Below are 227,712 nucleotides of genomic sequence, written 5' to 3' on the forward strand. Positions count from 1 at the left end.
CTTTTGCCCGCCGGTGTCACCACTGTTTCCGGCCCCTTCGGGCGCGGCGATCTCGTCGCGCTGTTGACCCCTGACGGGCGCACCATCGGGCACGGGCTGACGCGCTATACCTCGACAGAGGCAGAGCTGATCAAAGGTCGACAATCCTCGGAGATCGAGGCCATTTTGGGCGCGCCGGGGCGTGCTGCTTTGATCCATCGGGACGATCTTGCGCTTTCCTGACGTCCAAATGGTTTAAAATCCTCGCCGAAGGCTTTAGGTAGAGGGCAACCCGAAATGACAAAAAAGCAGTAATTAGGCTATGACCTTGGATATGACACAGACAGACGACATTCCCGCGTTGATGGCGGATATTGGCGCGCGCGCCAAAGCCGCCGCCGCGACATTGGGCTTTGCCAGTGCCGACCAAAAGCAGACCGCGCTTGAAAAAGCCGCCGACGCGTTGATGGCCAGCAGCGCCGATATTCTGGACGCGAACGCCAAAGATCTGGAGTTTGGCCGCGACAAGGGTCTCTCTGACGCGATGATGGATCGGCTCTTGCTGGACGATGCGCGCATCAGCGCCATCGCCGACAGCCTACGCAGCATCGCCGCACAGGATGATCCCGTGGGGCAGGTGCTGACCGAATGGGATCAGCCGACGGGCCTGAACATCCAGCGCGTGCGCACGCCTTTGGGTGTCATCGGCGTGATCTATGAATCGCGCCCGAATGTGACCGCGGATGCCGGTGCGCTTTGCCTCAAAGCGGGCAATGCCGTGATCCTACGGGGCGGCTCCGAAAGCTTCCATTCCTCGCGCGCGATCCATGCCGCCTTGAAACAGGGGCTCGAAGCCGCTGATCTGCCTGCGGATTCAATCCAGCTGGTGCCCACGCGCGACCGCGCCGCAGTGAGCGAGATGCTGACCATGACCGACACGATTGATGTGATCGTCCCGCGCGGCGGCAAGGGGCTGGTCGGGCTGGTGCAGCGCGAAGCGCGGGTCCCGGTCTTTGCCCACCTCGAAGGCATCGTGCACATCTATATCGACGAAAACGCCGACCCCGAGAAGGTTTTGAAAGTCGTTCTGAACGCCAAGACCCGCCGCACCGGCATTTGCGGCTCGGCTGAATGCCTGCTGATCCACGAGAAAGTGGCGCGGACGATTGGCAAGGGCGTGATCAAGGCGCTGCTGGACGCTGGCGTCGAAGTGCGCGCCGATGGCGCCCTGACCGAGATCGAAGGCACCGTGCCTGCCACGGCGGATGATTGGGGCCACGAATACCTCGATATGATCATCGCCGCGAAAACCGTGGGCAGCATCGACGATGCGATCACCCATATCCGCACCTACGGCTCGAACCACACCGATTGCATCATCACCGAAGACGATGCGGCGGCGACCAAATTCATGACGCGGCTGGATTCTGCGATCCTGATGCACAATGCGTCCACCCAATTCGCCGATGGTGGAGAGTTTGGCATGGGTGCCGAAATCGGGATTGCCACCGGCAAGATGCACGCGCGCGGGCCCGTTGGTGCCGAACAGCTGACCAGCTTCAAGTATCTGGTGCGCGGCGATGGGGCTGTGCGCAGCTAAGCCGTGATCCCAAGGGTGATGGTTGTTTCTGTCACAATGGACGTTAACTGTTGCCCGCTGTCTTTCACGATGGCGGGCAACAGCCCGAACTGGACCTGCGACGCGACCAGACGCTCTGCCCGAGACTGCCCCGCCAGCACGCCCCAAAGCGCGGCGTTGATGCTTAGCCGGTCGGCCGTGCCGGTGATGTCCCACCCCGCATCGCGGTGATCTATGTTGATCTGCCCACCGTAGGGCATCCCCGTTTCCAGACATAGAAGGCTCAGGAACACCATCCGCAGCGCGTTGCGCGGCGCGGCGACGCCGTCGGGCCAAGCTACCTGCCATTTGGACTGAGCATATAGATCACGCAGGATACCGCTGGTTTCTTGGGCAGGGACAGGCTGCGCGTCGCCCGCGCCGAAAGCCACGCGAAAGAACCGCAGCCGCGCACTGGCGTTGCGCACGCTTTCATCGATCAGCGCGACTTCGGAGCTCATATTCATGCCCGACATCAAAAGCAGCTCAAGCCCATTGTTGATCGCGCCAACCGGCGATATCAGGTCATGACAGATGCGGCTGCCGATCAAGGCGGCGAGATCAACGTCGGTTTCAACCATGGGACACCCCCTTAATAGCTGGCCCTAAATAGCGGGCTCCCACACCGCGCCGCAGAAAGGACGTACGCTTGGAAGACCTGAATGCGATACTGACACCCGGAATGCTTGTACGCCACCCCGCACATCCCGATTGGGGCGTGGGGCAAGTGCAAAGCAATATCAGCGGCAAGGTCACTGTAAACTTCCGCAGCGAGGGCAAGATCGTGGTCGATAGTCATCGGGTGATGCTCACCCCCGTCTTTGATGAAGGCTCTTCGTTAGCAAATCGTTAATTTTTTGCCGAAAACCACCGCGACGCGGGGCAAGCATTGCGCAACAGGCGGCAACTGCCTATTTATCCGCGTGATTGCGACCGGAGACGAAACCAGCCCATGACCATTGCAAAAGCGGCAGAGTTCGAAGTCCGTCTGGCGCGTACCCAAGCGGATCTTCATGCGGCACAGCGGCTGCGGTATGACGTCTTTGTCACCGAGCTAGGGGCGGGCGGGCCTTTGGTGGACCACGACAACCGGCGAGAGGTCGACCAATACGACGATTTCGTGGACCATTTGCTGCTTATTGATCGCAAAACCCAGCAAACTGTCGGCGTGTACCGGCTGATCCGCCGCGATATGGCGGATCGGGCAGGCGGGTTCTATTCGGAAAACGAATATGATCTGACCGCGCTCAAATCCTCTGGCCGCGAGATACTCGAGCTCGGGCGGTCCTGCCTGCATCCGTCCTATCGCGGCGGCATCGCCATGCACCAGCTTTGGGCGGGGCTTGCCTCTTATGTGGCGGAACACGGGATAGAGATCCTTTTTGGCGTCGCGAGCTTTCATGGCACCCAGGCCGAGGCATTGGCGCAGCCATTGTCGCTGCTGCATCACTCCTACCTCGCGCCGCCCGATCTACGCGTCACCGCCTTGCCAGAGGCATGCCAAGAGATGAACCTGATCCCCGCCGACATCTTGAACCGGCGTCAGGCGATGGTGCAGATGCCCAGCCTGATCAAAGCCTATCTGCGGCTTGGCGGATGTGTGGGTGAGGGGGCCTTTATCGACCATGACTTCAACACGACGGATGTGCTTTTGATGCTCGACACCGCCCGGCTCAGCGAACGACAGGCCAAGATCTACAGCGGACAGCAAGGATGAGCGCGGCCTGGGACAGCGCCGACCACCCGGCACCGGTATCCGTCGGGCCGCTTGGCTGGGTGCTGATGCTGCTGCGTGGGATGGTGCTGGCGACGGTGGTTCTTGTGGGGCTGGTGATCCTCCTGACGATCCGCCTGTTTGAACGTCCGCTCTATGGCCAGGGCCGCCCCGTGACCCCGCATATCACCCAGATCGTCTGCAAAATCGCATTCTGGATCATGGGGTTACGCCGCGCGGTTATCGGCACCCCGATGCGCCACAGGGGCGCTGTCGTCGCCAATCACACCAGCTGGCTTGATATCTTCAGCTTGAACGCGGCGCAGCGGATATACTTTGTGTCCAAGTCCGAAGTCGCCAGCTGGCCCGGCATTGGCTGGCTCGCCAAGGCGACGGGCACGTTGTTTATCGAACGCAACCCGAAACACGCGCGCAAACAGACCGAGGTGTTCCAACAGCGCTTGCTCGACAACCACCGGCTGTTGTTCTTCCCCGAAGGCACCAGCACCGATGGCCTGCAGGTCTTGCCGTTCAAGACCACGCTTTTCCAGTCCTTCTTCGCGCCCGAACTGCGCGACGTGATCTGGGTGCAGCCTGTGACCGTGCGCTATACCGCTCCCGATGGGACCGATCCGCGTTTCTACGGCTGGTGGGGCGACATGAGCTTTGGCGGGCATCTGCTGCGCACCTTGGCGTCCCTGCGGCAGGGGCAGGTGACGACGATCTATCACACGCCGCTGGCTGTCGCCGATTTCGAGAACCGCAAGGCCTTGGCCAAAGCCTGCGAAGCGCAGGTGCGCGCGGCCCATCCCTCGGCGGGGTTTGCAGCGTCAAACCCTGCTGAATTACGCTGATATAGGGCCCAAGGGCGCTAAAACATGCACCTTGGACCTTGCGAAGCGTGAAAATCCGGACTATACGCGCGTCACTTAAACCCGCAGTCGGGGTTGGGCCTTTGAGGGAGAAATCCTTGAACGTCCGCCGGTTGGTCCCATTCCGGGATCGAGACCCCCGACGAGGCAAAACCGGAAAGGTATAAAGACATGGCTCTTCCTGAGTTCTCCATGCGCCAACTGCTTGAAGCAGGCGTACACTTTGGTCACCAAACACAGCGCTGGAACCCACGCATGGGTCCGTTCATCTACGGCGCGCGTAACGGCATCCACATCATGGACCTGACACAGACTGTTCCAATGCTGGACCAGGCACTGCAAGTCATCCGTGACACCGTCGCCAAAGGCGGCAGCATTCTTTTCGTTGGCACCAAGCGTCAGGCTGCACAGCCGATCGCAGAAGCCGCAGAGAAATGCGCACAGTACTACATGAACCACCGTTGGTTGGGCGGCACGCTGACAAACTGGCAGACCGTTTCCAAATCCATCCAGCGCCTGAAGTCCATCGACGAACAGTCCGAGCGTGGCTTCTCCGGTCTGACCAAGAAAGAGCGTCTTGGCATGGAACGTGACCAAGCGAAGCTGGAAGCATCGCTGGGTGGTATCCGTGAAATGGGCGGTCGCCCTGACCTGATCTTCGTCATCGACGTGAAAAAAGAAGCACTGGCCGTGGCCGAAGCGAACAAACTGGGCATTCCGGTTATCGCTGTTGTCGACACCAACTGCTCCCCCGACGGGATCGACTACATCATCCCGGGCAACGACGACGCCGCCCGCGCGATCCACATGTATTGCGATCTGGCCGCACGTGCAGCACTTGACGGTATGTCCGCGCAGCTGGGTGCCGCAGGTGTTGATATCGGTGCGATGGAAGAAGCGCCCGAAGAAGAAGCCCTGATCGACGGTGGTGTCGAAGTTGGCAACGCTTCGGAAGAAACCGTTTCGAACGACGCAATGGCAAAAGACGCACCTCTGGATATCGAATCCAAGAAGGAAACGCTGGCCGACGCCAAGTCGTAAGCGACGCGAAAGAGACGGGCAGGGGGCATGTTTCCCTCTGCCTGTCACAAAACCATTACATGATTGAGACAGTGGTGCAGGACGCTCTGCCCCTCAATTTATCCCAATTCAAGGAGAACCAAAGCGATGGCAATCACAGCATCCATGGTCAAAGAACTGCGCGACACAACCGGTGCCGGCATGATGGACGCGAAAAAAGCGTTGACTGAAACAGATGGCGACATGGAAGCAGCCGTTGACTGGCTGCGCACCAAGGGTCTGGCGAAAGCAGCCAAGAAATCCGGCCGCACCGCAGCCGAGGGCCTTGTTGCCGTTAAAGTCGAAGGCGGCCACGGTGTTGCTGTCGAAGTGAACTCCGAAACCGACTTCGTTGGCAAAAACGCCGACTTCCAGAAAATGGTTTCCGGCATCGCTGACGTTGCAACCGGTGTGTCCGACGTTGACGCGCTGAACGCGGCTGACATGGGCGGCAAGCCCGTTTCCACCGTCATCACCGACGCCATTGCGAAAATCGGCGAGAACATGTCGGTGCGCCGCATGCAGTCCATCGATGGGGATCAGGTCGTGTCCTATGTGCACAACGCTGTAGCACCCGGCATGGGCAAAATCGGTGTTCTGGTCGCAATGACCGGCGGCAACGAAGAGCTGGGCAAACAGATCGCGATGCACATCGCCGCTGTGAACCCTGCGTCCTTGTCCGAAGCGGATCTGGACCCAGCTGTTGTTGAAAAAGAAAAGCAGGTTCAAATGGACATCGCACGCGAGTCCGGCAAGCCAGAAGCCGTGATCGAGAAAATGATCACCGGCCGTATGCAGAAATACATGTCCGAAGTGACACTGCTGAACCAGGCATTCGTTGTGAACCCCGACCTGACCGTCGGCAAAGCCGCAGAAGAAGCTGGCGCGACCATCACCGGTTTCGTTCGTCTTGAAGTTGGCGAAGGCATCGAAGTCGTCAAAGAAGACTTCGCAGCAGAAGTTGCAAAAGCCGCCAAAGGCTAAGCTGTCACACAGCAGATGAGGAAAAGGGCGAGGGTGCATCAGCACCTTCGCCCTTTTTTATTATAAATCAGATACTAAGCGATGAAACCTAATCCTTTAGGTGAGTTTTCAGCGCATCCAATGCCATCAGATAACCCTGCGCACCAAACCCGCAGATCTGACCCAGAGCCACTGGTGCAATGTAAGACCGGTGCCGGAATTCTTCGCGGGCGTGGATGTTGCTCAGGTGTACTTCGACCACCGGCAGCTCGACCGAGGCGATCGCATCCATCAGCGCAATCGACGTATGGGTATAGGCACCGGCATTCAGCACAATCCCGGCATGTTTGCCTTTGGCCGCGTGGATCAGATCGATCAGCGCGCCTTCGTGGTTGGACTGCTCAAACGCCACATCAAACCCAAGCGCCTTCGCTTTCTCGCGGCACAGCGTCTCGACATCGGCCAAAGTCGTCTTGCCATAGACCTCGGGCTGGCGCGTGCCCAGCAGGTTCAGGTTCGGACCGTTCAGGATCAGAATGGATGTCATAGCGATGGCCTTGTTGTTGCGATGTGGTGGCGCAGACGTAGCATAGGCGTCCTGACGTCGTTAGTCTTTCTTTTCAGGGTATTCGACCGGACCACCGTGTTTTTCCCAAGTAGAAAAACCTTCGCGCAGATGCGCCGCGTCAAAGCCCATGTCTTGCAGCGTCGCCGTAGTGATCGCAGAGCGCCAGCCAGAGGCGCAGTGAAAGACAAAGGTTTTGTCCTGACCAAAGATCTCTTTGAAGTACGGGCTGTCAGGGTCGACCCAGAATTCGATCATGCCGCGCGGTGCATGAAAGCTGCCAGGGATATAGCCGCTGCGCTGGCGTTCACGGATATCGCGCAGATCAACGACAACAACATCCGGATCCGTCAGCATGGCCATCAGATCAGGCGTTTCGATCTCGCGGATACGTGCACGGGCAGCGGCGACCATATCCGCCGAAGACATCTTGAGCGTCATATTCTTCCTTTCGTTCAGCAGCCGCCATATAGCGCCGATCGCTTACAGTTGCATCGGCTTGGCGCATGTGGATTATGGCACGCAGAACATCGGGGTAAAGCAAGAAGCCGCGCGGATGGGAGAATGAATTAACTGGATGAAGAATCTCCTTTTTATACGCATTTTCAGTGCGTTACAGCGCACTTTAACAGCAAAACATCACCATCAGCACACTATTTATTCACATAATACTGATTATAGGCACTAGATTGGGCGCATGCGCACCCCTCACAAACACAGGATTAGCTAATGAAACTCTGCCGTATCGAAACCCCTGACGGGATAAAACCTGCGATGATTGACGCAGATGGCGCCGCGCGCGATCTGACGCAGCATCTGACGGATATCGAGCTTGCTACGATGGCACCCGCAGCGCTGGACCAGCTGCGCGATGTGGACGTCACGGCGTTGCCTGTCATCACGGGCCGTTTTGCCCCTGTGATCAATGACATACGTCGTATTCTGTGTATCGGGCTGAATTACTCCGACCACGCGGCCGAAGCTGGCATGGATGTGCCCGATCACCCGATCCTGTTTAGCAAACTCTGCGCGGCCACCGGTGCCAACGACCCGATCATCATCCCCAAGGATTCCGAGAAAACCGATTGGGAAGTTGAACTTGCGGTCGTTATCGGCACCAAGGCACAGCATGTGTCCGAGGCCGACGCGCTGTCCCATGTGGCGGGTTATGCGAGCTTCAACGACGTGTCAGAGCGCGCTTTTCAGATCGAATTCGGCGGTCAGTGGGTCAAGGGCAAGTCCTGCGACAGCTTCGCGCCCATTGGCCCGTATCTGGCGACCGCAGACGAGGTGCCGGACCCGCAGAACCTTGATCTATGGCTTGATGTGAACGGCACCCGTCGCCAGACTGGCAATACCCGCACGATGGTCTTCTCGGTGGCCGAGATTATCTCTTTCCTCAGCCGTTTCATGACCTTACTGCCCGGAGACGTGATCGCCACCGGCACTCCGCCCGGCGTTGGCATGGGCTTTAAGCCGCCGGTGTATCTGCAACCGGGCGATGTTGTTGAACTGGGCATCGAAGGCCTGGGCGATCAACGCCAAGAAGTCATCAAATTCAACGGGTAAGCGCCCTACCCTAATGCATAACCTGCACCGCGCACCGTGCGGATTGGGTCATCGCCACCGTGAGATGTTAGCGCCTTGCGCAGCCGCGCGATGTGCACATCCACGGTGCGCGTATCAACGTAGATATCGCGCCCCCAGACATGATCCAGCAGTTGATCGCGGCTAAACACACGGCCCGGACGCTCTAACAGGGTCACCAACAAACGGTACTCTGTGGGACCGAGCTTCAACTCATTTGCGGCGCGGTTCACGCGGTGGCGTTCCGTGTCCAGCGTGATATCGGCATAGCTCAGCGCCGCGCCCGAGGATGCCGGGCGCACCCGGCGTAATTGAGTACGCACACGAGCCATGAGCTCGCGCATGGAATAGGGTTTGACGACGTAGTCATCGGCCCCCGTCTCTAACCCGCGCACGGTGTCCACCTCTTCCGACCGTGCCGAGAGCATGATCACGGGGATATTGCGCGTATCCTCGCGGGTCTTGAGCTGTCGGCACACCTCGATCCCGCTGAGCAGCGGCATCATCCAATCCAGAATAATCAGATCCGGCAGCGCCTCTGCCACCAGCAGGATCGCTTCTTCGCCATTCTCGGCCCGCCTCACGTCAAACCCCTCGGATTCAAGGTTATACGCCAGAATTTCGCGCTGTGCGGGTTCGTCTTCCACCAACAGGATCTGGGGCTGCGCCGCCGACATGGTTCTACCCCTTCAGCTTGGTGGAGGTGTTATCCGCCTTTGGGCGGTCCTCGTCCGGATGGGTGCCGGTCACCAGATAGACGACCTGTTCCGCGATTGATGTGACCAGGTCGCCCATGCGTTCCACGTTTTTCGCGATGAAATGCAGGTGCATACACGATGTAATGTTGCGCGGGTCTTCCATCATGAAGGTGAGGAATTCACGGAACAGCGCGTTGTACATCTGGTCGACGTCTTCATCGCGTGCGATCACGTCCATTGCCAGTTCAGCGTCGCGCTGCACATAGGAATCCAGCGCGTCCTTGAGCATGGATTCGACGGTTTTACACATGCGGCGGATGGCACCGGCGCTATCGGCTACTGCAGGAAGCTGTGCGAGAACTGAATTACGTTTGGCCATGTTTTTCGCATAGTCGCCAATACGTTCCAAGCTGGCGCTGATCTTGATCACACTCAAAATCAACCGCAGGTCCACGGCTGTGGGGGCGCGCAGGGCGATGATGCGGGCGGCGCGTTCGTTGATCAGCTCTTCGAGCGCGTCAATCGCCTTGTCCCCGCCGCGGACCTGATCGGCCAGCTCTTCGTCGCGGGTTTCCAGCGATTGTGCGGCAAGGCGAATGGCATCTTCGACCATGCCACCCATTTTCATGATCTGTGCCTGAACGCTTTCGAGGTCACGGTCAAAGGCAGAGGCAATGTGTTGATCTTGCATGATACTTATCCAATCCGGCCAGTGATGTAGCTTTCCGTCCGAGGGTCTTCGGGCGACGTGAAAATTTTGTCGGTCTCGCCGAACTCCACCAGATTGCCAAGGTGGAAGAACGCTGTTTTCTGGCTCACCCGTGCGGCCTGCTGCATGGAGTGTGTGACGATCACGACCGAATAGTCCTGACGCAGCTCGTCGATCAGCTCTTCGACCTGGGCGGTCGCGATCGGGTCAAGCGCGGAACAGGGTTCATCCATCAGCAGCACTTCGGGTTCGGTCGCAACGGCACGGGCGATGCACAGACGTTGCTGTTGCCCGCCTGAAAGGCCAGTGCCGGGCGCGTGCAGACGGTCCTTGACCTCGTTCCAGATGGCACCGCGTTTCAGGGCGCGTTCAACGATATCGTCAAGCTCGGACTTATTGCGGGCCAGACCGTGGATACGGGGGCCATAGGCAACGTTGTCGTAGATCGATTTGGGGAACGGGTTCGGCTTTTGGAACACCATGCCGACCTTGGCGCGCAGTTGCACCGGATCGACCGCGCTGTCGTAGATGTCTTCGCCGTCGATCAGGATATCGCCCTTGACAGTGCAGATATCAATCGTGTCGTTCATCCGGTTGATACACCGCAGGAAAGTCGATTTCCCGCAGCCTGATGGACCGATGAAGGCGGTGACGGTTTTGTCTTGAATATCGACAGAGACATCCTTGATCGCGTGGGTGTCCCCGTAGAAAACCTGCACGTTGCGGGCGGCGATTTTTGTTTGGTTCGTTGTCACGTCCGTCTCCGAAATTACGTTGTCTTTCATAGCCTTGCCTTTCATTCTTACCAGCGCCGCTCGAACCGGCGCCGCAGCATTACGGCGATGGCGTTCATGGTGATCAAAAAGACCAGCAAGATGATGATACCGCCCCAGGCGCGTTCATAGAACGCTGGATCGGCGCGTTTGGCCCATTCGTAGATCTGCGCCGGCATGGCGGAGTTCGGGTCCATCAGCCCCGATGCGATGCCGTCGGGCGGGTTCGACGCGATGAAGCCCACCATGCCGATCAGCAGCAACGGGGCCGTTTCACCAAGCGCCTGCGCCAGACCGATGATTGTGCCAGTGAGGATACCCGGAGCAGCCAAGGGCAGCACGTGGTGGAACACCGATTGCATTTTTGATGCCCCTACCCCCAGTGCCGCGTCACGGATGCTGGGTGGGACAGATTTCAGCGAGGCGCGGGTCGAGATGATGATCGTCGGCAGTGTCATCAGCGTCAGCACCAGTCCACCCACCAGCGGGGCCGAGTTTGGCAGGTGCATATAGTTGATGAAGACCGCCAGACCCAGAATACCGAAGACAATCGACGGTACCGCCGCGAGGTTAGAGATATTCACCTCGATGATATCGGTCAGCAGGTTCTTGGGGGCGAACTCTTCAAGGTAGATCGATGCGGCCACCCCGATGGGCAGCGCCAGTGCCAGCACCACCAGCATCATAAAGAGCGAGCCAAGCATCGAGACCCCCATGCCCGCCGCCTCGGGTCGGGCGTCAGACGCATCGGCACCTGTGATGAAATCGAGGTTGAAGCGTTTCTCAAGCGCCCCATCTGCGACAAGGGCGTCCACCAGATCAAGCTGCTCTGCGCTGATGCTTTTGTCGTTGGCGATGCTGTCGCGCGTGACGCGGCCCTTCATATAGCCATCGACGCGGCTGTTGGTCAGGAATTCAAACTCGACCGCGGTGCCGATAAGCTCGGGGTTATCCAGCACAAAGTCACGCAGCTGTGCCGCCGCATCCTTGGACAGGATACCCGCCATCGCCTTGGGCTTTAGGTCCGTGGTAATACCGGTCTCGGCCACCTTAGCCTCGAGCGCGGCGGCCATCAGCGGCGCGTAGCCGAAGGTCGATACCTTCTTGATCTCGTCCAGATTACGGTTGCCGTTCTTGTCCAGCTTTTCCTCAAGCAGTTGCACGTTCAGCGTCAGGAACGTCTGTTGAAAGGCCCCTGCGCCGCGACCGATGATCGTGGTCAGCAAGATTGCCAGCATCAGCAGGCCCACGGCGATTGCGGCGATACCGTAGGATTTGAAACGGGCCTCGGCGCGGTTGCGTTTGACGGTGCGCGCGTCGGGCTTCAGCAGCGAATGGCGCGGCGTTGCGGTGTTGGGCATGTCGGTCATTCGTACTGCTCCCGGTATTTGCGCACGATATAAAGCGCCAGAACGTTCAGCCCCAAGGTCAGCACGAACAGCGTCAGACCAAGGGCAAAGGCGACCAGCGTTTCAGGGCTGGCAAAGTCGGTATCCCCGGTCAGCTGGCTGACGATACGGGTGGTGATGGTTGTCATCGCTTCCAGCGGGTTGCCCGAGATGCGGGCGATGGCCCCTGCCCCCAGCACAACGATCATCGTCTCGCCGATGGCCCGGCTCGCGGCGAGAAGCACAGCCCCCACGATCCCCGGCAAAGCGGCAGGCATCACGACCTGGCGGATGGTTTCGGAATGGGTCGCGCCCAAGCCAAATGACCCGTCGCGCATCGACTGCGGCACAGCGTTGATGATATCGTCGCTGAGGGAGGAAACGAAAGGGATCAACATGATGCCCATGACCAGCCCCGCCGTCAGGACCGATGTCGCCCCGCTCATCCAGTCGACACCCAGCAGACCATTCTCGCCGCGGCCAAAGATGTTCACAAGGAACGGCCCCACCGTCAGCAAGGCAAAAAGACCGTAAACAATCGTCGGAATACCGGCGAGGATCTCCAGCAAAGGCTTGGCGAAAGAGCGTACTTTGTTGTTAGCGTATTCCGACAGGTAGATCGCGGCAAAGAGACCGATGGGCACGGCCACCAGCAGCGCGATGATCGAGATATAGAGCGTCCCCCAAAGCAGCGGCAGGATCGACAGGTCACTGTCCCCGCGGAAGTTCGGGGCCCATGTGGTGCCCAGAAAGAAATCCTGCCACGGGTGTAGGCGGAAGAAGTTCAGCGTCTCGAACAGCATCGACAGGACGATCCCCACGGTGGTCAGGATCGCCAGCGACGCGGCGAGCACCAGCAACCCCAGCAGAAAGCGTTCCACCGTATTGCGCGCGCGAAAATCGGCCCGTGCGGTGCGCATCGCGATGAACAGACCGGCCAGCGCCAAAACAGAGATCACCGCGATCATCAGCCAGCGGCCGGTGTACTCCATCGACCGGTAGCGCTGCGCGGCGGCCAGCACCTCTGGCGTCACGTCAGACCCAAGCGCCACGCCCGTGCCCGCCAGCAGCGCGCGCACGTCGGTGCCGGTCACGTCCAGATCACGGGCGCTTTGCGCATCCAACGCGCCTGACTGCACGGCCGCGTCCAGCCCGTTGGCCACGCGGCGCACGTCGCTCATCACCAGATTGACCGAAGAGCCTTCGTTGACGGCGCTTTGCGGGATCATGTCGATGACCGCGTTCTGGATCAGCATCGGCTGTACCAGCATCCAGATCGCCAGCACAAACAGCGCCGGAATGGCGGTGAGCATGGCGGCGTTATAGCCGTAGTAATTCGGAAGGGAGTGCAGCTTGCGCGCATCGCCCGAGACGGACGACATGGCCCGGCTGCGCACCAGACCATAGGCAAGGACTGTTAATATCAAAACAACGGCAACTAAGAGCGTGGTAGATCCCACATTGAAAATATCGCGCATGGTGGCCCCCGGTCGCAGCCTGTGTCAGGCTATCATTGTTTGGAAAGTATCAGTCGGCAGCAAAAATCCGGAGGCACCTCGCAGCGCCTCCGGATCGTCAGACAGGGTTTAGGAACCGCTGCCCATTACAGTTTCTTCAGCAACAACCGACTGTGTTTTCGCCAGTTCTGGGTCGGAGACCAGACCGTATTCAGCCAAAGGACCGTCTGGGCCAGCAATCTCGTCTGCCACGAAGAACTCGGCATATTCTTTCAGGCCGGGGATCACGCCGATATGCGCTTTCTTGACGTAGAAGAACAGCGGGCGGGATACGGGGTAGTCGCCGCTCGAGATGGTTTCAACGGTGGGCTCAATGCCGCCCATGTTGGCGACGGTCAGCTTGTCGGTGTTGTTCTCGTAGAAGGCCAGACCAAAGACGCCGATGCCGTCTTTGTTGCTTTCGATGCGGGCCAGCGTTTCGGTGTAGTCACCGTCGATGTCGACGGACAGACCATCGGTGCGCAGCGCGATACATGCTTTTTCAGCGGCTTTCTTGTCGTCGCCATTCGCGGCCTTGAACGCTTCGAAGTCGCCGGTTTCTTCACAACCTGCCAGGATCACTTTTTCTTCGAAAACTTCGCGCGTGCCGTGCTTGGTACCGGGGATGTAGGCCTGGATCGGCTGCTCGGGGAAGCTGGCATTGACGTCGGACCACATCTTGTTGGGGTTCGCTACGATCTCGCCGTCGACAACGACTTCGGCGGACAGGGCTTTGTACCAGTCTTCGGGGGTGAATTCGAATGTGTTGCCATTGATGTCGGAGGCAAAGACGATGCCGTCATAGCCGATCTGGACTTCGATGATGTCGGTCACACCGTTCGCGGCGCAGGCTTCGACTTCGGAGCTTTTGATCTGGCGCGAGGCGTTTGCCACGTCGATTGTGTTCTCGCCAACACCTTCACAAAAACGCTTCAGACCCGCCGAGGAACCACCGGATTCAACAACAGGTGTCGGGAAATCGAAGTTTTCGCCAAAGGCTTCGGCAACGATGGACGCATAGGGCAGAACAGTGGAGGAACCGGCAACCTGTACCTGATCACGCGCGGCAGCGGCGGTTGCGGATACGGCGGCAATGGCCAGCGCGGAAGTGGTGAGTTTAACGAGCGACATGATGTCTCCTGTCAGCTTAGATTTGTCTGACCACCCCCATGGTGATCTTGCCGCACCAATAGGCGGGCGACACTGAGCTTTTGTGACAGTCATGTTACAGTTTTATGACACGGACGGAAATTGTAATTTCTTTTTGACCAAAATGCGCCCGATCACGCCACATCCATAGGCAATATCACCGTGAATCGCGCCCCATCCCCCAGATCAGAGGTAATTTTCAGCCGTCCACGGTGCCGGTTCAGGATATGTTTTACAATCGCCAGCCCCAGCCCCGTACCGCCAAGCGCGCGGCTGCGGTGGCTGTCGGCGCGGTAGAAGCGTTCGGTCAGGCGCGGCAGGTGCACAGCGTCGATCCCCGGCCCGTGGTCGCGGATGGTGACCCGCACCGCAGGCCCGCGCAGCGACGGGTCGCGCAAGGTCGTCTCGACCGAGATTTCGACGTCTTTGCCCACGCCCCCATACTTGATGCCGTTCTCAATAAGGTTCGTGAACACCTGCAACAGCTGGTCCGTATCCCCCATCAAGGGCAGCGGATCGTCCCCCATAGTCGCCACCAACGTCACATTCGCCTCTACGGCCAAGGGGTTGAGGTTGCGCATGGTCGATTGCAGCACATAGCGCAGATCGACCTTATCCGTCGGGCGCACCCGTTCGTCCGATTCGACGCGGGACAGCGACAGCAGATCGCCCACGAGCCGGTTCATGCGCTCGGCCTCTCCGGTCATAATCCCCAGAAACCGGTCCCGTGCGGGGGCGTCGTCACGCGCAGGACCGCGTAGGGTTTCAATGAACCCCATCATCGCCGTCAGCGGGGTGCGCAATTCGTGGCTGACGTTGGCAACAAAATCGCGGCGCATCTGGCTGGCGTTGGTGACCTGTGTGATGTCTTGAAAGCTCAGCAAGACGTAATCCATGCCGGTCACCTTTCGGACGTGCACCCGAAAGGTCGTGTCATTGCCATTGTCGCTGGCCAGATATTGCGCCTCGCGCGGGGTATCATCCTGTTGGCATTGTTCGACCGCATCGACCACCGCCGGCTGGCGCAACACGTTGATGTAATGGCGGTCCAGCGCGCCACGGCCCAGCAGGGCTTGGGCCGGCGCATTCATCGCGACGATACGTTCGGCGCGATCAACGGCAAGTGTAGGCAAAGGCAGCGCTGCCAGCAGATCCGGCAGATGCGGGCGCAGAACCATGTTCAGACGGGTTTTAGCTGGCTGGCAAAGCGCCGCGCGTTGTCTTGGTAGTGTTTCGCGCTGGCTGTCAGCCCCGCAATCGCCGCCGCGTCCAGATCACGCACAACCTTGCCCGGTGCGCCCATCACAAGCGACCCGTCCGGGATCACCTTGTTTTCAGTAATCAACGCCCCTGCCCCGATCAGGCAATTCTTGCCGATCTTGGCCCCGTTCAGGATCGTCGCCCCCATTCCCACCAGCGAGTTATCCCCGATGGTACAGCCGTGCAGCATGACCTTGTGACCGATCGTACAGTTCTCCCCCACGGTCAGCGGGCAGCCCGGGTCCGTATGAAAGACGCAGTTTTCCTGCACATTACTGCCCTTGCCCACGAGGATCAGCTCGTTATCGCCGCGCAGCGTACAGCCGAACCAGACAGAGGCATCTGCCTCGAGCGTCACATTCCCGATGACATTAGCATCAGGGGCGACCCATGCATCCGCGTGAACCTGCGGGGTGATATCGGCCAAAGCGTAAAGCGTCATTTCGTGTCCTCGAATTCTGATTGCAGCGCGCGCACATGATCCACCAGTTTCGGCTGCTGCGAAAGGCGCAATCTTTCGGCGGTGATGATCGACTTCAGCTTGGCCTCTGTTTCGGTCAGGTCATCATTGACCAGCACGTAGTCGTAACCGTCCCAATGGCTGATCTCGTCCCAGCTTTTCTCCATCCGCAAAGCGATGGTATCGGGGGCGTCCTGACCACGGGTTTCCAGACGCCGCCGCAGTTCTTTGATCGAGGGCGGCAGGATAAAGATCGACAGCACGTGCTGCTTGAGCGTCGAGTTGCTGATCTGCTGCGCGCCCTGCCAATCCACGTCGAACAGCACGTCGCGGCCGCTGTCGATCGCCTTTTGCACCGGTCCCTTGGGCGAGCCGTAATAGTTGTTGAAGACGCGGGCGTGCTCCAGCATATCGCCATCGTTCACCATGGCGCGGAAATCATCCTCGGCTGTGAAAAAGTAGTCCTTGCCGTCTTCCTCGCCGACACGCGGTGCGCGGGTGGTGGCCGAAACAGAGAATTCAAGCGAGGTATCCCAATCGCGCAGCTTGCGGGCCAGCGTCGATTTACCCGCCCCCGAGGGCGAGCTGAGGATGATCAATAGGCCGCGTCGGTCGCTCATGTCTTACTCCACATTTTGCACTTGTTCGCGCATCTGGTCTATCACCGCCTTCAAGGCCAGCCCGATCTGGGTCAGCGCGGTGTTTTGTGCCTTGGAGCACAGTGTATTGGCCTCGCGGTTGAACTCCTGCATCAGGAAATCCAGCTTGCGCCCCACGGCCCCGTCCTGCGCCAGCAAGGCGCGGGCGGCATCCACATGGGCGTGCAGGCGGTCGATCTCTTCGGTGATGTCGGATTTGACGGCGATCAGCGCCAGTTCCTGCGCCAGCCGGTCAGCGTCCACACCTTCGGCATTGTCCAGCACCCGCGTAAGATTGCGTTGCAACGTCTGTGCCATCTCGTCCTTGCGCGTCTCGGCCAGCGCGGCGGCCTGTGTCGTCAGCTCTGCCACCTGCGTCAGCTGCGCTTCCAGCACCTGCGCCAAGGCAGCCCCTTCGCGGGCGCGCATGTCGTTAAAATCGGCAAACACCGTGGGAAATTCCGCCAGCAGTGTCGCGCAAAGGGCGGCCACATCATCCACCGTCGTCGCCTGCTCAAGCACGCCGCGCATGGTCACGATGTCGGTTGCCTTGGATGGCGCAAGCGAGATACCTGCATCCATCGCGCGCGCTTCGATCTGGTGCAGCGCATCCAGCACGACCTCAAGCTGATCCGCGTTCACCGTCAAAGCGCCAGAACCATCCTCGCGGGTGATCCGAAGGTTGCAGGTGACATTGCCGCGGGCGATGGCAGCGCCGAGCGTCTTGCGCAGGCCGGCTTCCAGCCCGTCGATCCAGTCGGGCACACGCAGGCGCAGGTCGAGCCCCTTGCCGTTGACCGATCGCAATTCCCACCCCCAACTGTGCGGGCCGGACGCACCACTGGCCGAGGCGAAACCCGTCATTGAACGTATCATGGCATGGTCCTTGTCGATTGCGATTGTTGCGCGCCTTAAAAGGGAAACTCGCAAATGGGGCAAGTAAAAAGCCATTCTGCCGCGCGAGGTATCCCCTTAACGGTCCGTTAACCAAGTTTGCTGTTATATCTACAAATTACCGCTGATTTGACTAAACTCAGGCAATAATTCGCGGCCCCGCTGCCGCCCCCCGTCCCGCTCTTGTCCCGACCGCAATAAGGCTGCCCGATGAAACATCTTCCCCCTTTGGATGACATGCCCCAGACCGCCTCTCGTCGCAGGATGCCGCCGCCGACACCCGCGATGGTTGACGTGCAGGCCTATTGGCAGGGGTTGTGCCGTGGTCAGCCGGTCCCGTTCCGGTCGCAGATCGATCCCGCACAGATCACTTCGGTGCTTGACCGCGCCTTTGTTCTGGAACGCAGGCGGTCTGAACTGGCGCGGTTTCGCGTCGCCGGATCGCAGTTGTGCACTGCCATGGGGATGGACCTGCGCGGTATGCCGATGATCTCGTTGTTCGACCCGTCCGAGCGTCGCCGCTGCAGCGATTGGCTGGATCACATTCTGTCACAGCCCGCCACCGGAGAGATGACGCTCACCGCGGGGGATGCGACCGTTCAGGCGCGTATGCTGGTGCTGCCGCTGCGCAGTGACATGGGGCAGATCGACCGGATGCTTGGCTGTCTTGAAGTCACATCCAATGCCATCGAGCATCCGGGGTTGTATCGCATCGGCGATCTTGCCACGACACCGATCCCGCGCCCGCCACGGGCGGACGTGGCAGAGGAAACCCATACGCCCTGCCCCGAAGGTTTCGCCGATCCCGCCGCGCGTTTTGCCGCGCGGTCCGGTCGCAACCGGCCAGCCTATCTACGGGTCGTGAAGTAAACATCGTAGCCCCGATGTGACGCCCCCCAGTGCCGCAAAAGAAAAAGGCCGCGCATGATGATATGCGCGGCCTTCCTTATTGCATAAGCGTCAGCCGTTATACGACGGCTTTGACCTGTTGGTTCGTCCGGCGTGCCGACAGTTCCTCGGCCACGAGGAAGGCAAGCTCCAGCGACTGGCTGGCGTTCAGACGCGGGTCGCAGGCAGTGTGGTAGCGATCAGACAGGTCTTCGTCCTGAACGGCGCGGACACCACCAGTACATTCTGTCACATCCTGACCGGTCATCTCAAAGTGGACGCCACCGGGCACGGTGCCCTCGGCGGCATGCACCGCAAAGAATTCGCGCACTTCGCGCAGCACGGAATCGAAGGGCCGCGTTTTATAGCCGCTTGAGGATTTAATTGTGTTGCCGTGCATTGCGTCACAGGTCCAGACGACATTCGCGCCCTCTTCCTGCACGGTCTTGATCAGACGTGGCAGGTGTTCACCCACATTGCCGGCCCCGAAACGCGCGATCAGGGTCAGGCGACCTTCTTCGTTTTCGGGGTTCAGCTTGTGCATCAACAGCTTGAGGTCATCGCTGGTCATCGTCGGGCCGCACTTCAGACCGATGGGGTTCTGAACGCCGCGGGCAAATTCCACATGCGCGCCATCGGGCTGACGTGTCCGGTCGCCGATCCAGATCATGTGACCCGAGCCCGCCAGCCATTTGCCGGTCTGGCTGTCCTGACGGCACAGTGCCTCTTCGTATTCCAGCAGCAGCGATTCGTGGCTTGTATAATATTCCACCGATTGCAGCGTATGCGCCGTCTCGGACGTGACACCAGCCGCCGCCATGAAATCAAGCGTGTCTGAAATGCGGTTCGCGATCTCGCGGTATTTTTCCGCCTTTTCGCTTTCGGTAAAGCCCAGGGTCCAGCCGTGCACCTGATGCACATCGGCATAGCCGCCGGTCGAGAACGCCCGGATCAGGTTCAGGGTCGCGGCGGCCTGTGTGTAGGCGCGCAGCATCTTTTTAGGATCGGGAATGCGGGCGTCGGCGGTAAAGGCGAGCTCGTTGATGATGTCACCGCGGTAGCTTGGCAGTTCCACCCCATCCACGGTTTCGGTCGGCGCTGAACGCGGCTTGGCGAACTGCCCCGCCATGCGGCCCAGCTTGATCACCGGCACCTTGGCACCGTGGGTCAGCACGATGGCCATCTGCAACATCACCTTGAAGGTGTCGCGGATCATATCGCTGCTGAATTGTTCAAAGCTTTCGGCGCAATCGCCGCCCTGAAGCAAGAACGCCTCGCCACGGCCCGCCGCCGCCAGATGCTTTTTCAGCCGCCGCGCTTCACCCGCAAAGACCAACAATGGATAACGGGACAATTCAGCTTCGACCGCGCGCAGCGCGTCCTGATCAGGATAGTCGGGCATCTGGATCCGCGGTTTGTCGCGCCAGCTTGATTTTGTCCAATCGGTCATCATTTTTCTCCGAAGTCCGCAGCGCCCGAAGTGTCAGGCGCAAACATTGTGAAATTGTGGTATATAAAGGTCTGACCCAAGTGACCAGAACCGAAATTCACCCTATTGACCTTCGCCCCCGCCCGTGGGCAAGGTTTTCGGCAGGTTTTTGAGGGCAGCGCCCACTTTGCCCCAACGTATAACGCAAACCTGAAAGGCGACGTGATGAGCGACACCCGTCTGGCCAACCGCATTCTTCCTGACACCGAAAAGACACGGCGCTTTGTCTTTGTGCTGCTTGAAAACTTTACCATGCTCAGCTTTGCCTCGGCGGTGGAATGTCTGCGCATCGCCAACCGCATGGCGGGCCGTCCGGCCTATGACTGGCGTCTGATCGGCGAGGATGGCGGGCGCGTGCGCTGTTCGGCAGGGGCAGAATTCACGCTGGACGGCGATCTTGACGATCTGGGCCGCGACGACACGCTGGTGGTGTGCAGCGGCATCGACGTGCAGGCGGCGACGACAAAGAAGCTGCTGGGATGGCTGCGCCGGGAGGCCCGCAAGGGCATGATGGTCGGCGGTCTGTGCACGGCCGCCTTTACGCTGGCCAAGGCCGGATTGCTGGACGGGAAGAAAGCCACGATCCACTGGGAAAATCAGGATAGCTTCAGCGAAGACTTCGAGGACGTCACACTGACGAAATCGGTCTTTGTGGTGGACGGCAACCGGATGACCACAGCGGGCGGGACATCCTCGATCGATCTGATGCTCAAGCTGATTGCCGACGATCTGGGCGAGGATCTGGCAAATGCCGTCGCCGACCAGCTGATCTATAGCTCCATCCGCACGGATCAGGACACGCAGCGTCTGTCGGTGCCCACCCGTATCGGCGTGCGGCATCCCAAGCTGGGTCAGGTCATCCAGATGATGGAGGCCAATATCGAAGAGCCCATCAGCCCGTCATCATTGGCGCGCGATGTCGGCATGTCCACGCGGCAGCTTGAACGGCTGTTCCGCCGCTACCTCAACCGCAGCCCCAAACGCTATTACATGGAACTGCGTCTGCAAAAGGCGCGGAACCTGCTGATGCAAACGGATATGAGCGTGATCAACGTGGCGCTGGCCTGTGGCTTTGCCTCGCCGTCGCATTTTTCCAAATGCTACCGTGCGCATTATAACACCACACCCTACCGCGAACGCGGGTCCCATGCGGCCAAGCCTGTCGCCTAATTGTTACTGATCCGGTACACCGCCCCGTTCCCGACCGAGATAAACCAGATCGCGCCGTCCGGCGCCTCTATGATGTCGCGAACCCGTGCCGTGGCGGGGGTAGAAATTTGCGCCACCTCGGCCAGCGGGTCGCCCTGTAGCCGCGCGATATAATTGAACTTGAGTGCGCCGACGAAGATATCGCCCCGCCAGTCGGGAAACATCTTGCCCGAATAGACCAGCAACCCCGAGGGCGCTATGGACGGATCCCAGTAGAAGACGGGCTGCTCCATCCCCTCTTTCGCTGTGCCTTCGCCGATCTTGGCACCGGAGTAGTGACGCCCGTAGGATATCACCGGCCAGCCGTAATTTGCGCCCTTGCGGACCGCGTTAACCTCGTCCCCGCCGCGCGCGCCATGTTCTGACACCCAAAGGTTGCCCTCCAGATCAAGCCCTGCCCCTTGCGGGTTGCGATGCCCGTAGGACCAGATTTCCGGCAGCACGTCGTCGCGCCCGACAAACGGGTTATCGGCGGGCACAGTACCGTCACGGTTCACCCGCACGACGGAGCCGTTGTGCTGCCCCAGATCCTGCGCCGCGGGGCGGTCGCCGCGCTCTCCGACGGTGACGAAAAGCGTGCCATCGCGCGCCTCGACCACGCGGCTGCCAAAGTGCTGACCGGCGGCAGACCCGCGTGACATGGTAAAGAGATCGCGAAGATTTTCGAGCCGCGCACCATCCTGCGACAGCTCTGCCGCGGCGAGCGCGGTACCGGCCCCGCCCTCAAGCGCCTTGGCATAGGTCAGGAAAACGGTGCGCGATCTGTCAAAATCCCGTGCCAGCGTGATGTCCAGCAAGCCGCCCTGCCCTGCATCAACGACCTGCGGCGTGCCAGCAACCTCGTGTCTGGCCCCGTCGCGGAGCCGCAACAAGCGGCCGTCGCGTTCGGTGATCAGCACGTCCCCATTCGGCAAAATCGCCAGCGCCCAAGGCGTATCCAGCCCTGACACCTGCTGGGTGATCCGCAGCTCTTGCGCGACAACGCCCGCCGCGCCCATGACCGATCCGGCTATGACCAACGCCCCGATGGCCCGTGCGGCCTGATGCATCATCCCCCCGAGAAACATGGCTTTCCCTCTTCATACAACCTATCCCTGCAAACCTAGCGCAGACAAAGCGTCGATCCACATCATCTTGCGCCACTTTACCTAGGGATAACGCTTTTCTTTTCCAAAATCGCCGCATAGGCTCTGGCGCAGAACACCATGTTCAACAGGGAGAGAAACATGAAAAAGATGCTTATGGCCACAACGGCTGCAGCATTGCTGGCCACCAATGCCTATGCCGACGCGCACAGCAAAGACGTGAAGCTTGGCGTGATCTTTGGCTACACCGGCCCCATTGAATCGCTGACCGGCATCATGGCGGAAAGCGCCGAGCTCGCCATGCAAGAAGTCACCGACAGCGGCATGCTGATGGACGGGGCGACAGTCACCCCCTCGCGCGCGGACACGGGCTGCGTCGATAACGCGCTTGCAACCTCCAGCGCGGAACGTCTGATCGCCGAAGGGATCAACGGCATTGTGGGCGCTGCCTGCTCTGGCGTGAGCGGCGCGATCTTGCAAAACGCGGCACTGCCAAACGGCATGGTGATGATTTCGCCATCCTCCACGTCGCCCGGCCTGACATCCATGGAAGACAACGGTCTGTTCTTCCGCACCGCCCCCTCCGACGCCCGTCAGGGCGAGGTCATGGCAACCGTGCTGATGGAAGAAGGCGTCAAGGAAGTCGCGGTCACCTATACCAACAATGACTACGGCAAGGGTTTGGCCGACGCGTTCCAGCAGGCCTATGAAGCCGCTGGTGGGACAATCACCATCTCTGCCGCACATGAAGACGGCAAGGCCGATTACTCTGCCGAGGTTGGCGCGCTGGCCTCTGCCGGTGGCGACCGTCTGGTGGTTGCGGGCTACGTCGATCAGGGTGGATCGGGCGTCGTGCGCGCGGCGATTGATTCAGGCGCGTTTGACACGTTCCACTTCCCTGACGGGATGATCGCGGCGAACCTTGAAAACAACTTCGGCTCCGAGCTGGACGGCTCCACCGGCCAGCACCCCGGCACCGATAGCCCCGGCGCTGACAAATTCACCGCGCTGGTCGACGGTGCCTTCGATACGACATCGCCCTTCGCACCGGAAAGCTATGACGCGGCAGCGCTACTGATGCTGGCGATGCAGGCCGCAGGGTCTTCCGATCCGCAGGTCTATAAGGATCAGGTCATGTCGGTTGCGAACGCCCCCGGCGAAAAGATCTATCCGGGTGAGCTGGCCAAGGCGCTGCAAATCCTCAAGGACGGCGGCGAAGTCGACTATGAAGGCGCAACCGCGGTTGAACTGATCGGCCCCGGTGAATCCGCTGGCAGCTACCGTCAAATCAAGATCGAAGACGGCAAGATCACGACGGTTCAATACCGCTAGCATCACATGACGTGACAGAAAACAGCCCGGTGCATTGCGACCGGGCTGTTTTTGCAACGGGGCTTCGGCACCGCACGGGGAGACTACAAAATGATCGTCGTAGACGACATCCATAAACATTTCGGCGGGTTCCACGCCGTGGACGGGGCCAATCTGACCATTGGCAAAGGCACGATCACCGGTTTGATCGGCCCGAACGGTGCTGGCAAAACGACGCTATTCAACGTGATCGCGGGGGTGCTGAAACCGACCTCGGGGCGCGTCACGATGGACGGCGAGGATATTACCGGCCTGCCCCCCCATACGCTGTTTCACAAAGGGCTGCTGCGGACCTTCCAGATCGCGCATGAATTCTCGTCGATGACCTGCCGCGAGAACCTGATGATGGTGCCCGGCGATCAGGCGGGCGAGACGCTGTGGAACACATGGTTCGGGCGCAAGCGCATTGCCGATCAGGAGCGCGCCTTGCGCGCCAAAGCCGACGAGGTGCTTGAGTTTCTGACGGTCGAACATCTGGCCGAGCAAAAGGCGGGTCAGATTTCCGGCGGTCAGAAAAAGCTGCTAGAACTAGGGCGCACCATGATGGTCGACGCCAAGATCGTGTTCCTTGACGAGGTCGGGGCCGGTGTGAACCGCACGCTGCTTAATACCATCGGTGACGCGATCATCCGGCTGAACAAGGAACGCGGCTATACCTTTGTCGTGATTGAACACGACATGGATTTCATCGGCCGTCTGTGTGATCCGGTGATCTGTATGGCCGAGGGCAAGGTTCTTGCGCAGGGCACCCTACCCGAGATCAAGGCCAACGAACAGGTGATCGAGGCCTATCTGGGCACCGGGCTCAAGAACAAGGCCGTGCCTGCATGAGACGGATGGCCACCGCATTGACCCTCTGCGCGGGATTTGCCCTGCCGCAGGCCGCTGCGGCCTGTGCGCAGCTGTCGGCGCAGGTCTGGATGTGCGATCGGGGCACCCCGTGGGAAGAAGCAACCTGGGACACGGTCGGCGACGGCTCCACCCGCTATCTGGGCGAGGTGATCCTGAACTTCACCCAAGAATGGCCCGGGTACGACATCGCCGACGGCACCTCGACGCTGGAAGAGCAATACGAGACCTATAGCGCCTGGATCGCGGCGGATGGCGGCCCTGCCCCCGAGGTGCTGAAGGTCGACCGGATCGACACCCCGATGGGCACGACCCTGCGCCACCTGCAATATGACGAGATCGAAGGCGACCGCACCATGAGCGCGGTCATGTTGTCGGATGTCGGATCAGCGCGGATTATGCTGTATCTCGATACCACCGACACGATGCCTTTGGATGAAATGGACAAGATGTCCTTTGAGGTGGCCATGATGCTGCGCGACACCTGTGCGGATGAGATATCCTGCGCCGCGCCCATCCCTGCGGCAGCCCTGGACACCGAATGAAAGAGACTGACATGAGCAACCCATACGGCGACCGGGGCAATAAGGACCTGTCGATCGCGAACCCCAAAGGGCAAGGCACCGCGCAGCCGGTCAAACGGGGCGGCAAAAGCCACCCCGCGCCGGGGGGGCCCTTTCTGATTGGCGACACGATGACGGGCGGTTATGGCAAGGGCCCCGATATCCTGCACGGCTGTACCATCGCTGTCGAAAAGGGTGAGATCGCCGTCATCGTTGGCCCCAATGGCGCGGGCAAATCCACGGCGATGAAGGCGGTCTTTGGCATGCTCGACGTGCGCCAGGGCCATGTGCGGCTGGACGGTGAAGACATCACCGCGCTGTCGCCGCAGGACCGTGTGGCCAAGGGCATGGGGTTCGTGCCGCAAACCTCGAACATCTTTACCTCGATGACGGTGGAAGAAAACCTTGAGATGGGGGCGTTCATCCGCCGCGATGATTTCCGTGATACGATGGTGCAGGTCTATGACCTTTTTCCGATCCTCAAGGAAAAACGCTATCAGGCCGCGGGCGAGCTGTCGGGCGGGCAACGCCAGCAGGTCGCTGTGGGCCGCGCGCTGATGACGCAGCCGAAGGTGCTGATGCTCGACGAACCCACCGCAGGCGTATCCCCCATCGTGATGGACGAACTGTTCGACCGCATCATCGAGGTCGCGCGGACCGGTATCCCGATCCTGATGGTGGAACAGAACGCCCGCCAAGCGCTAGAGATTGCGGATAAGGGCTATGTTCTGGTGCAAGGGGCCAATGCCTTTACCGGCACGGGCAAAGAGCTTTTGGAAGACCCCGAAGTTCGCAAATCCTTTCTGGGGGGTTAAGCGATGCGATGGATCCTTCCGCTGGCCCTATTGGCAACCACGGCGCCAGCCTTGGCGCAAGACAGCGTTGCCACGACCGCTGCAACAGCCCCGACTGCCGAAGCTGCGACGGCCCCCGCAGAGCCCTTCCAGCAGACGATTGCGATCGCTTGCCGCTTTACGTGGGAATGTGTGGAGAACGAACCCTGCACCGAGACAGAGTTCACCCCCGACATCACCGGCAACGCAGGCGGAGCCTCTGCCGATGCGCTGACGGTTCAATCACAAATGGTTAGCGACGCCGAAACCGTCGACATGACCGGCACGAAACAGGTCAAGGCGCTGTCCCTGACGGGGGGTGGGTTTGATGCCCGCCACCTGCTGAGCATCGCCGCCGACGGGGCCTCCCGTTATACCGTGCATTACGCTGATGGGCCGATTGTCATCAGCTATCTAGGGACATGCAAATAATGGATTTACTCAACGCTTTCATCGCCTTGGCCAACTATGTGCTGGTTCCGGGCATCGCCTACGGATCGCAGCTGGCGCTTGGTGCGCTTGGGGTGACGCTGGTCTATGGCATCTTGCGGTTCTCGAACTTTGCCCATGGCGACACAATGGCGCTTGGCGCGATGTCCGCCGTGCTGATCACCTGGGGTTTCCAGTCGCTGGGGCTGAGCTTGGGGGTCCTGCCGACCGCCTTGCTGGCGCTGCCCTTTGCGATCATCATCACCATCGGGCTGCTGCTTGGCACGGATAAGCTTGTCTATAGCTTCTACCGCGAAAAGAAGGCCAAGCCGGTGATCTTTGTCATCGTCTCGCTGGGGGTGACATTCGTCTATAACGGCATCACCCGCTTTATCATCGGCGCAGAGGATCAACGGTTTCTGGATGGCGAACGCTTCATCATCTCGGCCCGCGACTTCAAAGAGATGACGGGGCTTGAGGAAGGTCTGGCGATCAAAACGACCCAAGGGCTGACCGTGGTGACGGCTGTCATCGTGGTTGCCGCATTGTTCTGGTTCCTGAACAAGACACGCTCGGGCAAATCCATGCGCGCCTACTCTGATAACGAGGATCTGGCGCTGCTGTCGGGCATCAATCCTGAACGCGTGGTCATGATCACCTGGATCATTGTGGCCTGTCTGGCAACCACCGCAGGCGTGCTTTACGGCTTGGACAAGTCATTTAAGCCCTTCACCTATTTCCAGCTGCTGCTACCGATCTTTGCAGCCGCGATCGTGGGCGGTCTTGGCAGCCCCATCGGGGCCATCGCGGGAGGCTTTGTCATCGCGTTCTCCGAGGTGACGATCACCTATGCGTGGAAAAAGGTCTTTGGCTACCTCGCACCCGAGGGGATGGCCCCCGACGGCTTGGTGCAGCTTTTGTCCACCGACTATAAATTCGCCGTCAGCTTCGTGATCTTGTTGATCGTGCTGCTGTTCAAACCCACAGGTCTGTTCAAGGGGCAATCGGTATGAACGAGACACTGAAAAACACCGTTCTTTTCGCCATTGTCGCGCTGCTGATCGTACTGACCGGACTGGCGCAAAGCTGGAACGCGGCGCTGCTGATCATCGCGATGGGGCTGATCTCCAGCATCATGGCACTTGGCGTGAACCTGCAGTGGGGCTTTGCGGGGCTGTTCAACGTGGGCATCATGGGGTTTGTCGCCCTTGGCGGTCTGGCCGCTGTGCTGATCGGCATGCCCCCCACGCAAGGCGCATGGTCCGCGGGGGGCTGGGGAATCCTCACCGCCCTGCTGATGGGGGCCGCGACGATCATTCTGGCGGTTCAGGTGATGAAACGCATGGCCAAGGGATGGCTGCGCACGCTGGTCGTTCTGGTGGTGCTGGTGGCGGGGTTCTTTATCTTCCGCGCCCTGCTCGACCCGTCGGTAAGCGCGGTCGAAGCCGTGAACCCCGCGACCACCGGCTATCTTGGCGGGCTTGGCCTGCCGGTCATCATCGCCTGGCCCGTAGGCGGGCTGTTTGCAGCCGGAGCGGCCTGGCTGATCGGGAAAACCGCGCTTGGGCTGCGGTCTGATTACCTAGCGATCGCGACCCTGGGCATCGCCGAGATCATCATCGCCGTGCTCAAGAACGAAGACTGGCTGTCGCGGGGCGTCAAGAACGTCATCGGCATCCCGCGTCCCGTCCCCTATGAGATCGACCTGCAAAATAACGCGAGCTTTGTCGAACAGGCGGCCGGCTTCGGGCTGAACCCGGTAGAGGCATCGACGCTTTGGGTGAAATTCCTTTACGTGTGTCTGTTCGCCGTGGTGCTCTTGGTACTGATGTGGCTAAGTCAGCGGGCGCTGAATTCGCCCTGGGGCCGCATGCTACGCGCGATCCGCGACAACGAGGTCGCGGCCGAAGCCATGGGCAAGGATGTGACCGCACGGCATTTACAGGTGTTCATTCTCGGCTCTGCCATCTGCGGGATTGCTGGCGCGATGATGACCACGCTGGACAGCCAGTTGACACCCGGATCCTACCAGCCGCTGCGCTTCACCTTCCTGATCTGGGTCATGGTGATCGTTGGCGGGTCCGGCAACAATCTGGGGGCCGTTCTGGGGGGCTTTTTGATGTGGTATCTTTGGGTGATGGTTGAACCCATGGGGCTGTGGCTGATGCAATTGGTCACCGCGGGCATGTCCGACGGCTATTGGCTGAAAGACCACCTGATCGAATCCGCTGCGCATATGCGGTTGATGACGATGGGTGCGGTCTTGCTGCTGGTATTGCGGTTCAGCCCGCGCGGGTTGATCCCCGAGAAGTAAATGAAAAGGCCTTATCCCTTGCGGGATAAGGCCAGCCTTCGGCGAGGATTTATCGCCATTTGGAAGCGCGTTCAGCGTCCTTTGAACAACCCGCCCAAAATTCCGCGCACGATGCGCCGGCCGGTTGTGCCTTTTAACTCCTTGATCACCACACTCGCGATGGCACCGCCGAAGCTGTCATCGCTTTTGGTCGTGCGTTTCGAGGTCGAGCGCGTGACCCGTTTGCCCGCATAGCGCCGCGCTGCATTGAATTCGCGCAAGGCGGGGGATGTGTCTTCGGCCTCGGCTTGCTCTTCGGCCTGTGCTGCCTCTTTCGCGGCGTCTTCGGCGCGTTTGGCCAGCATCTCGAACGCGGAGGCGCGATCAAGGCGGGTGTCGTATTTCCCCGCCATCGGGCTTTGCGCCATCAGGGCAGCGCGGGTGGCCGGTTCGATCGGACCAAGCTGCGAGGATGGGGGCCGGATCAGGGTGCGTTCCACGATGCCGGGGATCCCTTTTTTCTGCAGCATGGAGGTCACCGCCTCGCCCACGCCCACTTCGCGGATCGCGTCTTCGGTTTCAAAGCGCGGGTTCTCGCGGTAGGTTTCGGCGGCAAGGCGCAGTTCTTTGCGGTCACGGGCAGTAAAAGCGCGCAGCGCGTGCTGGATGCGGTTGCCCAATTGGCCAAGGATATCTTCGGGCACGTCTGCGGGGTTCTGTGTGATGAAATACACGCCCACGCCCTTGGAGCGGATCAACCGCGCCACCTGTTCAACCTTGTCGACCAGCGCTTTGGGGGCGTCGTCAAACAGCAGATGCGCCTCGTCGAAGAAGAACACCAGTTTGGGTTTATCGGGGTCGCCGACCTCGGGCAGTTCCTCGAAAAGCTCGGACAGCAGCCAAAGCAGGAAGGTCGCGTAGAGCTTTGGTGAGTGCATTAGCTTGTCGGCCGCGAGGATGTTGATAAAGCCGCGCCCGTCGTTATCTGTGCGCATCAGGTCGGTCAGCGCCAGCGCGGGTTCTCCGAAGAGATCAGCCGCGCCTTGGTTTTCCAGCACCAGCAAGCGCCGCTGGATCGCCCCGACCGACGCTGACGACACATTACCGTAGCGCAGCGCCAGGGTTGAAGCGTTTTCCCCGATCCAGACCAGCAGCGCCTGTAGATCCTTGAGGTCCAGCAGCGGAAGCCCGTCTTCGTCAGCGACGCGGAAAGCGATGTTGAGGATACCTTCTTGGGCCTCAGTCAGATCGAGAAGCTGCGCCAGCAGCAAGGGCCCCATTTCCGAGATCGTCGTCCGCACCGGATGCCCCTGTTTGCCGAACATATCCCAGAAGGTGACCGGAAAGGCGCTGTAATCAAAATCGTCAAAGCCGATGGTCTGGGCACGCTCTGAAAAGGGGGTGTGCAGCTTATGGCTGGCAGACCCTGCCTGCGCCAGCCCCGACAGATCGCCTTTGACGTCGGACAGAAACACCGGAACCCCTGCGGCGGAAAACCCTTCGGCCAAGATTTGCAGCGTGACGGTTTTGCCTGTGCCTGTGGCCCCCGCGACCAATCCATGGCGGTTGGCATAGCCGATGTCGAGAAACTGTTTCGTCGCGTAGTCTTCGCCTCCGCCGCCGATGAAGATATCATTTGTCACGTATTTAATTCCTTTTGGGCCAATAACCTGCAGCCAAAGTGCAGAGCGAGCATACAAACTTAACCTTTTCACACCATAGTGATTTTGTCGCCGGTCGTGATGTCCTTTTCGTGCTGGCGGCACTTCCTCCCTGTCAGACTTGGCCGCGCCTTCGGGTGCGGCCCTTTTTACGTTTGAGGTCGGATTTACGCGCTTGAAACCGCTGTAATATTTTATGTTGACGGTTCACGAATGCTTTCGTAACGTGCTTTCAATAAGTCGGCCAAGTCCGACGGGGAGAACGAAGAACAGGGAAAAGGACGCTTAGCGTCCTTTTTTCTATTTACGGCTCCGTCTTTTTCCAAAAGTTGCTCATATCTAAGTTCGAATTAGGCGAAATTTTGCCTTAAATCACGACAGTTTCAGCGCTATCGTCCTGACATTGGCTTTGGCGCATGGTAGATGGCGTCGAATTTAACTGATTTGGAACGAGCATGAAAAAGTATATCACACTTCTCCCTCTTTGCGCGGCGATGGCTCTGACTATGCCCGTTTCCGGTTACGCACAGACTGCAGCCACGGAAACACCCGCAGCAACAGACGCCCCGGAAACGGCGGAGCCGACCGCTGAAGCGGCACCCGCGACGGAAGAAAACACCACCACCGGCAGCAGCACCGACGTGCAGTCGCAGTTGAGCCTTGGTGAAGATGCCGACGGGGAGCCGACCCTGGGCAAGCCCTACACCAAAGAGGTGATCGGTGCCTGGGAGATGCGCTGCATCAAGACCGAAGAAGAGGTCGACCCCTGCCAGATGTACCAGCTGATGGATGATGGCCAAGGCGCGCCTGTCGCCGAATTCTCGCTGTTCCGCCTGCCAGCGGGCGGCAAGGCGACAGCCGGCGCCACTGTGGTTGTGCCATTGGAAACGGCCCTGCCCTCGCAAATGACCCTGACCGTCGATGGTGGCAAAGCGCGCCGCTATCCTTTCGCTTTCTGTAACCCCGTTGGCTGCTACGTCCGCATGGGCCTGACCGAAGCCGATGTCGCCGCGTTCAAACGCGGAAAAGAAGCCGTGATCACCATCGTGCCCGCGCTGGCGCCTGACCAGAAGGTCGAACTGTCGCTGTCGCTGGACGGGTTCACCGCAAGCTTCGACAAATCCTCGGTTGTTGAAGACCGGTAAGCAGACGCTTGGCCCTCGGGCCGTTAAGACGACAAAGCCGCCCCGTTTGACGCGGGCGGCTTTTTCATGGGCGGTGTCGCTGGTAAGATCAGATCGCGCGCAGCGCCAGTACAGCGTTCATGCCGCCAAAGGCGAAGGCGTTGGACAGCGCCACCGTGACCCGCGCATCGCGGGCCACATTGGGCACCACATCCAAGGCGCAATCGGGGTCGGGTTCTTCGTAACCGATGGTGGGGGCGATCACCCCGTCGCGCAGGGCCATGATGCAGGCCAAAAGCTCTACCGCGCCGGTGCCGCCGATCAGATGCCCATGCATGGATTTGGTCGAGCTGATCATCAGCCTATCTGCATGGGTGCCGAACACATCCGCCACCGCCGCACATTCGGTTTTATCATTGGCTGCCGTGCCCGTGCCATGGGCGTTGATATAGCCCACCTCGTCCGGATTGATCCGAGCGTCGTCCAACGCGCCTTTGATCGCGCGGGCGGCACCCGCCTTGGAGGGCATCACAATGTCCGACGCATCAGAGGACATGGCAAAGCCCGATACTTCACACAGGATATCAGCCCCGCGGGCGCGGGCGCGGTCATACTCCTCGAACACGAAAACGCCTGCGCCTTCGCCCTGCACCATACCATTGCGATTGGCCGAGAACGGGCGGCAGGCGTCGCGCGACATCACGCGCAGCCCTTCCCACGCCTTGACCCCGCCAAAGCACAGCATCGATTCAGAGCCGCCCGTGACCATCGCCGGTGCCATCCCGCTGCGGATCATCGAAAACGCCTGCGCCATCGCGTGGTTCGAGGACGCGCAGGCGGTGGAAACGGTGAAGGATGGCCCCTTGAGGTGATGCTCCATGCTCACATGGCTGGCGGCGGCGTTGTTCATCAGGCGCGGCACGACAAAGGGATGCACGCGGTTCTTCCCTTCGGCATAGACCGCACGGTAGTTATCGTCCCATGTGCTAACGCCGCCCCCCGCGGTGCCAAGGACCACGCCTGATTTCGCCGAGAGCTCTCCCTTGAACTCAAGCCCTGATTGGCGGATTGCCTCCGCCGCGGCGGCAAGGGTGAACTGGGTGAACCGGTCATAAAGCGCGATCTTCTGGCGGTTATACTGGCTTTCGCCGTCAAACCCGTGAACCTGACCGCCGATCTTGATCGACAGCCGGTCCACGTCGCGGAAATCAAGCGGCCCGATTCCGCACACCCCGTTGCGCATGGCCGCAAGCGTATCGGGCACGTTCAGCCCCAGCGGATTGACCGTCCCCGCACCCGTAATCACGACACGTTTCACGCGTCAGGCCTGCTCGGCGCGCAGCCGTTCCACCCCTGCGACGATGCTGGCCACGCTGGAAATATCGAAACCCGTGGCGTCCGGCTGGTTCGCGTTGAACGGCACCGATACGTCGAATGTCTCTTCAATCGCGAAGATGCTTTCGACGATGCCCATGCTGTCGATGCCAAGGCTTTCGAGCGTGCTGTTCATGGTGACATCCGACGGCGTCAGAAACGCTTGATCGGCGATAATGCTGATGACCTGATCTTTGATGTTCATCCTAAGTCTCCGTCAGAACGGGCCATGGATCGGCCCTAGCTTGTCTCACTGTCTTTGGAGGTGCCCATCTGGGATTTTAACGCCGCCACATCGCGAAGCAAGCGCGGCAAACGGCGCAGTGCTTTGTAGCCTTCGATCTGCTTGCCCATCTCTGTCGCGGGATACCCCAGCAAAGACCGGCCCGCGGGCGCGTTGGACAGGATTTTGGTGCCGCCGCCCGCGATCACCCCGTCGCCGATGGTGATATTGTCACTGACGCCCACCTGACCACCCAGCACCACGTTGTCGCCGATGGTCACGGAACCGGCGATACCGACCTGCCCGCACAGCAGACAGTTTTTGCCGACCACAACGTTATGCCCCAGATGCACGAGGTTATCGAGCTTGCTGCCGTCACCAATGACGGTGTTGCGAATGGTGCCGCTGTCAACCGTGCAGTTCATACCGCATTCCACGTCGTTCCCGATGGTCACACTTCCAAGGGTGTGAATACGGGTCCATTGTTGCGCTTTTGTGTCGCCGCGATCACCAAGGGTCTTGCGGGTCTGTTCCACCGTGCTGGGCTCAGCCGTCACAAAGGAGAACCCGTCTCCGCCAATCCGCGCGCCCGGTTGCGCGATGAAATCATCGCCGATGCGCACCCGCGCGCCGATGCTGACGTGATCGCGCAAATAGGCGTTCTTACCCAGAACCGCGTCTGTACCAATGTAGCACTGCGGCCCGATGACAGAGCCAGCGCCGATTTTCGCGCCCGCCGCCACAATCGCCAGTGGCCCGACAGAGACGTCCTCGGCCAGTTCGGCAGTCTCATCAATAACGGCAGAGGGGTGGATGCCAGCCCCGAACCCCTGCCCCGGATCCATCATGCGGGTCAGTCCCGACATGGCAAAGCGCGGACGATCCGGCAGGATGGCGGCCTTCAACCCCATCTCTTGCCAATCGGCATTGGGCCAGAGCATGGCCGCGCGGGCCGATCCGTCAGACAGCGATTGTGCGTATTTGGGGCTCATGGCGAGCGCGAGATCGTCGGGTCCCGCGTCTGCCGGCTCTGCCAGTTTGGCAATCGAAATGGACGTATCGCCGACCGCTGGCAAGCCAAGCGCGTCGGCGATCTGTTGGATGGTATAGGTCATGTGCGGTCTCCCCTTATCAGGGATGAGTTAACCCTGAACCGCGCCCAATGCCACCCCCGCCTTGCTTAGCGCATCCCAGATACGGCCATCGCGACCATAGATATCGGCGCGATACTGCGTATGGCCGCGCGGCGTGGTGAAGGCAGTACGGTAGATGATGTGGACCGGCACTTCGGTATCAAGATGAACGAAAGTCTCGCGGCCTGTGGCCAGTTGCCGTTTGAAATAGGCGACAGGGTCAGCCGCTTGCGGGGCCAGCAGCGTATAGGCGAAATCAAACGGATCGGCGAGCCGCACGCAGCCGTGGCTAAAGGCACGAACGTCGCGGTCAAACAGGCTCTTGGAGGGCGTGTCGTGCAGGTAGATGTTGTATTTGTTGGGGAAAATGAACTTCACCAGCCCAAGCGCATTGGTCCGCCCCGGCTTTTGGCGCATGCCATAGGGGAAGGTGCGCGCTGTATAACGGCTAAAGTTCACCGACCCACGGCTGATGATCCGGCCGCGGTTATCGATCAGATCAATATGACCCGCGGCATTGGGGTTGCGCTGCATCGACGGCAGATATTCCTTGGTCACGATCGACCGCGGCACCGTCCAGGTCGGGTTGATGACGATATATTCCATCACATCCGAGAATTCAGGCGTCAGGCGGTCCGATTGGTTCGCCCCCACGACCGAGCGTGTCTCGAAGGTGACCTGCCCGTTGTCGACGACGGACGCGGTAAAGGCTGGGATATTGACCAGCACGTGACGTGCGCCGCGTTCCTTGTTCAACCAGCGTTCACGCTCCATCGCGACGATGACGGATTGCAGCCGCGTCTCGACGCTCTTGTTGATCTCGGCCATGGTGCCGGAGCCGGCAACGCCGTCCTCGTTCAGCCCGTGATCTTTTTGAAAGCTGCGCACCGCTTCTTGCAAAGTGGCGTCATAGGTCATCACGTTGGACCGTTTCAGATACCCCATCGACATCAACCGGTTACGCAGCGCGACCACTTGCGTGCCTTGCGCCCCGGGCTTGAGCGAGGATGCAGGCACCGCGGGCCCCCAACCGCCTTGGGTCAGCAAATGCTCCATCCGCAGCTTTTCACGCATCAGGGCGTTATACTCCATCGTCCGCGGGCGCAGATTGCGCAGGAACGGTGTGGGATCGGAAGAAATGAAATCGGTGATATAGGTCTGACGGTCGCGGTATGGCACTTCGCGCACGATGGACGGATCAATGCGCGACGGCACCAGCACACCGGTTTGCAGATCACGGGCGTATTGCAGGAAGACGCGGGTCAACTCGACCTCGGCCAGCCCGCGATCCCGCGGGGTCTGCGCGTTCTTAAGCTTGTCCATCAACCCTTGCGGGTCATAGCGAGCAACGGGCAGCCCGTGCAGATCAGCCGCGCGGATCGCCGACATAAGTGCGGCACGTCGGGCACGCTGTGTCTCTGTCGCTTCGGTCCAGATCGGCGCATAGCCGTGGGTCCGGTAGTAGGCGGCGATATCCTCATCCCGCGCGGCGGCTTCGGCAACGGCCTGTTTGAACGCGGTCACCTGCGCAAAAGCGGGTTGCGGCGCGGTAAAGAGAGTCAGAGCTGTGGCAGCAGCCCCCAGAAAACCGGCCATGCGGCGAAATTTCCGCGATTGAATGCTTAAAATACGAGTCATTGATTCCCCCGAAATCGGTAAGCTTTGGATTTCCTAGATAGGCAGGGAACCTCATGCGCTTGTCCAATAACAATGCCCGTGAATTGAAAACTAAGGATAAATTGATGCTTATCGGCATCGCCCCTGTGGCAAAAATGAACAACCAACTAAGGGTTGCGCAAAAATTCGCCTAAATTTGTTGATGGATGGAACCTTTTCGATTCAGCACTTGGTTCAAGAATCGCGCTATGCCATAAATTGTTGCATCTGGGGATCGATGGAAAACTCCGTGTAACATCATGGAACCAAAGGCAGAAGACGGGACATACAACAAATGACTGGTAAGAGCACTTCGGGCATGACCCGGCGCTCCGTATTGGGCGCATTCGCAGCGACGGCCGTAGCAGCGGCACCGACCTTCGCAAACGCAGCAGGATTTTTGCGTGGGGCCGGCGATATTCGTCGCATCAAGATGTATTCCGGCCGGACCGGCGAACGCATCGACATGATCTATTGGATCGAAGGCAACTACATCAAAGATGCCGTATCCGAGCTGAACTATTTTATGCGTGACTGGCGTACAGATGGCGTCAAGTCGATGGACCTGCGCACCGTGGACATCATGGCCGCGTCGCATAACCTTCTGGATGTGTCCGAACCCTATATGCTTCTATCCGGCTACCGCAGCCCGCAGACCAACGCGATGCTGCGTTCCAGATCGCGGGGTGTGGCCAAGAACTCCCTCCATATGCGTGGTCAGGCGGCTGACCTGCGTCTGGCGTCGCGTTCGGTGAACCAGATGGCACGTGCAGCGATTGCCTGTAACGGTGGCGGTGTCGGTCGCTATTCCGGCTCGAACTTCGTGCACATGGATTGCGGTCAGGTGCGTAACTGGGGCGGCTAAGCACCTCAGGACGACCACGGAAACAAAGCGCCCTCGGGCGCTTTTTTCGTTTCTAGCCAACGCGCTATCCGATCTCTTTCGCTCAGCCGATCCACACGAGCGTCACCCAGGCCAGCACCCCATAGCGCAACGCCTTGCCGATACCGACGATGGCAACGAAAGACCACAGCGGCTCTCTTAGCACCCCTGCGGTGACGGTCAGCGCATCGCCGACAACCGGAAACCAGCTTACCAGCAGCGACCAGCGGCCATAGCGCGCGTACCACATCTCGGCCCGCGCCATTTGCGACGGGGACGCAGGAAACCAACGCTTATGTTGGAACCGCAGCACCGCATGCCCCAGCCCCCAATTCACCACCGATCCCAAGACATTGCCCACGGTGGCAACCGCTAACAAAACCAGAACCCCGTGCTGCCCGTGGATCATCAGCCCGACCAGCAACGCTTCGGATTGCATGGGGAGAATCGTCGCTGCAAGAAAGGCGACCGCAAAAAGGCTCAGGTAACCGGTCATCGACGCGCCCGAACCAACGGGCATCTGGTGACCCGTTTGGGGCATAGCGTCCGATGATCGCACCGGCGGAATATGTCGTAAGGGGGGTATGGCGGACAGACAGGGATTCGAACCCTGGAGACGGTCTCCCGCCTACACACTTTCCAGGCGTGCGCCTTCGACCACTCGGCCACCTGTCCATTGAGGGGGTGTTTAACGTGACCTGCAGGCGGGGTGCAAGGGGTAAAACGCGCGAAATTCAACAAGATTTCAATGCGCCGCTCAGCTGTCGAGATGGACGTAGATCCGGCGGGTGCCGCGCCCCTTTTTCTCAATCTTGCCAAGGCGTACCGCCCCAATCTCTCCGGTGCGGGCAACGTGGGTGCCACCGCAGGGCTGCAGGTCGATCCATCCGTCACCCTCTCCGATTTGCACCAGACGCACGTTGGTCGCCGTGACTGGTGGTGCGACGGATAACGTCTTGACCAGTTCGGGTGCGGCTTGCAGTTCCTCTTGGGTGATCCAGTGATCCGTAATCGGCAAATCCTGCGCGATATAGGACGCCAGCGCGTCTTCAATGCCGTCGCGATCCTCTGGTGCATCGGCGAGGTCAAAATCCAGCCGCCCATGCGTGGCCGAGATTTGCCCTCCCACCACGGGGAACGGCACGACCACGGACAAAAGATGCATCAGGCTGTGCACCCGCATGTGCCGGTGCCGGCGGTCCCAATCCAGCTTTTGCGTGACATGGGTGCCCGGCTGGGGGATTTCTTCGGGCTCGGCCGGGACCAGAATGATGGACCCGTCCAGCCCCTTGACCGTTGTCGCGATCGGCATGCGCTGCTTGTCCCAGTTCAGCCAACCGCTGTCCCCAGGTTGCCCGCCGCCCGTGGGATAGAACACCGTCCGGTCCAGTACGATCCCGCCCTCGTCGGTGATGGCGATGACTTTGGCGGCGCTGTCGCGGGCATAGGCGTCGGTGAGATAGATTGGTTGGTTCAACTGTCCTCTCCGTCAGGTTTCGGGTCTGGCGCAGAGGTCCGCCTGCGCAGCCAGACATCCCGTTGTGGAAAGGGCACCTCTATTTTCTCGGCGGCGAAGCGTTCGACAACGGCATGATTGATATCGCTTTTGACCGACATCATCCAATTCACGTCGCGTAGAAACGCACGGATTTCAAACTCCAACGCGTCAGAGCCAAAGTTGACCAGCAGGACATTCGGCGCCGGATTGGCCAGCACCAGCGGCTGGTCCTCCGCGATTTCGCGCAGGATATTCTCGACACGGCGGGTATCGGTGCCATAGGCAACGCCAACGCTTACGATAAGACGGCCCACGGTATTGCCACGGGTAAAGTTGGTCACCGTCCCGCTAACAAGATCGGCGTTCGGGACAATGACATCGGTGCGGTCAAAGGTTTCGATCCGCGTGGACCGTACCGAAATATCGCGCACATAGCCGGACTTGCCACCGACCTCGATCCAGTCGCCTTCGGAAATGGGGCGTTCGATCAGCAGGATGATCCCCGAAACGAAGTTGCTGACGATGTTCTGCAGACCGAAACCGATACCGACCGACAGTGCACCGGCAACGATGGCAAGCGAGCTAAGGTCAATGCCCGCCCCCGTGATCGCGGCCAGCGCGGCCAAAAATATGCCGACATAGCCCAGCCCAGACAGCAGCGCGTTCTGCCCGCCGATGTCGATCTTGGTCTTGGGCAGGACGTTGCTGCGCAGCGTCCCTTGCAGCAGCCGCGTGAGCAGATAGCCGATCGCAAAGATCACCGCGAAGGCCAGCAGGTTCGACGGCGAGATCTGGCTTTCACCAATGGTGAACCCGCGCGAGAATGCGGCCCATAACTCGGTCAGGTCAGCGACCCGTGCGCCCCAGACCAGCGCAAGCACGGGCATCGCCAATAACAGCAAAATCAGACCGAAGAACAACGGCATCAGCGCTTCGCGTGCGGCAACGCCCTGCCCCGTGATCGCGCCATAGACATCCGCAGAAAAGCGTTGCAGCGCCATGACCAGTCCCAACACCGCCAGCGTGGACACATAGGGGCGCAGGATCGCATCGGACAGATCCTGATACCCAACGGCGAATAATAAGGGTGCCGCGACAGCCACCGCAATGGCCCCAAGCCCGACACTGCGTACAACCCGCGCATGGGTCGACGCTTTGGTGATACCATCGGCGTCTGGCGTATCCTCTTCGGGTTCACGGTAGCTGCGCAGAATGCGGCCAATCTGGAACAGCGCAAGGCTGGTCAGCAGGGCCAGCGGGAACTGTACTACTGCACGGGTTGCCGTGCTGGGATCGCCGATTTCAAGCACAGCCAGCGTCACGATCGACAGAATCATCACAAAGGTGATCGCGTTCACGTAGAACCGTGCGGATTTACGTTGCTTTGCGGACAGCGGCAACAACGCTTCGTCTTCGTCGCGGGCAAAGACCCGTTCGGACACCCAGCGGAAACCGAAAATCACCAGACCAATCAGCGGAAGCAGTTCAACCACCTGCGTCGCGCGCGTACCCAGAAAACCGGACTGCCGCGCCGCGATGGTCAGCAGATAGAGCCCTACCAGCGGGAACAGGATGCGCAATAGGGAGACGACAAAGCGCCAGATGCCCATACCGCGTGCCTGATGAACGCGGAGCGTATCCACGATTTTCATCGCCCAAAGACGCCCTCGGAACAGCAGCAGCAGACCCGCGATACCGGCAAAAAAGACAGTCGGCAGGTTGTTTTCCAGCGTATCCAGCGCGCCGTCTGTGTCTTGCTCTGCGCTTTCCTGCCAGAAGGCACCCAGTGCGTTCTGCATCTCGACCAATGCGGGGCCCCAGTAGGCGGGGTTCAATGGCGACGGCGTCGCGCGTAGCAACCGTTCGGTTTGGCGCTCGCGAATGATCTTGTCGATCTCGCGCACCAGCCCGTCTGCGCGCAGAAATTCACGCTCTGCGATCTGCACAGGGGCCAGCAGAGTGTTCAACTGCTGGTTGATGTCGGCGCGGGTCTTGGCTACCTCTGGCGCTTCGGGTTCGGCATTTTCGCCTTCGGGCACGGTACCCAAGGCGGCAAGCTGGTCGCGAAGCGCAGCGATACGTTCAGCGTTCAGCGTGCGCGCGGCCTCGAATTCAGCACGGTAGTTGACGATACGCGCGCGCAGGCTGTCGAGTTCAGAGGTCGGTGTGTCGGCCTCTTCAACCGATTGTTCCGCCTTGACCGCAACACTATCCCATTGCTCCGCCGTTTCTTCGACGTCGGTCTGCGCGAAAGCCGCAGTCGTCAGGCAAAGCGCCAGAAGACCGCAGGCCAGAAGCCCCCTGAGCGTCGCGATCATTGGTCTTCGAAGACGCCAGGAATGGATTGTGGGGCGCGGTCCAACCAAGCGGGTACGGGCAGATCTTTTTCACGCAGGAAGTCGGGGTTGAACAGTTTCGACTGATAGCGCGTGCCAAAGTCGCACAGGATCGTCACGATCGTATGCCCCGGCCCCATATCCTTGGCCAGACGCACCGCACCGGCGACGTTCACACCCGACGACGCCCCAAGGCACAGCCCTTCGTGTTGCAGCAGATCAAAGACATAGGGCAGCGCTTCTGCGTCCGAGACGTTGTAGCTGAAATCGGGCGTGAACCCTTCTAGGTTCTTGGTGATGCGGACCTGACCGATACCTTCCGCGATTGATCCGCCTTCGGCGACCAGTTCGCCCTTGGTGTAATAGTTATGCAGCGCGGCCCCGTCCGGATCGGCAATCGCGATCTTCACGCCTTTGGGCTGCAACGCCATGCCGATCCCGGCCAGCGTGCCGCCAGATCCTACCGCACAGCAGAACCCGTCAACCTTGCCGCCGGTCTGCTCCCAGATCTCGGGGCCGGTGGTTTCGATATGCGCCTGACGGTTGGCGACGTTGTCGAACTGGTTGGCCCAGATCACACCTTCGTTCGTGGTGCGCGCCAGTTCATTCGCGAGCCGTTCCGAGTAGCGCACAAAGTTGTTGGGGTTGCGGTAGGGTGCCGCGGGCACCTGCACCAGCTCGGCCCCGGCAAGGCGCAGCATATCCTTCTTTTCCTGACTTTGCGTTTCAGGAATGACGATCACGGTTTTGAACCCCATTGATGCGCCGACCAGTGCCAGCCCGATACCGGTGTTGCCTGCCGTGCCTTCAACAATCGTGCCGCCGGGTTTCAGCGCACCCTTGGCGATGGCATCCTGAATGATGAACAGCGCAGCACGGTCCTTGACCGACTGGCCGGGGTTCATGAATTCTGCCTTGCCGTATATCTCGCAGCCGGTTTCCTCGCTCGCCTTGCGCAGACGAATAAGAGGGGTGTTGCCAATGGCCTGCGCCAGATCAGATGCGACGTGCATGGGATGCTCCTAAATCAAGTTACATCCGGTGTAGCGGCGGGCGCTTCCAACCTCAAGCGTTCCCGATGCCGCGCAAGCCAGTAAGCGGCAATCACCAGCGGCGCATTGGCAGCTTCAAGCTGGTCTACCATCGTCATCAGCGCATCAAAGCCGATGGGATGGGACCGGATATCCTCGCTTTCCGCCTCGAGCCCGTTCACACCGGTGCTACCATCGGGCAAATCTGCAAGCCCCAGATAGATATAGAAAAATTCCGTAGAATCCCCCGGAGAGGCATAGACTTCCGCGATTTTTTCAAGCTTGCGCAGGGTCAGCCCCGCTTCTTCCTGTGCCTCGCGGTGCGCGGCGTCTTCGGGGCTTTCGCCCGGATCAACACGGCCCGCGATGGGTTCAAGTTGCCACTGCGCGCGATCCCCCCGCGCCACCGGCCCCATGCGCAGCTGCTCTACCAGCATCACCCGATCCCGCACCGGATCATAGGGCAGCACCAACGCGGCATCGGTCGCGACGAAGACCGCCCGCTCCAGCACATCGGTCATCGTGCCGTCGAAACGCTCGTGCGCGAGGTGATATTCGTTCAGCGCGAAATAATTGGTATAGGCGCGGTCAATCCGGTCGATCCGCACCTTGCCATCCAGCGTCCCTCCCCCGTGTTTCGACCCAAGCGCATTCACCTGCGCCGCTGCCCGTGACCGGATCATCGGGAACATCTGGGCCACGCGGTCGGCGGTGTAGACGCCGAAATAATCCATCACCTCGCGCGCGGCAAAGCAGCTAAGCGCGCCCCAGTCTGCCTGCCACTGCGTCAGCGACCAGCGGTCACGTGTCGTCCATTGATCGGGCCGCGCGAAATAGCCCAAAGCCTTTGCGCCGCTTTCCAACGTGACCTCTTGCAGATCGTAGGCAAAGCTGCCCTCGTAGAAATTCAACCGGTCCAGATCGTTCTGCCCCAGCCCGCGCAGCAACAACCCTTCGGCAGATTGGCCCGGTGCCGGCACGATGCAAGGGAATGGTCCCTCGACCACGGACAAGGCGATGTGATCCGGCAAACGGTCCGGCGAGATGTCAAGCCGGTCCGCCGCGCGCCCCATCACGATTTCAAGCAGCGGCACATGCCGCAACGACCCATAGAGAAAAAGATCTGTCATCGGCTTAAGGAAACTTGTTGTCGATAAGGTTTGTGATCACGCCGCTGACGGCCCCGCCAATCAACACGACCGCGATGATCGGCACCGTCGCCATGATCAGGAAGTATTCGGCACCGATACCGATCATGCCCACCAGCGCCTCTCCGACACCGCCATAGCGGTGCATCATCGCTTTCTCGATCATCTCGCGGCCTGCCTGAATGAACAGCCCCCAGAACACCAGAACCACGGCACCGGTCAGCCCGATGGTGATCCCTTCGGAAGCGCCACCGCCCGCACGTGCCCCCATGACCCGCCACCCGACCGCGAGCCCGAGGGCAATATTGGTGGGAATGAAATACCCGAACTGGGTGGATTCAGGCATCAGGGGCATGATCATGCGCGAAAGGGCAAAGCCCATCAGCGCCAGGCAGAAAGCAGCTGTCAGGCGGGCAGCGGTCGGCATCGGGATTTCCTTAGACTACAAGCAATGCGCCCTCAGGCCGGACGCTTCACGGTAATCTGTGTCACATCGCAATTGCCGCTGTCAAAGGTAGACGCGCAAGAGGTGAGGTAGAAATCCCACATCCGCTTGAAGCGTTCGTCAAAGCCCATGCGCGCGATCTCTTCCCACTTCTCATTGAAGGTCGTATGCCAACGACGCAGCGTGACGTCGTAACTTTTGCCAAATTCAATAGACTTTTCAACGGCTAATCCAGCACTCTCAACCTGTTGCTTCAAGACCGAAGGGCTTGGCAGCATACCACCCGGGAAGATATATTTCTGAATGAAATCAACGCCTCGCTTGTATACCTTCCAGCGACGATCCGGCACGGTGATGATCTGCAAGGTCGCTTGACATCCAGGTTTAAGGCAGGCGTGCAACGTGTTGAAATACGACGGCCAATACTGTTCCCCAACGGCTTCGAACATCTCTATGCTGGCAATACCATCGTAGGTGCCACGCTCGTCACGGTAATCTTGAAGCTTGAACTGAACAACATCGGCCAAGCCCGCGTTTTCAATACGTTCTTTGGCGTAGTTAAACTGCTCTTTGCTGATGGTGAGGCACGTCACCTTGAGCCCGCGTTCCTTCGCTGCATATTCAGCGAAACCGCCCCAGCCGCAGCCGATTTCCAGCACATGATCCCCAGCCGAGACCCCCATCTGATCCACCATAGAGGCATATTTCGCGGTCTGCGCCGCCTCTAGCGATTGTTGGAAGCCGTCCTCGAAAAGCGCGCTTGAATAGGTCATCGTATCATCAAGCCACAATTTGTAGAAATCATTCCCCAAATCATAGTGATAGCTGATGTTCTTACGCGCTTGCTTCTTGCTGTTGCGCTGCAACCAGAAGCGCAGGGATTCAAATTTACGGATCAACCCCATGCCGGGGAATGAATCGTAGATATCCTCATTCGCATGGGCCACGTCCATAAAGGCCTGCAGGTCCGGTGTGCTCCACCATTCGTCAAGGTAGGCATCGCTGAAACCAAGATCACCCTCCCTGATAAGACGCGCGAACAAGTCATTGTTATGGATACGGATTTCGGCAATGGGCAGCGGGTTCTTTCCGGTTGCGCGAAAGCACCGCCCGTCGGGCAAAACAAAGTCGACCTGCCCGTTTTGCATTTCCTGCGCCATCGCAAAAACACGCGAGAAATATCGTGGAAGGGCAGTCTGCCCCTCGGTGCTGGTCAAAATCATTCGCTCTCCTGTATGCGCTTGGACGCGTATCTTATTGGTTTATGGGTGTTACGTGGGAGATCCACGTTTCATAAAGGTTAAAAGTTTCGCCCCTTATAGGTTTCAAGGGCGCGTTCGCGGCCTTCGTCGAGCGCGATGATCTTCTCGGGATAGTCATCATCCGCCGACAAGGGCCAACTGCGCGGGATCGCGTCAAAGAACGCAAGCGCGTCCTTATGCGGATTGGCCCGCCCCTCGGCGATCCAGCGACTGGCGTAGTCTCTATTCTTATCAAATTTATCCAGCTGTGTCTCGGGGTTGAACACGCGGAAATACGGGGACGCATCCGGCCCCGACCCCGCCGCCCATTGCCACCCCATCGCATTGCTCGCGGGGTCCCAGTCGATCAGGCAATGTTCAAACCACTTCTGCCCGATGCGCCAGTGACACATCAGATGTTTCGTCAGATAGCTCGCGACGATCATGCGGCCGCGGTTATGCATGCGGCCGGTGACATAGAGCTCGCGCATGGCGGCATCGACAAAGGGCTCGCCCGTGCGCCCCTGTTTCCAGGCCTTCACCTCGGCGCGGCGTTCATCCTCGTTCCAGGGGAAGGCATCCCATTCGTCGCGCCAGTTATCGGTCAGCATCCGTGGCGTGTGATGCATCAAGTGATAGGCAAACTCGCGCCACACCAGCTCTTTCAGAAAGGTCTCCGCCCCCTGTTTGCCGTCGTGCAAGGCGCGCTGTGCTGCGTGCCAGCATTGATGCGGGCTGATCTCACCCAGCGACAGGTTCTCGGACAGGTTCGACGTGCCATCGGTGCCGGGAATGTCGCGGGTCTGCTTATAATCGGCTACCCCATGCGCCATGAACGCCCCCAGCCGCGACTGCGCGGCTTTTTCGCCCAGACAGACAAACGGGCGCACCACATCGACACCACGGTCCATCGCAGCCCCCAAGCCCCAGCCGTCCAGCGCATCGCTGTCGGGCCAGCTTTCTGGCGCGGGCAGGTCAGAGGGCGCGGACAGCGGCGGCTCGACGTCGCGGGTTTTGACGTTGTTCCAGAACGGCGTGTAGACCTTATAGCAGTCGCCCGCCTTGGTCTCGACCGTCCAGGGTTCGAACATAACGTGCCCCCCAAAGGATTTCGCCTCTATCCCTTCGTTGCACAGGGTCTCTTTGATCTTGCTGTCGCGCTGAACGCTGTCTGGATCATAAAGCCGCGACCAATAGACAGCGCCCGCGCCCGTCTCCTTGATCAGAGCCTGTAATTCCTCAAGCGCATCGCCTTCACGCAAGATCAGCCTGCTCGACACCCCCTCCAGACTGTCCGCAAGCGCCCCGATCCCCAAACCAAGACGCCATTTCGGTGCCGCGCCAAGGGAGTCGACGGTCTTGTCCTTGATAAATACGGGTATTACGGGCCGCCCCGCATGTGCAGCCGCGGATAAGGCCGGATGATCGCTAAGCCGCAAATCGCGGCGATACCAAAGAAGGATGGGGCTTTTATCGGACATGTCACACTTTGCGTTAAGGTGATGCAAAGCTAGTGCTGCCCCCGCAAGGTCAAGGCCGTATCAGTCCCTAAATACGCCAAACGGCGACCCCAAGGGGCCGCCGCCAGACAAATCTTAACCGTAGTGCCGGTGGTTTAGCCGTTCACATCAACCACAACACGGCCCCGCACCTGACCGTTCAGGATATCTGCCCCCAGCTTGGGCAAATCGCTCAGCGTCGCAGGCACGACCATATCCTCAAGCTTGGACAGTGGCAGGTCTTTCCCGATCCGCTGCCATGCGCGCAGACGGTTGTCATAGGGTTGCATGACGGAATCGATCCCCAGCAGGTTCACACCGCGCAGCAGGAATGGGATCACCGTAGCCGGCAACCCTGCCCCGCCCGCAAGACCGACAGCCGCGACCGAACCGCCATATTTCATCTGCCCCAAGACCCGCGCCAGCATCTCGCCACCCACAGCGTCAATGCAACCGGCCCAGGTTTCGGATTCCAGCGGACGTTTAACGGTTTCGTTCAACTCTTCCCGCGCGACGATCTGCGTAGCACCCAGCGATTTCAGATACTCCGCCGTATCCGGGCGGCCCGTCACACCGGCGACCTCGTGGCCCAATGCGGCAAGAATGGCGACCGCGACCGACCCCACGCCACCGGCGGCACCCGTCACCAGCACCGGCCCGTTGCCCGGCACCAGCCCGTGATCTTCCAGCGCCATGACAGACAGCATCGCGGTAAAGCCCGCCGTGCCCACGGCCATGGCTTGGCGGGTATCCAGCCCCTCGGGCAGCGGCACCAGCCAGTCTGCCTTCACACGCGCCTTTTGCGCATAGCCGCCCCAATGGGCCTCGCCCACACGCCAGCCCGTCAGCACGACCTTATCGCCGGGTTTGTAGCGATCATCGTCCGATGCCTCCACGGTGCCTGCGAAATCGATACCGGGAATATGGGGATACTTACGCACCAAGCCGCCGCCCGGTCCGATGCACAGCCCGTCTTTGTAGTTCACGGTCGAATATTCGACAGCAACGGTCACATCCCCCTCGGGCAAACGGTCAAGGTCGATCTGGGTGACCTCGGCATGGGTCTTGCCGGTGTCCTCATCCTTATTCACCATCAACGCATCAAACATCATTTCTCCTGTCTCGGACCGCTGTTCAGGGCCCGCTTCATTTTGCCAATAAACTCCGGGGAGCCCGAGGGGCTGGCCCCTCGGTTCCATGGGTTCAAGCTGCGCGCCAGTGGGGGTGCCCGCCGACTCACATCTTGCAAAATTAATGTCAGACAATTAAAGTTTTTCCAAACCATAAATGTAAGACATATGAACTCCACGCCAGAAACCGCCTCTGATCTGTCCAGCCATATTGCCGCGAACATCCGTGATGCTATCATCAAGGGTGTGCTGATCGTGGACGAACGCCTCCCCTCCGAGGCGGAGCTGTCGGCGCAGTTCAACGTATCGCGCGCGACGGTCCGCGAGGCGCTCAAGCGGTTGGCGGCACAATCGTTGATCCGTACGCAACGGGGGGCAACCGGCGGCGCTTTCGTCAATCGCATCAGCTTTGAAGCCGCCCAAGCGCAGCAGATCACCACCTCTACCCTGCTTTTGTCGATGAACGACGTGAGCTTTGAGACCGCCTGCGAGGCCCGCTTCGCGCTAGAGCGCGCCTGCGCCCCCCTGTCGGCAGCACGCAGGCAGGATCATCATCTGGACGCGATGCAAAACGCGCTTGCCGCGCAATCTGCCCCCGATCTGTCGGACGCGGGATTTTGCGCGGCTGATGTCGCGTTTCACCGCGCGCTGGTCGATGGGGCGTGCAATCCGGTGCTGTCCTATCAACTCGCCGGTGCGGTCGAAGCGATGCAGCCGTTGATGAACATGATCACCTTCACCGCTTGGTCCCGCGACGCCATTGTCGCGCGCCATCGTGACATCGCCACCGCCATCGCCGCCCGCGACTCCACGGCCGCCGCCCAGGGACTGATCCTGCTTGAGGAAGAGACCCAGGCCCTCGCCCGCACCGTCTTTGCCCGCCGCAGCAAACAGATTGACGCGGCCCGATAGCCGCGGGCCACCTGTCGATTTCGAAGCTTTCCCCTTGCAAAGCAAATCACGCCCCTTATATTTGGGATGTCCTTCGGGACTATGGGTATAAACGCGCATGTAATAAGCGGTTCGGACCCGGGGGCGGTACCCGGCGACTCCACCAAACATCCGTCATTTGCGGATCATGGGGTCGAAATAGGATCGACGAACGTCTAAAGATGTAGCTTTATCTCGGCTGACTGCCACCGTTATCGGCGTAAAATGTACAATTGCAAATGACAATCGTGCTCCAATGGCGATGGCCGCGTAAGCGACCGGAACTATTGAAACTTAAGTCCTTACGTTTAGCGACCTAAGGCGGGGTTCGCAGGTACCTGGCAACAGAAACCTGCACTTTACCTCCCCCGATATCTCCGCCCTTTCGACAGCCGCGTGCATCTTTCACGCTGTTCTATCTGCTGATCGAGCGCTGCCTTCGACGAGGATTTTTGCCATTTGGAAGATGCGGGCGCGCTTGACCTTGGGGTCCGGTACTGCGACCTCTGGCGCGGGGCATCGTGAGAGGCATATGCGAGATATGAATGTACCGGAATGGGGCCTGCTGGCGCGCGTGTTCGGGCGGATCGGGGTGCTGTCCTTTGGGGGGCCAGCGGCACAGATCGCCTTGATGCACAAAGAGCTGGTCGAGCGTCATCGCTGGCTTTCGGAAGACGGGTTTTTGCGCGCACTGTCCTTGTGCATGTTGTTGCCCGGGCCAGAGGCGATGCAGCTGGCGACCTATGCCGGATGGCGGCTGCGCGGCACCCTTGGCGGGCTGTTGGCGGGGCTTTTGTTTGTGCTCCCCGGGGCTGCGGTCATCCTGGGGCTGGCCTTTGGTTATGCCTATTTCGGCCAGCTTCCTTTGGTTCAAGCCGCGTTCATAGGGATAAAGGCGGCGGTCATTGTCGTGGTCTTTCAAGCCTTGCGCAATCTGGGGCGGAAGGCTTTGCACGGGCGCGCGGGATGGGTGCTGGCTGCGCTGGCCTTTGTGGCTCTGTTCGTCTTTGGTCTGCCCTTCCCGCTGATCATTCTAGGCGCTGGCCTTTGGGGCGCTTTTGGTGCCACCGGGCACGGCAGCGTGGTCGAGATTGAGGGGCTACATCACCGCCCTGCCCGGCCCGTCGGCGTCATCGGACTTTGGGTCGCGCTATGGGCGTCGCCGCTGCTGTTTGTCTGGGGTGTGGGGAATGAATTCCTGCTCAAGATCGGGCTCTTCTTCTCGAAGCTCGCGGTGGTGACCTTTGGCGGCGCCTATGCGGTGCTGGCCTATATGGCGCAGACCGTGGTGCAGGATCACGGGTGGATCACCACCGAGCAGATGATCGACGCCCTGGGGCTGGCCGAGACGACGCCCGGCCCTCTCATTCTGGTGACGGAGTTTGTTGCCCTGCTGGCCGGTTTTGCCCAATCGGGCCCATGGGGCGCGGTCTCGGCCGGGATGCTGGCGCTCTGGGTGACGTTTACACCCTGTTTTCTATGGATATTCCTTGCCGGCCCGTATCTGGAGGCGATCTCGGCGCAGCCACGGCTGGCGGGGGCCTTGCGCGCGATTACCGCCGCCGTCGTCGGTGTGATCGCCAATCTGTCGGTCTGGTTCGCGCTGCATGTGATGTTTGAACGCGTGCTGCCTATGACGCATCTGGCTGTGCCTCTTCCTGATTGGAGCAGCTTTGATCCTGTCGCCGCTGTGTTAACGGGTGTGGCGGGGGTGTTGATGCTGGGGCTGCGGCGCGGCTTTGTCCTGACGATGACGATAAGCGCGGCATTGGCACTTTTCTGGAGCCTGCTGCTATAAATTTTTGCGCCCCCTTTTCACTGGTGTGAAATGCCGTATGCTATCGCCATCAACCAAGGCCGGAGAGAAGTAATGAGCCGAAGCATTGAGTATGGCAATCTGATGCACGATGCCATGCGCGGGTTAATTCGTCAGGTATTACTTGACGTTGCAGCCAATGGCCTGCCCGGCAACCATCACTTTTTTATCACGTTCGACACCTCTCATCCGGATGCGGAACTGGCCGATTGGCTGTCCGACCGCTACCCCGGCGAAATGACCGTTGTCATGCAGCATTGGTACGACAAGCTTGAGGTCACCGAGGAAGGATTCTCGGTCACGTTGAACTTTGGCGATGCGCCGGAACCGATGTATATCCCCTATGACGCGATACGCACTTTTGTGGATCCGTCGGTGGAATTCGGCCTGAAGTTCGAACAGCAAGAACCCGGCCAGCAGGACGAGGACGAAGACCTGCCCCAACAAGACGAAAGCGAGCTTGAGGTCGAGGAAGAAGCCCCCAAAGCCGCCGAAATCGTATCGCTGGACAGCTTCCGCAAGTAATCGACCGGTCAGCGCGCCTTGTCGCCAAGGTTAGCGCCATCGGCTCATTGCACCGCTGCGGCCCGCGGGGTAAACCCTGATCAGACATAAGCCCAAGATCAGGAGCCTTTTCATGGCCGATACCCGTACAGAAACCGACAGCTTTGGCCCATTGGAAGTGCCGTCCGACAAATACTGGGGCGCGCAGACCCAGCGGTCGATCATCAACTTCCCCATCGGGTGGGAAAAACAGCCGGTGCCGATCATCCGTGCCCTGGGTGTGGTGAAAAAAGCCTGTGCGATGGAAAACCTGAACCAGGGCAATCTGGACCAGAAGCTGGCCGATGCAATCACCGCCGCCGCGACCGAGGTGATCGAGGGCAAGTTCGACGACAACTTCCCGCTGGTCGTCTGGCAGACCGGTTCCGGTACCCAGTCGAACATGAACGCGAACGAGGTGATCTCGAACCGCGCGATCGAGATGCTGGGCGGCGAGATGGGGTCGAAAGATCCGGTCCACCCCAATGACCACTGCAACATGGGACAGTCGTCCAACGATACCTTCCCCACCGCGATGCATGTCGCGATCGGCATGCAGGCCCGTGACGTGCTGCTGCCCGGCCTGCAAAAACTGCACGACGCCTTGGTTGCGAAGTCCGAAGAGTTCAAGGACATCATCAAGATCGGCCGGACCCATACCCAGGATGCGACACCGCTGACCTTGGGTCAGGAATTCTCGGGCTATGCGCATCAGGTGAAAAAGGGGATCGAACGGGTCAACGCCTGCCTGCCCGACATCTATGAACTGGCCCAAGGCGGTACTGCCGTTGGCACCGGTCTGAACACCAAGAAAGGCTGGGCCGAAGCCGTGGCCGCGCATATGGCCGAGATCACCGGCCTGCCCTTTGTTACCGCGCCCAACAAGTTTGAATCGCTGGCCGCCCATGACGCGATGGTCATGTTCTCGGGTGCGCTGAAAACCGTGGCGGGATCGCTGTTCAAGATCGCCAATGACATGCGCTTGCTGGGGTCCGGCCCGCGTTCGGGTCTGGGCGAGTTGATCCTGCCCGAGAACGAGCCCGGGTCGTCGATCATGCCTGGCAAGGTGAACCCGACGCAGGCCGAAGCGCTGACAATGGTCTGCGCGCATGTCATGGGTAATGACGCCGCCGTCGGCTTTGCCGGCTCGCAAGGGCATTTCGAGCTTAACGTCTACAACCCGATGATGAGCTATAACGTCCTGCAATCCATGCAGCTTTTGGGCGACAGTGCCTCGGCCTTCACAGACAATATGGTTGTCGGCACACAGGCCAATGTTGAACGTATCGACAAGCTGATGAAAGAAAGCCTGATGCTGGTCACAGCGCTGGCCCCCACGATTGGCTATGACAACGCGACCAAAGTCGCGAAGACGGCCCACAAGAACGGTACGACGCTCAAGGAAGAAGCAATCGCCTTGGGCTTTGTCGATGCCGAAACATTCGACCGCGTGGTGCGGCCGGAGCAAATGATCGGACCCAAAGAATGAGCGCCCCCATCAACCTCAACAAGGTCAAGAAAGAGCGCAACCGCGCCTCGCGCAAGGCCCGTGCCGATGAAAACGCGGTACAGTTCGGCCAGAGCAAGGACCAGAAAGAGGTTTTGAAAGCCCGTCTGGCGCAAATCTCGCGCAATCTGGAAGCCCATAAGCGCGACACATGAGCGCCCGACCGGTGAAACATTCGGTGACCCTTCGGGGTCACCGTACGTCGATCTCGCTGGAGGATGAATTCTGGCAGGAATTGCGCGACCTAGCACAAGAGATGGACATGCCGATCAATGCGCTGGTGGCGCAGATCGATGCAGAACGCGGCGTTGAAGCGGGGCTGGCCTCTGCGATCCGCGTCTATGTGCTGCGTGCATTAAAGGAACGTTTACCTTCGCGGGGGTAAGTTTCCCCCATGGTCAAACAACAGTTTTCTCCATTGTCGCCCGAGGGCTGGATGCTCGCACTATTCAGTTCGAAGGCTGCCCGCAGCGGTTGTGTCGTGCGGCGGAATGTCAGGGATGTCGAAAGATATGTGGGCCGCCACGCATTCGAGCAAGAACTGCTACGCCGCGGTTATCACGCTGTGGAAAATGCGGGCCAGCTCGTGATCTTTTGCAATCAGGAACCGATCCGCATTATTGTTTAGGGGTTATCTTCCCAAGAAAAAGCCCCGCGAAATTTAGGAAAATTCCAATTTAGGCGACAGAGGCGTCGTAGATCTTTGTGATGTTCTGCCCCAGTGCCGTGTTGAACTCGGCATCCGACATCTTGACGTTCAACCCTTCGGTCAGCGCGCGCGAGAAGCTGGCGATCATCTTGGGGTTTTGCGTCAAACGCGCGCAGGCGTCTTCGGTCGAATACCCGCCCGACAGCGCCACGACCCGCAGCACATTGGGGTGATCCGCAAGGCTGTCATAAAGCCCCGCGCGTTCTGGCAGCGTCACCTTGAGCATCACCAGTTCCTCCGCCGACAGCGTGGCCAGGTGCTTCTCGAGCTCGGATTTCAGGATGTCTTCGGCTTCCGCCTTGCTCTCGGAATGGATGTTCACCTCTGGCTCGATGATCGGGACCAGACCGGCGGCGCAGACGGTTTTGGCGACGGCGAATTGCTGCGCCACGACCGACGCGATCCCTTCGGCGTTGGCGGATTGGATGACTGACCGTTCCTTGGTGCCAAAGATACCGGCGGCTTTCGCACGCTTCAGCAGATCGTCCAGCTCGGGCATGGGTTTGAGCAGCTGTACGCCGTTTGCTTCGTCTTCCAGACCTTTGTCGATCTTTAGGAAAGGCACGACGCCGCGGTCTTCCCACAGCAGTTGGGCCACCGGTTTGCCGTTAATCGTGTTGTCCATCGTGCGTTCGAACAGGATCGCGCCCAGAACTTTGTCAGAGGTGAAATCATCGGCCAGAATGATCCGCGCGCGCATGTCGTGCATGGCTTGAAACATCTCGGCATCGCCAGAGTAATCGGAGGGTTCAACGCCATAAAGGCTCAGCGCCTTGGGGGTCGATCCGCCCGACTGGTCCAATGCGGCCACAAATCCCTGCCCTGTTTCCATTTGTGTGCGCTGTGCGTCTGTCGTGGTCATGATGATCCTGGCCCTTATTGATTCCGTCGAATGTTCGTTTAACGCATCTATTCCCGCGATGATATATCGTTAGCGCCGGACAAAGCGCAGCAAAATGCCGTCTTTTGAACGAACTGTCAGATGTGCCACGGGAACAGGTGGCTTTTCGCCGACAACCTCTATGCGGTAATCGCGCAGGATACGCGACAGGATCAACGGGCCTTCGACCATGGCAAAGCCTGCCCCCGGGCAGACCCGCGCACCGGCGCTGAACGGCAGATAGGCGTCGCGCTGGCATTTCTTGCCATTCTCGCTGTGCCATCGCGCCGGATCAAACCCGTCGGGATTGTCCCACAGGCGTTCGTGACGATGCAGATGCCACGGGCTGATCACCACCTGTGCCCCACGCGCCACGGTCCGGTCGCGGAACGTCGCGGGGCAGCTCGCTTCGCGCACCATCATCGGCACGGGGGGATAAAGCCGAAGTGCCTCGCGGAAGACATCGCGGCTTTGTTTGAGCTTGCCCATGACCGCAAAATCGCATTGGTCGATCGCCTGCGCCTCTTCGGCCAGACGGTCCTGCCAGTCGGGATGGGTCGCCACCAGATACATCGCCCAGGCCAGCGCCGAGGCGCTCGTCTCGTGGCCTGCAAGAAAGAAGATCGCGACCTGATCGACCATTTCATCGGTGGTAAAGGTAGAGCCGTCTTCGGGGTCGGGCGTGGTCATGATCTTGGTCGCCAGATCGTCGGGGGCGGTGCCTGCCTTGATCGCCTCCATGCGCTGCGCTGTCAGCGCGGTGATCAACTGACGGATCTTTGCAGCGCTGCGTTTGGTGTCGCGGCGGAACAGCCGTGGCAGCCAACGGGGCAGCGGCACAAATGCCGCGATGTTCAGGATCGGCTGGCTGCGCTGATAGGTTTTGAATTCGTCAAAGACCTCGCGCGCCATGTGGTGTTCGATGGGTAGAGAAAACAACGTGCGAAAGATCACATCCGCCGCCGCGTGGCTGGTCTGCGCCTCGACTTCTAGCGGCGCGCCATCATGAGGGACCAGCCGCGCCGCCGCCGCCTCTGCCGCGTCCCAAATGGCGGGGAATGTCTCGCGCAATCGCCCGCCTTCAAACGCTGGGTCGATGATGCGCCGTTGTCGTTTCCAAGTATCACCGTTGGTCAGAAAAACAGAATTTCCAAGCAGCGGCCGCAACCCTTCGCCGATCCGGTTGGACTTGGGATAATCGTCGGGGCGCGTCTTGAGCACGGACTGGATCAGATCGGGCTGGTTGATCAGATAACTGCGGAAGAACGGCGTCTTGAACTCTGCCATCCAGGCCCGATACAGCCGTGCGGGCTGCGCCGACAGGATGTCTTGGCGAAAGAGCCGCGCATAGCGCCAAAGCGACACTTTCACGGGGCGGCTCTCGGGTTTGGGGGGGAGCGTCATGGGGCGGTAGAGGTGAATTTATTCACCGGTTTGACAATGCGCGACCGGGATGCAGGCCGTCCGGCATAGCGTTCGGCCAAACTGTGCGGGCCGGCGGTGATCTGGAAATAGTCATAATCCTTAGGCGCATCAAAGGCGCAAAGGTATTGGAAATGCAGCCGGAAGAACCGCCAGCGCAGCTCTTTCCAGCGGGCTGGGGTCAGCGATTGGGTAAAGGCCGCGGAAAACACCAGCGGCCAGCGTTTATCCTCGGGGGCAACGCCCGACACCGCCACCGGATCGCAAAGCGCAAAGGCGCAGCCGTCGCCGGGGGCCGTCACATCGACCCATGTCAGATCATCGCATTGGGACAGAAAGCGCAAATCGGCCCGCAGACGGTGGGCATCGCGCAGGAAGGACACCATCGGCACCACCTGCCCCAAGGTCATAAAGGCCAGCGCAGGCCCGTCAGCAGGGACACGGCCTGCCCGGATCAGATCGGCAAGGATCGACACCCCCAGATGCGCGCCCGAGGAATGGCCCACGACCAGCACCTCATCCACATCAGACTTCAGCGCCTGCGCGATGGCATCCCCGAATTCGGTCATGCGCGTTTCAAGCGCGGGCGGGTTCGCCCCTCGCGTCGCGGCCCCGAAGGCGTAATCATGCATCAGGTAATAGGCATAAAGCTTGCCGTCGTGTTTCTTGAACCAGCGAAGCACCTGCCAGCCCAGCCCCACAGCAGCGGCGGCGGCGATCCCCTTGAACCACGCAGGCCCGCCAAAGAAGGTCAGCCCCGCGTAGAGCAGCTTGCCCGCGAGGGCAGCGATCAACAATTGCAGCAACAACATCCCCACCGGATAAAGCGCCGCAATCACCGGCCCCTTGCGCAGCTTCATCAACCGCCACAGCGCACCCGACGCGATATAGACCCAAGCCGTCTGCACCAACTGCCCATAGGTCGCGAGGATCGAATTGCTCATGGAGATGCGCACGATGTCTGACCAGACGAGCACGTCGACCTGAGCCTCTACATCAACGCCATCGATATGCGCGGCGACGTTCCAGCCGTAGTTCCCGCCGCCCTTCTTGGGCGACAGCGCGATCTGATAGTCCGAGATCCGCGCCTGTGCGCTGCCTTCCTTGCGGTAAAGCTCGCGGTAACGGCGCGGATGAATGGGGTCATAGCCCGGGATATAGAAAACCCGTCGCGTCCTGACTGTCTGCTCTATGTTCTCGGCCATCGTTCACCCTGTATTTCGCCGCAGCTTAAACAGGTTTTCCGGCAAGAGTAAGGCGCCTAACCCAAGGATCCCAATGCAGGAAATGTTTCCAGCAACCAGAAAGAGAAGGTCGTAAACGCCCCCGTCAGCAGCGCCAGACCGACGACCACCAGCAAGATCCCCATGCCGCGTTCGATCAGCTTCATATAGGGCTTGATCCGGTTCATGACGTGGGTGGCGCGGGTAATGAACATCGCCGCCAGCAAGAATGGAATACCCAAGCCCGCCGCATAGACCCCCAGCAAAAGCGTGCCGCGCGTGACCGATGCTTCGGACGCCGCGAGCGACAGGATCGCGCCAAGCTGCGGCCCGATGCAGGGTGTCCAGCCAAAGGCGAAGGCCAGCCCAAGGATATAGGCCCCAAAGGACGTGCCGCCCTTGTCGCCCGCATCCAGACGCGCCTCTTGATCGAGAAAGGGAATGCGGAAGACGCCCAGGAAATGCAGACCAAAGATGATTACCACGATGCCCGACAGCCGCGCGAAGAGCACCTGATTTTGCAGGAAGAACGCCCCGAAGACCGACGCCGTGAACCCCAGAATCAGGAAGACCGTGCTCAGCCCCATAACAAAGAACAGTGCCGCGATGACAGCCTTGCGGCGCGCGGCGGCGACCGATGACATATCGTTCAGGGTTACCCCGCTCATATAGGCGAGGTACGGGGGGACGATGGGCAGGACGCAGGGGCTCAGGAAGCTGATGATCCCGGCGGTCAGCGCGATGAGTATGGCGGGCAGTAGTCCCGCGTCGATCAGGTCAAATCCAAACATGACATCAGCCTTAATCTGCTTTGTTCGGCGCGTCACCTGCTGTTGCGCGTGATCCGCGTCACAAGGTTGTGGACGCGTTGAAACATGTGGCTTATCTGAGGACCATGACAGATAAAAACTTTCTCGACGCAACGGGGCTTTTGTGCCCCCTGCCCGTGCTCAAAGCCCGTAAACGCCTGCAATCATTGGCCTCTGGCGATCTTCTGACCGTGCATGCGGATGATCCCGCCGCGATCATCGACATCCCGCATTTCTGTGCCGAGGCCGGCCACAGCCTTGAAAGCGCCGCGATGGACGAAACGCCGCAGGCCTATGTGATCCGCAAAAAGTAACAGCCCCACTGCCCCACACGCTGCGGATACCGCAGATAAAAAAGGCAGACCCGAAGGTCTGCCTTTTGTCGTTTCTATATGTCGGCGCAGGAGCGCTGCTTACCCGCCCAAGGACCACCAGCCGCGCCGCTTGGGCTTGGCGGGTTTTTCGGGCTCCGCCTGCGGGGTCGCCGCGGGCTGCGGAACTTCGGTGACCGGTGGCTCCGGCTGGATTTCCTGCGCCGCAGGTATCTCCGTCGGGGTGCTATCGGGCACTTCGGTCGGGGCCGGCGTTTCCTCCACCTCGGCGGGCTGAGACGGCTGCGCGGGCGTTGGCTCCGGCGTAGGGATCGGCGTCGGCTCTTTTGCCGGCTCGGGCGTCGGCGCGTCTGGTGTCACCTCTGGCTCGGGCTTGGGCTCGGGGGTTGGCTGCTCTTGCGGCGCAGGTGTTTCCTCGGGCTTGGGTGCCTCTTCCGCAGCTTCAACCGGGGCGGCCTTGGGCTTGCGCGTGCGGGTCCGTTTGGGTTTTGGCTTGGGCGCGTCTTCGGCGGCATCCGCGTCGGCAGGGGCCGTCTCCGCAGGTTTCGCGTCCTCGGAGGTCTTGGCGTCCGCGTCTACGGTCGCTTCTGCCGCGGCATCAGCCTTGGGCTTGCGGGTCCGGCTACGGGTGCGCTTAGGTTTGTCCTGCGGTTTCGCGTCATCAGAAGCGGCGTCTGCAGCCGCATCCGTTTTCGCGTCATCCTTGGCACCCGCAGTTTCCGCCTCGGTTTGCGCGGGCGCGTCGCTATCGCCGTTGTCACCGTTGTTGTTGCTATCGTCGTTGTTTTCACCGTTGGCGGCATCATCCCCGTTGGATTTGCCACCCCGACGCCGCCGGCGACGACGACGGCGCTTGGGTTTCCCTTCGCCATCATTGTCATCGTCAGAGCCATTATGCTGGTTCTGCCCGCCATTGCCGTTGCCGGTGGGTTCATTGTCAGCGTTGTCCGCATCTGCTTCCGCATCGACATCCAGATCGTCGACCTCGTCCATGATGGAGGTATCAACCGACACCACATGTTCGATCGGCGTGACAACGCGTGTCGCAGTCTTGAACTTCTCAAGCGAGAAATCGGGGCTGACCAAAGCGGGGTCACCTTCGATGCGCACGGCCATGCCATAGCGGCCTTCGATATGGGCGATATGTTCGCGCTTCTGGTTCATCAGGAAGTTGGCGATGCCCACAGGCGCGGTGATCAGCACCTCGCGCGACCGCTTGCGGGTGCCCTCTTCCTCGATCTGGCGCAGGATTGATAGTGCAAGGTTGTCGTCCGACCGGATCAGGCCGGTGCCGTGGCAAGCGTGGCAAGGCTGGGTCGTCGCCTCGATCATACCGGGGCGCAGACGCTGGCGCGACATTTCCATCAGGCCAAAGCCGGAAATACGGCCCACCTGAATACGCGCACGGTCGGTTTTCAGCTTTTCCTTCATCAGCTTTTCAACCGCGGCGTTATTGCGACGCTCGTCCATGTCGATAAAGTCGATGACGATCAGACCGGCCAGATCGCGCAGACGCAGCTGGCGGGCGACTTCGGCGGCGGCTTCCAGGTTGGTCTTGGTCGCGGTCTGTTCGATGGAGCCTTCTTTCGTGGCCCGGCCCGAGTTCACGTCGATAGCAACAAGCGCTTCGGTCACACCGATCACGATATACCCGCCCGAAGGCAGCTGTACCGTGGGGTTGAACATGCCCGACAGGTAGCTTTCGACCTGATAGCGCGCGAACAAGGGCAGCGTTTCGCTATAAAGCTTCACGTTCTTGGCGTGGGACGGCATGATCATCTTCATGAAGTCCTTGGCGATGCGGTAACCGCGTTCACCTTCGACAAACACCTCGTCAATCTCGCGGTTGTAAAGGTCGCGGATCGAGCGTTTGATCAGGTCACCTTCTTCATAGATCTTGGCGGGCGCGATGGATTTCAGCGTCAGCTCGCGGATCTGTTCCCACAGGCGTTGCAGGTATTCGTAGTCGCGCTTGATCTCGGCCTTGGTGCGTTGTGCACCGGCGGTGCGCACGATCAGACCGGCACCTTTTGGCACCTGAATTTCGTTTGCGATCTCTTTCAGCTTCTTGCGGTCCGCAGCGTTGGTGATCTTGCGGCTGATCCCGCCCCCACGCGCGGTGTTGGGCATGAGCACACAATAACGGCCAGCCAGCGACAGATAGGTTGTCAGCGCGGCACCTTTGTTGCCACGTTCCTCTTTAACGACCTGCACCAGCAGGATCTGACGCACCTTGACGACTTCCTGGATTTTATAGCGCTTGGGCCGTGGCTTGCGCGCGGTGCGCAGATCGTCGTGGTCATCGTCATCCGCCACGGATTCGATGCTGTCATCCTTGGAGGACGCATCTTTAGCCTTGGGGCTATCGTCACTGTCATCCGCGTCGTCGCTTTCGTCCTGATCATCGGCATCAGGTTTTGCGGCGTCTTTTGCATCTGCTTTGGCGGCCTTGGGCGTGTCAGCCTCTGCCTTGCTGTCATCGCCTTCGGGCTCTTCGACAGGCGTCTCGGCAACCCGCTCCATCGGAGAGGAGCCTTCTTCATCGTCCAGATCGACGGTCTGCATGCCGTTGATCTGGTCGCTGTCGGTGGCATCCGCGTCTTTGCTGACCGTCGCGTCATCGGACACGGTGTCTTCGGCCTTGGACTTGCTGCGGCTGCGCGAGCGCGCCCGGCGTTTGGGCTTTTCGTCTTCGTCTTCCTTGGCGGCCTGCGCTTCGGCATAGGCACGCTCTTCCTCCATCAGCGCCACACGGTCGGCGACGGGGATCTGGTAGTAATCGGGGTGAATTTCCGAAAAGGCGAGGAAACCATGACGGTTGCCGCCATAATCCACAAACGCGGCCTGCAACGAAGGTTCGACCCGCGTGACTTTCGCGAGGTAGATATTGCCAGCTAGCTGGCGTTTATTCTCTGATTCAAAGTCAAATTCTTCGACCTTGTTTCCGTCAACCACGACAACGCGAGTTTCCTCAGCGTGGGTGGCATCGATAAGCATTTTCTTAGGCATAAATCCATTTTGCACAGCTGCGCAAACAGCAGCCCCGGTGGGGCGCTGCGAGGCAGGGTATGTCTTGTCAGGGCGATGGGTGACGCGGCTAAAACAGGGCCCAAAAGGCCGCCTGTCTGTCTGCTCTTGGCGTCTGCGCGCGTCATCGCGGTTCTTCTCCGACATGGGTGGTGCGTACCGCGCCCCCATATCCATTAATTTACTGCGGTTGTCCGGCCAAAGGCACGGCGCAATCGTCAGCGGTTCTTGAGCCTTTTTTAAGGGCCTAATCGGTCTGCCTGGTCACCACATGCCGGGGAACCGAGGCATCGAAACTGTCTGGGGTCTGGTTTGCCATCCAAAGAGGCAAACAGCCCTATCTACAATTAACGGCAGAAGGTACCAAATGACAATGGGAAATCGCGTTTAGCGGCATTGCAGACACGAGGGCCGATAGCGGAATCACGCCCCCTGCCGCCTTGCTTGACAAGCATCGGTGCTATGGGAAAAGCTTTGCCAGCGGGTTTATGCCCGTGCCGCAGCCCCGTGACGGGATGCACAAAAATAAGACAGATAAGGATGATACGAATGCATATTTCCCTGCGCGCAGCCCTGTGCCTGCCGTTTCTGGCGCTTGCCGCCTGCGAAGACATGAGCACAACCGGCGGCAGCGACCCCGAGGGCCCGTCCAAGCGCAGTTGCATCCGTGCCGTGGAAAAACACACCGGCAAATCGGGCGGCACGCTCAACACGACCATCCCTATCGTCGAGACTGGCCAGCATATTGTTGATATCCCCGGCGGCCCGTCGTGGACCTGCTACACCGATGAGACCGGTGCAGCACGCGAGCTGATCGAGACGCGGCTCGGCTGAGCCTTACGTCAACATGCGGCGCTCAGAGGTAATCCGAGCGCTGCAAACCGTATTTCGCCATCTTCTCGTTCAGGGTCCGGCGCGGCAGGCACAGTTCCTCCATCACACTGGCGATAGAGCCTTTGTGCCGGCGCATGGTATTGTCGATCAGCATACGTTCGAACGCCTCGACGTATTCTTTCAAGGGCTTACCGTCGGTGGTCATCACCGGCTGCATCTCTTCGTGGTCCGACATTAGCAGCGATGCGATCGAACCGGACCCGCGACGCGACTGCAACACGGCGCGTTCTGCCACATTGATCAACTGGCGCACGTTCCCGGGCCAAGGCGCTTGCAACAGTTGCGCAGCCTCTTGCGCGGAAACCTGCGGAGTCTCGCAGCCATATTCGTCCGCGAATTCTTCGGACAGGCGGGTGAACAACGTCAGAATATCCTCGCCCCGTTGGCGCAGCGGCGGCACGGTGATGCGCAGGGCAGCCAGACGATAGAAAAGATCAGAACGCAGCGCATCTTCGGAGGTGCGCCCCGCTTCTTGCAGGTTCGAAATCGCAACGATCCGCGTTTCCGCAGGCGTGCCTTGGTCATTGATCGCACTCAGCAGACGGGCCTGTAGCGTCTCGCTGAGCGATTCAACACCTTCCAGCACCAAGGTGCCACCGCGGGCCTCCTCGATCGCGGGAAGCTGGGCGTCTTCAGGCATCATCGGACCAAACAAACGTTTGCTCAATGCGTCTTCCTCTAGCGCGCCGCAGCTGACCAGCACAAATTTCTTGCCCGCGCGCGAGCCCACAGCGTGCAGCGCATGCGCCACCAATGTCTTGCCTGTGCCGGTTTCACCATCAATCAGCACGTGACCGTCGGCCTGACCAAGGTCCAGAATATCCTCGCGCAGCCGCTCCATCACGGGCGAGCCGCCGATGAGCTTTTTCATCAACTGGCTGCCGTCAGACAGTTCACGACGCAAGGCGCGGTTGTCCATGACCAGACGGCGCGCATTGGTCGCCTTCTTGGCCAGTTCGCTCATCCGGTCGGGGTTGAAGGGCTTTTCAAGGAAGTCGAACGCGCCGACGCGCATCGCCTCCACCGCCATGGGCACATCGCCGTGGCCGGTGATCATGATCACGGGCAGCGCGCTATCGGTGCCCATCAGCTTTTTCAGGAACTGCATCCCGCCCATGCCGGGCATCTTGATGTCGGAAATCACGATACCGGGGTAATCCGGCCCCAGTGTTTTCAACGCATCCTCGGCGCTGCCGAACGTCTCTGTGTCATAGCCCGAAAGCGCCAGCCACTGGCTGATCGACTGACGCATGTCTTGTTCATCATCAACGATCGCGATTTTCATTGCCTGAGCCATTGGTTTACTCTGCCGCCTGTGTCTTCTCTGTGCTGTCCATAATGGGCAGCTGCATTTCAAAAACCGCACCGCCATGTTGGCCGTTGCGGGCTGTCAGCCTGCCCCCCAGATCGGATACAATACCCGACGAGATCGCAAGCCCCAACCCGACACCATCGCCGGGCTGCTTGGTCGTGTAAAACGGCTCGAACAGGCTATCGAGATCTTCGATCCCGGGGCCATTATCGCGCACGGTAAGCGTCGCCGTCTCACCCGCTGATAGTATAATCTCTACCGTCGGGTTTCGTTCCGATTTGGTGGCATCCAATGCGTTGCGCAAGAGATTGACCAATACTTGTTCGATCCGCATGCGGTCCCCCATCACCTGAACAGGCTCTGCGGGCAGGATACGGTTAATCTGCACCTGACGCTGACGTAGCTGCGGCTCCATCATTGACAAGGCAGAGGCAAGCGCCTCCCCCATATCAAAGGGCGAAAACTGCTGCTGGCCCTTGCGCGCATAGCTTTTCAGCTGCCGCGTAATGGCCCCCATGCGTTCGATCAGATCGTCGATGCGCCCGAATGACGCCAACGCTTCCTCCAGCCGGTTGCGCTGCATCAACAGACGCGCGCCCGCCAGATAGGTTTTCATCGCGGCCAGCGGCTGGTTCAGCTCGTGGCTGACGGCGGCGGACATTTCGCCCAAGGCGGCGAGCTTGCTGGATTGCTCCAAGGTCTGCTCGGCCACGGCCAAGGTCTGCTGCACCCGTTTGCGTTCCGCCACCTCGCGCTGAAGGGCGGCATTCAGCGCGCGTAGCTCGGCGGATTCACGCTGAAACAGCGCCGCGCGGCCCGCCGTCCGCCGGCTGAGGGCATAAAACGTCAGCGCCAGCAGGATCGCAAAGCCCATCACCTCAAGCGCCAGTACCCCGTTCACCTTCTCGCGGACCGAGGCATAGGTAGTATAACTCGTGATCCGCCAGCCCCGAAACGGTATCCGCGACGACAGACGCATCACCGCCTCGCCCTGCAGATAGGCATCTGCGGGCAATGCGGTCCAATCGGCGGTAGCCTTGATCGCGCGCTCGATGGCGCTTTGCGGGGTCTGGTTCGACAGCGCCTCGCTTTCCGTCAGGCCGCGCCAGCGCGGTTCGGTGGCCATGATGATGTCACCGGTGCTGTCGGTCACAATCACCGCATCCGAGATACCGGCCCAAGCCCGTTCAAACCTTTGCAGATCCACCTCGGCCGCGATCACCCCAAGGTTGGTGCCGCCTTCCTGAATACGGCGCGAATAGAAGAACCGATAGCCGCCAGTATCACGGGGAATAACGCTGAACACGGTCGAATTCGATCGCAACGCATCAACAAAATACGCCTCTTGCCGGTGCGAGGCCCCCAAACGGTTGCGGTCGGTTGCAGCCACCGTGCGCCCGTCGATATCATAAAGCATCAAGGACGCCGCGCCGATCTCCTCTACAAATGAGATCAATCGCTGGGTCGACAGGGAATAATCAGATCGGGTCAGTGCCTCGATCAAGGCGGGATCGCGCGACAAAAGCTGTGGCACAATCGCGTTCTGGCGCAGCTCGGCCAACAGGTTGCCGCTGTATAGCGCGATCCGAAGCTCCGCCCGGTTGCGCGTGCTTTCAGTAAAGCGATCCGTCAGCAGCTTGTTGGTGACCGAAATCGTGGCCACCGCAATAACCAAAAGCAAAGCAACCGCCAGCCGGACGCGCCAGCTGACAGATAAAGGGGCTTCACGAGAGGACGCAGACCGAAACATGGCCGCAATCTACGCGTCCTCACCGGTGCACTCAAGTCACGCTGTGACCAGAGACCCCGCCAATGCGCGGAAGAGCGCCGCCCCATCCGTGCCCCCATGCCCCGCATCCGCTGCGCGTTCGGGGTGTGGCATCATCCCCAGCACCCGACGGTTGGCGGAAAGGATGCCCGCGATGTCCGACTGCGACCCGTTGGGGTTATCGCCATAAGTAAAGGCAACGCGATCCTCGCCATGCAATTTGGCAATCGTATCGCCATCGGCGAAATAATTGCCATCGTGGTGTGCGATCGGGATGTCGATCATCGCACCGGCCTCGTAGCCCGAAGTATAATCGCTGTCCGCCGTGGCCACGCGCAGCGGCACGGTGCGACAGATGTATTTCAGCCCCGCATTGCGCAGCAGTGCACCGGGCAGCAAACCGGTTTCGGTCAGCACCTGAAAGCCGTTGCAGATCCCCATGACGTAACCGCCACGCTCCGCATGGGCCGCCACTTCGCGACAGATCGGAGAATTCGCCGCAATGGCACCACAGCGCAGGTAGTCGCCATAGGAAAAGCCGCCGGGCACCCCCACAATATCGACGCCCTCGGGCAGGCTCGTGTCCTTGTGCCAGACCATCGACACTTTGGCACCGACCGCCTTGAATGCCACCGCCAGATCGCGGTCACAGTTAGAGCCGGGAAAAACGATGACCGCTGCGTGCATCAGCCCATCTCCACTGTGTAGGATTCGATCACCGTGTTCGCGAGCAGCTTTTCACACATCGCCTCGACGTCGGCCTTGGTTGCGCCGTCGTTCAGGTCCAGCTCGATCACCTTGCCCTGACGCACGCCATTGACGCCTTCAAAGCCCATGGCCCCAAGCGCGTGGCGCACGGCCTCGCCCTGCGGATCCAGAACACCGTTTTTCAACATCACATGCACCCGTGCTTTCATGACGCGTCCCCTATCTTCATTTTGCAAAATAAACTCATCTGCGACGCCAGCCTAGTTGATCAACGTCGGTTTCATCATCGGTGTCGACGTCTTGGGCATGACCCCCAAACGTCGGGCGACTTCGGTATAGGCATCCGTCAGCGACCCCAGATCGCGGCGGAACACATCCTTGTCCAGTTTCTGTCCGGTTTCGATATCCCACAGACGGCAGCTGTCGGGGCTAATCTCGTCGGCGACGATCAGACGCTGGAAATCGCCCTCGTAGATCCGGCCCACCTCAAGCTTGAAGTCCACCAGCCGGATGCCCACGGCCATCATCACGCCGGACATGAAATCGTTGACCCGCAGCGACAGGCTCAGGATGTCTTCCATGTCCTGCTGACCGGCCCAACCAAAGGCGGCAATATGTTCCTCGGTGACCAGCGGATCGCCAAGGTCGTTGTTCTTGAAGTGATATTCCACAATCGGGCGCGGCAGTTGCATGCCCTCGTCAATGCCAAGCCGCGTAGATAGATCCCCCGCCGCATAGTTGCGCACCACGATCTCGAGCGGGATGATCTCTGCCTGACGGATCAGCTGTTCGCGCATGTTCAGACGTTTGATGAAATGCGTGGGCACGCCGATGTTGTTCAGGCCGGTCATAAAGAATTCGGACAGGCGGTTGTTCAGCACGCCCTTGCCCTCGATCACCGCTTTTTTCTCGGCGTTAAAGGCGGTTGTGTCGTCTTTGAAGTGCTGGACAATGGTCCCCGGTTCCGGTCCTTCATACAGGATCTTCGCCGTACCTTCATAGATTTTCGTGCGACGGGCCATGCACATCCCTTCCAGACAACAGGCCGGTTGGAATACCCATCAGCCATTTCTAGCCTGTCACATAGTCCAAGCGCCCCTGCCACGCAAGCGCGCGCCCTGCCCTCATGGCGGTCATGCATGCAGAAACCATGGCGGCGGCTCATGACGATCATGAGAATAATGAAGTTGCGTCAACAGGGGCGTTGTGGGAAACGGCAAAATCACCCATTTAGCGGAGCGTTTTGATGTCCAACCCCCTCACCGATCTTCTGGCTGAAAAAGGCACGCTGCTGGCCGATGGTGCCACTGGCACGAACCTGTTCAACATGGGCCTGATGTCCGGTGATGCGCCAGAGATGTGGAACACGGAACAGCCGCAAAACATCATCAAGCTGTATCAGGGTGCGGTGCAATCGGGCAGCGACATCTTCCTGACCAACTCTTTCGGCGCGAATGCCTCGCGTCTGAAACTGCACAATGCCGAAAAACGCGCCCACGAGCTCAGCCGCGTGTCCGCCGAGCTGGCGCGGGAGGTCGCGGATAAGGCCGGTCGCAAGGTAATCGTTGCAGGCTCCGTCGGCCCCACGGGCGAGATCATGGAGCCGGTCGGCCCCCTCACCCACGCGCTGGCGGTCGAGATGTTCCACGAAACCGCGGACGGGCTGAAAGCCGGTGGTGCCGATGTGGGCTGGCTGGAAACGATCAGCGCCCCCGAGGAATATCGCGCCGCCGCCGAAGGCTTCAAGCTGGCGGGGCTCGACTGGGTCGGCACAATGAGCTTTGACACCGCAGGCCGCACGATGATGGGGATGACATCCGAGGCGATGGTCGACATGGTCCATGACCTCGATTATGGCCCGCTGGCCTATGGGGCCAACTGCGGCACCGGCGCGTCGGATGTGTTGCGCACGGTGCTTGGGTTCGCCTCCAAAGGCATGCCGACGCCGATCGTATCCAAAGGCAACGCCGGCATCCCCAAATACGTCGAAGGCCACATCCACTATGACGGCACACCCGAACTGATGGCCGATTACGCCGAAATGGCCCGCAACTGCGGCGCGTCCATCATCGGCGGCTGCTGCGGCACCATGCCGGAGCATCTGGTGCATATGCGTGCCGCTCTCGACAGCCGACCCAAGGGCGACGCCCCCACGCTGGAACAGATCGTCGATGCACTTGGCCCGTTCTCCTCGGCCAGCGATGGCACCGATGGCGAAGGCCCCACCCGCGCGCCCCGCCGTGGCCGCCGCCGGGGTTAATCCCCGAACAAATCCAACTGCGCGCTCGCCCGTTTGGGCGGGCGGAACAGATCGCAGCGCATCGGCGGCAGGAGCGTATCCAGCCCCAACCGTTTGACCGCCAAGGTAAATCGCTGCGCAATCATCTCGGCATAGGGGCCTTCGCCGCGCATCCGTCGGTGCCAATTTGCGTCATATTCCTTCCCTCCGTGCATCTCGCGCAGCCGCGCCATGATGCGACCCGCGCGGTCAGGGTAATGCGCCGCCAACCATTCCTGCATCAAGGGCGATACCTCGCGCGGCAAGCGCAGCATGATCCAGCTGGCTGCGACGGCGCCTGCATCGCGCCCCGCTTCCAAAATCGCCTCAAGCTCGGGATCGGTCAGCGCCGGCACCATGGGTGACGCCATCACCCGCACCGGAATGCCTGCCTCTGCCAAGCGTTCGATGACCTGCAAGCGGCGTTTCGGGGCAGGCACCCGCGGCTCCATCAACCGCGAAAGCTTCGCATCCAGCGTCGTCACCGACACGCCCACGCGGCACAGCCCGCGCGCCGCCATATCCGACAGAATATCAATATCCCGCTCGATCAGACTGCCCTTGGTCACAATGGCAACGGGATGGTTCGCGTCTGACAGCACCTCAAGCAACGCGCGCATGATCCGATGCTCTTTCTCGATCGGCTGATAGGGATCGGTGTTCGTGCCGATCGCAATGGGGGCGACCTGGTATTTCTTCGCCGCCAACTCTCGTTTCAACACCTCGGGTGCCTCGGGCCGTGCGATCAGCCGCGTCTCGAAATCCAGGCCCGGCGACAACCCCAGATAGGCATGGCTTGGCCGCGCGAAACAGTAGACACAACCGTGCTCGCACCCGCGATACGGGTTGATCGACCGGTCGAACGGCAGGTCCGGCGACTGGTTGTAGCTGATCACGGTGCGCGGAATTTCAACGCTCACTTCGGTGCGCAAGACCGGCAAAGGGTCATCATCGCCCGCCCATCCATCTGCCACAGCGCTGACGGAAAGCGGCTCGAACCGGCCCGGGCGGTTGCTGGATGTGCCCCGTCCGGGCAGTCTGTATTTGCGTTGTGCCTGATCCATTCAAATCTTTTGGAACAAATTAGGAACACGGTCAAGTATATTGGCCCAAGCCATTGTTTTACAGCACGATTGAGCGTAATTTCCCAACAACCAAAGCGTCGCACGCGGTGCCGGGTTTGTCGCAAAAAGCACGAAGCTTTCGACGCGTATGTGACAAAAAGGCACAAGCCCGCGCGGGTGAGTTAACCGATGAGGAACGACTATGTCGGATGAAGACGAAATTATCCTTGCCGATCTGGACGACGAAGAACTTGTTCAGCAGATGTTTGACGATCTCTATGACGGTCTGCGCGAAGAGATCGAAGAAGGGGTCAACATCCTGATCGAACGTGATTGGGCACCCTACGACGTTCTGACCAAGGCGCTTGTCGGCGGCATGACCATCGTAGGGGCCGACTTCCGAGACGGTATCCTCTTTGTACCCGAAGTGCTTCTGGCTGCGAACGCGATGAAAGGCGGCATGGCGATCCTCAAGCCGCTGCTGGCCGAAACCGGCGCGCCGCGCGTGGGCAAGATGGTGATCGGTACGGTCAAGGGCGACATCCACGACATCGGCAAAAACCTTGTGTCGATGATGATGGAAGGCGCGGGCTTTGAAGTTGTCGATCTTGGCATCAACAATTCGGTCGAAGCCTATCTTGAAGCGATGGAAACCGAAGGGCCGGACATCCTTGGCATGTCCGCGCTGCTGACCACGACCATGCCCTATATGAAAGTCGTGATCGACACGATGGTCGAACAGGGCATCCGCGATGACTATATCGTGTTGGTCGGCGGGGCCCCGTTGAACGAAGAATTCGGCAAGGCCATCGGTGCCGACGCCTACTGCCGCGATGCCGCCGTCGCAGTGGAAACCGCCAAGGAATGGGTCGGGCGGAAACACAACGCCGCCAAGGCGTAAGCAGTTGATCTAGAACACAAAGGCCCTTCCCTACCGGAGGGGCCTTTTGCATGACGGAGCGTGAGATGAAGCCGCCCTCGGACCGTGATCTGACAGAAAAAGGCCTGCCGCTTGCACCGCAGACGGGCCGCATTCTGCTGATCGCATGCGGGGCGCTGGCGCGGGAAATTCTCGACCTGAAAGAGGCGAACGGCTGGTCGCATCTGGACCTGACCTGCCTGCCCGCCAAGCTGCATCTCTACCCAGAAAAAATCACCGACGAAGTCCGCGCAGCCGTTAAGAAACATCGCGACAAATACGACGATATATTCGTTGTCTACGCCGACTGCGGCACCGGCGGATTGCTAGAGGCGGAGTGTAAGAAACTTGGCGTGCAGATGGTCGCCGGGCCGCATTGCTATAGCTTTTTCGAAGGCAACGACCGCTTTTCCAAGATCTCAGAGGACGAGATTACCACCTTCTATCTCACTGATTTTCTGGTCCGCCAGTTCGACGCTTTCATTATGAAACCCATGGGGCTCGACCGGCACCCCGAACTGCGCGATATGTACTTCGGGAACTACGAAAAGCTTGTGTATCAGGCGCAAACGGATGATCCCGCGCTAACCGCCAAGGCGAAAACATGCGCCGATAGGCTCGGCCTTGCCTTTGAACGGCGCTTTACCGGCTACGGCGATCTGGCGCGCACGCTCAAGGCGCTCTGATCTTCATTTTGCCAAATAAACTCAACTGGCACAGCCGTCGCCACACCCCGCAGGCGCGCGTTCAACCCTGCTGTGCAGCCGCGTCGCGAATCCGTTCGATCATCGCGGTCAGCCCGTTCGATCGCTGCGCTGACAGATGTTCGTTCAACCCCAAGCGCCCCATCTCTGCGCGGGCATCGATGGCGCTGACCTCGGCCGCGGGCACGCCGTTATACAGTTTTTGAAGCACGGCAATCAGGCCTGAAACGATCATCGCATCGCTGGCCCCATCGAAATGGAGCACCCCATTCTCGAACTGCGTATGCAGCCAGACCTGACTGGCGCAGCCATCTACTTTGGTTGCGGGCACGCGCAGCTCTTCGGTTAGCGGCTCCATCGCCTTGCCCAGATCGATCACATGGCGATAGCGGTCTTCCCAATCGTCCAGAAACTCGAAATCCTCGACCAGTTCTTCAAATGCCTCTGTCGCCACGGTGCGCCCCTCTTTTCGCTTGCCAAACAGGTAGGTTGCACGATGCCAAAGGTCCACCCCCTTCCCAACGGGTCTGGGATGGGTTAGTCAAATATTACCGAAATTTCTACGGCGGACCCCATGCGCAAGACCTTTTCAGCCATCCTGGTATCGACCCTTGTTTTGACAGGCTGCGCGACCGTGCGCGACAGCCGCGTGAACCCGTTCAACTGGTTCGGCACCGCGCGGTCTGAGCCGATCACCCGTCAGGAAGCCTCGACCAACCCTTTGATCCCGCAGCGGACCGGATTGTTCTCCTCCTCGCGGAATAAAGAGGTGGTATATGGCGGTCGCCCCTTCGACCAGATCATCGATCTGACGATTGAACAGGTGCCGGGCGGTGCCGTCGTGCGCGCCACGGGGCGCGCGGATCGCCAAGGCATTTACGAGGTGCAGCTGACCCCCGCGAACGAAGACGAGCTGCCAGTGGACGGCGTTCTGACCTACCGTCTTGAAGGGGTCGAACCAAGCGAGACGACCGCCATCGGCACGCCCCCCACCCGCGAGGTTACGGCCGGCCGCAAGCTGACCAACCAGACGCTGGCTGGCGTGACGACCATCCGCGTCGAGGGGCTGCGCAACGCGATGACATCGCGCCGCTAACCCCGAACAAATAAATAAAAACCAAATGGTTGAGCGTTAAAGCTCAACCACTTTCAGATCGGACCCGACCGCGGTCAAAGCGATCTCGCCGTTGCACAGACGCAGCGCATCTTCCCCGAATACCTCGCGTCGCCACCCCTTCAGAGCGGCCACATCCCGCAGCCCTGCGGCGATCCCGTCGAGGTCCGCAGCGGGGGCGATCAGCTTGGCCGCAACCCCTGCGCTTTCGGACTTGGCCTTGAGCAAGACACGCAGCAGATCGGACAGCGCCGGATTGACCTGCAGCTTGTCGCGACTGCGATCGGGCTGCGGCATATCAGCGGGCGGGCAATTCAGGCCGGCGGCCACCGCCTTGAGGATACCATCCGCAATCTCGCCCTTGCGGGCCTCACGCAGAAGCAGACGGGCGCGGCCTAGTTCCTCGTGGTTTTTCGGCTTGTTGCTGGCCAGCTCTACCATCGCGTCATCCTTATAGACGCGGCTGCGCGGGATGTTGCGGGTCTGGGCGTACTCCTCGCGGAAGGCGGCCAGTTCGCGCACAAGCGCCAGGAACTTTGGCGAATTCGTGCGCGTCTTGACCCGACGCCATGCCTCGCGCGGCGGGGTGACATAGGTGTCAGGGCTGGTCAGGATCTCAAGCTCTTCCTGGACCCAGCGGGCGCGGCCCGTCTGTTCAAGCTTACGCGCAAGGAATTCGTAGATCTGGCGCAGGTGCGTGACATCGGCCAGCGCGTATTTCGCCTGCGCATCGCTCAGCGGGCGGCGCGACCAGTCGGTAAAACGGGACGTCTTATCAAGAGGTTGGTGGGCGATCTTGCGCACCAGAGTTTCATATCCCACCTGTTCGCCAAAGCCACAGACCATCGCCGCGACCTGTGTGTCGAACAAGGGTTCGGGAAAGACGCCCGCATCGACAAAGAAAATCTCTAGATCCTGCCGCGCGGCGTGGAAGACTTTGACCACCGAGGTATCGCGGAACAGCGTATACAGCGGGTCAAGCGACAGCCCCTCGCTCAACGGGTCCACCAGAACGGCATTGCTATCGTCCGTTCCGGGCATCGCTAACTGGATCAGACAGAGCTTCGAATAATAGGTCCGTTCGCGCAGAAACTCGGTATCGACGGTCACGTAATCATGCTTGGCGGCCTCTGTGCAGTAGGCTTCAAGCTCGGCGGTGGTGGTGATTGTTTTCATAGCGCTACTTTGGACAGAGGAAGCCATTCAGGCAATGGAAAAGCGCATGGTTTCAGCGCAATAGGCCGCGCGGTCAGCTTTCCAGCATTAAAAGATCACGGTTGCCGCTGGCAAACCGCCGCAGCACCGCAGGATAAAGACGATGTTCCTGCACCAGAACCCGCGCTGCCAGATCCTCTGGCGTGTCGCCGGCCATGACGGGAATGGTCGCCTGCCCCAAAATCGGCCCGTCATCCAGCGCCGCTGTGACCTCGTGCACAGTGCAGCCATGCAGGGTATCGCCGGCCTCAAGCGCGCGGGCATGGGTGTGCAACCCCTTATAGCGCGGCAGCAAAGACGGGTGGATATTGATCATCCGCCCCGCCCAAGCATCCGTAAAGCCACCGGTCAGTTTTCGCATGAAGCCGGCCAGACAAATGATGTCGGGCGCATGGGGCATCAGACGCGCGGTCAGTTCGTTTTCAAAGGCAGCGCGATCCCCATCAAAGGGCTTGTGATCCACGACTTCGGTCGGGATGCCGCGTTCTTTGGCCCAGGCAATCCCGCCCGCGTCCGCCACATTCGACACCACCACACAGGGCCGCGCGGGGTGGTCGCCGGTCATGTCTTCGACCAGCGTCCGCATGTTCGACCCGCCGCCGGAAAGGAAAATCGCAACCCGTTTGGTCACAGCAGGCTGCCGGTATAGGCAACGCCCGTGGTGTCGGTGACATTGCCCATCTGATAGACCGTTTCACCCGCCTCCGTCAGCAGTTTGGTCAGCGCCTCGGCCTCATCCGCTTTGACCACAAGGATCATGCCCACGCCGCAGTTAAAGGTCTTGAGCATCTCGGTTTCCGAGATCGCGCCCACATCTGCCATCCATTTGAACACGCCGGGCAGCTCCCAGCTGTCCAGATCAATCTGCGCGCCCAGATCATCGGGCAGAACGCGGGGCAGGTTTTCCGTCAGACCGCCGCCGGTGATATGGGCCAGCGCATGCACGCCCCCTGCCCGCACGGCCTGCAACGCAGGTTTTACATAAAGCCGCGTCGGCGTCAGCAGCACCTCACCCAATGTTCCGTCTGCCCAGGGGCAGTCCGCATCCCAGCCAAGGCCAGAGATCTCGACCAGTTTACGCACCAGAGAATAGCCGTTCGAATGCACCCCGTCCGAGGCAAGCCCCAGCAGCACATCCCCCCGCCGCCACATCGTGTGGCAGGTCCGCACCGCGTTCCATCGCGCCCACAGAGAAGCCCGCGAGGTCAAAATCACCTTCGGAATACATGCCCGGCATCTCTGCCGTCTCGCCCCCGATCAAAGCGCAGCCAGAGCCTTCGCAGCCTTTGGCGATGCCTTCGATGATCCGCGCGGCCTGTTCGGTCTCAAGCTTGCCGGTGGCGAAATAATCGAGGAAAAACAGCGGCTCCGCCCCTTGGCAGACCAGATCGTTGACGCACATGGCGACCAGATCGACCCCAACGCCATCGACGTTGCCGGTATCAATCGCGATCCGCAACTTGGTGCCCACACCGTCCGTCGCAGCGACGAGGATCGGGTCGGTGTAGCCCGCCCCCTTGAGGTCGAACAGCGCGCCGAAACCGCCAAGCCCCGACATCACGCCCGGGCGCTTTGTCCGTTTGGCCGCCGGTTTGATACGCTCTACCAGCGCGTTGCCTGCATCAATATCCACACCAGCGTCTGCATAGGTGATCGAGTTCTTGGAGTTGGTCATGACGCATCCCGCTGCCTGTTCCCTTTGCGAAAGTGGGTTATAGCAGGTTGCGCAGGCGTGCAATGCACCTAAGCCACATCTGCGCGTTTCTATCTCTTGACGCGCCGCGCCCGCCCGCTTACCAAACCGCGCAGGCGGGCCTGTAGCTCAATTGGTTAGAGCAGAGCGCTCATAACGCTTTGGTTGCGGGTTCAAGTCCTGCCGGGCCTACCAACCCCTTTCTCCCCGCCCTATTTCACAAGACTCATTTGTCGAAAGTGGACCACGCTTCAAATGCCGTGGTCCACATTGTCAAAATTCGATACCTGACAACTTACGGATTGCCGCCGCAGCAAGAGCTGCTCTCTCGACGCTCTTTGTATAGACTTCGGATGTCTTGGCCTGTGTATGCGCCATCAAACTCATGATCTCATATTGGGTTGCACCAGACAGTGCGAGCAAGGCAGCCGCACCTTTCCGGACACCGTGCTGCGTACGCCCTTTCGGCAGGCCCGCTTGCTCAGTCCATTTCTGAATTTTGTTAGCAAACGCTTTGGAAGACGCAAACTGATTGCCAAAGTCATTCGTCAAAAATGTTTCGCGGTCGCCATGCAAAGCAAGTTCATCGAGAAATCCGCTTAGAGCGGGAACTGCAACAAACGCTGATCCCTTCTTGCTTGGTTGGAACTCAATCCAAATTCCGTCTTCGCGGGTAACAAAATTACCCTTTCCCAAACAACTTACATCGCCAATCCGCGGCAATGTATTAATCGATAGAAGCAGCCAGAGCCTTGCCATAGTTCCCTGCGCGTGCGCTTCCATGAACTTAGAAAAATCTTCGTTGGTCCACTGAACTGCGCCCCCACGGCTTTTATGTACCTTGCTTATGCCGAATACTGCTGAAAGCTTGGGATGCCCGCGCTTCTCACCCCATCTGTATGCTGCTTTCAGCGCTTTGATACAGTTATCAGCGGCACCTGTTCTCGAACCGAAGCTATCAAGAATATAGATGAAACCTTCTTCGGGAATATCGGAATTCAGGCTACCCATACGATCCCCGGCAGGATCTATTAAGTTACAGGCCTGATTCAATAGCGATTTATGTCCAGTAAGTGTGAGGGGCGACGCATTGCCAGCTTCTATTTTTTGCGCCAAGGCACATAAGTAGCTGTCACATAGAGCGTCTAAAGTCCCTACTTTTACCTTGATTGGCTTGACGCGTTCCAACTTTTCGCCCAACCGGGCAGACGCATAGTGCTCGTGAAAAGAAGGCTGACCAGGACCTACTGGTATAGCGATTTTTTTATTACGGTTACCCTCGACCCTGACACGCCAGCGTATTGTACCTGCCGCGGTTTTGTCTTTGAGGAGGCCAGGAAAACGGTGTATCATACTCTTACCTCCCCAAACTTTCTCGGTCCGTTATTTTCGGAACGGTTTCTTGCTGAGCCGCTCGTATCGGCAGTAGTGATATCGATGGTTACTGTGCCGTCGGGCCCGATTTTGATCGATGTCGGCGTGCAGCCAAATGCCAACACAGCGGCGATAGCGTTTGAAATTGTGGCTTTTGATGGTTTCGCGGATGACATGTGGTTTTCCTCTTAAAGAGGGGAGGTCGATCCGTGGCCTAAAGCCCGGAAATTGGTTTGATTTGATTTTATATCTTGGGCCGTGCGCTTGGGTAGCGAAGCCCCAAGGGCGCGAAGTCGCACCCTTGGGATTCAGCTTCAGTACTCACCAATGTCTGCGAGCAACTGCTTTGCGGCTAAACGCCCGCGCACCTGCCGGCGAACCAGGGAGAAGCTCTCCCAACGAAGAATTAACCAGCGCAGATGTTCCAGTTGTTCATCGAACAGCATGTCTTCATACGTACAAACGTTGAGAACACGGCTGCCATATCCTGGGCTAATTGCATTTGCTGCTGCTACAAGGGCATCGCCCATCGCAGTGATGCAATCATCGTCCCTCGTATCAAATGCCTCACCGCAATCTAAGCGTGCCAAAGTCTCTGGAAGCTTTCTGTGGTGATAGCCTTTGAGACTAAGTCCAGTACGGGCATAGCTGCCAGCAAAGTTGCACCCCTCGCCTATCGCACGTGCGACCATCGTTTCGAGGCTCTCTTCGCGACGGATATAGCTCATGCTGCCACCTCGCTTTGTTCGTTTTCATTTGCATCGGAGATGGCCTCAAACCCTTGAAGAAAGCCACGGTCCGTCTTGGTCAATATGCAAATCAGCCAGACGGCATCGTGAGCAGGGCCGATTTCGGCTAAGTGGGCACACTTCTCACGATCAGCATCAGCGACGTTTTCGAGGCTGAGCAGATCGCACATTAAATCGAGCCCATGCTTATCTTTTCTGAGTTTTTCATTTTTGTTTGACATTGAGTGCCGGAAGCGCGGCAACCGCATCAATGCGGCCGAGCAACCAAGCAGTAGAACTGCATTTCGAAGGTCAACGTCGTTTTGCGCCGTGAAGTAATTCATGAGCGCGAGTATATGTTTCCGTGTCATCGAAAACTTCCTTGTGTTATGCCGCCTCCGTCGACGGCCAAGCACGGGGCCGGAATCCTCCTTTCTCCCCCGCGTTTGTTTCCATTTCTGAGCAGGTTTTGTTGTTCGTTTTTGTTGCTGCTCACCAAGAGGCAGCACCAAAACGAAAACCAAACCGGTCTACCGTTCCCTCCTTTGATCAGAGGGATCGCGCTTTTCTTAATTCTGATGTCGATCGGCATACCAACTAAAAGAAAATGAAAAGTTGGCTTGGGCCACTCGCTTCAATTCGCTGACAATGCCTTCCATTGCACAAACTCAGATATTCGGCGCGCCCGCCATGGCACCCCTCAAAGACCTCACTTGCTGGTAGTGAAAGTGCATGGCACTGAGCGATAGCGTCTCGTGAACATTCATGACCGGCGTCGCCCGCGGGCAGCTCGCATTAGGGATTTCGCGCGTCTGCCTGCTTGGCGCTTCTGCTGCTTAACCTGATAATGGCGAGCAGTCTCGCCACCGCCGTCCTGCCCGCATAACACGAGCGCCATCCAGGTATCCGCATCATCCAGTGCCTCTTCGTGCCATAGGGTTCGGACTATGTGTTCTCCGGTTCCGATATGCCTGCGCCAAGCCGTCGAAACCCAGCCTGCGCCCATTTTTTGACCGTATTTCGCAAACAGATACTGGCCATTAACTTCCTGAAGTCGCGTGGCAAGGCTCTCTTCAGAGCGGCCGGCCAAGACTACCGCATCCAGGAAAGGCGTCAATTCCGGCCACAACTCCGCGACGTAGTCCGAGCCCTTTTTTGCGGTACGCAGATCGACAGTCCAGGTATCCCGTTCAAATGACCTGGTCAGATGTACGCCTATCTGAAACCGATGCAAGTCGCCGATGCGGAGAGGAATGTTTACAGCCAGGCCGATGGCCAGAGCATCCAGAGTAAGATCCAATCGCGCTATGCTGCCCGACGGCATCGACACGGCCTCCTGTAAAAGCTCCTCTGAGAGCATCCAGCAATCCAAAATCTCAGTCGGGTTCTGGATGAGCCACTCTTCCTTGTGCTTGCGCTGGCGCTGTGCGAGCCGCGCAAGCTGGTTCTTTTTACGGCGCATCGCATCAAGGATGTCTGCGTGGTCGTCTTCGTCGAGCCAGCATGCGAGGACCATCAGTTCTTTCAAGCGGGAGCAACGCGTTATGGGCTTTGTCCCACGGCCCTTACTCGCGGACAAAAACGCCCCGACGCATACCATGTCCAATGCTGGCTTGCAGTCGGCTTCAATTGCCGCAAACACCAGTTGCCGAGCCGTGAACTTCAGGTTTGCAATGACTTTTGCGCTGGGCGGGATCCGATCATCGAGGGTCACAATTCCACGATCAACCTGAGCTCGCGCGGCTTCCATTTCCTTGATCGCGTGGTGCCAGGATTTCGGGATCTGCTCGATTGGCACAGACAGCAGGGGCTTACTGCCTGGGACGCGTGGTTCGACGCCGTACCGCTCCTTCTGCCACCGCTCTGCATTCCGAACACGCAAGGCCTCGCGGAGCTCCGGTGCCCAAAAAGGATATGCGGATTGCAGAGGGACCATGAGGCTTTCAAGTCGCGACTTGGAACCAAATGCCAAGAACATCTCGCGTGTCGGTGCGGCGTTCCCGGCCAGATGTGTGATGAACCGATCAAGAAGTCGGCTCTGTGCATCAGTGATACTCATGTCCGCGCCCTCCCTTGTAGGCGTTTGTTCTTTGCCGCGCGTAGTTTTGCTCTGGCCGAACGATGCGCCTTGCTTTTGTTGATCCAAGCATAGAATTTCCGGACCGTATCGGGATGGTCATCCAGAAGCTCGGCGGCCTCCTCGATCGCGTTCGGATCCTCGTCCAGCACGAAGAATGCAACGGCATGGCGCATTTCGTGGGTGTCCAGGTCGAGACCGCAGAATGCCAAGCCTTCCCCGATCAGGGCCGTGAAGACGCTCTTTTCTGCCGCGCAATCATTCCTGGGTGAATTGAACAGAAATTCAGACTCGGCATAGTTCTTGCCAAACGGGTGCTCGGCGATCAGCTTCTCGCGAACGGTTTCGTAATAGAACTGCAGGATTGGCATCGCTTCGAGCTCCATCTCGCCAGCGATGGAGTTGCCGTTTTTGGTGATTTCCCCCGGGAGATCAAGCCGCGCCACGCTTTTGAAACCCTCTGGCAGGATGAGCGTTGGGAGATCGCAGAAAACCCGCAGCTTGCGCAGATTTTGCTCTCGGAGCGGCTTACCGTAGAGCAAGATAGCCAAGGTGTTGATTGTCACCGAGAACTGACCCGGCAACTGTAGAAATTGTCATTGAGAATTGACCCATGTGCAACCTTGCCCCTGCTTGAATCAGCTGGGAGCTATTGGAGTGTTAGACATGGGATTTCTGAGGATTATTCGGAAATGGGCTCTGCGAGACAAGATGCCCATCCGCGAGATTGCGCGCCGGACAGGGGTGTCTCGCAACACGATCAAGAAGTATCTGCGGACAGGGATAGTTGAGCCCGAGTTCCAGATTTTGAACCGACCGAGCAAGTTGGACCCTTATGCTGATAAGCTGACAGGCTGGTTGCTGTCTGAGCAGCGTAAATCACGGAAGGAACGGCGAACGGCCAAGCAGATGCATGCGGATCTGGTTCAGCTCGGTTTTGATGGTTCATATGAGCGTGTCGCGGCCTTCGTGCGGAACTGGAAGGGCGAACGACAGCGTGCTCAACATACGACTGACCGTGGTGTTTTCGTGCCGTTGGTCTTTCAGCCAGGCGAGGCGTTCCAATTCGACTGGAGCGAGGACTGGGCCTATGTCGGGGGCGAACGCCTCAAGCTTCAGGTCGCCCATATCAAGCTGTCTCACAGCCGCGCATTTCTGGTCCGGGCCTATCGGCTGCAAACGCATGAGATGCTGTTCGATGCCCACTGGCATGGCTTTCGAGTGTTTGAGGGTGTTCCGGGGCGTGGCGTCTATGACAACATGAAGACAGCCGTCGACCGGATTGGCGTCGGAAAGAAGCGCGATGTAAACGCACGGTTCCTTGCGATGACCAGCCATTATGTCTTTGACCCTGAGTTCTGCAATCCCGCGGCAGGGTGGGAGAAAGGTCAGGTTGAGAAGAATGTGCGCGACGCCCGCCATCGGCTTTGGCAACTCATGCCCGCCTTTCCGAACCTCAATGCGCTGAATGAATGGCTGGAGGAGCGCTGCAAGCTTCTGTGGGCCGAGACACCGCATGGCAGATTGCCTGGCAATATTGCGGATGTCTGGGACGCCGAGAAGGCCGCGCTGATGCCACTGCCCACAATGTTTGACGGCTTTGTCGAGCAGAGCAAGCGGGTATCCCCCCACTTGTCTGATAGCATTCGACCGTAATCGCTACTCAGTGCCTGCCAGCTTTGCGAACCGCCCTGTCAGTCTCCGCATCTATCCTGAACGGCTGGTCATCGTCGCCGAAGGCCATGTGGTCTGCACGCATGAGCGCATTATTGAACGCTCACACCGTCAGCCAGGGCGCGTTATTTATGACTGGCACCATTATCTGGCGGTGGTTCAACGCAAACCCGGCGCGCTGCGCAACGGGGCGCCCTTCGTTGAGATGCCAGAAGGGTTCCGGAAGCTGCAGGATCATATGTTGCGTAGGCCAGGTGGTGACCGCGAGATGGTCGACGTTCTGTCCTTGGTGCTCCACCATGACGAACAGGCCGTGCTTTGCGCGGTGGAAATGGCGCTGGATGCGGGCGTACCAACAAAAACCCATGTCTTGAACCTACTTCACAGGCTGGTGGATGGCGCACCGATAGACCAGCCCGATGTGACCCCGCCTGCGGCCCTTTCTTTGAATAAGGAGCCCGAGGCCAATGTCGCACGATATGACGGGCTACGCACTACAGGAGGAACACGTCATGCGTCATGATCCCGCAGGCGCTGCCATCGTCATTATGATGCGCAGCCTGAAGATGCCGGGCATGGCACAGGCCGTGCAGGACCTGCATGAGCAGGGATCGCCCGCTTTCGATGCAGCGATCCCCATGTTGTCGCAGCTGCTTAAGGCCGAAATAGCTGAACGTGAGGTGCGTTCCATCGCCTACCACATGAAGGCAGCACGCTTTCCGGCATACAAAGACATCTCTGGCTTCGACTTTAGCGCCAGCGAAGTCCGTGAAGCTTTGGTCCGTCAACTTCATCGATGCGAGTTCATGGAGGCGGCTGAGAATGTAGTGCTGATCGGAGGCCCTGGAACGGGAAAATCGCATGTCGCTACCGCCCTCGGCATTCAAGCAATCGAGCATCATCGCAAGCGTGTGCGCTTCTTCTCCACGGTCGAGTTGGTCAATGCGTTGGAGCAGGAAAAGGCCCAAGGCAAGGCAGGAAAGATCGCCGAGGCGCTGGTGAAAGCCGATTTGGTGATCTTGGATGAGCTGGGATATTTGCCGTTCAGCGCTTCGGGTGGCGCGCTGCTGTTCCACCTTCTGAGTAAACTCTACGAGCGCACCAGCGTCGTTATCACAACCAACCTGAGCTTTAGCGAATGGGCCAGCGTGTTCGGTGATGCCAAGATGACCACCGCGCTCCTCGACCGCCTCACACATCGTTGCCACATTCTCGAGACCGGCAATGACAGCTATCGGTTCAAGGCCAGCTCGGCGACAGCCAAACAAAAACGAAAGGAGAAAGCGGCATTGACGCCATCATAAAGCAAAGAACATAACAACTGGGTGGGTCAAGTCTCAGTGACAATGCCGGGTCAGTTATAAGTGACAATCAACATACGGGCCTGAAGTTCAGCACTTTGGTAGTGATAGACGCGCTACGAATCATCGAAGCGGAAATCCGCATAGAAGTCCCGTCAGTATCGCGTACTGTAGCCCCAGCTAACGCCAATACAGAAAGATCTCTTTCGTTAATATCGCAACGACTGTGGCTGTTCATTTCACAGCGTACCCGCCCACCAAATAGAGTAAACCACAGGTATGAAGAAACAACTTAAACCGAAATGGGAATTCGTGTCGGACACCGTCATGGGCGGTGTATCGAGCGGTTGCATCGCAGAAGAAAGCGTTGGCGGCCGCGATGCCACGGTTCTTCGCGGTACAGTTTCGCTTGAGAACAACGGTGGCTTTATCCAGATGGCATTTGATCTTCACCAAGGTGGTGCAGATGTGGACGTGAGCGCGTGGGACGGCATCGAGATTGACGCATATGGCGATGGCGACTCCTACGATGTTCGGCTTCGCACGGCGCAACTAACCAGACCTTGGCAATCTTTTCGCGCCGATTTTATGGGCGAGCCACACTGGCAAAAGGTTAAGATTCCTTTTTCTTCATTGGTATCGCATCGGGTGGAAGCAGTATTCGACCCAACTTGCCTTAGACGCGTCGGGATATTGGCGATAGGACGCGAACGTGATGCCTGTATAGCAGTATCCAACATCGGGTTTTACTCGGCGAACTAAGTAAAATTCCTGCGTGCCAACCTATCGGGCTGAAGATTGTATCCAAGTTAGCGGCGCCGCAGGTCAGCCTTCTTAAGGTTCTATCGAGTTACTGGCGCGACCTCTTATCGACATTGCTGTGTACGACGGCATCATGCCCGAAGCGTACGGTCAAATTTAGACCTCTACTTCACAAGGAAAACCCAGCCGTTTGGACCGGTTGGCCTCCCCTATCTCACCACCGGCAGGTCTTCCATTCGCGTGGTATAGCGCGGGCTTCGATGATCTGCGCGCAATCGCCACGTTTGGTTCTTACCTTCGCTGGCCAGAACCATCGTCTTCTTCCCGAACCTATCGTTCACGTCATCCAAAGCCTTCATCAACTCCGGGGATTTCGGACGCGCTTGATCGAAGAGCGTTTGAGGACGATCTTCGAACCGCACCAGGTCATTCAGCATGATACCAGCCTTTGTGAAGCCATAGCTTTTAACGTCCGACTTAGGCCATGCGGCTTCCGCGCAGCGTCGTGCGGCCTCAACGAGATCAAAGGTATCCGACGACATCGGGGTCATGCGGGTAGTTCTCGATGCAGTATACTGGGGTCGATCTGGCCGGTGCTTATTGGTGTGGAAAAACACAGTCAGCGTACCAGCGACCAAGCCGTGCTGGCGTAGCTTTTCAGCGCCCCGTGATGCGTGCGCGGTAATCGCCTGGAACAGCGTGTCGAAGCCTGTCATCGGAGTGCCTGCTGACCGTGTTACAGCCATACCTTTGCGCTGTGGCTCTACGTCCTCAAAGGCGAGACACGCCTCACCCTGTAGCTCCAATACGATCCTCTCCAGCACTACAGTACCAACAGCCCGTGCCTGCCGGATTGGCAGATCACGAAGATCGGCTGCCGTGTGTACACCCAGGGCCTTCAACTTGTCGGTGGTCTTGCGACCAACGCCCCAGATGTCCCCGACTGGCACGCGTGGCAGCAGCCAGCGCGCAAGGCTCTCATCCATCATATCCAAGACCCCTGCAAAAATGGGGTTCTTCTTGGCGATATCGTTCGCACATTTCGCAAGCGTCTTGGTGGGCGCGATGCCAATACGTACTGGCACCCCTACTCTCCTTAGGACCGCTGCACGCAGCGCCATGGCATGTGCAGTGCGGTCCTTGAATCCGACGAAGTCGAGGAAGCATTCATCGATGGAATAGATATCGACGTTTGGCGTGAAGTCTTCGTAGACCTCAACCACCCGACGAGAGATATCGCCATAGAGGGTGTAGTTCGAGCTGAAGACGCGGATACCATGAGCATCAACCTTTTCGCGAATATGATGCAGCGGAGTGCCCATCTTGATCCCCAAGGCCTTGGCCTCATCGCTGCGCGCTATGGCGCAGCCGTCGTTGTTTGATAGCACGATCACCGGGACGTTCTTTAGCGTTGGATCAAATATCCTCTCAGCGCTCACGTAGAAGTTCGCACTGTCACTGATCGCAACAGGCCGCTTCATGCCAAGTCGTAACGCCGGACAACACCAGCGATGACGCCCCAGATCTCGCTATCCTCAGTTAGCTCGACGTCGGGGAACTGCTGCTGACTATTCGCAGGCGCGAGGTAGTACCTGTCACCACGCTTACGCAGGATCTGTGCTGTGACGGCACCTTCCACCACGGCCAGCACGGCTCTCCCGATGCGACGCTTGCCAGCACGGTCTACAGCGATGATGTCACCATCACGTATCCCAGCGTCCCACAGGCAGTCCCCTTCTACGCGCCACCAAAATGTCGATGCAGGATGGCGCACGACCCATGCCATAGGGTCAATCTCATCTTCGAGGTCGTCCCCAGCTGGCGAAGGAAAACCTGCGCTGACTGGTGTGCTGACAATTCGAACAGATTGAGATGGTATGTGGACGGGTTCATCAACTGGGTAAACTGGCGTGGGAATCCTAACTGTTCGCTATTTGTTCTCAATCTGCGATTCACCTGCCCGATGTCAAGTTTGGTTTGGGGTAATGCGGACAGGAGACTGGCATCAGAACGAACCGAGTTTGCAAACTCAACGATGGAGGATAGCGCCCTGACACCCTGCCCTGCTTACAGAAGGTGAAGAGGCCTCACTGGAGGTGCACCGATTGAAGCAAATTGTCAGTGTCTAACTTCAAAACACTGCGCCAGAGCGGGCTTTTAAACACGTGGACAGCGCGCATTTCCGCGCCCTGGTCTTGGGTCGACATCAGCAATCCGGCCCATTCAAGCGGTCGTAAAACGCAGGCCTTAAAGGCGTATATGTCCCGCCTGGCAGCATTGCGGTCACTCTCCGGTTCACCATAGAATTTTTGGTATAGGGCAACGTCGCTGATGCCGTGATCGGCCTCTACGTTGATCACATTCATCCAGACATCCCAATTCCCGAAGGGCTGGTCATCAAAGCGTGCATAAGAGGCGTGATCTATCTGGTGTACAAAATACGGGATCAATTCGACAAACAGGCGACCAGGGGCTTGTGCTAACTCTTTGCCACGTTTGGTTAGCTGAAACTCATCCTTGAAGTGGCGACCAAGGCGTAATTCGATCATCAGGAAGTGCAGTACTTCGAGCGGCGCGAAGTCGGTTTCGTTGACCACCTTATGATAGCGGAACACCTCATCCGCACCTTCTCCGGGCCAGTCAAAATTCTGTACAGCCCAATGAACGAAGGTACGCTTGAACGCTTTGCTTTTGGTGGTCCCTATCGATCCGTGTTCCTGCGTATATCGCAGCGTTAGAAGAGCTGCCCGCAGGAGCGGTGATCGCATTAGGTCGGGATGGTGGTCAGCGAGAGTTTGGTATTCGATCATACCTGGAACGTCTCACACACCGCGTGGCTGCGCCATGATATTCGCGGTAGCCGAATGCATAGGGAGCAATACAAGACGGATCCAATAGTAGCGAAACGTATTTGTGTACGCCCCAGCAGTTCGCGGCATGCTGAACGGACTTTATTGCTTTGGTCAAAACAGCGAAACGAACTGTTAGCCTGAAATTTCGACATACGAGATCGGCGGGAAGCCAACCTTCGCTGCACACTCAATGAAGAGCTGGTTCAGTCTGCCCCGCTGTATGCGCAAATTACCAACGACATGGCTGGAGTGGCTGCGCAATCGCGGGAGTTGAATCGACACAAGTATTGAAAATGACTCCAAAGTCGGCTCTCATGACTTAAATGTTTGAGGGCATTTTTTTAGATCACTATTATCGGTGGGAAAATGAGATATTTCAGGATATTCACGTTCGCGGCTGCTACGGTGCTGGCCTGTGCAGTGTCTGCTGAAGAAACTACGCAGATAATTGAATGGGAAGTAAAAAACAGGTTCGGCCCCTTTGCCACCCAGAGCGACCCTGCAGGCCTATTCGAAAACTACAAATTGCTTGAGGGGGAAAGCTTCGAAAGCTGGCACAACCGTCTTTCAAGTGAAGGCCTACCTTCTCCCTATTACGAAGCCCTCAAAGCACGTCAGCACGAAAAGATGCACTGGGATCAGAGCGTCAGTCGACACCAAGACAAAATTCTCAGCTACGTCAGACATGAAAACGATATCAGCACCACGGTTGCTGTCGCCGCTCACGTGCCTTCAAATGAACAATGTAGTTGGACGTATCGAGGGCAAGAAATAACGCAGCCATGCGACGAAGACTTCGAGTTTCATGTGCCAATTTCCGGTGCCACAGTGCGAGTTGCTTTCGCAGGCCATGAAATAGAAAAGCTGATCGAACCAAGTCATATTGTGATCGTAGGTTTGGGGGATAGTTACGCCTCTGGTGAAGGCAATCCGGACTATCCCGGTGAGTGGAAACCAGACCAAGTCCTTCCAGGGAACAACGAACTCGAATGGCTGGTTGACTATAGGAACCGTCTAATTTCGCCACCTGAGGCCTTTGACGCAAAGACCAACCACTGGGTTGATGATACTTGTCATCGCAGTTTTTACAGTCATCAGAGTCTTACTGCGCTTAAAGTCGCCTCAGAAAATAAGCATTCGTACGTTTCCTTTTTGCACTACGCTTGCACTGGAGCCGAAGCCTTCGACGGCTTGCTTGCCCCACAATATCAGGCCTGGGGTGAAAAAGGGGTTTTTGTACCGTTCTCGCAAGTCAATTTTGCGATCCGTGAGCTCTGTCAAGACGGGAAACCTCTTGGTGAGGCCGCACCACATTATGAATCTGTTTCACAGAAAGAGACTGCGGGTATAAGCATTGCCGCTTTCCATCGACGGGGTGGCCCGGGCAACCTGCCACGGAGCCGCAGCAATCTCATACCTGATCCAAAACTGGACGCGTTTAGCCGATTTACGAAAAATCTGCGTGACAAAAACGACGGCCATTTCCCGCAGTCCGGTCTATTGACTTGCGAAACGGGGAAGATGAGAACCCCAGATTATGTGTTTTTGAATGAAGGTGGGAATAGCATAGGATTTGCTGATATCGTGCAGTACTTTATTGTTCCTTCGCGGTGGAAAATAGAGAAAGTCGGGAGGCGTTTGTTCCCTGAGGTTTGCCCGAATCCGGCCTATCGTGTTGACAGAAAATACAATAGGCAGCTCCACGATTATTGTGAAGATTTAGATAGAGAGATCAACTATCACTCTGGCGATTTGATCAGCGGGGCGTCAAAATCATTGGGAATGAAGGACCGATATACATTATTGTTCAATGTATTGGAGTATCGCTTGGGGCTTGAGCCAAGAAAAATTGTGATGGCTCAATATCCCGATCCTATGCGTGAGACTGGCTCTTCAAGCCCTGCTTGTAAGCCTCTTAACTCAGTGGACTTTGAAGTGCGTGGCGACCCTGCTGGCGTTTTCAATCCGCAAAGTGCGTGGAGTGGCTTGAAAGCTGTAGCCCCGAAGGCGCTTATTCGCACGTTGAGTAACATCCCAATTGGGCGAAATTTTCGTGAGTGGCAGTTCAACCTAACAGCAAGTGATGCTGGCAATGCTTTGAAACAGTTTGATGATTTGCGAGTAATTTTGGCCAATACAGCTACCAGTCGAGGAATATCTTTTGTGTGTGAAACACGCGATGCGTTTGTCGGTTATGGGTGGTGGAAGGGAGCTCGCCTCAATCTCCCCAACACCAAACCATATTGGGCGATTTGGGACTGGAAACCTTATGCCTATGAGGCCGAAACACGTGCGATTCGAACGGGAAATGATACGATTATCACTCAGCCTGGCGAAAAAAGGATAACTGGCGCAATTCATCCAAACCTAACTGGACATCGGCTGATTGCTCAAGTCGTCTACGATAGCGTCTGGGGTAACTAATCAATCATGGAAATCAGACCCCAATCGACTATATGTCGATTGGTGCTCAAAGTCGAAATTCTTACTGTTGAAAGACGTTGACGTACGCTGGAAGCGCCAGTTGGCCGCTTGCTGAACAGCAAGATTGTCCGCACTGTTGACCGTTGGGCCTTGGATTATGCTGCGCGGTGCCATGAAGGTCCGGTATGGGGAAGCCACGCTGCGGCACTTGTGATCCAGTCCAGTGACCGCAAAGGGCGGTTCTCGTCGATCTACATACGGGGCGGAAACCAAACCTTCGCCGCGCTCTGGATAGAGGGCTGCTACGCGGACCAAACTGTCGTCCACAAATTCCGCCCCAATGGCCACTGCCAACCCAAAGCGGACATGAAATCTGTCACATTGTGCGGAAAGCGGGAGCCTGCTGCGAGTTCAGTAACAGGTTCGTGCAAGATTTATCAAAAGCTCCTGAAAGAAAGCTCGAGGCTAAATATGTTCAACAACACAGATTCTTCACTCTTACATAATCTCTAATCAAGTGATGGCTGACATTATTCCCATCGGATAAGACGGAGTTAGTTAGATCAAGCGCAAACTGACAAAAAGTTAGTGCGCAATTGGTAAACCTGATCAAATCGGTTTGCCCAACGAGGCATTGAAACCGTCCTTCCAATACACTGAGCGCTATTTCCTCGAACGAGCCAGTAGGGGGAAACCGTTTCCCGCCGTAAGGATACCAGGTTTGTAATGCAAAGCGGTATTGGACTTGGTTTCGGGTGTAAGAAAGGAAGTTACCAGTCCTAAATTTTTGGTCATCCGTAAGTCGAGCGATATGCTCAGTCAAGAGTTCAACAGTCGCATCTCGCGAAGCTTTAGGTGCTGCGACAGCTACGGCTCCGGACCGTAATTGGTCCAGGATATCGACAACTGTGGACCATGTGTCTTCATGAGAGTTTTTAAGCGGAACAAATGTCAGAGCACCTAAATCATTAGATACATCGACACGAAAGAAGCCCTTTTTGGGAAATGTTAGCCCGGTTACTTTGGCAACTTCCTGTATTCTCGCAAATTCGGTTCCATCTATATTGGAACACATGACACCGAACAATCTGAGAAAAGCGTGCGCACTATAGAAAGCCGCATAGTAAGCGCGAATTACGAACCAAGCGGTGTTACGAGGCGACCTTGTGTCAGTCACAATTCCTGACAGTGATTCAAGTGCTGCGCGCGCAAATTTACTGCAGTCACCAGCACAAGCGGATTTCAGTTCGTCTGGCATGTAAGGTCGCAACTTGACCAGTTCTCCCGAGGTTTCAAAAACATACCGTTGCGACGCGACAAAGGCTTTGAAGTCTTGGAGCTGAGAGCTATGCTCCACCATCAGGTCTCGACGTATCTGCCTCTGGAGTGCTATTGGAATATCTACGTCCATTTCAGAGCAGAAAGTCGGAATCCAAGCACTCCTCAAAGTGCTTAACCAATGGTTTGTAAGCGTTTTTCGCTTCCTTCACTTTAGCTGGTCGTAACTTATCACGGGCAGGATCCAGTATTTCTGAAAAGTAATCGTAAGTATAGACAGACCCGTGTCTGTATTTAGTCCTCCGAGCTACAGTCGGAAAAAAGCCACTTATAGCTTTAAAGACGGTTGGTTGATAGAATTCCACTGCAAGGCCGCGGGGTTGAAACACCGTATCAAATACCGCCTGATAGTATGAGGCCAGAACCTGATAAACATCTTCATCAGACATACCTCCAAACAGCTTTACCAGCGGGCCGACCGCAGAGTTAAAAAGCGTTCTGGTTATTTTCCCACTTACCTTTTTCGCAGATGAAAGTTTTCCATAGAGTATTGTGGAGGGGTCATCTTTAAACCAGTCGAATATGACTCTCATTCTTGCTTCGGCATCATTTTCATATTCGGCCATCTTTTTAATATCTAACAAAAGCTCGGTTGGAACACCTTTCTGCTTAGAGTTAATGTCAATGAACAATCGAGACTCTTCGCGCTTGTTCAGATTATCATAGATGACAACCGGTACCCGCAAATTACTTTTCGCCAACGAGAACCCATAGACTCGGTGTTGACCATCTAAGATAAGAAACGCTTGTTGGATGTCCTTAAAAGAAATGCTTTTCGCTTTCGGGGAGTAAACGAGATCAGCATCATCCTGTGCAGAGAGCACGATGGAACTTGGTACGGTGCCTAAACCATTGTCGATATAATCGGCAATATCTTGAGCCCTTTTCCTATCCAAAACTCGCTGGAACCCTGCGATATTATCTTCTTCGCGGCTGATTGCGATACAAGTTCGTGCAAGCACTTCACTTTGAATAGTCGTCGTATAAAATTTGTGTTCACCTTGTGTCACCAGACTTACGGTTCCGAAGCTTAGACGGCTGGGCTCTTTTCTCATTGAAAAATACCATTTCCTAAATTAAATTTGGCTTTGTATAGAGACAGCTAAGCTTGTCACACCAGAAGTTGTAAACGCAACCCGTGTCTTCACAAACGGACAAAGGCAAGACACGGTGCAGCATCGGATCATTTCCCCCAAGTCTGCTACATGCCTCGCGTGAACTTGCAAAGTGTACCAACTGCACATATCCATATCCGCCGCTCGCGCTAACCACGGCATCCGTCATTGTGGGCTCGAATAAGACGTTAACTGCAACGAGCACCAAGGTCGGCAGAGCGGACCTTTCAGACCTTCGCGGCAAGTGCGCCAATGTCCGGTTCAGCGAACTGCTCAATAAACGTCCGTTTCTGGAAGGCTGTGCGGGTAAGGTGAATGTCCGAAAAGATTCACTTTAAGCCAGGCTAAACGAGGCCATAAGATTTTCCTTGGAATTTTTGAATATGATAAAAGCTCTGCTTCTAAGGCCGATTATTGTTTAATGGCGCTTAGCGTCGTGCCAATATTTACAGAGGATTCCGAAAGAAAATCCAAAACTTCGCTGATGGATTTAAGTGTGCGTCTTTTGGCTTGATTTAACTTAGAAGTCATTCTTGGCGTTGCTGATATTGCGCGTTGAAAATTCGCAATCTGCGCGTGAACATTATCCAGCGTTGACTTCATATTTTCAAGTTGATCAACAAGTTCGTTGACTTCATCTATACTGCTAATTCCGTCTTGCCGGGAGATCATAACGGCATGCTGCATACCACGAAGCGCTGCAGAAAATTCACGCTTTAGATCTGGTGTCGCTTGGTCAAGTATATGAGAGTAACGCTGCATTTCTGCAGCAACCTTCTCTATAATTGGCTTGATAACCTTATTATCTTGTCGAAACTCACCCGTTAGGTCGATTTTTCTGAGCTCAGTAGTTCGAGTTTCTATCTTGTCGCCCAGTTTTTTTGTCGCTGTAGTTATTGTTTCCATGGTTTCAGTGGAGTTCTCAAACGCATCCAACACTATGTCCGAAAGCTCCATCAACCCAATATCTTCATCAAACTCACTAACCTCAATGAGCGCGCTATCAGTGTTGGGCTTCGATGGTATCTCAGCATCGCCTCTATTTTCATTTACGGTAACGCGGCTTTTTAGGCGTTCGATTGCTTTAATAAGTGCAGCCACCACCATGGTTTTCAGGCTGTCGTGAGTGTCAAACTCACCGTACACACCAAGCCCGCCAAGCTTCTTTTTGAAGTTGGCAACCTTTAATAGCTGCTCGGCATCAATGATCGTTTCAGATTTTCTTGGATCTTTGAAGTAGAACAATATTTCAGGGCCATTTTCTTTATTTCTACGCCGTTCATAGGCTCTATAAAACTCCTCCTCCGTACCCGATTCATAGTTTTCAGTTTGCTGTCCAAACCGATTGCAGAGAATTCCGACAAATATATCGTACTCATCTCCGACTTCTTCATTTATTACATCTTGCGGCGAGCTGCCGATTTGGGAGGATACATCCTTTTCCCAGCGGATAGGATTGAGCCTAAAACCTTCTTTTGCACCGCTAATTTGATTAATTTGCTCTATGGCTTCTTGAACAGTATCGCGCTCCGCCATGACATCTGACGGTGATGAGATGAAAACATCGTAGCTCTTAAAATCTTTTGCCATGGGAAACCTCAAATACAGCTCTAACTAACATAACGCTGTTTCACGCAAGTGTATATGGGACCAAGCAAAAAGCTTCATAGGCCTTTTCCGTTACTGCCGCCATCATTCTCTAATGATCTTAAAGCGAACAAACCTCATTACAGAACTTGCCTGCCAATCACACTCATTATTGGTAGGGCTGAGAAACGGTCGATTTTCGGCTGCCAGAAACCCCGTTCAAAGCTTAAGCATTTGTTGAAGGTTTTTGACTGCCTCACAACAGCGGACATACGTGGATCGTGCAGAATTGGTCAATTCGGGCTCGAACCGGACCTTAGCTGCAAAAACCAAGAAGGTCAGCTAAGGGCCGTTTATTTTAGGACTTAACGACTTCAACACCATAGGCTTCGAGCTTAGATTTAGCAGCTTGCACGGCTTCTGCAGGAAACCTCTCGGCAAATTCGACCACGACGTATTCCCCAGTATATTTAGCTGCGTCGGCAGCTACCAAGGCCTCGAAACCAGGAGTTACTTTTGGATCAAGTGCCCAATCCGTCAAGGTTTGTAGAGCCCCCTTGGCCGCGATTTTTCGACGGGTGTAGCTGGCCTGTTGTTTGCGACCGTGTTTCTCTCTAAGGGTTTCCTCATAAGCGGTTACCGCCTGCCATAATCGTCGTTCGATAGGGTCACCGTAGTCACAGGCAGATAGCTCATATATGCGAATTCTACACGCATTCGCTATATCTTTTCGCTTCAAGCGAACTGCGTTCGTCAGAAGCCTGCGAACTGCCTCGACATCTCTCATTGCACTTGGATTTGGGTCTTCAGTCACAGATTGATCCCCTTTGCACACTTTTCAAGGTAAAAAAGTTTGCCCTAAAATTAGCGCTGAGTATACGTTGTTATCCGCTCGCTACCAGTTGAGGTCAAAGACCCAACAACGGCTGCCACACCGCATCAGGCGGACTTGCTGATGGGTGTTAGCTTTGGGCCGTTCCTTCATTTCCCTTGCTTTGACCATTCTTTTGCGCGTCAAACTTTTCCCAAACATGCATGCGGCCTTTCTGACGTGCATCGGCAAGCCAAAGTTTCTTGCGGACCCCCGTGATCTCAAGATTACCATATTTACCACCTGAGAACTTCGGCCAGTCGATAGCGAGCCCCAGCTTGACCATTTCCTCGGACAGGTCACGACCATCAGGAAGGAAGCACTTTGCGACTGTGCGGCCAAATTCGTCTTCATCAGTAATCTCGGCGCGTATACTATGCCCCTTACACAGATTGACCATCGCCCACTTGGCCTTTTTGCCGTAGGGGTGATGTAGTTCAGGCGCATCTATCCCGTGAAGGCGCACTTGGGTCTTTTGGATCGTAATTGTGTCACCGTCTGTAACGTATGCTGGCCCTTCCAACACGCGTGGCAGCGTGACCGAGTGAGCGGTCGTTTCATCGAATGCTTCGCCCCATGCTGGCGTATTAGACTGCGGCGCTTTTGGCTGCGCAGGAGAAGCAGATATGCCGCGAACTGTGTCATCGGCAGACGTCTCTTTAACGGGGTGAGTTTTTGACTTGGACTTCTGCCGATAAGACGGCTTGAACAGCGCTCTAAAAAGAAATTTCAACATAGCTCAACTATAGGAGGCAGTGCTACTCAGGGCAAACAAATTGAAAACGAAGTAAGAGCCAACATCATCAGTCTCTCGTTAGATTGAATATGTTTAGTGTTCCAAGCTCGGCGTTCGCCCAGCGATGGAATAGTTTGCCCTCAGCTAAAGTTCGGAATGACTGGCCGCATCGCAGCATTGCAGCATTGCAGGTTATTAACGAACGGCAGCAATGGGACGTCCACTACATAAGTGAAGTTTATACAAAGTGTCGGTTTTGCCTAACTTTACTATTAAGTGCATCAACCGGCCCCACGCTGGGAATGTCTCTTGCGCAAAAGATAAGTTCCTTTCATCATGGAATTCGTGATTTAACTGCTATTTGCATTTCGAATTATTGTAGCTGGGGTTGTAATGGACGCATTTCCTATTGGCGTTGGTGAAAAGCTTAAATTTTATGTTTACCGTTTGATAGACCCGCGAAACGGTGAAACTTTTTACATTGGGAAAGGTAAAAATGACCGTATTTTTCAACATGCCAAAGCGACTAAATCTGCGGATGTCACGATAGACGTCGATACAAATTTTGATTTAGACGAACTTCAAGACGACGATGAGAGCCTAAAAGTCTCCCGGCTAAACGAGATACATCGCGCGGGACTTGATGTCATCCACGTTGTCCATCGTCACGGCATCGAAGATCCGAAAACGGCATTTGAGGTCGAAGCTGCGCTTATGGACGCCTTTGCAGGGCTTTCAAATGTTTCAGGCGGCCATCACAGCACTGATCGCGGTCCAATGCATGCCCTACAAATCGCAGATAAATACGCCCTTCCTGAACTTGCATTACGAGATGAAAAAGTCATTCTGATCAACATAAACTCCGCAGATTATAACTCTACAGCTGAGTTATTGGACCGCACAAGGTATGCGTGGCGTATCTCTCGTCAGCGTGCAAAGAAAGCGCAGTATGTCCTCGCGGTCATTCACGGCGTTGTTCATGGAGTGTTTGTACCGACTAATTGGTATCCAGCTACTGCAGAGTACTTTCCCGCCGAGCGCTTCGGTGCGACGGATCCACTTCGGCACGGGTTCCACGGTCAAAGCGCACCTGTTGGTGTATGGGAGCATTATGTCGGGCTACGTGGCAAAAGATTGCCTGAAGGCATGCGACATGGTCAAAATCCAATACGGTATTACAACTGTTAAAGCTCAAGCATCCGCAATTATGCCTGCCCTCATGCATGTACAAGTAATATGATAACGGAGCCTAATCTTCATAATTTAGTGCGATTGCACCAATACCAGTTACTTTGTCATCACCAGTTTCGACAAGGATGCTGTGACAGTCGAGTGTCGTCGCGATACGTCAATGGTCGATATTAAGAGCTTTCTGGAAGCCCCAGCGGTGCCAATTGCATAAGTTTGTTGCGGCGGGGAGTCAGATAGCCCTTGGTGGTAGGGATATAGCAGCATGACGCGATCGCATTCGTAGAGCTCCGAGTAAGCCATCATTTGGTAAACATCGCTCTGGTTGATCCCATACTTTGCATCCTCAATGCGTGGAGAAATGCGCTTCCATTTAGTGTCAATAACCGTAACCACTTTATCTTGGTGACGAATTAGGATGTCGGGACGCGTTCCAAACCGGCCCTGATCTCCCTCAAACAAACAGGCTTTCTTGCCTCCTTGCGTAGAAACACTGAACGAAGATCCTGCAAGCCCGCGTTTGAGCAGCTTAGCGACGTATTCCTCGAAAAGAACATTCATTTCGAACAAGAGCGCGTGGCCGTTACTGTTCCCCGCATTTGTTGTTTGGTGGCGATTGCCCAAAAGCAATTTCGCAAGTGAAAGTAACTCAAGCCATCGGTCATTGGTCCGATCAAGAGTAATGCGGTCCCAGCGAACCGCTGATGGTGCCACGTCGGTAATTTCCGCATAGACAAAAGAGAGTTCGCGCAAAGACCGTAGGTTGTCTGCAGCAGTTGAGATCCTTGAAAGCTTAAGGATTGCAGCTTTCATGACGCGGTTGAGATCAATATCCGGGGATAGTTCATCATACTCGCAGGCCAGATTTTGAGGTTGTGCGGCTAAAACAGAAAACTGCCTTGAGACGTCCAGACGCCCGCGTAATGAAGGCAGATCATCTTCGTGGTCAATGTAGCGCCGGGGGATTCCGTGCCGTACCGCTTCGGTCATTTTGCGGCAGAAAATCCTTATCAGAATCTCAAGCAAGGTATCACGCTGCCATCCCAAACTCGCTGTCGTCCACGCATCGATGCGAAGATCGCGCGCCACAGAAAGCATGTGAATGAGACGCCTACGTAATGTTTCTGGGGCTGCCTCTGCCTCCCCTGAGGCATCAATTTTCGGAAGTATCTCAAGCTGGCAATCTGCAGCGGCAATTACCCCTACCACACCACGAGCACGTAGGTGTTTTCGCCGGTGTTCCAACACACCTTCACCACTACTGCCTGACAAATTAGAATTGCGTGCGGCTTGAGCCAAACAGTCGGCCTGACCTTCGGATATAGGAGCGCCATCGGTTCCAAAGGCAACCTTTTCCCATTCTCGGATGCTCAGCTGGATCATCAGTCGGTCAATCGCGAGTAGTCAAATCTTTCATTTTGATTTTTCACAAGCCAACGGAACCTTGTCGGGCCATCTGCTTCACCTTCCATGCCTGGCGGTACCTCCAACAGCTCACGCTTCAGAAAGCCGCCTGTGATTGGGCCATCATGTCCCTCTGCATCCCCCAACACTGCGGCCACCTTATGCCAGTCCTCAAAGAAGTATTCTGCCAGCAGCGGGATCACCTTATGGCGCATAGCTTGGTCAACACTTTCACGTGACGCGCAGCCAATGAAATAGGCATGCCCGATCCGATGCTCGCGATCATATAGGTACTCAATACGATCGTTGATTACCCTTAAAATTCTGGGCAGGTCGAGCCCGCAGTGCTGCGCCGCGTCGCGGAGAGTTTCAGGGTCAGGTTCAATCTCTTTAAAGTCAAACCTTCGACGCAGCGCTGTGTCGAGAAGTGCAATCGATCGGTCAGCGGTATTCATCGTGCCAAGGATGTGAAGATTGGGTGGCAACCCGAAATCTTCACCAGAGTAAGGTAGGCGTACCTTTAACGCATTTTCCATTCCCAACCGTTTGTCCGGTTCGATCAACGTGATCAGTTCACCGAAGACTTTAGAGATATTGGCACGATTAATTTCATCGATAATTAGTACATGGGGGAGCTGCTCGAGAACGTCATTTTCATTCACCCCATTGATCAAACGTTTGAGACCGGACTTTTTAAGCTTCCTTTCCCCGAGGCGGTAGATCGATCGCATCGTGAAGTTTGTGTCATAAACTTCTGATACCGGAAGCCCCTGACGGTCCACCCAAAGCCAGTTTACAGCCCTTCTATGGCAGTATCTTCGATTATCTCTTTGTTTATATACGTACTCACCGGTAACTTCCCCGATAGCTCGGAATAGGCTGTTTCCCTTTGAAACTATTATGATATCTCCGACCTGAACTTGATTGCGGAAGGCGTCGACCAGTGCGACCTGACCAGATTGCATCGTGATAGGTCCCTCACGGCGTCCCTGCGCTTCGCATATCTCCAAGATTCTTTTTGGATCAGAATATTTTGGATCACTGAAATCGATGTCTTCCCATCCCAATAGAGCGTGCCCTTCGGCAAGGGCCTCTTCGAACAGATATTCTTCTGAAGTCGCCCCAGCACGTGCGATCGACATCTTAAAAACCTGTCTACCCTCTAAGGAGAAGTCATCCTCCGCATTGATGTCGGCTCCCCCAAACTGAGCTTGCTCTGCCATTCGCCGTATAATGCCTGGAACTGATTCTAAGCGAAAACCGGCTGCAGAACCGCCATCTCCTTCCGCATCGGTGGTAGGTTGTCGCCCTTCAACAAAGTCTTCGTAGGACATCGATTGATGAAACGTTACAAATTGGATCCGCTTTTCCGCTTTCAGACGGTTGTACACGTCCATAACAGACCCACGGTTTTGAGGGACTTGTTCGCCGCAAAGGCGCAGTGCCTCTGTCGCTGTCGCATGTGTTTTGCCAGTCCCAGGTGGGCCATACAGGATCAGGTTTTTCGCTTGTTGCATTTTTAATCTCTGTTCTGGCCGTGGTGTCGCTACTGACAGGGTTGCCACGAGAGAACCAGTTAGATCGTATGTGAATTTGGTTGTACTGCTTAGTTGTGGTTCTGTGTGGGTGGGCTGGGGAAGGCCCGTCATTTGTTGGAGCTTTGGACCCCGAAGTGCGTTGCAAATGTTTGCGTGTGCGTTGTGCAGACCTATTTCTTTTGCTAAATCCCCTGCCCTGATCGTAACCGACGTCTGCCCCGCCTTGCGGGCTGGCTCGATGTGATAGTTTACAGCGCATGCTCGGATCCGGTCGGCATCTCGAATGAGGTGGCTATAGCGCTCTGGCGGCATTAGAGGAGTGTTCTCCTTATCGACGATAATATAGCCAGCATTGTGAAGGTGTGCTGCTGCTGCACCAGTTGACCATCCACCGTTGAATTTTGTCTTTCTCAAAATGAAACCTACTAAGGGCTTTGTTGGATAAAGCGCTTTCGGCGTGTCCCTTGTCGAACGGACCCAAAAATCTTTTGGGTTGCCAAACGATGAAAATATTTCGGAATGCGCGCCCGTCTCTTCATATTCATCGTAAGCCGCCATAGAAGCTTCTATGTTTATGCGAGAAAATAACTCGGTTTGGTCCTGTTCTCGGCCGTGATCGATTAGTTCAAAGCCCAGCTCTTTCAAACGTTTAAAAGACTGGCTTTCACCAAATCCGTTGAAGAACTCCTTTGCCGTCAAAGCCAATCTACCTGGCAATTTTGCGATAGCCGCAGCGACGATCGCCTTAGCTGGATACTGCTTCGGTTCAGCATCGCTTAGTTCTACCTTAGCCACAGGCCGAAGTGTCCAAACTTGTGGCTTTGCAAAGCTGCGGTTCTGCAGAAATGCTTCAAGTCCTTCAGCGTCACAGTCGTCCATGGCAGAAACAACTTCTTGTTTCGTCAAATCACGGAGATATTGTGAGTGTTCGAGTTTATTGGGCATAGATGAACTGTTGCGAATAAAGTCAGCGTAGAGGCTGATCGACTGACGCACGCTTGCCAGCCCGTTCCTCAGATTGCCATCTATCCGAACGGGCGATGGGTTCGGCGCATTTACTCTCTCGTCTTCTGCGCCGTACTCGAACTGACGCAAAAGGTCTTCTAACTTCTGATTAGTCAGAACCTCATCCAAATCGCCAACTGCATTTTCGACGCGGCGCGCCGTGCTAATTCGGGAAATTATTGATCTCTCACTTTGCCCGTTAGCTTCGAGCCACTTCTGGAATTCAGTTTCTTGCATCTATAACTTTCGATATTCTTACTCGGCTTATTGTATTGTTGCCGCCTGCTGCTATTTGACCGCTTTCTTAACGCGACTTTCAGCAAATGCCGTAAATAACCATCCGCACGTAAGCCTTGCCGGAAAATTTTCAGAACACAATGCGCATTCCGCGTTTCCCCGGCTCTACGACTTCCTGTCAGAGAGAAGCGAGTGTGTACGGATCCGCTGGGAATACTCTCTTCGTTCCTATTGCCTGATATCATCCATCGATATTCCGTTTTGATACGTAACCTGCGGATTTTGAGGGACTGCAGAGTAGGACGAGTATTCAGAAAAGACTCAAGGTGCGGCAAGACTGCACGACATTCAGTCTGCTCGTATAGCGCCTCCGCCATAATCTCTGGTAGGAAAATGGGTCTTGCGCAACGAACCCATACCGTACACAGCGACCTTAAACGAACGCGACTTAGAACGTTCAAATTAGATAATTATTTTTGAGAACGTCTGGCAAGTTTGAAAATCAACATAGCGCTTTCCTATGCCAAACCCTACTTTCATTCATGGTCCACATTCCTTGTAACCCATTGATCTGTATAAGGTCGAAAATGGCTCTGCGTGGTCCACCTTAGGCCACGTTTTGTTGGGGATTTTGCTCTTTCTGGTATGCCTGCCGGGCCTACCAAACTTTCAGTGTTCAAGCTGAAACCGCCGCATTCTATTTGAAAATACAGGGTTACTCCGAGGCTGAACGCCACGATCCCGCTGTTTCGCGTCGCCTCAGGCGGCGGCGTTTACCTCGACGCTTTGCGCGGCGCGGATGGGTAGGGTCAGGATAAAGCAGCTGCCCTGCCCGACGACGCTGGACACGCTGAGGCTGCCGCCCTGCATTTCTGCCAGACTGCGCGAAATCGCGAGCCCCATGCCCGTGCCGCCTGCCCGACGCGTGGCGGTGGAATCGACCTGATAGAAGACCTCGAAAATACTTTGGAGTTCGGCTTCGGGGATGCCGGCACCGCTGTCATGCACTTCGAAGCTAACAACATCGCCCACGGGTTTCACCACCAGACGGACGAAACCGGCGTCGGTGAATTTGATCGCGTTGCCGATGAGGTTGAACAGGATCTGCCGCGCGCGCACTTTATCGGCAAAGACCATATCCGCCTCTTGCACCACGTCAAAGGCCAGCCCCTTCTTGCTGGAAAGCGTGTTGAGCTGTTCGATCACCGGATCGACAATATCCTGCACCGCGCAATGGTTGGGTTCGATCACAAGGCTTCCGGATTCGATCTTGGCCACATCGAGGATCTCGTTGATGAGATGCAACAGATGCTCGCCAGATTGCACCAACCGGTTCATCAGGCCGGACAGTTGGTCGTACATCTCATCCAGCAAGCGCTTTGCCTCTGCGTGGCTGATCTCTCCGTCCTCATAGCCCTTGAGCAGCGCCTTGGAGGACGACAGCATACGCGCGTTGCGGGAAAGCTGCGCCACGCCCATGATCACCGTCAGCGGCGTGCGCAGCTCGTGGCTGAGGACGCCCATGAAATCCGTCTTGGCCTTGCTGGCAGCTTCGGCGGCATCCTTGGCGTGGCTCAGCTCGGTCACATCCACGCGCAGACCTACATAGCTGCCGTCTGCCAAAGGCCGGTCAGAGGCTTTTATCACGCGCCCGTCCGACAGATGCTGTTCTGTCTCGGAGGTTCTGTTTTCGCGGTGAATGGCCAAGCGGCGTTCGACCCACTCGTCCTCTTCATAGCGCCCCAACGGAAACTGCTTGCTTTTGACACCTGTTCTCAGCAGTTCTTCGAAGGGAGTACCGCGTTTCAGAACCTCGGCGGGGAGGTCGTACATTTCTTTGTATTTCGAATTACTTAGCAGCAGACGGTCTTGGGCGTCGAACATAACAAAACCATCGTTCAATGCCTCGATCCCGCGGCTCAGCAGGACCTCGGCGCGTTTGCGTTTCTCGGATACCTGCAGGACATACAGCAGCGTTCCCAACAGCAGCAGCCCAGCCGACGCAATCAGCGCACGTTTAGCCCATTGATCAGGCGCGTGTTTGGGCCACCCACCCTTGGTACGCGCCTCCAGCATCCATTCCTCGAACGAGAAATCGAATTCCAGCGTCACCGTATCCGCGTCAAGCAAGGTCGGATCGCCGTATGTGAACATCTGCGGTCCGGGGCCCACTTGTGGGGACACCGAATGTATCAAGATGTCATAGCGTTCTTCTGCCTCGCGTATGCCGGAATTGATCAGGAATTGATCATAGTCCAGCACGAGCGATACGATCCCCCACAGCTGGCGGGTGCTGCCATCAACATCACCTTCGGTCGCGAAGTCCGGATCGGGCCAATAGACGGGTGCACGCAGGATCAAACCGCGGCCGCCTTGCACCAGATCGACGGGGCCGGTCATCAGTTCTGTGCCTAGGCCGAGCATGCGCTCAATGCCCGGAAGCTGATCTTTGTTCGTACGGTAATCGAGCCCAAGCGCCCCCATGTTAGGCTCTAGCGGATGAATCAGGGTCACGACCAGCTCGGGGGCCGCCGCGATGTTGATCACGGTCTCGTCAATCTCGCGGATATTTTGCACACGCTGCGCAAAGTCGGTTTGGTTGATAAAGGGGGTTTCGCCAATAACCGTCGCAAGTTCACGAAGCGCCAATGACTGGGAATGGATAATCTCTTCAAATTGTTCGCGGACCTCTAGCAGTTCCAGATAGGTCTGGGCGCGCAGTTCGTATGCAAACGCTTCTGAGATCAGCCGATCCAGACGTGCTGCTGCATAGGTAATGATGACAGTCGCACTGAAGAAGGCGACCAGCGCCCATATACCGCCAATGTGGGTCCTTTTCGATCTGCTAAAAGACAATCACTGATCCAACTGAAGCACAGCCGAAGCTGCGAATTTCGTGAAAGACCAGTTTAAGCATCAACCCTAGCGGTTGTAGCGCGGGATTCCGCCGGTGAAGAGTTAACCGCCCGATGTTGCCAGAGGGTCGCATTCGTTAACTGAGCGTAAACCTCGGTCACCCAGCTCAAAACGCAGGCGCGCGCCGAACGTCTGCTCGGCGCGCGCGGGCGTGGTAAAAGTCGTAATCATACGACGATGCCGCTTTGCAGGCTTAGGGCAGGAAAATCGCCTTGGCGTTGGCGAATTCCTTCATACCGAATCCGCCGTGCTCACGCCCATAGCCGGAATCTTTCACTCCGCCGAAGGGCATATTCGGATCGGCAGCCCCGAAGGAGTTGATGCGGATCATCCCTGTGTCAAAATGCTCTTTCGCGAGCTTCAACGCGCGGTCCTCGTCCTTCGAGAATATCCCGCCGCCCAGACCATAGCGGCTGTCATTCGCCAGACGCATCGCGTCTTCGTCATCCTTCGCGCGGATGATCGATGCGACGGGCCCGAAGATTTCATCGTCAAACGCCGGCATACCGGGCTTGAGGTCAGACAATACCGTCGCGGGATAATAGGCCCCCGTACGGTCAGGCACCTCGCCACCGCAGAGCACCTTGGCCCCTTTATCGACGCTTTCCTTCACCTGATCGCGCACGGTCTCGAACTGGTCTTGGCTGGACAATGGGCCCAGCTGGACATTTTCGTCGGTCGGATCACCCATATTGATCTTTTTCATCTCGGTGACGAAGGCATCAACAAAGGCGTCATGCACCTTATCGGCGACAATAAAGCGTTTCGCCGATACACAGGTTTCCCCGTTGTTATAGAGCCGACCCATAACCGAGAATTTGACCGCTGTCTCAATGTCAGCATCCTCAAGCACCAGATAGGCGTCGTTGGACCCAAGTTCGAGCACGGTCTTTTTCAGCGACTTCGCGGCGACCGACCCGATATGACGGCCCGCGCCATCGCTGCCCGTCATTGTTACGCCACGCACCTTGGGGTGTTCGATCAGCTTGTCGCTGGTGTCATGATCGATCAGGATCACTTGGAACAGGTCTTCGGGTAGCCCTGCCTCGATACAAAGTTCGCGCAGTCGCAGACCCGATCCGGTGCAGATACTCGCGTGTTTCAGAACACAACCGTTGCCGGTCATCAGGTTCGCCGCAAGCACGCGGGTGGGTTGGTACAGTGGGAAGTTCCACGGCTGGATCGAATAGATGACGCCGATGGGCTGATAGGTCACGACCCCGCGCTTGCCGTCGGCACCGTGGGTGCGTTCTTCATCCGCAAGCACGTCGGGGCCGTTCTTGGCGGTATATTCAAAGATGGCCGCGCAAATCTCTACCTCGGTCTTGCCGTCTTTCAGCAGCTTACCCGTTTCGCGCGTCATGAGAGCGGCCAGTTCATCCGCATTCTCGCGCAGCTTGGCGGCGATCTTGGTCAGATAGGGGGCGCGTTCCTTGTGCGACAGCTTGCGCCATTCCAGATGCGCGTCATGACAGGCTTCGACCCGCTGAATAGCCTCTGCTTCGCTCATCAGATCGTAGGACTGGATCTCTTCTTCGGTGGCGGGATTGATTGTCGTGATCTTGGACATGTCTGCTCCTTCTTCGCTTATTCGCGTCGAAGGGCAAACACATGGTCGCCGTATCAAGTTCCTGCGGCTGGGGCTGCAGCGGTCACGTCTGCGTGTGCGGTGCCCGTGCCCTAGCCGCCAAAACCGGTGCGCCCGCTGCCTACCTTCCCAAAGCCGCCACGGGATGACGCCGTAGCGCGGGTCATCGGGGTTTTGCCCACGGTCGTCGCGGGGCGGGTGAATTGCGAGGTGCTGAGCTTGGCGGCCCCCTTGTTGCTGGAATAGGTGCTGGTGCGCGCCGCATTGGTGAACTTGCCATCCGCCGTCTTATACATCGGCTGGCTTGCGGCCATCCCCGACCGCCCGCCCAGCATGTTCCCGATCAGATAGCCCGCGAGCAACGGCATAAAGATACCGCCCGATCCGCCCTGTGTTTGCTGCGCCTCTGACCCGCAGGCCCCTTCGCCGTGTTGTTCTTCGCAGACATCCAGACTGTTGTAGCGCGGTGCGGATTCCACATGCAGTGTCTCCGCCTCGGCAAAGGAGGTTTCACAATCGGCGGCGGTGAATGTGCCCCCAAAGGACGCCTCGTTCTTGCAGCTTTGCACATCGGGAAAAGCCGCGGCATCAATCTTTTCGTCGCGGCAACCGGCCAGTGTAAAGGCGGTGGCCCCGATGATCGCGATGGCGACGCGTTTTGACCGTTTTGTCATGATGATCTGCTTTCTGCTGTGGTGCGGCGATTGGGCGACGATGCTAACCGGAATATGGCGCAATGTAATGGGGTTTGAAACGCGACAGATCCTGCGTGATCCTTGACCGGTCCTCTCGCAGGCAAATGCCCGCACAGGTCTGCCCGATGATCCACGCGCCGACCACGGGGCGCATCCCGTCGAACTGCGGCAAGGGCGCATAGGCCTGAAGGATACGCGGGTGTTCGGCATACTCCGTGTTGCTGGCGCTTTCGATGATCTGGCCGGATTTAACGATCTCGACCGAGGCCCCTTCGCGCGACAGGATCGGTTTGCGCACATGGGCCCGTGCAAGCCCTGCCCGCGCACGGTCAAAGGCATCCGCCGCACGCCCCGTGACAGAGCCGCGCCCCGCCATCGCCTCGCCCACATCCTGTTCAAAGAACGCAGGTAGCAGGTTCGGGTGATCCTCGAACATCTCCCACAACACGGGCAGCAGGCCCTTGTTGGACAGCAGCGCTTTCCATGCGGGTTCAAGGAACAGACAGCCGGAGCCTTCGATGTGGTCCGCGTAATCGTCGCGCAGCAGGTCTTCCCACGGGTAGAGTTTGAACAAGACGGCGATGCGGCGGTCCTCATCATCCAGAAACTGCCCGTCATCGCTCAGCGCGATTTTATCAAGGTCGCAATAATGCGCGCCCAACCCCGCCTCGCGCGCGGCCCAGCCCATAGCCTCTACCGTGCCGTAATCTTCGGGATTGCCCGCGACCGCGGTGAAATGCAGATCGCTATCGGTTTCGAACACGTCGGCGAAACGGGCGACAAGTGCCTCGTGGATGCCGTTGAACTGATCCGCCCCCTCGGGCAGGTTGCCTGCCTCTAGCTGATCTTCCAACCACTGCCACTGGAAGGCCGCCGATTCATAGAGCGAGGTCGGCGTATCGGCATTATACTCAAGCAGTTTGGCGGGCCCCTGCCCGTCATATGCCAGATCGAAGCGGCCATAAATCTCGGGATCGCCTTGCTTCCAGCTGTTCGCAATAAGGTCACGGTGCGCTTCGGGAATGGCAAGCTTTTCCAACAGCTCTTCGCTGGAAAGGATGTGATCCACCGCCTCGCGGCACATACCATGCAGCGCGGTCGCGGGGTCTTCGATGTCATTTTCAATCTGGTCAAGCGAGAACGCATAGACAGAGGTTTCGTCCCAATAGGGTTCCCCGTGCATGTCCGCGAAGGAAAAGCCGACCTCTTTGGCGTGGTCGCGCCAGTGGGGCCGTTCGGCTAGTTCTACTCTATGCATCCGGCCGAACCTTTCCCGCGAAAAACTACCGCGGGTTTAATCGCTTTGCCCCTGTGGTGCCAGAGCATATCCACCATTGCCCTACCCGCACCCGCATCAGTCACAAAAACGTCAGACATATCGCGGAACAACGGGCGGGCCCATTCGTTGAACGGTCTACGCGGTCTTTACTGCGGCGTCCCCGATGACGCCCTGATCGGTATAAGAAATGAATTGAAAGGCCCAAAAACATGAAAATTCTCATGGTACTCACCTCCCACGACAAGCTGGGCGACACTGGTAACAAAACCGGTTTCTGGCTCGAAGAGTTCGCGGCCCCCTATTACGTGTTCAAAGACGCTGGTGCAGAGATCACTTTGGCCTCGCCCAAAGGTGGACAGCCGCCGCTTGATCCGTCCAGCGATGCAGATGATGCGCAGACCGAACCTACCAAACGGTTCAAAAGCGATGACGCCGCACAGAAAGAGCTGGCCAATACCGAAGTGCTGTCGAGCGTTTCGGCCGACGGTTTCGACGCGATCTTCTACCCCGGCGGCCACGGCCCGCTGTGGGATCTGGCTGAAGACAAGGCCAGCATCAACCTGATCGAGAGCTTCGCCGCCAGCGACCGCCCCGTCGGGGCCGTCTGCCACGCGCCAGCGGTGTTCAAGCACACCAAAGGCACCGACGACAAACCGCTGGTATCGGGCAAAACCGTCACCGGTTTCACCAATACCGAGGAAGAGGCCGTGGGCCTGACCGATGTGGTCCCCTTTCTGGTCGAAGACATGCTCAAGACCAATGGTGGGACCTATAAGAAGGGTGACGACTGGGCATCCTTCGTGGTGACCGATGGCAAGCTTGTCACCGGCCAGAACCCCGCGTCTTCGGAAGAAGCCGCCCATAAGCTATTGTCGCTAATGTAAAAAAATCGCCTGCTGCGCGATGGTCGCGCGGCGGGCAGTTTTCTTTTCCGCGACACGTATAACAAGGATTGTAATCATGAATATTCTCGTCGCCGGCGCGACCGGCAAAACCGGTATCCGCGTCACTGAACAACTCCGCAAACAGGGCCACACGCCGATCGCCCTTGTTCGCGATTCCTCTGACACCAGTGCGCTTGCCTCTGACGTGGTACTGCGCAATGGGGACCTGACCAATCTGACCGCTGACGCCTGCGAAGGCTGCGATGCGGTGATCTTTGCCGCGGGCTCCGGCGGGTCCACGGGGCCAGAGATGACCGACAAGGTTGACCGCGATGGTGCCAAAGATCTGGTGGATATCGCCGCCAAGGCCGGTATCTCGCGCTTTGTGATGCTCAGCAGCGTCGGCGCGGACAACCCCGACCCAGACAGCGAGCTGGCACATTACCTGCAAGCCAAACACGACGCCGACGTGCATTTGCAAAACTCCGGCCTCGAATACGCCATCCTGCGCCCCGTGGCGCTGACGGATGACGCGGGCAACCGGAACATCATCTTTGGCGACAAGGTGGATGTCAAAGCCGAAGCCGCCCGTGGCGATGTTGCCGCCGCGTTGGTCGATGCCGTTGCCGACCCAGAGTGGGCGAACCAGGCTTTGCGCATGCAGTCCGCTTGATAGCGGGTTTGCGCCTGATACTGCGCGCGAGCAGGTTTCACCCGTTTGCATAAGCTATGCGCCATGCCGCCAGACCCCACCGGTCTGGCGGTTTTTCTATAAGTGACGCCGCGAAAGCGACATTTCGCGCCAAATTCGCTGCATTCGCCCCCTTGGCAACCCCGATTGCCTCGTCTATCAGGCGCCTTCCCGGTCGCAGCCTACCCGGGTAACAAAACAAGGGTTAAGAAATGAAAACGATTGTCATCTGCTCCGGCGGATTAGATTCTGTGTCGCTCGCTCATATGGTGGCGGCCAAACGCAAGTTGACGGGGCTGGTGTCTTTTGACTACGGCCAGCGCCACCGCAAGGAACTAGACTATGCCGCGCTCTGCGCCAAACGTCTGGATGTTCCCCATGACATCATCGACATGCGCGGGATCGGCGCGGCGCTGACCGGATCCGCGCTGACTGATGATGTGGATGTACCCGACGGGCATTACGCCGAAGAAACGATGCGGGTCACCGTTGTCCCCAACCGGAATGCGATCATGCTGACGGTCGCCTATGGCATTGCCGCCGCACGGGGGGATCAGGCGGTCGCAACCGCGGTGCATGGGGGCGATCACTTCATCTACCCCGACTGCCGCCCCGATTTCACCCAAGCGTTTGAGTTCATGCAATATATGGCGCTGGACGGTTATGCCGATGTATCGCTTTACACGCCGTTTGTGCACCGCTCAAAAGCGGATATCGTGACCGAAGGCCAGCGCCATAACACCCCCTTCGCCGAAACATGGTCTTGCTACAAAGGCGGCGAGCATCACTGCGGGCGCTGTGGCACCTGCGTCGAACGGCGCGAGGCTTTCGATCTGGCGGGGGTTGCCGACCCGACCCAATACGACGATCCCGATTTTTGGGCCGAAGCGATCAAGCGGAAGATCCTCGCCTGATGTATACAATCACCAAAGAGTTCCACTTTTCCGCCTCGCATCAGCTGTCGCATCTGCCAGACGGCCACCAATGCGCCCGCCTGCACGGGCATAACTATGTCGTGGTGGTCGAGCTTCGGGCGAAAGAGCTGAACGCCGACGGTTTTATTCGCGACTACGGAGAGCTGAAGCCGCTCAAGACCTATATAGACGAGACTTTCGATCACCGTCACCTCAACGACGTGCTGGATTTTGCCTCCACCGGCGAGAATATGGCGCGTCATCTCTATGAATGGTGCGCGCAGCACTGGCCCGAAACCACCGCCGTCAAGGTCAGCGAGACGCCAAAGACCTGGGCAGAGTACCGGCCATGAGCCAGCTGCGCATCGCCGAGGTATTCGGCCCCACGATACAGGGCGAAGGCGCGCTGATCGGTGAACCCACCGTCTTTGTGCGCACGGGCGGCTGTGACTATCGCTGCGCGTGGTGTGACAGTATGCACGCGGTCGACCCCGCATTCCGCCATGACTGGGCCAGCATGTCGACCGACGCGGTCTGGCAAGAGGTGCAGCGCCTGTCGGACAACACGCCGCTGACCGTATCCCTGTCAGGCGGCAACCCCGCCATTCAGGACTTCGCGCCCCTAATCCAATTGGGTCAGGCCGCCGGCTACCGTTTTGCCTGCGAGACGCAAGGCTCCATCGCGAAGCCGTGGTTCGGGCAGCTGGATTGCCTTGTGCTTAGCCCGAAACCACCATCCAGCGGCGAGACGGTGGATTGGGCCGCTTTCGACCGTTGCGTTGCGGCTGGCGAAACGGCAGCGCAAACGGTGATGAAGATCGTGATATTTGACGACGCGGATTACGATTGGGCCCGCGACGCCGCCACCCGCTACCCCCAACTGCCGCTTTATCTGCAACCCGGCAATGACGAGGTCGACCCCAGCGTCGCTGTCGATCCGCAGCTGCTGGCGGATAAGCTATTGTGGCTGGTGGATAAAACCATGGCAGATCGCTGGTTCACGCCGCGCCTGCTGCCGCAACTACACGTCTTGCTATGGGGCAACAAACGCGGGGTCTGACCCGCCACCGGAGGATTTATGGAAACGATTTACAGCGATTTGCAGCAGCTTGGCGGCAAGACAGAGCTTCCCGCCTCGCCCGAAGAAGCGATGCTCGAGAAAGTCGCGAACCCTCAGGCCGATGTCGATTATTGCGTGCGCTTCACGGCCCCCGAGTTCACCTCGCTTTGCCCGATGACCGGCCAGCCCGACTTTGCGCATCTGGTGATTGACTATGTGCCGGATCAGTATCTGGTCGAGTCCAAATCGCTTAAGCTCTACTTGGGCGCATTTCGCAACCACGGTGCCTTTCACGAGGATTGCACCGTCTCTATCGGCCGCCGTCTGGTAGAGCTGCTGTCGCCCCGCTGGCTGCGCATTGGCGGCTATTGGTATCCGCGCGGGGGTATCCCCATCGACGTGTTCTGGCAAACAGGCGAGACCCCCAAAAGCGTCTGGATTCCCGATCAAGGCGTGCCGCCCTATCGCGGACGCGGGTGAAGCGCTGGCGCGACGCAATTCTAAACCGCACAGAGCCGCGCAGCTCACAGCAATCTAAGCACTCAAGCCGTGTAGTACCCCGTGAATAGCCTGAACAAGGCATCTAAAGTGGCATTAATAGTTTAGTAACTACTGGCACCCTAGGATGTAGTCTACGCCAACTTTTCTTTTGTATAGAGATATAGGTGCTATATGGTCTTAGGGCTTTCGCGGGCGCTTTCGCGCGTGTCGTGCAAATTAGGTATTCACAGGTGGCGTGACAGCACGACCATGCCGCAAAAAGTCTGTACGAGGTGCCACTGTCGGCGACAGACCTACGTTTAAGATCAAAGTCTCTGCTTTATAATGCGCCTTGTTGAAGACCATATATAACGCTCCTGCCCCGCATATATTTTTTTTGCTGTGGGGACAGAAGTAAGCTCAGCACCGGGGCAGTGGCCTGCCCCGGTGAAGCATTTATCAGCCGTTGATCAGCACTTCGCCGAAGCTTTCGCGCAGATCACGTTTCAGCACCTTGCCGGTCGCGTTGCGCGGCAATGCGTCGGTAAAGACAACGCGGTCAGGGATCTGCCATTTGGCGATCTTATCTTCGAAGATCGACAGGATCTCTGCCTCGCTCGGGTCCTGGCCTTCGACTTTCACCGCGATCAAGATCGGGCGTTCGTCCCATTTCTCGTGACGGGCCCCGATGACGGCCGCATCCGCGATGTGCGGGTGACCGATCGCGATGTTTTCAAGCTCGACCGAGCTGATCCATTCGCCGCCCGACTTGATGATATCTTTTGACCGATCGCGGATCGTGACGTAGCCGTCGGGGTCCATTGTCGCCACATCGCCCGTGTCGAACCAACCGTCCTTGTTCAGCGTCTCGCTGCGGGTCTTGCGGAAATAGCTGTCAAGAATCCAGTAGCCTTTGGTGACCAGATCCCCCTGTGTCACGCCGTCATGCGCCACGGGATTGCCGTCGTCATCAAGGATTTCAAGATCCACACCAAAGACGGGACGACCCTGATTTTCGCGCAGCTTGTTTTGCGCGTCGGCAGGAAGCTTGGTGTGTTTGGCCAACAGCTGGTTGATACTGCCAACGGGCGACATCTCTGTCATGCCCCAGGCGTGAATCGTCTCTACCCCGTATTTCTCGCGGAAGGCGGTCATCATTGACGGCGGGCAGGCAGAGCCGCCAACGACCGTACGCTGCAGACTTTCCAGCTTGCTGCCGATCTTGTCCGCCTCGTTCAGCAGACCCAGCCAGATGGTTGGAACGCCAAGCGCCAGCGACACATCGTTGGTGTCGATCAATTTCACCAGCGACGGGCCATCCAGACCAGGGCCTGGCATTACCATTGCCGCGCCGACCATAGCGCAGGCATAGGGCGCGCCCCAGGCGTTGACGTGGAACATCGGCACAACGGGCAGCACCACATCCTTGGCCGTGATCGCGATACTGTCGGCCAGGTTGATCCCAAAGCTGTGCAACACGGTAGAACGGTGCGAATAGAGAACGCCCTTGGGGTTGCCCGTGGTGCCCGAGGTATAGCACAGGCTGGAGGCGGTGTTCTCGTCCAGATCCGGCCAGATGAACTCGGGGTCGCCGCTGGCAATCAGATCGTCATAGAACTTGATCCCGGGCAGTTGCGCGGCGGCTTCTTCATCAGTGCCTTCCATCAGAACGACATGCTCAAGATGTTCAAGCTTGTCCTGAATGCCTGCAATCAGCGGCACAAACGTCTTGTCGATGAACAGCACCTTATCTTCGGCGTGGTTCAGGATATAGACAAGCTGTTCGGGGAAGAGACGCGGGTTGATGGTGTGGCAGACGAAGCCGCCGCCCGATGCACCAAAGTAGATTTCAAGGTGACGGCGGTTGTTCCATGCGATGGTGCCGCAGCGCGCCTGCGGGTCCAGCCCCAGATTGGTCAGCGCAGAAGCCAGCGCTCGGGCGTTGCGCGCGACTTGACCCCAAGAGGTCTGCTCCAACCCGCCGGTGGTTTTGACAGAGACAATCTCTGTCTCGCCGTGAAAGCGTTGTGCGTGTTCGATCAAGCTCGAAATCAGCAGCGGTTTATTCATCATTTGGCCAAGCATGGCGCATCCTCCCAATTACTCGTTGGGTGCAAAATGGACAAATCACCCCAGTCTTGCAAGCGCCCTCATTGCTGCTTACGCAGGGTTCCATGACAGTTATTTATCACACGCCCCTTTCCCCCCGATCAGCAACGCGCCGCCGGTATGCCAACACCGCAACCGCTGGCCATGGCAGATCAGGTCCGCTTCTCTGATCTGGACACCAACAACCACGTCAATAACACCGTCTATTTCGAATGGTTCGAACGGCTGCGCATCCGCTATACGCAGTCATTGGTGGAGCGCGGGCTGATCGACAGCCCCGGCCCGCGCGTGGTGATCCGGTCAGGTTCGATACGCTATCTGCAAGAGATGCTGGAGCGCGAGAATTACATCGTGACCTGCCGCTGCACCAGCTTTCGCAACACCTCTTACGCTTTGGCGCAAGAGGTTTGGGTGGGCCGCGAGCTGCGCGCGACGTTCGAGTGTATTTTGGTGCTGCTGGAACCGGACGGCTCCGGTCGGTATCCCCTGCCCGAGCGTTTGAAACAATATTTTGAGCAGACTGAAAACGCCCGCCCCGAGGGGTAACCGCCGCGCGCACATGCACCCGAAAGGAACATACGATATGACAATCACCACCCGCCCGATGGACGCCGCGGATCGCAGCGCTTGGGAAACGCTCTTTGCCGGCTACGCCGCTTTCTACAAGGTCGATCAGACGCCGCAGATGCGTGAAACGGTCTTTGGCTGGCTGATGGACGCCGCTCACGGCAGCAATTGCATCGTGGCACAGGATGACAGCGGCGCACTTGTCGGGTTTACCCATTACCGTCCCTTTGTAAGCCAGCTGCGCGCGGCGACGAACTGTTTTCTGGATGATCTGTTTGTCAGCGCGCAGGCCCGCGGGACCGGGGCCGCACAGGCGCTGATCAAAGCGGTTGAGACGGTGGCGAAAGCCAATGGCTGGGGCACGCTGCGCTGGATCACGGCGGAGGATAACTATCGCGGACGTGGGGCCTACGACAAGCTGGCGACCCGCACGGGCTGGGTGACCTATGACATCGCGCTGAAGGGGTAAACTGCAGCCTTGCGTGTGAGGTTGGGGATGAGGGGCGCTGCCCCTCACACTCCCCGGAGTTTATCTGGCAAAATGAAGCCGTGATCCTAATCGGCGTGTTTGGCGATGAAGGCGACAAGGGCGGCGGTTGAGCCGTCTTTGTCGGTGGCAGGTGCCGCGCCTTCGACGATCGGCTGCAAAGATGTGGCGAGCTCCTTGCCCAGTTCCACACCCCATTGGTCGTAGGAATTGATGCCCAGAATGATCCCCTCCACAAAGACGCGATGTTCATACAGCGCGATGATCTGCCCCAGGGTGAACGGGTCGAGCAGAGGGTAGCTGAGCGTGGTCGAGGGGCGGTTGCCGGGGAAGACGCGGTGGCGCGCCTGACGGTCCAGCTCGGCACCGGTCAGCCCTTTTGCCGCCATCATCTCTGACGCTTCTTGCAAGGATCGCCCGCGCATCAAAGCTTCGGATTGCGCAAGGCAATTGGCGATCAGCAGCTTGTGGTGGTGTGTCAGATCCGGCTCGTGCCCATTGGCTGCGATCAGGAATTCGCAAGGAATGACGCGGGTGCCTTGGTGGATCAGCTGGTAGAACGCGTGCTGGCCATTGGTGCCCGCAGCGCCCCAGACGACGGGACCCGTATTATAGGGCGCGGTGGTGCCGTCCATCAGGGTCGACTTGCCGTTGGATTCCATTTCGAGCTGCTGAAGGTAATCGGGCAGTTGCCCCAACCGCTGGTCATAGGGCAGCACGGCGCGGGTGGCATAGCCGCAGATCTGATTGTGCCAGATGCCGACCAAGGCCAGCAGCATGGGCATGTTCTCGTGAGGGGCGGCAGCGCAGAAGTGACGGTCCATCGCCTGCCCCCCGCGCAAGAACGCATTGAAGGCGCGTGGGCCGATGGCGATCATCAGCGAGAGGCCGATGGGCCCCCAAACGGAGTAGCGCCCACCGACCCAGTCTTCGAAGCCAAAGACCTGATCCACATCGATACCGAAATCGCTGGTCTTGTCCTGCGCTGTGCTGAGCGCTGCAAACTGCTTCGCCGGATCGCCGCCATTCTCTGTCATCCACGCGCGTGCGGTACGGGCGTTGGTCATCGTCTCGATCGTGGTGAAGGTCTTGGAAGCGACGATCACCAGCGTGGTTTTCGCATCAAGCCCGCGGAGCGTGTCCGAGATATGTGCCCCGTCGACATTCGACACGAAGTGGCAACGCGGCCCGTCATGATAGGGCGAGAGCGCCTGCACCGCCATCGCGGGCCCCAGATCGGACCCGCCGATACCGATATTCACCACATCCGTGATGTCGCTGCTGCGGATCTGATCCGCGAAACGGCGCATCCGGTCGAGCGTATCATGGACGCCGGGCATCACATCCGCCCCATCCACCATCACCGCGCCCCCATCAAGGTTGCGCAGCGCGGTGTGCAGTACCGCGCGGTCTTCGGTCTCGTTTATCTTTTCGCCTGCGAACATCGCATCGCGGCGCGCCGGCACATCGGCGGCATCGATCAGTGCCAGCAGCGCATCCATCGTATCGCGGTCAAGATTGGTTTTGGAGAAATCGAACAACATGTCGCCGGTCTGCGCGCTGAATGTCCGGGCGCGATCGGCTGTGTCGAACAACGACAGGATAGAGCGGTCTTGCACCGCCGCCTGCATACGGATCAAATCATCAAAATGCGTCATGGTGCCCAATGTACTGTTGCCTCGTTCAATACTGCGCCGATGGGGGCCTGAAGGGCCGGCAGGCTTTGCGCCTGTTCCACCGCTGCACGTTTTTCATCGCCAAAGATCACAAGATGTTTTGACATTGCGCCTTCCAGCACCCTGCGCGACAGGGTGATGCGCCCGATGTCCTGCCCGTCGACATCGATTGGACAAAGCGCCGGCGCGTCCGCGGCCATTGCCGCCTCCAGCCCGTTGGAACCCGGAAAGAGCGAGGCCGTGTGCATATCCGTGCCCATGCCCAGCAACAGCACCGACAGCGGCAATTGGGATTCGATCTGGGGGGACAGCGTTTCTGCGGCCTCGGCCGAGGTCAGCCCGTCGATGTAGAAAGGGGTGAACGCTGCTTCGGCCGCGCGGCCCACCAGCAGGCGATTGCGCAAGAGCCGCGCGTTCGACATCTCGTGGTCGGGGGCGACCCAGCGTTCGTCCCCCAGCATGACCTGCACCCGCGCCCAATCAAGATTGGCCGCGCTCAGGCTGTCAAAGATCGGCCCCGGGGTTGTCCCGCCCGGCACGGCAAAGCTGACCGTGTCATGGGACAAAAGGGCGTTCTTCAGCTCCCCCGCGATCAGATTGGCGAGGTCCATCGCAAGGACTTCGCGGTCAGCATATTCGATCAATCTCATGCAGAATACTCCCGCCATTGGCGCTGGTCACGGCGCATCAGTTCGTTGGCATCTGTCGGGCCGTCGGACCCGCTGTCGTAGGGTTTTGGCACGTCATTGCGCGCTTCCCAGCCCTGGATGATCGGGTCGGTCCAGGCCCAAGCGGCCTCTACCTCGTCGCCGCGCATGAACAGGGTCTGGTTGCCACGGATCACATCCATGATCAGACGTTCATAGGCGTCTACCTGTTCGGAGCCTTCCGGCCCCAAAGCGTCGGCGAATGTCATATCCAAGGGCACGTCCACCAAACGCATGCCGCCCGGGCCCGGTTCCTTGATCGTCACGCCAAGGGTGATGCCTTCGTTCGGCTGCAAACGGATCGACAGAACATTGCGGTGGCGGCCTGCGTCTTCTGCAAAAATCGAATGGGGCGTTTCCTTGAAGACGACCGTGATCTCGGAGGACCGCGCCGCCATGCGTTTGCCGGTGCGTAGATAAAAAGGCGTGCCAGCCCACCGCCAGTTACTGATGTGGGTTTTCAGCGCGACGAAGCTTTCGGTGCGCGAGCGTGGATCCCCCACAGCGGTACGGTAACCGGGTTGTTCGGCCTCGTTGCAAGGCTCTGCCTGATATTGACCGCGGGCGATATGATGCGGCAGCACAGGGTCCAGCGCGCGGATCACCTTGAGCTTTTCATCGCGTACCGCGTCGGGGTCAAACCGCGCCGGCGGCTCCATCGCGATCAGGCACAAAAGCTGCATCAGGTGGTTTTGCACCATATCGCGCATTGCACCCGATTTGTCGTAATATTCGCCCCTGCCCCCGACGCCTACGGTTTCGGCCACGGTGATCTGGATGTGATCGACATATTGGCTGTTCCACAGCGGCTCGAACAGCATGTTGCCAAACCGCACAGCCATCAGGTTTTGCACCGTCTCTTTGCCCAGATAGTGGTCGATCCGGTAGATCTGGCTTTCGTCGAAATACTTGGCGAGCGTGGCGTTGAGCGCCTGCGCAGTTTTCAGGTCGCGGCCAAAGGGCTTTTCGACGACAATCCGGCTTTGCGCGTCAGCCATGCCCCATTGCTGCAGACGTTCCGCCAGATCACCGAACAAGGCGGGCGAGACGGAGAAATAATAGGCCTCTACCCGTTCAGTCCCGGCCATGAGCTTTTGCAGCTCGGCCCAGCCGTCTTCACCTTTGGCGTCGATCGCGACATATTCCAGCCGGTCGATGAACCCGTCCAGCTGCGCCTTCTCGTGCTCGAAGTCGCCGTTGAATTCGGCAATCGCCTCGCGGATCATCTGCTGATAGCCCGCGCGGTCCATTTCTGTGCGCGCGGCACCAATGACACGGGCGTTTTCGGGCATCTGCCCCGCACAAAAGCGCCGGAACAAGCCCGGCAGGATCTTGCGGCGCGCCAGATCGCCTGTGCCGCCGAAAATCACCAGATCAAAAGGATCGACCGGAATGACGCGTGATACCATGTGGATGCTCCTTGTCGCGAGGCTACGACGTTTGGGTGCCGAGATGTGATGTTAGCGCAAACATACTGAGATTTCCGTTTTTCACAAGTCTGTGCACCAAATGACACGGGGTTTTATTGCGCATACCATTCGCATAGACAAAGAAAAGTAATTTATACAGGTGAGGCCCGGTTTCCTATGAAAGACGTTGTCGACGCAAATATCGGTAAATTTCAGGACCCTGCCCTGACGGCCAAGGGTGAACCCCGCGCGACTGTCAGCCTGACAAACCCGCAGACGCTTTGGTTCAACACCGGCACCCTGTGTAACATTGAATGTGTTAACTGCTATATCGCGTCCAGCCCGACGAATGATGCGCTGGTCTATATCACCGCCGACGAGGTGCGCGATTATCTGGGGCAAATCACGCAGCGGAACTGGCCGGTGACAGAGATTGCCTTTACCGGCGGCGAGCCGTTCATGAACCCGCAGATGATCGAGATCACCGAAGCGTCGCTGGCCGCCGGATATGACGTGCTGATCCTGACCAACGCCATGCGCCCGATGATGCGTAAATCCGTGCAAGCGGGGCTGGTGCGCCTGAACGAAGCCTATCCCGGCAAGCTGACATTGCGCATTTCGGTCGATCACTACTGCACCGATTTGCATGACGCAGAGCGCGGCGCGGGCGCGCTGGAAAAGACAGTGACCGGCATGAAATGGCTGCGCGACAATAACATCCGCATGGCCGTTGCAGGGCGGTCGGTTTTTGGCGCGACGGACGAAGACAGCCGCGCTGGATATGGGGCTTTCTACGCTGAGCACAGCTTTGACATCGACCCGCAAGACCCTGGGATGACAGTGCTTTTCCCTGAAATGGATGAAACCGTCGAAGTGCCCGAAATCACCACCGCTTGCTGGGGAATCCTGGATAAATCCCCCGACGCGGTGATGTGTTCAAGCTCGCGTATGGTGGTAAAGCGCAAAGGCGCCGCGACCCCAGCCGTGCTGGCCTGCACCCTGCTGCCCTACACCGAAGAGTTCGAACTGGGCCACTCGCTGGAAGAAGCGGAAAAAGACGTTGCCCTTAACCACCCTCATTGCGCCAAATTCTGCGTCTTGGGCGGGGCAAGCTGTTCTGCCTGACCCCGCGCCCGCACAGCACTAGGGGCGGATAATCGCGCCGACCTTGGGGTCGGCCTCCCCCCGTGCGAGGGTGGCATAGACCTCTTCCGCATCGGCCACGCCGTCATGCACCCGGACCTCCATCCAATCGGATGCGCTGGCCGCGATGCGTTTCCACGCGGCGGTGATCTGCGCCTCGATCTTGCCAGGGCCCCATTCCTCGCGGCGCTTGGCGACCTGTGAGGGCGCAAAGAAGAATTGCGGTTTAGGGCCATCCAACGGGGCTGTCGGGGTGAACTGATCCCAATGGCTCAGCCCGACAGCCGAGGAATGTTTCAACTGATTTTTCAACGTGCTGTGCAGTTTGGCTTTGACCGTACTATTGCCGGACATATCGACGTAGACGGACGGGACATGGGCCAGCGCGTCGATCTGGTCGTAGGTCAGCACCGTATCGCAATGCCCCAAACCTTCGACAAACGCGCGATTGACGGCAGACGTAAGGCCCACGATCTTGTACCCGCGGCCCTCTGCCTCGGCGAGGTAGCTGCACAGACCCAATCCGGTCTTGGACGAGGCGCTGCCCACAATAATCTGATTGGCACCGAAGAAGTCATTATCTAGCAGCCAGTCGTAAATCAGATAAGACGTCGCCAGCAGCGGTTGCAGCAAGGCGCGCAGGTGATCCTCTGATGCCGGGGCGGGTTTGACGGGCGTGTACTGATTATAGATCAAGGGCAATTTCGCGCGATGTGCCGCCGCATCCACCAGACCCGCCGCGCCTTTTTCTGGCGTGATCACCAGCTCGGATGCCATTGGATAAAAGCCATAAAGCCGCGCGCCGACCTCAAGCACATCTGTGCGGCTTTCGACAACTTTTGCAGTCCCCCACACGGGCACGATCCCCCATCCGTTCTCGGATGTCGGGAAAAACTGCCAATAGCCGATATCGAAACCCGCTGCCGCATAGGTTACATTGTTCGATGTCACCGCGAAGCTTTCGATCGCAAGACGCGCCTGCCCCGGTGCCAGCGGCTCTCCCTCCGCCTCGACCATGCGGGTTTCGGTGATTGCGTTTTGATTGACCAATATCTGTTGCACGTAGATGCCTCCCCCTCGTTTTGCTTTAGCCTACCCCAAACGCGCGGGCTTGAACCACCAATTGACATTGACGTTACGCCACAAAAATCACGCCGGATTTAGTATCATTACATTTCAATAACTTAGCCTGATGAGCAAGTGAATCCCCGCCTGCCAAGGCCGCAGGCATTGCACCCGATATGCCCCGTCTGCTATACAAAACCGCAAGATATAGAACCAGCAAGAGCTAGGCAGATTACGTGAACGACACGCCAGAAACCCCTGAAAACGATGACGAAATCCCGGCTACGCGCCCCGTGTATGATGGCCCATCGGTCAATATCGAACACGAGATGCGGACATCCTATCTGGATTACGCCATGTCGGTCATCGTTTCGCGCGCCATTCCCGACCTGCGAGACGGGCTGAAACCGGTTCACCGCCGCATCATCTACTCGATGTATGAAAAAGGTATTACCCACGATAAGGCCTACCGTAAGTCGGCAAAGTCCGTGGGCGACGTCATGGGCTCCTACCACCCGCATGGGGACAGCGCGATCTATGATGCTCTGGTCCGCATGGCGCAGGACTTCTCTATGTCGCTGCCGCTGATTGACGGTCAGGGTAACTTTGGGTCGATGGACGGCGATAGCGCTGCGGCGATGCGTTATACGGAATCGCGCCTTGATAAGGTCGCGTCCTTCATGACCGGCGATCTGGACAAAGAAACCGTTGATTTCATCGACAACTACGATGGCAAAGAACGCGAACCTACTGTTTTGCCTGCACGTTTCCCGAACATGCTGGTCAATGGTGCGGGCGGTATCGCCGTTGGTATGGCGACGAACATCCCGCCGCACAACTTGGGCGAAGTGATCGACGCCTGTCAGGCCCTGATCGAGAACCCCGATCTGACCTCGGAAGAGCTGATCGAATACATCCCTGGCCCCGACTTCCCCACCGGCGGGATCATGTTGGGCCGTTCGGGCGCGCGCAAAGCCTATCTTGAGGGGCGCGGCAGCGTGATTATGCGGGCCAAGACCCGTGTCGAAGAGATTCGCAAAGACCGTTTCGCCATCGTCATCGACGAGATCTGCTATCAGGTGAACAAATCCACCATGATTGAGAAGATTGCCGAGCAGGTGCGCGAGAAGAAGATTGACGGCATCGCCCATGTTCAGGACGAATCTGACCGCAACGGCGTGCGCGTTGTGATCGAGCTGAAGCGCGACGCCACCGCCGAAGTGGTGATGAACCAGCTTTACCGTTTCACACCGATGCAGACCTATTTTGGCTGTAACATGCTGGCGCTCAACGGCGGTCGGCCCGAACAGCTGACCCTGCGCAAGTTCCTGACATCATTCATCGATTTCCGCGAAGATGTCGTCGCCCGCCGCACTGCCTATCTGCTGCGCAAGGCGCGTGAACGCAGCCACATCCTTTGTGGTCTGGCCGTCGCGGTCACCAACATCGACGAGGTTGTGGCGACGATCCGGTCCTCTGCTGATGCTGCGGAAGCGCGCGAAAAGCTGATGACCCGCCGTTGGCCCGCGGAACAGATCCTGCAATATATCGCACTGATCGACGATCCGACACACACAGCCAACGACGACGGCACCTATAACCTGTCCGAAGCACAGGCCCGCGCCATTCTGGAACTGCGTTTGCAGCGTCTGACACAGATCGGGGTGAAAGAGGTCACCGACGAGCTGGAAGAACTGGCCAAGAAGATCAAGGAATACCTTGAAATTCTGGGCAGCCGCGAACGGATTATGGACATCATCTCGGACGAGCTGGCCGAGGTGAAAGACCAGTTTGCCGTGCCGCGCCGCACAGAAATCGTCGACTGGTCCGGTGACATGGACGACGAAGACCTAATCGCGCGCGAAGATATGGTCGTGACCGTAACCTCCGGCGGCTATATCAAACGCACCCCACTGGTCGATTTCCGCAGCCAACGCCGCGGCGGCAAAGGTGTTTCGGGCATGCAAACGAAGGAAGAGGATGTCGTCACCACCCTCTTTGTTGCCAATACGCACACGCAGCTGCTGTTCTTTACGACCGACGGCATGGTCTACAAGCTCAAGACCTGGCGCTTGCCCCAAGGCGGGCGCACGTCAAAGGGCAAGGCGATCGTTAATATCCTGCCCATCCCGACCGGTGTTTCCATTGCGGCGATCATGCCCGTGGACCGCGACGAAAAAGAATGGGACGATTTGCAGGTGGTCTTTGCAACATCCGCCGGCACCGTACGCCGCAACAAGCTGTCGGATTTCACAAACGTCATGCGCAACGGCAAGATCGCCATGAAGTTCGAGGACGACCACGCCGACACCACGCTGATCAACGCACGCATCGCGTCGAATGACGATGATGTCATGCTGGTGACCAATTCGGGCCGCGCGATCCGCTTCCCAGCGACGGATGTGCGCGTCTTTAACAGCCGCGCCTCGGTCGGGGTGCGTGGGATCAAGCTGAACGGCGATGACAAGGTCGTATCCATGTCGATCATCCGCCACTTCGACGCCAGCTCGGAAGAGCGGACGGCTTACCTCAAGATGCGCCGCGCGATGGCCGGTCTGGCCGATGATGCGGAAGGCGACGAAGACGAAGCCCCCGCCGATCCGAATTTCTCGCAAGAACGCTACGCCGAAATGTCTGCGGCAGAGAATCTGCTGCTGACGATCACCGAAAAAGGCGCGGGTAAACTATCCTCCAGCCACGACTATCCCGTGCGCGGGCGTGGTGGCCTCGGCGTGACCGCGATGGACAAAGCGATGCGCGGTGGCGATATCGTCGCCTCCTTCCCTGTCGAGATGGATGATCAGATCATGCTCGCAACCTCTAAGGGGCAATCGATTCGCGTCCCGGTAGAGGGTATTTCCTTCCGGTCGCGCAGTGCTGGTGGCGTCAAAGTCTTTGACACCGGCCGCGGCGAAGTTGTGGTAAGCGTTGCCTGGATTGCAGACCAAGGCGATGAAACCGACGACGGCGAGATCGCAACGCCCGAGGCGTAAACGCCCCACCATAATTCTAAAAGCCGCCCCTCGTACTGAGCGGGCGGCTTTTTTTATCCAGCTACAAAAAGCTCGTAGGCACAAAAAAAGCGCCCCAAAGGGCGCTTTTTATATTCTAATCACACTAACAGAAATTAGTTAGTCGAAGTCGTTGTCGACGTGCTATCGTCATCGTTGTTTGCGATAACTGCAACCGCAACGATAACTGCTGCAACGCCACCGGCTGCGGCAGGGCTCAGACCCTCAAAACCAACGCCACCGGCGGCACTTGGATCGATGCAACGGCGTGCAAGTACACCATCGATTTCTGTTGGTGCCTGGCAAGCGTAAGTAACGCCGTTTGCGCCAACAACTGTTGTCGGGTAACCGGCAACGCCGGAATCACCACCAACAGCGGCTTGGGTTGTAACTTGGGCGGAAGCTGCGCCGGCAGTCATCAAAAGTGCGGCGGCGAATGCTGTAAAGCGTGTCATAATAATTTCTCCAGTTTGCGAAGGTCAAAAATCTTGGTCATCATATCGCATATTCACGGTGCAATAGCAAACTTGATCTTAGGTTCGCGCCCAGTTTGATCAAGACAATAACTGCACAACCGACCATTTTAGCACATGGCCAGCTTATAGTTTATATAGAGTGCTGAATTTCTCAGTCAAATAAGAGAGCAAAGGGGCCTCGCTCGGCTGCTCCCCGGTGGCGCGCGTGATCAGATCCCGCGGGGCGTAAAGCCCGCCATGACGTTGGACATTCTCGCGCAGCCAGCCCGTCGCCGCAGAGGTATCGCCCTGCGCCAATTGCGCATCCAGTTCCGGTACATCGCGGCGCAGCGCCGTATTCAGGCACCCGGCATAGACGTTGCCCAAGGAATATGTCGGGAAATACCCGAACAACCCGACCGACCAATGCACATCCTGCAGCACGCCGTTCGAGGGCCGGTCAACCGCATAACCGAAATCGGCCTCGAACCTGTCATTCCATGCGGCTTCCAGATCACCGACCTGCAGATCACCAGCCATAAGGGCGCGTTCCAGATCAAACCGCAGGAGCACGTGCAGATTGTATTGCAGCTCATCGGCCTCGGTCCGGATATAGCCATCAGAGACACGGTTGACGATGCGGTAGAAGGTTTCTTCGTCCGCCACGCCAAAATCACCGAAGGCATCGCGCATCTGACCATACAACCAGCCGCTAAACGCACGGCTACGGCCAAGCTGGTTTTCGTAAATACGGCTTTGACTCTCATGCACCCCCATAGACACACCAGCCCCAAGCGGCGTCAAAAGGTAGTCCTTGTCGATGCCCTGCTCATAGCAGGCATGCCCGACCTCGTGGATGGTCGAATAGAAACAGTTGAACGGGTCCAACTCGTTGGTGCGTGTGGTGATCCGCACATCAAGCCCGGACCCGCTTGAGAACGGATGCACGGCCTTATCCACGCGCCCCATGGACATATCATAGCCGAAGGTGGTGGCGAGCTGACGTGTCAGCTTCATCTGGGTCTCCGCGTCAAAGCGGCCCTCTAGCACCGGCGGTGCTTCGGCGGCGCGCACGGCTTCGCGCAGGCGCGTCAGCTCGGGGCGCAATGCGCCGAACATCGCCTCCAGCTCGGCAGCACGCGCACCGGGTTCGTAATCATCCAGCATCGCGTCATAGACATCGCCGCCAGCAGCCAGCGCCTGCCCCTCTTCGCGCTTCAACGCGATCACCTCGGCCAAGGTTGGCGCAAAGGCCGCGACATCATCGGCGGCGCGCGCCTCGGCCCAGATGCCTTGCGCCTCCGAGGTGACCCGAGCGATGCGCGCGGCAAGGGCTGCGGGCACTTTAGAGCTGCGCGCGTGACTGCGACGGATGTCACGCAGCTGCGCTTGTCCGACGGGGTTCAGCGCTGCTTCGTCGATCCTGTCCAGCCATTCGGGGATGCGCGGATCCACACGGCGCGCATGAAGCACGCCTTCCATCGCCGCCATCTCCTCGCCACGCTGCGGGGCGGCCCCGCGTGGCATGACGGTCTCCTGATCCCAACCCAACCGGCCCGCGACCTGTGCCAGCGCCTCGGTTTCGCGCTGGAACGCCATCAGCTCATCAAAAGCACTCATCAGGATTTTCCTCGTACAGATGTCGGAATGGGATAGGCGCTCAGGAAGCGGGCGCGCAGGATCAGCACCCACAGCACCACGGCAAGCACCTGATGGAAGATCGCGATATGTACCGGTGCGGCGTTGATCACGGTCACAATGCCCAAGCCAATCTGCCCCAGCATCGCGATCATCATCAGGTTAAACGCTTTGCGCGTATTGGGATGTGCCGATTTACGGCCCCGCAGCCAGACCACGACAGCAAAGGCAAACAGCAGATAGCCCGCCATGCGGTGCATGAACTGCACCAGCCCGGGGTTTTCAAAGAAGTTGCGCCAGACCGGCGTGATGCTGAAGGCGTCAGGCGGAAAGAACTGCCCCTGCATCAGCGGCCAATCAACAAAGAACCGCCCCGCATCGATCCCCGCGACCAGCGCGCCCAACAGGATCTGCAGGAAGGCAAAATGCAACAGGCCCGTCGACATGCCGAAAAGTTTCGCCTCCTTGGCGCGTCGCGCCTGCATCAGGTCACGCTCGCTTCGGCCCAAGAGCAACGCATACCAGGTGATGAACCCAAGGATGACAAAGGCAAGCCCCAGATGCGTGGCCAAACGGTAGCTGGCGACATCCAGAACCGCCTCTCCGCTGGTGACGCCCGACGACACCATCCACCAGCCGATCGCACCCTGCAGACCGCCAAGACCGCCCAACACAAGCAAACGCCCGGACCAGCCAACGGGGATCTGGCGACGCAAAAGAAACCACAAGAACCCGACAGCCCAGACCAGACCAATCACCCGGCCCAACTGCCGATGGCCCCATTCCCACCAGTAGATTGCTTTGAAATCAGACAGTTCCATCCAGGAGTTCTGGACCTGGAACTCGTCAATCTCTTGGTATTTGGCGAATTCCGACTGCCAGTCCGCCTCGTTCATCGGCGGCATGGCTCCGGTAAAGGGCTTCCATTCGGTGATGCTCAGGCCACTGTCGGTCAATCGGGTCAGACCGCCTACGGCGATCATCACAAAGACCAATGCGAATAGGATGAACAGCCAGATACGGATGCCACGTCGTGCCCCACCCCGCCCGCGGTCAATGCCGCCAGCCTGTGCCACAGGGCGCGCGGCCTGTGCCTCGCCTACGTCCTCGAACAGCTTTCGTTTTTCGGCCATGGTGCCTCTCGTCTGCTAGGGTTTGTGCAGAAGTAGGACACAAGCGCACAAAGGTCTAGCCGCGCTCTTTCCAACGTACCATCTGTCGCAGGGTGCCGTGCAAGGTCTGCACATCGGCACGGGTCAGCGGCAGGCGCGACCACATGTTGCGCAGGTTGATCTTCATGCTGGCGGCCTTGTGCTCGGGGTAGAAGAAGCCGGCGGTGTCGAGACGTTCCTCGAAATGCCGTGCGAGATGTTCAATCTCGCTGTTGTCGGCCCAGTCGGTGCCCGCCATCTCGACCTGCTCGGACACAACATCGCCTTGCGCGCGCATCCACTCATAACCCATCAGCAACACACATTGCGCAAGGTTAAGCGAGGCAAAGGCAGGGTTTACCGGCACCGAGACAATCGCATTCGCGCGGCTGATATCGTCATTCTCAAGCCCTGCCCGTTCCGGCCCGAATAGCACCGACACACGGCGGCCCTCGCGGATCATCTGCGCGGCTTTGGCCATGGCTGCTTCAGGACTATACACTGGCTTGGTCAGATCACGATCACGCGCCGTGGTGGCAAAAACAAAGGCAGCGTCGCCCACAGCACCGGCGACATCATCATAGATCACTGCCTCATCCAGCAACCGCCCTGCACCCGAGGCCATAGCAACGGCCGAAGGGTTCGGCCAGCCGTCACGCGGCGCGACAATGCGCATGCGATCAAGGCCAAAGTTCCACATGGCCCGTGCGGCGGCACCGATGTTTTCGCCCATCTGCGGGCGCACAAGCACAAAGGCCGGGATCTGCGGGTGTTCTACTGTATCATTCATGGGCACCTCATACGCGCGCTGCGCGCACCTCGCAAGAACGACGGGGCGCTCCATCCGCCTTCCAAATGGGAAAAAATCCTCGCCGAAGGCATAAAAGTTTTTCTTTCCCCGCGTGATCCGCTAATTGACGCGCAATAACGCAAAGGACAGCAAGCCATGGATACGCCCGAACAGCCGCAGCTTTACCTGATTACCCCGCCCGAGCTTGAGCTCTCCAGCTTTCCCGACCAGCTGGCGCGTGTGCTGGATGCGCATGATGTGGCCTGCGTGCGTCTGGCGCTCAGCACCCGTGACGAAGATCGCGTGATGCGCGCGGCGGATGCGCTGCGGGGCGTCACCGACGCGCGTGACATTGCGCTGGTGATTGCGGATCACACTTTGCTGGCGGAACGGTTGGGGCTTGACGGCGTGCATCTGTCGGATGCGGCACGCTCCGTGCGTCATGCGCGCAAGACCTTGGGCGATGACGCCATTGTCGGCAGCTTTTGCAACGGCTCGCGTCACGACGGCATGGCCGCAGGCGAAGCGGGTGCGGATTACATCAGCTTTGGTCCGGTGAACGCGTCCCTGCTGGACGATGGCACCCACGCCGAACAAGACCTGTTCCAATGGTGGTCCGAAGTGATTGAAGTGCCGGTCGTCGCCGAAGGCGGGCTCAACACCGATCTGATCCGCGCGCTCACCCCCGTTACCGACTTTTTCGGCATCGGGGATGAAATCTGGACCAGCGAAACACCCCAGCAGGCGCTCGCTGATCTGATTGCCGCGATGAAGTAACCGCGCAGGGCGGGTGTTACAGGAACACCCGCTCTACGAACCAATAGGCCCCGATGACCGCAATCGCGACCGAGGCCGGGATGGCGACAAAGCGACGGTAGGGTGCCGCGACCTGACGGAACTGCACCGACAGGAAACACCCAGTAAAGACCAGCGCCAGCGGGATCAGGAACACCAGCACCGGTGCCTCCAGCAGCGCGGCCACGGCGGGCATCGGCACGATGCACAGCGCCAGCGCAATCACCGTCAGCGCCACATAAAGCCCCTTGGCCGCACGCGGGTCACCCTGCCCGCGCATCACCCGCAACGCTTGCCAGACACAGAGGAACATGACGGCAATCACGGTGAGCTGCCCGATCTCTACCCCGATGTTGAACCCGATGAGCGCAGGGATGAACTGGTCTTGCGGCAAGCCGAATTCTCCCAGCACCGACGCAAAACCAAGCCCGTGCAACAGACCAAAGCCAAAGATCACCAGCGGTCTCCACGGGCTGAGCCCTGCAAGAAAGATATTCTCGACCGCGACATAGACGATAGAGGCGGCGATCAACGGCTCGACAATGCTACCGGGGACAGTCACCCAGCCAAGCGCGCCAAGCGCCAATGTCACCGTATGCGCTGCCGTAAATGCCGTAACCTGCCAGATCAGCGGGCGCAGATGCGTCGACAGGAAAAACAGCCCCAGCACAAACAGGATATGATCCAGCCCCTTGGGCAGGATGTGATCAAACCCGACGGGAATATAGCTGGTAAACGCCTCCCACGCGGATTGCTGTCCGCCGCCCGCAAGTAAAATCTCGGGGCTTTCCGCGCCACCGTCCAGATAGCCGGTATAGGGGTTTTCTACCCCTTGTTGGCGCAGGACCAGCGCGCCCGACCCATCGGGCCATGACACCACCAGCCCGCGCGTGTCTTGCGGCACCGTTCCTTGCAGCGACCATTCGGCGATGCGGGGCAGTTCGGGGTTCACATCTTCGGGAAGCGTCAGCGCCACTGCCTCAAGCGCCACAGGCTCGCCATCGGCACGCAGCAGCGGTAGCGCGTTCCACTGGGCCAGCAATTCCGGCGCACGGGCCGCGACCTCATCGGCGGGCAAGGCACGCAAGCTGTCGTAATCAATGGCATTTTCGGCATCATTCGTGTCGGCCACCGCGTCCAGATCAATGCCGGACATCAGCGCCTCTAGGTTCACGCGCAGATCAAGCGTGACCTGACCGTCGCTGCTTTGCATATCGGCGATGGTCGGCACGACTTCATGCGCCTGCGCGAGCCCTGCCATCCCACTTGACAAAACCAGCACATAGGCCAGCTTGAGTATCAGTTTATAAAAGGTTTTTGTCATGTTTCTGTCCCGTTTCGTACTCGTACTATCATTCTTATTACCAACTTCGACTGTCACTGCGCATGAATTCTGGTTGGACGCGCCCGCGTATCAAGTACAGCCCGGCGCCGAAATGACAACCGACATCCGCAACGGTGAGTTGTTCGAAGGCACACGCCTCGCCTATTTCCCGAACAGCACCGAACGGTTTGACGTGACTTTTGACGGGGAAACCGTGCCGGTCACGGCACGCATGGGCGATATCCCGGCGCTGAAGATGACCGCGCCGGGTCAGGAAGGGCTGGCAATCGTCGGGCACCAGTCCAAGGCGACAATGCTGACCTATAAAGACTGGCAAACATTCGTCGGATTTACGGTGCATAAGGATTTCATGCAGGCATTGGCCGAGCACCGCTCGAAGGGCTATCCCCAAGACAAGGTCCGCGAACGCTATAGCCGCTATTCCAAGGCGCTGATCGCTGTCGGCGACGGACAAGGCGAAGACAAAGCTCTGGGCCTTGAAACCGAACTGGTCGCGCTCACCAACCCCTACACACTTGAGGCCGATCAGCAGATGGAGGTCGCGCTGACCTACCAGCAAGAGCCGCGCCGCGATGTGCAGGTTGAAGTCTATGAACGCGACGCAGACAAGAACGTCACTGTGACCAAATACCGGACGGATGACGCGGGGCACGTGCAATTTCCGGTTACCGCGGGGATGACCTATCTGGTGGATGCCGTGGTGCTGCGCCCTGCCCCGGACGTGGAAACCACCCCCACCAGCCCCCAATGGGAGAGCCTTTGGGCATCGCTGACATTTGCCGTGCCGGAATAGGCCTTTTCGCGCCGCCGCGCCTTGCGCCCGCCATAGCGGTTGGGCCATACCGGCGGCATGACACATACACCTGACATTCTCTGCATCGGTTCCGTGCTTTGGGACATTATCGGCCGTGGCGATACGGTCATGCGGCAGGGCTCTGATATGCCCGGACGCATCTCGCGTCTGCCCGGTGGCGTTGCGCTGAATATCGCGATGGCGCTGGCCCGCTTTGGGCTGTCCCCCGCCCTCATCAGCGCCGTCGGCCGCGACCCTGAAGGGGACGAGCTGATTGCCGCGTGCAAGCTGCGCGGGCTGCATACGGATCACGTGTACCGCTCGGATGATCTGCCCACGGACCGCTATATGGCGGTTGAGGGCACGAACGGCCTGATCGCCGCCATTGCCGATGCTCATTCGCTTGAGGCTGCGGGCGACAAGATTCTGCGCCCCTTCGAAGACGGATCGCTGCCCACCCCGTACCGCGGAGCCGTGGCGCTGGATGGCAATCTGACGCTGGACCTGCTGTCGCACATGGCCCGTAGCCCCCTGCTTGAGCATGCCGATCTGCGCGTCGCCCCTGCGTCACCGGGCAAGGCGCAGCGGCTCGCGCCATTTTTGCAGGCAGAGCGCGGCACGCTTTACGTCAACCTCGAAGAAGCGGGTCTGCTGTGTCAGGCGACATTCGACAATTCGCGCGATGCGGCCACAGCGCTGCTGTCACGCGGTGCGGTGCGCGCGGTGGTGACCGATGGCGGCAATCCCGCGACGGTGGGTGCGCCAAGCGGTCTGATCACCCAGAACCCGCCGCCCGTTTCTGTCACCCGCGTCACCGGTGCTGGTGACACATTCATGGCCGCGCATATCGCTGCTGAAATCAAAGGGGCGGCACCAGACGCGGCCCTGACCCAAGCGCTTAGTGCCGCTGCCCAATATGTTTCTGGAGAGACCAAAATATGATTCCCCTGCACCGCTCTGCCGAAGTCGCCAAAGCCCATGCGAATGGCACCCCCGTTGTTGCGCTGGAAAGCACGATCATCACCCACGGGATGCCCTATCCGCAAAACCTAGAGGTCGCGCGTCAGGTCGAGGCAGATGTGCGTGAAGCTGGTGCGATCCCCGCCACCATCGCAGTGATCGACGGGCGGTTGCACATCGGGCTGGAGGACGACGAGCTGACGGCATTGGCGCAGGCCAAGAATGTCGCCAAACTGTCGCGCGCCGATATGGCAGCCTGTATCGCCACGGGCGGCACCGGTGCCACCACGGTTGCCGCGACGATGATCGCCGCTCATCTGGCCGAGATCGCGGTTTTCGCCACCGGCGGTATCGGCGGCGTGCATAAGGGCGCGGAAGACAGCTTTGATATCTCTGCCGACCTGATGGAGCTTGCCCAAACGCCGGTGACCGTTGTCGCCGCAGGGGCCAAGGCCATTCTGGATGTGGCCAAAACGCTCGAGGTGCTGGAAACGCAGGGCGTACCGGTGATCACCGTCGGCCAAGACAGCTTCCCCGCGTTCTGGAGCAGCACCTCCCCGCTGAAATCGCCCCTGCGCATGGATAACGCGGCAGATATCGCCGCCGCCCATAAAATGCGCGGTCATATGGGTCTGCCCGGTGGGCAGCTGGTCGCCAACCCGATCCCAAAAGAGGACGAAATCGCCGCCGCTGATCTGGCACCGATCATCAAGGCCGCCCAAGCCGATGCCAATACCCACGGCATCAGCGGCAAGGCCGTGACCCCCTATCTGTTGCAGCGCATCTTTGAACTGACCGAAGGCCGGTCGCTGACCGCGAACATCGCATTGGTGCGCAACAACGCCCGTTTTGCGTCCAAAATTGCGGCTGCGCTTATGTCAAAAGACGCATAAAGCTTAATAATTATGCGTCCTCCATTGTAGCAACGCGTGAAACGCCCTAGCTCTAACGCATTGCTGCAGTGGGATAACCTTCATTCATGAACACACCGTTTACGCCGCCTCTTCCTCCCGCACCGCGCCGGACCTTGTTCGCGCGGATCAGGGCTTCGTTCCTGACGGGGCTGGTGGTGATTGCGCCGGTCGGCCTCACGATCTGGCTGATCTGGACCGTGATCGGCTGGATCGACGGGATCGTGCTGCCGATGGTGCCGCTGGCCTATCACCCTGATCGGCTGATCCAGACGTATTTCGGGTTGGACCCGTCTGCGCAGATCAACGTGCGCGGCATCGGTGTCGTCATCTTCTTGCTGTTCACGGTCATCGTCGGTTGGCTGGCCAAGGGCATTATCGGCCGGTCGTTCATCCGTTTCGCCGAAAGTCTGGTAGAGCGTACGCCTGTGGTGCGGACCATTTATTCTGGCATCAAGCAGATTTCGGAAACGATTTTCGCCCAGTCAGAGCGCAGCTTTGAAACCGCCTGCATGATAGAATACCCGCGTAAGGGTATGTGGGCACTTGGTTTTATCTCTATCCCTGCAAAGGGAGAGGTCGCCGCCGCAGGAGGTGAAGGGTCGAACCTTGTGGGGGTGTTTGTGCCAACCACGCCCAACCCGACCTCGGGCTTTTTGTTGTTCGTGCCGCAAAAGGATGTGACCGAGCTTGACATGTCGGTCGAGGACGCGGCCAAGCTGGTGATCTCTGCCGGTCTGGTCTATCCGCCAAAGAAACCGGTGCCGGTGGACCCATCCGCGTCCCCGCGGCCCGACCGCATTTCCCCTAGCTGAACATCTTGCGCAGATCCACCGAACTGCGCTTGCCCACACTATCGATATCGGTTTGCAAAAACCGCTCGGCCGAGGTGCGGCCCGCGGATTTAAGCGCGGTGATCACCGCCCCGTTCGGCACGCTTTTGGTCGCGGTAGACAGCTGCGACATCAGATCATCGTCAGCGATCATGTGAATCCGCAACCGTTGCATCTGGCCCTCTTCGACACGCCCCTGATCCAGCAGGTTCTGCACAAAGTGGATCGCACGAAGTTCGCGTAATAGGCTGGAGTTAAAGCTGATTTCATTCACTCGATTATGGATCATCTGCGGCGTGGTGGGCAGTTCGTCCCGTTCAAGCGGGTTGATATTGATGATGACGATATCCCCCGGCAGGTCCGAAGAATACAGCGGGAAAAGCGCCGGATTGCCGGTATAGCCCCCGTCCCAGAACGCCTCGCGCCGGCCCGATTTTGGATCCTCCATCTCGATCGCCTGAAACAGTGTCGGCAGACAGGCAGAGGCGAGGATCGCGTCCGGCGTGATCTCTTCTTTCTCGAAGACGCGGATCTTGCCGTCGCGCACTTTGGTCGCGCTGACAAACAGTCGTGGTCCCGCCGCCTCGCATATGTGTTCGTAATCAAACGTCTCGACGATATCGCGCAGCGGGTTGCGATAGAGCGGACCGTAGACATAAGGCGACACGATCTGCGTCATCGCCGTACTGAGCATGACCGGCCAGCTATAGGCCATCGCCTGACTAAGCGCCCCGACGCCAAAGGGGGCCATCCAGCCGTTTAGATGCAGGTTCCCGACACCAGCCACCCTGTCCCACAGCCAATCCAGATTATCGCGCGCGGCCTGATGCCCGCCCTTGATCAGCCCCGCCTTCAACGCAGCGCCGTTCAGTGCGCCAGCTGATGTGCCGGAAATACCGCTGATCTCAAGCTCTGGCTCTTCCAGCAGCCGGTCAAGCACGCCCCAGGTATAGGCCCCATGCGCGCCGCCGCCCTGTAGAGCAAGGTTGATCTGTTTTTTCTGCATCTAGATGCTCCGCCAGTCGGCGCGCGCGAGGTATCCCGCGCGCGCGTGATATATTACAGGGCGGTCCAGCCACCATCGACGCTGATCGTCGTACCAGTGATCTGATCCCCCGCCTCGGAACACAGGAAAGTTGCGGTGCCACCCAGTTGTTCGACTGTGGCGAACTCTTTCGACGGTTGACGCTTGAGCATGACGTTCTTGATCACCTCTTCGCGCGACATGTCGTATTCTTTCATCGTGTCGGGGATCTGCTTTTCTACGATATCGGTCAGCACATAGCCCGGGCAGATGGCATTGCAGGTGATCGGGTCTTCGGCCGTTTCCAGCGCGGTGGTTTTGGACAGCCCTACGATCCCGTGCTTGGCCGCAATATAGGCGGATTTATAGGGCGAGGCCGTCAGCCCGTGAGCCGAAGCGACGTTGATCACGCGGCCCCAGCCCGCCTCGCGCATCATCGGCAGGGCCACTGCGGTGGTGTGAAACGCAGAGCTGAGGTTGATGGCGATGATCGCGTCCCATTTCTCGGTCGGGAAGTCGGGGATCGGCGCGACATGCTGGATGCCCGCGTTGTTCACCAGAATATCGCAGCGCCCTGCATCGATGATCAGCTGGCGGCAGTCTTCGGCTTTCGACATATCCGCCTTGATATAGCGCGCGGTAACGCCGGTTTCATCGGCGATGTCTTTGGCGATGGCGTGGTCTTCGTCGCGGTCGGTAAAGGAGTTCAGCACAACATCCGCCCCCGCCCGCGCCAATGCCCAAGCGATGCCAAGCCCAATACCGGAATTGGACCCCGTGATGACTGCTGTTTTTCCTGAAAGATCGATGCTGTAAGCCATGAAAATCTCCTAGCGTTTCTGCATGTGCATCATGGCGGGCTGCGAAACGAATGGAAACGGCTAATTCCGCACCCCGGCGGAATGCCCCTGCTGCCCGGACATTTGCCGGATCACGGGCAAAAAAAAACGTCCGCACGAAGCGGACGTTAAGTTATTGAGGCAGGTTTCATACAGGCAAGAAACCTATCGAGCAGTGAGTTCGTTATACGCAATTCGCCGCCGTAATCCAAGCTTAAAGTTTGAACTGTAGCCGCCGCATCGCTAAGGAATACGCTAATAAAACAAGGGCAGAGCGGGATTGTTGCTAAAATGGCGTTTAAATTTTTCCAAAGCTGTCGGGCAGTTGCAGCTGTTTCTTCACTGATTCTTCTCAGTGGATTCGCCCGCGCCGAGCCCGCGCATGGTATATCTATGTATGGGGACCCTGCCCTCCCACCTGATTTTGTGTCGCTGCCCTATGCCAACCCGGACGCACCCCAAGGCGGCGCGATTGTTCTGGGCAACACCGGCGGGTTTGACAGCCTCAATCCCTTCGTGCGCAAGGGCACCTCTCCGTGGCAGTTGCCGTTCTTTACCCATGAAAGCCTGATGGGCCGTTCGTGGGATGAACCTTTCGCGCTTTACGGGCTTTTGGCCGAATCGATTGATGTGCCAGAGGACCGGTCATGGGTCGAATTCACCCTGCGACCCGAGGCGCGTTTCTCCGATGGCAGTCCGGTCACGCCCGAGGATGTGATCTTTAGCTACGAAATGCTCGGCACAGAGGGGCACCCGCGCTACCACGGGCTTTATGCCCAGATCGACAGCATCACCCAGACCGGTCCGCGCAGCGTCAAAATGGTTTTCAACACCGATAACCGAGAGCTGGCCCTGCTGGCAGGGATGCGCCCGATTCTAAGCAAGGCGCAATGGGAGGGCCGCGATTTCGCCAACGCCCCGCTGGCGGAGATACCGTTGGGCTCCGGCCCCTATGTTGTCAGCGACTATAAGGCGGGCAAACAGGTCACCCTGACCCGCAACCCTGACTACTGGGGCAAGGATGTGCCGTTTCGCAAAGGCACCCATAACATCGACGAGATAAAGCTCGACTTTTATGGCGACGCGAATGTGTTGTTCGAGGCGTTCAAGGCCGGAGAGATTTCCGCCCTGCGCGAATTCAACGCCGAAAGCTGGGCGACGCAATATGACTTCCCCGCCGTGCAGCGCGGTGATGTGGTTAAATCCACCTTCGCCCATAGCAAACCCTCTGGCATGACTGGATTGGTCATGAACACCCGCCGCGCCCCGTTTGACGACATCCGTGTGCGCGAGGCGCTGATCGCGGCCTTTAACTTTGAGTATATCAACGAGACGCTGACCGGCGGGGCGCAACCGCGCATAACCTCTTACTTCTCGAACTCTCCGCTGGCGATGCAAGACGGCCCCGCCACCGGCCGCGTGGCCGAGTTGTTGACCCCCTTTGCCAGCGACCTGCCCGCCGGCGCGCTTGACGGCTATGCGCTGCCCGTGTCCGACGGATCTGCCCGCAACCGCGCCGGCATCCGCCGCGCCATGCGCGCGTTGGCCGACGCGGGATTCAGCGCCGATGGCGGCACCATGCGGGGGCCTGACGGGCAGCCCTTGTCGTTCAGCATTCTGCTGTCCAAAGGCAGCAGCGAGAATATCGCCATTGCCGAGCTTTATATCCAGGCCCTTGCCCGTCTGGGCATCACCGCCCGCGTGGACGCCGTGGATGACGCGCAATTCGTCGCGCGTAACGCGGCCTTCGACTTTGACATGGCCATCTTCCGCCGCGCCCTCTCGCTTAGCCCGGGTAACGAGCAACGTTATTACTGGGGGTCGGAAGCTGCCGATCAGGAAGGCAGCCGCAACCTAATGGGCGTGAAATCCCCCGCCATTGACGCGATGATCGATACGATGGTCGGGGCCAGCAGCGCCGAGGCGTTCACCGCCGCCACGCGCGCGCTGGATCGCGTGCTGACCGCCGGGCGCTATGTCATCCCGTTCTGGCAGTTCACCGAAGACCGCATCGCCCATGTCGCAGCGTTGAAATACCCCTCCCACGTGCCGCTCTATGGCGACGGGCCGAACTATATGCCCGAGGTCTGGTGGATTGAACCGGACCAGTAAGCGACGCGTATAGGGATCAGGCGGCGGTGCCTGTGGCGTAGCGGCCCTTCGGGGAGAGTTTATTCGGCAAAATGAAGCGCGGGCCTGTCGGTTAGGTGAGCGATGTGACCCAAAGGATCGTGGCGTCCTCATCGCTGGTAGAGACGACGTTATGCCCCATCGTCGCATCATAATAGGCGCTGTCGCCGCGGCGCATTTCGACGGGTTCGTAGAATTCGGTGTATAGGGTGATGACGCCGGTCAGCACGTAAAGGAACTCTTCCCCGTCATGGCGCACCCAGCCGTCGAATTCATCCATCCGGCGGGCCCGGATACGCGCGCGGTAGGGCAGCATCTGCTTTTTGCGCAATGTGTCGGCCAGCATCGTGTGCTCGTAGGTGGTCGTCGCCTTGGCCGCCCCCTCGCCCGATTTGGTGACCGCCATGCGCCCGTTGATCTGCCCCGCCGAGGGAGGCGTGAAGAGCTGTGGCACCGAGATTTCCAACCCCACGGCGAGCTTTTTCAGCGCCTCATAGGTGGGTGACATCTGGCCGTTCTCAATCTTGCTGAGCGTGGAACGGGCCAGTCCGGCCTGATTGGCGGCTTGCTCAAGCGTCCAGTTGCGCGCCTTGCGCAGCTCGCGCACGCGCGCCCCCAGATCAACGGGCGGGGCGGTTTCCGTCTCGCCGCTTTCGCGGGCGATCTGGATCATGGATTTCGGGCCGTCTTGCGTCATGCGCTGGCTATAGCGCCGCGCCGGAGCTCTTGCAACGCTGCTGCGCGCGAGGTAGCGATCGGGCATGTTGTCCGTCTCTGCGTCCACCGGCTTTGCGCCTTGCCCCGCCCCGTTCAATCTTGCCGCCCATGTTCTGGGCCGCGCCGCCGATTTGGGCGACAAGACAGCGCTTGCCATTGTCGGGCCCGATCGCGTTGAAGCCTGGCGTTTCGACCAGCTTGAGGCCGCCGTGCGCGGCACCGCGACGGGGTTGCTGGGCATGGGGCTGCACCCGGGTGACATCGTGCTGATGCGCCTTGGCAATACTGTGGATTTCCCGCTGGCCTATCTGGGCGCGCTGGCCGCAGGCTTGGTGCCTGTCCCCACCGCCGCCGCGCTGACAGAGCCGGAGGTCGCCGCGATCATCGCCACCCTCGCGCCCAAGGCGATCTTGCGTGATCCCGCCGTGCCCTGCCCGCCAAATGACACAACCGTTGATCTGGCCCAGCTCAGGTCCATGCGCGATTTGCCCGCGGCCCCCTGGCATATGGGCGACCCCGACCGGCTGGGCTATATCATCTATACCTCTGGCACGTCGGGCCGGCCGAGCGCGGTGATGCACGCACATCGCGCCATCTGGGCGCGGCAGATGATGGTGCGCGGCTGGTACGATCTGAAGCCCGAGGATCGGGTGATGCATGCAGGCGCGTTCAATTGGACCTATACGCTGGGGACCGGTCTCATGGACCCTTGGACCGCCGGTGCCACCGCCTTGATCCCGGCTGCGGGCGTGGCGCCTGCGGATTTACCTGCCTTGATGGCGCGGCATGAGGCGAGCCTTTTTGCAGCCGCACCGGGGGTTTACCGTCAGATCCTGAAACACCACGACCGGATCAACGTGCCAAGCCTGCGCCACGGGTTAAGCGCGGGGGAAAAGCTTCCCTCGGCCGTTGCCCGCGCATGGGAGGCCGCCAGCGGCACGCCGATCTTCGAGGCCTACGGCATGTCGGAGTGTTCGACCTTCCTATCCGCCTCTCCCGACCGTCCGGCGCGGGCGGGCACATTGGGCCAGCCTCAGGACGGGCGGCGCATCGCGTTGATCGGAACGGAAGGCCCGGTGGAGATCGGCCAAGAGGGCACCATCGCGATCCACAAGAGCGACCCGGGGCTGATGCTCGGCTATCTTGGCGCGCCGGATCAAACGGCCCAGAAATATCAGGGTGACTGGTTCCTGACCGGCGATCAAGGTGTCATGGGCACGGATGGGCAGATCACCTATCTGGGGCGCAATGACGATATGATGAATGCGGGCGGGTTCCGCGTCTCGCCGATCGAGGTGGAACAAACCCTCGCCAAATTCCCCGGCATCCATGCTGTCGGCGCGGCGGAGGTCGAGGTTAAACCCGACGTGACCGTGATCGCGGCCTTCTATACGGCCGACAGCCCGCTGGACGAGGCCGCGCTGGCGCTTTATGCACAAGACAACATGGCGCGCTACAAGCAGCCGCGCCTTTTCATCCACCTGCCAGAGCTCCCGATGGGCGCGAATGGCAAACTGCTGCGCCGGTCCTTGCGTGCAGCCTATGAGGCACAACGATGACCCAGACGATCAAGCTTGATATCATGTCCGACCCGATTTGCCCTTGGTGCTATATCGGCAAGGCCCATCTGGACCGCGCACTGGAAAGCGAGCCGGACCACCCTTTCGCGATCGAATGGCACCCGTTCCAGCTGAACCCCGACATGCCTGCCGACGGGATGGACCGCCGTGCCTATCTGGAAGGCAAATTCGGCGGCAAGGAAGGTGCGGTGCGCGCCTATGCCCCTGTGGTGGAACATGCCGAGAAAGCCGGACTCAAGATCAACTTCGAGGCGATGCAGCGCACCCCCAACACGCTGAATGCCCACCGGTTGATTCATTGGGCCGGGATCGAGGGGCGCCAGACCGCTGCGGTATCGGCGTTGTTCAAAGCCTATTTTGTCGATGCGCGCGATATTGGCGATGCCGAGGTGCTTGCCGATATCGCCGACGGGATAGAGATGGATGCCTCTGTCGTGACGCGTCTTCTGGCGACGGATGAGGATATGGAAGACATCCGCAAACGCGACGCGCACAGCCGCGAGATGGGCATCAACTCCGTCCCGACCTTTATCGTGGGCGGGCGTCACGCGGTGCCGGGCGCGCAGCCGCCAGAGCTTTGGAAAAAAGTGCTGGCCGAGCTGCGCAACGAAGGCTGAGGCCACGCGCCCGGGCTGGAAGTCAGGGGCAGAAAGGCTTTGCCTTTGTGCTGAAACCCGCCTAGAATCAATCGGATAAAGGGGCAAAGACCCCTATCCAGATCGAGCGGGCAGCATGAAATACGATATCCCCTTTCCCTTTATGGGACGCGGGCGGGCGACGGTGGTGACACCGGCGGCGCGCCCGTCCAGCTTCACACCCTCCACGCCACTCACGCGGACGATCCTGACCTATGGCGGGTTCGACGGGTTCCACACCGGTCACGCCGACTGGCTGCGGCAGCTGGCCCGTATGGGCAGCGATCTGGTCGTCGGCTGCCAGAGCGAACAGTTCTGTCAGCGTGCGGGGCGTCCGGCGCATCTGGGCTTTGCTGCCCGCCGTGCAGTGCTGGAGCGGTGCCGCTATGTCTCGCGGGTCATTCCGCTTGAGACATGGGATCAGGTGCGCAGCGATATCGTGAATTACAACGTCTCGGTATTGGCCTTGCCGGCGCATCTTTCCCTGCCGGTGTCGGGACTGGACGAGATCGTTCAGGTATTGCGTTTGCCGGTGACCGTCCGCGCGACAGAGCAGCGCCAGCGCGCCCAAGCCAGCTGACGGCGCGACGCCGATTGCACTATCTGTAAGGCAGCCTTATGAACACCATAGGCTGCGCCCTGCGGCCCACCGTTACGATGGAGCCGATGGATGACCGACGACCGCCCCGACATCAACATGAGCCGCCCCGAGTTTGTGGCGCTGATTGCGATGATGTTTGCAATCATTGCTTTCTCGACCGATGCGATGCTGCCTGCCCTGCCCGAGATCGGCGCAGAGCTGTCGCCATTGGATATGACCAAAGTCCCGTTGATCGTGACCGCCTTTATTCTGGGGATGGGGATGGGCACTTTTGTCACCGGCCCGCTGTCGGATGCTTTCGGGCGCAAGAATATCATCTACCTCGGATCTGCGATCTATATCGCGGGGGCTATGGTGGCGTGGCTTAGCCAATCGCTTGAGGTGATGCTGATCGCGCGGGTGGTGCAGGGTGTGGGGGCTGCGGGCCCTCGGGTTGTGGCGCTTGCGGTGATCCGCGACCTTTATTCGGGCCGGCAGATGGCCAAGATCATGTCTTTTGTGATGATGATTTTTGTCGTGGTTCCCGCCTTTGCCCCTGCGATGGGGGCTGTGATCATCGCCCTGTCCGATTGGCGTGGCGTATTCTTGTCGTTCATCGTTTTCTCGGCAACCTGTGTGGTCTGGGCCATGCTCCGCCTGCCTGAAACGCTGCCCAAGCCCAAGCGTCGGCCGTTGCAGATTGGCCTGCTGTGGAACGCGGTGAAAGAGATTTTCAGCAACCCGATGGTGTGTCTGTCGATCACGGTGCAGACGCTGGTGATGGGGTTCTTGTTCTCGACGCTGATGCTGGTGCAGCCCATTTATGACCAAGTCTATGACCGCGCCGAGAGCTTCCCCTTCTGGTTTGGCGTCGCGGCGCTGATCTCGGGGACGTCGAGCCTGCTGAACGCGCTGCTGGTCGTCCGGTTGGGCATGCAGCGGATCGTGATCCTTGCGCTTGGCCTGCAGATCGTACTGTCGGGCCTGATGCTGGGTCTTGGTCTGGGCGATCTGCCCGAGCCCTATGGCTTTGTCTTTTTCCTGATGTGGCAGGCGTCGCTGTTATTTCAGGTGGGGCTGGTGATGGGCAACCTCAACGCGCTGGCGATGGAGCCTTTGGGCCATATCGCCGGCATGGCGGCGTCGGTCATCGGGGCGGTGTCGACGGTGATGGCGGCTATGCTGGCATCGCCCATCGGGCTGATGTTCAACGGCACGATCACCCCGCTGATCGGCGCGGTACTGACGCTGGCGACGCTCGCCTTTGCGCTGATGCTGCTTCTGGCGCGGGTCAACCGGCAGGCGGCAGCAGACCCCGCGGAATAGGGCTGAGCGACCACGTGGTGGCTGGTGGCGCCGGTTTCGCCCTTCGGGCGAGGATTTAGAGCCATTTGGAAGCGCGGACCATGGCGCTTTAGAGAGAGGTAACAAAAAGGGGCACCGCTGATGGCGGTGCCCCTTTTGATCGTGCGTTGATACCTGCGCGCTTATGCGGCGCGCTGCCCGGCTGGCTTGCGACGACGCCGCGCGGCACCGGCGGGTTTACCCGCACCGCCGCCATTGCCACCGCCCCCGTTGCCGCCACCGCCACCGGGGCGACCACCGCGACCACGACCGCGTCCGCCGCGACCCTTTGGCTTGGCGGGTTCGTCAATCGCTTCCCACGGACGGCCGGAGGCCACGGGGATCGAGATTTTCATCGTCTTCTGGATATCTTTCAGCTCGCCCATTTCATCCGGTGCGCAGAAAGCGATCGCCGCCCCGTCTTTGCCCGCGCGTGCGGTCCGGCCGATACGGTGGACATAATTGTCGGGCACATTGGGCAGTTCGTAGTTGTAGACGTGCTTCACATCGGGTATATCCAGACCGCGGGCGGCGACATCCGTTGCCACCAGCACAGTGACCTCGCCTTTCTTGAAGGATTCGATGGCGCGGTCCCGCTGACCCTGGCTTTTGTTGCCATGGATCGATGCCGCTTTGAAACCGGCTTTGACCAGATCCTTCATCAGCTTTTCACAGCCGTGTTTGGTCCGCCCGAACACCAGGGCGCGTTCCTCGGTGTGTTTGCCAAGCAGTTCGATCAGCAGGGATTTCTTTTCCGCCTTGGCGATGAAATGCACCTCTTGAGTGATCTTGTCCGCCGCCTTGCCCGGAGGCGAGACTTCGATGCGGATCGGGCTGTTGAGGTAGCTGTTGGCGATCTCGTTCATCAGTTTCGGCATGGTTGCCGAAAAGAGCATCGTCTGACGCTCTTTCGGCAGCACCGCCGCAATCTTGCGCAGATCGTGGATAAAGCCCATGTCGAGCATCTGGTCCGCTTCATCAAGCACAAGGAAAGTGGTCTTGTGCAAAAGCACCGCGCGGCGGTCCATCAGGTCCAGCAAGCGCCCGGGTGTGGCCACCAGCAGGTCGACGCCGCGCTCCATCCGTTTGATCTGCGGGTTGATCGACTGGCCGCCGACAATCATCATGGTTTTCAGCTGGGTGCCTTCGCAGAACCCCTTGAGGTTTTCCATGATCTGGTTGGCCAGTTCGCGGGTCGGGGCCAGCACCAGCCCGCGCACGGTGCGCGGCTCGGGGCGGGCTTCGCGTTCCAGCATCTGGGCCACCAGCGGAATACCGAAGGCGGCGGTCTTGCCGGTGCCGGTCTGCGCCAGCCCCATCACGTCGCGGCCATTCATCCCGTGGGGGATCGCCTGTTTCTGGATCGGGGTCGGATCGGTCATACCCATGTTGGTCAAGGCTTTGACCAGACGGCGCGGCAGGCCCATCATTTCAAAATCGCTCATCGTTTTGTCGTCTTTCCGCGGGATGCGGGGCAATGCCCCTTCCCGCCATAGCAATCACGCGGGCCCTGTCGATGCAGGGAAACCGCGAGGGACGCAAAGCAGATCGCAGGGGGCGGCCTAGTGCCAACACCCTGTCTGTTGCGCTTGGCCCCACGCGTGATTTTGGGAACATCGGCGGCCTTTTGTTCAACTCTCATAAGACGCGACGATTTTAGGTCGACGGGTCAAGGGCTGGTCTGCTCACGCGGCAGAAGGCATCGCTTGCGCCCCAGATGGGCTGTTTGGGCGGCAAAGTCAACGGTGCTGTGAAAGATAGCCTAGCGCGGAGTGCTGCGCGCCAGCATCAAGGGCAGCACAGCGCTGAGGATGAACAGGCGCATCATGTGGCAGGCGGCGACGAAACCGGGGCTGATCCCCAGCACGCTGCCCATAGCGATCATTGTCTCGAACCCGCCGGGCGCAAAGGCCACGAGGATATGCGCCAGCGGCATGCCAAGCGCCATGGCGACTGGGATCGCCCCCAGTAGTGCCAACCCCACGGCAAGGCAGGTGACCGCAAGCCCGGCCGCGAGCCCCTTGGTCAGATCGTCAAGCCGCACGCCGGAGAACCGCGTGCCGATCAAGGCCCCGAGCACCACATAGGCGGGCATCACCAGCCACAGGGGCAGCACACCGGGGGCGAGCCCTGTCACATGCGCAAGCGATGACACCAGCATCGGCCCGATCAACATCGGTGCGGGCACCCGGATGCGCCCCAGCAGCACCCCTGCCCCGACGGATAGCACCGCCATCACCAGCAATGTCACGCCGCCCATAACGGGGCCGTCGGGCACGATGGACCCGCCCAGATCAACCCCCATCGCCAGCGCGACAAAGGGCACCACCAGCGTGAGCGACAACAGCCGCACCGACTGCGTGGTCGAGATGCGCACCACATTATCCCCGCCATCGGCCGCCATCGCCAGCACAAAGCTGAGGTGTCCGGGGGCCGAAGCCAGCAGTGCTGCACGACGGTCAAAGCCAAAGAACCGCGCCAGCAGCCACCGGCTGAGCACCAGCATCGCCCAGACCAGCACGGCCATCACGACAAAAGCCAGCGGCCAGCGCAGCATGGCATCGACCGCATTCTGGTCAAACCCTGCCCCCACCGACAGGCCAATGACGACAAAGCAGATGTTGCGCAGCGGCAGCGACACCCCCATGCGCCCGCCCGCCAGACCGGCCAGCGACACCAGCACCGCAGGCCCCAGCAGCATGTAGATCGGCGCGTTCAGCAGCCAGCCGAGACCGGCCCCCACCGCGCCGATAAAGACGGTGAAAACGGTCGTAAGCGTATCAGAGGGGGGGCGCGGCCATTTCATACGCTTGTGCTAGCAGTTGCTCCCTGCCGCCACCAGCCCCGTCACGGGATGCACCGCGAGGCTTGCACATCCCCCGACAAAGGGACATGCATCCCCTGACGGAATTTTAGAACGATTGTATGAAGGAATAGGATATGGACAATCTGCGCGGCGCTTTGATCATGGTGCTGTCGATGTTGGGCTTTGCCATTGAGGACATGTTCATCAAGCTGATCGGGACGGATATCCCGATCGGGCAGATTATCTTTATGCTCGGGACCGGTGGCGCGCTCTGCTATGGTGCGATGGTGGTGATGAAGGGCGAACCGTTGATGGATCGCGCGATGCTGACCCGCCCGATCTTGCTGCGCGCCTTGGGCGAGATTGTCGGCACATTGGGGTTTGTATCGGCCATTGTGCTGACACCGATTTCTTCTGCCTCGGCCATTTTGCAGGCGACACCGCTGGTGGTGACCCTTGGTGCCGCGCTGTTTCTGGGCGATCCCGTCGGCTGGCGCCGGTGGAGCGCTATTCTGGTTGGTATGCTGGGCGTCTTGCTGGTGATCCGCCCTGGGATGGACAGCTTTCAGGCGCTGTCCCTGCTGGCGGTTCTGGGGGTGCTGGGGCTGTCCTTGCGCGATCTGGCGACGCGGCGGGTGCCGAAATCGACCTCTACGTTCCAGCTCTCGTTCCTTGCGTTTCTGGCGCTGGTCCCTGCGAGCCTGCTGTACATGCTGGGCACGGGCACGGCCTTTGCGCCGATGTCGGGGGTTCAATGGCTGTTCATGGGGGCCGCACTGACAACCGGCATGGTCGCCTATTACGGCATCGTCGCGGCGATGCGCATCGGCGAGATCAGCTTTGTCACACCGTTCCGCTATGCGCGCCTGCTGTTCGCAATGGTTGTGGGCATTACGATCTTTGGCGAACGCCCCGATTTGCTGACCTATGTTGGCGCAACCATCATTGTTGCCTCGGGCATCTATACGGTATGGCGTGAGCGAAAGGTCAAAGAACAGGCCTGAACACTTTCCATCCTCCCCCCGGCGCGCTAAACCGCTGCGCAATTGTCATCTGCAAAAGGATAGCCCCTTATGAGCACGATCATCGACATCCACGCCCGCGAAATCATTGACAGCCGGGGCAACCCCACGGTCGAAGTCGATGTGACGCTTGAAGACGGCACCATGGGCCGCGCGGCCGTTCCCTCTGGCGCATCCACCGGTGCCTATGAGGCGGTAGAGCGTCGCGATGGCGACAAAAAGCGCTATATGGGCAAGGGCGTTCTGGAAGCCTGCGCTTCGGTCAATGGCGAGATCGCGGATGCGCTGGTCGGCATCGACGCGACAGAGCAGGTCGAGATTGACGGCACGATGATCGAGCTGGACGGCACCGACAACAAGTCGCGTCTGGGGGCCAACGCCATTCTGGGCGTCTCCCTCGCGACGGCGAAGGCCGCGGCTGATTATTGCTCGCAGCCGCTCTATCGCTATGTGGGCGGCACCTCCGCGCGGATGCTGCCGGTGCCGATGATGAACATCATCAACGGGGGCGAGCATGCGGATAACCCGATCGACATTCAGGAATTCATGATCATGCCCGTCGCGGCAGAGAATATCCGCGATGCGGTACGCATGGGCTCCGAAGTGTTCCACACGCTGAAGAAAGAGCTATCGGCCGCAGGTCTGTCCACCGGTATCGGCGACGAAGGCGGCTTCGCACCTAACATCAGCTCCACCCGAGATGCACTTGATTTCATTCTGAAATCAATCGAGAAAGCAGGCTACAAACCGGGCGAGGAAATCTACCTCGCGCTGGATTGTGCGGCAACGGAATACTTCAAGGACGGCAGCTATGTCCTTTCTGGGGAAGGGAAAACCCTGACCAGCGCCGAGAATGTCGATTATCTGGCGGCCCTATGCGCCGACTACCCCATCATCTCTATCGAAGACGGCATGTCCGAAGACGATTGGGATGGCTGGAAGCTGCTGACCGACCGTTTGGGCGACAAGATCCAGCTGGTGGGCGACGATCTGTTCGTGACCAACCCCGAACGTCTGGCCGAAGGCATCAAACGGGGCTCTGCCAACTCCATGCTGGTCAAGGTGAACCAGATCGGCACCCTGTCCGAGACGCTGCAAGCCGTCGACATGGCGCATCGTGCGGGCTTTACCAACGTGATGTCCCACCGTTCGGGCGAGACTGAGGACGCGACGATTGCCGACCTCGCTGTTGCGACGAACTGTGGTCAGATCAAGACCGGCTCGCTCGCGCGGTCCGACCGGCTGGCGAAATACAACCAGCTGATCCGCATTGAGGAATCGCTTGGTGTGACAGCGGAATACGCCGGTCGTTCGATCCTGAAAGGTTGATCACGGGGGGCAGTTCGCCCCGCCCGAAAATACGAAAGCGCGCCCGATCAAGGCGCGCTTTTTTTATGCTTCCGGTGTCTCGTACGACGTCAGCTTTGAATCTGACGCAACAGGCCCGACTTGGTAAAGCCGACACGGATCATATCCGTGTCACTTTTCAGCATCGGCATCTTGATCTGAATCGTCCGCGGCTGCGCCCCAAAGGCGACGTTCATCCGGATGGTGGCCACGAATTTTCCTTGCGTCGACGGGCGCACGTCTTCGATCATACCGACGACTTCGCGGTCGGTGGTCATGACCGTAGCGCCCAATGCCGCCGTGATCGGGACAGAGGCCGCGGCGCGGGTCACATCGCCGCTGACACTGCGCGATACTGCGGCAGTCGTGCTGCCAGGTGTTCCGCTGTTGTCGGTCGTCGTGCCGCCGCCGCTGCTGGACCCGCCGGTGCTGCCGACACCCACGCCAACGCCCGCAACAGAATCCCCGCCAACCGAGGCCCCGACACCAGCGCCCACACCGCCGAGAGAGGCACCAGCGCCCGCATCAGCAACCGAACCGCCACCGACAGAGGCACCCGCCCCCGCGCCGACGCTGCCTGCGCCCACACCAACACCGACATCCGCCGCGGACCCGTGGCCGACGCTGGCCCCTACGCCTGCGCCAATACCGCCCACACTGGCACCGACGCCCACATCCAGCGCAAAAGCCGACGTGGCGATGAATACCGTTGCAACCGAAGCTGCGGCGTTTTTAAGAAACATACTCGTCATGGTCATTCTCCTTTTGAAAAGGAACGGCGCAAGCAAAGCCCCCACTTTCTGCGCCACCGTTCTGAGGTAGTACAATTCATGGTAGAACCGCTCTGCTCCCAAGCAAGGAAACAGACTGTTTACGGAACGCCGATGTGCAACCGGGCAACAGCCCTTTGCCGCGCCGGAGACCCACGGCGCGTAGCTAACCTATTCGGGAGAAACGAAGAATACGCACGACCATAGCGCGAAATGCTAACAGGCGACTCAGGCCACGACACGTCCTGTCCAGCGAAAAACGCAGGTCACAGGGGGTGACGATACGCTGGCGCAACATCCATCAAAGGGCCTTATTCTAAACGCTGATCGCCTCGGTCGGCATGCTCACGGTGCCGCCCCCGACCGCAGCCCGCACCCCCGTGGTGCCGGGGCAAGAGGTCGGCAGCCCGCGCGCCACCCGCACGGCAAGATATCCGAACGCCTGCGCCTCCAGCATATCACCGTCCAGCCCGATCTCTTCTATCGGCATGACCGGACAATCCAGACTGACGCTGAGCATCTTCATCAACACAGGGTTGTGCCGCCCGCCCCCGGTGACCAGCACACGATCGGGCAAACGCGGACAATGCTGCATTGCTTCGGCCACGCCAGCGGCACACATGGCCGTCAGCGTCGCGGCGGCGTCGGCGTCCGACAGTTCGGTCACCAGCGCGACCATCTCGTCAAAATCGTTCCGGTCCAGCGACTTGGGGGGCATCCGTGCGAAATAGGGCTCGGCCAGAAACAGCTCGAGCGCGCCGGTCTCTACCTGCCCGCGCGACGCGGTCTTGCCGCCCTCGTCAAAGGGCAACCCCAGACGCGCCTGCATCAGATCGTTAATGGGCGCGTTGGCGGGCCCCGTGTCGAACGCCAGCAGCGCGCCGTCTGTCTCGGGCAAGGGGATCGCCGGATCCACCCAGGTCAGGTTCCCCACCCCGCCAAGGTTCAAAAAGGCCACCGGCCCCGTCAGCCCGGCATAGCGGGCACAGGCGTGGTGAAAGAAGGGGGCGAGCGGTGCTCCTTCGCCCCCCAGATGCACATCGGCGCTGCGGAAATCCCAAACCACGGGCAGCCCCAGATGATCCGCCAGCGCGGCACCGTCGCCCACCTGCAACGTCCCCTGCATGCGCGGCGCATGGGCCAGCGTCTGCCCGTGAAAACCGATCAGATCCACGTCGGCATACGCGCCTAGGGCATCGATATGCGCTGCCTCGACCACCTGCGTCGCCGCCGCCACCTCTGGCCCTGACCATTTGCCGAAAGCGGCCGCGATGGTGCGGCGTTCCTCGGCTGAATAACTGCGGTAGCTCGACGTGCCGAAGCCCATGATATCACGGCCGTCCGTCTCGATCACCGCAACGTCCACCCCGTCGAGCGAGGTGCCGCTCATCGCGCCTGCGGCCCGCAGCGGGCCTGTTTTCGCGATCCGTGTCGGGGTTCTTGCCCCTTGGGCCTTATTCATGGCCTTTTCCTTTGTCTGCTCAGCACCTATAGAGTGCACCACCACCCAAGCTGAGGGCAAGCACCATGACATACCACCCCAAATCCGATTTCATCCGCATCATGATGGAGCGCGGCTTTCTCGCCGATTGTACGGACTATCAGGGCCTTGATGACGCGCTGATGAACGGGGCTGTGCCTGCCTATATCGGCTATGACGCGACAGCGAAATCCCTTCATGTGGGGCATCTGATGAATATCATGGTGCTGCGCTGGTTGCAGAAATGCGGCGGCAAACCGATCACCCTGATGGGCGGCGGCACCACCAAAGTGGGCGACCCGTCCTTCCGGTCGGATGAACGCCCCCTGCTCGACAATGCCGCCATCGACGCCAATATCGCCGGCATGCAGCAGGTGTTCGAGAAATACCTGAGTTACGGTGACGGCGACAACGATGCAATCATGCTGAACAATGCCGAATGGCTGGACAATCTGAACTACCTCGAATTCCTGCGCGACATCGGGCGGCATTTCAGCGTTAACCGGATGCTGTCGTTTGAAAGCGTCAAATCCCGCCTAGATCGGGAACAGTCGCTGTCCTTCCTCGAATTCAACTACATGATCCTGCAGGCCTATGACTTCCTTGAGCTGAACCGCCGCTATGGCTGTTTGCTGCAGATGGGCGGCTCGGATCAATGGGGGAATATCGTCAACGGGATCGACCTGACCCGCCGCGTGCTGGATCAAGAGATTTTCGGCCTCACCACACCCCTGCTCACCACCAGCGATGGCCGCAAAATGGGCAAATCCCAGGGCGGCGCGATCTGGCTGAACGGGGACATGCTGTCGCCTTACGAGTTCTGGCAGTTCTGGCGCAACACCACCGATGCGGACACGGGCAAGTTCCTCAAGATCTTCACCGAGCTGCCGGTCGAGGAATGCGACCGTCTGGGGGCGTTGGAAGGCTCTGACATCAACGCGGCCAAAATTATCCTCGCGAACGAGGTCACGACCCTGCTGCACGGTGCCGAAGCGGCCAAGACCGCCGAAGCCACGGCGCGCGAAGTGTTTGAAAAAGGCGGTGTCGGCGATGACCTGCCCACCCTGACGCTCAGCGCCGAGGATATCGGCGATGGCATCTCTATCGTGCAGTTGATCGTGAAATCCGGTCTGGCCGGTTCGGGCAAAGAGGCAAAGCGTCTGATCACCGAAAACGGTGCCCGCTATAATGACGAACCGCTGACAGACGCAGGCCTGATGGTTGATGCCGCCACGCTGGCCACACCGATCAAGCTTAGCGCGGGCAAGAAACGCCACGCGCTGGTACAACTGGGCTAAGCCCCCCCGCCATATGCGAAGGGGGCGGGTCGCCCTGTCCCCTTTAGCTTTCGGCTTTTTCTTCCAGCATCAGCCACTCGGCCTCTGCGTCCTGCAGCTTTTCATTCCGCTCGACCAAGGCATCGGTCGCTTTCTGGAATTTCACCGGATTGTCGGAATACAGCGTCGGGTCGCTCATCAACTCTTCCAGTTTCGCGATTTCGGCTTCCAGTCGTTGCATTTCCGCAGGCAACGCCTCAAGCCGGTGCTTCTCGGTAAAGCTCAGGCCAGATTGCTGCGCCGCTTTGGGCTTTTCGGTTTTCACCCCGGGCTTTGATTTGGCAACAACGCTTTGGTCAAAATCATCCTGCTGGCGCTGCGCCAGATAATCCGTCCAACCGCCCGCATAGACAGTCGCCTTGCCGTCACCTTCCATCGCGATGGTGGTCGCGGCAACACGGTCAAGGAAGTCACGGTCGTGGCTGACCAGCAGCACGGTGCCATCATAGGTCGACAGCAACTCCTGCATCAGATCAAGGGTTTCGACGTCCAGATCGTTGGTCGGTTCATCAAGAACCAAGAGGTTGCTGGACCGCGCCATGATCTTGGCCAGCAGCAACCGCGCCTTTTCCCCCCCCGACAAGGACCGCACGGGCGCACGGGCCTGGCCTTCGTCGAACAGGAATTCCTTCAGGTAACCAACCACGTGTTTCGGCTGCCCGCGCACCAGAATCTGGTCCGCCTTACCCGATACACGCATTTCCGGATCGCCGGTCAGACTGTCCCAAAGCGACATATCGCCATCAAGCTGCGCGCGCGCCTGGTCGAACAGCGCGATCTCAAGATTGGTACCCTGTTTGATCTCGCCCCCGTCGGGCTGTTCTTTCCCGATCAGCATGTTCAGCAACGTCGTCTTGCCCACACCATTGGGCCCGACCAAGGCGATGCGATCACCCCGCTGGATCGTGATGTCAAAGGGGCGCAGAATCGTCTTGTCGCCAAAGGCCTTGGTGATGCCCATAGCCTCGACCACCTTGCGGCCGGACTTCGGACCCGCTTCCAGCGCCATGGCGGCGGTGCCCTGACGTTTGATCTGGCTGGCGCGTTCGGCCCGCAGGTCTTGCAGGGCGCGCACGCGGCCCTGGTTACGCTTGCGCCGCGCAGAAATGCCTTCGACTGCCCACCGTGCCTCCGCCTTGATCTTGCGGTTCAGCTTGTGGCGCTGCATGTCCTCTTCTTCCCACATCTGGTCGCGCCAGGCCTCAAACCCGCCAAAACCGATATCCTGCCGACGCACAACACCGCGGTCGACCCACAGCGTCGCACGTGTCAACTCGCGCAGAAACGCCCTATCGTGAGAGATAATTACAAAAGCGGCCCGCGTCGCTTTCAGCTCGTCTTCAAGCCAGCGGATCGCTTCGATATCCAGGTGGTTGGTCGGCTCGTCAAGCAACATCAGCTCGGGCTCGGAGGCCATCAAACGCGCCAATGCCGCGCGGCGACGCTCCCCCCCGGATGCGGTGCTGACTGGGCGCGCGGGGTCGAACTTCAAGCCCTCTCCGGCGCGTTCGACCTTGTACATCTCGGATGGGTCCAGGCCATGCGCTGCGAAATCGCCCAAAGTCTCGAATCCGGTCAGATCCGGGTCTTGCTCCATATAGCCCACCGAAACGCCGGGCCCGACGATCACGTCGCCGCTGTCGGCCTCGACCAATCCGGCCATGACCTTCATCAGAGTGGATTTACCTGACCCGTTCCGGCCTACCAGCGCCAGTCGGTCGCCGGATTGAACCACAAGGGACATGTCTTCGAATACGGGATCGCCGCCGAATGTCAGCGAGATCTCGTTAACTTGTAAAAGGGGTGCGCGTGCCATGACAGCCAGCTAGCGCCGCGCCGCGTCAGCGTCAATGACCCCTCTTCCAAATGGGCTAAAATCCTCGCCGAAGGCATGAAACTCTTAGGCAGCACCGCGCAGCAGGCGCTTACGCCCCTCGGGGATCGCCGCGATTTCAAGGCCGGTGAACACATGCAGCGTGTTCATCTGGCGGTCGATCACCGCATGATCGCTCACCCAGCCCCCCATCATCAGATAGCTCCGCAGCAGCGGCGGCAGCATTTGTAGCGCGGCTTTCTCGGCCGGCTTATCCAACGTCCGTTCCACAAAGCCCACCGTATCGGGGGCCTTAACCTGCGGCTGCCATTGCAGGGGCGCAAGATGGCGGCTGTGCAAAAGCGCCATGACATCGCGATAGGGTGCCGGATCTGTGCCCTTGAAAGAGGTGCACCCAAAGAGCAACCCGACCGCATGTGCATCCACAAACTGCGCCAGCGCGGCCCAGGCCATGCGCACGACATCGGGGTCTGTCACCCCCGGAGCCAGACAGAACCGCCCCAGCTCCATCATCGCGCCGGGGAAATATGCAAGCTTGGTCAAATCGTAGAATTGCGCGGCATAGCTTTGATCCAGCGACGCGCCCTCCATCAGCCCGATCCGGTAGCAGCACAGCAGGTCACCGCTGCCTTGATCCCGCACGAGGATATGATGCTTTTGCGCATCAAACCCGTCGATATCGCGCGACTGAACCAGCCCAAAGGCCCGCGCGCGCAAGGCTTGCGCGGCGTCGATATCCTCGGCTGTGGCGGCACAATAGGCGCGGTACCGACCGCGTAAAAGCGGCTTGATCACAGCGCCCTGTGGCACCGTCACGGGCCTGCCCTAGCCAGCCAGCGCCGCGGGGTTGAAGCGGCCAATGTTGCCCAAAAGTTGGCGGATAAAGGATTTATCCGAGATCGGCGAACTGGTGACGCGGCGGTCAAGGGTGACGACATTGCCACGCTCCAGCCCGAAACGTTCGACGTTCTGCACCACCCCGTTGCTGTCAAAGCTGACAGCGACAACTTCGCGCTCTGTCTCGCGCGGGGCCAGGAACCACATCGCCTGACGGCGCGACCGGACATAGTAATACCCCGAATTGGTCAGCAACCCTGCCGACGCGGGCACGCCCACGGTTTCGGCCACGGTGTCGCGTGTGTCCTGGCCCACGGTGATCTTCTCAAGATCCTCTTGCGGCGGGATATAGCCGTGGTTGGAGTATTGCGGGGAGCAGGCCCCAAGCGTCAGACCAGCAGCGAGAACTGTGGCGGTCAGCAGTGTCTTTTTGACATGGCGGTCGATACGCATTCTTGGTGCCCTCTTGCCCTTGGGGATCATGGCTTTTATCTCGCATACACTAAGCACGCCCCATGGTTCAAGAAACGAAAGTACCCCTAATATGTCTCGCACGCCCCCAAGCCCCACAGCATTGCGCGTCGCAGAGCTGTCGCAGAATGCGCAAACCCCTTTCTCCCTGCGTCCCGACGCCGACAGCTTGCGGATGATCGCAGAAGAACTTGATCTTTCAGCACTACGTAAACTTTCATTCGAAGGGCACCTCAAAGCGCTTGGTCGTAGTGATTGGGAACTCAAAGCGCGTCTGGGGGCCACTGTGGTGCAGCCCTGCGTGGTGACGCTAGTGCCGGTCCAGACGCGGATCGACGTCGACGTCACACGGCTTTTCGTGCAGGATTACGAAGAACCCGAGGAAGCCGAGGTCGAGATGCCCGAGGATGATCGCACCGAACCGCTTGGTGCGTGGATTGATCCCGCGGCCATCATGATCGAAGCGCTGGCGCTTGAGATTCCCGAATATCCCCGCGCCGATGGGGCTGAACTGGGGCAAGCGGTCTATACCAAACCCGGCGACACCCCGATGACCGACGAAGACGCCCGCCCCTTTGCGGGGCTGGCCGGCCTCAAGAACCAGCTTAAGGACGATACCACCGAATAACCCTGCCGGTTTGGGTGAAAAAAGGGTTGCTTCGGCGGGTTTTCGCAGTATTTTGCGCCCTTCACCCCAATTAAGGTTGGACATCGGATAGGCTTCGGCCTAAACGCACGTCACGCCCAAACCGGGAGTTGATCTGAAACACGGTCGTCTTTGGCAGGAAGCCGATGAACGACCCCGAAGGCAAAGGCACCAGACATGGCTGTCCAACAGAATAAAGTTTCCAAATCGCGTCGCAACAACCGCCGCGCACACGATTCGCTGACTGCAGCGAACCCGAACGAATGCTCCAACTGTGGTGAGCTGAAGCGCCCGCACCACGTTTGCGCAGCATGCGGTCACTATGACGACAACGAAGTTGTTTCTCTGAACGAAGAGATCGACCTCGACGAAGACGCGGCGTAAGCTCGTCACGTCAACCGCAGTTCATAAGAGGCATCGCACCAGATGACGGCCACGTCCGATCAGCCTAGCGCGAGAACTCAGCGCACCCTTATCTCAGTTGATGCGATGGGGGGCGATCAGGGCCCGGCAATCGTTGTTGCCGGGTGCTCTGCGTCCGCGCTAAAGAATCCCGATATCAGCTTTATCCTGCATGGCCCTGCCGAAACGCTGGAACCGCTGGTGGCAAAGCGGCCCGAACTGAAAGGGCGCTGCACCATTCGGGATGCCCAAGGGGTTGTCACAATGGACGACAAGCCCAGTAATGTCGTGCGCAATGGCAAAGGCACATCGATGTGGTCCGCCATCGAATCCGTGCGCGACAACGAAGCCTCGGTCGCGGTCAGCTGCGGGAACACCGGCGCGCTGATGGCGCTGTCGATGATCCGCCTGAAAAAGCTGCCGGGTGTGAACCGCCCTGCCATCGCCGTGCTCTATCCCTCTACCAACCCTCAGGGCTTCAACGTTCTGCTGGATGTGGGTGCGGATGTGCGTGCGGATGCCGATGACCTGTTGCGCTATGCGCTGATGGGCAAATCCTACGCCCGCAACGGCATGGACATCGAACGCCCGCGCATCGGGTTGCTGAATGTCGGCACCGAAGAACACAAAGGCCGGACCGAGCTGAAAGAAGCCCACGAGTTGATTCGCGACGCCGCGGATGACGCGGGCTTTGAATTTGTTGGTTTCGTCGAAGGCGGCGATATCTCGGGTGATGTCGCAGATGTGATCGTCACCGATGGATTTACAGGTAATATTGCGATCAAGACCGGTGAAGGCACCGCGACGCTGATCGGCAATGGCCTGCGCCAAGCGTTCAAGAATTCGATCTGGTCCCGCGCGGCATCGCTGCTGGCCTATACCTCGCTGCGCCGCGTCAGCAAACGGTTTGACCCGCGCCGTGTAAACGGCGGTGTGTTTTTGGGGTTGAACGGCACGGTCGTTAAATCCCACGGTGCCGCTGACGCGACGGGGGTTTCCTCGGCGATCAAACTGGCCGCGCGATTAGCGGAGAGTGAATTTACAAATCGGTTGGCTGCGCGTGTTGCCGCAGCAAAGCCGACGAAAGAGACCGAAGAATGACAAAAAGAGCCGTCGTAATTGGTGCCGGACACTACCTCCCGGAACGCATTGTCGAAAACGCAGAGTTTGAAGGCAAGATCGACACCAGTGACGAATGGATCCGGTCACGCTCTGGCATTGAACGGCGCCACTTTGTCGGCGAAGGCGAAACCACGTCGACCATGGCCACCGCTGCCGCCAAGGCCGCATTGGCCGACGCGGGCAAGACAGCAGCCGATGTGGATGCGGTGATTGTCGCCACCTCTACCCCCGATCTGACTTTCCCCTCTGCCGCAACGATGGTGCAGGCCCAGCTAGAGATGGAGCGCGGCTTTGCCTTTGATGTACAGGCTGTGTGCGCGGGCTTTGTCTATGCGCTGGCCAATGCCAACGCGCTGATCGTCTCGGGTCAGGCTGACCGCGTGCTGGTCATCGGCTCCGAGACGTTCTCGAAAATCATGGACTGGACCGACCGCAGCACCAGCGTGTTGTTCGGTGACGGCGCGGGCGCGATCCTGCTTGAAGCGCAAGACGGCGACGGCACCGCAGGCGACCGCGGCATCCTGTCCACCGATCTGAATTCGGACGGGCGCTATAAAGACTTGCTGTATGTCGACGGTGGCATCAGCACGGGCACGACCGGCTATCTGCGCATGCAGGGGAATCAGGTGTTCCGTCACGCGGTTGAAAAGCTCGCCGCGTCGGCCAACACCGCGATGGACCGTGCCGGTGTCAGCGCCGAGGACGTCGACTGGATCGTCCCGCATCAGGCGAATATCCGTATTATTCAAGGCACTGCCAAAAAACTGAACCTGTCGATGGATAACGTCGTTGTGACGGTTCAGGACCATGGCAACACCTCTGCCGCGTCGATTCCGCTGGCACTTTCCGTCGGACAAGAGCGCGGCCAGATCAAGAAAGGCGACCTGCTGGTCACCGAGGCGATCGGCGGCGGGCTGGCCTGGGGCGCGATCGTTCTGCGCTGGTAAACGGCTTTTCTTCGCGCGAACAGCACGTTACGCCCCATAGTTGTTGACTTGCGGAAAAATCACAGCCTATGCTGCTCAAAACACATGGGGGAAGTAATGGCCGACAAGACGTTGACCCGGATGGATTTAAGCGAAGCAGTCTTTCGTGAAGTAGGTCTTTCCCGCAATGAAAGTGCACAGCTGGTCGAAGCGGTGCTTGAACATATGTCCGACGCGCTGGTCAAAGGCGAACAGGTCAAGATTTCATCTTTCGGCACTTTCTCGGTGCGCGACAAGTCGGCCCGCGTTGGCCGGAACCCCAAAACCGGCGAAGAGGTCCCGATTAACCCGCGCCGCGTGCTCACATTCCGCCCGTCCCATCTGATGAAGGACCGGGTTGCAGACGGGAACAAGCGATAACCTAATGCCCAAGTCTCCGGACGCATTCAGAACCATCTCCGAAGTTGCAGAATGGCTTGAAATTCAGGCCCATGTCCTGCGTTTCTGGGAAAGCAAGTTCACGCAAGTCAAACCGATCAAACGCGCTGGCGGGCGGCGATATTATCGCCCCAACGATATGCTGTTGCTTGGCGGTATCAAACGTCTCCTGCATGAAGACGGGTTGACGATCAAAGGTGTCCAGAAGGTATTGCGCGAAGAAGGCATGGGCCATGTCGCGGCCCTGTCCGCGCCTCTTGACGGGGTCACGCAGGATGATCTGGATGCCGGTGGCGACACCATCGACATGACCCCCGCGCCGATGCACGAGGACGCAGAACAGACCCACGAGGGTGTCATTCTCCCGTTCGAGCAACGCGCGAGCAAAGCTTCCAAGCCAGCCCCTGTCGAAGGGCCCGAAACACCGGCCGAAGCCGCTTCGAAGCCTGAGGTGTCGGCAGAGGATACCACGCCACTACCTGCCGACGAACCGACCCTCGACGCGACAGAGGCGGAGCCGGAGGAGACCACCGTCGCCCCCGCCGATACCCCTGCGGAGGACGGTGCCACCCTGCCCGGCTTTCTGCGCCACCCGATGACCGATGCACCGGTGCCGCCAAGCGATAACACGCCGGACGAAGCCCCTACCGCAGCGCAAACACGCACCCCGGATCAGGACGCGCCCGTGCTGCCCATCGACAGCACGCCAGAGGCAGCGCCGGAAGAGAGCACCACCGAAACGCTGGAGGCGGAAACGCGAGACGTCGAAGCGCCAGAGATCAACGAGGCACCGGAAGACCCTGTTGTTGCAGGTCCCAAGCCGCGTGTGATCGATCTGCCGCCTCTGACGGCAGAAGAAGACTTCCCCGCCAAACCCTCTGTGCTTTCCGCGGCATTGCTGTGCCGCGATCTGCCCGAGGATTCGGCCCGCGATATCGCGCCTTTGCTTAACCGTTTGAGCGAACTGCGCGATTCCATTCGGGCCGATGTGGTCCGCGGCACAAAAGTCTAAGCCGCGCGTGCGATTTGCGACAATTCCCCCTTGCACGCACGGTTTTATCAGGTATGAAACGCCTCATGTCGGGCTATGGCGCAGCCTGGTAGCGCGTCCGTCTGGGGGACGGAAGGTCGCAGGTTCGAGTCCTGCTAGCCCGACCAACCGACATAAAACAAACGCCCGTACCCTAATGGGTGCGGGTGTTTGCATTTGAAAGGCCCGGATATGATCGGCGTAGTTCCCAACCAGCATATCACCGACATGATCGCTTCGGGTCAGATCATCGGCACACCGCCTGTCGACAGTGCCCAGATCCAGCCTGCAAGTCTTGATCTTCGTCTAGGAACCGTGGCTTACCGTGTGCGTGCGTCTTTTCTGGCGGGGCATGGGGCCAAGGTCGCCGACCGTCTGGAAGAGTTCGAGATGCACCGCGTCGACCTGACGAATGGGGCGGTGCTGGAAAAGGGCTGCGTCTACGTTGTCCCACTGATGGAAAGCCTCGCCCTGCCCCAAGGCACCTCTGCGGCGGCCAATGCCAAAAGCTCCACCGGGCGGCTGGACCTGCTGACACGAACAATCACCGACGGCGGGACAGAATTTGATCGCATCGCGCCGGGCTATACCGGCCCGCTTTACGCAGAGATTTGTCCGCGCTCTTTTTCGGTGCTCGTACGTCCGGGGATGCGGCTGAACCAGATCCGTTTTTCCACCGGTGCCGCCACGCTTGACGATGCCGCGCTGCGCGCATTGCACGCCGACAGCCCGCTGGTGGATGGCGAGGCCGTGATCGATGATGGTCTGGGATTCTCGGTCGATCTGCGCTTGCCTGACACCACGCTGGTTGGCTACCGCGCCAAGCCGCATACAGGTGTGATCGATCTGGATAAGATCGGCCATTATGACCCCGCGCAATACTGGGAAGAGGTCCACAGCGACAACGGTCAGATCATCCTCGACCCCGGTGCGTTCTACATTCTGGTCAGCCGCGAAGCCGTGACCATCCCGCCCGAATACGCCGCAGAGATGGCCCCCTATCTGGCGATGGTGGGCGAATTCCGTGTGCATTACGCGGGTTTCTTTGACCCCGGTTTCGGCCACGCCTCCGCTGGGGGTGCGGGATCACGGGGCGTACTTGAAGTCCGCTGCCACGAGGCCCCTTTCGTGCTGGAGCATGGTCAGGTCGTCGGGCGGTTGGTCTACGAGAAAATGACCGACGTACCGACCCAGCTTTACGGGTCGGGCATCGCGTCGAACTATCAGGGTCAGGGTCTCAAGCTCAGCAAGCATTTCAGCGCGCCACGTTAAGCCGCGCCTATCGCGCGAGCTTAGAACCGCGTCAGCCTGCGCATGTTCTTGACCATCTTGCGCGCCTGTTTGCCCTGTTCGCGCCCAGTCTGGTCACGACGGGCCATTTCCTCGGCGCTTGGTTGGACAGGATTACCGTCGCGGTCCACCGACGCCCGACGCCCCTTGCCCAGCTTTGACGCCTGATCAAAGCCGATATCAACACCTTTGTTAATCAATCGCCCCATCACGCGACGCATAATCATATTCACTATCTGGTTCATGTCCTGACCTCTTTACCGCGCGTTAAACTGTGTCTGAGGCTAATATAGCACCTATTGCGGCTATTTTCAGGCCACCTGCGGGATTAATCCTCGAACAGCTCGCTCTGGCCCTCGGTCGCTTCTGGCTCTTCTTCGCTGTCGACACCGGGCATCTCGCCAAAGGCGGGGCGGCTTTCCAGCAATCCGGCAGAGCGGAGCTCTTTCAGGCCCGGCAGGTCGCGGGGGCTTTCCAGACCGAAGTGGGCCAGAAATTCCTGTGTCACGACAAAAGTCACCGGACGGCCGGGGGTCATTTTGCGGCGGCCAAAGCGAATCCAGTCCAGCTCAAGGAGCTGGTCCAGCGTGCCGCGCGATACAGATACGCCGCGGATCTCTTCGATCTCGGCGCGCGTGGCGGGCTGGTGGTAGGCGATGATCGCCAAGGTCTCGATCGCGGCGCGCGACAGTTTGCGCGTCTCCACCGTTTCGTGCTGCATGAGATACCCCAGATCCGCCGCCGTGCGCATGGCGTAGGCATCCCCGATGCGGCACAGCTCGACACCGCGGCCGGTGTAGCGTTTGCGCAGATGCACCAGCGCTTCGGCAGGGTCACAGCCATGCGGTAAACGCGCCGCTATCTCGCGCAGAGTCATCGGCTCTGCGGTGGCGAAAAGGATCGCTTCGATCATGCGCTCCTGTTCGGCCAACGGCGGGGCCTCGAACAGGCTTTCTTCTGTTTGTTCAACGGGTTCGGCCACGTCAGATATCCTTCTTGCGCAACTGGATCGGGGCAAACACGCCCTCTTGGCGAATTTCCAGATGCCCTTCCTTTACCAATTCAAGCGACGCCGCAAACGTCGATGCCGTGGCCGAGCGGCGCATTGCCGGTTCTTCACCCCATCCGTCGGGCATGTAGCTATTCAGGTCAGACCAATCGCCAGAAAAGCCGATCAAGCCGCGCATGCGTTCCAGCGCCTGCTCCATCGTAAAGACCTTGTCACGGTCCATCACAAAGGGGCGGAAATCGTCTCGGGTGCGGATACGCGCATAGCCCTGCATCAGGTCCAGCAAGGTCGCGGTATAGGTCACGCGGCGGGTCTGGCGCATTTCCTGCGTCTGGCCGCGCGCAAAAAAATCGCGCCCCAATTGATCACGGGCCATCAGTTGCGCCGACACGTCGCGCATCGCTTGCAGACGTTCCAGCTGGAACGCCAGATGCGCGGCCAGTTCCTCGCCCGTGGGGCCTTCGTCTTTGGGATCAGGCGGTAGCAGCAGGCGGGATTTCAGGAAGGCGAGCCACGCAGCCATGACCAGATAATCCGCCGCAAGCTCAAGCCGCAGCGCCTTGGCCTTGTCCACGAACATCAGATATTGGCGTGCCAGTTGCAGCACCGAGATTTTGCGCAGATCGACCTTCTGGGTGCGGCTGAGGGTCAACAACAGGTCCAACGGGCCCTCGAACCCGTCGACATCCACGATCAGCGCCTCGGCCGCGAGCCGTTCAGCAACTTTCGTTTGCCCGTCTTCCAAATGCGTTTCAGCCATAGACCGCCCCGCCCAAAAGCCTGTCGAGCTTTGCAGTCAGGGCAGGAATGTCAACATCATCAGGGGTCCGGCGCATGGCAAGGGCCCGCGCGGCCCGTGTTTGCGCGGCCTCGGACATCTCTCCGGCAGCATCGGCGACACGGGTGCGGTCCTCAAGCGTGGCGTTGCAATACAGCACCACATCACAGCCTGCGGCCAACGCTCCGGCGGCGATGGCATCCACCTCGCCCGCCAATGCTTTCATCGAGATATCGTCCGTCATGATCAGGTTATCAAAGCCAATATCCTCGCGGATTAGCTGCATCATCACCGGCGACAGCGTGGCAGGGCGCGGATCAATCGCATCATAGACCAGATGCGCCGTCATCCCCATCGGCAGGTCGTTCAACGCCTTGAACGGGGCGAAATCATGGGTGTCCAACGCGGCGTGCGGCGCATCGACCTGCGGCAAGTCAAAATGACTATCCATCGTGGCGCGTCCGTGTCCGGGCATATGCTTAACCACGGGCAAGACGCCCCCCGCCAGCATGCCGTCTGCCGCCGCACGGCCCAAAGCTGCCACCGCATCGGGCGTCGTGCCGTAACAGCGGTTGTGCAGGAATGCGTGGGTTTGCGCCCCGGCGACATCGACCATCGGCGCGCAATTGCTGTCGATGCCCACGCGGTGCAGCTCGTCCGCGATCAGTCGAAAGCGCAGATACATCGCCTCTGCCGCGTTGGAGCCTGACGCGTGCACGAAATCCAGCGGTGCCGTCCAGTCGCGCCAATGTGGCGCGCGCAGCCGCTGCACCCGCCCGCCTTCTTGATCCACGGTGATCACGGCATCATGACCCGCCGCCTCGCGCAGCTCGTCACACAGCGCGCGGACCTGATCCGGCGTGTCGATATTGCGCGCAAAGAGAATGAACCCAAAGGGCTTTACGGCGCGAAACAACGCCTTTTCCTGCGCCGTCAGCCGAAGCCCCGACGCGTCCAGTATCGTCGCCCCGTATCGCATCAGCGTGTAACGACGGGAATGCAGTCGGTGTTTTCAGCAACCAGCGCCGAACAGAAGCGTCGCGCATCCGCGATGTCCGAGAACCCATGCGCGCGCAGACGGTAGAAAGTGCGCCCGCCGCTGCTGGCCTCTTGGATGATGCGGTCCTTGCCTTCCATATAGGCCCCGAAACGCGCGTTCAGACGGACCCATTGCGCCCGTGCGATCTGCGGTGAATCGAATGCGCCAAGCTGCACCAGACGCGTACCGGTGGGCAGGCTGTCGGGCGAAAGCTCTTTCACTTCGGCGGCGGCAACCGGTGCGGGTTCAAACGACGCTTTGGTCGCGATGGCACGGCCGCCGGGGCGCGTTTGAGGACGCAAGGATGCGCGCACGCCCGGCTCTTCGCCCATAGCAACGGCCACCGCGTTCGACACAGCCATCTCAAGCGGGTCGACATCCATCGTGGCACTTGCGTTAACCGGCTCCGGCAGGGCGGTGCCGTCTTCTTCGTCTTCCAGTGGTTCCACCCCATCGGTGAGAGAGGCGACAAGATCGTCCACATCGCCGTTTTTCAACGCCTCTGCCACGTCAGCCGCAGGCGATGATTGCGTTGGTGCCTGTTGCGCAGGTGCAACCATCGCGACGGGAATGGGCTGGTCTTCTTCTTCCAGATCCAGTGGCTTCGGGGCCAAAATCAGCTGTTCCGCGAATTGGTTCGCCGTCCCTTCAGAGGCCACAGCATTGACTGACAGCCCCTGATTGTCCGCAAGTTGGCCGCCCGGATTTTCGGGCCGCACGCGCATATCGCCTTGGGCCGCACGCACCACCGGAATGCCGGTAACATCGCGCACCAGCAGCTTGTAGCCCCAGACCCCGATGCCGACGATCAAGGTAATGGAAAGCGCCGCGCCCGCGAAATTTGCAAACTTGGTCAAGGGCTTGGCGGCAACTTCCGGTGCCATCCCTACGTCATGTTCAAAGGAGTACCCCCCACCCTGGGAGGAGGACGTGTAATCTGCCATTTCTGCCTCACTGCCCGCGTCAGATATCACCCGCGCGGGTCTGTTTTTTGAACCTGCCTGACCAGCAATGGTGCGTTATCGCATCTCTTCCGCTGGCTTGACCCCAAGAATACCAAGACCTGACGCAATTACAATCGCTGCGGCTTGGGCCAGCGCGATTTTTGACTGGGACAGGGCCGCATCATCCTGCAGGAAACGCAGTTCAGGCACGTCGTTGCCGCGGTTCCACAGCCCGTGGAAATCGCCCGCCAGCTCGTACAGGTAAAAGGCGATGCGGTGCGGTTCGTTGCTGCGCGCCGCGGTCTCTACCATCCGGGGCCATTCGGCCAGCTTTTGCGCCAGTTTCAGCTCTGCTTCGTGGTCAAGCTGGCTCAGGTCGGCACGCTGCAAGGTTTCCATATCCGTGTCGACACCCGCCTCTGCCGCCTTGCGCAGGACAGAATGCACACGCGCATGGGCATATTGCACGTAGAACACCGGATTCTCGCGCGACTGTTCCAGCACCTTGGCAAAGTCAAAGTCCAGCATCGCGTCATTCTTGCGGGTCAGCATGACAAAACGCGTCACATCAGGGCCCACCTGATCAACCACATCGCGCAGGGTGACAAATGTCCCTGCCCGTTTGGACATCTTGAATTCCTTGCCGTTCTTGAACAGCTTGACCAGCTGCGTCAGCTTGATGTCGAGCGGTACCGCCCCCTCGGACAGCGCCGAAACAGCAGCCTTCATCCGTTTGACATAGCCGCCGTGATCCGCGCCAAAGACGTCGATCAGCATGTCAAAGCCACGCTGCACCTTGTCGTAGTGATACGCGATATCGGGCGCGAAATAAGTCCAGCCGCCGTCGGACTTCATCACCGGACGGTCAACGTCATCACCATGGGCGGTGGACTTGAACAGGGTCTGCTCGCGCGGCTCCCAGTCCTCGGGCTTCTTGCCTTTTGGCGGTTCAAGCACGCCCTCATAGATCAGCCCTTTGGCTTTCAGGTCATCAATCGCGGATTCGATCCGGCCCGTGCCATAAAGCGACTTTTCGGAATAAAAGACATCCATCTCCACCCCGAGAGAGGCCAGATCATCGCGGATCAGCTTCATCATCTCGTCAGTGGCAAAGTTGCGCACCTCTTCAAGCCAGACGGCCTCATCAGCGTCGATATAGGCGTCGCCCACCTTGTCTTTCAGCGCTGCCCCCACATCGATCAGATAATCGCCGGGGTATGTGCCTTCGGGAAAGGCGACCTCTTGGCCATGCGCCTCAAGATAGCGCAGATAGACAGAGCGCGCCAAAACATCGACCTGCGCGCCGCCGTCGTTAATGTAATATTCACGCGTGACATCGAAGCCGGCGAAATCCAGCAAGGACGCCAGCGCATCGCCAAAGACCGCACCGCGGGTGTGCCCCACATGCAGCGGCCCCGTCGGGTTGGCGGATACATATTCGACGTTTACGCGTTTGCCCTGCCCCAGATCGCCGCGGCCAAAGTCTGTGCCCTGCCCCAGAACGGCACCGACAACGCCCTGCCAGACCGCAGCACTCAGCCGCAGGTTCAAGAACCCCGGGCCCGCCACATCCGCCGCCGTGATCCGTGGATCCTCGGCCAGTTTTTCGGCCAGTTTCTCGGCGATATCGCGCGGTTTCATACGGGCCGGTTTCGCCAGCACCATCGCGGCATTGGTCGCCATATCCCCATGCGCCGCATCGCGCGGCGGCTCTACGGTGATGGCGTCAAAGCTCAGCCCCTCGGGCAGAAACCCGTCGGCAACCAGCGTATCAAGGGTGGACAGCACGAGGCTGCGGATATCGGCAAATAGGTTCATAACGGGGTTCCTTCGACTTGGCCCCGTGTATCACCTGAATATGCGCCCATAATCAAGGGCGGTTCAGCCTTTAACGATCAACCGCTCATGTTCCTGCAAAGCAAAGCGATCTGTCATCCCCGAGATATAGTCGCTGACGATCCGCGCAAGCGCCGTATCGCCGTCCGCATCCTCTACATCCTTGCGCCATTGCTTGGGCAATTGGCCCGTATGCGCGCAGAAATAGGGAAACAGATCCTCGACCACCTGCGTGACCTGCTTGCGCATAATCACCACGGATGGCGCGCGGTACATGCGGTCGAACAGAAAGGCGCGGATCACCTTGAGATCTTGGAAAACCGGATCGGAGAACTGGATCAGCGTGCGCCCGGCCATGCGAATATCGGTGGCGGTTTCGGGCTTCATCTCGGCCAGACGGTGCCGCGCGACGCTGATCACGTCCTCCACCAGCACGCCAAAGAAACGGCGCAGGGCCTCGTGGCGGCGGCGGTAGTAGTTGAGACCGGGATACAGCCTGTCAACTTCGGCGAAATTCTGCTTCAGGATCGGCAGCTCGGCCAGCTCGTCCGTCGAGAACAGCTCGGCCCGCAGACCATCATGCAGGTCGTGGTGGTTATAGGCCACATCATCGGCAATCGCCGCCACCTGCGCCTCGGCACTGGCGAATGTCTCCAGCTCAAGATCATGCTGACGCTCATAGGCCGCAAGTGCCCACGGCAACTCTCCCGTCACCGGCCCGTTATGTTTGGCCAACCCCTCCAGCGTGTCCCAAGTCAGGTTCAGCCCGTCGAAATCCGCATAATGCCGCTCCAGATGGGTGACGATGCGGATGGCTTGGGCGTTGTGATCAAACCCGCCATATGGGGCCATCAAGGCTTCCAGCGCGTCCTCGCCCGTGTGACCAAAGGGCGGATGCCCCAGATCATGGGCCAGGGCGACCGCCTCTGTCAGCTCGGCATTCAGACCCAACGCACCGGCGATCGTGCGTGCCACCTGCGCCACCTCGATCGAATGGGTCAGCCGCGTGCGATAATAATCGCCCTCATGTTCGATAAAGACCTGCGTCTTGTGCTTGAGCCGCCGGAAGGCGCTGGCGTGGATGATCCGGTCGCGGTCCCGCTGAAAGCAGGAACGAAAGGTGCTTTCCTCTTCCGGTATCAACCGTCCCCGGGTCAATGCCGGATCAGAGGCAAAAGAAGCGCGCATAGTCGGTGGTCCTTGTGGCCTGTCCTGCGGGTTTCTATATTGTAAGACAACACAGATGGAAACCGATCACACCGGAGCCCGAAAATGAACCTGCCCCCCCAAGTTACCCCGCGCGCCTTTGACCGCCTTGCCGAAATCGGTGCCGCCGCAGAGGGCAAAGCCCTGCGCGTCGCAGTAGAGGGCGGCGGCTGCTCCGGCTTTCAGTACGACATCGCGCTGGATGATCCCAAAGACGATGACCTGATCCTTGAAGGGGCCGGCCAGAAAGTCGTGGTCGACAGCATCTCACTGCCCTTTCTTGCCAATGCCGTCATCGACTTCTCGGAAGAGCTGATCGGCGCACGGTTCGTGATCGAAAACCCCAATGCCACCAGCGCCTGCGGCTGCGGCACGTCTTTCTCGATGTAACGCGCACCCACCACACTCGCCCGCTTCATTTTGCCAAATAAACTCCCGCCGGAGGCTGGCCTCATGCCCGCATGAGGCCATTCTAGCGCCGCAGCTGCACCGCGGAGGACTTGGCCTGGATCGGTGCCCGCGCAAACCGCGCGAAAAACGCCTCAAATTGCGGGCAAGACGCCTCTGCCCCGGTCAGTATCTCCTGCGCCTCTGGGTCCAGCGCCCTCATGATCCGTCCACGCATGAGCGGCCAATGGGCCTGCCGCGTTTGTCCCATTTCAAAAAGCGCCGCCGATAGCGCCTGCAGCGCTCCGTTAGGCGGGGTATACCGGATGGCCACTGCCCCTGGTGGCACCGGTTGGCAGAATGCCGCCCCTCCTGACATCTGCGCAGCCCAGCCCGTCACCAAATACGCGTGATACCCGTCCAACGCCCCGCCACCTTGCTGCGGTACGATCCGGCAGGCACGCGCAGCGGACTGAACCGCATCTTCCCACAGTGCAGGTGCTGCAGCACCTGAAAACCGCAGCGCGGCGCATAGCTCTGCCAGCAGATCTATATCCTGATCGAGATAGGCGAGAATACCGGCAAAAGTCAGGCTCTCCACCGCTGTCGCCGGCAGTTCGGGGTCGCGCTGGCCATAGTCTGACAGATAGAAAACGATATGTGCCAGTTCATAGGACGCTTTCTTGTTGGGCAGCGCAAAGGTTTCGGATCGCGTGAAAAACCGGCGCAAACGTGACTGCAGGGCGTCATCGCGCGCCACGGACATCCGACGCGCCAGCAGGCGCTGCGTTTCAGCGCGTTGCAGGTCGGACAGCTCCCCGTCAACCAACCTCATACGCGCGGCCCACTGCACCAACCGCTCGCCCACCTCACCGGGCAAGCCCAGATCTTCAAGGTCCAGCGCGAGGGACAAGAAAAAGCGGTAGTACTGCGGAAAGAAGCGGATCGTCTCTTCGATGCGGTCATAGAAGGACGCATAGGGCACCAGAGCGTCTGGCTGGACAGGCATGTGCGCGCTTGCCAGAACCCCCAGCCATTCCGCGTTTTCCTTCAACCAGAATACATCCCCCGCACGGCGTCGCTGTACCGCGAACATACGGCTGATCGCGGCGGTATCGGCGTGTTTGCAACCGCTATTGCGCGCGCGTACGGATGAAAGCGGTATAACATTCGACATAGGTCCCCCTTTGGCAAGAAACCCCTGCGCCGGTTCCAGCGCAGGGTGTGTTTGGATTAGCAGCCGGTGGTAAACAAACCGGTAAGCCCCCCAGTCGCCATGTCGCCTGCCTGCGGTCCCGACTGTGATCCTGTAGTGAACAGCCCGGTGCCGTGGCCGCAATGCGGGTCTTGCCCTGGATTGATACAGCCGGTGGTATAAAGCCCTGTCCCCGCCCCCTGATGGAGCGATCCCGCCCCGGCGTAAACATTCGGGAAAGCAGTTTCGACGGTAGCAATAGCGTTCATGAGTTTTCCTTTGAAACGTGATTTTGAAATTGGCAACTAAACCTGAAGCTGCGCTACCTTCATCAATCACCACCTCATGGACTTGACCCAGACTGCAAAAAGATTGCATTTTAACGATGTAAATCATCCACATGCGCTGCGTCTTTGATCCAGTTGAAACCACGCGGCGATGCCGTGTTCTCCACAATAGCGACAATCTTAACGGAACGCTGGCAAAGCGCCCCGCGGCGGCGCAGGTACCGTCGGCCCACTTTCGAATCGCGGGCGAAACCTGCCCAAACCGGTGCAGCCCCCTTGCCCCATATTGCGGTATGCGCGATAGCTGCGGGGACCAATGCAGGGGGCCGCCATGAAAATCGCCACGTTCAACATTAACGGGATCAAAGCGCGGATCGACGCCCTGCCCCAATGGCTCGACGAAGCGCAGCCCGACGTCGCCATTCTGCAAGAGATCAAATCCGTCGACGAAGGCTTCCCGCGCGAGCTGTTCGAGGATCGCGGCTATAACGTCGAGACCCACGGGCAGAAATCCTTTAACGGCGTCGCGATCCTGTCAAAGCTCCCGCTTGAGGATGTGACCCGTGGCCTGCCCGGTGACGACAGCGACGAACAGGCGCGCTATATCGAGGCGACGGTCGTGGGTGATCATTCATCTGTGCGGCTTTGTGGGTTGTATCTGCCCAACGGCAACCCCGCGCCGGGCCCGAAATACGATTACAAACTGGCGTGGATGCAGCGTCTTGAAGACCGTGCGCGCGCACTTCTGGCCGAGGAAACACCGTTTCTGCTGACCGGCGACTTCAACATCATCCCCCAGGCCGAAGATGCGGCAACGCCGGACGCCTGGCGTGAAGATGCGCTGTTTCGTCCTGAATCCCGCGCCGCCTGGCGTCGTCTTCTGGCCCTTGGCCTGACAGAGGCGTTCCGCGCGCGGACCCAAGGGCCGGGGCATTACAGCTTTTGGGATTATCAAGCAGGCGCGTGGAACCGCAACAACGGCATCCGTATCGACCATTTCCTGCTTAGCCCTGCCATCGCTGACAGCCTGCGCGACTGCCAGATCGACAAGGATATACGCGGCCGCGAAAAACCCTCCGATCACGTCCCCGTCTGGGTGGAGCTTGACCTATAACTCGGACACATAAGCGCGGCCCTAGATCACGCCTGAAGCTCGGCGTCCCAATAAAGAAAATCCATCCAGCTATCATGCAGGTAGTTGGGCGGGAATTTCCGGCCCATATTGCGCAGATCCTCGGCTTGCGGCTGACGCGGTGGTTTGCGCAGCTGAAACCCGGTCTGGTGCAGCGCCTTGGAGCCCTTTTTCAGGTTGCACGGGCTACACGCCGCGACAACGTTCTGCCAGCTTGTGATCCCGCCCGCGGCACGGGGCACCACGTGGTCAAAGGTCAGATCCCCCCGTGCACCGCAGTACTGGCAGCAGAATTCGTCCCTCAGAAATAAATTAAAGCGCGTGAAGGCCACGCGCTTTTGAGGTTTGACATAATCTTTGAGAACGACCACCGACGGGATGCGAATTTGCATCGACGGGCTGTGAACATAGTCGTCATATTCAGCGACGATATCCACCCGGTCCAGCCACTTGGCCTTCACCGCTTCCTGCCAGGGCCACAGCGACAACGGATAGTAGGACAAGGGCCTGTAATCCGCGTTCAGCACAAGGGCCGGTTTGTTTTTCAGCCCTGCCGGGCTTCGGGTGAATTCAGTTCTAAAGTCGCCGTCCATTGTTCGATAGCCCCTTGCCGTTCCGCGTCCGGTCCAGCGGGACAGCCCCGCTGATGCTTTCGACTATATCTCGTGGTTTGCGTCTGACAAGTCGCAAACGGGTACAAGATGTCGCAGAATGCGTAAGCTGATTACGTAACAGGCATGTGACGGGAACGGCCAATCCGGCCGGGACATCCCTGCGGGCTGCTCATTCGCCCGCAGGGTTATGGGATCAAAGACCCAGTTTGTCGCGCATAAAGGCCAGCGCCACGCTCAGCCCATCGGGGGCGATTCCGTGGCCTGTGCCCTTCATGATATGGGCGAAAACGTCCGTCCATCCGGCCTCTTGCAGTGTTTCGGCGGCCTGCGGCAGCGATTGCGGCGGGACAACATCATCGGCGTCGCCGTGCACCAGCAAGACCGGAGGGCGCACGACCGCTTCGTCTTTTAGGCTCTCGGGCGACAGCAAGCGGCCCGAAAACGCGACAACACCGGCCACGGCATCTTCGCGGCGCGGCGCGACATGCAGCGCCATCATCGTGCCTTGGGAAAAGCCAAACAGCACGACCTGTTCGGGCAGCAGATCTTCGTCCACCATCAGCGCATCGAGAAAGGCGTTCAGGTCATCGACCGCCTGCATCATCCCGCGTTCGGCTTCTTCCTCCGAGGAGTTATCGATCCAGGGGATCGGGAACCACTGGAACCCCATGGGCGCACCGGCACAGGCTTCGGGCGCATCGGGGGCCACGAACAGCGTGTCGGGCAGATGTTCCCCCAACGGGTCGGCAAGCCCCAGCAGATCGGCACCATTCGCGCCATAGCCATGCAGGAATACGACGGCAGACCGCGTTTCCCCCGAGACCGGTTCGCGGCGCTCTGCGTTTAGTACTCGTGTCATGAAATCCCTTCCCGTTGTTTTGCCACGCGGTAGTACGAAAACAGGATGCGGGCTGCAACCGATCGCCAGGGCGACCAGTCCTGCGCCATTTCCGCAAGCTGCTTCGGCTTTGGTCGCTGGGGCAGATCAAACAGGATTTTCGCGGCCTCTTGCAAGGCCAGATCGCCCTGCGGCAGGATATCGGCGCGGCCCAGTGAAAACATCGCATAGATCTGCGCCGTCCACAGCCCGACACCGGACACCGCGGTCAGCGTCTCGATCACCACCGCATCAGGTGCGTCCCGCAAGGCGTCATAGTCGATCCCCGCCTCGGCCAGCGCCAAAGCATAGCGAATTTTCTGGCGGCTCAGCCCCGCCGCGCGCAGGCCATCCTCGCCCGCGGCCAAAATCGCCGTCTCATGGGTCAGCCCCGCCGCGTCCATCTTGGCGCGCATGGCATTTGCCGACGCGACAGAGACTTGCTGGCTGATAATCGCCCCGATCAGCGCGTCAAACCCGTCCGCACGCAACCGCAGAGGCAAGGGGCCAGTCGCTGCCAAGGCGGTAGCAAACTGCGGCACATGGGCAGCGAGCCAATCAGCCCCTTCGGCGACATCCGCGTCGCGAGTGATAATCCGTCCGATGCTCATCCGGTTGTGCCCCTCGTTCTCAGCGTCTCGACCCAGTGGATCGCCGCATCCGGCGTATCTAGAACCTGCGCGCCGACGGGGGCCGCCGGACGGTCAATGGCAATCACCCGCAGCCCCAATGCGCGCGCTGCGTCCAGTTTGGGGCGGCTTGGCACGCCACCGACGTTGCGCAGAACCAGCGTATCGATCTGCAAGGCGCGAAACAACGCCTCCTCCGCCGCCTGAGTGAAGGGCGGCTGGCCATAGACGGCTTCGGCAAAGGGGGGCAGCTTGGTTCGGGCCTGCGCGTTGGTCTGCCGCAGATAAAGCCGCGCGCCTGCGAAGGGGGCGTAATCCTCCACCGTCCCGCGCCCCGTCGCGGCAAAGACCCGCGCTTGGGGTCGGATCATCCGTGCCGCCGCCGCGACCGACGCGGCCCGTTCAACCGGTGCCGCGATGTCCCACATGGGCCGCAGGACACGCAGATAAGGCAGCCCCAACCGCGCGGCTGCGTCAAAAGCGATCTGCGAGATATCCGCGTCAAACCCGTGGCCTGCGTCCAGCACAGCGGAAAATCCATGGGCGCGCAGGTAAGCTGCCATCTCATCCACGGTGCGCGGCGACCAGATCTCGGACGGTACGGCCAGCGGTCCAAAGCTGCGCTCTGTCCGCCTTAACACGGCGCGTGCAGAGACGTCAGAGGCCGCCATCGCAGCGGCGATCTCATGCGCTTCGGCGCTGCCAGCGATCAGCAGAATATGGGGGCCCCGGTTCATGGCGCGACCATCGTTGACCCCGCCGCCGGACGCAAGGCCCTTGCGGCCCCCCAAAGCCCAGTCTACGCATTCACCATGACAGTGATTGATGACACCCGCGCCAAGCGCAACGTCGCCGTGCTGGTGACCGCGCAGGCCTTTCTTGGCAGCCAGATGCCGATGTATTTTGTGGTCGGCGGATTGGCGGGGCAACAGCTGTCGCCGAACGTCTGCCTCGCGACGCTGCCGATCTCTATGATCGTCTTCGGGTCGATGACCACGGCCCCGTGGCTCTCGACGGTGATGCAACGCTTTGGCCGTCGCGCGGGCTTCGTGGCCGGCGCATTTGGCGGGATGACGGGGGCCGCGCTTTGCGCCTATGCCCTGACGATTCAGAGCTTCATGACCTTCCTGCTGGGCAGTTATCTGATCGGCATCTACATGTGCTCGCAAGGGTTTTTCCGCTTTGCAGCGACGGACACCGCATCTGACGCATTCCGGCCCAAGGCGATTTCCTATGTCATGGCGGGCGGGCTGATCTCGGCCATCATCGGGCCGCAGCTGGTGGGGTTTCTGACCGGTGCCAACGGCGATGCGACGATGATGCGGTTTTTCCCGGTCTACCTCGCCGCGATTGCGCTGAACGCTGTGGGCATGGTGCTTTTCGCCTTCCTCAACATCCCCAAGCCGCCCGTGCCGGCCGTGGATGCCCCCAAGGGCCGCACCCGGATGGAGCTTTTGAAGACCCCGCGTATCGCCGTCGCTGTGATCTGTGGCATGGTATCCTATGCGCTGATGAACCTTGTCATGACCTCGACCCCGCTGGCGGTTGTGGGCTGCGGCTATGACATCGTGGATGCGTCCCATGTGGTCACAGGCCATGTTCTGGCGATGTATGCACCGTCGTTCTTCACAGGCCACCTGATCGCGAAATTCGGGGTCGAGAAGATCCTTGGCCTTGGCATCGCAATCCTTGCGGGGGCCGGTGTGGTCGCGCTGCAGGGGGTGGAGCTGAACAACTTCTACATCGCGCTGATCCTGTTGGGGATCGGCTGGAACTTCGGCTTTATCGGTGCCACATCCATGCTGGCAGGTGCCCATGAACCGCACGAGCGTGGCCGCATGCAAGGTCTGAACGATCTACTGGTCTTTGGCGGGGTGACCTTTGCGTCGCTGTCAAGCGGCGGTCTGATGAACTGCTCGGGCGGCAACCCTGTCGAAGGCTGGGCCGCCGTCAATATCGCGATGATCCCGTTTCTGGTGCTGGCAGGCGGGTCGCTGATCTGGCTGATGCTGCGGCAACGTAGCGCGCGGGTCTAGCGCTTACCAACGCCCCGACAAAGCCCGCCACGACAGGGCGAAATCATTCATCGGCGGCAGCTCTCCGGCGCTGACACGCTCAGGGGCGGCGATGGCCGCGCTCAGCACCTTGTCTGCCGCGCCGATGCTATACATCGCCGGTCGCGCCGCTTTCGAGATCTTGCCACGGTTGGCCCGCGCCTGTCGTAACCGCGCCCGCGCCTTTTGGGCCAGCGCCACAACGCCAGCGTCGGTGCCATCCAACAACGGGACACGCCCCTGCTCTACCAGCTGCGGGATCGCGTGCAGCCAAGCCGCCACCCCCGCCCCATAGGCCGCATCGCGCACCGTCGCCTCCTCTGCCGGTCCCAAAGACCGCGCAGCCACCCACATCAGATGGCCCGCGGTCTGGTCGATATAGGCGTCGAAATGAGCGGCATCTTCAAAGGCGTCGCGGTAGATATCCCACCGACGCGCGGCGGCCAGTGTGTCCAGCAAGACCGCGTCTTCGGGAGAGATGGCCAGTGCAAGGGGCGTCGCAACCTCGTGCCGCCGCACAACCCCACGGTTCGCGATCTCGTCACAGACATCGCGCCACCACTGCAAACGCATCTCGGCGATCATGGTTTCCTGCGTCACCCACGGGGCGCGCGCCACCTCGATATTAAAGGCATAAAGCGGGAATAACACACGGCGTGCAGCGACAGGGGCCGCCATGCTGGCGCGAAAGCGCAGCGGATCGGCACGCTCGATAATAGCCGCGCAGGCGCTTAGATCGGGATCAAATTCCATGGGTTCCTATCCCTTGCGGTCGCGGATCAGCTTCCAGCGGATCGCGTCCAACAGTGCTTCGAAAGACGCATCGACGATGTTGGCCGACACACCCACGGTAGACCAGCGCCGCCCCTGCCCGTCTTCGCTGTCGATGATCACCCGCGTCACCGCCTCTGTGCCACCTTGCGTGATCCGCACCTTGAAATCCACCAGATGCATATCCTCCAGCAGCGCCGAATACTGCCCCAGATCCTTGACCAACGCCTTGCTCAGCGCGTTCACCGGCCCGCGGTCGCAGCCTTCGGCATCCATGCTTTCGCTCACCGACAGACGTTTCTCGCCATCAACCTTCACGACGACAACCGCCTCTGACAGGCTGACCATCTGGTCGTATTTGTTTTTGCGCCTCTCGACCGTCACACGATAGCGTTTTACCTCGAAGAGATCCGGCATCTGCCCCAGAGCCTTCCGCGCCAGCAGCTCAAAGCTGGCCTGAGCGGTGTCATAGCTATAGCCTTCGGCCTCGCGCGCCTTCACCTCGTCAAGGATCTGCCCCAAGGCCGGATCCCCCTTGGCGATGGTCAAGCCCGCACTTTCAAGGCGTCGGCGCAGGTTTGACTGGCCCGCCTGGTTCGACATGGGGATGATGCGCGTGTTGCCGACCAGCGCGGGGTCGATATGTTCATAGGTGGACGGGTCTTTGAGGATCGCGCTGGCATGCAGCCCCGCCTTATGCGCAAAGGCCGACGACCCGACAAAGGCCGCCTGTTTGGTCGGCACGCGGTTCAAGATCTCGTCCAGCGCACGGCTGATCTGGGTGAGGTTCGCCAGACCATCTAGCGGTATTCCCGTGTCGAACCGGCTGGCATAGGGCTCTTTCAGCAGCAAAATCGGGATCAACGTGGTCAGGTTGGCATTGCCGCAGCGTTCGCCCAAGCCGTTCAACGTGCCCTGTATCTGCCGCGCGCCCGCATCAATGGCGGCCAGCGAACAGGCGACCGCGTTCTCGGTGTCGTTATGGGTATGAATGCCCAGATGATCGCCGGGGATGCCTGCGGCGATGACCTCGGCTGTGATACGCCCGACCTCGGCGGGCATGGTGCCGCCATTGGTATCGCAAAGCACGATCCACCGCGCGCCCGCCTCATAGGCCGCCTTGATCGCGGTCAGCGCATAATCGGGATTGGCGCGGTAGCCATCAAAGAAATGCTCTGCATCGAACAGCGCCTCGCGGCCCTGCGCCACCAGATGCGCGATAGACTTCGCGATATTGTCGGTATTCTCGTCCAGCGTGATCCCGAGCGCTGCCGAGACGTGAAAATCATGCGTCTTTCCCACCAAGCAGACCGTCCGCGTGCCCGCATTCATCACCGCCGCCAGCACATCATCGTTCTGCGCCGACATGCCGTTGCGCTTGGTCATGCCAAAAGCCGTCATCTTCGCCCGCGTGATCGGCGCTGCGTCGAAAAAGGCACTATCCGTCGGGTTCGCGCCCGGCCAGCCGCCCTCGATGTAATCCACCCCCAGCGTATCGAGCGCGCTGGCAATCGTGATCTTTTCAGCGGTCGAAAACTGCACCCCTTGGGTCTGCTGCCCGTCGCGCAATGTGGTGTCATAGAGATAAAGGCGTTCGCGGGTCATCGCAGCGATCCCTCCTTCATTTTGCCAGATAAACTCCGGGGAGCGTGAGGGGCTGGCCCCTCACCCCCGCACCTTGCCATGTTGTAAGTGCCTGCAGGCATGAACATCAAACGATTGCTCTAACTGCGCAAATATCTATCTCATTTTGCGAAAGCGATGCCTGACCACCGTTGATTCCATTGCCAGACTTGTAGGCACGGAATTCAATTCCTATAGCGAGCGCTTCAACCTTAAGACGATCAGCATTTGCCCAATCGCTATTCCGGCGATAGCTCATCCATCTATGAACGAGAAAGAGCACTTCTTCCTTCAGTTCTTCGGAAATGCCGCCCCAACCCAGGACGCTAACTGTCGGTTGGTAATCATCTCCCTCAAACCAAATCGCGCCGTCCTCCGTTTCGAAGCTAAATTTATTAGCCCATGACAACGTCGCGATTTTTCTCAAATCAAGGCCGAGCAACGCCGCAGAACCAAGTAATTTTTCGCGCTGCTCATCTCCTGCTAGTTCATGTAGTTCCGATATAGCTTCAGCGGTGTTAAGATCATCACACAAGCTGAGCAAAACATCTTCAGATACTTCCGCAACTTCTACACCCGAAGCGAGCTCAGCCCAGTGTCGTAAAGTATTTAGTGCGTCCGTTTTCGCCTTCTCGGTCCAGTCCATCGGCTTGCGGTAATGCGTGCTGAGCATGACGAAACGGATCACCTCTCCCGGCACGCCTTGGTCCAGCAGATCGCGTACGGTGAAGAAGTTACCAAGCGACTTGGACATCTTCTTGCCCTCGACCTGCAGCATCTCGTTATGCAGCCAGTAGCGCGCCATCTCATCGGTGCCATTGGCGCAGCAGCTTTGGGCGATCTCGTCCTCGTGGTGCGGGAATTGCAGGTCCAGACCGCCGCCGTGGATGTCAAAGACATGGGGCTGGCTTTTCGCCTTGTCCGATAGACGATCCTGACGCAGGGGCTCTTTCCACAGCAGCTCGTCCGCCATGGCGGAGCATTCGATGTGCCAGCCGGGGCGGCCACGGCCCCAGGGGCTGTCCCACCCCGGCGTCGCGTCGTCCGACGGCTTCCACAATACGAAGTCCATCGGGTCTTCTTTGTAGGGGGCCACCTCCACCCGCGCGCCGGCGATCATATCATCGACGGAACGCCCTGATAGCGCTCCATAATTTTTGTAGCTACGCACGCGGAAAAGCACATGCCCTTCCGCAGGATACGCGTGCTCTTTGTCGATCAGATCCTCAATCATCGCGACCATCTGCGGAATATAGGCGGTGGCGCGTGGCATGTGGTCGGGCTCAAGCGCGCCGACGGCGGCCATATCGTCCAGAAACCACTGGGTTGTCTCGGCCGTGATCTCGCCGATCGATCGCCCGCTTTCAGCGGCGCGCGCGTTGATCTTGTCATCCACATCCGTGAAGTTGCGCACATAGGTCACATGCGCGTCGCCATAGACATGGCGCAGCAAACGGTTGAGCACGTCAAACACGATCACGGGGCGCGCGTTGCCCAGATGGGCGCGGTCGTACACCGTCGGCCCACAGACATACATCCGCACGTTTTTATCATCAATCGGGGTGAAATCCTCGCGTTTGCGGGTTTTCGTGTTGTGCAGCTTGATCGTGGTCATGGCGCGTCCTTACGCAAGGATTGCGCGGGCATGGCACAGAAATCTCGGGAAGAAAACGATGTGAGCAAGCCCGCCGGAAGGTCTTAGCAGGTAATACAGCAAATAATGAGTGGCATCATCTTCATGCCGTCTGCGTAGCCCGACCCGCCACTGGCGGTCAAGCCTGATTGACAAATCAACCATGCTCTGCGCCCCTGCGTCTTCAAATTACGAGGAAGAGACGGCATGCAACTATCATCGCGTATCACAGGGCTGCTTGGCGGCGGATCAGACGGCTGGGGCGTTTTCCTGCGCGCCCGTCAGATGATTGAACAGGGTACGCCGGTGACAGAGCTGACGATTGGCGAACATGACATCCGCACCGCAGCACCGATCCTGCAAGATATGCACCGCGCCGCTTTGGCCGGACACACCGGATATGCGGCCATCCCCGGCACCACTGCTCTGCGCGATGCCGTGGCCGCGCGGTTGCAGGAACGCACCGGCGTGCCGACGACACGCGACAATGTGCTGATCACGCCGGGCGGTCAAAGCGCGCTGTTTGCCGCACATATGGCGACCTGCAACCCCGGCGATACCGCGCTTTATATCGATCCCTATTACGCCACCTACCCCGGTACGATCCGCAGTGTCAGCGCCCTGCCCCATGCGATCGCCGCCCGTGCGAAAGATGCGTTCCAACCCCTCGCGGACGTGATTGCCGCCGCCGCGAAACAGACCAACGCGGCGTCGCTGCTGGTGAATTCGCCCAACAACCCCACCGGCGTTGTCTATTCGCGCAAGACGCTTGAAGGCATCGCGCAGGTTTGCCGCGATCACGACATGTGGCTGATCTCGGACGAGGTTTACGACACGCAAGTCTGGGAGGGCGCGCACCTCTCGCCGCGCGCGCTGGACGGGATGGCGGAGCATACTCTGGTCGTGGGGTCGATGTCGAAAAGCCATGCGATGACCGGTTCGCGCTGCGGCTGGATCGTCGGGCCCGTGGATGCGATCGAGCATCTGACCAATCTGGCGACCCACACCACCTATGGCGTGCCCGGGTACATTCAGGACGCGGCGCTGTTCGCGCTGAACCAAGGCACCGGTTTCGAGACAGAGATCGCCGCGCCCTTCCAGCGCCGCCGTCTGCTGGCGCAGGATATTCTTGCGCGACAGAACGCCGTTAGCCTCGTACCCGCCCAAGGCGCGATGTATCTGATGCTGGATGTGCGCAGCACGGGCATGAGCGGCGAGGATTTTGCCTATGCGCTGCTGGAAAAACACCACATCGCGGTGATGCCTGGCGAAAGCTTCGGGGCGGCTGCGGGAGGGCATATCCGCGTCGCGATGACCATCGAGGACACGCGCTTTGCCCAAGCGCTGGCGACGGTATGCGACTTCGCGGAAAGCCTCGCCGCCTGACGAAAGCGTCGCGCGACCGCAGCTACCAACATACGAAAAAGGCCGGAGGATCATCCTCCGGCCTTTTTGACTGGCACATTATTATTTCCTGCCGAGAGCACCGTTATGCGACGCCCTCGGCAGATACACCGCCAGTTGTCAGCGTGTCAGCTTAGAAGCGGTAGGAACCACGGATGTTGAATGTGGTTACATCAGCATCAACACCGGAGTTTCCGTCTACGTCATCGAACTTGTGCTCGAGCAGTTCTGCACCAACGCTGTATTGCTCGGTGATTTTGTAATCCATGCCGATACCATAAAAGGCACCGTCTTCGTCACCCAAGGATGTGTCGGCACGCGCGTAACCACCGGTTGCGTAGATCAGGGTGTTGCCCAGATCGTAGCCACCTTTGATTTTTGCACGAGCAACGGAATCGATGGAACCCGCGTCTGCGCCCAGACCGTCTTCCAAGTCGATGTCGGTTTTGTCGTAGTCAAGCTCACCGCCCAGTACGAAGCGACCGAAGTCATAGTTGTAACCTGCGTGGAAACCGTAGGAACCATTGTCGCCGTCGATATCGCCATCGATTTCAGCGTCGGAATAGCCCAGTTGCAGACCAGTGTAGAAGCCTGTCCAGTCGCCACCCAGGTCGGGTGCAGGAACGGGTGCGGTCATCACGGGCTCAACCACTGGCTCTGCCAGGCTACCGGCGTATGTTGCGCCAGCGAATGCTGTGGATGCCAGAACGGCTGCGGATGCAAGTTTCATAGTGCGTTTCATAATCGTAACTCCTCGATCAGTTTGTACCGGAGCGGGCGCTTCCCGCTTCATCGACACAACACGGCAGCTAAGATCTGGTTTCGGGATTTCCCAATCACGGGTTGGTGATCGGTAAATTGTTGCTCAAATGCACGGCGTCTCGGCGGCCCGTCGCCGCTATTAACCCTTTTTACCAAGGCCAAAACGCGGTTCCGCGGAGAAGCGCCAAAATCACCCGAATTTAAATTTTCATGAAGATGGAACAATCTGCCCGTAGGCTACAGCAGGAATCCCGTGAAAATGCCGCAAAAAGTGGCGTTTACCCCCCTATGTGCTAGGTAGCGGTGCGGCGCGGATGGCAGCATAACCGGCATAACCAAGGCGAAACGAGTATGATCGAATTCTTCATCACCCATATAGAGGTTGTAGGCGTCATCCTTTTGACCCTCGGCGTGGCCTTCATCCTGCTTCAGCAGCGCCGCAGCCCACAATCAACTGCCGCCTGGATCCTGTTTCTGGTGGTAATGCCCTATGTCGCCGCGCCCTTGTTCCTGGCGCTTGGCTTTCGCAAACAGGGCAAACGCTACGAGCCTATTATATTTACCCAGAAAGAAGACCCGCAAACGCCCGTGCATGCGCTGGACGAGATGTTCCAAAGCTTCAACCTGCCCCCCGCGCTGGAAGCACAACGGCTGAACCTGCATGACACACCGCAAACCGCCTATGCCGCCGCGATGGAGGTTATCGAGAGCGCAACACAGACGATTGATGTACTGTTCTATATCGTCTCGGACGATGACACCGGTAATCACGTGGTCGACGCCCTGACCGAAAAAGCCCGCAATGGCGTTAAGGTGCGCCTGCTGATGGACCGGCTTGGCACCCTGCGCGGCCCTTCCAAGGCCGTCAAAGCGCTGCGCAAGGCCGGCGGCGAGGTGCTGTTCTTTTCGCCAATCCTGCAACTGCCCAGCAGTGGCCACCTAAACCTTCGCAACCATCGCAAGATGATTATCGCCGATCATGCCCGTGTCTTTTCAGGCGGGATGAACATTGGCGAACACTATATGTCGGACCATCCGCACACCGATCACTGGGTCGATCTGGCCTTCACCCTCGAAGGGCAATCGGTACAGACCTTCTGCGATGTCTTCCGCTCGGACTGGGAAGTCGCCTGTGGTGAAGACGTGGACCATATCATAACGCCTGCCCCCACCACCGCGGGCAATGCGACGGTGCAGTTGATCCCCTCTGGCCCTGATATTGTCGAAGACCCGCTGCACGACGGGATCATTCGCGCGCTGCATTTGGCGAAAACCCGTATCTGGATCGCCACCCCCTATTTCGTCCCGACCGAGCCGCTGGCCAATGCGCTGCGCATCGCGGCGCTGCGCGGGGTGGATGTGCGTATTCTGGTGCCGCAGAAGTCGAACCAGCATATCGCGGACTTCGCCCGTGGCGGCTATCTGCGCGATGCGCATACCGCAGGGGCCAAGGTCAAATACTTTGAACCTGCGATGATCCACGCGAAAGCCGCGCTGATTGACGATGTGGGGCTTGTAGGCACGGCAAACTTCGACGTGCGCAGTATGCTTTTGAACTTTGAGGCGATGTTGTTCGTTTATGATGCACGCAGCGTGTCAACCCTGTCGGACTGGTTCACGGCCCGCGAGGCAGACTGCCACGAGAATATGCCAAGCCCGCATTTGCCCCGCCGTCTGGCCGAGGGCGTCTTTCGAATAGGAGCACCGATCTTGTGACCCAAGCCCCCCTTCGCATCGCCAGCTATAACATGCGCAAGGCCATGGGCACTGACCGCAAACGCGATCCCGCCCGCATCCTGCGCGTGATCCAGACGCTCGCGGCGGATATCGTCGTGCTGCAAGAGGCCGACATGCGCCTTGGGTCCCGCCCCTCGGCGCTGCCCGTGGATCAGGTGACGGCGCAGACCGGTTTGATCGCGGTGCCTGTCCCCAGTGAGGTCAGCATCGGTTGGCATGGCAACGCCGTCTTGCTTAGCCCCGAGGCAGAGCTGATTGAGGTCAAACACCTGAACCTGCCGGGGATGGAGCCGCGCGGTGCGATGGTGGTGGATTTCGATCTTCGCGATATCCCGCTGCGCATCATCGCCACCCATCTGGGGCTGATGCGCCGGTCGCGGCGCGCTCAGCTTTCCGCGCTCATCGCTCATCTGGATGCACAGTCCAAACGGCCGACGTTGATCGCGGGCGATATGAATGAATGGTCGCTGAACGTCGGGCTTGGGCGTCTGGCGCATCACTTTGACATCTATGCGCCGGGCAAAAGCTATCACGCGCGCCTGCCTTTGGCCGCATTGGATCGCATCGCGGTGGATGACGCGCTGCATGTGATTGATGGTGGCGTCTGCGAGACTGACGATGCGCGCCGCGCCTCGGACCACCTGCCCATCTGGCTGGATTTCGCGCGTTCTACAGGGCAGTAGAGCGCGCGAGGTCAGCTAAATTAGTGGGTGATATTATCAGTTCAAACCACTGAAAATTATGCAAAAAACGCCACACTTAAACCAAATTATGAAGTGCCATCACAGCGATTTCCGCAGCCGCGCCTCCTCTGCGCGCGCTTGTTCGACAGCGGCATGTTTCACCGGCCCATAGCCCCGAATATCCATCGGCAGTGCCAGCATCTTCTGGATCGTCTCAACCGTTTTACCGTCGATCTTGGCGGGCAGCTCTGCCAGCAGCCCTTCGTACCAGCGGATCAACGCCACTTCTTCGCGACGTTCCTGTGTGTAGGAAAACACATCCAGCGCCGTGCCCCGTAGCGGACGCAGCTTTGACAGCGTGGCCAGCACCGGCGTGAACCATGCACCGAACGCGCGCTTGACGGGCCGCCCCCGCGCGTCCTTGCGCAGGGACACGATCGGCGGGGCCATATGGTAGTTGATCTTGAACCCCGGCTCGAACCCCTGCGCCAACATCTCGGCAAAGGCAGGATCGCGGTGCAGCCGGGCGACCTCGTATTCATCCTTGAACGCCATCAGTTTGAACAGCGTCTTGGCTGCCACTTGCGTCAGCGTGTCGGCATGGGCGGCAGGCACGGCGGCGCTGAACTGCGCAAGCTGGTCGCGGTAGCGCTGCGCGTAGCTGTCGTTTTGATAGGCCCGCAACCGGTCGGCACGGTCCGCGATCAACGCGGCGCAGTCCAAGTCTGGCTGTTCACGCGTCGGCAGGGCCAGCGCGTCAGGCGTTTCGGCCATCACGCGGCCCAGATCAAAGGCGCGATGGTTCTTGTCGATGGCCACGCCGTTCAACACGATCGCCTGCCGCAGCGCGCCGTGGGACACGGGCACCAGCCCTTTCTGCCACGCAAAACCCAGCATGATCATATTGGCGAAAACCGTATCGCCCAGAAACCGTTCTGCCATGGCATTGGCATCGAAGCCGGTAAGGTTCCCCCCCCCCACGGTATCGCGGATCACGGTCTCGCGCTGGTCAGTGTGCAGCTGCGCGTCACGGTGCAACACCAGATCGCCCGTGGGCATTTCGGCGAGGTTCAGCACCACTTTGGTCGCCGGCCCGTAGTAGACTGACGCCTGCGCGGCAGAGGAAACAACGATATCGCAGCCAATCACCGCATCCGCCGCCCCGTGATCAATGCGCACCTGATGGATCGCATCAGGGCGCGCGCCGATCCGGATAAAGCTAAGCACCGTGCCGAACTTCTGCGCGAAACCGGTGAAATCCAGCACGCTGGAGCCTTTGCCCTCCAGATGCGCGGCCATGGTGATCAGCGCGCCGACCGTGATCACCCCCGTGCCGCCGACGCCTGTGACCAACAGATCAAAGGGCGCGTCGAGGCTGGGCAGTTCGGGACGTGAAATGCCCGCCAGCAGCGCGTCCACGTCGACCTCTGCCCCGGTTTTCTTGCGCCGCACCGCCCCTTCAAGGGTGACGAAGCTGGGGCAGAACCCGTTCAGGCACGAGAAATCCTTGTTGCAGCTCGACAGGTTGATCTTGCGCTTGCGGCCCAGATCCGTCTCTAGCGGTTCGATACTCAGACAGTTGCTTTCAAGCGAGCAATCGCCGCAGCCCTCGCAGACGGCAGGGTTGATAAAGGCAAAGCGTTTGGGGTCTTCCATCTGCCCGCGCTTGCGGCGGCGGCGTTTCTCGGTTGCGCAGGTCTGTTCGTAGATCAGCACCGACACGCCTTTGACCTCGCGCAGTTCGCGCTGCACGGTGTCCATCTCTTCACGCGGGTGAAAGCTGGTACCTTGGGGGAAATCGCCGCGGTCGAATTTATCGATCACATCTGACACCAAGGCAATGCGCTGGACCCCTTCGGCGCGACAGGCCTGCGCGATTCCGGTCACGCTGATCGGCCCGTCCACCGGTTGCCCCCCGGTCATTGCCACCGCGTCGTTATAGAGGATCTTATAGGTGATATTCGTCCCCGCCGCGACAGCCTGCCGAATGGCGAGCGAGCCTGAATGGTACCACGTGCCCTCGCCCAAATTCTGGAACAGGTGTTTGCCGCCGTTGAACCTGGAGGCCACCACATGCGGCACGCCCTCGCCGCCCATCTGCGCATAGCCACCGGTTTCGCGGTCCATCCACCCCGCCATGACGTGGCAACCGATGCCCGATGCGGCCTGCGACCCCTCGGGCAGCTTGGTCGAGGTGTTATGCGGGCAGCCCGAACAGAAATATGGCGTGCGTTTTGCCCCCGGCACATTCAGCAGGACAGGAGGCTTTTCCGTCAGCGCGCGCGCCTTTTGCGGCAGGTTTTCATCAGGGAAGAAAGCGTCCAACCGCTCGGCCACCACGGGCACCAGCGCCAGCGGGCTTAACTCGCCGGTCCACGGCAGCAGCGGATCGCCTGCCGCGCGGTGTTTGCCGACCATGCGACCGGGCTTGTGCCCCGGCCAGTCGTAGAAATATTCCTTGAGCTGGCTTTCGATGATGCCGCGCTTTTCCTCGATCACCAGCACTTCTTCCGTGTCGGCAACAAAGGCCAGCGCATCACGCCGCGCAAGGGGCCAAACCATGCCGACTTTGTAGATATCAATGCCAAGTCGGCGGCACGCGGCTTCGTCCAGACCCAGCAGACGCAGCGCTTCCATCAGATCCAGATGGCCCTTGCCGGTGGTGACGATGCCAAAGGTGGCATTGTCCAGATTATAGATACGCCTGTCGATCGGGTTGGCCTCGACAAAGGCTTCGACGGCGCTGAGCTTATGCTGCAACCGGGTCTCGATCTCGGGGCTTGGCATGTCAGAGCGGCGCACATGCAGCCCGCCGGGCGGTGGCGTGATTTGGGGCAGCGTAAACGCGCGATCAGGCTGCAACGCCACCGACTGCCCGCTCTCCACCGTCTCGGAAATCGCTTTGAACCCGACCCATGTGCCTGAAAAACGGCTCAGCGCGAGCCCATAGGCCCCGAACTCCAGAAACTCTCCCACATTCGCGGGATTCAGCGTCGGCATCATCCAAGTCATAAAGGCGACATCCGATTGATGCGGCATGGACGACGACACACAGCCGTGGTCATCCCCCGCCACCACCAGCACGCCCCCCTTGGGCGAAGAGCCATAGGCGTTGCCGTGGCGCAGCGCGTCCCCCGACCGGTCCACCCCCGGCCCCTTGCCGTACCACATGGAGAATACGCCCTCGACCTCGCAATGGGGATCCAGCACAGCCTGCTGCGCCCCCAGAACCGCCGTGGCGCCGAGGTCTTCGTTCACCGCGGGCATGAAGGTGATGTTGTTATCCTTGGTCACATCCCGTGCGCGCCATAGTTCAAGATCGACCGCGCCCAAAGGCGACCCGCGATACCCCGAGATAAACCCAGCGGTGTTCAGCCCCTGCTGCTTATCACGCCGCGCCTGATCCAACATGATCCGCACCAGCGCTTGGGTGCCGGTCATAAACACCGTTCCTTCTGTGCGCGTGTAACGGTCGGATAAGGCATAGGGGTAAAAATCGTGGGTTTCTTTGGTCATGATGGCGATCCTTGGCTGTCTTGACCATCAAACCACGTTTTCGTGAAATATCTGCCCTCTCTTGCGCTTCTATGCGGAATAAACGAATATTTTATTCGGCATAGAAGGAATTGATGAAATGTCTGACCAAATGCGCTTTGACGACCGCGACCGGAAGATACTGGAGCTGCTGCAGCGCGACTGCCGCATCTCGAACGCCGACCTGGCAGAGCGGGCCGGCATGTCCGCCTCCGCCTGCTGGCGACGAGTGAAAGCGTTCGAGGATGCCGGCGTGATCGAACGCTACCGCGCGGATGTGTCTCCGACCAAGGCGGGCAACAGCTTTCAGGCGCTGGTGCAGGTGCAGCTTGCGCGTCACAATCAGGAAAAGCTGGCAGAGTTCATCAAAGCCATCGCGCATCGCGCCGAGGTGCTGGAATGCTATGCCACCACGGGACAAGCCGACTACCAAATGCGCGTCCTCTGCCGCGACATCGCCGCCTATAACCGCTTTCTCGAAGATTTTCTGTTCCGCCTACCCGCCGTAGAAAGCGCGCAAACCAACGTGGTACTACGCGAGATTAAACGGAATACGAGCATTCCGATGTGATTTCAGGCCACCGGCGTTTGGACACGTATTGCGTGTGACCTCAACACCGACCCTGCATTCTGCCAGATCGACGGTGAACCGCCCTCGTCTACGACTTGATTGCCGTTCGGCCACTTCTTGGTCTTGCACGGCGTCGACCTCCACCTGCTTAATCAGGCCCTTTGGTTCAACAAGACCGCGGCCGCGCCCGCCGGATTTCGACGCGTTTTTCCAATAGCGGCAAAATTTAATTGCAATCCTTCCAGCGCTGGACGCGTTGACAGACTGGGGGACTTGCGACACTGATATGCGTTATGCGTCCTTTGGCAAACATATCAAACCTCTGCCGCGTCCTTCTTGGCGTGGTTTTGGCGTGTGGTCTTTTGCTGCTCCCGCCATCGTCGGCTCATGCGCAAAACGGAATGCACAATAGCACGCAGGAAACGCATCACGGTGTCCACCAAGCGTCCCACAAAATGCCCTCGGCGGCTGCGGTGCAACAGGATGCCGCCGCGCTGCCCCACCACACCGAAGCGCCAGAAAGTTTCGAAGGTGATCCTTGTTGTGGTGGCATTTGCCTTACGATGGCGCTTTCCTCAACGCAGTATGTGAAGGTGACGTCGATCCAATCCGTCGACTTTATCCGTATTTCCCAGTCTGCGATTTCTGCCGTTGCTGCAGGGCAGCTGCGCCCGCCACGCGTCTAAGTTGATCCCGGCCGATTAGCGGCCTTTGCATCTGCGGCTTCGGGCTGCGGGTTAGATCAGCTTATTCTCAGGCAAAAAAACCATGAAATTACCTTTGATTGCAGGGGCCATGTCCCTGACCCTTGGGGCATGCGCCACGGCGCTCCCTCCCTTTCCTGACGTCACGTCTGCGTATGTGCAGCAACCCACGCCTCTGCCCGAGGTCGCCGCGATGACCGCCGCCGACAACCGCACGCGCGGTAGTGTTGCGACCGCCGGCGAACAGCCCTTTGCGGGTTACCGCCGTCGTGGCGTTGTTGAACCGCTCGATTGGCGGCGGCTGAACACCGAACAGGCACCTATGCAGGGGATGAACCACTGATGCGTTGGAAACTGAAAACCGCCGCCGTCATTACACCGCTGATCTTGGGTGCCTGTACGGCCCCGGTGCTGCCGGTGAATTACTCGGCCCGCGATGCTGGCTTCGCCGCTATTGAGGCGCGCACCTCCAAGGCCATCGGCAAGCGCACCGTCTGGGCGCAGTCGCAGGCCGAGACCGTCGCAGCGTCAAAGCAGGTCCGCGCTATGGTGCAGGGTAAAACAATCAATGCCGAGACTGCGGTGCAGGTCGCCCTACTGAACAACAAAGGGCTTCAGGCATCCTATGCGCAGATCGGCCTTTCGGCGGCCGAAGCATGGCAGCAATCCACACCGGAAAACCCTGTCGTCTCTATCGGTCTATTGGGCATCGGCGCACCCGAAGTCGGATTGTACCGCGCGCTCGAGAGCATGATCGCGGTGAACCTTCTGGACGCGCGCACCCGCAAACAGCGCATCGCGGTCGCCGAAGCAGAGTTCCAGCATGCGCAGATGCAAGCCGTCAGTGATACGCTGGCGCTGGCCAATGAGACGCGCGAGGCTTGGGTCAATGCGGTCGCGGCTTTTGAAACGGTCAGCTATCTGAAACGCGCGGCCGTCACCACCGATGCGGCGGCAGAACTGGCGCAGCAACTGGGCAAGACCGGTGCGCTCAACACAGCCGCGCAGGCGCGTGAACAGGCGTTCAACGCTGAAATGGCAGGGCAGTTGGCACAGGCGCGGCTGGACGCGCAATTGGCCAAGGAGCAACTGACCCGCCTTATGGGGCTTTGGGGGCAAGACGTGGCCTATTATGTGCCCGACGCCCTGCCGCGGGTGCCCAATACTGTAAACGGCCACAAGGGAATCGAACGGCTGGCGCTAGCCAATCGGGTTGATCTGGAAGTCGCCCGACTGGGCCTAGCTGCCACGGCCAAAGCCTATGGCCTGACCGATGCCACCCGGACCCTGACGGACCTCGAAGTCATCGCCGGAGCCGAGATCGAGCGTGAAGAAGAGAACGGAGAGATCGAGACCAGCGTGTCACCGCAGGTCGAGTTTGAGTTCGTGATCCCGATCTTCGACAGCGGCAAGGCGCGGCTGCGCAAGGCCGAGCTGAGCTATCTTCAAGCAGCCAACGTGCTGGCCGAGCAGGCTGTGAACGTCCGCTCCGAAGCGCGGGCGGCGGCAACGGCCTACCGCTCAAGCCACCAGATCGCGCGGCACTACTCAGACGTCGTGCTGCCCCTGCGCCGCACAATCGACGAGGAAGCACTGCTCAGCAACAACGGCATGATCACCAGCACTTTCGACCTACTGAACGACGCCCGCGAGAAGATCGCGAGCCAGCTTGAAGCAGCCAGTGCCAAGCGTGAATTCTGGCTGGCTTCGGCTGGTCTGACTGCCGCGATCTATGGCGGTGGCAGCGGCGGCGGTGGTGCCGGTGGAGAAACCCAAATCGCCGCCGGTGGCGGCGGCGGACATTGAGACAAGGAAGCAATCACATGATCAACAGACGTCAATTGCTGGGGGCCGGTGCTGCGGGTGCAACGCTTGTGTCCTCCAAAGCGTGGGGCCAGACCCTCAACATGGGCCTGCCCGAAGCCGCTGTGATGGACAGCGCCCTCACCCAATCCCCGACCCGTCCGACAAGCGGGCCGGATTATAACCCCGTGGTCACGCTTAATGGCTGGACCCTACCCCACCGGATGAACAACGGGGTGAAGGAATTCCACCTCGTCGCCGAACCGGTGGAGCGTGAACTGGCCGACGGTATGGTCGCGCGGCTTTGGGGGTACAACGGCCAATCCACCGGCCCCACCATCGAGGCGGTCGAGGGCGACCGGGTGCGCATTTTTGTCACCAACCGCCTGCCCGAGCATACAACGGTCCATTGGCACGGTCTGATCCTGCCCTCGGGCATGGACGGTGTCGGCGGGCTCAGCCATCCCGGCATTCCGCCGGGCAAGACCTTTGTCTACGAGTTCGACCTGACCAAATCCGGCACCTTCATGTACCACCCCCATGGCGATGAGATGGTGCAGATGGCGATGGGGATGATGGGCATGTTCGTGGTCCACCCCAAGGATCCCGACTTCATGCGCGTTGATCGGGATTTCCTGATCATGCTCAACGCCTTCGACATCGATCCCGGCACCTACATCCCGCGCATCATGACGATGACGGATTTCAATTTGTGGACTTGGAACAGCCGCATCTTCCCCGACATTGACCCTCTGGTCGTCAATCAAGGGGACAAGGTGCGGGTGCGCGTGGGCAACCTCACGATGACCAACCACCCGATCCACATGCATGGCTATGACTTCAAGGTCACCTGCACGGACGGCGGATGGGTGCCGGAATCTGCGCAATGGCCCGAGGTCTCCATCGATATCCCCGTGGGGGCCATGCGGGCCTATGAGTTCGTGGCCGACCACTTGGGCGATTGGGCGATCCATTGCCACAAGTCACACCATACGATGAATGCCATGGGCCATGACGTGCCGACGCTGATCGGCACCAACAGTTCCAACATGACACGTCAGGTCCGGCGCGTGCAGCCAGAGTTTATGCCCATGGGCACGGCGGGCATGGCCGATATGGGCGAAATGTCGATGCCCCTGCCAGATAACACCGTGCCGATGATGGCCGGTTGGGGGCCACACGGCCCGCTGGAAATGGGCGGCATGTTTTCGGTCGTGAAGGTGCGCCAAGGCATCGACGCGGACGATTACGAAGATCCCGGTTGGTACGAAAACCCGCCGGGCACCGAGGCGTATGAATGGACGGGCGAACTGCCAGACTTTGCGCAGAACCACAGCCCGAAAACCCAGATCACGCCGAAACCAACCTCCAAGGGCTAGGCGGCCCCCGGAACCAATGACACTTAAAAACATACAGGAAACACCATGAACAAACTTCTTATTTCGACCGCCCTCAGCCTACTCATCACCGCACCGGCCTTTGCAGCTGGCACCCACGGTGGCGGCCACGGTGATGACGGCCACGGCGACATGCACAACGAGATGGCCATCGGCATGCCCGGCAAGGCCGAGGCAGTCGATCGCACCATCGACGTGACCATGCGCGAAACCGACGATGGCGAGATGATCTTCGAGCCCGCCGAGTTCGATATCCAGAAAGGCGAGACGATCCGCTTTGCCGTCACCAACAAAGGCGAGATCGAGCATGAGTTCGTGATCGACACGATCGAGGGAAATGCCGAGCACAAAGAAGCTATGGCCAAGATGGACATGGAACATGACGATCCGAACTCGGTGCGCCTTGATCCCGGCATGGACGGCGAGGTGATCTGGACCTTTGCAAACGAAGGCAGCTTCGAATTCGCCTGCCTGATCCCCGGCCACTACGAATCCGGCATGCATGGCCCGATCACCGTGGCACAGTCCGATGATGCGCCCGAGGCACCTTTGGTCTACTCCACCGGGAAGATCAAAAAGGTCGACGCCAAGGGCAAGAAGGTCACCATCATCCACGGCCCGCTGGAAAACCTCGACATGCCGTCCATGACAATGGTGTTCAAAGCTGACGAAGCGATGATCGGCAAGATGAAGGAAGGCCAAGACATCGAATTCGTCGCTGAACGTGTAAAAGGCAAGCTGACCGTTACAGCGATGAAATAACCCAACGGTAGGGCCGGTCGTGTCTGATCGGCCCTACCGTTTCGACGCTTCACGACCAAGCACCTCCTTTGTGATCCGCTTCGCTCGGCAGCGACGATCATTTTTCCGAAAAGGCACGACATGAACAGAAGACAATTTCTCGCAAGCGTTTCGGCTGCGGCTATCCTGCCGATGCCAAGTGCCGCCGCTGCGGACCCTATAAAACTGAAGGCCGAGGCCGTCATTCGCCAGATCCTTCCCGACGGCGACGGCACCACCGAAATGCTGGGGTTTAACGGTTCGGTACCCGGACCCGAGCTAAGAGTGAAACGAGGCGCGCAGGTCTCGATCGAGTTGGAAAACGGGTTGAAGGAAGGCACCGCTGTCCATTGGCACGGCATCCGGCTTGAAAATGCGATGGACGGTGTGCCGATGCTGACGCAAGACCTGATCAACCCCGGCGACAGTAAGACCTATAGCTTTGTGCCACCCGACGCGGGCACCTATTGGTACCATTCGCACTACATTTCGCAAGAACAGGTCGCCCGCGGCATGATGGGCCCCCTGATCGTCGAAGACGACGTTCCCCCCGATGTAGACCACGACATCACCGTGGTCCTGTCGGATTGGATCATGAACGAGGATGGCAGCCTTGCGGACCGTTTCACCGACATGCACAGCGTCGCCCACGCCGGATATATGGGTAACTTCGCGCGCGCTTTTCTATCGCCCGCAGAGGTGAAACAGGCAGACCGCGTCAGGTTTCGGATCATCAACGCGGCCACCAACCGTATCTTCCCCCTGACCCTTGCAGGCGTCACTGGGTCGGTCGTCGCGTTGGACGGGATGGCACTGGACCAGCCGCGCGGCCTTTCTGACCTAATGCTCGCGCCCGCTCAGCGTGCGGACTTGATTGTCGATATCACTGGCCCCGTAAGCTTTGATATGTTGTCTGGGTCCGGGCCCTACCGACTGGCCGATCTGGCCGTGAACGGCAAGAATACGGACCGCAAGCCGGATCAGATTGTACCGCTTGCAGCGCCAGACCTGCCGGTGCCCGGCGACCACACTCAGCACCTTACGCTGACCATGATGGGGGGCGCTATGGGTGGGCGACATGATGGCACAAACATCTGGTCTTTCAACGACGTCTCGGACCTGCCCGACACGCCCTTTGCCGAAATCAAACGCGGCGAAACGGTGCGGATCACCCTCGCCAATGATACCGCTTTCCCGCATGGCATCCACCTGCACGGTCACCACTTCTACGAGCTGACCGCCGACGGCAGCCTCGGAGATCTGCGCGACACGACGCTGGTCGCTGCAGGCGAAAGCCGTGATGTCCTTTGCGTGTTCGACAATCCGGGCCGCTGGTTGATCCATTGCCACATGCTAAGCCACGCCATCGGAGGGATGCGCACATGGGTGCAGGTCGCATGACACAGGACGGGCGGCTTTCCTACACTTGTTTAGCAGACAGGCCAGCGTCTTGACGGCCCTGACATCGTCGCGCGCTGGTAATGCCGCGATGATGTCAGGAATCATACTTGGATCGGGCGCTTTATGTCAGCCGCGCGTAAAGGCCATTGCGCGTGCGCAGGCTGTCGTGCGTTCCGGCTTCGACCTTGCGCCCTGCCTCCATCACGATGATCTGGTCGGCATGTTTCACCGTCTCAAGCCGATGCGCGATAATGAGGGTGGTGCGGCCCTTTGAAAGACGCTCCAACGCCTGCTGGATATCTCGCTCCGTCTCGCGATCCAGCGCCGATGTTGCCTCGTCCAGGATCAGGATCGGCGGGTTTTTCAGGAACGCGCGGGCAATGGCGACGCGCTGTTTCTGCCCGCCCGACAGCATGACACCCCGCTCCCCCACGATGGTTTCCAGCCCCTCGGGCAATGCGGCGACCAGCGCGCCCAACTGGGCATTCTCGACCGCGGCATCCAGTTCCGCCGCCGTGGCATCGAGTTTTCCGTACAGGATATTCTCGCGCAGGGTGGACCCGAATAGGAACACATCCTGAGAGACCAACCCGATCTGAGAGCGCAGACTGTTCAGGGTCATATCCGCAATGTCGATCCCATCAATCGTAATCCGCCCGCCGGAAGGGTCGTAAAACCGCGGGAGCAATGCCAGAAGCGTTGTCTTGCCTGCACCCGACGGCCCGACAAAAGCCACTGTCTCACCGGCTTTGGCGGTCAAGGTGACGTTGTGCAGGATGGGCAATGGGCTGTCATAGGCAAACGACACATCTTCAAAAGCGACCTCGCCTTGCGTGACGGTCACTGCGACAGCATCCGGTCGATCGCTGACATCACGGTCGGTCTGCAACAGTTCGGTGTAGCGTTGGAAACCGGCGATACCGCGGGGGTAGGTTTCGATCACAGCGGCGATTTTTTCCAGCGGACGGAAAAAGACGCTGACCAGCAGCAGGAAGCCGACAAAGCCGCCCGTGGTCAGCGACCCCTCCAGCACAAAACCCGCGCCCGCCACCATCACCACAACCTGCACGAAACGCAATCCCATGTAATGTATCGCGCTTGCTTTCGCCATGATCGCATAGGCCGACAGTTTGGTCCTGCGATAGGCCGCGTTGTCGCGCGCGAACAACGTTTCTTCGTGACCTTCATTGGCAAAGGCCTGCACGACCCGGATGCCGCTGATGGCTTCCTCCAGGCGCACGTTAAAGGCCCCCACGCGCGCATAGATATCGCGCCAGGACCGTGTCATGCGCGCCCCGTAAACGGCCACGACCCAGACCATCAGGGGCACGATCACGACCGTAATCAGGGCGAGCGTGACATGCAGATTGATCATCAGCACAAAGGCCCCGACAAAGGTAACCACCGCGATAAACAGGTCTTCGGGGCCGTGGTGCGCGACCTCGCCTATTTCTTCAAGGTCGCGGGTCACGCGGGCGACAAGCTTGCCGGTACGCGCACGGTCATACCAGCGCCACGACAGCCGCGTCAGATGCGAAAAAGCGCGGCGGCGCATCTCGGTCTCGATCTCGATCCCCAGACGGTGCCCCCAATAGATCACCACCCCCATCAGGGCGGTGTTGACCAGATACACCAAGAGCAGCCCAATCGCGGCCAGTATGGTCAGCCTCAGATCGCCAAGCGGCAGCAGGTGATCTATGAAGGCGGTGATGGCAAGCGGGAAGGCAAGCTCCAGCAAGCCGGACAACACGGCAGAGCCGAAGTCGACCCAGAACAGGCGCGTGTGGGGACGATAGTATTCGAAAAATTGGCGGAGCATAAGGCTGGCTTTCGGATGAATATGGTCGGGGTCAAATCGGATGAACGACCGGGCTGGGCTTTGTGTCGATGACCTGCATGGGCAGTCCGTAGATCCGCTGAAGCGCGTCCGGGTCAAGCAGGCAGTGCGCCGCGCCTTCAAGCGCCACGCGCCCGGCATCCAGCGCGATAACATGGTCGCAAAAGCGCACCGCCATATTCACGTCATGCAGCACCACCACGGCAGAAAGCGACCCGGCGTTGACCGTTTCACGCAGCAGCCCCAGCACTTCGATCTGATGGGCCACATCCAGCGCCGAGATCGGCTCATCCAGCAGCAGGCTACGCGCCCCCTGCGCCAGCATCATCGCTATCCACGACCGTTGTTTTTCCCCACCTGACATGGTGTCGACCATCTGGCCGCGCTTGTGCTCCAGACCACATTGAGCAATCGCGGTATCAATCATAAAGCGATCCTCGGGGCCCAATCGACCCAAGGCTCCGCGCCACGGGTACCGGCCAAGCGCGACCAGCTCCTCCAGCCACAGCCCTTCGGTCGGGGGTGTCACCTGCGGCAGAAACGCCAGATCGCGGGCAAAATCCCGCGGTTTCCAGTCCCTCAGGTCTTGGCCGCCATATTGGATGGTTCCAGCGCTCGGCCGGGTTTGCGCGGCGAGCATTTTAAGCAGCGTTGATTTGCCCGACCCGTTGCGCCCGACAAGTGCCGTGATCCCCGGATTGATCGCCAAGGAAAGATGATCGACCAGCCGCCGCTTGGGTACGTCAAAGCAGACATTTTCGAGCGTAAAGAGGGTCATGCGTGTCTCCGTCCGAGCAGGGCAATGAAAAGCCAGGGCGTGCCGATCAGCGTCGCGAAAAGCCCCAGCGGCAGGTCGTAGGGGTAGCTGGCGGTGCGCGCGCCAAAGGCCGCGAGGCTCATTAGCAATGCGCCCAGACACCAGCTGGCCGCCAGAAACGGCGCAGGGCGCAGCAGGCCAAGGCTGCGGGCGATATGCGGGGCCATCAGGCCAACGAAACTGACCGGGCCGACCAGCACGCTTGCCGCGCCAGTGGCCAGCCCTGCCGCCAGCACAACGGCAAGCCGCACGGTGCCAAGCGACAGCCCCAGACCCTGCGCAACACCCGATCCCAGCGGCAGGATGTCGAACCAGCGCGACAGCAAAAGCGCCGCGCCAAGCGCCGCCACCGCCATTCCGGCAAGCGCCATCGCCCCTGCGACCGTGACCCGTGTAGCGCTTCCCGCAAGCCACCCCAGCAGGGACCATGCTCTGGGATCGCCTGACGCCATGATCGCTGCCAGAAGGGCCGAAGCGAAGGCTCCGATCGCCAGCCCCGCCAGCAACAGCCGCGCCGGTGCCATATCACTGCGCGCCGCATAGGCGGACAGGATGATCAGCGTCGCCGCCGCCCCGCCCGAAGACCCGAGCGCCAGCGCCACTGGCGACGGGGCAGGCAGCAGGAACAGCGTTGCCGCATAGCCAAGCGCGGCCCCACCGGTCACGCCCAGAACCTCGGGCGCGGCCATCGGGTTTGCCGTCACCCGTTGCAGCGCCGCCCCCGATAGGGCCAGCAGCGCTCCGGCAGCGGCAGCCGCCAGAATGGCCGTGGCCCGCAATGGCACGAAACTCGCCGCAATCGCGCCCGATATCACGCCCCAGCCCTCGGGTCCGCGGGTGCCAAACAGGCTCAGCACGGCAAAGGCGACCGCCGCGCTGGCCAGCAGAGCAACCCGCCGCCACGGGTGCCGCGCGCGCGGTGGCAGGTTGTCGTTACGCTCGGCCTCAGGCGGGACAATGTTGCGCAATCGCGGTAGCAAAGCGATCAAAAGCGGCCCGCCGATCAGCCCAGTCAGCGCGCCCGTCGGCAGATCTGGCAGCCCGAAGGCGGCAAGCGCCAGCAGCGCGCTGTCCACCAGCCACAGCAGCAGCGCGCCCGCCAGCGGCGCGGCCAGCAAGACCTGCGCAACGCTGCGCGCGCCCAAACGCCGTGCCAAGGCTGGTGCCGCCAGCCCGACAAACCCGACCAGCCCCACCTCGGCAGAGACCATGGCAGAGAGGAAAACCGCCAACGCCAGCGCCGCGACCCGTATCGCCCCGACCTGCGCCCCAAGCGCCTTGGCCGTGGCCCCGCCAAGACTTAGGACAACCAACGGCCGCACCAGCAAGGCGGCCCCCGCCGCCCCCAGGACCAGCACCACAGTCAGTCGGATTACCCCGTGCCAACTGTCTTGCGAAAGCGACCCGCCGTTCCAGATCACCAGCGACAGCAGGTAATGCCCCTGCCCCAGCGTGAGCGCCGTAGAGATGGCGGAGGCAAGCATGCCCACCAGCATTCCCGCGATGGTGACCGTAACAGGCGCAAAGCTACGCCGCGCGCCAAGCGCCATGACAATCAGCGCTGCAAGCCCGCCTCCGACCAATGCGACGGGCCCGGGACCAAGGGCGAGCATATTCGGCCATAGCAGCGTGGCGCAGACCAGCGCCAGCTGTGCACCCGAGGCCACGCCAAGGGTCGTCGGATCGGCCAGCGGATTGCGCAACACCGCCTGCATCAAAGCGCCGGACAGCCCCAGAAGCGCCCCGATCAGCAGGGCAATCACCGCCCGCGGCATCAACCCGAAGGCAAAGAGGATCTGTTCGGGCGACAGGTCTTGCAGCCCTGCGACGGGCAGCACCCATTGCGCAGCGGGCAATGCGGCAAGTGCAGCGATGGTCCATAAACCAGCCGCGCCGATGGCGGCCACAAGGGGTAGTGTCAAAAAGGGCGGTCGGATCATGCGGCTTCCAGCGCGGTCACAAGATGAGCGGCAAAACGCAGCCCGGAAGGCGCGCCGCCAAAGGGCATCTGATCGGGCAGATACGACACGCGACCCGCCCGCACGGGCGGCAGCGCGGACCAAAGCGCGCTTTGGCCAATCGCGCGCCGTGCGGTCACTGGCAAAGAGCCCGCGATGACCAAATGCGCCTGCTGAAAATCGATCAATCTGGACAGAGGGACCGGGGCATTGAACCCGAATTCAGTATCGCCGCCCCACGCATTTGTAAGGCCGATCCGGCGAAGCGCTCCGCCATACAGGCTGTCGGTGCCATAGATCTGCACATGACGTGCATCCCCCACCGTCATCACCACAAAGGGTCGCGCGGCAAAGCCTGTCACCCGTGCGCGCAGCGCATCGAAAGCGGTCTCAAAGTCCCGACGCACCCGGTGGCCAACATCGCCGCGGTCCAGCTGTATTGCCAACGTCTCCAGCGCCGACAGCGCCTTGGGCAGCGCCGGTTCGGTCGGGATGAACATATTTTGCGTGAACACCGGAGCAATACGACCCAACTGCGGTTCAACGAAACTGTAGAAATTTGACGACAGGATCAGGTCAGGGGCGACAAGGCTCAGCGCCTCGAGGTTGGGGCTGCCGCGCAACCCGACATCCGCACAGCCCGGCGGCAGCGTCACCGCCGTACCGCGCAGGAACTGACGTTTTTCCGCCACGGCAACCAGCGGCAGGTCGAGGGCGGCAGCGGTTTCCGCCATCGCCCAGTCAATCGCGGCGAGGCGCGATCCCCCCCAACCGCGTGCGCCGCGCGCACGAGATGCCACAAGAGCGCAGGCTCCTGTGGCAATGATCGCGCGGCGCGTGAGGGCGATGGGTTTTACCACTTCTTGGACAGCGTCGCAGAGATCGTGCGCCCGTCGCCATAGTAGGTCGAGAAATAGCCCACCGACGAGACATAGGCTTCGTCTGTCAGATTGGTCACATTGACCTGTAGCTCGGTGCCGTCATCGAAGTCATAGGACACAGCCGCATCCAGCAGCGTCACAGAGTCGAGCTGATTGGCATTGGCGTTGAACGCATAGCGTTCCCCGATGAACCGCGCGCCTGCGCCCACGGTCAGCCCGGCAAGCGGCCCGCCCTGAATCTCTTTCGATGCCCAAAGCTTGAAGGTATGTTTCGGGGTCAGCCCCAGTTCGTTGCCATTGTTGTCACCGCCGATGATCTCGCTGTCGGTAAAGGAATAGCCGCCCATCACGCTCCAGCCGTCGGCCAGATTGGCACGGCCTTCCAGCTCAATCCCGCGGATGCGGGATTTGCCGACCTGATCATAGGCCCGCACCCCGGCCCCATTCTGTACATAGACGGGGCGGTTCTTTTCTTCGAGCTGATAGACCGAGGCCGACAAATAGGCATCAAGGGTGGCGGGCAGGTATTTCGCGCCAACTTCCCATTGCTCGCCCGTGGTCGGGTCAAGCGCTGTGCCCATATCGCCCGGCTCTGCAAAGCTTTGGAACGAGGTGCCATAGGACAGATAGGCCGACACGCCATTGTCCCAGACATAGCCAAGGCTTGCCTGACCGGTGGTGGCGCTGTCGTCGCGTGTCAGATCAACGGTGCCGGGCGTGCCGCCAGAGCCCGGAACGGTGTAGAGCGTGTTGGACTGCCCTTCGGATTTGTTTCGATCATGGCGCAGGGCCAGACCAGCGCGCCAATTGCCATATTCGATTTCGTCGCTGGCGTAGATGCCGACCTGTTCCACGGTCACGTTTTTGTTCGCATACCAGCTTGCCCCGTCGCGCACCGGCGTGACCGGGCTGTAGTCTGGCGCGGCAAAATCAATGCTGTCCTGACCATAGTAAAACACGCTGAGCGCAGATTCTTCGAACCGGCTGGCGTCGATACCAAAGGCCAGATCATGCAGCACACCGCCGGTCAGCGCCGAGCCTTCAAGCCGCAGGTCCGTGGCATAAGACGTCACATCTTCGTCTTGCAACAGCTGTGTGCGCGCCACATCGGTGCCGGTCACGCCGCCGACAGAAAGGTTGGAATAGGACCAGTCGAATTTCGTGACGCCCGTGTTGCTGACCAGCCGCCAGCCATTATCGAACGTGTGGGTGACCTGCGCGCCCAGATTAAGCACCTTGCGGTCGCCGTATTCCAATGCCTCATTGCCAAAGTAGAAGTCGCGCAGGTCTTCGTCGGAACGGGTGCCGACCAGCCCGTTGGGCACGCCCGAGGGGGAATCCGGGTCGTCATCCTGATAGGACAGCAGGAACTCCACCGTCGTCGCATCGGTCGCCTGGTATTTCGCGGCAAAGCCCAGATAGGCCCCGGGGTTGTCGTATTCATCGATCCCCAGAACGCGATTGCCCGCCTTGCCGACGATGCGGTAGGCAAACCGGTCATCGACCACGCGGTTGGCATCGCCAAAGACATAATAGGACCCGTTGCCATCCGCATGCAGGCCCAGCTCGGTCGTGTCGCCATCAGATTGCGCGCGTTTCTGGATCAGGTTCACCAGCCCGGCGGGCGACCCTGCCCCGTATAGCACCGAATTGGGGCCGCGCAGAAGCTCCACCCGTTCCATGCCATAAAGATCAAGCGAGGGCGCGCCATAGTTCGGACGCGTAGAGCGGCTGAATTGCAACCCGTTGAGGTAGATCTGGTTTTGCAGGTCAGCCCCGCGGACCGAAATTGAATCAAACCGCGGATCGGCCCCATAGGCTTCGGTCACGACACCCGCCGCATAGCCAAGCGCCTCTGACAGATTGTTGGCGGCCGTATCCTCGATCTGGTCGGTGGTGACCACCGTGACGGAGGACGGCGTTTCCAGCAAGGACCGCCCGCTTTTGGTCGACGCCGTGGTGCCCGCGGCATAGCCCACCACCGGGCCGGTCGGGTCTTCTTCGGACTGGATGATGATCTCGCCCAGATCGACGGCGTCCTGCGCCGTCGCCACACCGGCAGACAGGGCCAGCGCGCTGGTTCCCAGCATCAAGAAAAAGGTGAACTTCATGGATATACGTCCCGCTGCTTATTTTTCCGAGTATTTAACTCAGTTATAAGGCGACGTCTTGAACACATCCGCCGTCATTTGTCCCAATCCGCTGTAAACGTATCACTGAATATCGCGTCGCCACTGCGATGGCGGCACCCCGACAGACCGGCGAAAGACCCGTGACAGATGGGCCTGATCGGAAAACCCGGTTGCCGCGGCGATGTCGGCAAGGGGGCGTCCGGGGTCGGCCATCATCTCCTTGGCGGCGACGACGCGACACTCGGCGATCCAGCGTTGCGGCGACAGACCCGAGGTTTGCTTGAACGCGCGGCTGAACCAGCTTTCGGAGAGCCCCGCCAAATCGGCCAGTTCGCCCACACCGACGGGGCGAAATATATTCTGCGCCATGTACTGCCGAACCGCCGTCATATGCTGAGGCGACAGCCCGCCGGACGCAGGCAGGCTGTTTTGCACTGGCGGGTCCATCACTGCGCCCAAAAGGGATTGCAGCAGGCCTTCCAAGACCATCGTCCCGCGTTGAGGGGTCTCCACTTCGCGGGCCGCCAGACGGCCAAGGGTCAGCAACACGCTATCCTCCGGCGCAAACATCACGCGGCGGGGCAGCTCTGATACGCCGATCGCACCAAGCCGTGTCTGCAATGCGGCCGCATCAAAATGGAAATCGATATGGCTGAGCCTTTGGGCCTTGCCGAGCCTGCTCCACAACGGGGTGCCCGCCGGTACAAAGAAAGCCCGCGTTCCGAATTGGGCCGTCGCCCCCTCGCCCGTTCGAAGCGCGATCAGCGGCGGGCTGTCATCCAGAAAGACGACAAGGCGCGGATCGGGTGCGGTGTAATACCCGCCACCGCCTTGGTCCCCGTCGACATGCCAGACATCTGCGATAGCCCCTGACAAGGGCCGAAACCGCAAGGGCTTGATTGTGCGTAGTTTCTGGGTCTGCGCCTCCATACGCGGGACGAAGGCCTGCGGCGCGTGTGATGGGGATAAAGAGGCGGGTGGCATGATGTTGCGAAGGCGCTTTTGAATTGGGATCGTCATTTTCTGACAAAATTACTAAGGAACGTCAATGGGACTGATATCACCCGCAAATTTTCCGACGACAAAGACCCGAATACAGCAAGGAGGCTGATCCCCATTGCCCCACCCACCTCTCTGACCACACAACGACCCTTTGCCATTCTGGCAAGCCTGCGTCGATCCTATCCGTCTGTCCCTGAAACCCCAGAAATACCACGCGAACCGTCTGTCATCCCAAGGGCACCCCTTGCCGCAACGCGGCACTTTGAGACACGCGGAACCCTTAAGTAATACACACCCAAAGCCGTTGAATTAGTTACTTTATACCAAGCCCCCCATCGCTAAACATCGATCTGAAATGAAACAGCTTTTGAGAGATTGAATTGATATGAGAATGGGGTTTGTAGGGCTTGGGAATGTCGGCAGTAAACTTGCGGGCAGCTTGTTGCGCAACGGGTTTGACCTGACCGTTTGTGATCTTAACCCCGAACTGGTGGCCACTTTTGTGGCCAAAGGGGCAAAGGCTGCGGACACGCCGGCGGACCTGATGCAATCGTGCGATGCCGTCATCACCTGTTTGCCATCCCCACAAGCCTGCGCTGCTGTTGTCGAGGCGATGCTGCCCTATGTTGACGACACGAAAACCTGGATGGAAATGTCCACGACAGAAGCCACCGACGTGAAACGCCTTGCCGCGCTGGTCACAGAAAAAGGCGGCTCTGCCATCGAATGTCCTGTATCGGGTGGGTGCCACCGTGCCGATACGGGGAACATCTCTATTTTTGCTGGCTGTGATCGTGCGACGTTTGAACGGATGCTGCCGACGTTGACGACGCTGGGTCGCCGTGTCCTGCATACCGGTGAGATCGGATCGGCGTCCACGTTGAAGGTGATGACCAACTATCTGGCAACCGCCAACCTGCTGACCTGTTGCGAAGCGCTGGTAACGATGAAGGCCGCGGGCATCGATATGAATACGACCTATGAAGCGATGAAAATCAGCTCTGGTACGTCGTTCGTACATGAAACCGAAAGCCAGCTGATCCTAAACGGGTCGCGCGACGTTTCCTTTACGATGGACCTGGTGAAAAAGGACATTGGTCTGTTTCAGGCCCTGGCCGAAGCTGCGCATGTTCCGCTTGAGATCAGCCCACTACTGGTTGAGATTTTCGATGACGGTATTGCCAAATATGGCGAACGCGAGCTGTCCCCCAACATTATCCGCCGCCTCGAAGACGCGACAGGCCTACAGATAACGGCCCCCGGCTTTCCAGCGGAACTTGTCGACGATGAACCCGAAGAGGCCGGGTATGAGGTTATTCCGACCGGCCTGACGAAACCCGCGTTGGCCAGCTGAGCCAGAGCGGCCCAACCAGATGAACGTTAACGAAAAAACGGCGCGGTGTGATCCGCGCCGTTTTTGTTTTCGCGTTCCCTGCCTTACACTGCGAAAGGCGGACGCACTTTGATTTCGACGTAATCCTCAAGGCCGAACAAGCCCCCTTCACGCCCGTTGCCGGACTGCTTGTACCCCCCGAACGGTGACCCGTAGTCTGGCCCGCGCCCGTTGATCTGGATTGTGCCAGCCCGCAGACGCCGCACAACACGCCCCACGCGCGCCTCATCACCGGATTGGACATAGGCAGCCAGCCCATAGTCGGTGTCATTGGCCATGGCGATCGCGTCTTCTTCGCTGTCAAACGGGGTGATGACCAGAACAGGGCCGAAGATTTCCTCGCGCGAGATCCGCATGTCCTGATCGACGTCATAAAAGATCGTGGGCTTCACATACCAGCCGTCTTCAAAGCCGTCGGGCTTGCCCAGACCGCCGACCAGCAGCTTGGCACCTTCATCAATCCCGACTTTGATCATCTCTTGCACGCGATCGTATTGAATCTTGTCAAACAGCGGCCCGATGTGGTCGCCCGGTTGTGTAGGATCGCCAACCTTTTGGGCCTTGCATGCCGTTTTCGCCAGACCCAGAACCTCGTCATAACAGCTGCGCTCTACAAGAAGACGCGTCGGCGCGTCGCAGGACTGGCCCGTGTTGTAAAAACAGCCCTCGACGCTTTCGGCGACGCGTTTGGGCAGGTCGGCATCCGCGAACACAAGGTTGGGTGATTTGCCGCCAAGCTCAAGCGTGACACGTTTGATGTCACTGGCCGCATCCCGAGAGACGGCAGTGCCCGCGCGGGTCGAACCGGTAAACGACATCATGTCGATATCGGGGTGCTGCGACATGGCGGAACCGACTGATGGCCCATCCCCCTGCACAAGGTTGAAGACACCCGCAGGGTATCCGGCGGCCTCGACAATCTCTGCATAGATTTGCGCGGAAATCGGTGTGTGCTCTGACGGCTTGAGAATACAGGTCGCGCCCGTGGCAAGGGCTGGGACCACCTTAAGCGCGATCTGGTTGATCGGCCAGTTCCAAGGCGTGATCAGGCCACACACCCCGATCGGTTCGCGGGTGATGATATCGCCGTTGGGCAGAACCTCTTCCTCTTCCATCGCCTCTAGGGCCTTAATGAAGTGGTCCAGGTGGCCAAGCCCGGCGTCGGCCTGAACCTCTAGCGACATTGTCGCGGGCGCGCCCATTTCGGATGTCATCGCGGCGGCCAGATCACCCAACCGGGCTTTGGTTTCGACGCGCAGCTTTTTCAACAGCGCAAGACGCTCTTCTTTCGTTGTCATCGAAAATGTCTGAAAAGCGCGTTTGGCAGCGTCAACCGCGCGGTCGACATCCGTCGCGTTGCCAAGGCTTACAGTGCCGATTTGCGACGCTGTGGCAGGGTTCATGATGGGCATTGTCGCATCAGAAGCGGGCTCGACCCAAGCGCCATCAATGTAGAATTTATTGAGTATCAGCATGAGGAATCCTTTGTCATGGTGTGATAGGTGTTTGCGCCATTTCAAGGTGAAGCGCGTCCCCCTCGTATGGCAGTTTTGCGATTGCGGCGTCGTCAAGCTCTAGCCCCAAGCCGGGTGTGGTAGGAGGAATGACATAGCCGTCTTCCCATGTGATCCCGCCTTTGACGGCAGACATATAGGGCCCGTCAAACGTGCCGATGCTTTCGAGGATCAGGAAATTCGGGGTACAGGTGGCGATGTGAATGTTCGCAGCGGCAACAATCGGCCCGCAATAAAGATGCGGCGCGATCTGGGCCGACCGTGTTTCCGCCATCGATGCGATTTTTTTGGCTTCCAGCAGCCCGCCGACGCGCCCCAGATTGATTTGCAGGATCGACGCCGCGCTGACCTCAAGCATGCGGGCGAATTCGTGCTTGGTGCACAGACGCTCGCCGGCGGCGACGGGGATGGATGTAAAGGCCGCCACTTGCGCCATATCGGACGGGTTTTCGGGCGGGATCGGCTCCTCGAACCAAAGCGGATCATAAGGTTCAAGCGCGCGCGCCATGCGTTTTGCCCCCGAAACGGTGAATTGGCCGTGGGTGCCAAACAACAGGTCAGCACGTGTCCCTACGGCTGCACGAATCTCCCGGCAGAACGCGGCACTTAGTGCGATGTCATCCAGCCCGGGCTGGCGACCATCATAGATCGAAAACGGCCCTGCAGGATCGAATTTCAGCGCGGTAAACCCTTGGTCCACCATGCCAAGCGCCACTTCGGCAGCAATGGCGGGATCATTATAGGCATTGGGCGTGTCTGGGTCGGGATAGACATCACCGCTTGCGGGATAAATGTAGGAATAGCTGCGCAGACGGTCATGCACGCGCCCGCCAAGCAGTTCGTAAACCGGTTTATCAGCGGCCTTTCCGACGATATCCCAGCAGGCCATTTCCAAGCCACTGAACACGCCCATCACGCTGACGTCTGGCCGCTGGGTGAAGCCCGCGCCGTAGGATTTGCGGAACAAGGCCTCGATGTGGTGAGGGTCTGCCCCGTCAAAGTGGCGGGCGAACATATCGCGGGCCATGGCGCAGCAAATCTCAGGGCCGAAGGTAGCATTGTAAATTTCGCCAACGCCGGTGATCCCGCAGGCCGTCGTCACGCGGACAAAGATGAAATACCGACCACCATGTCGCGGGGGTGGGTTGCCCACCACAAAAGTCTCTAGCGTTGCAAGTTTCACGAAGCATCCTCCAAGATCAGATCGGCAGCACGCATGGCCAACATCAGTGTCGGTGCGTTTGTATTGCCAGAGGTAATATTAGGAAAAGCAGAAGCATCCACCACACGCACGCCGGCCACCCCATAGACCCGCAAACGTTCATCCAAAACAGCCGTCCTATCATCCGCGCCCATCCGGCAGGTGCAAGATGCATGATACACGGTCGACGCACGCTGCTTGAAATCACCCAGCAAGCCGTCGTCATCCAGCGCCATCAAGTCCGGTGCTTTGGCTTTGGTTATCACGGCTTTCAAGCTGTCTGCCGCTGCGAACTGTTGAAGCACCCTGCCCGCCTGAACCGCCGCGCGCTTGTCTTCGTCGGTAGACAGCGAATTGGGTTGGATGCTGGGTGCCACCTGCGGATCGCTAGACGCGATCGCGACGTGCCCCCTGCTGGTCGGTCGACAGGGCTGTGCCGAGATCTGAAATCCTGGCGTGCGATCCAGCACCGTCTTGCCCGACGGCGTCATCGCATAAGACGCAGGATTGAAATAGACCTGCATGTCCGGCACGCGATTGTCAGCGGCAGAACGGACAAACCCGCCCACCTGATTGACCGGAACAGACAAGGGGCCACCGCGTGTAAGAAGGTATTTGGCCCCCATGCGCAGCCTGCCCAATGTCCCGCCCAACTGCGTGTTCAACGTGGGTTTGGACGCGCCGAACTGGTAGGAAATGGCCAAATGGTCCTGCAACCCCTGCCCCACCTGCGACAAGTCGCGTACCACCGGGATACCGTGAGACTTCAACAATGCCGCCGGACCAATGCCCGACAACTGCAGCAGCTTGGGCGAATTGATCGCGCCAGCACACAAGATGACCTCTTTGCGCGCGGTGATCTGGCTGGTTTTGCCCCCGCGCACGAAGGCTGCCCCCGTCACCTGACCGCCCTCGACCGTCAGCTGGGTAACATCGGCGTTGCGGATGATCGCGAGGTTCTGACGTCGCTTTGCAGGCCGCAAGAACGCGTCCGCCGAGGACCACCTGAAGCCGCCGCGCACTGTACTGCGGTAATACCCGATGCCATCGGACCCCTCAGCATTCAAGTCAGGAATGACGGTATGGCCTACGTCCCGACATGCGTCCAAAAAGGTATTCGAAAACGGCATCATCCTGTCCGACAAATCCGACACCCAGACCGGACCGTTGCCGCGCGTGCGACGCCCCGTCGGGGTCAGTTCAGAGTGGGTTTCCAGCCGGTCGTACACGGCACGCACGTTTTCCCAGTGCCACCCCGCGGCCCCTGACTGCGACCAATCGTCAAAATCCTGCCCCAGCCCTCTGATGTATGTCATCGCGTTGATCGAGCTTGACCCGCCGATCAGCCGCCCTCTGGGCCAACTGATTGAACGGGCATTCAGCCCTGCGTCGGCCTCGGTGCGATAGCCCCAGTTCACATGCGGATTGGCGACGTTAATTGCATAGCCCAAAGGCACCTTGACCCAGAACCGCGCATCACTGCCCCCGCTTTCAAGCAGCGCAACGGTGAACCGGCCGCTCTCTGATAGGCGGTTTGCCATGACGCAACCGGCAGACCCCGCACCGACGACGATGTAATCAAATTCATAATTATCCAACGTGTTCACCCGTTATTCCAAGTGCCGCCATAAAGAGCGGACCACGCGGGCCCACGCAAACAAACAAACTTGCGGCTTAGGGCTAAATTTGATTGGGCATAAAGGATTGATTGCCAATACGAATGACGGCAAGACTGTAGGAAAGATAGGACCCGACCATGAGACGCCTTCCCCATGTGACTTGGCTCAGCACCTTCGAGGCTGCCGCGCGTCACGGGTCCTTTGCAGCCGCTGCGGACGAGTTGAGCCTTACACCGGCTGCCGTCAGCCAGCATATCAAACTGCTTGAACAGACATTGCAGATGAAACTGTTTAAACGGCTGCCCAAAGGTGTAGAGCTGACGGACATCGGGCAGGCCTATGCCCAACCCGTGCGGCAGTCATTCGTCGACCTTCAGACCGCGACCGACGGGCTGTTCCAAACCCAGAAACAAACGACGCTGCATGTGCGTGCGTCGATCTCTTTTGGGGTGATCGTTCTCATGCCCCGACTAAACGAATTCCGCGCGCTACACCCGGAGATTAACGTGGTTGTGTCAACCACCGTATGGTCCGACCGGATGAGCGACGCGACCATCGACGTGGACATACGGTACGGCAACGGCGACTGGCCAGAGCCCGACATTTGGCAATTGCGACGCGGTCATGCGAATTTAATTTGCAGCCCGCAAGTGGCCCGCTCCCTGAGCGCCGATCCAGCCAACCTGAAAACCGCAGACATTGTGACGATCATCGGCTCTGAAAACGACTGGTCGCGCATGTTTGGCGCGTTGGGGATCGAAACGGCAGCCCCGCCTGTCTGGATGTCCGTCGAGTCCTCTTTGCTGGCGCTGGAAAGCATCACACCGGGGCGCGGCATCGCAATTGTCGATACGTTGTTTACTGACAGTTACGTCAAAAAAGGCACGTTGACGGTCCCATTCAAGCAGTCCGTGCCGACCACCCAGAATTTCTATTTGGTCGCCGACCCAGATCGCAAAACCCGCCCCGCAGTCGCCTGCTTTCGAGAGTGGATTGAATCAATTCTGAAGTGAACGGGGCGCAAAAGCACCTAGGGTAGGCTTGACGGTCCACCGTGCGGGCCACGCCCAAATGCACCCGTGTGACAGGCCGCTCCGACGATTTAAACGGAAGAAAGGGTGCCCGATGGGGCACCCTGAGTTTCGCCTGACCTTGCTCATCGTTCACCGCTCGTTTGTTTTATGCCTGCGGCAAGGCCAGCGTTAGGGGCAAGCGCACCTGCCCCATGTAGAAAGCCCCGACCACAAGGCCGGGGCGTTTGTCTTAGCTGCAGCCGGACGTGCCGCCGCAGGTGTTGCACTTCATGCAGGTGCCGTTGCGGACCAGCGTGTAGTTGCCGCACTCTCCGCAGGCTTCGCCCTCGTAGCCCTGCATCTTTGCCTTGGTGCGGGCGTCCATGCTGACCGCGCCGCTGGATACCGCTGTGGTCGATCCCATGCTGGCCGCAAGCGAGGCTTGGCCAGCCTGTGGCATCACACGGTCAAGCGTCTGCGTGTCGCCCTGCCCCTGCCCGCCTTGCAGCAGCACCAGATCCTGCGGCAGACGGTTGCGCAGATACCCCGTAGAGCTGATCTGCTTGAGCACCTCGAGCGAGCGGTTGGCGGCGGTTTCGGAGATCTCCGCCACATTGGCAACGCTTTCCTGATCGCCGCGGCCGAGGCTGTCAAAGCTGGCCCCTTCGGGTTGAACATGCGCCAGATCGGTACGGTCCAGATAGGACACGGCCAGCTCGCGGAACACATAGTCAAGGATCGACGTCGCGTTCTTGATGCTGTCGTTGCCCTGCACCATGCCAGCGGGTTCGAACTTGGTGAAGGTGAAGGCGTCGACGAATTCCTCAAGCGGGACGCCGTATTGCAGACCCACGGACACAGCGATGGCAAAGTTGTTCATCATTGCACGGAAGCCCGCGCCTTCCTTGTGCATGTCGATAAAGATCTCGCCCAAGGAGCCGTCTTCGTATTCACCGGTGCGTAAATAGACCTTGTGCCCGCCTACATTGGCCTTTTGGGTATACCCCTTGCGGCGCTGAGGCATCTTTTCGCGGTGCGATTTGATGATCTCTTTGACGATGACCTTCTCTACGATCTTTTCGGCCAGCACGGTGGCTTTCTCGTGGGTGGTGCCGCTTTCCAGCGTTTCGGCTGCTTCGTCATCATCCTCGACCAATGCAGAGGCCAGAGGCTGCGACAGTTTCGATCCGTCGCGGTACAGCGCGTTGGCTTTGACACCAAGCGACCACGACAGCTCGTATGCGTTTTGGCAATCCTCGATGGTGGCATCATTTGGCATGTTGATCGTCTTCGAGATCGCGCCAGAGATGAAGCTTTGCGCCGCCGCCATCATGTAGATGTGGCTGTTGACGGATAGGTAACGTTTGCCCTTCTTGCCACAGGGATTGGCGCAGTCGAAGATGCCGTAGTGTTCGGGCTTGAGGTGCGGCGCGCCTTCCAGCGTCATCGTACCGCAAACATGGTCGTTGGCCGCCTCAATGTCTTTCTTGGAAAAGCCCAGGGATTTCAGCAGGTCAAACGTCGGGTCGTTCAGCTTTTCGGCAGGGATGCCAAGGACTTGCGTGCAGAACTCCTCGCCCAACGTCCATTGATTGAAGACAAAGCGGATGTCGAAGGCCTGCGCCAGCGCCGCGTCGATCTTGGCCAGCTCGTTGGGGCCAAAACCGTGTCCGACCAGCGTGGTGTGGTTGATCGCAGGGGCGTTGCCGATGGTGCCGTGCCCGACGGCATAGCCGACGATCTCTTCGATCTGAGCCGAGCCGTAGCCAAGCTTTTCAAGCGCTGCGGGTACCGACTGGTTGATGATCTTGAAATAGCCACCGCCCGCGAGCTTCTTGAATTTCACCAGCGCAAAGTCAGGCTCGATCCCGGTTGTGTCGCAATCCATCACCAGACCGATGGTGCCCGTAGGCGCGATCACAGAGGTTTGCGCGTTGCGGTACCCGTGCTTTTCGCCAAGACGCAGGGCTTCGTCCCAGGTCGCGGTGGCGATGTCGATCAGGTTGGCTTGCGGGCAGTTTGCGTGATCCAGTGGCACGGGCTTGACCGAAAGTGCCTCGTAGCCATCGGCCTTGCCGTGGGCCGCGTTGCGGTGGTTGCGGATCACGCGCAGCATATGGTCGGCGTTCTTGGCGTGGCCGGGGAAGGCCCCCAGTTCGCCCGCCATCTCGGCGGAGGTGGCATAGGAAACGCCCGTCATGATCGCGGTCAGCGCCCCGCAAAGCGCACGACCCTCGTCGCTGTCGTAGCTAAAGCCCATGTTCATCAGCAGACCGCCGATGTTGGCATAGCCCAGACCCAGCGTGCGGAAATCATAGGACCGCTGCGCGATTTCCTTGGACGGGAACTGCGCCATCATCACCGAGATTTCGAGCGTGACGGTCCACAGACGCGAGGCGTGCATATAGTCTTCGACCATGAACTCCCCGTCTTGCAGGAAGGTCAGCAGGTTCATCGACGCAAGGTTACAGGCCGTGTCATCCAGGAACATGTATTCGGAACAAGGATTTGACCCGCGGATCGCGCCGTCTTCGGGGCATGTATGCCAGTCGTTTACCGTGTCGTGATACTGGATGCCGGGATCGGCGCAGGCCCATGCGGCGTGGCCGACTTGCTCCCACAGATCACGGGCGCGGATGGTTTTCGACACGCGCCCTGTGGTGCGGTCCAGCAGCTCCCAATCGGCGTCTTTTTCGACGGCATGCAGGAAAGCGTTGGTCACCCGGATCGAGTTATTGGAGTTCTGGCCCGAGACCGAGGAATAGGCTTCGGAATCCCAGTCGGTGTCATAGGTCGGGAATTCGATCGAGGTATGACCCTGCTTGGCGTAATCCAGCACGCGCTTGACGTATGTCTCTGGGATCGCGCATTTTTTCGCGCCTCGGATCGCGGCCTTCAACTGGTCGTTCTTGGCGGGGTCATAGGCGTCCGCCTCTGCGCCGTCCCATGCTTTGATCGCGGCAAACAGCTTGTTCAGCTCGCGTTCATGCATCTTCGAGCCAGCGACGATGCTCGCCACCTTTTGCTCTTCGATGACCTTCCAGTTGATGAAATCCTCGATATCGGGGTGGTCCGCATCAACGATGACCATCTTGGCCGCGCGGCGTGTGGTGCCGCCCGATTTGATCGCGCCTGCCGCGCGGTCACCGATTTTCAAAAAGCCCATCAAGCCAGAGGATTTACCCCCGCCCGACAGTTTCTCGCCCGCCGCCCGCAGGCTCGAGAAGTTGGTGCCGGTACCGGAACCGTATTTGAACAGACGCGCCTCGCGGACCCACAGGTCCATAATGCCGCCGTCACCTACCAGATCGTCAGCGACAGACTGGATGAAACAAGCGTGGGGCTGAGGATGCTCGTAAGACGATGTCGACCGCGTCAGCTTGCCGGATTTATAATCGACATAGTAATGCCCCTGCGCGGGACCATCGATACCGTAAGCCCAATGCAGACCGGTGTTGAACCATTGCGGGCTGTTAGGTGCGCCGCGCTGGCTGGCTAGGATGTGGCGCATCTCGTCATAATAGGCTTGGGCGTCTTCTTCAGTGGTGAAATAGCCACCTTTCCAACCCCAATAGGCCCAAGCGCCCGCCAGACGGTCGAACACTTGCTTCGACGAGGTCTCGCCGCCCATGGTCGCATCATCGGTAGGCACCGAGCGCCAGAGGAATTCTGGCACGCCCTTTTCCTTGACCTTCTTGGTCTCGGACGGGACGCCTGCCTTGCGGAAATATTTCTGGGCGATCACATCAGAGGCGACCTGGCTCCAGCTGGAGGGCACTTCGACGTTATCGAGGCGAAAGACCACCGACCCGTCAGGATTGCGGATTTCGGAGGCTGTGCTCACAAAGTCCAGTTCTGCGTAGGCATCCTGACCGGATCGCGTGAATTTTCTCTCGATTTTCATAAGTGCTGCCCCAAATTTTCAAACTCTCAACCAGCGGCATGATCGGGCCGCCAAACCTATCGCCGGTGTGCATCGTCTCCCGCACCCGCATCAGGTTGGTCTTGGATCTAGCCGTTTAACCGGCGCAAATGTGCGAAACCCAATGTCACCCGATCAGCATGCCATCTTTGAAATTCACCAGATGTAGTGGCCTGCCCGTCGATTTACACAAACTGGCGTATGCAGCCCTATTGGGTCAACGGCTTTATTATCGAAATAAGGGAAGTTGAGTCTTGACCGGATCGGCATTTTTTGAAGCTTCGGTCGGCACGGTGATTCAGCGAAATGATATGCACAGACAGCGGATCACGAGGGTGCTTTTCCACACCGCGGATAAAGTTAATAAACGCTAAGGTTTAGCGCGGCTGGCTCATGTATCGCTTGAGTTATCCACAAAATCCCCGACAACGGGCTGGGGATAAACATGGCGGAACTGTGGACGATAAAAATTTATGCAGCCACCAGATATAGGTTCGCAAACCCGGCCGTCTCACCAGATTTAGAGCGTGCATCTGTGGCAAAAAAGAAAGACTGCACACAAATACAGCGTTCTGATCTGCATGAAGCAGATCAGGAACACTATATGTGGTGGTTCTTAAAGTGGTCGGGGCGAGAAGATTCGAACTTCCGACCCCCTGTACCCAAAACAGGTGCGCTACCAGGCTGCGCCACGCCCCGACTGCGGCCTACTTAGCCCCAAGCAATCGGATTGAAAAGCCCTAAGTTCACAGAAAATGATAGTTTCTGACGATCTAACAGGGCCATGCCGGATTGCGCCCTGCAAACGCGGGATGGCGCAGCTCTGTCCCCGGTGTAATGCCCATCCGCGCGCTTAATCCGCCGTTGATTTCCAGCACCGCCAGCAGCGCATCGCTGCCCCCCTCAAGCGGAGATTCGTCAAGCGGGACCGCATTATGGTGGATGTGCTGCACCACACCGTGGGAATCGATGAACAGCAGGTCGAGGGGAATCAAAGTGTTGCGCATCCAAAAGCTAAGTGGCTGCGGTTCTTCATAGATAAAGAGCATACCCGCGCTGCCCGCCAGTGAGGTACGGTGCATCAATCCTTGGGCACGTTCACCGGCATCATCGGCAATCTCGACGCTAAAGCGCGCCTGTCCCCAGTCGCCGCGCAGCGTCACGCTGGTGTCACTGCATTTGGCAGCGGCCGCCCCCGCCATCGCCAGAGACGCTAAGGCAAAAAGACCCGCGCGGATTAGCTTTGCGCGGTGCCAGATGAATCGAGTCGTACCGTTTCCCATGCATGTACCTCTGCCGCCATCTGGCCGCGTTCCCCGTTAATGACCCGCAGCGCCAATGCCTCGCCCGGTTGCAAATCCGATAGGCCCGACTGGCGCAACACTTCTATATGTAGAAAGATGTCATCGCTTTTGCCAAACACATTCGCGAAACCGAAGCCTTTGGATTTATCAAACCACTTGACCCGCGCGGGTTCCAGCGGTGCGGCGGCAACCAGTGCGGGATCAATGCCCACGATATCCGACAACGCCATCGCCTGAGCGGCAGCAGGCGGGTGTACCGCATGGACCTGGGTCGCCTGTACCCCACGTTCGGTCTTTTGCACCGTCAGATCGATGCGCGCACCGTCCGCGACAGAGCTTTGACCATAATTACGTAACACATTGACGTGCAACAGGATATCAGGCCCGCCAGCGTCTGAGACAACGAAACCAAACCCCTTCGCGGGGTCAAACCATTTCACCACGCCGGAAATGGCAGAGCTATTGCTGGATACTTCTGACACAAATGTCCTTTGGTCTTCTCTAGGTCAGGCAACAGCGTGCCCGCGTACAAAATATCAGCGGCAAAAGCCGCCTTATGGGTTCAATCTCGTTACGCTCCAATCACCGTTTTGGTCGGCACGTCGCCAGACAAAACGGTCATGCAATCTATACTCTCCGTCGGCCCAGAACTCGATTTCTACCGGGGTGATCCGGTAGCCCCCCCAAAAAGGTGGACGGTCTGGGTTTGGCCCCTTTTTGGCGGTGACTTTTGCCACTTCGGCGACCAATGACGCACGGCTGGCTAAAGGGGACGATTGGTCAGAGGCCCAGGCCCCCAACCGGCTTTTGAGCGAACGCGACTTGTAATATGCGTCCGCCTGTGGGCCTTCTTCTTTGGAAATCACGCCGCGCACCCGTATCTGGCGGCGCAGCGATTTCCAATGCATCACGAAAGCAGCCTTGCCCGCGTGATCCAGTTCTTGCGCCTTTGCGCTGGTGTAGTTTGTATAAAAGACGAATGCCGCATCTTCGATTTCCTTTAGCAGCACCATGCGCGCATTGGGCAAACCGTCGGCATCCACGGTCGATAGCGCGATGGCATTTGGGTCGTTGACCTCTGTCTGGGTTGCCTCATCCAGCCAGCGGCGCGCAATCACATAGGGATCGTCACCGGCAAAAATGCCTTTGCGCACTTCCATGATCATGATCCCCTTCCTTGCGCACCGGCGCAATCTTGCGACAATGTCTTACATCAAATGACATACTAGAACAACTAAACACACTGTCGCGCCGAAAAACCGCCAGGGCGGTCTATCACGGCGCACTCTCAAGTGCCACGATCACCGTGCAGCCTTGATGCCAAACTATCAATAGCATAAACCGGATAAAAGTTCAGTGACATAGTCGAAGGAAGTACAATGGCAAATGACCTGATGGCAGGCAAACGTGGGCTTATCATGGGCCTCGCCAATGACAAGTCGATTGCCTGGGGCATCGCACGCACCCTTGCGGATGCCGGCGCAGAGCTGGCATTCTCGTATCAAGGCGAGGCGCTGAAAAAGCGGGTCGATCCGCTGGCGGCGCAACTGGGCAGCGATCTGGTCCTGCCCTGTGATGTGGGGTCGGAAGAGTCGATTGACGCGCTGTTTACCGCTTTGGGCGAACGTTGGGACGGGATCGACTTTATCGTCCACGCGATCGGGTTCTCTGACAAAAACGAATTGCGCGGGCGCTATGTCGACACCAGCCGCGCCAATTTCGCGATGTCGATGGATATCTCTGTCTACTCCTTCACCGCTGTGATGCAGCGCGCGGAAAAGATGATGAAGTCCGGCGGCAGCGCGGTCACGCTCACCTATTACGGTGCCGAAAAGGTGATGCCGCATTATAATGTGATGGGCGTCGCCAAGGCCGCTCTGGAAGCATCGGTCAAATATCTGGCCGAGGATCTGGGCAAGGACGGCATCCGCGTTAACGCGATCAGCGCCGGCCCGATCAAGACATTGGCCGCATCCGGCATCGGCGACTTCCGCTATATCATGAAGTGGAACGAGTATAACTCGCCGCTGCGTCGCAACGTGACCATCGACGATGTGGGTAAATCCGCGCTGTTCCTGCTTAGCGATCTTGGCTCGGGCACGACGGGCGAGAACCTGCATGTGGATGCGGGCTACCACGTGGTGGGCATGAAAGCCGTCGACGCCCCAGACATGGCAAAGGAATAACGACATGAGCAAGGATGCCTCGCGCCTGCCCCATGAAAAAGGGTTTCACATCAGCTGGGACCAGATCCACCGTGACAGCCGTGCGCTGGCGTGGCGTCTGGACGGCATGGGCCCCGATGACGGCGGCTGGCGCGCTGTGGTTGCGATCACCCGTGGCGGCATGGCCCCCGCGATGATCGCCGCCCGCGAGCTGGATATCCGCACCGTCGACACGATTTCGATCAAGTCCTATGACCATCAGGATCAATCGGACGCGGTCGTGCTCAAGGCCCCCGATGCAGAGCTGATGGGCGACGGCACCGGCATCCTGATCATCGATGATCTGGTGGATTCCGGTAAAACTCTTGAGGTCGTGCGCCAACTTTACCCCAATGCGCATTTGGCCACCGTCTATGCCAAGCCCAAGGGCCGCCCGCAGGTGGATACCTTTATCACCGAAGTCAGCCAGGATACGTGGATTTTCTTCCCCTGGGATATGGCGCTACAATATGTAGAGCCCTACCGCGGCAAAGACTAAGCGGCTCGCCCGCAGATACCTGCCTTCGGCGAGGATTTAGGACCATTTGGAAGCAGCGGCCCCGCGCCGTGTCAGACTTTGCGCTGGTCCGCTCGCCGAAGGGCCCCCCTCCCTCGCCCAGTCAGGAGCATTGACCATGACCCCGCGTACCGCTGCGACTTTCTCTCCTCCGGTGATGGAGGCGCGCCGCTGGTTGACGGGCGTCCATTTTGACGCCGACCGCCCCCTGATCAACGTGAGCCAAGCCGCCCCTGTCGATCCGCCCCCGCAGGCGATGCGTCAGGCCATGGCTGATGTCGCGCTGAACAACGATGATGCGCATCTTTACGGGCCTGTGCTGGGTCTGCCCGAATTGCGCGACGAGCTGGCCGCGCAGGTCAGCGCCCATTACGCCGGCGCGGTAGAGCCCGCGCAAGCGGCGATTACATCGGGCTGCAACCAGGCCTTTGCCGCTGCGATCGCCACGCTCTGTGCCGAGGGGGACGAGGTGATCCTGCCGGTGCCGTGGTATTTTAACCACAAGATGTGGCTGGACATGTCGGGTGTCGCCGCCGTGCCGCTGCCGGTGGGGGATGCGCTTTTGCCCGACCCCGATGAGGCTGCCGCCCTGATCACCGACCGCACCCGTGCCATCGCCTTGGTGACGCCCAACAACCCGGGCGGCGTTGAATACCCCGAAGAGCTGGTGCAGGCGTTTTTCGATCTGGCCCGTGCGCGCGGTATCGCCCTGATCCTGGACGAGACCTATCGCGACTTTGACAGTCGTTCCGGCCCGCCGCACCGTCTGTTTCAGGACCCCGACTGGCACGATACGCTGATCCATCTGTATTCGTTTTCAAAGGCCTACCGTCTGACCGGTCACCGTGTGGGCGCGATTGTCGCCTCCCAGACGCGTCTTGCGGAGGTAGAAAAGTTCCTGGACACCGTCGCCATTTGTCCCGGCCAGATCGGCCAGCATGCCGCCCTTTGGGGGATGCAGAACCTTGACACATGGCTGGCCGGCGAGCGGCGCGAGATCCTGGCGCGGCGACAGGCGATTGCCGACAGCATGCACCGTTTGGACGCGAAAGGCTGGAAGCTTTTGGGGCTTGGCGGCTATTTCGCCTATCTCTCGCATCCCTTTGACGAAAGCTCTGCCACATTGGCCCCGCGGCTGGTGCGCGAGGCGGCCGTGCTGACCCTGCCCGGCACCATGTTCCATCCGGCAGAGGATGTCACCGGCAGGCGGCATCTGCGCATCGCCTTTGCCAATCTGGATGTCGCGGGGATCGACGTGCTGTTTGACCGTCTGACACAGGTCTAACGCGGCTCTTGCCCCCCTGCCGCGCACCGCATAGACAGGGCAAAACGTGCGTTTAAGGGATGACACCATGAAAGCCAAAGGCAACAGCTTTACGAAAACCGCAGTATGGGGGCTGATGGGTCTTTTGATCCTGGGTCTGGGCGGTTTTGGCGCGGTCAATCTGAACGGCAGCGCACGCACCGTCGGCGAAGTGGGCGACAAGTCTATCTCGGTTGACGATTACGCCCGCGAGCTGCAGCAGCAGATCCGCGCCATCGAAAGCCAGTCCGGCGAACAGCTTAGCTTTCAAGAAGCCCAAGCCATCGGGCTGGACCGTGCCGTGCTGCAACGTCTGGTTCGTTTGCGCGCGCTCGACAATGAGGCCGACGAGATGGGCCTATCCATCGGCGACGCAAACCTGCGCGAACGCGTTGTGGAAATCCCGTCTTTCCAAGGCGTTGACGGGAATTTTGACCGCGAGGGCTATCGCTTTGCGCTGCAGCAGGCCGGTCTGAACGAGAACGAATTCGAACAATCGCTGCGCGAGGAAGCGGGTCGCACATTGCTGCAGGAAGCAATCACCGGCGGAGCTACCATGCCCGACGCCTATGCCGACACGCTTGTCTCCTATGTGGGCGAGCAGCGCAGCTTTACCTGGGCCAAACTGACGCAAGATGATCTGGATGCGCCCCTGCCCGACGCCACCGATGCGCAGCTGCAGGCCTATTACGACGAGAACGCCGACCAGTTCATTCTGCCCGCCAGCAAGACCATCAGCTATATCACCATGGGCCCGCAGGATCTGCTGGACGAAGTAGAGCTGACCGACGAAGAGCTGCAGTCCGCCTATGACGACCGCGCGGATGAATACATCCAGCCCGAACGCCGCTTGGTCGAACGTCTGGTCTTCCGCGATCAGGAGGCCGCCGATCAGGCTGCCGCCGCGCTCGAGGTTGATGGCAACACATTTGAGGGGCTGGTCGCTGACCGTGGGCTTTCCCTGTCGGATGTGGATCTTGGCGATCTGAGCCAGCAACAGCTGGGTGCCGCAGGGGACGCCGTGTTTGCTGCCGAAGTGGGTGATATTGTCGGCCCGCTGCCCAGCAACCTCGGGCCTGCATTGTTCCGTGTAAACGGTGTGCTGCCGTCGCTGAACACCACCTTCGAAGAAGCGCGCCCGACGCTGGTGCAAGACCTTGCCGCGGACCGCGCCGCCCGTCTGGTAGAGGTACGTGCCCAAGATCTGGACGACCAGCTGGCCGGTGGTGCCACGCTGGAACAGATCGCCGAGGAAAGCAAAATGACCCTCAGCACCATCGAATGGACGCAGGACAGCAGCGAAAGCATCGCCGCCTATGCCGGTTTCCGCGAGGCCGCGACACGTCTGACCGAGAATGATTTCCCTCAGATTGCACAGCTGGATGACGGTAGCGTTTTTGCCATGCGTCTTGATGGCACCAAAGAGGAACGCCCCAACCCGTTTGACGCCGCCCGTGCAGACGTGGCCGAGGCGTGGCAGAACGCACAATTGATCACCGCCCTGCGTGCCAAGGCCGAGAGGCTGCAGGCCGAGCTTGCCGATGGCGCGGACTTTGCCGAGCTGGGTCTGGAGCCCAAGACCGGGACCGACCAGACCCGCGACGCCGTGGTCAGCGCCGCGCCGCAGGGGTTCATCGCCGCTGTGTTTGACGCAGCCCCCGGCGAGGTCGAACTGCTGGAAGGTGCCGGCGAGGTCGCGCTTGTCCGTCTTGATAGCATCAAGGACGCGGGCGAGAATGACCGGATGACGCAGGTCAAAACCCAGATCGCCACCCAGCTGGATGACCAGCTGTCGCAAGCGCTTTTCGCCGCTTTCTCTGACGACGTGATCCGCCGCACGGCACCGCGTGTCGATCAGCAGGCGATTGACGCCGTCCACGTGAACTTCCCCTAAGTTAGGTCTCCCATGTCGTTGACACCCGATTATGACAGCTTTGCCGCAGGCTATGCGGCGGGCAAGAACCAGATCGTTTACACCCGTCTGGCTGCCGATCTGGACACGCCTGTTTCACTGATGCTCAAGCTCACCGGTGCGGCGCAGAACGCCTTTGTGCTGGAATCCGTGACCGGCGGCGAGGTCCGCGGGCGCTATTCGATTATCGGGATGAAGCCCGATCTGATCTGGCGCTGTCAGGGCACCACATCGGCAATCAACCGTTCGGCACGCTATGACGTGGATGCCTTCGACGATGTCGCGGGGGATCCGCTGGACACATTGCGTGCGGTGATCGCGGAATCGAAGATTGACCTACCCGATGACCTGCCGCAAGCCGCCGCCGGGCTGTTCGGCTATCTGGGCTACGACATGATCCGGCTGGTGGAACATCTGCCGAATGTGAACCCCGATCCCATGGGGCTGCCCGATGCGATGATGGTGCGCCCCTCGGTGATTGCCGTGCTTGACGGGGTCAAGGGCGAGGTCACGATCGTGTCGCCAGCTTGGGTGTCTGACGGGCAATCGGCCAAGGCCGCTTATGCCCAAGCCGCCGAACGCGTGATGGATGCGGTGCGTGATCTGGAACGGTCGATGCCCGGCACCAGCCGTGATCTGGGCGACGCCCACGAAGAATCCGCCCCCGTCAGCAATTTCACCCGCGAAGGTTATAAATCCGCCGTTGAAAAAGCGCGCGAATACATCGTGGCGGGCGACATCTTTCAGGTGGTGCCGTCGCAACGGTGGGCGCAGGGGTTCTCGCAGCCGCCCTTTGCGCTGTATCGCAGTTTGCGCCGGACCAACCCGTCGCCCTTCATGTTCTATTTCAATTTCGGTGATTTCCACGTCGTCGGGGCCTCGCCCGAGATCCTTGTCCGCGTCTTCGGCAACGAGATCACGATCCGCCCCGTTGCGGGCACCCGTCGTCGCGGGGCCACGCCGGAAGAAGACCGCGCGCTAGAGGCTGATCTGCTGGCCGACCAGAAAGAGCTGGCTGAACATCTGATGCTGCTTGATCTGGGCCGCAATGACGTGGGCCGAGTTGCCAAGATCGGCACCGTGCGCCCGACCGAGGAATTCATCGTCGAACGCTACAGCCACGTGATGCACATCGTGTCCAATGTCGTGGGCGAGCTGCGCGACGACCGCGATGCGCTGGATGCCTTCTTTGCCGGGATGCCCGCGGGCACGGTCTCGGGCGCGCCCAAGGTCCGCGCGATGGAGATTATCGACGAGCTGGAGCCCGAGAAACGCGGGCTTTACGGCGGCGGTGTTGGCTACTTTAGCGCGGGCGGCGACATGGACATGTGCATCGCGCTGCGCACGGCCGTTATCAAGGATAAAACCCTGTATATTCAAGCCGGTGGCGGTGTCGTCTATGACAGCGACGCAGAGGCGGAGTATATGGAGACGGTGCACAAATCCGACGCGATCCGCCGTGCGGCGGCCGACGCGGCGCGGTTTGCAGGTCAAGGGAACAGCTGAGGATGCCGACGCAAGCCCCGTTCGAGATTTCGGGTCAACACGTGGCACCCGGCTCTCGGGCACAGATCGACTTGCCGATCTCGATCCTGCCGGACCACACGCCGGTCGGCCTCTCGCTTGAAGTGATTCACGGCAAGCGCCCCGGCCCCACCATGTTTGTCAGCGCCGCTGTTCACGGGGACGAGCTGATCGGGGTCGAGATCGTGCGCCGTCTGCTGCGCGCACCGCAGTTGAAATCCCTGCGGGGAACACTGCTGGTGATCCCGGTGGTGAACTCTTTCGGTTTCCTGAACCGGTCACGTTACCTGCCGGACCGGCGCGATCTGAACCGTTGTTTTCCGGGGCACCCGTCGGGGTCTTTGGGGTCACGGCTGGCGCATATCTTTCTGAACGACGTGGTGCTGCGCTGTGATTTCGGAATCGATCTGCATTCGGCCGCGATCCACCGGACCAACCTGCCGCAGGTGCGGATCTCTCCTTCAGATGCGGTGACGCGGCGCATGGCCGCCAGCTTTGCCGCTCCGGTGGTGCTGACCTCGCCCCTGCGCGACGGATCGCTGCGCGCGGTCGCCGCCGCCAAGGGCACGCCGGTGCTGCTGTACGAGGCGGGCGAAGGGCTGCGCTTTGACGAGATGGCCGTGCGCGCGGGCGTTGCGGGTATCTTGCGGGTCATGCATGCCGAAGACATGCTGCCGGCCAAGGGCATCGCCCCTTCGCGTCGGCAATCCCATGTCTGTTCCAGCTCTACGTGGTTGCGCGCGCCCGTGGGTGGGCTGCTGCGTACCTTTAGGGCCGAGGGGGAGACCGTGAAACAGGGCGACGCGCTGGCAACAGTCTCTGACCCGTTCGGCAAGACCGAAGAGGATATTACCGCCCCCCATGACGGCATCCTGATCGGCCGCGCGATCCTGCCCGTGGTGAACGAGGGCGACGCGGTCTTCCACTTGGCAAAACTGTTGCCCAAGGCCGTCGCAGATACGGTCGAGGATATGATTACGCAGCTCGAAAGCGACCCGCTGTTCGACGAAGACGAGATTATCTAGGCTCGTCATATCCAGGCACGTCGAAGCCCGCGCAGCGCGCAGGTTTCGACGGTTGTATCGGCAGATCATTCAGGTGTGGCGTTTTTCAGCACGGCCGAGACAGGGGCGAGTGCCACTTGGCTGGCACGGTCCTGCAACCCCCAGACCAACAACGCCGAGATCGTCTCGGGCCGCATCCGCCCCATCATGATCACCGACCCTTCGATCCCCGCCTTGAACGCGGCCTGATCAAGGAACCGCCGGATCACGGTGGGCGTCTGCCCCTTGCTATCAAAGTCGCGGAACACGGGTGCAGCGGGCACGCCCTCTTTCACCGCAAGCTTGGGCATCGTGTTCAGTCCCTTGTCCTGGGTCACAAGGCCATAGCCCCCCTGCCCAAGGATCGCAGTCACCTGATCTGCTGTGGCGCGGTCAGGTTGCAGCCCGGCACCCTGCCCTTCAAGCACGCCGATCACTTCGGGCATGCGCGAGAAGGCGACCGCCAGCGTGGTCTCTGCATCGCTTGGCTGCGCACCTTGGGGCAGGTCGACCATCGCCAGCACCTCGAACCCTTCGTTGCGGTATGTCTGCATGCGCTCTGCCGCGTCGGGCAGGCTGACGTCGACCGCAAAGCTCAGCGGATAGGGAAAGCTGCGCAGCGCGGCGATACCGACCTCGCCCCCTTGCAGATCACTGCCCACGTCCATCAACAGGACGCTCATCAGCGGTTTGTCATCGGGGTTCGCGAAAGGCTGACCATAGCGGGTGATGGCGGGGCGTTGTGCGGTGGCTTGCGCCTCGGGGGCGGTCTGTTCGCCCGATTGGGCGTTCGGCAGGCGGTTGATCGTCACGCCCGTATCCCGTTCAGAGGTGATCGCCGCAGGGGTGCCGATTGTGGGCCGCCCGTCTGTGCGTTGCTCGGGCGCGCCAAAGACGACATCGGCAGGGGCTTCTTCGGGTTGCGCGTCGGGCGTGCTTGGCGCGGTGGCGACATCGGTGTCCGGCGTGGGCGACACTGGAGTGGTGTCCGGTATGGGCGACACTGGAGTGTCGACGCTTTCGTCGGCGGTGACGGGCGGTGCTGTCCGGGTCTCGATGCCAAGCGCATCCGGCTCGGTCGGTTCCATCGGCGCGAGCGCCATCGGATTGGGCAAGACAGGATCATCAAGCGTGATCTTCGGTACCGCCGCATCGGGCACGGTCACGGGGGCTGTCGCGTCGATGTCCTGCGCGATCTGCGGCGCGGGCTGGGGCGTTGGCGCGACCTCTGGCTCGGGCTTTGGTTCCGGCTGTGGTTCAGGCTCTACCGTCTCAGGCGCTGCCGCGACGTCCGGCGCGTGCTCTGAAGGTGCATCTTGCACAGTCTCTTCCGCGACCGGTGCTTCTACATCTGGCGCGACCTCGGCTTGAGGCAAAGTCTCGGGCTCTGGTTCAACGGTAGGCTCCTCAACGACAGGCTCTTCGACAACTGGCTCCGGCGCTGGCGTGATCACATCCTCGTTAGTGTCCTCAGCCGCCTTTAGGGGCGTTTCATCAGTCTCTACCACGGGCGTTTCCGCCACATCGGGCGCATTAGTCGCGCGCTCTGCGTCAGGCGCGTCACTTGGCACAGGCGTGTCTTGCAAGGGCGCGGGCCCCATAGGCACCATGAAGGACGCGACACCGGCGACGCCGACACTGAATACCGCACCAATAAGGATGCCGCCAATAAACCCGCGTGACATAGATGATCGCTCCTGTTTTTGTTCCGGTTCGCGCGGCTCTCCGGCCTGCTGCCCTTGACGATAGGTCTTAACCCTGAACATGTATCAGCGGACATTATACCGTGGTTTTGCGCGGTTCCTCTAGCCCTAAACCCTGCCCCAATACAAAGAATTGCCGCATGCTGCTCTTGATCGATAACTACGATAGCTTCACCTACAACCTCGTACACTATCTGGGTGACCTCGGGGCCGAAGTTGAAATCCGCCGCAACGACCAGATCGATGTGCAGGCCGCGATGGCGATGAACCCCGCGGGGATCATCCTGTCGCCCGGCCCCTGCGATCCGGATCAAGCGGGGATCTGCCTTGCGCTGACGGCAGCCGCCGCTGAAACAAGCACGCCGCTTTTGGGTGTGTGCCTTGGCCATCAGACGCTGGGTCAGGCGTTCGGCGGCAAGGTCGTGCGCGCGGGCGAGATCGTGCACGGCAAGATGGGCATGATGCACCACAAGGGTCAGGGCGTCTTTGCGGGGCTGCCATCGCCCTTTGCCGCCACACGCTATCATTCGCTAATCGTTGACCGCGCCACCCTGCCCGACTGCCTTGAGATCACGGCAGAGCTTGAGGACGGCACGATCATGGGCCTGCAGCACCGCGACCTGCCGCTGCATGGCGTGCAGTTCCACCCGGAATCGATCCGCTCGGATCACGGGCACCAGATGCTGCGAAACTTCCTGAACAACGTAAAGGTGCCCGCATGAGCGATGCCCTGAAACCTCTGATCGATGCGGCTGCCAATGGCCCGCTGACCCGGGATCAGGCCGAGACCGCGTTCCAGATCCTGTTCGAGGGCGAAGCGACCCCCAGCCAGATCGGTGGTTTTCTGATGGCTCTGCGCACCCGTGGCGAGACGGTGGATGAATATGCCGCCGCCGCCCATGTCATGCGCGCCAAATGCAATCCCGTCACCGCCCCCGAGGGCGCGATGGACATCGTGGGCACCGGCGGCGATGGCAAGGGCACGCTGAATATCTCTACCGCGACGGCCTTTGTCGTTGCCGGCGCGGGCGTCGTGGTGGCGAAACATGGCAACCGCAACCTGTCGTCCAAATCCGGTGCGGCGGATGCGCTGACGCAGATGGGGCTCAAGGTGATGGTCGGACCAAAGGTGGTCGAGGCCGCACTGCGCGATGCGGGCATCGGCTTTATGATGGCCCCGATGCATCATCCCGCGATTGCCCATGTCATGCCCACACGGTCCGAACTGGGCACACGCACGATCTTCAACATCCTCGGCCCGCTGACCAACCCTGCGGGCGTCAAACGGCAGCTGACCGGTGCCTATCGCCGTGATCTGATCCTCCCGATGGCCGAAACCCTTGGCGCACTTGGCTCTGAAAAAGCATGGCTTGTGCATGGCTCCGACGGGACGGACGAGCTGACGATCACCGGCACCAGCTGGGTCGCCGCGCTGAACCCTGATGGCACCATTTCCGAATTCGAGATCACGCCCGAAGACGCGGGTCTGCCGGTCCACCCGTTCGAGGATATCGTCGGCGGCACACCCGAAGAAAACGCACGTGATTTCAACGCACTGCTGGACGGAACCCCGTCGGCCTACCGCGATGCGGTCTTGCTCAATTCGGCGGCGGCGCTGGTCGTGGCCGATGCCGCACCCGATCTGAAAGCAGGGGTAGAGATGGCACGCCAGAGCATCGACAGCGGTGCGGCCCGTGACAAGATCACCCAAGTCGCGCGGATCACCCAGACCGCATGAGCCGTTTTGACCTGTCGCGCCTCGGGGCCTGGCGCGACCTTGCGTTCTTTGACGATACCCTGCCCGGCATCGCCGCCGCGCTGGCCGCTGACCCGCGCGAGACGCTGCCGCCCGGGCGCCAAGTTTTCGCCGCGCTGGAACATACGCAGCCCGACGCGGTGCGCGTGGTGATCCTGGGGCAAGATCCCTATCCCACCCCCGGCCACGCCCACGGCTTTGCCTTTTCGGCCCGCGCCGATACCAAACCGCTGCCCCGTTCGCTCTCCAATATCTATAAGGAAATGGTGGAGGACATCGGTGCCTGCCCACCGGATGCCGATCTGCGGTTCTGGGCGGATCAGGGCGTGCTGTTGTTGAATACCACATTGACCGTGCCCGCGGGGGACGCAGGCGGTCATGGAAAACTGGGCTGGCAGCAGCTGACCACGCAAATTCTTGGCCGCTTGGCCGACCGTCCCCGCGCCTATTTGCTGTGGGGCGCGCATGCGCAAAAGGTCGCGCGGGATGTGGACGGGGGAGCGAACTTCAAACTTGAAACCCCGCATCCGTCGCCCCTTTCCGCGCGGCGTGGGTTTTTCGGGTCACGCCCCTTCTCGCGCTGCAATGACTGGTTGCACGCCCAAGGCCAAGCGGCCATAAACTGGGCAACACCGGAGACATCATGACCGATACCAACACTGGCACCATCCTAGACAAGATCAAAGCCTACAAGCTGGAAGAGATCGCCGCCGACAAGGCCGCCAAACCGCTTGAGGCCGTAGAGGCAGAGGCGCGCGCCGCCTCGCCTGTGCGCCCCTTTGCCGACGCGTTGTTCGACGCCTCTCGCGAGGGGTACGGGCTGATTGCCGAGGTCAAGAAGGCAAGCCCGTCCAAAGGGTTGATCCGCGCCGATTTCGACCCCGCTACACTGGCCGCTGCCTATGCCGCCGGTGGTGCGACCTGCCTGTCGGTGCTGACAGATACGCCCAGCTTTCAGGGGGCCAAGGAATATCTTGTCGCCGCCCGCGAGGCCTGCACCCTGCCCGTGCTGCGCAAGGATTTCATGTATGACCCCTATCAAGTCGCCGAAGCGCGCGCGCTTGGGGCCGATTGTATCCTGATCATCATGGCCTCTGTCAGCGATGCCCAAGCGATCGAGCTTGAGGATGCCGCCGCCCAATGGGGCATGGACGCGCTGATCGAGGTGCATGACAAAGCAGAGCTGGACCGCGCCGCCGTGCTGAAAAGCCGCATGATGGGGATCAACAACCGCAACCTCAAAACCTTCGAGACGACGCTTGATACCACGCGCCGCCTGTCGAAACATGTGGATGTGGAAAAGATGATCGTATCGGAAAGCGGGCTGAACACGCCCGGAGATCTGGCCGATATGGCGAAATACGGATCGCGCGTGTTCCTGATCGGGGAAAGCCTGATGCGTCAGGACGATGTAGAGGTCGCAACCCGCAACCTGCTGGCCACACCGCTGCGGCCGGGAGGCATGTAATGGCGCTGACGCATTTTGACGGCAAGGGCGACGCGCATATGGTCGACGTGTCGGACAAGCCCGTGACGTCGCGGGTAGCCGTTGCTGAAACCCACATCAAGATGTTGCGCAAAACCTTTGATATCATTACAGAAGGACGCGCCAAAAAAGGTGATGTCATGGGCGTGGCCCGTCTGGCGGGGATCATGGCTGCAAAACGCACCGCCGATCTGATTCCACTGTGCCACCCTCTGCCGATCACCAAAGTGTCGGTTGAACTGACACCCGATGCCGACCTGCCCGGCCTGCGCATCGCCGCGACCGTCAAGACCACCGGACAGACCGGCGTCGAGATGGAGGCACTGACCGCCGCATCTGTCACCGCGCTGACCGTCTATGACATGGCCAAGGCCGTGGACAAAGGCATGGAGATCGGAGGCCTGCGGGTCGTGCTGAAAGACGGCGGCAAATCGGGCCGGTACGAAGCAGAATGATCTCTGTCAGCGACGCCCTGTCGCATCTCTTTGATCTCGTCACCGCCGCCGAGGTGGAAGCGGTCCCGCTGCGTCAGGCCGCGGGCCGTGTGCTGGCGCGCGATGTTGTTGCCACACGCACCCAGCCGCCTTTCGCGGCCTCCTCTATGGATGGCTATGCTCTGCGCCAGACAGAGGTCGAGCCCGACGCGATGTTCAAGGTCATTGGCGAAGCGGCGGCGGGCCATCGGTTTGACGGTGTGGTAAAAGCCGGTCAGGCCGTGCGCATCTTTACCGGTGCCCCTGTCCCCGAGGGCGCTGATTTCGTTGTGATCCAAGAGGATACGACCCGTCGTGGCGATCTGATCATGCTGGGCCATGACATCGGCCCCAAGACCAATATCCGCCCCGCCGGTGGGGATTTCCACGCAGGCGACAAGATGGATGCGCCGCGCCTGCTGCGCCCCGCCGATATCGCGCTGCTGGCGTCGATGAATGTGGCGACGGTGCCGGTTCATGCCAAACCACGCGTCGCGATCATCGCCACGGGGGACGAGCTGGTGCAACCCGGCGAGGTGCCGAACCCCGACCAGATCATCGCCTCCAACACCTATGGCCTGGCCGCCCTGCTCGAACAGCATGGCGCGCAATGCCGCATGATCCCGATTGCCCGCGACACGGTGCCGTCGCTGACCCAAGCCTTCACCATGGCGCAGGATGCCGATCTGATCATCACCATCGGCGGTGCCTCTGTCGGAGACCACGATCTGGTCGCCCCCGTCGCCGCCCAAATGGGGATGGAACAGTCTTTCTACAAAGTCGCGATGCGCCCCGGCAAACCGTTGATGGCGGGGCGGCTGCGAGATGTCCCGATGATTGGCCTGCCCGGCAATCCGGTGTCGGCAATGGTCTGCGGGACGGTCTTTGTCGTGCCGGTGCTGCGCAAGATGCTGGGCCTGCCCGCCGCGCCCGCCACGCGCGTTGACATCCCGCTTGGCGTCGATCTGCCCGCCAACGGGCCGCGCGAACATTATATGCGTGCGATGGTCCGTGACGGTGCCGTCCTGCCCGAAGACAATCAGGACAGTTCGCTGCTGGGAATCCTGTCGCGCGCCGATGTCTTGATGGTCCGGCCGCCCCACGACGGGGCGCGCACTGCCGGAGAGATCATTGGCTGTATTCCTCTCTGACGGTTGACACAAAACAGGAACATCCCTAGAACAAACCCCAAATAGAAACGGGGAATGTCCGGATGCTGACCAAGAAACAACTCGATCTGCTGGCCTTTATTCACAAACGTGTGCAGCGCGACGGCGTGCCGCCCAGCTTTGACGAGATGAAAGAAGCGCTCGATCTGCGGTCCAAATCCGGCATCCACCGTCTGATCACGGCGCTTGAGGAACGCGGCTTCATCCGCCGCCTAGCGCATCGCGCCCGCGCGATAGAGGTGGTGAAACTGCCCGATAGCTTGGGCAGCCTGTCCGGTGCGGGTTTTACCCCGCGCGTGATTGACGGCGACCGCCCCGATGGCCCCCCCCCCTCTGCCGCGCAGCCGGTCAGCGCGTCGTCCTTTGATGTGCCGATGATGGGACGTATCGCCGCCGGTGTCCCGATCGAGGCGATCAGCACCATGACCCAATCTGTCGCCGTCCCCGGCGGGATGATCAGCGGCAGCGGCGAACACTACGCTTTGGAGGTGCAGGGTGATTCCATGATCGACGCAGGGATCAATGATGGCGACGTGGTGATTATCCGCGAAACCTCTGTCGCGGATGATGGGGATATCGTGGTTGCGCTGGTCGAAGACAACGAGGCGACGCTCAAGAAATTCCGCCGTCACGGCAGCTCTGTCGCGCTGGAAGCTGCTAACCCCGCCTATGAAACGCGGGTTCTGCCGTCGGATAAGGTCAAGGTGCAGGGGCGTCTGGTCGGGTTGATCCGCACCTACTGACGCTTGCTACCGCGGCGGGCCTATCCTTGGGCCATGCTGTCCACAACCGCGTGCCCGCCTTTTGGCGGGCCGTTTGCATCGTGACCCGCGCGTTGTCGAGTTTGAGAACAACCGCTCCCGTGGAACGCAACCGGTCGGGGTCAAACACCTCGCAGCCGCCTGTCAGCGGCGGTTCAGGCACAACTGACAGCACGATGATCTGATCCGCGCGGCACGCCCCGAACGCCGCCCGCGCGCGCTTGCCGGACAGGTGGATTACCTCCCGTCCCCCGATCTTTGGCCTTATCGGCCAACGTGCTGCAGCCTGGGCCTGATCGGCCCCGTCGCCGTCATTCTCCAGCCAGTTGAGCGCGACAAAGCCTGCGCCTTTTGCCTTGCTCAGCGCACGGCCCGTGGGGGTCATCACCCCCACCAGACTGCCGGTGTCCGAGATCAGCACCATCGGACGCTCTGCACCGTGCCACAATACCCCCGCCGCAATCACAGCCCCCAGTCCGGCAAACCGCAACCAGCCCTGCCACAGCAACAGCCACAAAAACCCGAGCGCCAGCAGCGGCAGCACCCAGGGGCCAGGGGCGGCCACATGCCCCTGCGCCCCGTCGATCCCCGCAACGCCTTGCGCGACCAGCAAGATCCAGCGCAACCCTGCGCCCATAACCTGCAGGGGGATCCACTCTAGCCCCAGCGGTGCCATGACCAAGGCCGCCACCGCAGCCGGCATCACCAAGCCCCCCATCAGCGGGACCGACAGCAGGTTCGCGACCAAGCCATACTGCGCGATCGTATTGAAATGGGCCGCCCCGATGGGCGCAGTAAAGCCCCCCGCCACAGCCGAGGAAATCACCGTCGCCACAGCCGGTGCCAGCCACTTCGGCCCAAGCGAGACCTCGGCGTTGCGCAACCAGCCAAAGATCGCAACCAACCCCGTGGTGGCGGCAAAGGACATCTGGAACCCCGGCCCCGTCAATGCCTCTGGCCGAAGGACCAATACGATCGTCGCTGCAATCGCCACGGCCCGCAGGGTCAGCGCTCGTCGCCCGATGATCAGTGCGCCAAGGGCTACGGCGACCATGATGAACGCGCGTTCGGTTGCGACATTGCCCCCCGACAACAGCAGATAGCCGCTGGCCGCCACCAGCGCCCCCGCGGCTGCGATGCTGCGCGTGGGCCAGCGCAGCGCAATCCACGGCACCAACGTCAGCACGAACCGCAACGCGCCGAAGACCACCGCGCTCAGCAATCCCAT

The 227,712-nt window shown here is 59.5% G+C and carries 208 protein-coding genes, 4 tRNA genes, 1 other RNA gene and 2 pseudogenes (2 of these 215 cut by a window edge); 98 read left to right on the forward strand and 117 right to left on the reverse strand.

The genetic code is table 11. The features are described 5' to 3' along the window. A protein-coding gene (gene proB, locus GLP43_RS10455; protein ID WP_237279260.1) for a glutamate 5-kinase crosses the window boundary here: on the forward strand, positions 1-222 show its 3' portion. 888 nt of this gene lie to the left of the window's left edge; the window shows 222 of its 1,110 coding nt (coding positions 889-1,110); its start codon lies beyond the left edge, outside the window; the stop codon is at positions 220-222. Between the two features lie 91 nt (positions 223-313). Beyond that, a complete protein-coding gene (locus tag GLP43_RS10460) occupies positions 314-1,579 on the forward strand; it encodes a glutamate-5-semialdehyde dehydrogenase (protein WP_237279261.1) in 1,266 nt (421 codons plus the stop codon). Here the strand turns inward: GLP43_RS10460 and GLP43_RS10465 are convergent. After that, entirely contained in the window at positions 1,576-2,178 is a 603-nt protein-coding gene (locus tag GLP43_RS10465) for a histidine phosphotransferase family protein (protein ID WP_237279262.1), read from the reverse strand. The two genes, GLP43_RS10460 and GLP43_RS10465, sit on opposite strands and share 4 nt — an antisense overlap. Before the next feature lie 68 nt (positions 2,179-2,246). Here GLP43_RS10465 and GLP43_RS10470 point away from each other — a divergent pair, with 68 nt between their 5' ends. The 5 genes from GLP43_RS10470 (at position 2,247) to tsf (ending at position 6,226) form a co-directional block, all read left to right on the forward strand. Beyond that, positions 2,247-2,450: a DUF3553 domain-containing protein gene (locus GLP43_RS10470; RefSeq protein ID WP_005853586.1), complete on the forward strand. Its 204-nt coding sequence runs from the start codon at positions 2,247-2,249 to the stop codon at positions 2,448-2,450. Between the two features lie 99 nt (positions 2,451-2,549). Then, the gene (locus tag GLP43_RS10475; protein WP_237279263.1) at positions 2,550-3,314 is read left to right on the forward strand and encodes a GNAT family N-acetyltransferase; all 765 of its coding nucleotides are present in this window, start codon (positions 2,550-2,552) and stop codon (positions 3,312-3,314) included. After that, positions 3,311-4,165, forward strand: coding sequence for a lysophospholipid acyltransferase family protein (locus GLP43_RS10480; protein WP_237279264.1), 855 nt, complete (start codon positions 3,311-3,313; stop codon positions 4,163-4,165). The genes GLP43_RS10475 and GLP43_RS10480 overlap by 4 nt, the downstream gene beginning before the upstream one ends. Before the next feature lie 189 nt (positions 4,166-4,354). Continuing rightward, positions 4,355-5,224, forward strand: coding sequence for a 30S ribosomal protein S2 (gene rpsB / locus GLP43_RS10485; protein ID WP_005853591.1), 870 nt, complete (start codon positions 4,355-4,357; stop codon positions 5,222-5,224). A 126-nt stretch (positions 5,225-5,350) separates the two neighbouring features. Then, a complete protein-coding gene (tsf, locus tag GLP43_RS10490) occupies positions 5,351-6,226 on the forward strand; it encodes a translation elongation factor Ts (protein WP_005853593.1) in 876 nt (291 codons plus the stop codon). An 88-nt stretch (positions 6,227-6,314) separates the two neighbouring features. Here the strand turns inward: tsf and aroQ are convergent, their stop codons facing one another. Then, positions 6,315-6,752, reverse strand: coding sequence for a type II 3-dehydroquinate dehydratase (gene aroQ / locus GLP43_RS10495; protein ID WP_237279265.1), 438 nt, complete (start codon positions 6,750-6,752; stop codon positions 6,315-6,317). 60 nt (positions 6,753-6,812) lie between these two features. After that, complete coding sequence (locus tag GLP43_RS10500; protein ID WP_237279266.1) at positions 6,813-7,211, reverse strand: rhodanese-like domain-containing protein; 399 nt, start codon at positions 7,209-7,211, stop codon at positions 6,813-6,815. Between the two features lie 288 nt (positions 7,212-7,499). On the opposite strand from GLP43_RS10500, the gene GLP43_RS10505 reads away from it, so the two are divergent. Next, positions 7,500-8,339, forward strand: coding sequence for a fumarylacetoacetate hydrolase family protein (locus GLP43_RS10505; protein ID WP_237279267.1), 840 nt, complete (start codon positions 7,500-7,502; stop codon positions 8,337-8,339). A gap of 5 nt (positions 8,340-8,344) precedes the next feature. On the opposite strand, the gene phoB is transcribed toward GLP43_RS10505, so the two are convergent. From phoB to GLP43_RS10555, 10 genes are all read right to left on the reverse strand, one after another. Continuing rightward, entirely contained in the window at positions 8,345-9,034 is a 690-nt protein-coding gene (phoB, locus tag GLP43_RS10510; RefSeq protein WP_005853599.1) for a phosphate regulon transcriptional regulator PhoB, read from the reverse strand. Positions 9,035-9,038: 4 nt separating this feature from the next. After that, entirely contained in the window at positions 9,039-9,746 is a 708-nt protein-coding gene (phoU, locus tag GLP43_RS10515; protein ID WP_237279268.1) for a phosphate signaling complex protein PhoU, read from the reverse strand. Between the two features lie 5 nt (positions 9,747-9,751). Then, on the reverse strand, positions 9,752-10,549 hold the full coding sequence (gene pstB / locus GLP43_RS10520; RefSeq protein ID WP_005853603.1) for a phosphate ABC transporter ATP-binding protein PstB: 798 nt from the start codon (positions 10,547-10,549) through the stop codon (positions 9,752-9,754). A 17-nt stretch (positions 10,550-10,566) separates the two neighbouring features. Then, the gene (gene pstA, locus GLP43_RS10525; RefSeq protein WP_237279269.1) at positions 10,567-11,907 is read right to left on the reverse strand and encodes a phosphate ABC transporter permease PstA; all 1,341 of its coding nucleotides are present in this window, start codon (positions 11,905-11,907) and stop codon (positions 10,567-10,569) included. Next, a complete protein-coding gene (pstC, locus tag GLP43_RS10530) occupies positions 11,904-13,403 on the reverse strand; it encodes a phosphate ABC transporter permease subunit PstC (RefSeq protein WP_237279270.1) in 1,500 nt (499 codons plus the stop codon). The genes pstA and pstC overlap by 4 nt, the downstream gene beginning before the upstream one ends. A gap of 108 nt (positions 13,404-13,511) precedes the next feature. Further along, positions 13,512-14,552, reverse strand: a complete 1,041-nt coding sequence (locus tag GLP43_RS10535) for a substrate-binding domain-containing protein (RefSeq protein WP_237279271.1) — start codon at positions 14,550-14,552, stop codon at positions 13,512-13,514. 152 nt (positions 14,553-14,704) lie between these two features. Next, positions 14,705-15,748, reverse strand: coding sequence for a sensor histidine kinase (locus GLP43_RS10540; protein ID WP_237279272.1), 1,044 nt, complete (start codon positions 15,746-15,748; stop codon positions 14,705-14,707). 2 nt (positions 15,749-15,750) lie between these two features. Next, positions 15,751-16,272: a gamma carbonic anhydrase family protein gene (locus GLP43_RS10545; RefSeq protein ID WP_237279273.1), complete on the reverse strand. Its 522-nt coding sequence runs from the start codon at positions 16,270-16,272 to the stop codon at positions 15,751-15,753. Beyond that, a complete protein-coding gene (gene gmk / locus GLP43_RS10550) occupies positions 16,269-16,910 on the reverse strand; it encodes a guanylate kinase (protein ID WP_005853615.1) in 642 nt (213 codons plus the stop codon). The genes GLP43_RS10545 and gmk overlap by 4 nt, the downstream gene beginning before the upstream one ends. Before the next feature lie 3 nt (positions 16,911-16,913). Continuing rightward, positions 16,914-17,804 carry a YicC/YloC family endoribonuclease gene (locus GLP43_RS10555; RefSeq protein WP_237279274.1) on the reverse strand — a complete coding sequence of 297 codons (891 nt, stop codon included), beginning with the start codon at positions 17,802-17,804 and terminating at the stop codon, positions 16,914-16,916. Positions 17,805-18,032: 228 nt separating this feature from the next. Here GLP43_RS10555 and GLP43_RS10560 point away from each other — a divergent pair, with 228 nt between their 5' ends. Continuing rightward, complete coding sequence (locus GLP43_RS10560) at positions 18,033-18,692, forward strand: PAS domain-containing protein (RefSeq protein ID WP_237279275.1); 660 nt, start codon at positions 18,033-18,035, stop codon at positions 18,690-18,692. Between the two features lie 97 nt (positions 18,693-18,789). On the opposite strand, the gene GLP43_RS10565 is transcribed toward GLP43_RS10560, so the two are convergent. Then, a complete protein-coding gene (locus GLP43_RS10565; RefSeq protein ID WP_237279276.1) occupies positions 18,790-20,160 on the reverse strand; it encodes a class II 3-deoxy-7-phosphoheptulonate synthase in 1,371 nt (456 codons plus the stop codon). A gap of 204 nt (positions 20,161-20,364) precedes the next feature. Here GLP43_RS10565 and GLP43_RS10570 point away from each other — a divergent pair, with 204 nt between their 5' ends. Continuing rightward, on the forward strand, positions 20,365-21,369 hold the full coding sequence (locus GLP43_RS10570; RefSeq protein ID WP_237279277.1) for a GlxA family transcriptional regulator: 1,005 nt from the start codon (positions 20,365-20,367) through the stop codon (positions 21,367-21,369). On the opposite strand, the gene GLP43_RS10575 is transcribed toward GLP43_RS10570, so the two are convergent. Further along, on the reverse strand, positions 21,366-22,475 hold the full coding sequence (locus tag GLP43_RS10575) for a PQQ-dependent sugar dehydrogenase (protein ID WP_237279278.1): 1,110 nt from the start codon (positions 22,473-22,475) through the stop codon (positions 21,366-21,368). The two genes, GLP43_RS10570 and GLP43_RS10575, sit on opposite strands and share 4 nt — an antisense overlap. Positions 22,476-22,634: 159 nt before the next feature. Here GLP43_RS10575 and GLP43_RS10580 point away from each other — a divergent pair, with 159 nt between their 5' ends. From GLP43_RS10580 to GLP43_RS10610, 7 genes are all read left to right on the forward strand, one after another. Continuing rightward, complete coding sequence (locus tag GLP43_RS10580) at positions 22,635-23,825, forward strand: ABC transporter substrate-binding protein (RefSeq protein ID WP_237279279.1); 1,191 nt, start codon at positions 22,635-22,637, stop codon at positions 23,823-23,825. Between the two features lie 90 nt (positions 23,826-23,915). Further along, complete coding sequence (locus GLP43_RS10585) at positions 23,916-24,695, forward strand: ABC transporter ATP-binding protein (RefSeq protein ID WP_009824663.1); 780 nt, start codon at positions 23,916-23,918, stop codon at positions 24,693-24,695. Next, complete coding sequence (locus GLP43_RS10590) at positions 24,692-25,258, forward strand: hypothetical protein (RefSeq protein WP_051577590.1); 567 nt, start codon at positions 24,692-24,694, stop codon at positions 25,256-25,258. The genes GLP43_RS10585 and GLP43_RS10590 overlap by 4 nt, the downstream gene beginning before the upstream one ends. Before the next feature lie 11 nt (positions 25,259-25,269). Further along, entirely contained in the window at positions 25,270-26,091 is an 822-nt protein-coding gene (locus GLP43_RS10595) for an ABC transporter ATP-binding protein (protein WP_237279280.1), read from the forward strand. A gap of 3 nt (positions 26,092-26,094) precedes the next feature. Next, entirely contained in the window at positions 26,095-26,541 is a 447-nt protein-coding gene (locus GLP43_RS10600) for a hypothetical protein (protein ID WP_237279281.1), read from the forward strand. Next, complete coding sequence (locus GLP43_RS10605) at positions 26,541-27,551, forward strand: branched-chain amino acid ABC transporter permease (protein WP_005853635.1); 1,011 nt, start codon at positions 26,541-26,543, stop codon at positions 27,549-27,551. The genes GLP43_RS10600 and GLP43_RS10605 overlap by 1 nt, the downstream gene beginning before the upstream one ends. Next, complete coding sequence (locus GLP43_RS10610; protein WP_237279282.1) at positions 27,548-28,852, forward strand: branched-chain amino acid ABC transporter permease; 1,305 nt, start codon at positions 27,548-27,550, stop codon at positions 28,850-28,852. The genes GLP43_RS10605 and GLP43_RS10610 overlap by 4 nt, the downstream gene beginning before the upstream one ends. A gap of 71 nt (positions 28,853-28,923) precedes the next feature. On the opposite strand, the gene GLP43_RS10615 is transcribed toward GLP43_RS10610, so the two are convergent. After that, a complete protein-coding gene (locus GLP43_RS10615; protein ID WP_237279283.1) occupies positions 28,924-30,474 on the reverse strand; it encodes a helicase HerA-like domain-containing protein in 1,551 nt (516 codons plus the stop codon). 524 nt (positions 30,475-30,998) lie between these two features. Here GLP43_RS10615 and GLP43_RS10620 point away from each other — a divergent pair. Next, positions 30,999-31,637: an invasion associated locus B family protein gene (locus GLP43_RS10620; RefSeq protein ID WP_237279284.1), complete on the forward strand. Its 639-nt coding sequence runs from the start codon at positions 30,999-31,001 to the stop codon at positions 31,635-31,637. Positions 31,638-31,725: 88 nt separating this feature from the next. Here the strand turns inward: GLP43_RS10620 and GLP43_RS10625 are convergent, their stop codons facing one another. The 4 genes from GLP43_RS10625 to GLP43_RS10640 are packed head-to-tail and all read right to left on the reverse strand — an operon-like array spanning position 31,726 to position 35,942. Further along, positions 31,726-32,934 (reverse strand): beta-ketoacyl-[acyl-carrier-protein] synthase family protein, encoded by a 1,209-nt coding sequence (locus GLP43_RS10625; protein WP_237279285.1) that lies wholly within the window; start codon positions 32,932-32,934, stop codon positions 31,726-31,728. A 3-nt stretch (positions 32,935-32,937) separates the two neighbouring features. Continuing rightward, positions 32,938-33,195 (reverse strand): acyl carrier protein, encoded by a 258-nt coding sequence (locus GLP43_RS10630; RefSeq protein WP_009824672.1) that lies wholly within the window; start codon positions 33,193-33,195, stop codon positions 32,938-32,940. A gap of 35 nt (positions 33,196-33,230) precedes the next feature. Then, a complete protein-coding gene (gene lpxD / locus GLP43_RS10635; RefSeq protein WP_237279286.1) occupies positions 33,231-34,328 on the reverse strand; it encodes a UDP-3-O-(3-hydroxymyristoyl)glucosamine N-acyltransferase in 1,098 nt (365 codons plus the stop codon). Between the two features lie 27 nt (positions 34,329-34,355). After that, a complete protein-coding gene (locus GLP43_RS10640; protein WP_237279956.1) occupies positions 34,356-35,942 on the reverse strand; it encodes a L,D-transpeptidase family protein in 1,587 nt (528 codons plus the stop codon). Between the two features lie 379 nt (positions 35,943-36,321). On the opposite strand from GLP43_RS10640, the gene GLP43_RS10645 reads away from it, so the two are divergent. After that, positions 36,322-36,867, forward strand: a complete 546-nt coding sequence (locus GLP43_RS10645) for a YcbK family protein (RefSeq protein WP_005853653.1) — start codon at positions 36,322-36,324, stop codon at positions 36,865-36,867. An 82-nt stretch (positions 36,868-36,949) separates the two neighbouring features. Here the strand turns inward: GLP43_RS10645 and GLP43_RS10650 are convergent, their stop codons facing one another. From GLP43_RS10650 to acuI, 10 genes are all read right to left on the reverse strand, one after another. After that, the gene (locus GLP43_RS10650) at positions 36,950-37,405 is read right to left on the reverse strand and encodes a YqaA family protein (protein ID WP_237279287.1); all 456 of its coding nucleotides are present in this window, start codon (positions 37,403-37,405) and stop codon (positions 36,950-36,952) included. Positions 37,406-37,470: 65 nt separating this feature from the next. Continuing rightward, positions 37,471-37,560: transfer RNA gene (locus tag GLP43_RS10655), tRNA-Ser, on the reverse strand. 82 nt (positions 37,561-37,642) lie between these two features. Beyond that, complete coding sequence (locus GLP43_RS10660; RefSeq protein ID WP_237279288.1) at positions 37,643-38,362, reverse strand: alanyl-tRNA editing protein; 720 nt, start codon at positions 38,360-38,362, stop codon at positions 37,643-37,645. Next, a complete protein-coding gene (locus GLP43_RS10665) occupies positions 38,359-40,701 on the reverse strand; it encodes a DUF3772 domain-containing protein (protein WP_237279289.1) in 2,343 nt (780 codons plus the stop codon). The genes GLP43_RS10660 and GLP43_RS10665 overlap by 4 nt, the downstream gene beginning before the upstream one ends. Next, positions 40,698-41,732 carry a cysteine synthase A gene (locus GLP43_RS10670; protein ID WP_237279290.1) on the reverse strand — a complete coding sequence of 345 codons (1,035 nt, stop codon included), beginning with the start codon at positions 41,730-41,732 and terminating at the stop codon, positions 40,698-40,700. Before GLP43_RS10670 ends, GLP43_RS10665 begins: the two co-directional genes overlap by 4 nt. A gap of 14 nt (positions 41,733-41,746) precedes the next feature. After that, positions 41,747-42,880, reverse strand: a complete 1,134-nt coding sequence (locus GLP43_RS10675) for an NUDIX domain-containing protein (RefSeq protein WP_237279291.1) — start codon at positions 42,878-42,880, stop codon at positions 41,747-41,749. A gap of 4 nt (positions 42,881-42,884) precedes the next feature. Continuing rightward, a complete protein-coding gene (locus tag GLP43_RS10680; RefSeq protein WP_237279292.1) occupies positions 42,885-43,325 on the reverse strand; it encodes a TrgA family protein in 441 nt (146 codons plus the stop codon). Between the two features lie 32 nt (positions 43,326-43,357). Next, positions 43,358-44,566: an SAM-dependent methyltransferase gene (locus GLP43_RS10685; protein ID WP_237279293.1), complete on the reverse strand. Its 1,209-nt coding sequence runs from the start codon at positions 44,564-44,566 to the stop codon at positions 43,358-43,360. A 77-nt stretch (positions 44,567-44,643) separates the two neighbouring features. Then, complete coding sequence (locus GLP43_RS10690) at positions 44,644-46,065, reverse strand: cryptochrome/photolyase family protein (protein ID WP_237279294.1); 1,422 nt, start codon at positions 46,063-46,065, stop codon at positions 44,644-44,646. A 134-nt stretch (positions 46,066-46,199) separates the two neighbouring features. Beyond that, a complete protein-coding gene (gene acuI, locus GLP43_RS10695; protein ID WP_237279295.1) occupies positions 46,200-47,192 on the reverse strand; it encodes an acrylyl-CoA reductase (NADPH) in 993 nt (330 codons plus the stop codon). Positions 47,193-47,381: 189 nt separating this feature from the next. Here acuI and GLP43_RS10700 point away from each other — a divergent pair, with 189 nt between their 5' ends. The 8 genes from GLP43_RS10700 to GLP43_RS10735 all read left to right on the forward strand — a co-directional run bounded on the left by GLP43_RS10700 (position 47,382) and on the right by GLP43_RS10735 (position 52,637). Then, positions 47,382-48,125, forward strand: coding sequence for a FadR/GntR family transcriptional regulator (locus tag GLP43_RS10700; protein WP_237279296.1), 744 nt, complete (start codon positions 47,382-47,384; stop codon positions 48,123-48,125). Positions 48,126-48,155: 30 nt separating this feature from the next. After that, positions 48,156-48,502: a transfer-messenger RNA gene (ssrA, locus tag GLP43_RS10705) on the forward strand. 182 nt (positions 48,503-48,684) lie between these two features. After that, positions 48,685-49,941, forward strand: coding sequence for a chromate efflux transporter (gene chrA, locus GLP43_RS10710; protein ID WP_237279957.1), 1,257 nt, complete (start codon positions 48,685-48,687; stop codon positions 49,939-49,941). Between the two features lie 72 nt (positions 49,942-50,013). Further along, complete coding sequence (locus tag GLP43_RS10715) at positions 50,014-50,484, forward strand: SspB family protein (protein WP_005853671.1); 471 nt, start codon at positions 50,014-50,016, stop codon at positions 50,482-50,484. Between the two features lie 112 nt (positions 50,485-50,596). After that, positions 50,597-51,991 (forward strand): class II fumarate hydratase, encoded by a 1,395-nt coding sequence (gene fumC / locus GLP43_RS10720; protein WP_005853673.1) that lies wholly within the window; start codon positions 50,597-50,599, stop codon positions 51,989-51,991. Beyond that, complete coding sequence (locus GLP43_RS10725; RefSeq protein WP_005853675.1) at positions 51,988-52,164, forward strand: DUF4169 family protein; 177 nt, start codon at positions 51,988-51,990, stop codon at positions 52,162-52,164. Before fumC ends, GLP43_RS10725 begins: the two co-directional genes overlap by 4 nt. Beyond that, entirely contained in the window at positions 52,161-52,394 is a 234-nt protein-coding gene (locus GLP43_RS10730) for a ribbon-helix-helix domain-containing protein (protein ID WP_064216470.1), read from the forward strand. Before GLP43_RS10725 ends, GLP43_RS10730 begins: the two co-directional genes overlap by 4 nt. A 9-nt stretch (positions 52,395-52,403) precedes the next feature. Next, positions 52,404-52,637 carry a hypothetical protein gene (locus GLP43_RS10735; RefSeq protein WP_005853679.1) on the forward strand — a complete coding sequence of 78 codons (234 nt, stop codon included), beginning with the start codon at positions 52,404-52,406 and terminating at the stop codon, positions 52,635-52,637. A gap of 49 nt (positions 52,638-52,686) precedes the next feature. Here GLP43_RS10735 and GLP43_RS10740 read toward each other — a convergent pair whose 3' ends face one another. From GLP43_RS10740 to GLP43_RS10755, 4 genes are all read right to left on the reverse strand, one after another. Further along, positions 52,687-53,580 carry a fructose bisphosphate aldolase gene (locus tag GLP43_RS10740; protein ID WP_237279297.1) on the reverse strand — a complete coding sequence of 298 codons (894 nt, stop codon included), beginning with the start codon at positions 53,578-53,580 and terminating at the stop codon, positions 52,687-52,689. Positions 53,581-53,649: 69 nt separating this feature from the next. Further along, complete coding sequence (locus GLP43_RS10745; protein ID WP_237279298.1) at positions 53,650-55,002, reverse strand: cytochrome P450; 1,353 nt, start codon at positions 55,000-55,002, stop codon at positions 53,650-53,652. Further along, positions 54,999-56,225, reverse strand: a complete 1,227-nt coding sequence (locus GLP43_RS10750) for a hypothetical protein (RefSeq protein ID WP_237279299.1) — start codon at positions 56,223-56,225, stop codon at positions 54,999-55,001. Before GLP43_RS10750 ends, GLP43_RS10745 begins: the two co-directional genes overlap by 4 nt. Positions 56,226-56,281: 56 nt before the next feature. Next, on the reverse strand, positions 56,282-57,034 hold the full coding sequence (locus GLP43_RS10755) for a cytochrome c biogenesis CcdA family protein (RefSeq protein ID WP_037945030.1): 753 nt from the start codon (positions 57,032-57,034) through the stop codon (positions 56,282-56,284). 104 nt (positions 57,035-57,138) lie between these two features. On the opposite strand from GLP43_RS10755, the gene GLP43_RS10760 reads away from it, so the two are divergent. Beyond that, entirely contained in the window at positions 57,139-57,366 is a 228-nt protein-coding gene (locus tag GLP43_RS10760; RefSeq protein ID WP_037945031.1) for a sulfurtransferase TusA family protein, read from the forward strand. A gap of 99 nt (positions 57,367-57,465) precedes the next feature. Here GLP43_RS10760 and GLP43_RS10765 read toward each other — a convergent pair whose 3' ends face one another. Beyond that, complete coding sequence (locus GLP43_RS10765; protein WP_237279300.1) at positions 57,466-60,393, reverse strand: Rne/Rng family ribonuclease; 2,928 nt, start codon at positions 60,391-60,393, stop codon at positions 57,466-57,468. Positions 60,394-60,960: 567 nt separating this feature from the next. On the opposite strand from GLP43_RS10765, the gene GLP43_RS10770 reads away from it, so the two are divergent. Beyond that, positions 60,961-61,245, forward strand: a complete 285-nt coding sequence (locus GLP43_RS10770; RefSeq protein WP_009824696.1) for a hypothetical protein — start codon at positions 60,961-60,963, stop codon at positions 61,243-61,245. Positions 61,246-61,267: 22 nt separating this feature from the next. Here the strand turns inward: GLP43_RS10770 and GLP43_RS10775 are convergent, their stop codons facing one another. From GLP43_RS10775 to purC, 5 genes are read right to left on the reverse strand one after another with little or no spacing between them, the layout of a single operon-like run. Beyond that, positions 61,268-62,602 carry a sigma-54-dependent transcriptional regulator gene (locus GLP43_RS10775; RefSeq protein WP_009824697.1) on the reverse strand — a complete coding sequence of 445 codons (1,335 nt, stop codon included), beginning with the start codon at positions 62,600-62,602 and terminating at the stop codon, positions 61,268-61,270. A 4-nt stretch (positions 62,603-62,606) separates the two neighbouring features. Further along, complete coding sequence (locus GLP43_RS10780) at positions 62,607-64,367, reverse strand: sensor histidine kinase (protein ID WP_237279301.1); 1,761 nt, start codon at positions 64,365-64,367, stop codon at positions 62,607-62,609. A gap of 36 nt (positions 64,368-64,403) precedes the next feature. Then, positions 64,404-65,072 (reverse strand): phosphoribosylformylglycinamidine synthase subunit PurQ, encoded by a 669-nt coding sequence (gene purQ / locus GLP43_RS10785; RefSeq protein ID WP_237279302.1) that lies wholly within the window; start codon positions 65,070-65,072, stop codon positions 64,404-64,406. Continuing rightward, positions 65,072-65,302 carry a phosphoribosylformylglycinamidine synthase subunit PurS gene (gene purS, locus GLP43_RS10790; protein WP_237279303.1) on the reverse strand — a complete coding sequence of 77 codons (231 nt, stop codon included), beginning with the start codon at positions 65,300-65,302 and terminating at the stop codon, positions 65,072-65,074. The genes purQ and purS overlap by 1 nt, the downstream gene beginning before the upstream one ends. A gap of 51 nt (positions 65,303-65,353) precedes the next feature. After that, positions 65,354-66,115, reverse strand: a complete 762-nt coding sequence (purC, locus tag GLP43_RS10795; protein ID WP_005853701.1) for a phosphoribosylaminoimidazolesuccinocarboxamide synthase — start codon at positions 66,113-66,115, stop codon at positions 65,354-65,356. A gap of 224 nt (positions 66,116-66,339) precedes the next feature. On the opposite strand from purC, the gene bmt reads away from it, so the two are divergent. After that, on the forward strand, positions 66,340-67,353 hold the full coding sequence (gene bmt / locus GLP43_RS10800) for a betaine--homocysteine S-methyltransferase (protein WP_237279304.1): 1,014 nt from the start codon (positions 66,340-66,342) through the stop codon (positions 67,351-67,353). Here bmt and GLP43_RS10805 read toward each other — a convergent pair. Continuing rightward, positions 67,350-68,435 (reverse strand): PA0069 family radical SAM protein, encoded by a 1,086-nt coding sequence (locus tag GLP43_RS10805; protein ID WP_237279305.1) that lies wholly within the window; start codon positions 68,433-68,435, stop codon positions 67,350-67,352. The two genes, bmt and GLP43_RS10805, sit on opposite strands and share 4 nt — an antisense overlap. A gap of 202 nt (positions 68,436-68,637) precedes the next feature. On the opposite strand from GLP43_RS10805, the gene GLP43_RS10810 reads away from it, so the two are divergent. Together GLP43_RS10810 and GLP43_RS10815 are read left to right on the forward strand one after the other, a co-directional pair. Next, positions 68,638-69,336 carry a corrinoid protein gene (locus GLP43_RS10810; RefSeq protein ID WP_237279306.1) on the forward strand — a complete coding sequence of 233 codons (699 nt, stop codon included), beginning with the start codon at positions 68,638-68,640 and terminating at the stop codon, positions 69,334-69,336. 50 nt (positions 69,337-69,386) lie between these two features. Next, the gene (locus tag GLP43_RS10815) at positions 69,387-70,040 is read left to right on the forward strand and encodes a DUF1638 domain-containing protein (protein ID WP_443069468.1); all 654 of its coding nucleotides are present in this window, start codon (positions 69,387-69,389) and stop codon (positions 70,038-70,040) included. Between the two features lie 61 nt (positions 70,041-70,101). On the opposite strand, the gene GLP43_RS10820 is transcribed toward GLP43_RS10815, so the two are convergent. Then, positions 70,102-70,512: a SufE family protein gene (locus GLP43_RS10820; RefSeq protein WP_237279307.1), complete on the reverse strand. Its 411-nt coding sequence runs from the start codon at positions 70,510-70,512 to the stop codon at positions 70,102-70,104. A gap of 120 nt (positions 70,513-70,632) precedes the next feature. On the opposite strand from GLP43_RS10820, the gene GLP43_RS10825 reads away from it, so the two are divergent. Beyond that, positions 70,633-71,154 carry a hypothetical protein gene (locus tag GLP43_RS10825; protein ID WP_237279308.1) on the forward strand — a complete coding sequence of 174 codons (522 nt, stop codon included), beginning with the start codon at positions 70,633-70,635 and terminating at the stop codon, positions 71,152-71,154. A gap of 36 nt (positions 71,155-71,190) precedes the next feature. On the opposite strand, the gene rnd is transcribed toward GLP43_RS10825, so the two are convergent. The 3 genes and pseudogenes from rnd to purM form a co-directional block, all read right to left on the reverse strand. Then, a complete protein-coding gene (gene rnd, locus GLP43_RS10830) occupies positions 71,191-72,348 on the reverse strand; it encodes a ribonuclease D (RefSeq protein ID WP_237279309.1) in 1,158 nt (385 codons plus the stop codon). Between the two features lie 73 nt (positions 72,349-72,421). Next, entirely contained in the window at positions 72,422-73,018 is a 597-nt protein-coding gene (purN, locus tag GLP43_RS10835) for a phosphoribosylglycinamide formyltransferase (protein WP_237279310.1), read from the reverse strand. Further along, positions 73,015-74,062: pseudogene (gene purM, locus GLP43_RS10840) on the reverse strand (phosphoribosylformylglycinamidine cyclo-ligase). Before purM ends, purN begins: the two are co-directional and overlap by 4 nt. Positions 74,063-74,198: 136 nt before the next feature. On the opposite strand from purM, the gene GLP43_RS10845 reads away from it, so the two are divergent. Further along, positions 74,199-74,275 (forward strand) — tRNA-Ile (locus tag GLP43_RS10845). 78 nt (positions 74,276-74,353) lie between these two features. On the opposite strand, the gene GLP43_RS10850 is transcribed toward GLP43_RS10845, so the two are convergent. From GLP43_RS10850 to GLP43_RS10870, 5 genes are all read right to left on the reverse strand, one after another. Further along, on the reverse strand, positions 74,354-75,433 hold the full coding sequence (locus tag GLP43_RS10850; protein ID WP_237279311.1) for a tyrosine-type recombinase/integrase: 1,080 nt from the start codon (positions 75,431-75,433) through the stop codon (positions 74,354-74,356). Positions 75,434-75,768: 335 nt separating this feature from the next. Next, entirely contained in the window at positions 75,769-76,182 is a 414-nt protein-coding gene (locus tag GLP43_RS10855) for a hypothetical protein (protein WP_237279312.1), read from the reverse strand. Then, complete coding sequence (locus tag GLP43_RS10860) at positions 76,179-76,553, reverse strand: hypothetical protein (RefSeq protein WP_237279313.1); 375 nt, start codon at positions 76,551-76,553, stop codon at positions 76,179-76,181. The genes GLP43_RS10855 and GLP43_RS10860 overlap by 4 nt, the downstream gene beginning before the upstream one ends. A gap of 392 nt (positions 76,554-76,945) precedes the next feature. Next, the gene (locus GLP43_RS10865; RefSeq protein WP_237279314.1) at positions 76,946-78,241 is read right to left on the reverse strand and encodes a hypothetical protein; all 1,296 of its coding nucleotides are present in this window, start codon (positions 78,239-78,241) and stop codon (positions 76,946-76,948) included. Further along, entirely contained in the window at positions 78,238-78,825 is a 588-nt protein-coding gene (locus tag GLP43_RS10870) for a hypothetical protein (RefSeq protein ID WP_237279315.1), read from the reverse strand. The genes GLP43_RS10865 and GLP43_RS10870 overlap by 4 nt, the downstream gene beginning before the upstream one ends. A 100-nt stretch (positions 78,826-78,925) precedes the next feature. Here GLP43_RS10870 and istA point away from each other — a divergent pair. The 3 genes and pseudogenes from istA to GLP43_RS10885 all read left to right on the forward strand — a co-directional run bounded on the left by istA (position 78,926) and on the right by GLP43_RS10885 (position 81,996). Further along, positions 78,926-80,456, forward strand: a pseudogene (gene istA / locus GLP43_RS10875) (IS21 family transposase). Continuing rightward, positions 80,446-81,237, forward strand: a complete 792-nt coding sequence (istB, locus tag GLP43_RS10880; RefSeq protein ID WP_237278124.1) for an IS21-like element helper ATPase IstB — start codon at positions 80,446-80,448, stop codon at positions 81,235-81,237. The pseudogene istA and the gene istB overlap by 11 nt, the downstream one beginning before the upstream one ends. A gap of 276 nt (positions 81,238-81,513) precedes the next feature. Continuing rightward, entirely contained in the window at positions 81,514-81,996 is a 483-nt protein-coding gene (locus GLP43_RS10885; RefSeq protein WP_237279316.1) for a CIA30 family protein, read from the forward strand. 209 nt (positions 81,997-82,205) lie between these two features. Here the strand turns inward: GLP43_RS10885 and GLP43_RS10890 are convergent, their stop codons facing one another. From GLP43_RS10890 to GLP43_RS10900, 3 genes are all read right to left on the reverse strand, one after another. Next, positions 82,206-83,477, reverse strand: a complete 1,272-nt coding sequence (locus GLP43_RS10890; protein WP_237279317.1) for a Y-family DNA polymerase — start codon at positions 83,475-83,477, stop codon at positions 82,206-82,208. Further along, entirely contained in the window at positions 83,474-83,914 is a 441-nt protein-coding gene (locus tag GLP43_RS10895; protein WP_336885973.1) for a LexA family protein, read from the reverse strand. The genes GLP43_RS10890 and GLP43_RS10895 overlap by 4 nt, the downstream gene beginning before the upstream one ends. A 169-nt stretch (positions 83,915-84,083) precedes the next feature. Beyond that, complete coding sequence (locus GLP43_RS10900) at positions 84,084-84,806, reverse strand: hypothetical protein (RefSeq protein WP_237279319.1); 723 nt, start codon at positions 84,804-84,806, stop codon at positions 84,084-84,086. Between the two features lie 408 nt (positions 84,807-85,214). On the opposite strand from GLP43_RS10900, the gene GLP43_RS10905 reads away from it, so the two are divergent. Then, a complete protein-coding gene (locus GLP43_RS10905) occupies positions 85,215-87,272 on the forward strand; it encodes a hypothetical protein (RefSeq protein WP_237279320.1) in 2,058 nt (685 codons plus the stop codon). A 1,412-nt stretch (positions 87,273-88,684) separates the two neighbouring features. Here GLP43_RS10905 and GLP43_RS10910 read toward each other — a convergent pair. From GLP43_RS10910 to GLP43_RS10925, 4 genes are all read right to left on the reverse strand, one after another. After that, positions 88,685-89,665 carry a DGQHR domain-containing protein gene (locus GLP43_RS10910; protein WP_237279321.1) on the reverse strand — a complete coding sequence of 327 codons (981 nt, stop codon included), beginning with the start codon at positions 89,663-89,665 and terminating at the stop codon, positions 88,685-88,687. A gap of 471 nt (positions 89,666-90,136) precedes the next feature. Further along, the gene (locus GLP43_RS10915; RefSeq protein ID WP_237279322.1) at positions 90,137-91,315 is read right to left on the reverse strand and encodes a DUF4062 domain-containing protein; all 1,179 of its coding nucleotides are present in this window, start codon (positions 91,313-91,315) and stop codon (positions 90,137-90,139) included. Positions 91,316-91,670: 355 nt separating this feature from the next. After that, positions 91,671-92,126, reverse strand: a complete 456-nt coding sequence (locus GLP43_RS10920) for a hypothetical protein (protein ID WP_237279323.1) — start codon at positions 92,124-92,126, stop codon at positions 91,671-91,673. Between the two features lie 148 nt (positions 92,127-92,274). After that, entirely contained in the window at positions 92,275-92,919 is a 645-nt protein-coding gene (locus GLP43_RS10925; protein WP_237279324.1) for a thermonuclease family protein, read from the reverse strand. Between the two features lie 393 nt (positions 92,920-93,312). Between GLP43_RS10925 and GLP43_RS10930 the strand changes: the two genes are divergently transcribed. Then, positions 93,313-94,107, forward strand: coding sequence for an LEM-3-like GIY-YIG domain-containing protein (locus tag GLP43_RS10930; RefSeq protein ID WP_237279325.1), 795 nt, complete (start codon positions 93,313-93,315; stop codon positions 94,105-94,107). A 99-nt stretch (positions 94,108-94,206) separates the two neighbouring features. Here the strand turns inward: GLP43_RS10930 and GLP43_RS10935 are convergent, their stop codons facing one another. From GLP43_RS10935 to GLP43_RS10960, 6 genes are all read right to left on the reverse strand, one after another. After that, entirely contained in the window at positions 94,207-95,490 is a 1,284-nt protein-coding gene (locus GLP43_RS10935) for an McrC family protein (RefSeq protein WP_237279326.1), read from the reverse strand. Next, positions 95,490-98,291, reverse strand: a complete 2,802-nt coding sequence (locus GLP43_RS16345; RefSeq protein ID WP_272903193.1) for an AAA family ATPase — start codon at positions 98,289-98,291, stop codon at positions 95,490-95,492. Before GLP43_RS16345 ends, GLP43_RS10935 begins: the two co-directional genes overlap by 1 nt. A gap of 759 nt (positions 98,292-99,050) precedes the next feature. Continuing rightward, positions 99,051-101,147 carry a sensor histidine kinase gene (locus GLP43_RS10945; protein ID WP_237279327.1) on the reverse strand — a complete coding sequence of 699 codons (2,097 nt, stop codon included), beginning with the start codon at positions 101,145-101,147 and terminating at the stop codon, positions 99,051-99,053. Between the two features lie 253 nt (positions 101,148-101,400). Next, complete coding sequence (locus GLP43_RS10950) at positions 101,401-102,777, reverse strand: NAD-dependent succinate-semialdehyde dehydrogenase (RefSeq protein WP_037944353.1); 1,377 nt, start codon at positions 102,775-102,777, stop codon at positions 101,401-101,403. Positions 102,778-102,887: 110 nt separating this feature from the next. Then, positions 102,888-103,469: a DUF1190 domain-containing protein gene (locus tag GLP43_RS10955; RefSeq protein ID WP_237279328.1), complete on the reverse strand. Its 582-nt coding sequence runs from the start codon at positions 103,467-103,469 to the stop codon at positions 102,888-102,890. A 43-nt stretch (positions 103,470-103,512) separates the two neighbouring features. Next, positions 103,513-104,748, reverse strand: a complete 1,236-nt coding sequence (locus GLP43_RS10960; protein ID WP_237279329.1) for a glutathionylspermidine synthase family protein — start codon at positions 104,746-104,748, stop codon at positions 103,513-103,515. Between the two features lie 230 nt (positions 104,749-104,978). Here GLP43_RS10960 and GLP43_RS10965 point away from each other — a divergent pair, with 230 nt between their 5' ends. The 6 genes from GLP43_RS10965 to queF all read left to right on the forward strand — a co-directional run bounded on the left by GLP43_RS10965 (position 104,979) and on the right by queF (position 108,798). Continuing rightward, on the forward strand, positions 104,979-105,653 hold the full coding sequence (locus GLP43_RS10965; RefSeq protein WP_237279330.1) for a type 1 glutamine amidotransferase domain-containing protein: 675 nt from the start codon (positions 104,979-104,981) through the stop codon (positions 105,651-105,653). A 76-nt stretch (positions 105,654-105,729) separates the two neighbouring features. Further along, positions 105,730-106,326 (forward strand): SDR family oxidoreductase, encoded by a 597-nt coding sequence (locus GLP43_RS10970; protein ID WP_237279331.1) that lies wholly within the window; start codon positions 105,730-105,732, stop codon positions 106,324-106,326. A gap of 230 nt (positions 106,327-106,556) precedes the next feature. Then, a complete protein-coding gene (gene queC / locus GLP43_RS10975) occupies positions 106,557-107,258 on the forward strand; it encodes a 7-cyano-7-deazaguanine synthase QueC (RefSeq protein ID WP_237279332.1) in 702 nt (233 codons plus the stop codon). Continuing rightward, a complete protein-coding gene (gene queD, locus GLP43_RS10980; RefSeq protein ID WP_237279333.1) occupies positions 107,258-107,611 on the forward strand; it encodes a 6-carboxytetrahydropterin synthase QueD in 354 nt (117 codons plus the stop codon). The genes queC and queD overlap by 1 nt, the downstream gene beginning before the upstream one ends. Then, entirely contained in the window at positions 107,608-108,318 is a 711-nt protein-coding gene (gene queE, locus GLP43_RS10985) for a 7-carboxy-7-deazaguanine synthase QueE (RefSeq protein WP_237279334.1), read from the forward strand. The genes queD and queE overlap by 4 nt, the downstream gene beginning before the upstream one ends. Positions 108,319-108,336: 18 nt before the next feature. Further along, entirely contained in the window at positions 108,337-108,798 is a 462-nt protein-coding gene (queF, locus tag GLP43_RS10990; protein WP_005853736.1) for a preQ(1) synthase, read from the forward strand. Between the two features lie 459 nt (positions 108,799-109,257). On the opposite strand, the gene GLP43_RS10995 is transcribed toward queF, so the two are convergent. Continuing rightward, a complete protein-coding gene (locus tag GLP43_RS10995; RefSeq protein ID WP_237279335.1) occupies positions 109,258-110,883 on the reverse strand; it encodes a long-chain fatty acid--CoA ligase in 1,626 nt (541 codons plus the stop codon). 144 nt (positions 110,884-111,027) lie between these two features. On the opposite strand from GLP43_RS10995, the gene GLP43_RS11000 reads away from it, so the two are divergent. Both GLP43_RS11000 and GLP43_RS11005 read left to right on the forward strand, forming a co-directional pair. Continuing rightward, positions 111,028-111,453 (forward strand): acyl-CoA thioesterase, encoded by a 426-nt coding sequence (locus GLP43_RS11000; RefSeq protein ID WP_237279336.1) that lies wholly within the window; start codon positions 111,028-111,030, stop codon positions 111,451-111,453. Positions 111,454-111,490: 37 nt separating this feature from the next. Then, positions 111,491-111,943, forward strand: coding sequence for a GNAT family N-acetyltransferase (locus tag GLP43_RS11005; protein WP_237279337.1), 453 nt, complete (start codon positions 111,491-111,493; stop codon positions 111,941-111,943). Positions 111,944-112,029: 86 nt separating this feature from the next. Here the strand turns inward: GLP43_RS11005 and pgi are convergent, their stop codons facing one another. Genes pgi through zwf form a run of 3 tightly spaced genes read right to left on the reverse strand, consistent with a single transcriptional unit; the run spans position 112,030 to position 115,753 of the window. Further along, complete coding sequence (gene pgi / locus GLP43_RS11010) at positions 112,030-113,619, reverse strand: glucose-6-phosphate isomerase (protein ID WP_237279338.1); 1,590 nt, start codon at positions 113,617-113,619, stop codon at positions 112,030-112,032. Beyond that, positions 113,616-114,287 (reverse strand): 6-phosphogluconolactonase, encoded by a 672-nt coding sequence (gene pgl, locus GLP43_RS11015; protein ID WP_237279339.1) that lies wholly within the window; start codon positions 114,285-114,287, stop codon positions 113,616-113,618. The genes pgi and pgl overlap by 4 nt, the downstream gene beginning before the upstream one ends. After that, a complete protein-coding gene (gene zwf, locus GLP43_RS11020) occupies positions 114,284-115,753 on the reverse strand; it encodes a glucose-6-phosphate dehydrogenase (protein WP_064216451.1) in 1,470 nt (489 codons plus the stop codon). Before zwf ends, pgl begins: the two co-directional genes overlap by 4 nt. A 177-nt stretch (positions 115,754-115,930) precedes the next feature. On the opposite strand from zwf, the gene GLP43_RS11025 reads away from it, so the two are divergent. Beyond that, a complete protein-coding gene (locus GLP43_RS11025; protein WP_237279340.1) occupies positions 115,931-116,878 on the forward strand; it encodes a radical SAM protein in 948 nt (315 codons plus the stop codon). Between the two features lie 18 nt (positions 116,879-116,896). On the opposite strand, the gene GLP43_RS11030 is transcribed toward GLP43_RS11025, so the two are convergent. Beyond that, positions 116,897-117,958, reverse strand: a complete 1,062-nt coding sequence (locus GLP43_RS11030) for a DUF2855 family protein (protein ID WP_237279341.1) — start codon at positions 117,956-117,958, stop codon at positions 116,897-116,899. A gap of 239 nt (positions 117,959-118,197) precedes the next feature. On the opposite strand from GLP43_RS11030, the gene gyrA reads away from it, so the two are divergent. Then, positions 118,198-120,954 (forward strand): DNA gyrase subunit A, encoded by a 2,757-nt coding sequence (gene gyrA / locus GLP43_RS11035; protein WP_237279342.1) that lies wholly within the window; start codon positions 118,198-118,200, stop codon positions 120,952-120,954. Between the two features lie 134 nt (positions 120,955-121,088). On the opposite strand, the gene GLP43_RS11040 is transcribed toward gyrA, so the two are convergent. From GLP43_RS11040 to GLP43_RS11055, 4 genes are all read right to left on the reverse strand, one after another. Then, entirely contained in the window at positions 121,089-121,427 is a 339-nt protein-coding gene (locus GLP43_RS11040) for a hypothetical protein (protein ID WP_237279343.1), read from the reverse strand. Between the two features lie 144 nt (positions 121,428-121,571). Beyond that, on the reverse strand, positions 121,572-123,047 hold the full coding sequence (locus GLP43_RS11045) for a carboxypeptidase M32 (RefSeq protein WP_237279344.1): 1,476 nt from the start codon (positions 123,045-123,047) through the stop codon (positions 121,572-121,574). Further along, entirely contained in the window at positions 123,047-124,198 is a 1,152-nt protein-coding gene (gene ctaA, locus GLP43_RS11050; protein ID WP_237279345.1) for a heme A synthase, read from the reverse strand. Before ctaA ends, GLP43_RS11045 begins: the two co-directional genes overlap by 1 nt. Positions 124,199-124,253: 55 nt before the next feature. Then, on the reverse strand, positions 124,254-125,006 hold the full coding sequence (locus GLP43_RS11055; protein ID WP_237279346.1) for an RNA methyltransferase: 753 nt from the start codon (positions 125,004-125,006) through the stop codon (positions 124,254-124,256). A gap of 156 nt (positions 125,007-125,162) precedes the next feature. Between GLP43_RS11055 and GLP43_RS11060 the strand changes: the two genes are divergently transcribed. Next, positions 125,163-125,783, forward strand: coding sequence for a thiamine phosphate synthase (locus GLP43_RS11060; protein ID WP_009824730.1), 621 nt, complete (start codon positions 125,163-125,165; stop codon positions 125,781-125,783). A gap of 16 nt (positions 125,784-125,799) precedes the next feature. On the opposite strand, the gene GLP43_RS11065 is transcribed toward GLP43_RS11060, so the two are convergent. Further along, entirely contained in the window at positions 125,800-127,125 is a 1,326-nt protein-coding gene (locus GLP43_RS11065; RefSeq protein ID WP_237279347.1) for a HupE/UreJ family protein, read from the reverse strand. Here GLP43_RS11065 and GLP43_RS11070 point away from each other — a divergent pair. From GLP43_RS11070 to GLP43_RS11085, 4 genes are all read left to right on the forward strand, one after another. Then, positions 127,124-127,939, forward strand: a complete 816-nt coding sequence (locus tag GLP43_RS11070; protein ID WP_272903194.1) for a DUF4198 domain-containing protein — start codon at positions 127,124-127,126, stop codon at positions 127,937-127,939. The genes GLP43_RS11065 and GLP43_RS11070 overlap by 2 nt on opposite strands. Before the next feature lie 57 nt (positions 127,940-127,996). Then, positions 127,997-128,881: a PfkB family carbohydrate kinase gene (locus GLP43_RS11075; protein ID WP_237279349.1), complete on the forward strand. Its 885-nt coding sequence runs from the start codon at positions 127,997-127,999 to the stop codon at positions 128,879-128,881. Then, positions 128,878-129,792, forward strand: coding sequence for a pseudouridine-5'-phosphate glycosidase (locus GLP43_RS11080; RefSeq protein ID WP_168592010.1), 915 nt, complete (start codon positions 128,878-128,880; stop codon positions 129,790-129,792). Before GLP43_RS11075 ends, GLP43_RS11080 begins: the two co-directional genes overlap by 4 nt. Positions 129,793-129,878: 86 nt before the next feature. Then, a complete protein-coding gene (locus tag GLP43_RS11085; protein WP_237279350.1) occupies positions 129,879-130,625 on the forward strand; it encodes a DUF502 domain-containing protein in 747 nt (248 codons plus the stop codon). Here GLP43_RS11085 and GLP43_RS11090 read toward each other — a convergent pair. Then, complete coding sequence (locus GLP43_RS11090; protein ID WP_237279351.1) at positions 130,618-131,649, reverse strand: patatin-like phospholipase family protein; 1,032 nt, start codon at positions 131,647-131,649, stop codon at positions 130,618-130,620. The genes GLP43_RS11085 and GLP43_RS11090 overlap by 8 nt on opposite strands. A gap of 53 nt (positions 131,650-131,702) precedes the next feature. Then, the gene (locus tag GLP43_RS11095) at positions 131,703-132,476 is read right to left on the reverse strand and encodes a 3-hydroxybutyrate dehydrogenase (RefSeq protein WP_237279959.1); all 774 of its coding nucleotides are present in this window, start codon (positions 132,474-132,476) and stop codon (positions 131,703-131,705) included. Between the two features lie 423 nt (positions 132,477-132,899). On the opposite strand from GLP43_RS11095, the gene GLP43_RS11100 reads away from it, so the two are divergent. After that, positions 132,900-134,618 (forward strand): extracellular solute-binding protein, encoded by a 1,719-nt coding sequence (locus GLP43_RS11100; protein WP_237279352.1) that lies wholly within the window; start codon positions 132,900-132,902, stop codon positions 134,616-134,618. A gap of 91 nt (positions 134,619-134,709) precedes the next feature. On the opposite strand, the gene GLP43_RS11105 is transcribed toward GLP43_RS11100, so the two are convergent. Continuing rightward, positions 134,710-135,333, reverse strand: coding sequence for a helix-turn-helix domain-containing protein (locus tag GLP43_RS11105; protein ID WP_039912303.1), 624 nt, complete (start codon positions 135,331-135,333; stop codon positions 134,710-134,712). 64 nt (positions 135,334-135,397) lie between these two features. Here GLP43_RS11105 and GLP43_RS11110 point away from each other — a divergent pair, with 64 nt between their 5' ends. From GLP43_RS11110 to GLP43_RS11125, 4 genes are all read left to right on the forward strand, one after another. Continuing rightward, on the forward strand, positions 135,398-136,912 hold the full coding sequence (locus GLP43_RS11110; protein WP_237279353.1) for a class I adenylate-forming enzyme family protein: 1,515 nt from the start codon (positions 135,398-135,400) through the stop codon (positions 136,910-136,912). Continuing rightward, positions 136,909-137,550 (forward strand): DsbA family oxidoreductase, encoded by a 642-nt coding sequence (locus GLP43_RS11115; RefSeq protein WP_037964336.1) that lies wholly within the window; start codon positions 136,909-136,911, stop codon positions 137,548-137,550. Before GLP43_RS11110 ends, GLP43_RS11115 begins: the two co-directional genes overlap by 4 nt. A 115-nt stretch (positions 137,551-137,665) precedes the next feature. After that, positions 137,666-138,148 carry an adenylyltransferase/cytidyltransferase family protein gene (locus tag GLP43_RS11120; protein ID WP_237279354.1) on the forward strand — a complete coding sequence of 161 codons (483 nt, stop codon included), beginning with the start codon at positions 137,666-137,668 and terminating at the stop codon, positions 138,146-138,148. 90 nt (positions 138,149-138,238) lie between these two features. After that, a complete protein-coding gene (locus GLP43_RS11125) occupies positions 138,239-139,474 on the forward strand; it encodes a multidrug effflux MFS transporter (protein ID WP_237279355.1) in 1,236 nt (411 codons plus the stop codon). Positions 139,475-139,635: 161 nt separating this feature from the next. Here the strand turns inward: GLP43_RS11125 and GLP43_RS11130 are convergent, their stop codons facing one another. Together GLP43_RS11130 and GLP43_RS11135 are read right to left on the reverse strand one after the other, a co-directional pair. Next, positions 139,636-140,937, reverse strand: a complete 1,302-nt coding sequence (locus tag GLP43_RS11130; protein WP_005853776.1) for a DEAD/DEAH box helicase — start codon at positions 140,935-140,937, stop codon at positions 139,636-139,638. Positions 140,938-141,254: 317 nt separating this feature from the next. Further along, entirely contained in the window at positions 141,255-142,298 is a 1,044-nt protein-coding gene (locus GLP43_RS11135; RefSeq protein WP_237279356.1) for an AbrB family transcriptional regulator, read from the reverse strand. Between the two features lie 134 nt (positions 142,299-142,432). Between GLP43_RS11135 and GLP43_RS11140 the strand changes: the two genes are divergently transcribed. Together GLP43_RS11140 and eno are read left to right on the forward strand one after the other, a co-directional pair. Further along, positions 142,433-143,302, forward strand: coding sequence for a DMT family transporter (locus GLP43_RS11140; RefSeq protein WP_237279357.1), 870 nt, complete (start codon positions 142,433-142,435; stop codon positions 143,300-143,302). Positions 143,303-143,371: 69 nt separating this feature from the next. Beyond that, positions 143,372-144,649, forward strand: coding sequence for a phosphopyruvate hydratase (gene eno / locus GLP43_RS11145; RefSeq protein WP_237279358.1), 1,278 nt, complete (start codon positions 143,372-143,374; stop codon positions 144,647-144,649). An 89-nt stretch (positions 144,650-144,738) separates the two neighbouring features. Here the strand turns inward: eno and GLP43_RS11150 are convergent, their stop codons facing one another. After that, positions 144,739-145,419, reverse strand: a complete 681-nt coding sequence (locus GLP43_RS11150) for a hypothetical protein (RefSeq protein WP_237279359.1) — start codon at positions 145,417-145,419, stop codon at positions 144,739-144,741. 334 nt (positions 145,420-145,753) lie between these two features. Then, complete coding sequence (locus tag GLP43_RS11155; RefSeq protein ID WP_237279360.1) at positions 145,754-146,899, reverse strand: anhydro-N-acetylmuramic acid kinase; 1,146 nt, start codon at positions 146,897-146,899, stop codon at positions 145,754-145,756. 65 nt (positions 146,900-146,964) lie between these two features. Here GLP43_RS11155 and tyrS point away from each other — a divergent pair, with 65 nt between their 5' ends. Further along, complete coding sequence (tyrS, locus tag GLP43_RS11160; RefSeq protein ID WP_237279361.1) at positions 146,965-148,215, forward strand: tyrosine--tRNA ligase; 1,251 nt, start codon at positions 146,965-146,967, stop codon at positions 148,213-148,215. A 43-nt stretch (positions 148,216-148,258) separates the two neighbouring features. Here tyrS and GLP43_RS11165 read toward each other — a convergent pair whose 3' ends face one another. The 3 genes from GLP43_RS11165 to GLP43_RS11175 form a co-directional block, all read right to left on the reverse strand. Then, positions 148,259-150,070, reverse strand: a complete 1,812-nt coding sequence (locus tag GLP43_RS11165) for an ABC-F family ATP-binding cassette domain-containing protein (RefSeq protein ID WP_237279362.1) — start codon at positions 150,068-150,070, stop codon at positions 148,259-148,261. Positions 150,071-150,154: 84 nt separating this feature from the next. Next, positions 150,155-150,904: a GNAT family N-acetyltransferase gene (locus tag GLP43_RS11170; protein WP_237279363.1), complete on the reverse strand. Its 750-nt coding sequence runs from the start codon at positions 150,902-150,904 to the stop codon at positions 150,155-150,157. A gap of 9 nt (positions 150,905-150,913) precedes the next feature. After that, positions 150,914-151,378: an outer membrane protein assembly factor BamE gene (locus GLP43_RS11175; protein WP_237279364.1), complete on the reverse strand. Its 465-nt coding sequence runs from the start codon at positions 151,376-151,378 to the stop codon at positions 150,914-150,916. A gap of 91 nt (positions 151,379-151,469) precedes the next feature. Here GLP43_RS11175 and GLP43_RS11180 point away from each other — a divergent pair, with 91 nt between their 5' ends. The 8 genes from GLP43_RS11180 (at position 151,470) to GLP43_RS11215 (ending at position 157,232) form a co-directional block, all read left to right on the forward strand. Beyond that, positions 151,470-152,024: a YceD family protein gene (locus tag GLP43_RS11180; protein ID WP_237279365.1), complete on the forward strand. Its 555-nt coding sequence runs from the start codon at positions 151,470-151,472 to the stop codon at positions 152,022-152,024. A 195-nt stretch (positions 152,025-152,219) separates the two neighbouring features. After that, positions 152,220-152,426 (forward strand): 50S ribosomal protein L32, encoded by a 207-nt coding sequence (rpmF, locus tag GLP43_RS11185; RefSeq protein WP_005853791.1) that lies wholly within the window; start codon positions 152,220-152,222, stop codon positions 152,424-152,426. Between the two features lie 42 nt (positions 152,427-152,468). Then, positions 152,469-153,545, forward strand: a complete 1,077-nt coding sequence (gene plsX / locus GLP43_RS11190) for a phosphate acyltransferase PlsX (protein ID WP_037953718.1) — start codon at positions 152,469-152,471, stop codon at positions 153,543-153,545. Further along, positions 153,542-154,513, forward strand: a complete 972-nt coding sequence (locus GLP43_RS11195; protein ID WP_237279366.1) for a beta-ketoacyl-ACP synthase III — start codon at positions 153,542-153,544, stop codon at positions 154,511-154,513. Before plsX ends, GLP43_RS11195 begins: the two co-directional genes overlap by 4 nt. A gap of 96 nt (positions 154,514-154,609) precedes the next feature. Beyond that, entirely contained in the window at positions 154,610-154,912 is a 303-nt protein-coding gene (gene ihfA, locus GLP43_RS11200) for an integration host factor subunit alpha (RefSeq protein WP_005853794.1), read from the forward strand. Between the two features lie 4 nt (positions 154,913-154,916). After that, positions 154,917-155,942, forward strand: coding sequence for a MerR family transcriptional regulator (locus GLP43_RS11205; protein WP_237279367.1), 1,026 nt, complete (start codon positions 154,917-154,919; stop codon positions 155,940-155,942). Between the two features lie 69 nt (positions 155,943-156,011). After that, a tRNA-Pro gene (locus GLP43_RS11210) sits at positions 156,012-156,088 on the forward strand. 64 nt (positions 156,089-156,152) lie between these two features. Further along, positions 156,153-157,232, forward strand: coding sequence for a 2'-deoxycytidine 5'-triphosphate deaminase (locus tag GLP43_RS11215; RefSeq protein WP_074634822.1), 1,080 nt, complete (start codon positions 156,153-156,155; stop codon positions 157,230-157,232). A gap of 20 nt (positions 157,233-157,252) precedes the next feature. Here the strand turns inward: GLP43_RS11215 and GLP43_RS11220 are convergent, their stop codons facing one another. The 7 genes from GLP43_RS11220 to GLP43_RS11250 all read right to left on the reverse strand — a co-directional run bounded on the left by GLP43_RS11220 (position 157,253) and on the right by GLP43_RS11250 (position 164,044). Then, the gene (locus tag GLP43_RS11220; protein WP_237279368.1) at positions 157,253-157,495 is read right to left on the reverse strand and encodes a hypothetical protein; all 243 of its coding nucleotides are present in this window, start codon (positions 157,493-157,495) and stop codon (positions 157,253-157,255) included. An 83-nt stretch (positions 157,496-157,578) separates the two neighbouring features. Then, a complete protein-coding gene (scpB, locus tag GLP43_RS11225) occupies positions 157,579-158,232 on the reverse strand; it encodes an SMC-Scp complex subunit ScpB (RefSeq protein WP_237279369.1) in 654 nt (217 codons plus the stop codon). Position 158,233: 1 nt separating this feature from the next. Further along, complete coding sequence (locus GLP43_RS11230) at positions 158,234-159,019, reverse strand: segregation and condensation protein A (protein WP_237279370.1); 786 nt, start codon at positions 159,017-159,019, stop codon at positions 158,234-158,236. Then, positions 159,012-160,016, reverse strand: coding sequence for a beta-N-acetylhexosaminidase (gene nagZ / locus GLP43_RS11235; RefSeq protein WP_237279371.1), 1,005 nt, complete (start codon positions 160,014-160,016; stop codon positions 159,012-159,014). The genes GLP43_RS11230 and nagZ overlap by 8 nt, the downstream gene beginning before the upstream one ends. After that, entirely contained in the window at positions 160,016-161,020 is a 1,005-nt protein-coding gene (locus GLP43_RS11240; protein WP_237279372.1) for an SPOR domain-containing protein, read from the reverse strand. The genes nagZ and GLP43_RS11240 overlap by 1 nt, the downstream gene beginning before the upstream one ends. 75 nt (positions 161,021-161,095) lie before the next feature. Beyond that, positions 161,096-162,838 carry an arginine--tRNA ligase gene (gene argS, locus GLP43_RS11245; protein ID WP_237279373.1) on the reverse strand — a complete coding sequence of 581 codons (1,743 nt, stop codon included), beginning with the start codon at positions 162,836-162,838 and terminating at the stop codon, positions 161,096-161,098. Between the two features lie 63 nt (positions 162,839-162,901). After that, complete coding sequence (locus GLP43_RS11250) at positions 162,902-164,044, reverse strand: deoxyguanosinetriphosphate triphosphohydrolase (protein ID WP_237279374.1); 1,143 nt, start codon at positions 164,042-164,044, stop codon at positions 162,902-162,904. A gap of 84 nt (positions 164,045-164,128) precedes the next feature. On the opposite strand from GLP43_RS11250, the gene GLP43_RS11255 reads away from it, so the two are divergent. After that, positions 164,129-164,452 carry a HesB/IscA family protein gene (locus GLP43_RS11255; protein ID WP_009824761.1) on the forward strand — a complete coding sequence of 108 codons (324 nt, stop codon included), beginning with the start codon at positions 164,129-164,131 and terminating at the stop codon, positions 164,450-164,452. Positions 164,453-164,534: 82 nt separating this feature from the next. Here the strand turns inward: GLP43_RS11255 and GLP43_RS11260 are convergent, their stop codons facing one another. Both GLP43_RS11260 and GLP43_RS11265 read right to left on the reverse strand, forming a co-directional pair. Beyond that, positions 164,535-165,626 carry a DUF6902 family protein gene (locus GLP43_RS11260; protein ID WP_237279375.1) on the reverse strand — a complete coding sequence of 364 codons (1,092 nt, stop codon included), beginning with the start codon at positions 165,624-165,626 and terminating at the stop codon, positions 164,535-164,537. Positions 165,627-165,682: 56 nt separating this feature from the next. Further along, a complete protein-coding gene (locus GLP43_RS11265) occupies positions 165,683-165,913 on the reverse strand; it encodes a hypothetical protein (protein WP_237279376.1) in 231 nt (76 codons plus the stop codon). A gap of 349 nt (positions 165,914-166,262) precedes the next feature. On the opposite strand from GLP43_RS11265, the gene xth reads away from it, so the two are divergent. Further along, complete coding sequence (xth, locus tag GLP43_RS11270) at positions 166,263-167,045, forward strand: exodeoxyribonuclease III (protein WP_237279377.1); 783 nt, start codon at positions 166,263-166,265, stop codon at positions 167,043-167,045. Positions 167,046-167,071: 26 nt separating this feature from the next. Here the strand turns inward: xth and GLP43_RS11275 are convergent, their stop codons facing one another. The 4 genes from GLP43_RS11275 to GLP43_RS11290 all read right to left on the reverse strand — a co-directional run bounded on the left by GLP43_RS11275 (position 167,072) and on the right by GLP43_RS11290 (position 169,920). Beyond that, positions 167,072-167,656 (reverse strand): HNH endonuclease, encoded by a 585-nt coding sequence (locus tag GLP43_RS11275; RefSeq protein WP_005853809.1) that lies wholly within the window; start codon positions 167,654-167,656, stop codon positions 167,072-167,074. A 214-nt stretch (positions 167,657-167,870) separates the two neighbouring features. After that, positions 167,871-168,536, reverse strand: coding sequence for an alpha/beta hydrolase (locus tag GLP43_RS11280; protein ID WP_005853810.1), 666 nt, complete (start codon positions 168,534-168,536; stop codon positions 167,871-167,873). Continuing rightward, the gene (locus tag GLP43_RS11285) at positions 168,533-169,165 is read right to left on the reverse strand and encodes a DNA-3-methyladenine glycosylase family protein (protein WP_237279378.1); all 633 of its coding nucleotides are present in this window, start codon (positions 169,163-169,165) and stop codon (positions 168,533-168,535) included. Before GLP43_RS11285 ends, GLP43_RS11280 begins: the two co-directional genes overlap by 4 nt. Beyond that, positions 169,162-169,920 carry a precorrin-6A/cobalt-precorrin-6A reductase gene (locus tag GLP43_RS11290; protein WP_237279379.1) on the reverse strand — a complete coding sequence of 253 codons (759 nt, stop codon included), beginning with the start codon at positions 169,918-169,920 and terminating at the stop codon, positions 169,162-169,164. Before GLP43_RS11290 ends, GLP43_RS11285 begins: the two co-directional genes overlap by 4 nt. Before the next feature lie 75 nt (positions 169,921-169,995). Here GLP43_RS11290 and GLP43_RS11295 point away from each other — a divergent pair, with 75 nt between their 5' ends. Further along, positions 169,996-171,219, forward strand: coding sequence for an MFS transporter (locus tag GLP43_RS11295; protein ID WP_009824766.1), 1,224 nt, complete (start codon positions 169,996-169,998; stop codon positions 171,217-171,219). Between the two features lie 3 nt (positions 171,220-171,222). Here GLP43_RS11295 and GLP43_RS11300 read toward each other — a convergent pair whose 3' ends face one another. The 3 genes from GLP43_RS11300 to cysS form a co-directional block, all read right to left on the reverse strand. After that, entirely contained in the window at positions 171,223-171,990 is a 768-nt protein-coding gene (locus tag GLP43_RS11300) for a squalene/phytoene synthase family protein (protein WP_237279380.1), read from the reverse strand. A 6-nt stretch (positions 171,991-171,996) separates the two neighbouring features. Further along, positions 171,997-173,613: a citramalate synthase gene (gene cimA, locus GLP43_RS11305; RefSeq protein WP_237279381.1), complete on the reverse strand. Its 1,617-nt coding sequence runs from the start codon at positions 173,611-173,613 to the stop codon at positions 171,997-171,999. A gap of 106 nt (positions 173,614-173,719) precedes the next feature. Beyond that, positions 173,720-175,246, reverse strand: a complete 1,527-nt coding sequence (gene cysS / locus GLP43_RS11310) for a cysteine--tRNA ligase (RefSeq protein ID WP_237279382.1) — start codon at positions 175,244-175,246, stop codon at positions 173,720-173,722. Positions 175,247-175,471: 225 nt separating this feature from the next. Between cysS and GLP43_RS11315 the strand changes: the two genes are divergently transcribed. Further along, positions 175,472-176,650 carry a pyridoxal phosphate-dependent aminotransferase gene (locus GLP43_RS11315; RefSeq protein ID WP_237279383.1) on the forward strand — a complete coding sequence of 393 codons (1,179 nt, stop codon included), beginning with the start codon at positions 175,472-175,474 and terminating at the stop codon, positions 176,648-176,650. 151 nt (positions 176,651-176,801) lie between these two features. Here GLP43_RS11315 and GLP43_RS11320 read toward each other — a convergent pair whose 3' ends face one another. Continuing rightward, a complete protein-coding gene (locus tag GLP43_RS11320; protein ID WP_237279384.1) occupies positions 176,802-177,410 on the reverse strand; it encodes an outer membrane protein in 609 nt (202 codons plus the stop codon). A gap of 371 nt (positions 177,411-177,781) precedes the next feature. On the opposite strand from GLP43_RS11320, the gene GLP43_RS11325 reads away from it, so the two are divergent. Both GLP43_RS11325 and GLP43_RS11330 read left to right on the forward strand, forming a co-directional pair. Then, positions 177,782-179,146: a phospholipase D-like domain-containing protein gene (locus tag GLP43_RS11325; protein WP_237279385.1), complete on the forward strand. Its 1,365-nt coding sequence runs from the start codon at positions 177,782-177,784 to the stop codon at positions 179,144-179,146. Then, positions 179,143-179,850, forward strand: coding sequence for an endonuclease/exonuclease/phosphatase family protein (locus GLP43_RS11330; protein WP_237279386.1), 708 nt, complete (start codon positions 179,143-179,145; stop codon positions 179,848-179,850). Before GLP43_RS11325 ends, GLP43_RS11330 begins: the two co-directional genes overlap by 4 nt. 99 nt (positions 179,851-179,949) lie before the next feature. Here the strand turns inward: GLP43_RS11330 and GLP43_RS11335 are convergent, their stop codons facing one another. After that, positions 179,950-183,366, reverse strand: a complete 3,417-nt coding sequence (locus tag GLP43_RS11335) for an indolepyruvate ferredoxin oxidoreductase family protein (protein ID WP_237279387.1) — start codon at positions 183,364-183,366, stop codon at positions 179,950-179,952. Between the two features lie 118 nt (positions 183,367-183,484). On the opposite strand from GLP43_RS11335, the gene GLP43_RS11340 reads away from it, so the two are divergent. From GLP43_RS11340 to GLP43_RS11370, 7 genes are all read left to right on the forward strand, one after another. After that, a complete protein-coding gene (locus GLP43_RS11340) occupies positions 183,485-183,955 on the forward strand; it encodes an Lrp/AsnC family transcriptional regulator (protein ID WP_005853822.1) in 471 nt (156 codons plus the stop codon). A gap of 401 nt (positions 183,956-184,356) precedes the next feature. Next, complete coding sequence (locus tag GLP43_RS11345) at positions 184,357-184,641, forward strand: hypothetical protein (RefSeq protein WP_237279388.1); 285 nt, start codon at positions 184,357-184,359, stop codon at positions 184,639-184,641. Positions 184,642-184,723: 82 nt separating this feature from the next. Next, positions 184,724-185,002 carry a hypothetical protein gene (locus GLP43_RS11350; RefSeq protein WP_237279389.1) on the forward strand — a complete coding sequence of 93 codons (279 nt, stop codon included), beginning with the start codon at positions 184,724-184,726 and terminating at the stop codon, positions 185,000-185,002. Further along, a complete protein-coding gene (locus GLP43_RS11355) occupies positions 185,002-186,465 on the forward strand; it encodes a TolC family protein (protein ID WP_237279390.1) in 1,464 nt (487 codons plus the stop codon). The genes GLP43_RS11350 and GLP43_RS11355 overlap by 1 nt, the downstream gene beginning before the upstream one ends. Before the next feature lie 17 nt (positions 186,466-186,482). Continuing rightward, the gene (locus GLP43_RS11360) at positions 186,483-187,841 is read left to right on the forward strand and encodes a multicopper oxidase family protein (RefSeq protein ID WP_237279391.1); all 1,359 of its coding nucleotides are present in this window, start codon (positions 186,483-186,485) and stop codon (positions 187,839-187,841) included. Between the two features lie 45 nt (positions 187,842-187,886). Then, on the forward strand, positions 187,887-188,621 hold the full coding sequence (locus GLP43_RS11365; protein WP_237279392.1) for a copper-binding protein: 735 nt from the start codon (positions 187,887-187,889) through the stop codon (positions 188,619-188,621). Between the two features lie 120 nt (positions 188,622-188,741). Further along, positions 188,742-190,040 carry a multicopper oxidase family protein gene (locus GLP43_RS11370; protein WP_237279393.1) on the forward strand — a complete coding sequence of 433 codons (1,299 nt, stop codon included), beginning with the start codon at positions 188,742-188,744 and terminating at the stop codon, positions 190,038-190,040. A 121-nt stretch (positions 190,041-190,161) separates the two neighbouring features. On the opposite strand, the gene GLP43_RS11375 is transcribed toward GLP43_RS11370, so the two are convergent. The 6 genes from GLP43_RS11375 to GLP43_RS11400 all read right to left on the reverse strand — a co-directional run bounded on the left by GLP43_RS11375 (position 190,162) and on the right by GLP43_RS11400 (position 198,541). Beyond that, complete coding sequence (locus GLP43_RS11375) at positions 190,162-191,859, reverse strand: ABC transporter ATP-binding protein (protein ID WP_237279394.1); 1,698 nt, start codon at positions 191,857-191,859, stop codon at positions 190,162-190,164. A 31-nt stretch (positions 191,860-191,890) separates the two neighbouring features. Continuing rightward, positions 191,891-192,655, reverse strand: coding sequence for an ABC transporter ATP-binding protein (locus tag GLP43_RS11380; RefSeq protein WP_237279395.1), 765 nt, complete (start codon positions 192,653-192,655; stop codon positions 191,891-191,893). Then, a complete protein-coding gene (gene fhuB / locus GLP43_RS11385) occupies positions 192,652-194,634 on the reverse strand; it encodes a Fe(3+)-hydroxamate ABC transporter permease FhuB (protein ID WP_237279396.1) in 1,983 nt (660 codons plus the stop codon). Before fhuB ends, GLP43_RS11380 begins: the two co-directional genes overlap by 4 nt. Then, positions 194,631-195,452: an ABC transporter substrate-binding protein gene (locus tag GLP43_RS11390; RefSeq protein ID WP_237279397.1), complete on the reverse strand. Its 822-nt coding sequence runs from the start codon at positions 195,450-195,452 to the stop codon at positions 194,631-194,633. The genes fhuB and GLP43_RS11390 overlap by 4 nt, the downstream gene beginning before the upstream one ends. Before the next feature lie 53 nt (positions 195,453-195,505). Further along, on the reverse strand, positions 195,506-197,644 hold the full coding sequence (locus tag GLP43_RS11395; RefSeq protein ID WP_237279398.1) for a TonB-dependent siderophore receptor: 2,139 nt from the start codon (positions 197,642-197,644) through the stop codon (positions 195,506-195,508). Between the two features lie 102 nt (positions 197,645-197,746). Beyond that, positions 197,747-198,541: a helix-turn-helix domain-containing protein gene (locus GLP43_RS11400; protein WP_237279399.1), complete on the reverse strand. Its 795-nt coding sequence runs from the start codon at positions 198,539-198,541 to the stop codon at positions 197,747-197,749. A 511-nt stretch (positions 198,542-199,052) separates the two neighbouring features. On the opposite strand from GLP43_RS11400, the gene GLP43_RS11405 reads away from it, so the two are divergent. Further along, the gene (locus tag GLP43_RS11405) at positions 199,053-200,021 is read left to right on the forward strand and encodes an NAD(P)-dependent oxidoreductase (RefSeq protein ID WP_237279400.1); all 969 of its coding nucleotides are present in this window, start codon (positions 199,053-199,055) and stop codon (positions 200,019-200,021) included. A gap of 83 nt (positions 200,022-200,104) precedes the next feature. Here the strand turns inward: GLP43_RS11405 and GLP43_RS11410 are convergent, their stop codons facing one another. Genes GLP43_RS11410 through GLP43_RS11420 form a run of 3 tightly spaced genes read right to left on the reverse strand, consistent with a single transcriptional unit; the run spans position 200,105 to position 204,382 of the window. Then, positions 200,105-201,535, reverse strand: a complete 1,431-nt coding sequence (locus GLP43_RS11410; RefSeq protein WP_237279401.1) for an aldehyde dehydrogenase family protein — start codon at positions 201,533-201,535, stop codon at positions 200,105-200,107. A 13-nt stretch (positions 201,536-201,548) separates the two neighbouring features. Further along, positions 201,549-202,757: a mandelate racemase/muconate lactonizing enzyme family protein gene (locus GLP43_RS11415; RefSeq protein WP_237279402.1), complete on the reverse strand. Its 1,209-nt coding sequence runs from the start codon at positions 202,755-202,757 to the stop codon at positions 201,549-201,551. Then, positions 202,754-204,382 carry a GMC family oxidoreductase gene (locus GLP43_RS11420; protein WP_336885971.1) on the reverse strand — a complete coding sequence of 543 codons (1,629 nt, stop codon included), beginning with the start codon at positions 204,380-204,382 and terminating at the stop codon, positions 202,754-202,756. Before GLP43_RS11420 ends, GLP43_RS11415 begins: the two co-directional genes overlap by 4 nt. A gap of 149 nt (positions 204,383-204,531) precedes the next feature. On the opposite strand from GLP43_RS11420, the gene GLP43_RS11425 reads away from it, so the two are divergent. Next, positions 204,532-205,407 carry a LysR substrate-binding domain-containing protein gene (locus GLP43_RS11425; RefSeq protein WP_237279403.1) on the forward strand — a complete coding sequence of 292 codons (876 nt, stop codon included), beginning with the start codon at positions 204,532-204,534 and terminating at the stop codon, positions 205,405-205,407. Positions 205,408-205,657: 250 nt separating this feature from the next. Here GLP43_RS11425 and GLP43_RS11430 read toward each other — a convergent pair whose 3' ends face one another. The 5 genes from GLP43_RS11430 to pdxH form a co-directional block, all read right to left on the reverse strand. Continuing rightward, on the reverse strand, positions 205,658-209,311 hold the full coding sequence (locus GLP43_RS11430) for a vitamin B12-dependent ribonucleotide reductase (RefSeq protein ID WP_237279404.1): 3,654 nt from the start codon (positions 209,309-209,311) through the stop codon (positions 205,658-205,660). A gap of 640 nt (positions 209,312-209,951) precedes the next feature. Next, positions 209,952-210,028 (reverse strand) — tRNA-Pro (locus GLP43_RS11435). Positions 210,029-210,102: 74 nt separating this feature from the next. Further along, complete coding sequence (locus GLP43_RS11440; protein ID WP_037945041.1) at positions 210,103-210,531, reverse strand: DUF192 domain-containing protein; 429 nt, start codon at positions 210,529-210,531, stop codon at positions 210,103-210,105. A 35-nt stretch (positions 210,532-210,566) separates the two neighbouring features. Further along, positions 210,567-211,115 (reverse strand): cold-shock protein, encoded by a 549-nt coding sequence (locus tag GLP43_RS11445; protein ID WP_174226609.1) that lies wholly within the window; start codon positions 211,113-211,115, stop codon positions 210,567-210,569. A gap of 72 nt (positions 211,116-211,187) precedes the next feature. Further along, positions 211,188-211,793, reverse strand: coding sequence for a pyridoxamine 5'-phosphate oxidase (gene pdxH, locus GLP43_RS11450; protein WP_237279961.1), 606 nt, complete (start codon positions 211,791-211,793; stop codon positions 211,188-211,190). A 219-nt stretch (positions 211,794-212,012) separates the two neighbouring features. Between pdxH and fabI the strand changes: the two genes are divergently transcribed. The 6 genes from fabI to GLP43_RS11480 all read left to right on the forward strand — a co-directional run bounded on the left by fabI (position 212,013) and on the right by GLP43_RS11480 (position 219,118). Further along, positions 212,013-212,819, forward strand: a complete 807-nt coding sequence (gene fabI, locus GLP43_RS11455; protein WP_009824799.1) for an enoyl-ACP reductase FabI — start codon at positions 212,013-212,015, stop codon at positions 212,817-212,819. Between the two features lie 4 nt (positions 212,820-212,823). Then, complete coding sequence (gene gpt / locus GLP43_RS11460; protein ID WP_005853828.1) at positions 212,824-213,336, forward strand: xanthine phosphoribosyltransferase; 513 nt, start codon at positions 212,824-212,826, stop codon at positions 213,334-213,336. Positions 213,337-213,472: 136 nt separating this feature from the next. Next, positions 213,473-214,639 carry an aminotransferase gene (locus GLP43_RS11465; protein WP_272903196.1) on the forward strand — a complete coding sequence of 389 codons (1,167 nt, stop codon included), beginning with the start codon at positions 213,473-213,475 and terminating at the stop codon, positions 214,637-214,639. 67 nt (positions 214,640-214,706) lie between these two features. Next, positions 214,707-216,551, forward strand: a complete 1,845-nt coding sequence (locus GLP43_RS11470) for a peptidyl-prolyl cis-trans isomerase (protein WP_237279405.1) — start codon at positions 214,707-214,709, stop codon at positions 216,549-216,551. A 12-nt stretch (positions 216,552-216,563) separates the two neighbouring features. Continuing rightward, positions 216,564-218,075 (forward strand): anthranilate synthase component I, encoded by a 1,512-nt coding sequence (gene trpE / locus GLP43_RS11475; RefSeq protein WP_237279406.1) that lies wholly within the window; start codon positions 216,564-216,566, stop codon positions 218,073-218,075. A 2-nt stretch (positions 218,076-218,077) separates the two neighbouring features. Further along, positions 218,078-219,118 (forward strand): succinylglutamate desuccinylase/aspartoacylase family protein, encoded by a 1,041-nt coding sequence (locus GLP43_RS11480; protein WP_237279407.1) that lies wholly within the window; start codon positions 218,078-218,080, stop codon positions 219,116-219,118. Between the two features lie 65 nt (positions 219,119-219,183). Here GLP43_RS11480 and GLP43_RS11485 read toward each other — a convergent pair whose 3' ends face one another. Further along, complete coding sequence (locus GLP43_RS11485; RefSeq protein ID WP_237279408.1) at positions 219,184-220,821, reverse strand: divergent polysaccharide deacetylase family protein; 1,638 nt, start codon at positions 220,819-220,821, stop codon at positions 219,184-219,186. Between the two features lie 158 nt (positions 220,822-220,979). Between GLP43_RS11485 and GLP43_RS11490 the strand changes: the two genes are divergently transcribed. The 7 genes from GLP43_RS11490 to lexA all read left to right on the forward strand — a co-directional run bounded on the left by GLP43_RS11490 (position 220,980) and on the right by lexA (position 226,466). Beyond that, complete coding sequence (locus GLP43_RS11490; RefSeq protein WP_237279409.1) at positions 220,980-221,561, forward strand: anthranilate synthase component II; 582 nt, start codon at positions 220,980-220,982, stop codon at positions 221,559-221,561. Next, positions 221,558-222,577 (forward strand): anthranilate phosphoribosyltransferase, encoded by a 1,020-nt coding sequence (trpD, locus tag GLP43_RS11495; protein WP_237279410.1) that lies wholly within the window; start codon positions 221,558-221,560, stop codon positions 222,575-222,577. Before GLP43_RS11490 ends, trpD begins: the two co-directional genes overlap by 4 nt. Then, positions 222,574-223,242 (forward strand): uracil-DNA glycosylase, encoded by a 669-nt coding sequence (locus GLP43_RS11500; protein ID WP_237279411.1) that lies wholly within the window; start codon positions 222,574-222,576, stop codon positions 223,240-223,242. The genes trpD and GLP43_RS11500 overlap by 4 nt, the downstream gene beginning before the upstream one ends. Continuing rightward, the gene (gene trpC / locus GLP43_RS11505; protein WP_237279412.1) at positions 223,239-224,063 is read left to right on the forward strand and encodes an indole-3-glycerol phosphate synthase TrpC; all 825 of its coding nucleotides are present in this window, start codon (positions 223,239-223,241) and stop codon (positions 224,061-224,063) included. Before GLP43_RS11500 ends, trpC begins: the two co-directional genes overlap by 4 nt. Then, positions 224,063-224,536: a cyclic pyranopterin monophosphate synthase MoaC gene (moaC, locus tag GLP43_RS11510; RefSeq protein WP_237279413.1), complete on the forward strand. Its 474-nt coding sequence runs from the start codon at positions 224,063-224,065 to the stop codon at positions 224,534-224,536. Before trpC ends, moaC begins: the two co-directional genes overlap by 1 nt. Next, positions 224,533-225,705 (forward strand): molybdopterin molybdotransferase MoeA, encoded by a 1,173-nt coding sequence (locus GLP43_RS11515; protein ID WP_237279414.1) that lies wholly within the window; start codon positions 224,533-224,535, stop codon positions 225,703-225,705. The genes moaC and GLP43_RS11515 overlap by 4 nt, the downstream gene beginning before the upstream one ends. A 62-nt stretch (positions 225,706-225,767) precedes the next feature. Continuing rightward, positions 225,768-226,466 (forward strand): transcriptional repressor LexA, encoded by a 699-nt coding sequence (gene lexA, locus GLP43_RS11520; protein WP_237279415.1) that lies wholly within the window; start codon positions 225,768-225,770, stop codon positions 226,464-226,466. Here the strand turns inward: lexA and GLP43_RS11525 are convergent. Then, positions 226,423-227,712, reverse strand: the 3' portion of a protein-coding gene (locus tag GLP43_RS11525; protein ID WP_237279416.1) for a ComEC/Rec2 family competence protein. 810 nt of this gene lie beyond the right edge of the window; only the last 1,290 of its 2,100 coding nucleotides appear in the window; its start codon lies beyond the right edge, outside the window; its stop codon occupies positions 226,423-226,425. The genes lexA and GLP43_RS11525 overlap by 44 nt on opposite strands.

This window comes from Sulfitobacter sp. M39 (assembly GCF_021735935.1).
Taxonomy (GTDB): Bacteria; Pseudomonadota; Alphaproteobacteria; order Rhodobacterales; family Rhodobacteraceae; genus Sulfitobacter.

What these genes read in the sequence shown, in the direction of transcription:
- GLP43_RS10735 (WP_005853679.1), top strand. Translation starts at nt 52,404, where the DNA reads ATGGTCAAACAACAGTTTTCTCCATTGTCGCCCGAGGGCTGGATGCTC.
- GLP43_RS10750 (WP_237279299.1), bottom strand. Translation starts at nt 56,225, where the DNA reads ATGGCCGAGAACATAGAGCAGACAGTCAGGACGCGACGGGTTTTCTAT.
- GLP43_RS10675 (WP_237279291.1), bottom strand. Translation starts at nt 42,880, where the DNA reads ATGACAGATCTTTTTCTCTATGGGTCGTTGCGGCATGTGCCGCTGCTT.
- GLP43_RS10665 (WP_237279289.1), bottom strand. Translation starts at nt 40,701, where the DNA reads ATGATCGCGACGCTCAGGGGGCTTCTGGCCTGCGGTCTTCTGGCGCTT.
- GLP43_RS11355 (WP_237279390.1), top strand. Translation starts at nt 185,002, where the DNA reads ATGCGTTGGAAACTGAAAACCGCCGCCGTCATTACACCGCTGATCTTG.
- cysS (WP_237279382.1), bottom strand. Translation starts at nt 175,246, where the DNA reads ATGACCACGATCAAGCTGCACAACACGAAAACCCGCAAACGCGAGGAT.
- queD (WP_237279333.1), top strand. Translation starts at nt 107,258, where the DNA reads ATGTATACAATCACCAAAGAGTTCCACTTTTCCGCCTCGCATCAGCTG.
- GLP43_RS10765 (WP_237279300.1), bottom strand. Translation starts at nt 60,393, where the DNA reads ATGCCTAAGAAAATGCTTATCGATGCCACCCACGCTGAGGAAACTCGC.
- GLP43_RS11230 (WP_237279370.1), bottom strand. Translation starts at nt 159,019, where the DNA reads ATGGCTGAAACGCATTTGGAAGACGGGCAAACGAAAGTTGCTGAACGG.
- GLP43_RS11105 (WP_039912303.1), bottom strand. Translation starts at nt 135,333, where the DNA reads ATGACGCAAGACGGCCCGAAATCCATGATCCAGATCGCCCGCGAAAGC.
- GLP43_RS11125 (WP_237279355.1), top strand. Translation starts at nt 138,239, where the DNA reads ATGACCGACGACCGCCCCGACATCAACATGAGCCGCCCCGAGTTTGTG.
- GLP43_RS11320 (WP_237279384.1), bottom strand. Translation starts at nt 177,410, where the DNA reads ATGAAACGCACTATGAAACTTGCATCCGCAGCCGTTCTGGCATCCACA.
- GLP43_RS10885 (WP_237279316.1), top strand. Translation starts at nt 81,514, where the DNA reads ATGAAGAAACAACTTAAACCGAAATGGGAATTCGTGTCGGACACCGTC.
- GLP43_RS10590 (WP_051577590.1), top strand. Translation starts at nt 24,692, where the DNA reads ATGAGACGGATGGCCACCGCATTGACCCTCTGCGCGGGATTTGCCCTG.
- gmk (WP_005853615.1), bottom strand. Translation starts at nt 16,910, where the DNA reads ATGAGCGACCGACGCGGCCTATTGATCATCCTCAGCTCGCCCTCGGGG.
- rpsB (WP_005853591.1), top strand. Translation starts at nt 4,355, where the DNA reads ATGGCTCTTCCTGAGTTCTCCATGCGCCAACTGCTTGAAGCAGGCGTA.
- GLP43_RS11090 (WP_237279351.1), bottom strand. Translation starts at nt 131,649, where the DNA reads ATGCAGAAAAAACAGATCAACCTTGCTCTACAGGGCGGCGGCGCGCAT.
- ctaA (WP_237279345.1), bottom strand. Translation starts at nt 124,198, where the DNA reads ATGGCCGAAAAACGAAAGCTGTTCGAGGACGTAGGCGAGGCACAGGCC.
- rpmF (WP_005853791.1), top strand. Translation starts at nt 152,220, where the DNA reads ATGGCTGTCCAACAGAATAAAGTTTCCAAATCGCGTCGCAACAACCGC.
- GLP43_RS10850 (WP_237279311.1), bottom strand. Translation starts at nt 75,433, where the DNA reads ATGATACACCGTTTTCCTGGCCTCCTCAAAGACAAAACCGCGGCAGGT.
- GLP43_RS10645 (WP_005853653.1), top strand. Translation starts at nt 36,322, where the DNA reads ATGACCCGGCGCTCCGTATTGGGCGCATTCGCAGCGACGGCCGTAGCA.
- GLP43_RS10535 (WP_237279271.1), bottom strand. Translation starts at nt 14,552, where the DNA reads ATGTCGCTCGTTAAACTCACCACTTCCGCGCTGGCCATTGCCGCCGTA.
- GLP43_RS10740 (WP_237279297.1), bottom strand. Translation starts at nt 53,580, where the DNA reads ATGACCACGACAGACGCACAGCGCACACAAATGGAAACAGGGCAGGGA.
- GLP43_RS10500 (WP_237279266.1), bottom strand. Translation starts at nt 7,211, where the DNA reads ATGACGCTCAAGATGTCTTCGGCGGATATGGTCGCCGCTGCCCGTGCA.
- GLP43_RS10865 (WP_237279314.1), bottom strand. Translation starts at nt 78,241, where the DNA reads ATGAGTATCACTGATGCACAGAGCCGACTTCTTGATCGGTTCATCACA.
- GLP43_RS10915 (WP_237279322.1), bottom strand. Translation starts at nt 91,315, where the DNA reads ATGGCAAAAGATTTTAAGAGCTACGATGTTTTCATCTCATCACCGTCA.
- GLP43_RS11085 (WP_237279350.1), top strand. Translation starts at nt 129,879, where the DNA reads ATGAACACACCGTTTACGCCGCCTCTTCCTCCCGCACCGCGCCGGACC.
- lexA (WP_237279415.1), top strand. Translation starts at nt 225,768, where the DNA reads ATGCTGACCAAGAAACAACTCGATCTGCTGGCCTTTATTCACAAACGT.
- GLP43_RS11410 (WP_237279401.1), bottom strand. Translation starts at nt 201,535, where the DNA reads ATGCTGATACTCAATAAATTCTACATTGATGGCGCTTGGGTCGAGCCC.
- GLP43_RS11280 (WP_005853810.1), bottom strand. Translation starts at nt 168,536, where the DNA reads ATGACACGAGTACTAAACGCAGAGCGCCGCGAACCGGTCTCGGGGGAA.
- GLP43_RS10560 (WP_237279275.1), top strand. Translation starts at nt 18,033, where the DNA reads ATGAAACATCTTCCCCCTTTGGATGACATGCCCCAGACCGCCTCTCGT.
- trpC (WP_237279412.1), top strand. Translation starts at nt 223,239, where the DNA reads ATGACCGATACCAACACTGGCACCATCCTAGACAAGATCAAAGCCTAC.
- GLP43_RS10855 (WP_237279312.1), bottom strand. Translation starts at nt 76,182, where the DNA reads ATGAGCTATATCCGTCGCGAAGAGAGCCTCGAAACGATGGTCGCACGT.
- GLP43_RS10860 (WP_237279313.1), bottom strand. Translation starts at nt 76,553, where the DNA reads ATGACACGGAAACATATACTCGCGCTCATGAATTACTTCACGGCGCAA.
- phoU (WP_237279268.1), bottom strand. Translation starts at nt 9,746, where the DNA reads ATGCAAGATCAACACATTGCCTCTGCCTTTGACCGTGACCTCGAAAGC.
- GLP43_RS10605 (WP_005853635.1), top strand. Translation starts at nt 26,541, where the DNA reads ATGGATTTACTCAACGCTTTCATCGCCTTGGCCAACTATGTGCTGGTT.
- GLP43_RS11000 (WP_237279336.1), top strand. Translation starts at nt 111,028, where the DNA reads ATGCCAACACCGCAACCGCTGGCCATGGCAGATCAGGTCCGCTTCTCT.
- eno (WP_237279358.1), top strand. Translation starts at nt 143,372, where the DNA reads ATGAGCACGATCATCGACATCCACGCCCGCGAAATCATTGACAGCCGG.
- GLP43_RS11180 (WP_237279365.1), top strand. Translation starts at nt 151,470, where the DNA reads ATGTCTCGCACGCCCCCAAGCCCCACAGCATTGCGCGTCGCAGAGCTG.
- GLP43_RS10905 (WP_237279320.1), top strand. Translation starts at nt 85,215, where the DNA reads ATGAGATATTTCAGGATATTCACGTTCGCGGCTGCTACGGTGCTGGCC.
- GLP43_RS11370 (WP_237279393.1), top strand. Translation starts at nt 188,742, where the DNA reads ATGAACAGAAGACAATTTCTCGCAAGCGTTTCGGCTGCGGCTATCCTG.
- GLP43_RS11285 (WP_237279378.1), bottom strand. Translation starts at nt 169,165, where the DNA reads ATGAGCATCGGACGGATTATCACTCGCGACGCGGATGTCGCCGAAGGG.
- GLP43_RS10690 (WP_237279294.1), bottom strand. Translation starts at nt 46,065, where the DNA reads ATGTCCGATAAAAGCCCCATCCTTCTTTGGTATCGCCGCGATTTGCGG.
- GLP43_RS11515 (WP_237279414.1), top strand. Translation starts at nt 224,533, where the DNA reads ATGATCTCTGTCAGCGACGCCCTGTCGCATCTCTTTGATCTCGTCACC.
- GLP43_RS11335 (WP_237279387.1), bottom strand. Translation starts at nt 183,366, where the DNA reads ATGACCAAAGAAACCCACGATTTTTACCCCTATGCCTTATCCGACCGT.
- GLP43_RS10570 (WP_237279277.1), top strand. Translation starts at nt 20,365, where the DNA reads ATGAGCGACACCCGTCTGGCCAACCGCATTCTTCCTGACACCGAAAAG.
- istB (WP_237278124.1), top strand. Translation starts at nt 80,446, where the DNA reads ATGCGTCATGATCCCGCAGGCGCTGCCATCGTCATTATGATGCGCAGC.
- GLP43_RS10620 (WP_237279284.1), top strand. Translation starts at nt 30,999, where the DNA reads ATGCCCGTTTCCGGTTACGCACAGACTGCAGCCACGGAAACACCCGCA.
- GLP43_RS10475 (WP_237279263.1), top strand. Translation starts at nt 2,550, where the DNA reads ATGACCATTGCAAAAGCGGCAGAGTTCGAAGTCCGTCTGGCGCGTACC.
- GLP43_RS11325 (WP_237279385.1), top strand. Translation starts at nt 177,782, where the DNA reads ATGATCGAATTCTTCATCACCCATATAGAGGTTGTAGGCGTCATCCTT.
- GLP43_RS10925 (WP_237279324.1), bottom strand. Translation starts at nt 92,919, where the DNA reads ATGTTGAAATTTCTTTTTAGAGCGCTGTTCAAGCCGTCTTATCGGCAG.
- purC (WP_005853701.1), bottom strand. Translation starts at nt 66,115, where the DNA reads ATGGCCCGTCGCACGAAAATCTATGAAGGTACGGCGAAGATCCTGTAT.
- chrA (WP_237279957.1), top strand. Translation starts at nt 48,685, where the DNA reads ATGAATGTACCGGAATGGGGCCTGCTGGCGCGCGTGTTCGGGCGGATC.
- plsX (WP_037953718.1), top strand. Translation starts at nt 152,469, where the DNA reads ATGACGGCCACGTCCGATCAGCCTAGCGCGAGAACTCAGCGCACCCTT.
- GLP43_RS11140 (WP_237279357.1), top strand. Translation starts at nt 142,433, where the DNA reads ATGGACAATCTGCGCGGCGCTTTGATCATGGTGCTGTCGATGTTGGGC.
- GLP43_RS10680 (WP_237279292.1), bottom strand. Translation starts at nt 43,325, where the DNA reads ATGCCGACCGCTGCCCGCCTGACAGCTGCTTTCTGCCTGGCGCTGATG.
- GLP43_RS11295 (WP_009824766.1), top strand. Translation starts at nt 169,996, where the DNA reads ATGACAGTGATTGATGACACCCGCGCCAAGCGCAACGTCGCCGTGCTG.
- GLP43_RS10935 (WP_237279326.1), bottom strand. Translation starts at nt 95,490, where the DNA reads ATGATCCAGCTGAGCATCCGAGAATGGGAAAAGGTTGCCTTTGGAACC.
- zwf (WP_064216451.1), bottom strand. Translation starts at nt 115,753, where the DNA reads ATGGTATCACGCGTCATTCCGGTCGATCCTTTTGATCTGGTGATTTTC.
- queF (WP_005853736.1), top strand. Translation starts at nt 108,337, where the DNA reads ATGGAAACGATTTACAGCGATTTGCAGCAGCTTGGCGGCAAGACAGAG.
- GLP43_RS11465 (WP_272903196.1), top strand. Translation starts at nt 213,473, where the DNA reads ATGACCCCGCGTACCGCTGCGACTTTCTCTCCTCCGGTGATGGAGGCG.
- GLP43_RS11075 (WP_237279349.1), top strand. Translation starts at nt 127,997, where the DNA reads ATGACACATACACCTGACATTCTCTGCATCGGTTCCGTGCTTTGGGAC.
- GLP43_RS10640 (WP_237279956.1), bottom strand. Translation starts at nt 35,942, where the DNA reads ATGGCCGGTTTTCTGGGGGCTGCTGCCACAGCTCTGACTCTCTTTACC.
- GLP43_RS10955 (WP_237279328.1), bottom strand. Translation starts at nt 103,469, where the DNA reads ATGACAAAACGGTCAAAACGCGTCGCCATCGCGATCATCGGGGCCACC.
- GLP43_RS11395 (WP_237279398.1), bottom strand. Translation starts at nt 197,644, where the DNA reads ATGAAGTTCACCTTTTTCTTGATGCTGGGAACCAGCGCGCTGGCCCTG.
- GLP43_RS10595 (WP_237279280.1), top strand. Translation starts at nt 25,270, where the DNA reads ATGAGCAACCCATACGGCGACCGGGGCAATAAGGACCTGTCGATCGCG.
- GLP43_RS11150 (WP_237279359.1), bottom strand. Translation starts at nt 145,419, where the DNA reads ATGACGAGTATGTTTCTTAAAAACGCCGCAGCTTCGGTTGCAACGGTA.
- GLP43_RS10910 (WP_237279321.1), bottom strand. Translation starts at nt 89,665, where the DNA reads ATGAGAAAAGAGCCCAGCCGTCTAAGCTTCGGAACCGTAAGTCTGGTG.
- GLP43_RS11060 (WP_009824730.1), top strand. Translation starts at nt 125,163, where the DNA reads ATGGATACGCCCGAACAGCCGCAGCTTTACCTGATTACCCCGCCCGAG.
- GLP43_RS11130 (WP_005853776.1), bottom strand. Translation starts at nt 140,937, where the DNA reads ATGAGCGATTTTGAAATGATGGGCCTGCCGCGCCGTCTGGTCAAAGCC.
- pgi (WP_237279338.1), bottom strand. Translation starts at nt 113,619, where the DNA reads ATGACGCATTTTGATGATTTGATCCGTATGCAGGCGGCGGTGCAAGAC.
- GLP43_RS11135 (WP_237279356.1), bottom strand. Translation starts at nt 142,298, where the DNA reads ATGAAATGGCCGCGCCCCCCCTCTGATACGCTTACGACCGTTTTCACC.
- GLP43_RS11260 (WP_237279375.1), bottom strand. Translation starts at nt 165,626, where the DNA reads ATGTCGAATGTTATACCGCTTTCATCCGTACGCGCGCGCAATAGCGGT.
- GLP43_RS10780 (WP_237279301.1), bottom strand. Translation starts at nt 64,367, where the DNA reads ATGTTTCGGTCTGCGTCCTCTCGTGAAGCCCCTTTATCTGTCAGCTGG.
- GLP43_RS10755 (WP_037945030.1), bottom strand. Translation starts at nt 57,034, where the DNA reads ATGTTTGGATTTGACCTGATCGACGCGGGACTACTGCCCGCCATACTC.
- lpxD (WP_237279286.1), bottom strand. Translation starts at nt 34,328, where the DNA reads ATGACCTATACCATCCAACAGATCGCCGACGCGCTTGGCTTGCCAGCG.
- GLP43_RS10715 (WP_005853671.1), top strand. Translation starts at nt 50,014, where the DNA reads ATGAGCCGAAGCATTGAGTATGGCAATCTGATGCACGATGCCATGCGC.
- tyrS (WP_237279361.1), top strand. Translation starts at nt 146,965, where the DNA reads ATGACATACCACCCCAAATCCGATTTCATCCGCATCATGATGGAGCGC.
- GLP43_RS10630 (WP_009824672.1), bottom strand. Translation starts at nt 33,195, where the DNA reads ATGAACATCAAAGATCAGGTCATCAGCATTATCGCCGATCAAGCGTTT.
- GLP43_RS10730 (WP_064216470.1), top strand. Translation starts at nt 52,161, where the DNA reads ATGAGCGCCCGACCGGTGAAACATTCGGTGACCCTTCGGGGTCACCGT.
- GLP43_RS10540 (WP_237279272.1), bottom strand. Translation starts at nt 15,748, where the DNA reads ATGGTTCTGCGCCCGCATCTGCCGGATCTGCTGGCAGCGCTGCCTTTG.
- trpE (WP_237279406.1), top strand. Translation starts at nt 216,564, where the DNA reads ATGTCGTTGACACCCGATTATGACAGCTTTGCCGCAGGCTATGCGGCG.
- GLP43_RS10545 (WP_237279273.1), bottom strand. Translation starts at nt 16,272, where the DNA reads ATGACGCTTTACGCTTTGGCCGATATCACCCCGCAGGTTCACGCGGAT.
- GLP43_RS11005 (WP_237279337.1), top strand. Translation starts at nt 111,491, where the DNA reads ATGACAATCACCACCCGCCCGATGGACGCCGCGGATCGCAGCGCTTGG.
- GLP43_RS11500 (WP_237279411.1), top strand. Translation starts at nt 222,574, where the DNA reads ATGAGCCGTTTTGACCTGTCGCGCCTCGGGGCCTGGCGCGACCTTGCG.
- GLP43_RS10775 (WP_009824697.1), bottom strand. Translation starts at nt 62,602, where the DNA reads ATGGCTCAGGCAATGAAAATCGCGATCGTTGATGATGAACAAGACATG.
- tsf (WP_005853593.1), top strand. Translation starts at nt 5,351, where the DNA reads ATGGCAATCACAGCATCCATGGTCAAAGAACTGCGCGACACAACCGGT.
- GLP43_RS11490 (WP_237279409.1), top strand. Translation starts at nt 220,980, where the DNA reads ATGCTGCTCTTGATCGATAACTACGATAGCTTCACCTACAACCTCGTA.
- xth (WP_237279377.1), top strand. Translation starts at nt 166,263, where the DNA reads ATGAAAATCGCCACGTTCAACATTAACGGGATCAAAGCGCGGATCGAC.
- GLP43_RS10815 (WP_443069468.1), top strand. Translation starts at nt 69,387, where the DNA reads ATGACGGAGCGTGAGATGAAGCCGCCCTCGGACCGTGATCTGACAGAA.
- GLP43_RS10600 (WP_237279281.1), top strand. Translation starts at nt 26,095, where the DNA reads ATGCGATGGATCCTTCCGCTGGCCCTATTGGCAACCACGGCGCCAGCC.
- GLP43_RS10970 (WP_237279331.1), top strand. Translation starts at nt 105,730, where the DNA reads ATGAATATTCTCGTCGCCGGCGCGACCGGCAAAACCGGTATCCGCGTC.
- GLP43_RS10900 (WP_237279319.1), bottom strand. Translation starts at nt 84,806, where the DNA reads ATGATCGAATACCAAACTCTCGCTGACCACCATCCCGACCTAATGCGA.
- GLP43_RS10805 (WP_237279305.1), bottom strand. Translation starts at nt 68,435, where the DNA reads ATGGATCAGGCACAACGCAAATACAGACTGCCCGGACGGGGCACATCC.
- GLP43_RS11375 (WP_237279394.1), bottom strand. Translation starts at nt 191,859, where the DNA reads ATGCTCCGCCAATTTTTCGAATACTATCGTCCCCACACGCGCCTGTTC.
- GLP43_RS11360 (WP_237279391.1), top strand. Translation starts at nt 186,483, where the DNA reads ATGATCAACAGACGTCAATTGCTGGGGGCCGGTGCTGCGGGTGCAACG.
- GLP43_RS11040 (WP_237279343.1), bottom strand. Translation starts at nt 121,427, where the DNA reads ATGACACGCTTTACAGCATTCGCCGCCGCACTTTTGATGACTGCCGGC.
- GLP43_RS11110 (WP_237279353.1), top strand. Translation starts at nt 135,398, where the DNA reads ATGTTGTCCGTCTCTGCGTCCACCGGCTTTGCGCCTTGCCCCGCCCCG.
- GLP43_RS10725 (WP_005853675.1), top strand. Translation starts at nt 51,988, where the DNA reads ATGAGCGCCCCCATCAACCTCAACAAGGTCAAGAAAGAGCGCAACCGC.
- pdxH (WP_237279961.1), bottom strand. Translation starts at nt 211,793, where the DNA reads ATGGAAGTGCGCAAAGGCATTTTTGCCGGTGACGATCCCTATGTGATT.
- GLP43_RS11215 (WP_074634822.1), top strand. Translation starts at nt 156,153, where the DNA reads ATGATCGGCGTAGTTCCCAACCAGCATATCACCGACATGATCGCTTCG.
- GLP43_RS11345 (WP_237279388.1), top strand. Translation starts at nt 184,357, where the DNA reads ATGCACAATAGCACGCAGGAAACGCATCACGGTGTCCACCAAGCGTCC.
- fhuB (WP_237279396.1), bottom strand. Translation starts at nt 194,634, where the DNA reads ATGATCCGACCGCCCTTTTTGACACTACCCCTTGTGGCCGCCATCGGC.
- GLP43_RS11155 (WP_237279360.1), bottom strand. Translation starts at nt 146,899, where the DNA reads ATGAATAAGGCCCAAGGGGCAAGAACCCCGACACGGATCGCGAAAACA.
- acuI (WP_237279295.1), bottom strand. Translation starts at nt 47,192, where the DNA reads ATGTTTGATGCGTTGATGGTGAATAAGGATGAGGACACCGGCAAGACC.
- GLP43_RS16345 (WP_272903193.1), bottom strand. Translation starts at nt 98,291, where the DNA reads ATGCAAGAAACTGAATTCCAGAAGTGGCTCGAAGCTAACGGGCAAAGT.
- rnd (WP_237279309.1), bottom strand. Translation starts at nt 72,348, where the DNA reads ATGAAAACAATCACCACCACCGCCGAGCTTGAAGCCTACTGCACAGAG.
- GLP43_RS10810 (WP_237279306.1), top strand. Translation starts at nt 68,638, where the DNA reads ATGTCGGATGAAGACGAAATTATCCTTGCCGATCTGGACGACGAAGAA.
- pstC (WP_237279270.1), bottom strand. Translation starts at nt 13,403, where the DNA reads ATGCGCGATATTTTCAATGTGGGATCTACCACGCTCTTAGTTGCCGTT.
- GLP43_RS10480 (WP_237279264.1), top strand. Translation starts at nt 3,311, where the DNA reads ATGAGCGCGGCCTGGGACAGCGCCGACCACCCGGCACCGGTATCCGTC.
- GLP43_RS10505 (WP_237279267.1), top strand. Translation starts at nt 7,500, where the DNA reads ATGAAACTCTGCCGTATCGAAACCCCTGACGGGATAAAACCTGCGATG.
- queC (WP_237279332.1), top strand. Translation starts at nt 106,557, where the DNA reads ATGAAAACGATTGTCATCTGCTCCGGCGGATTAGATTCTGTGTCGCTC.
- pgl (WP_237279339.1), bottom strand. Translation starts at nt 114,287, where the DNA reads ATGAGATTGATCGAATATGCTGACCGCGAAGTCCTTGCGATGGACCTC.
- GLP43_RS10585 (WP_009824663.1), top strand. Translation starts at nt 23,916, where the DNA reads ATGATCGTCGTAGACGACATCCATAAACATTTCGGCGGGTTCCACGCC.
- GLP43_RS10685 (WP_237279293.1), bottom strand. Translation starts at nt 44,566, where the DNA reads ATGATTTTGACCAGCACCGAGGGGCAGACTGCCCTTCCACGATATTTC.
- bmt (WP_237279304.1), top strand. Translation starts at nt 66,340, where the DNA reads ATGTCCAACCCCCTCACCGATCTTCTGGCTGAAAAAGGCACGCTGCTG.
- moaC (WP_237279413.1), top strand. Translation starts at nt 224,063, where the DNA reads ATGGCGCTGACGCATTTTGACGGCAAGGGCGACGCGCATATGGTCGAC.
- GLP43_RS10760 (WP_037945031.1), top strand. Translation starts at nt 57,139, where the DNA reads ATGACAGATAAAAACTTTCTCGACGCAACGGGGCTTTTGTGCCCCCTG.
- fabI (WP_009824799.1), top strand. Translation starts at nt 212,013, where the DNA reads ATGGCAAATGACCTGATGGCAGGCAAACGTGGGCTTATCATGGGCCTC.
- GLP43_RS11080 (WP_168592010.1), top strand. Translation starts at nt 128,878, where the DNA reads ATGATTCCCCTGCACCGCTCTGCCGAAGTCGCCAAAGCCCATGCGAAT.
- GLP43_RS11205 (WP_237279367.1), top strand. Translation starts at nt 154,917, where the DNA reads ATGCCCAAGTCTCCGGACGCATTCAGAACCATCTCCGAAGTTGCAGAA.
- GLP43_RS10825 (WP_237279308.1), top strand. Translation starts at nt 70,633, where the DNA reads ATGCGCAAGACCTTTTCAGCCATCCTGGTATCGACCCTTGTTTTGACA.
- GLP43_RS10565 (WP_237279276.1), bottom strand. Translation starts at nt 20,160, where the DNA reads ATGACCGATTGGACAAAATCAAGCTGGCGCGACAAACCGCGGATCCAG.
- cimA (WP_237279381.1), bottom strand. Translation starts at nt 173,613, where the DNA reads ATGACCCGCGAACGCCTTTATCTCTATGACACCACATTGCGCGACGGG.
- GLP43_RS11275 (WP_005853809.1), bottom strand. Translation starts at nt 167,656, where the DNA reads ATGGACGGCGACTTTAGAACTGAATTCACCCGAAGCCCGGCAGGGCTG.
- pstB (WP_005853603.1), bottom strand. Translation starts at nt 10,549, where the DNA reads ATGAAAGACAACGTAATTTCGGAGACGGACGTGACAACGAACCAAACA.
- GLP43_RS11380 (WP_237279395.1), bottom strand. Translation starts at nt 192,655, where the DNA reads ATGACCCTCTTTACGCTCGAAAATGTCTGCTTTGACGTACCCAAGCGG.
- GLP43_RS11220 (WP_237279368.1), bottom strand. Translation starts at nt 157,495, where the DNA reads ATGAACCAGATAGTGAATATGATTATGCGTCGCGTGATGGGGCGATTG.
- GLP43_RS10670 (WP_237279290.1), bottom strand. Translation starts at nt 41,732, where the DNA reads ATGCACGTCGCATCTGATCTGGCGCAGGCCATTGGCAACACCCCTCTT.
- GLP43_RS10745 (WP_237279298.1), bottom strand. Translation starts at nt 55,002, where the DNA reads ATGACGCTCCCCCCCAAACCCGAGAGCCGCCCCGTGAAAGTGTCGCTT.
- phoB (WP_005853599.1), bottom strand. Translation starts at nt 9,034, where the DNA reads ATGTCGGCGGCGCAGCCCCAGATCCTGTTGGTGGAAGACGAACCCGCA.
- GLP43_RS10460 (WP_237279261.1), top strand. Translation starts at nt 314, where the DNA reads ATGACACAGACAGACGACATTCCCGCGTTGATGGCGGATATTGGCGCG.
- GLP43_RS10965 (WP_237279330.1), top strand. Translation starts at nt 104,979, where the DNA reads ATGAAAATTCTCATGGTACTCACCTCCCACGACAAGCTGGGCGACACT.
- trpD (WP_237279410.1), top strand. Translation starts at nt 221,558, where the DNA reads ATGAGCGATGCCCTGAAACCTCTGATCGATGCGGCTGCCAATGGCCCG.
- GLP43_RS11405 (WP_237279400.1), top strand. Translation starts at nt 199,053, where the DNA reads ATGAGAATGGGGTTTGTAGGGCTTGGGAATGTCGGCAGTAAACTTGCG.
- GLP43_RS11485 (WP_237279408.1), bottom strand. Translation starts at nt 220,821, where the DNA reads ATGTCACGCGGGTTTATTGGCGGCATCCTTATTGGTGCGGTATTCAGT.
- GLP43_RS11440 (WP_037945041.1), bottom strand. Translation starts at nt 210,531, where the DNA reads ATGGCGGGGGCGGCCGCTGCCAAATGCAGTGACACCAGCGTGACGCTG.
- argS (WP_237279373.1), bottom strand. Translation starts at nt 162,838, where the DNA reads ATGAACCTATTTGCCGATATCCGCAGCCTCGTGCTGTCCACCCTTGAT.
- GLP43_RS11070 (WP_272903194.1), top strand. Translation starts at nt 127,124, where the DNA reads ATGTTTCTGTCCCGTTTCGTACTCGTACTATCATTCTTATTACCAACT.
- GLP43_RS11425 (WP_237279403.1), top strand. Translation starts at nt 204,532, where the DNA reads ATGAGACGCCTTCCCCATGTGACTTGGCTCAGCACCTTCGAGGCTGCC.
- GLP43_RS11175 (WP_237279364.1), bottom strand. Translation starts at nt 151,378, where the DNA reads ATGCGTATCGACCGCCATGTCAAAAAGACACTGCTGACCGCCACAGTT.
- GLP43_RS11100 (WP_237279352.1), top strand. Translation starts at nt 132,900, where the DNA reads ATGTATGGGGACCCTGCCCTCCCACCTGATTTTGTGTCGCTGCCCTAT.
- GLP43_RS11340 (WP_005853822.1), top strand. Translation starts at nt 183,485, where the DNA reads ATGTCTGACCAAATGCGCTTTGACGACCGCGACCGGAAGATACTGGAG.
- GLP43_RS11115 (WP_037964336.1), top strand. Translation starts at nt 136,909, where the DNA reads ATGACCCAGACGATCAAGCTTGATATCATGTCCGACCCGATTTGCCCT.
- GLP43_RS11065 (WP_237279347.1), bottom strand. Translation starts at nt 127,125, where the DNA reads ATGACAAAAACCTTTTATAAACTGATACTCAAGCTGGCCTATGTGCTG.
- GLP43_RS11430 (WP_237279404.1), bottom strand. Translation starts at nt 209,311, where the DNA reads ATGAAAATCGAGAGAAAATTCACGCGATCCGGTCAGGATGCCTACGCA.
- pstA (WP_237279269.1), bottom strand. Translation starts at nt 11,907, where the DNA reads ATGACCGACATGCCCAACACCGCAACGCCGCGCCATTCGCTGCTGAAG.
- GLP43_RS10610 (WP_237279282.1), top strand. Translation starts at nt 27,548, where the DNA reads ATGAACGAGACACTGAAAAACACCGTTCTTTTCGCCATTGTCGCGCTG.
- GLP43_RS11365 (WP_237279392.1), top strand. Translation starts at nt 187,887, where the DNA reads ATGAACAAACTTCTTATTTCGACCGCCCTCAGCCTACTCATCACCGCA.
- GLP43_RS11165 (WP_237279362.1), bottom strand. Translation starts at nt 150,070, where the DNA reads ATGGCACGCGCACCCCTTTTACAAGTTAACGAGATCTCGCTGACATTC.
- GLP43_RS10580 (WP_237279279.1), top strand. Translation starts at nt 22,635, where the DNA reads ATGAAAAAGATGCTTATGGCCACAACGGCTGCAGCATTGCTGGCCACC.
- GLP43_RS10700 (WP_237279296.1), top strand. Translation starts at nt 47,382, where the DNA reads ATGAACTCCACGCCAGAAACCGCCTCTGATCTGTCCAGCCATATTGCC.
- GLP43_RS11195 (WP_237279366.1), top strand. Translation starts at nt 153,542, where the DNA reads ATGACAAAAAGAGCCGTCGTAATTGGTGCCGGACACTACCTCCCGGAA.
- GLP43_RS11300 (WP_237279380.1), bottom strand. Translation starts at nt 171,990, where the DNA reads ATGGAATTTGATCCCGATCTAAGCGCCTGCGCGGCTATTATCGAGCGT.
- GLP43_RS10995 (WP_237279335.1), bottom strand. Translation starts at nt 110,883, where the DNA reads ATGCTTGGCCAAATGATGAATAAACCGCTGCTGATTTCGAGCTTGATC.
- GLP43_RS10650 (WP_237279287.1), bottom strand. Translation starts at nt 37,405, where the DNA reads ATGCCCGTTGGTTCGGGCGCGTCGATGACCGGTTACCTGAGCCTTTTT.
- GLP43_RS11255 (WP_009824761.1), top strand. Translation starts at nt 164,129, where the DNA reads ATGAACCTGCCCCCCCAAGTTACCCCGCGCGCCTTTGACCGCCTTGCC.
- GLP43_RS10555 (WP_237279274.1), bottom strand. Translation starts at nt 17,804, where the DNA reads ATGATACGTTCAATGACGGGTTTCGCCTCGGCCAGTGGTGCGTCCGGC.
- GLP43_RS11240 (WP_237279372.1), bottom strand. Translation starts at nt 161,020, where the DNA reads ATGGCAGATTACACGTCCTCCTCCCAGGGTGGGGGGTACTCCTTTGAA.
- purS (WP_237279303.1), bottom strand. Translation starts at nt 65,302, where the DNA reads ATGAAAGCACGGGTGCATGTGATGTTGAAAAACGGTGTTCTGGATCCG.
- nagZ (WP_237279371.1), bottom strand. Translation starts at nt 160,016, where the DNA reads ATGCGATACGGGGCGACGATACTGGACGCGTCGGGGCTTCGGCTGACG.
- GLP43_RS11350 (WP_237279389.1), top strand. Translation starts at nt 184,724, where the DNA reads ATGAAATTACCTTTGATTGCAGGGGCCATGTCCCTGACCCTTGGGGCA.
- purQ (WP_237279302.1), bottom strand. Translation starts at nt 65,072, where the DNA reads ATGCACGCAGCGGTCATCGTTTTTCCCGGCTCTAACTGTGACCGCGAT.
- GLP43_RS10930 (WP_237279325.1), top strand. Translation starts at nt 93,313, where the DNA reads ATGGACGCATTTCCTATTGGCGTTGGTGAAAAGCTTAAATTTTATGTT.
- GLP43_RS11265 (WP_237279376.1), bottom strand. Translation starts at nt 165,913, where the DNA reads ATGAACGCTATTGCTACCGTCGAAACTGCTTTCCCGAATGTTTACGCC.
- GLP43_RS11055 (WP_237279346.1), bottom strand. Translation starts at nt 125,006, where the DNA reads ATGAATGATACAGTAGAACACCCGCAGATCCCGGCCTTTGTGCTTGTG.
- GLP43_RS10770 (WP_009824696.1), top strand. Translation starts at nt 60,961, where the DNA reads ATGCATATTTCCCTGCGCGCAGCCCTGTGCCTGCCGTTTCTGGCGCTT.
- GLP43_RS11120 (WP_237279354.1), top strand. Translation starts at nt 137,666, where the DNA reads ATGAAATACGATATCCCCTTTCCCTTTATGGGACGCGGGCGGGCGACG.
- queE (WP_237279334.1), top strand. Translation starts at nt 107,608, where the DNA reads ATGAGCCAGCTGCGCATCGCCGAGGTATTCGGCCCCACGATACAGGGC.
- GLP43_RS10890 (WP_237279317.1), bottom strand. Translation starts at nt 83,477, where the DNA reads ATGAAGCGGCCTGTTGCGATCAGTGACAGTGCGAACTTCTACGTGAGC.
- GLP43_RS11045 (WP_237279344.1), bottom strand. Translation starts at nt 123,047, where the DNA reads ATGAGTGCTTTTGATGAGCTGATGGCGTTCCAGCGCGAAACCGAGGCG.
- GLP43_RS11480 (WP_237279407.1), top strand. Translation starts at nt 218,078, where the DNA reads ATGCCGACGCAAGCCCCGTTCGAGATTTCGGGTCAACACGTGGCACCC.
- GLP43_RS11025 (WP_237279340.1), top strand. Translation starts at nt 115,931, where the DNA reads ATGAAAGACGTTGTCGACGCAAATATCGGTAAATTTCAGGACCCTGCC.
- GLP43_RS10950 (WP_037944353.1), bottom strand. Translation starts at nt 102,777, where the DNA reads ATGTCCAAGATCACGACAATCAATCCCGCCACCGAAGAAGAGATCCAG.
- GLP43_RS11290 (WP_237279379.1), bottom strand. Translation starts at nt 169,920, where the DNA reads ATGAACCGGGGCCCCCATATTCTGCTGATCGCTGGCAGCGCCGAAGCG.
- GLP43_RS10575 (WP_237279278.1), bottom strand. Translation starts at nt 22,475, where the DNA reads ATGTTTCTCGGGGGGATGATGCATCAGGCCGCACGGGCCATCGGGGCG.
- GLP43_RS11470 (WP_237279405.1), top strand. Translation starts at nt 214,707, where the DNA reads ATGAAAGCCAAAGGCAACAGCTTTACGAAAACCGCAGTATGGGGGCTG.
- gpt (WP_005853828.1), top strand. Translation starts at nt 212,824, where the DNA reads ATGAGCAAGGATGCCTCGCGCCTGCCCCATGAAAAAGGGTTTCACATC.
- GLP43_RS10465 (WP_237279262.1), bottom strand. Translation starts at nt 2,178, where the DNA reads ATGGTTGAAACCGACGTTGATCTCGCCGCCTTGATCGGCAGCCGCATC.
- GLP43_RS10960 (WP_237279329.1), bottom strand. Translation starts at nt 104,748, where the DNA reads ATGCATAGAGTAGAACTAGCCGAACGGCCCCACTGGCGCGACCACGCC.
- GLP43_RS11315 (WP_237279383.1), top strand. Translation starts at nt 175,472, where the DNA reads ATGCAACTATCATCGCGTATCACAGGGCTGCTTGGCGGCGGATCAGAC.
- fumC (WP_005853673.1), top strand. Translation starts at nt 50,597, where the DNA reads ATGGCCGATACCCGTACAGAAACCGACAGCTTTGGCCCATTGGAAGTG.
- ihfA (WP_005853794.1), top strand. Translation starts at nt 154,610, where the DNA reads ATGGCCGACAAGACGTTGACCCGGATGGATTTAAGCGAAGCAGTCTTT.
- GLP43_RS11250 (WP_237279374.1), bottom strand. Translation starts at nt 164,044, where the DNA reads ATGCGCGCTTCTTTTGCCTCTGATCCGGCATTGACCCGGGGACGGTTG.
- aroQ (WP_237279265.1), bottom strand. Translation starts at nt 6,752, where the DNA reads ATGACATCCATTCTGATCCTGAACGGTCCGAACCTGAACCTGCTGGGC.